General features: G+C 61.7%; 199 protein-coding genes, 4 tRNA genes, 3 rRNA genes and 7 pseudogenes (2 of these 213 only partly in view). 95 read left to right on the top strand and 118 right to left on the bottom strand.

Annotated elements, in window-relative coordinates; genetic code table 11:
- The 5 genes from ettA to E5720_RS18225 form a co-directional block, all read right to left on the bottom strand.
- Positions 1–229: the 5' end (the start) of an energy-dependent translational throttle protein EttA gene (gene ettA, locus E5720_RS18245; protein ID WP_084344622.1), read on the bottom strand. It extends 1,451 nt beyond the left edge of the window; 229 of the gene's 1,680 nt are visible here — the first part of the coding sequence; its start codon is at positions 227–229; the stop codon falls past the left edge of the window.
- A 58-nt stretch (positions 230–287) separates the two neighbouring features.
- Positions 288–1,472, bottom strand: a complete 1,185-nt coding sequence (locus tag E5720_RS18240) for a lipase family protein (RefSeq protein WP_136171810.1) — start codon at positions 1,470–1,472, stop codon at positions 288–290.
- 77 nt (positions 1,473–1,549) lie between these two features.
- On the bottom strand, positions 1,550–2,035 hold the full coding sequence (locus tag E5720_RS18235; protein ID WP_136172798.1) for a single-stranded DNA-binding protein: 486 nt from the start codon (positions 2,033–2,035) through the stop codon (positions 1,550–1,552).
- A gap of 208 nt (positions 2,036–2,243) precedes the next feature.
- A complete protein-coding gene (locus E5720_RS18230) occupies positions 2,244–2,858 on the bottom strand; it encodes a YigZ family protein (RefSeq protein WP_247596042.1) in 615 nt (204 codons plus the stop codon).
- Between the two features lie 50 nt (positions 2,859–2,908).
- Complete coding sequence (locus E5720_RS18225) at positions 2,909–4,651, bottom strand: ABC transporter ATP-binding protein (RefSeq protein ID WP_281727924.1); 1,743 nt, start codon at positions 4,649–4,651, stop codon at positions 2,909–2,911.
- A 160-nt stretch (positions 4,652–4,811) separates the two neighbouring features.
- Here E5720_RS18225 and E5720_RS18220 point away from each other — a divergent pair, with 160 nt between their 5' ends.
- Positions 4,812–5,237 (top strand): MarR family transcriptional regulator, encoded by a 426-nt coding sequence (locus tag E5720_RS18220; protein ID WP_136171807.1) that lies wholly within the window; start codon positions 4,812–4,814, stop codon positions 5,235–5,237.
- Between the two features lie 12 nt (positions 5,238–5,249).
- Here the strand turns inward: E5720_RS18220 and E5720_RS18215 are convergent, their stop codons facing one another.
- Entirely contained in the window at positions 5,250–7,319 is a 2,070-nt protein-coding gene (locus E5720_RS18215) for a cytochrome c oxidase assembly protein (protein ID WP_136171806.1), read from the bottom strand.
- A 179-nt stretch (positions 7,320–7,498) separates the two neighbouring features.
- Here E5720_RS18215 and E5720_RS18210 point away from each other — a divergent pair.
- From E5720_RS18210 to E5720_RS18200, 3 genes are all read left to right on the top strand, one after another.
- A tRNA-Arg gene (locus tag E5720_RS18210) sits at positions 7,499–7,571 on the top strand.
- A gap of 62 nt (positions 7,572–7,633) precedes the next feature.
- Positions 7,634–8,776, top strand: a complete 1,143-nt coding sequence (locus tag E5720_RS18205) for a N(5)-(carboxyethyl)ornithine synthase (protein WP_136171805.1) — start codon at positions 7,634–7,636, stop codon at positions 8,774–8,776.
- Between the two features lie 78 nt (positions 8,777–8,854).
- Entirely contained in the window at positions 8,855–10,495 is a 1,641-nt protein-coding gene (locus E5720_RS18200; RefSeq protein ID WP_136171804.1) for an MFS transporter, read from the top strand.
- Here E5720_RS18200 and E5720_RS18195 read toward each other — a convergent pair.
- Genes E5720_RS18195 through E5720_RS18185 form a run of 3 tightly spaced genes read right to left on the bottom strand, consistent with a single transcriptional unit; the run spans position 10,451 to position 13,066 of the window.
- Positions 10,451–10,678, bottom strand: coding sequence for a hypothetical protein (locus tag E5720_RS18195; RefSeq protein ID WP_084344822.1), 228 nt, complete (start codon positions 10,676–10,678; stop codon positions 10,451–10,453). The genes E5720_RS18200 and E5720_RS18195 overlap by 45 nt on opposite strands.
- A 41-nt stretch (positions 10,679–10,719) precedes the next feature.
- Complete coding sequence (locus tag E5720_RS18190) at positions 10,720–11,904, bottom strand: acyl-CoA desaturase (RefSeq protein ID WP_136171803.1); 1,185 nt, start codon at positions 11,902–11,904, stop codon at positions 10,720–10,722.
- A gap of 49 nt (positions 11,905–11,953) precedes the next feature.
- Positions 11,954–13,066 (bottom strand): ferredoxin reductase, encoded by a 1,113-nt coding sequence (locus tag E5720_RS18185; RefSeq protein WP_210729904.1) that lies wholly within the window; start codon positions 13,064–13,066, stop codon positions 11,954–11,956.
- 211 nt (positions 13,067–13,277) lie between these two features.
- Between E5720_RS18185 and E5720_RS18180 the strand changes: the two genes are divergently transcribed.
- Positions 13,278–13,919: a TetR family transcriptional regulator gene (locus tag E5720_RS18180; protein ID WP_136171802.1), complete on the top strand. Its 642-nt coding sequence runs from the start codon at positions 13,278–13,280 to the stop codon at positions 13,917–13,919.
- Positions 13,916–14,740 (top strand): alpha/beta hydrolase, encoded by an 825-nt coding sequence (locus tag E5720_RS18175; RefSeq protein WP_136171801.1) that lies wholly within the window; start codon positions 13,916–13,918, stop codon positions 14,738–14,740. The genes E5720_RS18180 and E5720_RS18175 overlap by 4 nt, the downstream gene beginning before the upstream one ends.
- On the opposite strand, the gene E5720_RS18170 is transcribed toward E5720_RS18175, so the two are convergent.
- Positions 14,737–16,059 carry an MFS transporter gene (locus E5720_RS18170; protein ID WP_136171800.1) on the bottom strand — a complete coding sequence of 441 codons (1,323 nt, stop codon included), beginning with the start codon at positions 16,057–16,059 and terminating at the stop codon, positions 14,737–14,739. The two genes, E5720_RS18175 and E5720_RS18170, sit on opposite strands and share 4 nt — an antisense overlap.
- Positions 16,060–16,191: 132 nt before the next feature.
- Here E5720_RS18170 and E5720_RS18165 point away from each other — a divergent pair, with 132 nt between their 5' ends.
- The 3 genes from E5720_RS18165 to cmrA are packed head-to-tail and all read left to right on the top strand — an operon-like array spanning position 16,192 to position 19,592.
- Positions 16,192–16,719, top strand: coding sequence for a PadR family transcriptional regulator (locus tag E5720_RS18165; protein ID WP_136171799.1), 528 nt, complete (start codon positions 16,192–16,194; stop codon positions 16,717–16,719).
- A complete protein-coding gene (locus tag E5720_RS18160; RefSeq protein ID WP_136171798.1) occupies positions 16,716–18,752 on the top strand; it encodes an NADPH-dependent 2,4-dienoyl-CoA reductase in 2,037 nt (678 codons plus the stop codon). Before E5720_RS18165 ends, E5720_RS18160 begins: the two co-directional genes overlap by 4 nt.
- Before the next feature lie 36 nt (positions 18,753–18,788).
- Complete coding sequence (gene cmrA / locus E5720_RS18155; RefSeq protein WP_136171797.1) at positions 18,789–19,592, top strand: mycolate reductase; 804 nt, start codon at positions 18,789–18,791, stop codon at positions 19,590–19,592.
- Between the two features lie 29 nt (positions 19,593–19,621).
- Here cmrA and E5720_RS18150 read toward each other — a convergent pair whose 3' ends face one another.
- Complete coding sequence (locus E5720_RS18150) at positions 19,622–21,370, bottom strand: helicase HerA-like domain-containing protein (protein WP_136171796.1); 1,749 nt, start codon at positions 21,368–21,370, stop codon at positions 19,622–19,624.
- Between the two features lie 87 nt (positions 21,371–21,457).
- Here E5720_RS18150 and orn point away from each other — a divergent pair, with 87 nt between their 5' ends.
- From orn to E5720_RS18135, 3 genes are all read left to right on the top strand, one after another.
- Positions 21,458–22,060 (top strand): oligoribonuclease, encoded by a 603-nt coding sequence (gene orn / locus E5720_RS18145; protein ID WP_084344818.1) that lies wholly within the window; start codon positions 21,458–21,460, stop codon positions 22,058–22,060.
- Positions 22,061–22,146: 86 nt separating this feature from the next.
- Positions 22,147–22,222: transfer RNA gene (locus tag E5720_RS18140), tRNA-His, on the top strand.
- Positions 22,223–22,537: 315 nt separating this feature from the next.
- The gene (locus E5720_RS18135; protein WP_136171795.1) at positions 22,538–23,281 is read left to right on the top strand and encodes a M23 family metallopeptidase; all 744 of its coding nucleotides are present in this window, start codon (positions 22,538–22,540) and stop codon (positions 23,279–23,281) included.
- Between the two features lie 44 nt (positions 23,282–23,325).
- Here E5720_RS18135 and E5720_RS18130 read toward each other — a convergent pair whose 3' ends face one another.
- The 7 genes from E5720_RS18130 to E5720_RS18100 form a co-directional block, all read right to left on the bottom strand.
- On the bottom strand, positions 23,326–24,522 hold the full coding sequence (locus tag E5720_RS18130) for an Ig-like domain-containing protein (protein WP_136171794.1): 1,197 nt from the start codon (positions 24,520–24,522) through the stop codon (positions 23,326–23,328).
- A gap of 193 nt (positions 24,523–24,715) precedes the next feature.
- Positions 24,716–26,161, bottom strand: a complete 1,446-nt coding sequence (locus tag E5720_RS18125) for an NAD(P)/FAD-dependent oxidoreductase (protein ID WP_136171793.1) — start codon at positions 26,159–26,161, stop codon at positions 24,716–24,718.
- A 96-nt stretch (positions 26,162–26,257) separates the two neighbouring features.
- On the bottom strand, positions 26,258–26,905 hold the full coding sequence (locus tag E5720_RS18120) for a TetR/AcrR family transcriptional regulator (protein WP_136171792.1): 648 nt from the start codon (positions 26,903–26,905) through the stop codon (positions 26,258–26,260).
- 148 nt (positions 26,906–27,053) lie between these two features.
- A complete protein-coding gene (modA, locus tag E5720_RS18115; protein WP_136172796.1) occupies positions 27,054–27,821 on the bottom strand; it encodes a molybdate ABC transporter substrate-binding protein in 768 nt (255 codons plus the stop codon).
- Between the two features lie 182 nt (positions 27,822–28,003).
- The gene (locus E5720_RS18110) at positions 28,004–31,162 is read right to left on the bottom strand and encodes an HAD-IA family hydrolase (protein WP_136171791.1); all 3,159 of its coding nucleotides are present in this window, start codon (positions 31,160–31,162) and stop codon (positions 28,004–28,006) included.
- A gap of 96 nt (positions 31,163–31,258) precedes the next feature.
- Entirely contained in the window at positions 31,259–32,143 is an 885-nt protein-coding gene (locus tag E5720_RS18105; protein WP_136171790.1) for a universal stress protein, read from the bottom strand.
- Between the two features lie 136 nt (positions 32,144–32,279).
- Positions 32,280–32,969: a LuxR C-terminal-related transcriptional regulator gene (locus E5720_RS18100; protein ID WP_247596041.1), complete on the bottom strand. Its 690-nt coding sequence runs from the start codon at positions 32,967–32,969 to the stop codon at positions 32,280–32,282.
- 130 nt (positions 32,970–33,099) lie between these two features.
- Here E5720_RS18100 and E5720_RS18095 point away from each other — a divergent pair, with 130 nt between their 5' ends.
- Together E5720_RS18095 and E5720_RS18090 are read left to right on the top strand one after the other, a co-directional pair.
- Positions 33,100–34,725, top strand: coding sequence for an acyl--CoA ligase family protein (locus E5720_RS18095; RefSeq protein ID WP_136171789.1), 1,626 nt, complete (start codon positions 33,100–33,102; stop codon positions 34,723–34,725).
- A gap of 62 nt (positions 34,726–34,787) precedes the next feature.
- Complete coding sequence (locus E5720_RS18090; RefSeq protein ID WP_136171788.1) at positions 34,788–35,453, top strand: phosphoribosyltransferase family protein; 666 nt, start codon at positions 34,788–34,790, stop codon at positions 35,451–35,453.
- A gap of 16 nt (positions 35,454–35,469) precedes the next feature.
- Here the strand turns inward: E5720_RS18090 and E5720_RS18085 are convergent, their stop codons facing one another.
- Positions 35,470–36,498 carry an LLM class flavin-dependent oxidoreductase gene (locus E5720_RS18085; protein WP_136171787.1) on the bottom strand — a complete coding sequence of 343 codons (1,029 nt, stop codon included), beginning with the start codon at positions 36,496–36,498 and terminating at the stop codon, positions 35,470–35,472.
- 135 nt (positions 36,499–36,633) lie between these two features.
- The gene (locus E5720_RS18080; protein ID WP_136171786.1) at positions 36,634–37,194 is read right to left on the bottom strand and encodes a dihydrofolate reductase family protein; all 561 of its coding nucleotides are present in this window, start codon (positions 37,192–37,194) and stop codon (positions 36,634–36,636) included.
- 130 nt (positions 37,195–37,324) lie between these two features.
- Here E5720_RS18080 and E5720_RS21860 point away from each other — a divergent pair, with 130 nt between their 5' ends.
- From E5720_RS21860 to E5720_RS18065, 4 genes are all read left to right on the top strand, one after another.
- A complete protein-coding gene (locus E5720_RS21860) occupies positions 37,325–37,522 on the top strand; it encodes a hypothetical protein (protein ID WP_210729903.1) in 198 nt (65 codons plus the stop codon).
- A 74-nt stretch (positions 37,523–37,596) separates the two neighbouring features.
- On the top strand, positions 37,597–37,740 hold the full coding sequence (locus E5720_RS21855; RefSeq protein WP_210729902.1) for a hypothetical protein: 144 nt from the start codon (positions 37,597–37,599) through the stop codon (positions 37,738–37,740).
- Positions 37,741–38,004: 264 nt separating this feature from the next.
- Positions 38,005–38,235: a hypothetical protein gene (locus E5720_RS18070; RefSeq protein ID WP_136171785.1), complete on the top strand. Its 231-nt coding sequence runs from the start codon at positions 38,005–38,007 to the stop codon at positions 38,233–38,235.
- 344 nt (positions 38,236–38,579) lie between these two features.
- Positions 38,580–38,789 carry a hypothetical protein gene (locus E5720_RS18065; RefSeq protein WP_136171784.1) on the top strand — a complete coding sequence of 70 codons (210 nt, stop codon included), beginning with the start codon at positions 38,580–38,582 and terminating at the stop codon, positions 38,787–38,789.
- A gap of 222 nt (positions 38,790–39,011) precedes the next feature.
- On the opposite strand, the gene E5720_RS18060 is transcribed toward E5720_RS18065, so the two are convergent.
- Together E5720_RS18060 and E5720_RS18055 are read right to left on the bottom strand one after the other, a co-directional pair.
- Positions 39,012–40,367, bottom strand: coding sequence for an MCE family protein (locus tag E5720_RS18060; RefSeq protein WP_136171783.1), 1,356 nt, complete (start codon positions 40,365–40,367; stop codon positions 39,012–39,014).
- 322 nt (positions 40,368–40,689) lie between these two features.
- Positions 40,690–41,597: pseudogene (locus E5720_RS18055) on the bottom strand (IS256 family transposase); the annotation flags it as partial.
- Here E5720_RS18055 and E5720_RS21760 point away from each other — a divergent pair.
- Positions 41,500–41,829, top strand: a complete 330-nt coding sequence (locus tag E5720_RS21760) for a hypothetical protein (protein ID WP_168708254.1) — start codon at positions 41,500–41,502, stop codon at positions 41,827–41,829. The pseudogene E5720_RS18055 and the gene E5720_RS21760 overlap by 98 nt on opposite strands.
- Positions 41,830–42,520: 691 nt before the next feature.
- On the opposite strand, the gene E5720_RS18045 is transcribed toward E5720_RS21760, so the two are convergent.
- From E5720_RS18045 to E5720_RS18020, 4 genes and pseudogenes are all read right to left on the bottom strand, one after another.
- A complete protein-coding gene (locus E5720_RS18045) occupies positions 42,521–43,138 on the bottom strand; it encodes a hypothetical protein (RefSeq protein WP_210729901.1) in 618 nt (205 codons plus the stop codon).
- Positions 43,139–43,855: 717 nt separating this feature from the next.
- A pseudogene (locus tag E5720_RS21850) lies at positions 43,856–44,685 on the bottom strand (SDR family NAD(P)-dependent oxidoreductase); the annotation flags it as partial.
- Between the two features lie 25 nt (positions 44,686–44,710).
- Positions 44,711–45,217 (bottom strand): nuclear transport factor 2 family protein, encoded by a 507-nt coding sequence (locus tag E5720_RS18025; RefSeq protein ID WP_136172794.1) that lies wholly within the window; start codon positions 45,215–45,217, stop codon positions 44,711–44,713.
- Positions 45,218–45,375: 158 nt separating this feature from the next.
- Positions 45,376–46,851, bottom strand: coding sequence for an ABC transporter substrate-binding protein (locus E5720_RS18020; RefSeq protein ID WP_247596040.1), 1,476 nt, complete (start codon positions 46,849–46,851; stop codon positions 45,376–45,378).
- Positions 46,852–47,442: 591 nt separating this feature from the next.
- On the opposite strand from E5720_RS18020, the gene E5720_RS18015 reads away from it, so the two are divergent.
- Positions 47,443–48,333 carry a LysR family transcriptional regulator gene (locus E5720_RS18015; protein ID WP_136171780.1) on the top strand — a complete coding sequence of 297 codons (891 nt, stop codon included), beginning with the start codon at positions 47,443–47,445 and terminating at the stop codon, positions 48,331–48,333.
- Between the two features lie 198 nt (positions 48,334–48,531).
- Here the strand turns inward: E5720_RS18015 and E5720_RS18010 are convergent, their stop codons facing one another.
- Positions 48,532–48,984 (bottom strand): hypothetical protein, encoded by a 453-nt coding sequence (locus E5720_RS18010; protein WP_136176625.1) that lies wholly within the window; start codon positions 48,982–48,984, stop codon positions 48,532–48,534.
- Positions 48,985–49,135: 151 nt separating this feature from the next.
- Between E5720_RS18010 and E5720_RS22180 the strand changes: the two are divergent.
- Both E5720_RS22180 and E5720_RS22175 read left to right on the top strand, forming a co-directional pair.
- Positions 49,136–49,276, top strand: a pseudogene (locus tag E5720_RS22180) (IS1380 family transposase); the annotation flags it as partial.
- 1 nt (position 49,277) lies between these two features.
- Positions 49,278–49,568, top strand: a complete 291-nt coding sequence (locus tag E5720_RS22175) for a hypothetical protein (protein WP_247596374.1) — start codon at positions 49,278–49,280, stop codon at positions 49,566–49,568.
- A 226-nt stretch (positions 49,569–49,794) separates the two neighbouring features.
- On the opposite strand, the gene E5720_RS18000 is transcribed toward E5720_RS22175, so the two are convergent.
- Complete coding sequence (locus E5720_RS18000) at positions 49,795–50,133, bottom strand: excalibur calcium-binding domain-containing protein (protein WP_247596350.1); 339 nt, start codon at positions 50,131–50,133, stop codon at positions 49,795–49,797.
- Between E5720_RS18000 and E5720_RS21750 the strand changes: the two genes are divergently transcribed.
- A complete protein-coding gene (locus E5720_RS21750) occupies positions 50,117–50,395 on the top strand; it encodes a hypothetical protein (RefSeq protein WP_168708253.1) in 279 nt (92 codons plus the stop codon). The two genes, E5720_RS18000 and E5720_RS21750, sit on opposite strands and share 17 nt — an antisense overlap.
- 387 nt (positions 50,396–50,782) lie before the next feature.
- Here the strand turns inward: E5720_RS21750 and E5720_RS17995 are convergent.
- Both E5720_RS17995 and E5720_RS17990 read right to left on the bottom strand, forming a co-directional pair.
- A pseudogene (locus tag E5720_RS17995) lies at positions 50,783–51,368 on the bottom strand (Fic family protein); the annotation flags it as partial.
- 53 nt (positions 51,369–51,421) lie between these two features.
- Complete coding sequence (locus E5720_RS17990; RefSeq protein WP_247596039.1) at positions 51,422–51,577, bottom strand: hypothetical protein; 156 nt, start codon at positions 51,575–51,577, stop codon at positions 51,422–51,424.
- Positions 51,578–51,926: 349 nt separating this feature from the next.
- Between E5720_RS17990 and E5720_RS21845 the strand changes: the two genes are divergently transcribed.
- The 6 genes from E5720_RS21845 to E5720_RS22165 all read left to right on the top strand — a co-directional run bounded on the left by E5720_RS21845 (position 51,927) and on the right by E5720_RS22165 (position 56,770).
- Positions 51,927–52,571 carry a DUF4190 domain-containing protein gene (locus E5720_RS21845; protein ID WP_210729900.1) on the top strand — a complete coding sequence of 215 codons (645 nt, stop codon included), beginning with the start codon at positions 51,927–51,929 and terminating at the stop codon, positions 52,569–52,571.
- A gap of 160 nt (positions 52,572–52,731) precedes the next feature.
- Complete coding sequence (locus E5720_RS22170) at positions 52,732–53,061, top strand: hypothetical protein (protein ID WP_247596038.1); 330 nt, start codon at positions 52,732–52,734, stop codon at positions 53,059–53,061.
- A gap of 13 nt (positions 53,062–53,074) precedes the next feature.
- Positions 53,075–53,959, top strand: a complete 885-nt coding sequence (locus E5720_RS17975; protein WP_136171776.1) for a PD40 domain-containing protein — start codon at positions 53,075–53,077, stop codon at positions 53,957–53,959.
- Positions 53,960–54,578: 619 nt separating this feature from the next.
- On the top strand, positions 54,579–55,850 hold the full coding sequence (locus E5720_RS17970) for a DUF6745 domain-containing protein (protein WP_136171775.1): 1,272 nt from the start codon (positions 54,579–54,581) through the stop codon (positions 55,848–55,850).
- Positions 55,851–55,876: 26 nt separating this feature from the next.
- A complete protein-coding gene (locus E5720_RS17965; RefSeq protein WP_136171774.1) occupies positions 55,877–56,332 on the top strand; it encodes a hypothetical protein in 456 nt (151 codons plus the stop codon).
- 252 nt (positions 56,333–56,584) lie between these two features.
- Positions 56,585–56,770, top strand: coding sequence for an Lsr2 family protein (locus E5720_RS22165; RefSeq protein ID WP_247596037.1), 186 nt, complete (start codon positions 56,585–56,587; stop codon positions 56,768–56,770).
- Between the two features lie 960 nt (positions 56,771–57,730).
- On the opposite strand, the pseudogene E5720_RS21740 reads toward E5720_RS22165, so the two are convergent.
- A pseudogene (locus tag E5720_RS21740) lies at positions 57,731–57,903 on the bottom strand (hypothetical protein); the annotation flags it as partial.
- Positions 57,904–58,082: 179 nt separating this feature from the next.
- Here E5720_RS21740 and E5720_RS17955 point away from each other — a divergent pair.
- Together E5720_RS17955 and E5720_RS17950 are read left to right on the top strand one after the other, a co-directional pair.
- Complete coding sequence (locus E5720_RS17955; protein WP_136171773.1) at positions 58,083–58,589, top strand: hypothetical protein; 507 nt, start codon at positions 58,083–58,085, stop codon at positions 58,587–58,589.
- Positions 58,586–59,227, top strand: coding sequence for an RES family NAD+ phosphorylase (locus E5720_RS17950; RefSeq protein ID WP_247596036.1), 642 nt, complete (start codon positions 58,586–58,588; stop codon positions 59,225–59,227). The genes E5720_RS17955 and E5720_RS17950 overlap by 4 nt, the downstream gene beginning before the upstream one ends.
- Before the next feature lie 352 nt (positions 59,228–59,579).
- Here E5720_RS17950 and E5720_RS17945 read toward each other — a convergent pair whose 3' ends face one another.
- The 9 genes from E5720_RS17945 to E5720_RS17905 all read right to left on the bottom strand — a co-directional run bounded on the left by E5720_RS17945 (position 59,580) and on the right by E5720_RS17905 (position 69,078).
- Entirely contained in the window at positions 59,580–61,733 is a 2,154-nt protein-coding gene (locus tag E5720_RS17945) for a hypothetical protein (protein WP_136176626.1), read from the bottom strand.
- A gap of 618 nt (positions 61,734–62,351) precedes the next feature.
- Positions 62,352–63,110: a hypothetical protein gene (locus tag E5720_RS17940; RefSeq protein WP_136171771.1), complete on the bottom strand. Its 759-nt coding sequence runs from the start codon at positions 63,108–63,110 to the stop codon at positions 62,352–62,354.
- Positions 63,111–63,544: 434 nt separating this feature from the next.
- Positions 63,545–64,123, bottom strand: a complete 579-nt coding sequence (locus E5720_RS17935; RefSeq protein ID WP_136171770.1) for a hypothetical protein — start codon at positions 64,121–64,123, stop codon at positions 63,545–63,547.
- Positions 64,124–64,270: 147 nt separating this feature from the next.
- Positions 64,271–64,789 (bottom strand): SMI1/KNR4 family protein, encoded by a 519-nt coding sequence (locus E5720_RS17930; RefSeq protein ID WP_136171769.1) that lies wholly within the window; start codon positions 64,787–64,789, stop codon positions 64,271–64,273.
- A gap of 1,131 nt (positions 64,790–65,920) precedes the next feature.
- Positions 65,921–66,577 (bottom strand): Fic family protein, encoded by a 657-nt coding sequence (locus E5720_RS17925; protein WP_168708378.1) that lies wholly within the window; start codon positions 66,575–66,577, stop codon positions 65,921–65,923.
- Positions 66,578–66,593: 16 nt separating this feature from the next.
- The gene (locus E5720_RS17920) at positions 66,594–66,776 is read right to left on the bottom strand and encodes an antitoxin VbhA family protein (protein ID WP_136171768.1); all 183 of its coding nucleotides are present in this window, start codon (positions 66,774–66,776) and stop codon (positions 66,594–66,596) included.
- A gap of 280 nt (positions 66,777–67,056) precedes the next feature.
- Complete coding sequence (locus E5720_RS17915) at positions 67,057–67,353, bottom strand: transcriptional regulator (protein ID WP_210729899.1); 297 nt, start codon at positions 67,351–67,353, stop codon at positions 67,057–67,059.
- A gap of 29 nt (positions 67,354–67,382) precedes the next feature.
- A complete protein-coding gene (locus tag E5720_RS17910) occupies positions 67,383–68,069 on the bottom strand; it encodes a hypothetical protein (protein WP_136171766.1) in 687 nt (228 codons plus the stop codon).
- 190 nt (positions 68,070–68,259) lie between these two features.
- Positions 68,260–69,078, bottom strand: a complete 819-nt coding sequence (locus E5720_RS17905; protein WP_136171765.1) for a hypothetical protein — start codon at positions 69,076–69,078, stop codon at positions 68,260–68,262.
- A gap of 282 nt (positions 69,079–69,360) precedes the next feature.
- Between E5720_RS17905 and E5720_RS21840 the strand changes: the two genes are divergently transcribed.
- A complete protein-coding gene (locus E5720_RS21840; RefSeq protein ID WP_210729898.1) occupies positions 69,361–70,641 on the top strand; it encodes a hypothetical protein in 1,281 nt (426 codons plus the stop codon).
- 113 nt (positions 70,642–70,754) lie between these two features.
- A complete protein-coding gene (locus E5720_RS17895) occupies positions 70,755–71,102 on the top strand; it encodes a hypothetical protein (RefSeq protein WP_136171764.1) in 348 nt (115 codons plus the stop codon).
- A gap of 29 nt (positions 71,103–71,131) precedes the next feature.
- Here E5720_RS17895 and E5720_RS17890 read toward each other — a convergent pair whose 3' ends face one another.
- Complete coding sequence (locus E5720_RS17890) at positions 71,132–71,491, bottom strand: hypothetical protein (RefSeq protein ID WP_136171763.1); 360 nt, start codon at positions 71,489–71,491, stop codon at positions 71,132–71,134.
- A 755-nt stretch (positions 71,492–72,246) separates the two neighbouring features.
- Between E5720_RS17890 and E5720_RS17885 the strand changes: the two genes are divergently transcribed.
- Complete coding sequence (locus E5720_RS17885) at positions 72,247–72,837, top strand: DUF6461 domain-containing protein (RefSeq protein ID WP_136171762.1); 591 nt, start codon at positions 72,247–72,249, stop codon at positions 72,835–72,837.
- Positions 72,838–72,996: 159 nt separating this feature from the next.
- Here the strand turns inward: E5720_RS17885 and E5720_RS17880 are convergent, their stop codons facing one another.
- Positions 72,997–73,248, bottom strand: coding sequence for a hypothetical protein (locus tag E5720_RS17880; RefSeq protein ID WP_136171761.1), 252 nt, complete (start codon positions 73,246–73,248; stop codon positions 72,997–72,999).
- Between the two features lie 508 nt (positions 73,249–73,756).
- On the opposite strand from E5720_RS17880, the gene E5720_RS17875 reads away from it, so the two are divergent.
- Positions 73,757–74,098 carry a hypothetical protein gene (locus E5720_RS17875; protein WP_136171760.1) on the top strand — a complete coding sequence of 114 codons (342 nt, stop codon included), beginning with the start codon at positions 73,757–73,759 and terminating at the stop codon, positions 74,096–74,098.
- Between the two features lie 469 nt (positions 74,099–74,567).
- Here the strand turns inward: E5720_RS17875 and E5720_RS17870 are convergent, their stop codons facing one another.
- The 4 genes from E5720_RS17870 to E5720_RS17855 form a co-directional block, all read right to left on the bottom strand.
- On the bottom strand, positions 74,568–75,866 hold the full coding sequence (locus E5720_RS17870) for an aromatic acid/H+ symport family MFS transporter (protein ID WP_247596035.1): 1,299 nt from the start codon (positions 75,864–75,866) through the stop codon (positions 74,568–74,570).
- A gap of 580 nt (positions 75,867–76,446) precedes the next feature.
- Entirely contained in the window at positions 76,447–77,160 is a 714-nt protein-coding gene (locus tag E5720_RS17865; RefSeq protein WP_136171759.1) for a hypothetical protein, read from the bottom strand.
- A 50-nt stretch (positions 77,161–77,210) separates the two neighbouring features.
- Positions 77,211–78,950, bottom strand: a complete 1,740-nt coding sequence (locus E5720_RS17860) for a CocE/NonD family hydrolase (protein ID WP_136171758.1) — start codon at positions 78,948–78,950, stop codon at positions 77,211–77,213.
- 318 nt (positions 78,951–79,268) lie between these two features.
- Positions 79,269–79,793 (bottom strand): nuclear transport factor 2 family protein, encoded by a 525-nt coding sequence (locus E5720_RS17855; protein ID WP_136171757.1) that lies wholly within the window; start codon positions 79,791–79,793, stop codon positions 79,269–79,271.
- 283 nt (positions 79,794–80,076) lie between these two features.
- On the opposite strand from E5720_RS17855, the gene E5720_RS17850 reads away from it, so the two are divergent.
- Positions 80,077–80,685, top strand: a complete 609-nt coding sequence (locus tag E5720_RS17850; RefSeq protein WP_136171756.1) for a TetR family transcriptional regulator — start codon at positions 80,077–80,079, stop codon at positions 80,683–80,685.
- A gap of 24 nt (positions 80,686–80,709) precedes the next feature.
- On the opposite strand, the gene E5720_RS17845 is transcribed toward E5720_RS17850, so the two are convergent.
- The 4 genes from E5720_RS17845 to E5720_RS17830 all read right to left on the bottom strand — a co-directional run bounded on the left by E5720_RS17845 (position 80,710) and on the right by E5720_RS17830 (position 85,899).
- Complete coding sequence (locus E5720_RS17845; RefSeq protein WP_210729897.1) at positions 80,710–82,323, bottom strand: MFS transporter; 1,614 nt, start codon at positions 82,321–82,323, stop codon at positions 80,710–80,712.
- Between the two features lie 252 nt (positions 82,324–82,575).
- Positions 82,576–83,385 (bottom strand): ATP-binding cassette domain-containing protein, encoded by an 810-nt coding sequence (locus E5720_RS17840; protein WP_247596349.1) that lies wholly within the window; start codon positions 83,383–83,385, stop codon positions 82,576–82,578.
- Positions 83,386–83,502: 117 nt separating this feature from the next.
- Complete coding sequence (locus E5720_RS17835; RefSeq protein WP_168708377.1) at positions 83,503–84,768, bottom strand: acyl-CoA dehydrogenase family protein; 1,266 nt, start codon at positions 84,766–84,768, stop codon at positions 83,503–83,505.
- 189 nt (positions 84,769–84,957) lie between these two features.
- Positions 84,958–85,899: a LysR family transcriptional regulator gene (locus E5720_RS17830; protein WP_136171752.1), complete on the bottom strand. Its 942-nt coding sequence runs from the start codon at positions 85,897–85,899 to the stop codon at positions 84,958–84,960.
- Positions 85,900–86,216: 317 nt separating this feature from the next.
- Here E5720_RS17830 and E5720_RS17825 point away from each other — a divergent pair, with 317 nt between their 5' ends.
- Together E5720_RS17825 and E5720_RS17820 are read left to right on the top strand one after the other, a co-directional pair.
- Entirely contained in the window at positions 86,217–87,440 is a 1,224-nt protein-coding gene (locus E5720_RS17825) for an MFS transporter (RefSeq protein WP_136171751.1), read from the top strand.
- Between the two features lie 90 nt (positions 87,441–87,530).
- Positions 87,531–88,541, top strand: a complete 1,011-nt coding sequence (locus E5720_RS17820; protein ID WP_247596034.1) for a magnesium and cobalt transport protein CorA — start codon at positions 87,531–87,533, stop codon at positions 88,539–88,541.
- A gap of 18 nt (positions 88,542–88,559) precedes the next feature.
- Here the strand turns inward: E5720_RS17820 and E5720_RS17815 are convergent, their stop codons facing one another.
- Complete coding sequence (locus tag E5720_RS17815) at positions 88,560–89,282, bottom strand: FCD domain-containing protein (protein WP_210729896.1); 723 nt, start codon at positions 89,280–89,282, stop codon at positions 88,560–88,562.
- A 157-nt stretch (positions 89,283–89,439) separates the two neighbouring features.
- Between E5720_RS17815 and E5720_RS17810 the strand changes: the two genes are divergently transcribed.
- The 3 genes from E5720_RS17810 (at position 89,440) to E5720_RS17800 (ending at position 91,991) form a co-directional block, all read left to right on the top strand.
- Positions 89,440–89,781 (top strand): cupin domain-containing protein, encoded by a 342-nt coding sequence (locus E5720_RS17810; protein ID WP_210729895.1) that lies wholly within the window; start codon positions 89,440–89,442, stop codon positions 89,779–89,781.
- Positions 89,782–89,862: 81 nt separating this feature from the next.
- Positions 89,863–90,747, top strand: coding sequence for a fumarylacetoacetate hydrolase family protein (locus E5720_RS17805; RefSeq protein ID WP_136171750.1), 885 nt, complete (start codon positions 89,863–89,865; stop codon positions 90,745–90,747).
- Positions 90,744–91,991 carry a CoA transferase gene (locus tag E5720_RS17800; RefSeq protein ID WP_168708252.1) on the top strand — a complete coding sequence of 416 codons (1,248 nt, stop codon included), beginning with the start codon at positions 90,744–90,746 and terminating at the stop codon, positions 91,989–91,991. The genes E5720_RS17805 and E5720_RS17800 overlap by 4 nt, the downstream gene beginning before the upstream one ends.
- Positions 91,992–92,003: 12 nt before the next feature.
- Here the strand turns inward: E5720_RS17800 and E5720_RS17795 are convergent, their stop codons facing one another.
- Positions 92,004–92,702: an FCD domain-containing protein gene (locus E5720_RS17795; RefSeq protein ID WP_136171748.1), complete on the bottom strand. Its 699-nt coding sequence runs from the start codon at positions 92,700–92,702 to the stop codon at positions 92,004–92,006.
- Positions 92,703–92,738: 36 nt separating this feature from the next.
- Positions 92,739–93,896 (bottom strand): DUF3500 domain-containing protein, encoded by a 1,158-nt coding sequence (locus E5720_RS17790; RefSeq protein ID WP_136171747.1) that lies wholly within the window; start codon positions 93,894–93,896, stop codon positions 92,739–92,741.
- 274 nt (positions 93,897–94,170) lie between these two features.
- Between E5720_RS17790 and E5720_RS17785 the strand changes: the two genes are divergently transcribed.
- The 10 genes from E5720_RS17785 (at position 94,171) to E5720_RS17740 (ending at position 106,631) form a co-directional block, all read left to right on the top strand.
- Positions 94,171–95,361, top strand: coding sequence for a flavin reductase family protein (locus tag E5720_RS17785; protein ID WP_136171746.1), 1,191 nt, complete (start codon positions 94,171–94,173; stop codon positions 95,359–95,361).
- 67 nt (positions 95,362–95,428) lie between these two features.
- A complete protein-coding gene (locus E5720_RS17780) occupies positions 95,429–96,478 on the top strand; it encodes a zinc-binding alcohol dehydrogenase family protein (RefSeq protein ID WP_136171745.1) in 1,050 nt (349 codons plus the stop codon).
- Complete coding sequence (locus E5720_RS17775; protein WP_136171744.1) at positions 96,475–98,079, top strand: bifunctional 3-(3-hydroxy-phenyl)propionate/3-hydroxycinnamic acid hydroxylase; 1,605 nt, start codon at positions 96,475–96,477, stop codon at positions 98,077–98,079. The genes E5720_RS17780 and E5720_RS17775 overlap by 4 nt, the downstream gene beginning before the upstream one ends.
- Before the next feature lie 79 nt (positions 98,080–98,158).
- Entirely contained in the window at positions 98,159–98,578 is a 420-nt protein-coding gene (locus E5720_RS17770) for a MarR family transcriptional regulator (RefSeq protein WP_136171743.1), read from the top strand.
- Positions 98,575–99,078 (top strand): WhiB family transcriptional regulator, encoded by a 504-nt coding sequence (locus tag E5720_RS22360; protein ID WP_348769836.1) that lies wholly within the window; start codon positions 98,575–98,577, stop codon positions 99,076–99,078. Before E5720_RS17770 ends, E5720_RS22360 begins: the two co-directional genes overlap by 4 nt.
- 82 nt (positions 99,079–99,160) lie before the next feature.
- Positions 99,161–101,113: an acetate--CoA ligase gene (acs, locus tag E5720_RS17760; protein WP_136171741.1), complete on the top strand. Its 1,953-nt coding sequence runs from the start codon at positions 99,161–99,163 to the stop codon at positions 101,111–101,113.
- Positions 101,114–101,221: 108 nt separating this feature from the next.
- A complete protein-coding gene (locus E5720_RS17755; protein ID WP_136171740.1) occupies positions 101,222–102,151 on the top strand; it encodes a sensor domain-containing diguanylate cyclase in 930 nt (309 codons plus the stop codon).
- Positions 102,152–102,865: 714 nt separating this feature from the next.
- The gene (locus tag E5720_RS17750) at positions 102,866–103,180 is read left to right on the top strand and encodes a hypothetical protein (protein ID WP_136171739.1); all 315 of its coding nucleotides are present in this window, start codon (positions 102,866–102,868) and stop codon (positions 103,178–103,180) included.
- 616 nt (positions 103,181–103,796) lie between these two features.
- Entirely contained in the window at positions 103,797–105,068 is a 1,272-nt protein-coding gene (locus E5720_RS17745; RefSeq protein ID WP_247596033.1) for an MFS transporter, read from the top strand.
- A gap of 318 nt (positions 105,069–105,386) precedes the next feature.
- Entirely contained in the window at positions 105,387–106,631 is a 1,245-nt protein-coding gene (locus E5720_RS17740) for a hypothetical protein (protein WP_168708376.1), read from the top strand.
- Between the two features lie 275 nt (positions 106,632–106,906).
- On the opposite strand, the gene E5720_RS17735 is transcribed toward E5720_RS17740, so the two are convergent.
- Positions 106,907–107,869: an aldo/keto reductase gene (locus E5720_RS17735; RefSeq protein WP_136171737.1), complete on the bottom strand. Its 963-nt coding sequence runs from the start codon at positions 107,867–107,869 to the stop codon at positions 106,907–106,909.
- Positions 107,866–108,180 (bottom strand): DUF2316 family protein, encoded by a 315-nt coding sequence (locus E5720_RS17730; protein ID WP_136171736.1) that lies wholly within the window; start codon positions 108,178–108,180, stop codon positions 107,866–107,868. The genes E5720_RS17735 and E5720_RS17730 overlap by 4 nt, the downstream gene beginning before the upstream one ends.
- 65 nt (positions 108,181–108,245) lie before the next feature.
- Here E5720_RS17730 and E5720_RS17725 point away from each other — a divergent pair, with 65 nt between their 5' ends.
- The gene (locus tag E5720_RS17725; RefSeq protein ID WP_136171735.1) at positions 108,246–108,710 is read left to right on the top strand and encodes a MarR family winged helix-turn-helix transcriptional regulator; all 465 of its coding nucleotides are present in this window, start codon (positions 108,246–108,248) and stop codon (positions 108,708–108,710) included.
- Positions 108,711–108,869: 159 nt separating this feature from the next.
- On the opposite strand, the gene E5720_RS17720 is transcribed toward E5720_RS17725, so the two are convergent.
- The 6 genes from E5720_RS17720 to E5720_RS22150 form a co-directional block, all read right to left on the bottom strand.
- Entirely contained in the window at positions 108,870–110,966 is a 2,097-nt protein-coding gene (locus E5720_RS17720; RefSeq protein WP_136171734.1) for an NB-ARC domain-containing protein, read from the bottom strand.
- Between the two features lie 805 nt (positions 110,967–111,771).
- Positions 111,772–113,490 carry a hypothetical protein gene (locus tag E5720_RS17715; protein WP_136171733.1) on the bottom strand — a complete coding sequence of 573 codons (1,719 nt, stop codon included), beginning with the start codon at positions 113,488–113,490 and terminating at the stop codon, positions 111,772–111,774.
- Between the two features lie 141 nt (positions 113,491–113,631).
- Positions 113,632–114,807, bottom strand: a complete 1,176-nt coding sequence (locus E5720_RS17710) for a site-specific integrase (protein WP_136171732.1) — start codon at positions 114,805–114,807, stop codon at positions 113,632–113,634.
- Positions 114,808–116,118: 1,311 nt separating this feature from the next.
- Positions 116,119–117,048: a hypothetical protein gene (locus E5720_RS22160; protein WP_247596032.1), complete on the bottom strand. Its 930-nt coding sequence runs from the start codon at positions 117,046–117,048 to the stop codon at positions 116,119–116,121.
- 93 nt (positions 117,049–117,141) lie between these two features.
- The gene (locus E5720_RS22155; RefSeq protein WP_247596031.1) at positions 117,142–117,462 is read right to left on the bottom strand and encodes a TerD family protein; all 321 of its coding nucleotides are present in this window, start codon (positions 117,460–117,462) and stop codon (positions 117,142–117,144) included.
- Between the two features lie 296 nt (positions 117,463–117,758).
- Positions 117,759–118,085, bottom strand: coding sequence for an excalibur calcium-binding domain-containing protein (locus tag E5720_RS22150; RefSeq protein WP_247596347.1), 327 nt, complete (start codon positions 118,083–118,085; stop codon positions 117,759–117,761).
- Here E5720_RS22150 and E5720_RS22145 point away from each other — a divergent pair.
- Positions 118,063–118,338, top strand: coding sequence for a hypothetical protein (locus E5720_RS22145; protein WP_247596373.1), 276 nt, complete (start codon positions 118,063–118,065; stop codon positions 118,336–118,338). The two genes, E5720_RS22150 and E5720_RS22145, sit on opposite strands and share 23 nt — an antisense overlap.
- 217 nt (positions 118,339–118,555) lie before the next feature.
- On the opposite strand, the gene E5720_RS17695 is transcribed toward E5720_RS22145, so the two are convergent.
- Positions 118,556–119,776 (bottom strand): IS110 family transposase, encoded by a 1,221-nt coding sequence (locus tag E5720_RS17695; RefSeq protein ID WP_136171730.1) that lies wholly within the window; start codon positions 119,774–119,776, stop codon positions 118,556–118,558.
- Between the two features lie 272 nt (positions 119,777–120,048).
- Between E5720_RS17695 and E5720_RS17690 the strand changes: the two are divergent.
- Positions 120,049–121,250: pseudogene (locus E5720_RS17690) on the top strand (IS3 family transposase); the annotation flags it as partial.
- 779 nt (positions 121,251–122,029) lie between these two features.
- Entirely contained in the window at positions 122,030–124,489 is a 2,460-nt protein-coding gene (locus tag E5720_RS17680; RefSeq protein ID WP_247596346.1) for a DEAD/DEAH box helicase, read from the top strand.
- A gap of 319 nt (positions 124,490–124,808) precedes the next feature.
- Here the strand turns inward: E5720_RS17680 and E5720_RS17675 are convergent, their stop codons facing one another.
- From E5720_RS17675 to E5720_RS17645, 8 genes are all read right to left on the bottom strand, one after another.
- On the bottom strand, positions 124,809–125,747 hold the full coding sequence (locus E5720_RS17675) for a hypothetical protein (protein WP_136171728.1): 939 nt from the start codon (positions 125,745–125,747) through the stop codon (positions 124,809–124,811).
- Between the two features lie 110 nt (positions 125,748–125,857).
- On the bottom strand, positions 125,858–126,127 hold the full coding sequence (locus E5720_RS17670) for a hypothetical protein (RefSeq protein WP_136171727.1): 270 nt from the start codon (positions 126,125–126,127) through the stop codon (positions 125,858–125,860).
- Positions 126,128–126,507: 380 nt separating this feature from the next.
- Positions 126,508–126,792, bottom strand: coding sequence for a hypothetical protein (locus E5720_RS17665; protein ID WP_136171726.1), 285 nt, complete (start codon positions 126,790–126,792; stop codon positions 126,508–126,510).
- Between the two features lie 179 nt (positions 126,793–126,971).
- Positions 126,972–127,235, bottom strand: coding sequence for a hypothetical protein (locus tag E5720_RS22135; RefSeq protein WP_247596030.1), 264 nt, complete (start codon positions 127,233–127,235; stop codon positions 126,972–126,974).
- Positions 127,236–127,269: 34 nt separating this feature from the next.
- A complete protein-coding gene (locus E5720_RS22130) occupies positions 127,270–127,605 on the bottom strand; it encodes a maleylpyruvate isomerase N-terminal domain-containing protein (RefSeq protein WP_247596029.1) in 336 nt (111 codons plus the stop codon).
- Positions 127,606–127,776: 171 nt separating this feature from the next.
- The gene (locus tag E5720_RS17655; RefSeq protein ID WP_136171725.1) at positions 127,777–128,937 is read right to left on the bottom strand and encodes a DUF1524 domain-containing protein; all 1,161 of its coding nucleotides are present in this window, start codon (positions 128,935–128,937) and stop codon (positions 127,777–127,779) included.
- Between the two features lie 102 nt (positions 128,938–129,039).
- Positions 129,040–129,261, bottom strand: coding sequence for a hypothetical protein (locus tag E5720_RS17650; protein ID WP_136171724.1), 222 nt, complete (start codon positions 129,259–129,261; stop codon positions 129,040–129,042).
- 58 nt (positions 129,262–129,319) lie between these two features.
- A complete protein-coding gene (locus E5720_RS17645; protein WP_136171723.1) occupies positions 129,320–129,841 on the bottom strand; it encodes a helicase associated domain-containing protein in 522 nt (173 codons plus the stop codon).
- Between the two features lie 10 nt (positions 129,842–129,851).
- On the opposite strand from E5720_RS17645, the pseudogene E5720_RS22125 reads away from it, so the two are divergent.
- Positions 129,852–129,981: pseudogene (locus E5720_RS22125) on the top strand (integrase core domain-containing protein); the annotation flags it as partial.
- A gap of 344 nt (positions 129,982–130,325) precedes the next feature.
- Here E5720_RS22125 and E5720_RS17635 read toward each other — a convergent pair.
- From E5720_RS17635 to E5720_RS17615, 5 genes are all read right to left on the bottom strand, one after another.
- A complete protein-coding gene (locus E5720_RS17635) occupies positions 130,326–131,729 on the bottom strand; it encodes a cytochrome P450 (protein WP_136171722.1) in 1,404 nt (467 codons plus the stop codon).
- Between the two features lie 52 nt (positions 131,730–131,781).
- Positions 131,782–132,894, bottom strand: a complete 1,113-nt coding sequence (locus tag E5720_RS17630) for a DUF6545 domain-containing protein (protein ID WP_136171721.1) — start codon at positions 132,892–132,894, stop codon at positions 131,782–131,784.
- Positions 132,891–133,109 (bottom strand): hypothetical protein, encoded by a 219-nt coding sequence (locus E5720_RS22120; RefSeq protein ID WP_247596028.1) that lies wholly within the window; start codon positions 133,107–133,109, stop codon positions 132,891–132,893. The genes E5720_RS17630 and E5720_RS22120 overlap by 4 nt, the downstream gene beginning before the upstream one ends.
- A gap of 304 nt (positions 133,110–133,413) precedes the next feature.
- On the bottom strand, positions 133,414–133,773 hold the full coding sequence (locus E5720_RS17620; protein WP_136171720.1) for a hypothetical protein: 360 nt from the start codon (positions 133,771–133,773) through the stop codon (positions 133,414–133,416).
- Between the two features lie 56 nt (positions 133,774–133,829).
- A complete protein-coding gene (locus tag E5720_RS17615; protein ID WP_136171719.1) occupies positions 133,830–134,372 on the bottom strand; it encodes a hypothetical protein in 543 nt (180 codons plus the stop codon).
- A 733-nt stretch (positions 134,373–135,105) separates the two neighbouring features.
- Between E5720_RS17615 and E5720_RS17610 the strand changes: the two genes are divergently transcribed.
- The 15 genes from E5720_RS17610 to E5720_RS17540 all read left to right on the top strand — a co-directional run bounded on the left by E5720_RS17610 (position 135,106) and on the right by E5720_RS17540 (position 152,875).
- Positions 135,106–136,395 (top strand): hypothetical protein, encoded by a 1,290-nt coding sequence (locus tag E5720_RS17610; protein ID WP_247596027.1) that lies wholly within the window; start codon positions 135,106–135,108, stop codon positions 136,393–136,395.
- A 47-nt stretch (positions 136,396–136,442) separates the two neighbouring features.
- Positions 136,443–137,057, top strand: coding sequence for a hypothetical protein (locus E5720_RS17605; protein ID WP_247596026.1), 615 nt, complete (start codon positions 136,443–136,445; stop codon positions 137,055–137,057).
- Between the two features lie 78 nt (positions 137,058–137,135).
- A complete protein-coding gene (locus E5720_RS17600) occupies positions 137,136–137,792 on the top strand; it encodes a hypothetical protein (RefSeq protein ID WP_136171718.1) in 657 nt (218 codons plus the stop codon).
- Complete coding sequence (locus E5720_RS17595; protein WP_136171717.1) at positions 137,792–139,099, top strand: ParA family protein; 1,308 nt, start codon at positions 137,792–137,794, stop codon at positions 139,097–139,099. Before E5720_RS17600 ends, E5720_RS17595 begins: the two co-directional genes overlap by 1 nt.
- A gap of 38 nt (positions 139,100–139,137) precedes the next feature.
- Entirely contained in the window at positions 139,138–141,198 is a 2,061-nt protein-coding gene (locus E5720_RS17590) for a cutinase family protein (protein ID WP_136171716.1), read from the top strand.
- Between the two features lie 143 nt (positions 141,199–141,341).
- Positions 141,342–143,021 carry a peptidoglycan DD-metalloendopeptidase family protein gene (locus E5720_RS17585; RefSeq protein ID WP_136171715.1) on the top strand — a complete coding sequence of 560 codons (1,680 nt, stop codon included), beginning with the start codon at positions 141,342–141,344 and terminating at the stop codon, positions 143,019–143,021.
- The gene (locus tag E5720_RS17580; RefSeq protein WP_136171714.1) at positions 143,018–143,614 is read left to right on the top strand and encodes a hypothetical protein; all 597 of its coding nucleotides are present in this window, start codon (positions 143,018–143,020) and stop codon (positions 143,612–143,614) included. Before E5720_RS17585 ends, E5720_RS17580 begins: the two co-directional genes overlap by 4 nt.
- Positions 143,615–143,658: 44 nt before the next feature.
- Positions 143,659–144,054 carry a hypothetical protein gene (locus tag E5720_RS17575; protein WP_136171713.1) on the top strand — a complete coding sequence of 132 codons (396 nt, stop codon included), beginning with the start codon at positions 143,659–143,661 and terminating at the stop codon, positions 144,052–144,054.
- A 76-nt stretch (positions 144,055–144,130) separates the two neighbouring features.
- Entirely contained in the window at positions 144,131–144,877 is a 747-nt protein-coding gene (locus E5720_RS17570; protein WP_136171712.1) for a hypothetical protein, read from the top strand.
- Between the two features lie 8 nt (positions 144,878–144,885).
- Positions 144,886–147,072: a hypothetical protein gene (locus E5720_RS17565; protein ID WP_136171711.1), complete on the top strand. Its 2,187-nt coding sequence runs from the start codon at positions 144,886–144,888 to the stop codon at positions 147,070–147,072.
- Between the two features lie 3 nt (positions 147,073–147,075).
- Positions 147,076–148,656, top strand: a complete 1,581-nt coding sequence (locus E5720_RS17560) for an SCO6880 family protein (RefSeq protein ID WP_136171710.1) — start codon at positions 147,076–147,078, stop codon at positions 148,654–148,656.
- A 16-nt stretch (positions 148,657–148,672) separates the two neighbouring features.
- On the top strand, positions 148,673–150,181 hold the full coding sequence (locus tag E5720_RS17555; RefSeq protein ID WP_136171709.1) for an ATP/GTP-binding protein: 1,509 nt from the start codon (positions 148,673–148,675) through the stop codon (positions 150,179–150,181).
- 38 nt (positions 150,182–150,219) lie between these two features.
- Positions 150,220–150,399 carry a hypothetical protein gene (locus E5720_RS17550; RefSeq protein WP_136171708.1) on the top strand — a complete coding sequence of 60 codons (180 nt, stop codon included), beginning with the start codon at positions 150,220–150,222 and terminating at the stop codon, positions 150,397–150,399.
- On the top strand, positions 150,396–152,243 hold the full coding sequence (locus tag E5720_RS17545; protein WP_136171707.1) for a TraM recognition domain-containing protein: 1,848 nt from the start codon (positions 150,396–150,398) through the stop codon (positions 152,241–152,243). Before E5720_RS17550 ends, E5720_RS17545 begins: the two co-directional genes overlap by 4 nt.
- Positions 152,240–152,875, top strand: coding sequence for a hypothetical protein (locus E5720_RS17540; RefSeq protein WP_136171706.1), 636 nt, complete (start codon positions 152,240–152,242; stop codon positions 152,873–152,875). The genes E5720_RS17545 and E5720_RS17540 overlap by 4 nt, the downstream gene beginning before the upstream one ends.
- A gap of 273 nt (positions 152,876–153,148) precedes the next feature.
- Here E5720_RS17540 and E5720_RS17535 read toward each other — a convergent pair whose 3' ends face one another.
- Both E5720_RS17535 and mobF read right to left on the bottom strand, forming a co-directional pair.
- Positions 153,149–154,198: a hypothetical protein gene (locus E5720_RS17535; protein ID WP_136171705.1), complete on the bottom strand. Its 1,050-nt coding sequence runs from the start codon at positions 154,196–154,198 to the stop codon at positions 153,149–153,151.
- A gap of 132 nt (positions 154,199–154,330) precedes the next feature.
- A complete protein-coding gene (gene mobF / locus E5720_RS17530; protein ID WP_136171704.1) occupies positions 154,331–158,374 on the bottom strand; it encodes a MobF family relaxase in 4,044 nt (1,347 codons plus the stop codon).
- 239 nt (positions 158,375–158,613) lie between these two features.
- Between mobF and E5720_RS17525 the strand changes: the two genes are divergently transcribed.
- Complete coding sequence (locus E5720_RS17525; RefSeq protein ID WP_136171703.1) at positions 158,614–159,102, top strand: hypothetical protein; 489 nt, start codon at positions 158,614–158,616, stop codon at positions 159,100–159,102.
- Positions 159,103–159,363: 261 nt separating this feature from the next.
- Positions 159,364–159,567, top strand: a complete 204-nt coding sequence (locus E5720_RS17520; protein ID WP_136171702.1) for a hypothetical protein — start codon at positions 159,364–159,366, stop codon at positions 159,565–159,567.
- A gap of 194 nt (positions 159,568–159,761) precedes the next feature.
- Here E5720_RS17520 and E5720_RS17515 read toward each other — a convergent pair whose 3' ends face one another.
- Genes E5720_RS17515 through E5720_RS17505 form a run of 3 tightly spaced genes read right to left on the bottom strand, consistent with a single transcriptional unit; the run spans position 159,762 to position 160,928 of the window.
- Positions 159,762–160,097, bottom strand: a complete 336-nt coding sequence (locus tag E5720_RS17515; protein WP_136171701.1) for a hypothetical protein — start codon at positions 160,095–160,097, stop codon at positions 159,762–159,764.
- A 25-nt stretch (positions 160,098–160,122) separates the two neighbouring features.
- Positions 160,123–160,380, bottom strand: coding sequence for a hypothetical protein (locus E5720_RS17510; RefSeq protein ID WP_136171700.1), 258 nt, complete (start codon positions 160,378–160,380; stop codon positions 160,123–160,125).
- Positions 160,377–160,928: a DnaB-like helicase N-terminal domain-containing protein gene (locus E5720_RS17505; protein WP_136171699.1), complete on the bottom strand. Its 552-nt coding sequence runs from the start codon at positions 160,926–160,928 to the stop codon at positions 160,377–160,379. Before E5720_RS17505 ends, E5720_RS17510 begins: the two co-directional genes overlap by 4 nt.
- Before the next feature lie 307 nt (positions 160,929–161,235).
- Between E5720_RS17505 and E5720_RS21735 the strand changes: the two genes are divergently transcribed.
- Positions 161,236–161,391, top strand: a complete 156-nt coding sequence (locus E5720_RS21735; RefSeq protein WP_168708374.1) for a hypothetical protein — start codon at positions 161,236–161,238, stop codon at positions 161,389–161,391.
- Between the two features lie 91 nt (positions 161,392–161,482).
- Here E5720_RS21735 and E5720_RS17500 read toward each other — a convergent pair whose 3' ends face one another.
- Complete coding sequence (locus tag E5720_RS17500; RefSeq protein ID WP_136171698.1) at positions 161,483–162,487, bottom strand: DUF4192 domain-containing protein; 1,005 nt, start codon at positions 162,485–162,487, stop codon at positions 161,483–161,485.
- A gap of 44 nt (positions 162,488–162,531) precedes the next feature.
- On the bottom strand, positions 162,532–162,732 hold the full coding sequence (locus E5720_RS17495) for a hypothetical protein (RefSeq protein ID WP_136171697.1): 201 nt from the start codon (positions 162,730–162,732) through the stop codon (positions 162,532–162,534).
- Between the two features lie 741 nt (positions 162,733–163,473).
- On the opposite strand from E5720_RS17495, the gene E5720_RS17490 reads away from it, so the two are divergent.
- On the top strand, positions 163,474–164,199 hold the full coding sequence (locus E5720_RS17490; protein WP_247596025.1) for a hypothetical protein: 726 nt from the start codon (positions 163,474–163,476) through the stop codon (positions 164,197–164,199).
- Positions 164,200–164,226: 27 nt separating this feature from the next.
- Here E5720_RS17490 and E5720_RS17485 read toward each other — a convergent pair whose 3' ends face one another.
- The 8 genes from E5720_RS17485 to E5720_RS17450 all read right to left on the bottom strand — a co-directional run bounded on the left by E5720_RS17485 (position 164,227) and on the right by E5720_RS17450 (position 171,416).
- Positions 164,227–164,598, bottom strand: coding sequence for a hypothetical protein (locus E5720_RS17485; RefSeq protein WP_136171696.1), 372 nt, complete (start codon positions 164,596–164,598; stop codon positions 164,227–164,229).
- Positions 164,599–164,733: 135 nt separating this feature from the next.
- A complete protein-coding gene (locus tag E5720_RS17480) occupies positions 164,734–166,248 on the bottom strand; it encodes a hypothetical protein (protein WP_136171695.1) in 1,515 nt (504 codons plus the stop codon).
- A 290-nt stretch (positions 166,249–166,538) separates the two neighbouring features.
- Positions 166,539–166,844 carry a hypothetical protein gene (locus E5720_RS17475; protein WP_136171694.1) on the bottom strand — a complete coding sequence of 102 codons (306 nt, stop codon included), beginning with the start codon at positions 166,842–166,844 and terminating at the stop codon, positions 166,539–166,541.
- 175 nt (positions 166,845–167,019) lie between these two features.
- Entirely contained in the window at positions 167,020–167,586 is a 567-nt protein-coding gene (locus E5720_RS17470) for a hypothetical protein (RefSeq protein WP_136171693.1), read from the bottom strand.
- A gap of 441 nt (positions 167,587–168,027) precedes the next feature.
- Positions 168,028–168,900: a DUF2637 domain-containing protein gene (locus tag E5720_RS17465; RefSeq protein WP_136171692.1), complete on the bottom strand. Its 873-nt coding sequence runs from the start codon at positions 168,898–168,900 to the stop codon at positions 168,028–168,030.
- A complete protein-coding gene (locus tag E5720_RS17460; RefSeq protein ID WP_136171691.1) occupies positions 168,897–169,244 on the bottom strand; it encodes a hypothetical protein in 348 nt (115 codons plus the stop codon). The genes E5720_RS17465 and E5720_RS17460 overlap by 4 nt, the downstream gene beginning before the upstream one ends.
- Positions 169,244–170,032, bottom strand: a complete 789-nt coding sequence (locus tag E5720_RS17455; RefSeq protein WP_136171690.1) for a ParA family protein — start codon at positions 170,030–170,032, stop codon at positions 169,244–169,246. The genes E5720_RS17460 and E5720_RS17455 overlap by 1 nt, the downstream gene beginning before the upstream one ends.
- Before the next feature lie 1,186 nt (positions 170,033–171,218).
- Positions 171,219–171,416, bottom strand: coding sequence for an excisionase family DNA-binding protein (locus tag E5720_RS17450; protein WP_136171689.1), 198 nt, complete (start codon positions 171,414–171,416; stop codon positions 171,219–171,221).
- Positions 171,417–171,554: 138 nt separating this feature from the next.
- Here E5720_RS17450 and E5720_RS17445 point away from each other — a divergent pair, with 138 nt between their 5' ends.
- Both E5720_RS17445 and E5720_RS17440 read left to right on the top strand, forming a co-directional pair.
- Complete coding sequence (locus E5720_RS17445; RefSeq protein ID WP_136171688.1) at positions 171,555–172,190, top strand: helix-turn-helix domain-containing protein; 636 nt, start codon at positions 171,555–171,557, stop codon at positions 172,188–172,190.
- Entirely contained in the window at positions 172,183–173,328 is a 1,146-nt protein-coding gene (locus E5720_RS17440; protein WP_136171687.1) for a site-specific integrase, read from the top strand. Before E5720_RS17445 ends, E5720_RS17440 begins: the two co-directional genes overlap by 8 nt.
- A 135-nt stretch (positions 173,329–173,463) precedes the next feature.
- Here E5720_RS17440 and E5720_RS17435 read toward each other — a convergent pair.
- Positions 173,464–173,537 (bottom strand) — tRNA-Lys (locus tag E5720_RS17435).
- 91 nt (positions 173,538–173,628) lie between these two features.
- A complete protein-coding gene (locus E5720_RS17430; protein WP_136171686.1) occupies positions 173,629–173,850 on the bottom strand; it encodes a DUF3618 domain-containing protein in 222 nt (73 codons plus the stop codon).
- Positions 173,851–173,930: 80 nt separating this feature from the next.
- Between E5720_RS17430 and bcp the strand changes: the two genes are divergently transcribed.
- Complete coding sequence (bcp, locus tag E5720_RS17425; RefSeq protein ID WP_136171685.1) at positions 173,931–174,404, top strand: thioredoxin-dependent thiol peroxidase; 474 nt, start codon at positions 173,931–173,933, stop codon at positions 174,402–174,404.
- Here the strand turns inward: bcp and E5720_RS17420 are convergent.
- Together E5720_RS17420 and E5720_RS17415 are read right to left on the bottom strand one after the other, a co-directional pair.
- Entirely contained in the window at positions 174,393–175,739 is a 1,347-nt protein-coding gene (locus E5720_RS17420; protein ID WP_136171684.1) for a dipeptidase, read from the bottom strand. The two genes, bcp and E5720_RS17420, sit on opposite strands and share 12 nt — an antisense overlap.
- A gap of 79 nt (positions 175,740–175,818) precedes the next feature.
- Complete coding sequence (locus tag E5720_RS17415; RefSeq protein WP_247596024.1) at positions 175,819–177,177, bottom strand: hypothetical protein; 1,359 nt, start codon at positions 177,175–177,177, stop codon at positions 175,819–175,821.
- 275 nt (positions 177,178–177,452) lie between these two features.
- Between E5720_RS17415 and E5720_RS17410 the strand changes: the two genes are divergently transcribed.
- Positions 177,453–178,157 (top strand): TetR/AcrR family transcriptional regulator, encoded by a 705-nt coding sequence (locus tag E5720_RS17410; protein WP_168708373.1) that lies wholly within the window; start codon positions 177,453–177,455, stop codon positions 178,155–178,157.
- A gap of 89 nt (positions 178,158–178,246) precedes the next feature.
- Here the strand turns inward: E5720_RS17410 and E5720_RS17405 are convergent, their stop codons facing one another.
- Both E5720_RS17405 and E5720_RS17400 read right to left on the bottom strand, forming a co-directional pair.
- Positions 178,247–178,639, bottom strand: coding sequence for a holo-ACP synthase (locus E5720_RS17405; RefSeq protein ID WP_084345069.1), 393 nt, complete (start codon positions 178,637–178,639; stop codon positions 178,247–178,249).
- Positions 178,639–187,923: a type I polyketide synthase gene (locus E5720_RS17400; protein WP_136171683.1), complete on the bottom strand. Its 9,285-nt coding sequence runs from the start codon at positions 187,921–187,923 to the stop codon at positions 178,639–178,641. Before E5720_RS17400 ends, E5720_RS17405 begins: the two co-directional genes overlap by 1 nt.
- A 439-nt stretch (positions 187,924–188,362) precedes the next feature.
- Between E5720_RS17400 and E5720_RS17395 the strand changes: the two genes are divergently transcribed.
- Positions 188,363–189,061 (top strand): hypothetical protein, encoded by a 699-nt coding sequence (locus tag E5720_RS17395; RefSeq protein WP_210729894.1) that lies wholly within the window; start codon positions 188,363–188,365, stop codon positions 189,059–189,061.
- Here the strand turns inward: E5720_RS17395 and E5720_RS17390 are convergent.
- Positions 189,058–189,843 (bottom strand): TetR/AcrR family transcriptional regulator, encoded by a 786-nt coding sequence (locus E5720_RS17390; protein ID WP_136171682.1) that lies wholly within the window; start codon positions 189,841–189,843, stop codon positions 189,058–189,060. The genes E5720_RS17395 and E5720_RS17390 overlap by 4 nt on opposite strands.
- Positions 189,844–189,927: 84 nt before the next feature.
- On the opposite strand from E5720_RS17390, the gene E5720_RS17385 reads away from it, so the two are divergent.
- The 3 genes from E5720_RS17385 (at position 189,928) to E5720_RS17375 (ending at position 190,828) form a co-directional block, all read left to right on the top strand.
- Positions 189,928–190,012: transfer RNA gene (locus E5720_RS17385), tRNA-Leu, on the top strand.
- 61 nt (positions 190,013–190,073) lie between these two features.
- The gene (locus E5720_RS17380) at positions 190,074–190,484 is read left to right on the top strand and encodes a transcriptional regulator (RefSeq protein ID WP_136171681.1); all 411 of its coding nucleotides are present in this window, start codon (positions 190,074–190,076) and stop codon (positions 190,482–190,484) included.
- Positions 190,481–190,828, top strand: a complete 348-nt coding sequence (locus tag E5720_RS17375) for a DUF3817 domain-containing protein (RefSeq protein ID WP_136171680.1) — start codon at positions 190,481–190,483, stop codon at positions 190,826–190,828. The genes E5720_RS17380 and E5720_RS17375 overlap by 4 nt, the downstream gene beginning before the upstream one ends.
- A 6-nt stretch (positions 190,829–190,834) precedes the next feature.
- Here E5720_RS17375 and E5720_RS17370 read toward each other — a convergent pair whose 3' ends face one another.
- The 8 genes from E5720_RS17370 to clpS form a co-directional block, all read right to left on the bottom strand.
- Positions 190,835–191,626: an alpha/beta fold hydrolase gene (locus E5720_RS17370; RefSeq protein WP_247596023.1), complete on the bottom strand. Its 792-nt coding sequence runs from the start codon at positions 191,624–191,626 to the stop codon at positions 190,835–190,837.
- A gap of 11 nt (positions 191,627–191,637) precedes the next feature.
- Positions 191,638–192,249 carry an RdgB/HAM1 family non-canonical purine NTP pyrophosphatase gene (gene rdgB, locus E5720_RS17365; RefSeq protein ID WP_136171679.1) on the bottom strand — a complete coding sequence of 204 codons (612 nt, stop codon included), beginning with the start codon at positions 192,247–192,249 and terminating at the stop codon, positions 191,638–191,640.
- Positions 192,242–193,027: a ribonuclease PH gene (rph, locus tag E5720_RS17360; protein ID WP_136171678.1), complete on the bottom strand. Its 786-nt coding sequence runs from the start codon at positions 193,025–193,027 to the stop codon at positions 192,242–192,244. The genes rdgB and rph overlap by 8 nt, the downstream gene beginning before the upstream one ends.
- 21 nt (positions 193,028–193,048) lie before the next feature.
- A complete protein-coding gene (locus E5720_RS17355) occupies positions 193,049–193,807 on the bottom strand; it encodes a cyclic nucleotide-degrading phosphodiesterase (protein ID WP_186630074.1) in 759 nt (252 codons plus the stop codon).
- 102 nt (positions 193,808–193,909) lie between these two features.
- Positions 193,910–194,464, bottom strand: a complete 555-nt coding sequence (locus E5720_RS17350; protein WP_247596345.1) for a rhomboid family intramembrane serine protease — start codon at positions 194,462–194,464, stop codon at positions 193,910–193,912.
- Positions 194,465–194,602: 138 nt separating this feature from the next.
- Positions 194,603–195,667 (bottom strand): P1 family peptidase, encoded by a 1,065-nt coding sequence (locus tag E5720_RS17345; RefSeq protein ID WP_136171676.1) that lies wholly within the window; start codon positions 195,665–195,667, stop codon positions 194,603–194,605.
- Between the two features lie 6 nt (positions 195,668–195,673).
- Complete coding sequence (locus tag E5720_RS17340) at positions 195,674–196,234, bottom strand: DUF2017 domain-containing protein (RefSeq protein ID WP_136171675.1); 561 nt, start codon at positions 196,232–196,234, stop codon at positions 195,674–195,676.
- A gap of 67 nt (positions 196,235–196,301) precedes the next feature.
- Entirely contained in the window at positions 196,302–196,667 is a 366-nt protein-coding gene (gene clpS / locus E5720_RS17335) for an ATP-dependent Clp protease adapter ClpS (RefSeq protein ID WP_136171674.1), read from the bottom strand.
- An 83-nt stretch (positions 196,668–196,750) separates the two neighbouring features.
- Here clpS and E5720_RS17330 point away from each other — a divergent pair, with 83 nt between their 5' ends.
- Together E5720_RS17330 and E5720_RS17325 are read left to right on the top strand one after the other, a co-directional pair.
- Positions 196,751–198,082, top strand: coding sequence for a nicotinate phosphoribosyltransferase (locus E5720_RS17330; protein ID WP_136172779.1), 1,332 nt, complete (start codon positions 196,751–196,753; stop codon positions 198,080–198,082).
- Positions 198,083–198,154: 72 nt separating this feature from the next.
- Positions 198,155–200,203 (top strand): ATP-dependent DNA helicase, encoded by a 2,049-nt coding sequence (locus E5720_RS17325; RefSeq protein ID WP_136171673.1) that lies wholly within the window; start codon positions 198,155–198,157, stop codon positions 200,201–200,203.
- Positions 200,204–200,221: 18 nt separating this feature from the next.
- On the opposite strand, the gene glgP is transcribed toward E5720_RS17325, so the two are convergent.
- Positions 200,222–202,801, bottom strand: coding sequence for an alpha-glucan family phosphorylase (glgP, locus tag E5720_RS17320; protein WP_136171672.1), 2,580 nt, complete (start codon positions 202,799–202,801; stop codon positions 200,222–200,224).
- Positions 202,802–203,021: 220 nt separating this feature from the next.
- On the opposite strand from glgP, the gene E5720_RS17315 reads away from it, so the two are divergent.
- From E5720_RS17315 to E5720_RS17305, 3 genes are read left to right on the top strand one after another with little or no spacing between them, the layout of a single operon-like run.
- On the top strand, positions 203,022–205,031 hold the full coding sequence (locus E5720_RS17315; protein WP_136171671.1) for a maltotransferase domain-containing protein: 2,010 nt from the start codon (positions 203,022–203,024) through the stop codon (positions 205,029–205,031).
- An 11-nt stretch (positions 205,032–205,042) separates the two neighbouring features.
- On the top strand, positions 205,043–207,247 hold the full coding sequence (glgB, locus tag E5720_RS17310; protein WP_136171670.1) for a 1,4-alpha-glucan branching protein GlgB: 2,205 nt from the start codon (positions 205,043–205,045) through the stop codon (positions 207,245–207,247).
- Entirely contained in the window at positions 207,248–208,702 is a 1,455-nt protein-coding gene (locus tag E5720_RS17305) for a metallopeptidase (protein WP_136171669.1), read from the top strand.
- Positions 208,703–208,720: 18 nt separating this feature from the next.
- Here the strand turns inward: E5720_RS17305 and E5720_RS17300 are convergent, their stop codons facing one another.
- The 3 genes from E5720_RS17300 to E5720_RS17290 all read right to left on the bottom strand — a co-directional run bounded on the left by E5720_RS17300 (position 208,721) and on the right by E5720_RS17290 (position 211,389).
- A complete protein-coding gene (locus E5720_RS17300; RefSeq protein WP_136172778.1) occupies positions 208,721–209,614 on the bottom strand; it encodes a tetratricopeptide repeat protein in 894 nt (297 codons plus the stop codon).
- 112 nt (positions 209,615–209,726) lie between these two features.
- On the bottom strand, positions 209,727–210,095 hold the full coding sequence (locus E5720_RS17295) for a DUF3817 domain-containing protein (RefSeq protein ID WP_136171668.1): 369 nt from the start codon (positions 210,093–210,095) through the stop codon (positions 209,727–209,729).
- Between the two features lie 103 nt (positions 210,096–210,198).
- A complete protein-coding gene (locus E5720_RS17290; RefSeq protein WP_136171667.1) occupies positions 210,199–211,389 on the bottom strand; it encodes an acetyl-CoA C-acetyltransferase in 1,191 nt (396 codons plus the stop codon).
- A gap of 95 nt (positions 211,390–211,484) precedes the next feature.
- Here E5720_RS17290 and mce point away from each other — a divergent pair, with 95 nt between their 5' ends.
- The gene (mce, locus tag E5720_RS17285) at positions 211,485–211,964 is read left to right on the top strand and encodes a methylmalonyl-CoA epimerase (RefSeq protein WP_136171666.1); all 480 of its coding nucleotides are present in this window, start codon (positions 211,485–211,487) and stop codon (positions 211,962–211,964) included.
- A 45-nt stretch (positions 211,965–212,009) separates the two neighbouring features.
- On the top strand, positions 212,010–212,945 hold the full coding sequence (locus E5720_RS17280) for a hypothetical protein (protein ID WP_247596022.1): 936 nt from the start codon (positions 212,010–212,012) through the stop codon (positions 212,943–212,945).
- 15 nt (positions 212,946–212,960) lie between these two features.
- Here the strand turns inward: E5720_RS17280 and E5720_RS22115 are convergent, their stop codons facing one another.
- Together E5720_RS22115 and nucS are read right to left on the bottom strand one after the other, a co-directional pair.
- The gene (locus tag E5720_RS22115) at positions 212,961–213,278 is read right to left on the bottom strand and encodes an ATP/GTP-binding protein (protein ID WP_084345097.1); all 318 of its coding nucleotides are present in this window, start codon (positions 213,276–213,278) and stop codon (positions 212,961–212,963) included.
- Positions 213,279–213,325: 47 nt separating this feature from the next.
- Positions 213,326–213,997, bottom strand: a complete 672-nt coding sequence (gene nucS, locus E5720_RS17270; RefSeq protein ID WP_136171665.1) for an endonuclease NucS — start codon at positions 213,995–213,997, stop codon at positions 213,326–213,328.
- A 42-nt stretch (positions 213,998–214,039) separates the two neighbouring features.
- Between nucS and E5720_RS17265 the strand changes: the two genes are divergently transcribed.
- Complete coding sequence (locus E5720_RS17265) at positions 214,040–215,590, top strand: adenylate/guanylate cyclase domain-containing protein (protein WP_136171664.1); 1,551 nt, start codon at positions 214,040–214,042, stop codon at positions 215,588–215,590.
- A 199-nt stretch (positions 215,591–215,789) separates the two neighbouring features.
- Here E5720_RS17265 and rrf read toward each other — a convergent pair.
- From rrf to E5720_RS17250, 3 genes are all read right to left on the bottom strand, one after another.
- Positions 215,790–215,906, bottom strand: a 5S ribosomal RNA gene (gene rrf, locus E5720_RS17260).
- 131 nt (positions 215,907–216,037) lie between these two features.
- Positions 216,038–219,196: ribosomal RNA gene (locus E5720_RS17255) — 23S ribosomal RNA — on the bottom strand.
- A gap of 361 nt (positions 219,197–219,557) precedes the next feature.
- A 16S ribosomal RNA gene (locus E5720_RS17250) occupies positions 219,558–221,075 on the bottom strand.
- The 16S, 23S and 5S rRNA genes sit together here, the layout of an rRNA operon.
- Before the next feature lie 474 nt (positions 221,076–221,549).
- Here E5720_RS17250 and E5720_RS17245 point away from each other — a divergent pair.
- From E5720_RS17245 to E5720_RS17235, 3 genes are all read left to right on the top strand, one after another.
- The gene (locus E5720_RS17245) at positions 221,550–222,701 is read left to right on the top strand and encodes a nucleotide pyrophosphatase/phosphodiesterase family protein (protein WP_210729893.1); all 1,152 of its coding nucleotides are present in this window, start codon (positions 221,550–221,552) and stop codon (positions 222,699–222,701) included.
- 77 nt (positions 222,702–222,778) lie between these two features.
- Positions 222,779–223,969, top strand: coding sequence for a hypothetical protein (locus E5720_RS17240; protein WP_136171663.1), 1,191 nt, complete (start codon positions 222,779–222,781; stop codon positions 223,967–223,969).
- A gap of 328 nt (positions 223,970–224,297) precedes the next feature.
- On the top strand, positions 224,298–225,596 hold the full coding sequence (locus tag E5720_RS17235; protein WP_136171662.1) for an amino acid deaminase: 1,299 nt from the start codon (positions 224,298–224,300) through the stop codon (positions 225,594–225,596).
- Positions 225,597–225,670: 74 nt separating this feature from the next.
- Here E5720_RS17235 and E5720_RS17230 read toward each other — a convergent pair whose 3' ends face one another.
- Both E5720_RS17230 and E5720_RS17225 read right to left on the bottom strand, forming a co-directional pair.
- Positions 225,671–226,765, bottom strand: coding sequence for a hypothetical protein (locus E5720_RS17230; RefSeq protein WP_136171661.1), 1,095 nt, complete (start codon positions 226,763–226,765; stop codon positions 225,671–225,673).
- A gap of 101 nt (positions 226,766–226,866) precedes the next feature.
- Entirely contained in the window at positions 226,867–228,024 is a 1,158-nt protein-coding gene (locus E5720_RS17225; RefSeq protein WP_136171660.1) for an FAD-dependent oxidoreductase, read from the bottom strand.
- 417 nt (positions 228,025–228,441) lie between these two features.
- Here E5720_RS17225 and E5720_RS17220 point away from each other — a divergent pair, with 417 nt between their 5' ends.
- Entirely contained in the window at positions 228,442–228,708 is a 267-nt protein-coding gene (locus E5720_RS17220) for a hypothetical protein (RefSeq protein ID WP_136171659.1), read from the top strand.
- 124 nt (positions 228,709–228,832) lie between these two features.
- Here the strand turns inward: E5720_RS17220 and E5720_RS17215 are convergent, their stop codons facing one another.
- Complete coding sequence (locus E5720_RS17215; protein WP_136171658.1) at positions 228,833–229,570, bottom strand: SDR family oxidoreductase; 738 nt, start codon at positions 229,568–229,570, stop codon at positions 228,833–228,835.
- 155 nt (positions 229,571–229,725) lie between these two features.
- Positions 229,726–230,686: the 3' portion of a sigma-70 family RNA polymerase sigma factor gene (locus E5720_RS17210; protein ID WP_136171657.1), read on the bottom strand. Its footprint extends 14 nt past the window's final position; only the last 961 of its 975 coding nucleotides appear in the window; the start codon falls outside the window, past its right edge — the gene reads right to left on this strand; it ends in the stop codon at positions 229,726–229,728.

The raw sequence follows: 230,686 nt of genomic DNA, 5'->3' as shown, positions 1-230,686 counted from the left end.
GCTCCTGCATGAGGATGCCGACCGAAGCTCCGGGAGCTAGGAACGCCTCACCGTTGCCGGGCTGGTCGATCCCGGCCATGATCTTGAGAATGCTGGACTTGCCGGCACCGTTGGGGCCGACGACGCCGATCTTCGCTCCTGGGTAGAAGCTCATCGTTACGTCGTCGAGGATGACCTTGTCGCCGTGCGCCTTGCGCACCTTCTTCATGGTGTAAATGAATTCCGCCATGTGCGCAAGCCTATCGGTGCGAAGGGGTCGAGGCACCACCGCCCGATCCGAGAGGAAGCTAACCCATTTGCACAGGGTCGAGCAGACGGTGCACGAAAGGTGTCGAGTCGCCCATGGAGGCGATCATCGACCCCTCGTGGCCGACGAATTCACCCCCCGAATACAGGTATGGAACGTACGTGACGTCCTGACCGTGCGCGATGAGACCGGCGACCAGTGGAACCGACAGCGGCGAAGGCACCATCGTGTCGATAAGTCCCTGACCGAGGAAGATCGGCCTGTCGTAGCCGTCGACCGGTACCGAGAGATACTCCTTCAAAGCGTCGAACATCTCGGTTCCCGCCACCGGCCGCGAGAGCATCGCGCCCACTGATCCGTGCTGCAATCGCAGGTCCCCCGGGCAGTTCGCCTCGACGTTGTCCACTTCGGAACGCCCGAAGTCCGTCAAGTAACTGTCGACATCGAGATCGGGCCTCGATTCACGTAGCCCCGCGAGCACGTACGTCGCGAAGACGTTCAGACCGTCCAAACCGAGGTCCGGAATCCACGGCCCACCGACCTGAAACGCGTATTCGAGGTTCGACGGCGCTCCCGTGGCCACGACTCCGCGGTAGTCGAGCTCGGGCGCATAGGTGGTCGCGATATGAGCGGCTTGCAATGCTGCGTGGCCACCCTGGGACTGCCCGATCGCCAACCACCGATCCGCCAGAACCGATTCCACGGACCGTGCCGCACGAACCATGTCGATTACGCTGCGTGCGGCCGAGTCCTTCTCGAGGTAGGCGTGTGGCCCGGGTGTGCCCAGGCCCGCGTAATCGGTCGCAACGACGGCATATCCCTCGGAGATCCAGTGACTCAGATATTCGAGGTGGCGTCCCTGATACGGATTACGCGACGGCGCACACTGATCTCCGACACCGACTGTTCCGTGTGCCCACGAGATGATCGGCCATCCACCAGCGGGGGCTCGACCGTTCGGTACGAAGACGGTTCCGGAACTGAGCGCGGGCCTACCCGTCGGACCCACAGTCCAGTAGGTGAGGAGGTGGGCTCTGGCTGTGCCGGGCAGCCCGGCTTCCGTCGCGAGGGGCTCCACGGACTGCACCGTTCCGGGCGCAGAGTCGACGGGATTCTGTGTTCTCCCTGGGTGTGCTGTCGAGACTCCCCCGGCACCGATGCCCAGCACGATCGAGAGCAGCACAGGTAGTAAGAGTCGCGTCCACGCGCGTGTGTCGTCCCGCATGCGGTAACGATAGCGATCGACGACGAACTGCCGGGCCCGAATGGGTTCCGCTCGGGCCCGGCGCGGGCGATGTTCGGCTACACCGCCGCGGCGTGTTCGATCGTCTCGGGAATCGAGTCATCGTCGACATCCTCGCGTTCATCGAAGGTGTCGACTCCTTCGTCGTGCGTCTCGTCCGGTTCCTCCTGCGGTACCGCCACGGGCCGTGCACGCTCGACCTTGACGATGCATCGGGCGAGATCGGGGCCGACGGCGCTGGCCGTCATCTCGAGATCGGACCGTTCGGCACCGTCTCGGGTGGTGTATTCGTTCGTCCTGAGCTGTCCGTAGGCCACCACCGGGTCGCCCTTCATCAGCGATCCGCCGACGCCCTTGACCAGCCGTCGCCAGCAGGTGACACCGAGATACAGCGTGCCGCCGTCGCTCCATTCACCGGTAGCCCGGTCCTGCCTTCGCACATTGCTGGCCATCCGGAAGTTCAGTACTTCGTCACCCGACGCGGTCTGTCTCTTGATCGGATTGGTGATGACTGTCCCCACAACCGCACATTGCGCCTCGTACATCGTCCGTCCCCTTGTCGCTCGGTCATCTATCTGCTCGGTGATCCGTCTGTTCGACGATCCGGTTCGGCGGCGCCGATCCGAGGACACCGACTTTGCCGTGAGCTGCGCGCGAAATGTCGCGGAAATCGACATCTGTGAATAGATGCCCCGGTTGTGGACAAAGCCGTTTCCGGCGGGGTTTCGGGCGTCAGTGTGTCGGTCGAGCGTGTTAAAGGAGCGCGGACTCCACATAGGTGTGCCCCACGACGCCGGGACGGGCCGTTCCCCCGGTCAGGCCGGCCAGCAGGCCGATCACGGCGTCGACGTCCTCGACCTGAACCGTCATCACCGCACGAGAGCGATAGTCGATGGACACGATGCCGATGCCCCGCGCCCGAAGTTCCGATTCGACTCGGCCGACCTCTGTGTAGTCCAGTTGGACCTGCAACAGTTCACGACGCTCGCGCCGCAGGAGTCGGGCGTTCTCGAGTGCGTGCGTGACCGCATCTCCGTAGGCCCGTGCCAGCCCGCCGGTGCCGAGCTTGACTCCACCGAACCAACGAGTCACGACGGCAACGACATTGGTCATCTCCCGCCCTACCAGCACATCGAGCATCGGACCACCTGCGGTACCGCTCGGTTCCCCGTCGTCGTTGGTCCGAAGGATCAGATTGCCCGGCACGTCCCCGATGACGAATGCCGAACAATGATGTCGAGCAACAGGGTTGGCCGAACGGGCTGTAGCGATCACTGCTCGCGCTGCTTCTTCCGACGCTGCGCGTTCGACCACCGCGAGGAACTTCGATCGTTTGACCTCGATCAGCGCCTCTACGCGACGTTCCACAGTGAAAAACAATGCATTCCTCGCCTTCGAAATCGGGGGTCGCGGACAAGTTACGCCGCAACCTGCTCCGAGTCCGCAGCTTCCGATGCGTGGACGAGCTCGGCATAGTGACTCTCCGATGCAATCAACTCGTCGTGGGTACCGGATTCGAGGATTCGACCGCTGCCGAGAACTGCGATGCGGTCCGCGGATCGTACGGTCGAGAGCCTGTGCGCGATGAGGATCGTGGTGCGTCCCGCCATGAGTTCGTCGAGGGCGTCCTGTAGCGCACGCTCGGTCCGAGTGTCGAGCGCGCTGGTCGCCTCGTCGAGTACGAGAATCGGCGGGTTGCGCAGGACGGTCCTGGCGATGGCGAGTCGCTGCTTCTCCCCACCGGAGAATCGGTATCCACGCTCCCCCACCAGCGTGTCGTATCCCTCGTCCAGTGCGTTGATGAAGTCGTGGATCTGGGCTATCCGGGCCGCGTTTTCGATCTCGGCATCGGTTGCCTCAGGTTTGGCGAACCGGAGATTCTCGCGGATCGACGCATGGAACAGGTACGTCTCCTGCGATACGACACCGACGAGTTCGGCCACGGTCGTGGTCTGCAGATCCCGAAGATCGACGCCGTCGATGGTGATCCGTCCGGACGTCGGGTCGTGAAGCCTCGCCGCGAGGTACCCGAGCGTGGTTTTACCCGAGCCTGTCGATCCGACCAGGGCCAACGTGCTCCCTGCCGGGACCTCGAGGTCGATGTCGGTCAGTGTCGGTTGTGAGGCGCCGGTGTACGAGAAGCTCACCTGGTCGAATGCGACGTCGCCGCGTACGTCTTGCCTCGACAGCACCTTCGGGTTCTTCGGTTCGGCGATGTCGATCGGGAGGTCGAGATACTCGAATACCCGGCCGAACAATGCCAGCGAGCTCTGCACTTCGACGCCTGTGCCGAGCAGCTGCATGGTCGGTCGGAAGAGTTGGGTCTGCAACGTGGTGAACGCGACGAGCGTGCCCACGGTCAGTGCGCTTCCGTTTCCGATGGTCACGCCGGCGAACCAGTACACGAGGGCAGGCATGATCGCGAAGCTGATCTGCATGCTGGCCATTCGCCATTTGCCGGCCATCATCGCTTTGAGTTCGACATCGGCGACTTCGTCGGACCGACTGGCGAACCGATCGGTCAGAACGTGCGCGGATCCGGTGGTCTTGCCGAGCAGGATGCCACTGACGGACAGGGATTCCTCGATCTGGACGGAGAGTTCGCCGAGCAGTCTCTGTCTGGTGACGGAGATCTTTCGGCGCTCGTGGCCGATGCGACGCGCTATCCGGACGAAGACCGGCAGGATCGCCAGGGAAAACAGGGCAAGACGCCAGTCGAGCAGAAACAGAGCGACGACTGTTGCTGCCACGGTGGTGGCGTTCTGGGCTATCGATGTCGCGGTGTTGGTGACGACGGATTGCATTCCACCGATGTCATTGGCGATCCGAGACTGCACTTCGCCGGTGCGGGTGCGGGCGAAGAAGCCGAGTGACTGCTTCTGTAGATGTGCGTAGACGGAGACTCGCAGATCGTGCATGAGCTTCTGGCCGACGCCGTTGGACATCCAGGTCTGCACGACGCCGAGTGTGTTGGTGATGATGGCGACTGCGATCATGCCGACGGCGATCAGCGTGACGAGTGTGACGTCGCGATCAGGGATGGCATGGTCGAGCAGTTCGCGGAGAAGTAACGGGGAAGCGAGGGCGATGATTGCGCTGAAGACGATGATCGCGGTGACGACAGCGATACGAGCTCGATAGGGGCGGAAGAGGGCGAGCACGCGGCCTACGGGAGCAGGATCGGTGACCGGCCCGGCGTCAGGAGCGGCGACTGCAGATTTCGTGAGTGGGCGTACCAAGAAGACCTCCAGGTTCGATGAACGACATAATGCAGAGGTTACCTCATTATGAGGTTATCGGCAATGAGGTTATGCTTCGGTCATGCCTACGGGAGACAGCCCGACCATCGCCGATTCGTTCATGGCCGTCGCACGGCGGATACGCCACACCCACATGAATGCGCTCGAGCCGTTCGGTCTGAATCCGTCGCAATCTCGCGCCCTTCACGTCCTTGCCCGCGAGGGGCAACCGATGCGGTTGAGCGCTCTCGCCGACCGATTGCGCATCGTTGCTCGCTCGGCCACGGACATCGTCGACTCGCTCGAATCCGCGGCGCTGGTGATCCGCGAACCGGACCCGCAGGACCGACGCGCTGTACTGGTCTCGTTGACGGACTCCGGGCGCACCGGACTCGACGCGATCGACTCCGCACGTCGGGCTGTCGCCACCGAACTTTTCGACCCGCTCGATGCCGGAGAACGCGAGCAGTTGGCTCGGATCCTCGACAAGATCACCGCGGCCTGGTGAGCTCGAGAAAAGTCAGAGTCCGCTTTCGCGATCACGCTTCGCGAGCTCGGCGAACATGGCGTTGTGGGCGGCCAGATCTGCGTCGTGATCGCGTTCGGCGGCACGATCGGATCGCGTGGCGTTTCGGGTGTCACTGCGGGACCACTGGATGAGCAGCGAAAGCATGACGAGGACGAGCGGTATTTCGCCCGTCGCCCAGGCGATGCCGCCACCCAATTGCTGGTCGCCGAGCAGATCTGCGTTCCAGTCGAGTCCGAGGGAGCGATAGAACCAGCCGCCCATCACCGTGGCCTCGCTCATCAGTGCCACGCCGAAGAACGCGTGGAACGGCAGCGACCCGAACACCATCGCGAGCTTGGTGATGGGCTGAATCGGCCTCGGCGACGGGTCGACTCCGATGACCACCCAGTAGAAAAGGTAGCCGCTGAGGATGAAGTGTGCGTTCATCAACAAGTGAGCTGTGTGGTTGTCGAGGACGGCGCCGAAGATCCCGCCGAGATACAGCACGTAGAAGCCGCCGACGAACAGCACTGCGGCGACTATCGGTTGTGTGAGAAATCGGGAGACTTTACTGTGCAGACCGATCAGCAGCCATTCCCGTAACCCAGGAATTCCGTTCTTTCCTGCTACCGGCAGGGCGCGTAACGCCAACGTCAGCGCGCCACCGAGCGCCAGCAGAACCGGGGCAAGCATCGACAGCGCCATGTGCCCACCCATGTGCACGCTGAACACTGCAGACGAGTACTTGCCGACCCCCGACGATGTGGCGATCAAGAGGGTCAGACAGCCGAGCATGAATGCAACAGTGCGGCCCATCGGCCACGCGTCTCCTCGTTTCCGCAGTCGACGGACACCGAGCAGATACATCACGGCGAGCAGTATCGACGCGGTACCGAAGATCAGATCGAATCGCCAGTCGAATGCCAGACGCGCGAGGGTCGGTGGTCCGTCCAGGTTGTACCCCAGCGCGGCCTCGGTAAGCGAAAGATTCGGATCGATATTGGACGGCGGAGGTGTGCGGCCGAGTCCGACGGCAAGTCCGATCGTGGCAGCGAAGACGAGTACCTCACCGCCCGCGAATCGGATGAGTGCTCCACGAGACTCGGGATCAGCAGCCAGGGCGGGGAGCGACCTACGCCGCTGGATCCACCCGAAAAATCCGAGCACAGTCAACGCCGTGATCTTCCCGAGGATCAGCAGACCGTACGTGGAGTCGAACAGGTTCGAGACCGAGACTCGGACGAGCGCGTTGATGACACCGCTGACGGCCATCACCACGAAACACACGGTGGCGATCGTGGAGAACCTTCGAGTCGCGACATCGGTGTGCGCGCCCTTGCGCCGTGCGTGAGTCAACACTGCAAAGAGTCCGCCCGCCCACAGCGTCGCCGCGACGAGATGAAGGATCAGGCTGTTGGTTGCGTAGTCGTGCGATCCACCCGAAGACGAATGGCCGGTGGCAGCGATCGGCATCAACGTACCGAGCGCAAACACGAGAAGTAGAGGTGTCCACGACCACTTCAGCACGGCCCGTGACGCGATCGCCAGAAGCACCGCCAGGATCGCCGTCCAGCGCCACGCACTGGCGATCTCGACTTGTTCTAGTGCGACCCACAAGTTGCTCGGTTGGATCGCCGTGGTGAACGGTTGACCCGAGGTATCGGACAGGGTCAGCGGGACCAGTACCAGGGCGCACGCGGCCCAGACGATCGCTGCCACAGATCCCGTACGAACCGCCCGATAGCCACCGACGTCGAGGACCCCACTCTTCTGCGGCGGAACCAAGAACGCCGCGAGCAAAAACGACCCGATGGCAATGGATACAGCGACCTCACCGATCGCTCGCACCGCAGGAAGTCCGTAGACCGTGGCCGGTCCTGGATCCGGAATGCCGAGCAGAACCAACGCGTCCGATGCAGACAGGGTCACTACCAGCGCCGCGACAATGCCGGCTATCGCGCCCGCGGCAACGAAGACGGACGTCGTCGCCGACCCCGGGATATCTTTGGACCTAGCCCCACTATCGGCCTCGGCTCCAGCCGTGCTCGAGGTTTCGGTCCGATCCACTTCCGGTGCTGCCATGCCCTTCAGAGTAGGAGGTCCGAGCCGCGGCAGGAAAGCCAGCGCCCGCAACTGCTACGAGCCGTCGTAGATCTTGTGGCCTGCACCACGCATGCGCCTCCATGCGGATCACCTTGCTACCCGGAATGTAGACTCATGCACCGTGCTCGGACGGATGCCTTTTCGGCTGTCCGCGCCACGCCTCCGTAGCTCAGGGGATAGAGCAATGGCCTTCTAATCCATTGGTCGCAGGTTCGAATCCTGCCGGGGGCACTTTCAGACGCGGAATGGGCATGTCGCATTGTGGTTGACTGAGTCCAACCGAAGGGGCCACAGTGCACCAGCTCACCCTCGGCGTCACGTCACGGTCGAGTAAGCCGAACGAACGCCGACTTCCGATTCACCCACTCCACCTCGATCGCATCGCCGCCGACCTCAGAGCTCGAATGTATTTCGAAGCTGGGTACGGCGAGCCGTTCGGAATCTCCGACGACCATATCGGCACTCTCGTCGCAGGTATTCGGACTCGCGAAGAACTCGTCGCCGAGTGTGACGTGATTCTGCTCCCCAAGCCGCTTGCCGAGGACCTCGAGACGCTGCGACACGGTCAAGTTCTGTGGGGGTGGCCGCACTGCGTGCAGGACGAGAAGTTGACGCAGATCGCTATCGATCGGAAGCTCACTCTCATCGCGTTCGAGGCGATGAATCATTGGACCTCGGAGGGTTGGTTCAATCTTCACGTCTTCCACAAGAACAATGAGCTCGCCGGATACTGCAGCGTCCTTCATGCGATGCAGCTCGTCGGGGTGACCGGGGACTACGGCCGCCGGCTTCGCGCCGCAGTCATAGGTTTCGGAGCAACCGCTCGAGGCGCTGTCACGGCACTCAACGCGCATGGCATTCACGATGTGGACGTCCTCACCCAGCGCGGAGTCACCGCTGTCAGCTCACCCATTCATTCCGCACGCATCGTCAATTTCGACTTGGACGGCGACAATCCGCGCCGCAGCCGCGCCTTGACCGAAACCGGCAGGGTGCCGCTCTCCGGGTTCCTCGGCGATCACGACATCATCGTCAATTGCGTACTGCAGGACACCAACGCGCCGTTGACATTCCTGACTAACGACGACTTACCGTCGATCAATCCGGGAACGCTCGTTGTCGACGTGTCGTGCGACGAGGGAATGGGGTTCGAATGGGCCCGGCCGACCTCGTTCACCGATCCCATGTTCACCGTCGGCGACAACGTTCGGTACTACGCAGTCGACCACAGTCCGTCCTATCTTTGGGACTCCGCTACATGGGAAGTCAGCGAATCGCTTCTCCCCTATCTTCGTATCGTTTTGGACGGGCCTGCGTCGTGGGACAGTGACGAAACCATAAGGAAGGCAATCGAGATTCGTGAGGGCGTAATTGCAAACCCCAACATCCTTGCGTTCCAACATCGCAGTCCCGAGTACCCACACCTCGCCGTGTAGCCCGTTTCCACGAACGCGCGTCAGGGTTACAACTTTCGATTGATGCGCGTCCATCGACGCGAAATCTAGAGTGACACCGTGACGAAAAGCGATAAGGCCATTGCACTGCCCGCGGCTCCACGCGTATCGAAATGGTGGAGCCTCGTCGTCCTTGCGTTGGGTCTGGCGATGATCGTCATGGACGGCACTATCGTCGCAGTCGCCCTCCCGACGATCATCGACGACTTGGGCCTGAATATCACCGATGCACAGTGGGTGAACTCGCTCTACTCGATTGTGTTCGCCGCACTGCTGCTGACCACCGGCAATCTCGGAGACCGCCTGGGCAGGCGCAACATATTCATCGTCGGCATCGCCCTGTTTCTGGCCGGCAGTTTCTGGGCCGCGAAGTCCGGCAGCGCGGAGATGCTCATTTCCGCGCGTGCACTCCAGGGCGTCGGTGGAGCGTGCATACTGCCATCGACTCTCTCGACGGTCAACGCGACCTTTCGCGGTAAGGACCGGGCCGCCGCGTTCGGCGTCTGGGGCGCGGTCATGGCCGGCGCCGCCGCAATCGGCCCGCTGCTCGGCGGCTGGCTTACCAGCACGTTCAGCTGGCAATGGATCTTCTACGTCAACGTTCCCATCGGCCTTGTCCTGATAGTCGCGGCGGTGGTCGTCATCCCCGAGACCCGCTCCAGTGACAACCGCCCCGGCTTCGACATGGATGGGCTTTTGCTCAGCGCGATCGGTTTCGGTGCGCTGGTCTTCGCGATAATCGAGGGCAGTTCCCTCGGTTGGTGGCAGCCCCTCGGAGACCTGAGTCTTTTCGGTATGACGTGGTCGGCGGACATGCCCATCTCGATCGTGCCGGTCTTGTTGATTGTGGCCGCAGTCGCGCTGACGCTGTTCGTCTTCTGGGAACGACACCGTGCCAGGGTCGGTCGGTCCGCGCTGCTGGATCTGCACATTTTCTTCACCCCCACCTTCAGTTGGGGGAACGTAGCCGCGATGATGATCGCAGTCGGGGAGTTCGGCCTGATCTTCGCGCTGCCGCTGTTCCTGATCAACGCCATCGGCCTCGGCACCCTCGGCGCGGGGTTCGTGCTCGCGACAATGGCAGCCGGCGCATTCCTCTCCGGCACCATGGCAAGGCACCTCGCTGCCCTGATCGGCGCCGCCGGCACCGTCGTTGTCGGCGTCGCGCTGGAGATCATCGGCGTGCTGATCCTCGCTTCGCTCCTCAGCGCAGACACCTCCCCCGTCACGATCGGCGCTGTGCTGGTGATCTACGGCGTCGGTCTGGGCCTGGCATCTGCGCAACTCACCAGCACGGTCCTGGCTGACATCCCGGTGGACTTGTCGGGGCAGGGCTCTGCCACGCAGAGCACCGTCCGGCAAGTTGGCTCGGCGCTCGGTTCTGCGGTAGTCGGCGCCGTACTGTCGGTCGGGCTGGCACACTACCTCGGCGGTATCGAGGGCCCGGCGGACAAGTTCGCCGATGCCACTCGAGAATCCGCAGGTGGCGCGATCACCGGCTTGCGCGAGAGCCACGCTCCCGAAGAGATCGTCCGGCAGTTGTCCGAGGCCTTCGCTTCCGCGACCCAGTGGGCGATGTTCGCCGCCCTCGTATTCCTCGTCTTCGGCCTGGTCGCCTCCCTACGTGTACTGCAGGTCTCACGTAGGGAGCGACCCTCAGCGGCTCTCGAACTCTCCGTTGATGACCGTGCCGCCCGGTGAATCATCTCGGGCCTTGCGTGCAGCCTCACGCATTTCGACCCCGTCGGAGACCCAGTCGCCGATCTCGCGAGTCACATCGCGCACTGCCCCGGCGATGATGACAGCGATCTTGCCGACGTGCGTGGCTGCGGACTCCGTCAATTCTTGAACTGTGTCCTTGTTTCGCTCGAACTTCCCTACCACCTCTGGCCACCCCTGATTCGGTCGAGATTCGACTCCGGTCACTATGCAGCGACCTTCTTGCGCTCGACGATAACACCGACTGTCGGCTTCGAACCGGTGAGTGAATTAGGCAGAGCGAGCTTGAAAATCTTGCCCCAGACGGACCCGATCTGATTGAAGAACCCACCGGAGTTGTACGGAAGTCCGTACTTTTCGCAGAGCGCTTCGACTTCCGGAGCCAACTCCGGGTATCGGTGCGCAGGTAGATCGGGGAAAAGGTGGTGCTCGATCTGGTGCGACAGATTGCCGGACATGATGTGGAACAGCGGGCTGCCCTCGATGTTCGCGGACCCGAGCATCTGGCGGACATACCACTCACCCTGCGACTCATCGGAGGTCTCGTCCTCGGTAAAGGTCTGTACTCCGGTGGGAAAGTGTCCACAGAAGATGATCGAGTAGGTCCACAGATTCCGAATGAGGTTTGCGCCGACATTGCCCACGACCGTGGAGGCAAAGAATGGCCCGGTCAGCGCTGGGAAGATGAGGTAGTCCTTGAGAACCTGCTTGCCCGCTTTACGCCACATGCCCCCAAGTAACGGCTTGACGTCGTGCCACTTGCGCTTGCCCTTGACGACGTTCTCGATCTCCAGGTCGTGCAGCATCACTCCCCATTCGAAGAGCAGCATCAGGAAGAACGCATACACCGGGTTACCGAGGTAGTACGGATTCCACTTCTGCCCCTCGTCCATGCGAAGCAGGCTGTATCCGATATCGCGGTCCTTGCCGACGATATTGGTGAAGGTGTGGTGCATGTAGTTGTGCGAGTGCTTCCACTGATCGGCCGGGCATACCGTGTCCCATTCGAAGACCTGGGAGTTGAACTCCGGCTCACGCATCCAGTCGTACTGACCGTGCATGACGTTGTGCCCGATCTCCATATTGTCGAGAATCTTCGACAGCACCAATGCACCGACTCCGGCCAGCCATGCGGGCGGCAGGAAGGGCAGATACATGAGGGCGCGGCCGGTGATCTCGAGCCCGCGTTGCGCCTTGATGATCTTGTAGATGTACTCCCGGTCCTCGCTGCCGAGCTTCGCGACGGTGCGAGCTCGCATCTCGTCCAGCTCGCGGCCGAGCTCTTGGACTTGTTCGTAGGAGAGCGTTGTGGGCACTGGCTGCTCTCGAGGTGAGTCCGAAGTACTCATGAATGGCAACAGGGACAACGAGGGCGATGGAATTGCGAACATTGAACACTCTCCGTTTCGGATCGATGTGTAGCGGCGTGCGGTGAACTGCTCAGATCTCGATGGCGACATCACCGACCGGCACCGAGACACACAGCTGGATCTTCTTGTCCGGCTCACTGTCCGTCTCACCGGTTTTGATGTTCTTGGTGCATCCGGACGTCTTGACCGAGGTGCAGGTGAAGCAAATCCCCATCCGACATCCGTATGCGGGGGTCAGACCCGCCTCTTCGGCCTGCTCGAGCAGTGTCAGACCGGAGTTGTCACCGACCTTGCCGCTCTCGGTGAAGGACACCTCACCTCCGACGTCTCCGGTGACCACTGCCAGGGGCGGCGCAAATTCTTCGAGGTGAAGACGGTCTTCGAGACCCAGGTCGGCATACACGTTTTCGACGCCACGCATCAGTCCGGGCGGGCCGCACAGATATGTCTCTGCGTCCGCGTACCAGGGTGCGGCGGATCGGAGGTGCTCGGCGCCGAAGAAGCCGTGCAGATCGCCGCCTTGCTCCTGATCGGTGTAAGCGAACACGATGCGAATGTTGTCGTGTGCTGCTGCAATGGCGTCGAGCTGAGTCCGATGAGAGACGTCGCTTTCGGTGTACGCGTAGTGCAAGAAGGTGAGGTCGCCGCTGTACCCCTCGTCCAGCAGCGTCCTCAGCATCGACAGCACGGGAGTGATTCCGCTACCGCCGCTGATGAGAAGCACGCCGGCCGGCCGAGGCCGTGGGATGTGGAATGTCCCGTCGGCCTGGGAAAGACTGACAACCAGACCCTCCCGCGCGTTCCGGTGCAGATGCTGAGAGACCAGCCCTTCCGGATGCGCCTTCACAGTCAGTTCGATTCGACCGTCATCGCGATACTGGGAGCAGCTCGGCGAGTAACAACGAGTGTGGCGGACACCGTCGATGACGACTCCGACCTGCACGAATTGACCTGCCTCGAAACCACGCCACTGCTGCGTCGGGCGCATCGTCAAGGTCACCGTGTCACGGGTGGAGCGATGTACCGCGGTGATTTCGGCTCGAAGATCGCGGACCGTGGTCATCGGGTCGACCAGTTCGAGATAGCGATCGAGCGCGTGCGGGGTCGCCATCGCCTCGAACAGGGACAACAGAGAGAAGGTGCTCGGCAGTCGCGGTCTTCGCGACTTCTGGTGAAGTGTCATCTCGCCTCCCGGTAGCGGTCGAAACGGCAAAACCATTTCGGTGTACGGCTGTGCACTAGAATCAGTGTGGCAGATCGACACCCCGAGCTGTCAACGTCAATGTGACGGCACGAACATCACTAACCAAAATATGATGTGCGTCACAGACATCTGGATAGTCGAGGTCAGGACCGGGAGTACTCGCTCAGTGGACAGCCATAAACTCGAACCCGTGACAGAACCGGGCACCCGAGCCGAACGCAAGGAACGCACCAGGCGGGCGCTCATGGACGGCACTCTCGAACTGCTGAGAGATCGCTCCTTCGCCAGCGTGAGTCTGCGCGAGGTTGCTCGATCGGCGGGGATCGTTCCTACTGCGTTCTATCGCCACTTCGCATCGATGGACGATTTGGGTGTCGCCCTGGTAGAGGATTCGATGCGAATGCTGCGACAGATGTTGCGCGACGCGCGGAAGGATCCGAGCGTCAAGAATGCGGCCGAGTCGTTTGCGATCCTGGTTCGGCAGATGCGCAGCCACGAGGAGCAGTTCCGATTTCTCTCGCGCGAACGATACGGCGGCGTCACCGCAGTACGACAAGCATTCGCGACCGAACTGCGGATGTTCGTCGGCGAGCTGACCGTCGATCTCGCCCGCATGCCAGGTCTTTCGACCTGGGATGTTGCAGACTTGGAGATGGCCGCGGACCTTATCGTCTCCACGATGTTGACCGCGACCGTAGGCCTGTTGGAGATCGACCGCCCCGGCAGCCCGAAGGAACAAGATCTGGTGCGCCGCACCGAGCAGCAAGTCCGGCTGATCGTGCTCGGCATGGGATCGTGGAATCCGCGACACCGAGTGGAAGGAAACCGATGACCATGGACACCATTACGATCGAAGACCTCGTGTTCGACGTGAGGGCCGAAGGTCCCGACGATGGAACACCGGTCGTCCTGCTGCATGGGTTTCCGCAGACCTCGCTCTCTTGGAGAGCGGTAGCGCCTCGCCTGCACACCGCCGGTATGCGCACACTCGCCCCCGACCAGCGCGGGTACTCCCCCGGCGCGAGGCCGTCGGGGGTCGCGGAATATACCTCGGACAAGCTTGTGACCGATGTTCTCGGGTTGCTCGACGCGTTCGATCTCGAGTCGGCTCACATCGTCGGCCACGACTGGGGTGCGGCCGTGGCTTGGCAGCTGGCCGCCCGACATCCCGAGCGCGTACGTTCTCTCACTGCTGTCTCGGTACCGCACACAGCCGCGTTCGGTTGGGCTCTGCGCGAGGACCAGGATCAGAAGGCTCGCTCGAGTTATATGCAATTGCTTCGCATCGAGGGAAAAGCGGAACAAGTACTCCTGGAGCACGACGCCGCTCGATTGCGTGCCATGTTCGGCAGCAGCTGTGCTGTCGACAGCTATGTCGAGCATCTCAGCGGACCCGGCGCTCTGACTGCAGCCCTCAATTGGTATCGCGCGATGACGAGCGACTTCGGTCGTCTCGAATCCGTCCAGGTCCCCACCACATATGTGTGGAGCAATCACGATTCTGCGATCGGCCGCGCCGCAGCGGAACGTTGCGCAGAGTTCGTCGACGCCGATTACACCTTCGTCGAACTGGACGGCATCTCGCACTGGATACCAGAGGAAGCTCCCGAGCGGCTCGCAGACGAGATCCGTACACGCATCGCCGCGAGTTAGATCCTGTCCGGCGCCTTCACTGCCAGTAGCGCACCGAGGCCGAGCGCGAGAACAACGAGCAGACCACCGATCCCCGCACGGTCCGAGTCGAATAGCCATACGAAGAGTCCGAACAAGGTCGGCGCGAGGAACGACACTGCTCGGCCCGTCGTCGCGTAAAGGCCGAAGAATTGTCCTTCACGCCCTGGCGGGGCCAGTCGCGCCAAGTATGTGCGGGAGGAGGACTGCGCGGGTCCGACGAACAGGCACAGGACGAGACCGAAAACCCAGAACATCAGTGGGCCGGATACGAAGAGCAGCACGACGCCCGCGAAGATCATCGACGCGAGCGAGACGACGATGACCGTTTTCGGGCCCACCCTGTCGTCGAACCGTCCGGCACTGATCGCCCCGAGTCCGGCGACCACGTTGGCCGCGACGCCGAACAACAACACGTCTGCCGTTCCGATGCCGTATACGCTCACTGCGAGAACTGCACCGAAGGTGAAGACCCCGGCCAGACCGTCACGGAACAACGCACTTGCGGCAAGAAAATAGACACTGCGCCGATCCACGGACCACAGTTCACGGAGATCCCGAAACAGCACCTTGTAAGACTCGGCAATTCCTGCTTTGGCGGCGTCCGGATCGGCACCGGTGGGCGGTAGTTCCGGCACCGCCAGGAAAACCGGAATGGCCGATACGGCGAACCATGCGGCTGCAAGAAGGGCAACGAAACGGATGTTCAGCCCGCCATCGGTCGTCAGACCGAGGAGGCCGCGAGTGTCTCCATCGCCGGTGATGAAACCGAAGTAGCAGATCAGCAGCAGCACGATGCCGCCGAAATAACCCATGGACCAACCGAATCCGGAGACCCGGCCGATGTTCTGCGGCGTCGAGACCTGGCGAAGCATCGAATTGTAAGGAACGCTGGCCAGTTCGAAGAGAATCGAACCGAAAGCCAGCAGTACCAAACCGAGCCACAGATAGTGGTAGTCGTCCTTCACGAAGAACAGGCCCACCATACTGAGGACGGTCAGACCGGTCAGAATTCCGAGGGACCGCTTTCTTCGTCCTCGGGCGTCGAACCGCTGCCCGGAGATCGGGGCCAGGACCGCAATGAAGACCCCAGCCAGGCCGATCGACCAACTGAACCACGAGGTCGCCGAAATGGAACCCGGCAAGTCATCGCCGACCGCGTCGGTGAGATAGACCGAGAACACGAAGGTCAGAATCACGGCATTGAACGCGGCCGATCCCCAATCCCATATCCCCCAGGCGAATACCTGCTTTCGGGTCGTCGCGACGCCGACGACGGCCGCATTCGCCTGTGCACTCATAGCGGAAGCCTAGGCGAGGGTGCCGCGTCGGGCGTCCCACTCGGGTATCGAGTCCGCGTACGACTTCCGAACGATAACGCTCGGCTATGCACCTAGTTGCATAAGCACTTCGTTGCATACATACTTTGCTGCGTGGCACTCGAACACGCACTCCTGGTATCGCTCACCGAACTGTCGGGGTCGGGGTACGAACTCGCGCGCCGATTCGACAAATCGATCGGCTTCTTCTGGAGTGCCACCCATCAGCAGATCTACCGAGTACTGACGCGAATGGACGGCGCGGGTTGGGTGGTCGGCACCGCGGTGGCCCAGGACGGACGACCGGACAAGAAGGTCTATTCCGTCAGTGCCGAAGGTAAGGCGGAACTCGACAGGTGGATCGCCGAGCCGACCGATCCCGCAGTTCTCCGAGACGAGCTGGCAGTGAAGATCCGCGGCGCCGCCCTCGGTGACATCGGCGCACTGAAGGTGGAAGTTCGACGCCATCGCGACGTGCACGTCGAGCGCCTGCAGTTGTATCGATTGATCGAAAAACGTGATTTCCCGGCTCCTGCAAGTCTTGTCGGAGCGGCCCTGCACCAATATCTGGTGCTCCGCGGTGGAATTCGAGTCGAGGAGGGCTTTGCCGAATGGTGCGAAGAAATATTGGAGAAGCTATGAACACAACCGGACGATACCCAATCCTGTTGTCTCCATTGAAGGTCGGCACGACGACGCTGAGGAATCGCGTCATCATGGGATCGATGCATACCGGACTCGAGGACCGCGGCCGCGACACCGCCCGGCTCGCCGAGTATTTCGCCGAGCGCGCCAGAGGTGGCGTCGCACTGATCATCACCGGTGGATATGCACCGAACCGAACCGGCTGGTTGTTGCCGTTCGGGGCGAAACTCACCAACCGGATCGAGGCCCGACGGCACCGACGCATCACCGACGCAGTGCATGGTGAGGGTGGGAAGATCGCCCTGCAGATCCTGCACGCCGGCCGCTATTCTTACCAGCCCTTCTCCGTATCGGCGTCGTCGATCAAGGCTCCCATCAACCCATTTCGACCGAGAAGACTGACCTCTCGTGGGGTTCGATGGCAGATCCGCAACTACGTACGCTGCGCGAGACTGGCACAGTCTGCGGGGTACGACGGTGTCGAAATCATGGGCGGCGAAGGCTATTTCATCAATCAGTTCCTCTCCGAGCGAACCAATCGTCGCCGCGACGAATGGGGTGGCAGCCCGGAGAATCGCCGACGGATAGCGGTGGAGATAGCAAAGAAGATACGCGCCGCAGTGGGTGCTGACTTCATGGTCGTGTTCCGCCTGTCGATGGCCGATCTGGTCGAGCGCGGGCAGAGCTGGGACGAGATCGTCGCACTCGCGCAGGAGCTGGAGCGGGTCGGAGTCGACATGATCAATACCGATATCGGATGGCACGAATCGCGGGTGCCGACCATTGTCACCTCGGTACCGCGCGCCGCGTTCGTGGACATCACAGGAAAACTCGACAAACACCTCGGGATCCCGGTGGCCGCATCCAATCGCATCAACATGCCGGAGACAGCCGAAGCGATTCTTGCGCGCGGGGACGCCGAGCTGATCTCGATGGCCAGGCCGATGCTCGCCGACCCGTTCTGGGTGCGCAAGGCCGAAGCCGACGCTCCCGACAGCATCAACACGTGCATCGCGTGCAACCAAGCGTGCCTCGACCACGCGTTCGCCCGCAAGACCGTCTCGTGCCTGGTCAATCCCCGAGCCGGGCGCGAGATCGAATTGCAGTTGCTCCCCGCACGAAAGACGAAGAAAATCGCCGTCGTCGGCGCCGGGCCCGCAGGGTTGTCCGCGGCTCTCGAATCTGCGCGACGTGGCCACGAAGTCAGTCTCTTCGAGTCACGCCCGCAACTCGGCGGGCAGTTCGGCATCGCCGCGCTCATCCCCGGCAAAGAAGAGTTCGCCGAGACCATTCGGTATTTCACCAACTCGCTCCGCGAGCAGAACGTTGCGATACACCTCGGCCGTAAGGTCACTGCAGCCGAGCTCCTCGCCGGCGAATACGACGAGGTCGTCGTAGCCACCGGCGTAGTCCCGCGAATCCCGTCCATCCCGGGTATCGACCATCCGTCGGTCCTGTCCTACGCCGAGGTTGTCGAAGAGGGCATGCACGTCGGTAAGAGGGTGGCCGTGATCGGTGCAGGCGGTATCGGCGTCGACATATCGGAGTTCCTCACCACCGACGTTTCGCCGACGCTCGATGTGAAGGAGTGGAAGCAGGAGTGGGGCGTGACCGAACCCGAGGCCGCGCCCGGTGCGCTGACAACCCCGATTCCGGCCGCGTCCCCTCGCGAGGTGTATCTGCTGCAACGTAAGAGCGGAAAGATCGGGGCCGGACTGGGCAAGACAACCGGCTGGGTTCACCGCGCAGCGTTGAAGGCCAAGGGCGTGCACGAATTGTCGGGCGTGAACTACGAACGTATCGACGACGACGGTCTACATATTTCCTTCGGCGAGAAGCACGAACGGCCTCGAACTCTCGCGGTGGACACCATCGTCGTCTGCGCAGGCCAGGAGTCCGTCCGCGACCTCGTCGACGAATTGGCCGCATCGGCTACGACGACCCACGTCATCGGGGGCGCGGACCTCGCCACCGAACTCGACGCCAAACGCGCGATCGAGCAGGCCACCCGGCTTGCGATGAGTATCTGACGGGGCGAGGACGTCGCTGCGCTAGCCTGTCTCACCGTGAGCCTGCCCAGTCCTTCCCCTGATGCCCGTGCCGTCGTCACCGGCGCCTCCTCCGGAATCGGAGAGGCCCTTGCCACCGAGTTGGCGAGGCGAGGGCACTCGCTTGTCGTCGTCGCTCGTCGGGGTGAGTTGCTCGAAGCGCTCGCGACGAAGCTTCGCGCCGATCACGGCGTCACGGTCGAGGTTCGCGTCGTCGATCTCGCGGATCGTGTTGCTCGTGCTGCACTGTCGACCGAGCTGTCCGAACGGCCGATCAGCATCCTGTGCAACAACGCAGGAATAGCGACATTCGGTCCCCTCGCGCAGCTGGACCCCCAGTACGAGCGCGATCAGGTCGAACTCAACACCGTTGCGGTGCATGATCTTACGCTCGCCGTCCTGCCCGGGATGATCGCGCGCGGCAGCGGCGGGATTCTCATGACCGGTTCGGCCGCGGGCAACATGGCAATACCGAACAACGCCACCTATGCGGCCTCGAAGGCCTTCGTCAACACATTCTCCGAATCCCTGCGCCTCGAACTCAAAGACAGCGGAGTGCACGTCACGCTCCTGGCCCCCGGGCCCGTCCGCACCGAAACACCCGATCCCGCCGAGGCCTCCATCGTCGACAAGCTCGTTCCGGATTTCCTGTGGATCGACAGCACCTACACCGCGAAGTTGTCGCTCGATTCGCTCGCCACGAACAAAATGCGCGTTGTGCCGGGAGTCCTCAGCAAGGCCATGTCCGTTGCAGGCCAATACAGCCCACGTGCAATTTCCGCTCCGATCATCGGAGGCTTCTACAAGAAGCTCGGCGGGTAGAAGGCCGCCTCCGACAACGATGCCGGACGTCAGCGCTTTCGCCGCCGCCCGGTACCGAAGATGCTCCGCGATATCTCGCGACCTGCCGCGGACGCCGCCGATCGCAGGAAGCTCTTCACTGCCGGATTGTCCATGATGCGCTCAGCGGCCGACGGCCCTTGCGATTCCGCTCGCGGCAAGTCCGGTAGGTCCACCGGGAGCGGCGGTATGTCCAGGACCGGGTCCGTGTTCGGGGCATCGGACACCCGCGCTTGCAGTCGCTCGTAGGCGGAGTCGCGGTCGATCGTCGCACCGTATTTCGAGGACAGCGTGCTGGCGGAGGCCGAGGCCGAGATCGCGTCGTCGCCGATGGTGTCCATCAGTGAGCGCGGTGGACGAATCTTTGTCCACGCCACCGGCGTCGGGGCACCTTTCTCGGAAAGCACAGTCACAATCGCTTCGCCGGTACCGAGTGAAGTGAGGGCCTTCTCGAGATCGTAGACATCGGTGGTGGGATAGGTCCGGACAGTCTTGTTCAAAGCCTTCTGATCGTCTGGTGTGAACGCGCGCAACGCATGCTGAATTCGTGCGCCGAGCTGAGAGAGGACCTCGTTGGGAATGTCCGTCGGTAGTTGGGTGCAGAAGATCACGCCGACACCCTTGGATCTGATGAGCTTGACGGTTTGTTCGACCTGTTCGCGAAATGCCTTGGACGCATCGGCGAACAGTAGGTGCGCCTCGTCGAAGATGAAGACCAGTTTGGGCTTGTCGATGTCCCCCACTTCGGGCAACGTCTGGAACAGGTCGGCGAGAACCCACATCAAAAATGTGGAGAACATGACCGGTCGCGACGCCTGAGCACCCAATTCGAACAGTGTCACAATGCCTTTGCCGTCGCCGTCGCCGTCGACCCGCAGCAGGTCCTCGGTCTCGAGTTCGGGTTCGCCGAAGAAGGTGTCGCCGCCGTCGGCCTCGAGATTGACGAGCTCGCGAAGGATGACTCCGGCAGTCGGCGCCGATACTCCACCGATGCCCTTGAGGTCGGCCTTGCCTTCGTCCGAGGTCAGGTGTGTGATGACCGATCGCAGATCCTTGAGATCGAGCAGCGCCAAACCTTGCTTGTCGGCCCAGTGAAAAATGAGGCCCAGGGTGGACTCCTGAGTCTTGTTCAGCTCCAGCACTTTACTGAGCAAGATCGGCCCGAAAGCGGTGATCGTTGCACGGACCGGGACACCGATACCGCCGGTTCCGAGAGAGAGGAACTCCACGGGGTATCCCGTGGGCACCCAGCCTGATTCTCCGCAGTCGACGGAGCGGCTGCGTATCTTCTCGTTGTCTGCACCCGGTACCGACAACCCGGAGAGATCACCTTTCACGTCCGCCATCACCACTGGAACTCCCGCGGCGGAGAGCTGTTCGGCGATGCCCTGAAGGGTCTTCGTCTTCCCGGTGCCCGTAGCGCCGGCCACCAAACCATGACGATTGAGTGTCGCCAGAGGGATTGCGATGCGAGCCGACGGGTCGCTGACGCCGTCGAGCATCACCGATCCCAACTCGAGCACTGCGCCGTTCGATGCGTACCCCGCTGCGATCGAGGAGGTCACGCTCACCGTCGGGGATGTCCCGGTCGCGCCTGCGGCTGCCTCCGCGTCGATCGCTTCCTTCTCGGCGGCGTCCGCTGCTGCGGCAGCCTCTCGAGCAATTCGGGCTGCTTCGAGTGCGACGGCTTTGGCTGCCTTCGCCTTCTCCGCGGGCGTCGAGGGCACCCCACCGCCCGCCGAATTCGGATCGACCGTCATCTTCCGTCCTCCTTGACACAGCTCATCTCGCGGTTGATCACCACCGCAAACCTTAGCGGTGACGACCTCCGCACTAGGGTGTGTCTGGTGCAGGACAAACTTGTGTGGATCGATTGTGAAATGACCGGGCTGGACTTGTCGAAGGACAAGCTCATCGAAATTGCGGCGCTCGTCACCGACAGCGAGTTGAACGTATTGGGCGACGGTGTCGACATCGTCATTCATGCCGACGACGACGCGCTGGCCGGGATGCCGGACGTGGTGAAGAAGATGCACGCCAAATCCGGATTGACCGAGGAGGTGCGTGCATCTTCGGTCACGCTGGAGGAGGCGCAGCGTCAGGTGCTCGCATATATCCGCGAGCACGTCCCCGTTGCCGGGACAGTTCCCCTGGCCGGAAATTCGATCGGCACCGATCGCGGCTTCATCGCACGCGATATGGGTGACCTCGATACCTACCTCCATTACCGAATGATCGATGTCAGTTCCATAAAGGAACTCGCCCGTCGGTGGTACCCACGCATCTATTTCGGTCAGCCGACGAAAGGTCTGGCCCACCGTGCGTTGGCAGACATCGAAGAGTCCATAAAGGAACTGAAGTACTACCGCCAGACCGTGTTCGTGGCGCCTCCTGGGCCCTCTACCAGCGACATTGCTGCAGTTGTAGAGGGACTCGACACGCAGTCCTGATACCGATTGGCAACCAACGATTCGAACCGCTAGTATTGTCATCGCTGCTGAAACAGAACCCGTGAGGGTTCGGTCCGGTAGCTATGGTGGGTGTAGTTCAGCTGGTAGAGCACCAGGTTGTGATCCTGGGTGTCGCGGGTTCGAGTCCCGTCACTCACCCCATAGAAGCAAGAAAGCCGGTCTCCACACGGAGGCCGGCTTTTTTGTGCGTTCTGCACCCGTTTGCTCGACGGACATCACGAAGTCGCGACGGAAGTGCATCGAACGGGTAGCGAATTACGTTGTTGTAATTCAACTTTCGAGTGTCGCATGGGGTTCATGTGACGTACGGTGGCAAATGGCACTTTTGGGGAAGAAAAGTACCGACGTGAAAGCTGTGACTTGCACCGTTGATTCGACGCGCCCCCGAAACGCGCCACCCGTCGCTCGAAGCCCATCAGGGAATTCCAGCCGGGCAGAGACTAGGAGGCAGTTGCAGTGGGTCGAAAAGTTCACAGAGCGATAGCGGGTTCGGTGTTGTCGGCGGCGTTGTGCATCGGTTCCGCGGGTCTGATCGATCCGGCCGTAGCGGCGGCGCAGCCGACCATCGACTTGCCTCTACTCCCCATCCCCCAACCCGACGCTCAGCAGCGAGCAGCAATTCTCTCAGCCGTACTCGACGCCACCGGCGTGCTGATCAACGAGGTCGCTGCAGTAATTCTCGATTCCGACTTCGGGCCTGCACCCGACCCGAGCACGCCGTCCGCTCCCGAAGTGGAGGTCGCTCCCCCGTCGGTCGGCTTGGGCGGAGCGATGCTGCCATTGCCCGCGCGCAGCTACGAACTCTCTTCGAACTACGGCAGTAGGAACAACCCGACCGGAAACGGTGGCCAATTCCACCAGGGTGTGGACTTCGCCGCCCCGTCTGGCACCCCGATCTACGCTGTGAACGGCGGAACCGTCGAACAAGCAGGTGACGCGGGAGATGGTTACGGCAATCTCGTCCGGGTCAAGAGTGGAAACACGGTGACCTATTACGGGCATCAATCCGTGATGAACGTCGACGTCGGTGACACTGTTGCGCCCGGCGATCAGATCGGTGAGGTCGGCAGCACCGGCAACTCGACCGGACCCCATCTTCATTACGAGGTCAGAAACAACGGCTCGAGTGTCGAACCGGTTGCCTATCTGAAGACGCTGGGAGTAGATCCAGCGCGGTACCAAAGCCAGGATGCACGCTGAGTCCATGAGGTGGGTGACGCCTTGTTCAAGGCGTCCCTGACCCCTCACATGGAGTTGGCGTTGCCGGCCTTCCAGTCACCCCAGGGGATGTTCCAGTCGCCGAGGCCGTCGGTACCGGACAGTGTGCCGCCGACGGTGTTCTGCACGACGACGATGTCGCCACGCTTGGTGTTGTCGTAGACCCACTTCGCGTTCGCGGGACTCAGGTTGAGACAACCGTGACTGGTGTTGGAGCTCCCCTGTTGGCCCACCGACCAGGGCGCAGAGTGGAAGAAGATACCGCTGTAGGACATACGAGTCGCCCAGTCGACGGGTGTGCGGTAGCCGGTGGACGAATTCACCGGTACGCCGTAGGTCGATGAGTCCATGACCAGGTGATCGAATCGGTCGCCGATGATGTAAACGCCGTTTTCGGTGGGGGTGCTGTCCTTCCCCATCGAGGTGGGCATCGTCATGACGTTCTGTCCGTTGACCGAGAAAGTAACCTGCTTGGTGTTGTCGTCTGCGGTCGCGACGACGGCGTCACCGATCGTGAACGACGTCGACGAGTTCTCCTGGCCGTAGATGCCGTCACCGAGATCACGGCCGTAGACGTTGACGGCGACATCGATGCGAGTGCCGGACGCCCAGTAGTTCTGCGGACGCCACCGCACCTCTTTGCTGTTGACCCAGTAGAACGCGCCTTCGACGGGAGGCGTCGTCGTGACCTGAATGGCGTTCTGTGCTGCGAGTTTGTCGGCAATCGGCTCATCGAACTGCACCGCGACGGGCTGACCGATACCGACGACCGCACCCTCGTTCGGCAATACATAGGCCTTGGTGAAGTTGCCGGGCTGATTGGTCGTGAAGTTGTTGACCGTACGGGTCGCACCACCGATTCCGTACGCATCTGCTTGCACGCGATACCGGCTGCTGTACTCGAGCTGCTCGATATTGGACCATGTCAGGCCATCGGGAGAGAGGATGCCTTCGATCGGCACGCCTTCCGAATTTGTCACCGTGACGTCCGCGAGCTTGCCGTCGGCGACAGAGACGGTCACCGGATCTGCGGGAGAGAATCCGACTGCCCCATCGGCCACGCTCGAACTCACCTTGGGCTTCATGAGTTCGGCGATGGGGTTGGAGTCGATCGGAGCGATTGCGGCCGTCGAACCCGTGGTCGAGGTCGTGCATCCCGACAGGACGATAGTTGCAGTCAACATCGCGACCGCGGCGGTCCCAATTCCTCGAGAGAACCTCATCAACGCTCCACTTCCACACACCGATTCAAGGCACGTACTCGGCCCGAAAGACACGATTGAATGCTGCCAGGTCACAGCCCGGCTATCCACTCGAAATGCCGCACCTCGAGTAACGTTCGAATAACCAATCGCGTTGTGTCGGCTTCGTGTTACCTCACCGATCGCATCGGTGAGATCGGTGAGGAATCACCAGTCAGCGCATTCGCATGTTGTCGTCGACGAGTTTGCCGTAGCGCAGCGAGGGAAGGTCTCTGAAATAGTTCATCCGCAGGCGCCACGGTGCAACCGAACCTTGCTTGGGAAAGGTGTCGACCGAACGCAGAACGTAGCCGGCAGCGAAATCCAGAAACGGTTCCTCCCCGACGGTCACATCGCGTTCGAGGCGGACTTCCCGGTAGCCCTTGCTGTCCATGTATGCGAGAAGCCGCGCGATGTAGTCGCACACCAGATCGGCCTTGAGAGTCCACGAGGCGTTGGTGTACCCGATGACGAAGGCGAAGTTGGGCACATCAGTGAGCATCATGCCCTTGTAGGCCATCGACTCGGTGATGTCGATCTTCTTGCCGTCGACCCGCAGAGCGACATTGCCGAGGGCGACGAGATTGAGACCCGTCGCAGTGATGACGATGTCGGCGTCGAGATTCTCCCCCGACGTCAGCGCGATCCCTTTCTCGGTGAAGTGCTCGATGTGGTCGGTGACGACGTCTACCTTTCCCTCTCCGATAGCCGTGAACAGATCGCTGTCGGGAACGAGGCAGAGCCGTTGATCCCAAGGATCGTATTTCGGTGTGAAGTGGGTGGCGAGATCGTAGCCGTCGGGTAACCAGCCCTCCTGAAGTTTGCGAATCCGTCCCTTCATGAAGTTCGGGTAGCGCTGACACAGCACGTACATCCCGATCGAGGTGACGGCATTCTTCATTCGAGTGACCCCGTAGGCCACCCGTGACGGCAAGTACTTGCGCAACGCCAGTGCAATCGGATCCTTGGACGGCAACGACATGATGTAGCTGGGTGAGCGCTGGAGGAGCGTCACGTGTTCGGCGTCACGGGCGAGGGTCGGCGCCAACGTGATCGCGGTGGCACCGCTGCCGATCACGACGATCTTCTTGCCGGCGTAGTCCAAATCCTCTGGCCACAACTGCGGATGTACTACGGTTCCGCCGAAGTCGTCGAGGCCGTCGAAATCCGGCGTGAACCCCTGTGCATAGTCGTAGTAACCGCTGCAACACATCAAGAACGAGGCATTGAACACTGCAACCTCGCCTGATTCACCCACCTTTGCCTCGACCGTCCATGTGGAGGTCGCAGTGGACCATTCGGCCGACACCACTGTGTGATGAAACCGAATATGTCGGTCGATCCCGGCTTCACGCGCAGTGTCCTCGATGTACTCGCGGATGGACGCGCCGTCGGCGATGGATTTGTCGCCCACCCAGGGGCGAAAATTGTAGCCAAGGGTGTACATGTCGGAGTCGGATCGAATACCCGGATACCTGAACAGATCCCACGTTCCGCCGATCGCGCCACGGCTCTCGAGGATGGCGTAGCTCTTTCGCGGCAGGGTGGACCGAAGATGATGCGCGGCACCGATTCCGGAAAGGCCCGCCCCGATGATGAGGACGTCGACTGTCGTGGTCATCAGGAAATGTTCGCGAGATCAGTCATGGCAAGAACTCCATCGTGTGGTTCGGGCTCCCCCGGATCCGGGAATTTCGACGTGTCGCTTTTCATTCTGTCAGCGTCGCGGCGATACCGGGGCCTGCCAGATGCCTACCGTGGCGTCGATAAGATCGGTTCCGCAGTCGGCCCAGTTCGGTGGACGCTCGGGATGCTGTGCAAATTCGAGTTCTTTCTCGGCGCAGATGTGCATCATCATATTTCGGGCCATGTCGCTACGTGCTCGACGTACCTCTGCCGGTAGATCCGGTAGGCATCCATGGAGGCCGAGGAGGGTCTTACTCAGCGAAGACGACACCCCTGCCTTTTCGTACATCACCGGCCGCAGCGTTGGATCGGTAATGATCTGGACTGCACATCGCGCATACCAGCTGGGTTGTCCCAACGTCGCCAAGTGATCGGTGTACGGCGCGATGAGGCACGAGACCCAGTCGCGAAGCCTCTCCGAATCCCCGTTTCGAAGCACGAGCGTGGCCCGATTCTCCTCGATCACGACCGAATGACGTTCGACGATCGCGCGTACGAGGTCCGCCTTCGTACCGAAGTGGTACCCGACCGCCGCGTTGTTGCCTTGCCCTGCAGCCTCGCTCACCTGCCGGTTGGACACCGAATGAAGTCCATGCTCGGCATACAGTCGTTCCGCCATCAGCAAGATCGACTCGCGCGTCCCCGCAGTACGCGCTGAACGCACGCCGCTACTCGTCATCTCGGGGTCGCCCCTCCGCTACCTTCGCTTTTCGAACCGGACATACAGTCGAGTGAACTATCCCATCACTCAATATTCAAGCACGTGCCTTAACCGGGGAAGGCCACTCGCGCGACTGTAGTCTCGATTGCTTGCGATCTCACTTTCGTCAGGGCGCGGCGAATCCAGCGTCCCCTAAAATCTTCTGCCCCTCGTCGCTCACGACCAGTGCTTCGAACGCCTTTGCCGCCGCGCTGTTCTGCGAATCCGACAGCACCGCAATCGGGTACGTATTGACTGCACCGGCTGACTCCTCGAAGGCGACCGCGGTGACCTTCTCGCCCGCGCCCGACGCGTCCGTCACGTAGACCAGACCTGCGTCGGCCTGACCGGAGGTGACCTTGCCGAGGACGTCGGTGACGGACGACTCTTCGCTCACCGGGGCGACATCGACTCCGGTCGCCGTCTCCACCTTCGCGGTAGCGGCGCCGCACGGCACCTGCGGTGCACAGACGACGACCTTGTTGTCCGTATCGGCGAGGTCGGCGAAGGAAGCGATGCCCTTCGGATTCCCTGGAGGGGTGACGATGATCAGCGTGTTCGTAGCGAAGTTTTCGGGCTCGCCGGAGATCAAGTTCGCGTCGAGTGCCTTGGTCATGTTTGCGGTGTCTGCGGAAGCGAAAACATCTCCCGGGGCACCCTGCGTCAACTGAGTGACCAGATCCGAAGAACCGGCAAAGTTGAACGCGACGTCGGTCCCGGGATGGGCTGCTTCGAACATGGTGCCGAGCTGAGTGAAGGTCGCCTTCAGCGACGCTGCTGCGAATACGGTGATGTTCCCGCTGACCTCACTTGGAGCAGCGGAAACGGACTCCGGCGCCGAGGAATCACTTCCGTCCTCACCACTCGAACAGCCTGTAACCAGTAATGCAGACATGGCGAGGACTGCCCCGAGCCGCCCGTAGATGTTCTTCACTTTCGCTCCCTCGATAGACCGATTCGGTGGCCCCTCACATCCGCAGAAGCGGACCGAGGCCAACCATAGAGCAGTATCCACGGATAGAAGATTGAGGTTGTCCCGCGGGCATAGAATCTTCACACTTCACGTCATAGCTTTTTTCATGAGGCGAGGTAGGCAGCAGCAGAAACCGATTCACCGCCGTTCATCACAAATTCCTGTCCGTCGATATCGATCCGGATCGCCGGGGCACTGGACGGGCTCGTCGTAACAGTGGTCGCTGCACCGTTGCATCTGATATGAACCCAGTGGTCGCGGTATCGGAGGTCTAGTTCGAGTGATCGAAGCTCGGTCGGCAACTGCGGATGAAGTCTCAATGTGTCGCCTCTCACTTCGATTCCGGTATAGCAGCGCTGCAAGATGTCCACACTTCCCGCCATTGCTCCCAGGTGAATTCCCTCCCGCGTGGTTCCCTGTTGACTGTCGGCAAGATCGGCCGTGCACGATTCACGCAGCATGTCCCAGGAGTCTCGACGGTTACCTCGCGCGAGCACCCAGGAGTGCGCGACTCTGCTCAGAGTCGAGCCGTGCGTCGTTCGAGCGAGGTAATAATCGACGGTTGCCGGAATCGTGCTCGGCTCGAAGTCGTACCCCATCCCCGCCAGCAATTCGGTGAGTTCCTCCGCGGTGAACAAGTACAGCAGCATCAGAACATCGGCCTGTTTGGACACCTTGTAGTGTGCGCAGGAGTCATTTTCGGCTTCGAGAATCAGATCGAGTCGGCCGATATTTCCGTACCTCTGGCGGTAGTCATCGAGGTCGAGTTCGCGCAGTTCTCCGTACCCATGAAATTGTGCGAGTAATCCGTTGTCGAGAAACTCCACGCGCAGCTTGCATGCCAGGTTGTGCCATGCGCCCAGTTCCGACGAGCTGACATCGAGCCCAGCCCACAGGCCCACACCGTCGTCACGGCCGACGATCGTATAAGCGTCCAACGCTCGCCGGATGCTCCACGACGCCATCACGTTCACGTAGGTCGAGTTGTCGATTCCCGCACCGGGATGACTGGGGTATCCGTCGTGGAATTCATCGGGTCCCATGACGCCGCGAATATCGAACCGATCGTCGGCGGCATCCCACACCGCGAGACTGACCCAAAATCGTGCATTTTCGACCAGCATCTCGGCCCCGTAAGAGGCTAGAAAGCCGAAGTCTGCTGTCACTTCCCAGTAGTGCCACACGTTGTAGGCAACCGACAACCCGACATGGAATTGCCGACTGGAGTGATCGGGCATCCACCGTCCTGATCGTGGATTGAACAGCACCTGCGGCGTTTCCTCGCGGCCGTCACTGCCGCTCTGCCACGGGAACAAGGCACCGCTACAACCGATTTCTCGAGCCCGCCGTTTCGCCGCGGACAGGCGTCGATAGCGATAGATCAACAGAGATCTCGACAACTCTGGAATGCGCAGATTCAGTAACGGAAGCACGAACAATTCGTCCCAGAAAATGTGCCCTCGATAAGCCTCCCCATGAAGGCCACGTGCGGGGATTCCGACGTCGAGATCCACGGTGTGCGGAGACAAGCACTGGACGACATGAAAGAGCTGAAGTCGGACCGCTCGGACGATCTCGTTGTCGGAGCATTCGACCTCGAGATCGTATCGATGCCACAACCGTTTCCATTGCCGTCGGTGCTCGTCGAGGAGTACGAGGAAAGATCTTGCTTCGGTGAGGCGAGAGAGGGCAGCACTCAACGGATCGGCGATAGCCCGATCGCGAGAGCAATACAATGCGACGATCGTCGATACTTGCACGCCGACGTCCTGCGTGACCTCGGCCGAGGTTTCACGGAAGATGCCCGTCGGCGTGCTGGTGGTGTTCCGTACTGGGGTGGCCGAATCCATTCGGGCAGCGAGTGCGAGTGCGATCCGCGATTGCCGAGTATGCGCCCGGAGCCACACCTGATTCTTCGCCGCAGAACCTGTTTCACATTCGGTCAGATGAGAGTTGTTCAAAGCACGAAACTCGGCCACGTTGCCATTGGTGACATCGCCGTCCAGAGTCGCGCGCACAGTGATCGTTCCCGTGTAATTCTCGGGCTCGAGTCTGGTATCGAGCGCTGCCACGTGCGGCGATGCCATGGATACGAACCGTATCTGCCGAAGCCAGGTGCGCCGCCCCTGCGAATCTTCGAGAAGGCTTTCGCGGCGAAGAACCGCTTCGCCCATATCCAGGGCGACGTGATGGTGTCGCAGAAGGTGATTGTCGGTAGTGAGCCATTCACCGCAGTCGATATTGAACGTGGTGCCCAGCCAATTCGGCCAGTTTGCGATGGACTCGTCCTCGTAGTCGATACCGCTGATGGTCGAAGTAAGCCTGTTGTAGCACCCGGCGAGATACGTCCCCGGGTAGTGAACGCCGTCGGCGCTCGCCTCGGGCAGGGCACCCCGGGTTGCGAAATACCCATTTCCAAGGGTGCAGAGACTCTCGCGAATTCCCTCATCCGCGGCTACCGCGCCTCGGTAATGCAGTACCCACGTCGATTCCGCGTCGGTCGAGCACAACTCACAAGCACCGTTGTATTCAGCGGGGCTGTCCGGACCGATGTCGATATCGAGTTCAGTGAGATCGCCGACTACCACATCGGCATCCAACTCGGCTTCCGCAGATGCTCGTTGAAGCCCGATGACCAATCCGAACTTTCCGGCCCGCGCACCTTGGATACCAGCCACCGCATCCTCCACGACAGCAGAAAACTTGGGTGCGATTCCGAGCCTGCGGGCGGCCTCGAGGAACATATCCGGGGCTGGCTTACCTGCCAGGCTTCGACGCAGTGCATCGGTGCCGTCGACTCGCACATCGAACAGTCCCCCGACGCCGGCAAGGGCCATCACCTCCCCCGCGTTCCTGCTGGCTGACACCACTGCTGTCGGAATCCCCGCGAGTCGCAGTTGGTGAAGCACATCCAACGTTCCTGGAATCGTGCGAACACCTTCAGAAGTCAGCGTGCGGAGATAGTCCTCATTTTTGCGATCGGCCCATTGCCGCACGCTCCCCAATGCCGTGTCGCCGTGCGAAGTCTCGGGAAGAGTCAGTCCACGTGCATGCGCGAATCCGCGCACCGCATCGAGTCGCTCCCGCCCATCGATGTAGACCCGGTAGTCCTCGTGTGTGAACGGCCGATCCCCTTGTCCGGCAGCTTCGAGTAACGCATCGAACGCGGTTTTCCAGGCCTGCTCGTGAATCACAGCCGTGTCGGTGACGACGCCGTCCAGATCGAACAGGACAGCATCGATCCGGCGTCCCTGGATTCTCACGGCGACTCGATGCCCGAATCGACGACCGCCACGCGGAACCCTATGGGGCGCCTGCTCTTTCCGCACGATTTACCGACGGAGATCCACCACGAGGTCTCACGAGCGCACGCGACAGATCATGACTGGGCAGCGCGCGTGGTGTGTGAGGTTACTGCTGGTAGACCCCAGTAGGGCGCTTCTCACCGGACCTCGTCCTCTGCTTCCCACCACGACGAGTTGGGCGTGTTCGGACAGGTCGACGAGAGTGTGCGCGGGGTTGCTCTGTCGGAGAACACGTTCGACTACTACGTCTGGGTACTTCCCGACCCATCCCGCCAGGCTTTCGGCGAGGAGGACCGACTCCTCCTTTTCGATGGCCGCCCAGTCGATGAGGAGCGGCAATGTGACGCCTCCCGCCTGCGATGCGGCACTCCACACATGCGCAGCAATGAGTGGTACCTCCAGCCGCGAGGCTATTTCGAAGGCCATCGCTATCGCAGCGGCGCTAGTAGCGCTGCCGTCGATTCCGACCACTATCGGGGAATTCGGGTCCTGTGCGCCTTCGCGCCACACGACGACAGGGCACGCTGCGGTGTCGGCCACAACCTTTGCGGTGCTACCGAGCAAAGTCGACAGCACAAGGCCTGTCCCGGAGCTACCGACCACCATCAGCCGTGCCGAAGCCGACAGATCGACCAGCATTTCAGCGGATGGCACAGCGTCGACATGGGTGGCCACACTGAGGTACGGATGCCGTTCGAGGATGGCTTTCGCTGCCTCGTCGACGATCCCCTCGGCAGTACGACGCTGCTGCTCCCACACTTCCTCGGGGATCACCATGACGGACTCGGCCATGTAGAACGTCGGTTCCTGCACCGCGCACGCGATGTGCAGTGGAGAATCCAGACGGTCCGCCATGGCTGCAGCCCATAAAGCCGCAGCCGTACTGGTGGGTGAACCATCTACTCCGACAACGATTTCCTGATGATTCGCCAAGACCATGTCAGCCTCCCGACAGAGATAAGGGTGCGGCGACTCACCGCCGATGATCACCACGATTGCACGGCTGAGTTACGCACACGAGAGCACAAAGTCCTCTGATGTAGATGTTGGGCGCGACAACGTGATTCATTGCGCTCTAGCCGAGCAGACCGTGCCGGCGCGCCTCGACCACGGCCTCCGCTCTGGTGGCTACGTCCAACTTGCCCATCAGGTTTCGCATGTACGTTTTGACGGTGTCGACGCTCAACGACAGTCGCGCGGCTATCTCGGCGTTGCGGCAACCGAGCGACGCGTACTCGAGAACCTCGATTTCGCGTTTCGACAATTTCACCGTCGAGGTCCGTCGGTCCGTCGGCAAGATGCGACGCAGGATGTGCTCGACGGCCGTGACCTCTGCCTCGAGGTCGGTGTCTTCGATGCGGTCGGCGATGGATCGCAACGCAAGATAGCTCTCGATGATGGCATCCATCCGGCGGTCGTCCCGCGCTATCGGGGCCTCTATCCTTCCCGAGGACGCCAACATGGCAAGCCTGCGATCGACCTCGTCACGAATGTCGATTTCCCGTGCCAGGCCCTGCGCACGCTCGACGACGAAGTCCGTCAGACGGTCACTGAGGGGTTGATTCACTCGCAACCCGCCGTACAGCGCTCCGCGTATTCGTCCGCGCACGACCACCGACACTGCCAGCAGGGTCTCGATCCCCTCCGCTCCGACCTGATAGTCGTATTCGTGAGTGATCGACAGGGAGTTGGCATAGCCTTGGACACCGATCGGCCGTTGCTCGGCCATCGCGCGGCAACCGACGCCGCACCGAACGTCGATCACGAGGTTGTGGAGAATGGTGCTCCGCGTACCCACTCTTGGGGGTAGCGGTGTTCTCCCTGCTGTCGATAGCGTCAACGGTAACGTGTAGTGCGCGTCAGCAAGACTATCGCTTTTCGAAAGGTCTCATCCGATGCTCGATTCGACACTGTCGTCCGCCGAACTGTCTTCCGCCAACAACACACCGCTCAGCCCGTTGCGTTTCTTGGCGCGTTCGGCGAGAGTATTCCCGAATCGGGTGGCTGTGATTCACGGCGACCGCCGCTATACCTACAAGCAATTCGGTGACGAGGTCGACCGTCTCGCCCGCGTCCTGTCGAGCCGCATCGAGCCCGACGACCGCATCGCATACCTCAGTCCCAACACCCCGGAAATGCTGTTTGCGCACTTCGCCGTTCCCTTGGCAGGGGGCGTCCTCGTCGCTCTCAACTCGCGCCTGACCGGCAGCGAACTCGACTACATCCTCGACCACTCCGGCACCAAGATCTTGTTCGTCGATTCTGAGCTCGTCGAATCCGCCTCCGGTGCCCGCGCGGCAGTGCCGTCGCTACAGGAAATAATCGAGATCCCCGACTCTACGATCGATCCCCCCACCGTTCCAGAAGGCGTTGTCACCGGCCAGTATTCAGACCTTCTCGCCGAGGCCGGCAACCTCGTCGATGCACCCCCGTTGGTCTGGGGCGTAGAGGACGAACAGCAGGTCATAGCAATCAATTACACCTCCGGAACCACCGGCAAGCCCAAGGGCGTGATGTACACCCATCGTGGCGCCTACCTCAATTCGCTCGGCGAAACGTTCCACAACGGTTTCACCGGCTCGACCAAGTATCTGTGGACCCTCCCGATGTTCCACTGCAACGGCTGGTGCACACCCTGGGCCGTCACTCAGGCCGCCGCGACCCACGTCTGTCTGCGCGCGGTTCGCGCCGATGCAGTATGGGATGCAATCGACAATATCGGCGTCACGCACCTGTGCGGCGCGCCGGTTGTCTGTTCGACCATCGCCGAAGCACCCCAAGCACATCACGTGGACGCCCTGCACATCACCACCGCCGGAGCGCCACCCGCACCGAGCATCATCGCCAAGCTCGAAGGACTCGGAATCACCGTCGTCCACGTGTACGGGCTGACCGAGGTATACGGGCCGTACACGATCTGCGAAGTTCAAGACGACTGGCGCGAGCTGAACTCCGACGAGCGCGCCGAGCTGATGTCCAGACAGGGCGTCGGGATGATTCAAGCCGAGGACGCACGCGTCGTCGACCCCGAAATGAACGACGTCGCAGCCGACGGACAGACGATGGGTGAAATCGTCCTTCGCGGCAACAACGTCATGCTCGGCTATTACCGGGATCCGAAAGCCACAGCGGAAGCCTTCTCCGGCGGCTGGTTCCACAGCGGCGACCTCGGGGTAATGCACCCGGACGGCTACATACAGGTCAAAGATCGTGCCAAGGACATCGTCATATCGGGCGGCGAGAACATTTCGACCGTGGAAATCGAACAAGCCCTCATGTCCCACCCAGCGGTTCTGGAAGCCGCCGTAATCGGCGTCCCGCACCCGAAGTGGGGAGAACGCCCCAAAGCATTCGTGATCAAGAAGAAGGACGCCGACGTCAGCGCCGAAGAATTGATCGAGTACACCCGCGGCCGACTCGCAAAGTTCAAGGTCCCCGACGAGATCGTCTTTCCACTGGACCTCCCCCGCACGCCGACGGGCAAGATACTGAAATTCGAGCTGAGGAAGTCGACCGCCTGAGCGCCGGGAAGAACCGCCGGTTCGAGGCGTTTGTGCCTCGATACCGCGGGTAACCGTCCCGCATGGGGACGAGAACGTTCCGCGACCGAGCCGACGCCGGGCAGGCGTTGTCGGTCCTCCTCGACCCCGAAGAGTTCTCCGAGGACGTGCTGGTGCTCGCCTTGCCGCGTGGCGGAGTTCCGGTCGCCGCCGAAGTCGCTACGCCATTGCACGCGCAGCTGGACGTTCTCGTCGTCCGCAAGCTCGGCGTACCCAGGCACCCCGAGCTGGCGATGGGAGCCATCGCCGGCGGTGGAGCGATGGTAATCAACGAAGACGTGATCCGCGCCGAGAAGGTGAATTCGCTTGAGCTGCAACAGGTGATCGCCGACGAAACTCGCGAGCTGAAGCGTCGCGAACAGCTCTACCGCGGAAACGCACCGCCTGCTCGGATCGACGGGAGGTCGGTGATCGTCGTCGACGATGGTGTCGCTACCGGAGCAACTCTGCGAGTGGCGCTCGAGGTTGTGCATCGCTACGGCCCCACCCGCGTCATTGCGGCCGTACCCGTAGCTCCGGCTTCGACTCGCGGTGCGCTCCAACACCTCGTCGACCGGTTCGTGTGCGTCTCCACACCTCGCCGGTTCTTCGGGGTGGGAGCGTCGTACACACAATTCGAGCAGACCACCGACGAGGAAGTGCGCGCCACACTCGCCGACGCGTCCGCCCGACATCAGCGCGATCAGTGATGTGTGGCCCGGAAAGTCAGGCTTTCGCCACCAGAGGGGCGACCTCGGTGCCGAGTAACTCGATCCCGCGGAGCAAGTCACCATGGGCGAGCCGCGGGTTCGTCATCTGCAGCGACAACCGGTCGACGCCGCCCAACTGTTCCCCTACCCGCAGGATCTTCTCGGCCACCGTCTGCGGGTCTCCCATGAAGAAGGCACCGTCGGGCCCGGATGTGGCGTCGAACTGCTGGCGGGTCGGCCGGGCGAAACCGCGCTCTCGGGAGATTTTGGTGAACATTTCATTCCAGCCGGGGTAGATGGTGTCTGCTGCCACTTTCGTGGTCTCGGCGACGAAGCCGAATACGTGCAGCCCTACCTGCAGCTTCTCTGGGGCGTGACCGGCCTGGGCTCCTGCGCGCCGGTACAGGTCTACGAGTGGGGCGAACTGGCGCGGCTCACCACCGATGATCGCAATCATCAGTGGCAGCCCCAGCATGCCCGCGCGGGCGAAAGACTCCGGGGTTCCACCGACGCCGACCCAGATCGGCAAAGGATCCTGCACCGGCCGCGGGTAAATGCTCTGCTGGACCAGTGGTGGGCGATGCCGACCGGACCACGTGACCTCGACGTTGTCGCGGATCTGCAGCAACAGTTCCAGCTTCTCGGTGAAGAGAGAGTCGTAGTCGGCGAAATCGAGGCCGAACAGCGGAAACGACTCGGTGAACGACCCGCGTCCTACGACCAGGTCGATCCGGCCCTTCGAGATCAGATCCAGGGTGGCGAACTCCTGGAACACGCGCACCGGATCGTCTGCGCTGAGCACCTTGACCGCACTGCCGAGGCGAATCCGTTCCGTTCGAGCGGCCGCGGCGGCCAGAATGATCGACGGTGCCGAGTCGTAGTATTCGCTGCGGTGATGCTCGCCGATCCCGAACGAGTACAGCCCTACCTGGTCAGCAAGGGCGATTTCCTCGAGCAGGTGCCCCATCCGCTCGGCCGGCCCGATCACCCGGCCGTCCGTCGGGTCTGTCACGGAGGAGACGAAGCTGTCTACGCCAACATGCATGATGCGACCTCTCGATTCAGGGCGGACGGATCCACCCGCATTGGAGTCGATTCAACCACTCCGGATGAAAGGGTTCCGGGTCGCAGGCCAGATCGGTTGTCGCACGGTTCACCCCGATGACGGCGGAGTCTTCGGCTACTTCGCCTCGTAGCGCAGCAAGACCGCGCCGCCGGAGAAGGTGCGGTTCTCGACCAGTCGCAGCGAGATCCATGACGGCAGGGACGGAAAGAACGGTATGCCGCCGCCGACTGCGATCGGCGAAATCACGATCCGGTATTCGTCCACCAGTCCCGCCTGCACGATAGGTGCGGCCAAAGTCGCCCCTGCCACCGCCAACCTGCCTTCGGTTTCGGCTTTCAGCTTCCTCACCACCTCGACCGGGTCACCGCGTTCGAGGCGGGAGTTCCAGTCGACGGATTCCAGGGTGCGGGAGAACACGACCTTGGGCATGTTGCACCAGATGTGCGCGAAGTCCACGATCGTCGGGTTGGCGTCCGGGGACTTGTCGGCGGTCGGCCAGAACGCGGACATCAGTTCGTAGAGCCGCCGCCCATAGAACGACAAGGCAGTCTCCCGCTCGAGGTCGTTCCAGTACTGGTGCAGTTCTTCGCTCGGTTCGGACCAGTCGATGCTGCCTTGGGCGTCGGCGATGTACCCGTCCACCGATACGGTGAATCCATAACTGAGTTTTCCCATGCAGGTGAAGACTGCGCCGGCGGGCAAAACTCATCGCTATTCATACTCGGCCATTTCTCAACCGACTCTTGATCACAGCCTGAAAATCGTTGCCCCTGTGCTCGGCAACGACCCGTGGAATAGTGCGCACATGCCTCCGTCCTGGCCCGCTCGTCTCGATGTCGGCGCAGTTCGATTTGCGCGTCCCACCGCAAACTACGAAGAGGTACTCGTTTTCTACCGCGACAGTGTCGGACTACGGGTTCTGGCGCAGTGGCGAAATCACAGCGGATACGACGGGGTCGCATTCGGTTTGCCGGGCGCCCCCGTTCACATGGAGTTACTGTAGTTCGGCGAATCGCCACGCATTCCTGACCGGGACCCGAGAATCAGCTGGTCCTCTACCTCAAAGGTCCGGAAGCCTTGGCGGCCCCATCCAAGCGATTCAACGATCACGGTCGGACCCCGGTTGAGGCAGCCAACCCGTACTGGACGGACCACGGTGCCGTGTTGTTCGAGGACCCGGACGGGTGGCTGGTGGTGTTGGCGCCCCGGACATTCGAGTAGAGCGGCACCAGCATCCTTGCCTGCTGCACGTTCTCGATCAGACGCCCTCTTTGGCAACCATTGACCTAGGCCCAGCCAAGTTCGTTCCGCTGCCGGCAGAGAGCGAAATCGATTGGCTCATTGGGAACTTCGGCAGACTCGGTGTGATCATCACGGGCATAGCCTGCGTGTAGCGGGCTTCTCGTGCGTCATCCAGCAACTGCGAGAAAGGTGAGATAGCCTGCACATCGGATCGCGTGATCCGCCAATCGATCGGTTATTCACATGAAAAGATTCGCCGCAGTTTTCCTCATCGCCGGAGCGATTGCGCTCGGCTCTCCCGCCGCAGCCATCGCAGCACCGATAGGCACCGGCAGTGCCGAGATGGGCGGGCCATTCTATGGGGCGCTTCCGTCCTGGTCAACCATCTTGGCTGCATTCGCTCAGTGCGGATCCGCCGCCATCGGAAACACGGCGTGCGGCACTGGGGCTTCGCCGCTTCCCGTCATCTCCTAACTGGCGACGGAGAGGCTCGAGCTACTTGCGGGCTTCGAGCTTTCCATCCGCTCGGTGATCAGCAGACCGACCTTCCCGCTGTGATGCAGCGCGTTGTCCACCCTGTCATCCCAGCTGTGATCTAGGATTGATCGAACAGGGCATAATTGGCGCAGCGATCAGAGCTGCAATCGCTGGCAGAAAGTCCGAAATTTTCTGAAACCAGATCATCGAAGGTACCGGCACACACGGCGAACAAGCCAATCAGTCCGTGAACCGGACTCACGGCAAGACACCGGCGTGCAATCCATCGAGTTCCGAAGCTTGCCCTGCCCGGCGTTGCGGGCCGAACAAGCAACTCGCTGGTGGGGCTGCTCTCCGTGTACTCGATCTCGATCGCACGGCCCCGTCATCTACCTGCTGGAGCGGTACGTCGTCTGCAGCCCGACGTCCGCGCCAGCAACTGGGACCTGTCACTGACCGAGCGAGTATTTGCACCCAACGAGCGGATCGAGGCGTTGCGTGGCCAGTGCGAGGAGCAGGTGATGGACGATCACACTGCGTCACCGCAGTGACGGTCAGGGGGCTTGCGAGGAGACGCGCCCAACCGATCCACCGTGCCCAGGACGGTTCCGGTGGCTCCACCGATATCGGCTCTCCTAGTCTGAGCAATGACGGCGACGGCAGCCGCGATCACATCGCCGATCCTGTCGCGAAATAGGGCGCCTGAGATACCGAAGTAAAGTTTGTTTCGTCTGTCTGCTTCCCGCCTTCTCCTCTGGCGATGGGCATTCCGCTCACCTCACAGACACTTGATTCCCCCTCAATGCCGGTGCTCCCAAAGTCGTCGTCCACGAGGGAATCTCGTTCGGGGCCACTCCCCCTGCCTGGCCGTAGATCACGGCCAGGGTGTCGCGCTCGAAATCGGAACCCTCGTAGCTTGCCGGTGCGGCATCACCGGTCGCAGCCCTGGGCACTGCCGAGTACTGCGGGGACGGTAGCTCTGGAACATCCTGCGGTCCTGGGTTTCTCGATGGAACCTGGTAGGAACCGTCGTTCGCGGAACCACCCGGGTACTGGGGGAAGAACTCTCCCGCGGCAGTGTCCGCCGGGGTGTAGCAGTGCGGTCCACGATCGTCGAACAACCGGGGCTCGTCCTGATTGGGCAGATATTTCCCCCTAGGGTTGACCAACGGCATCGAGACGTTGATGCCCCGATATTCGTCACCGACGCCGATGACCTCCTGTGCGCGCGCCACAATGGGGGCGAACTGCGCAAATGTGCATCCGAACGACGGTGAATACTCTGCCAGCAACCCCAGCGCCTCCCTCGAATCGGCAGCGATAGCGATCAGATTCGACGAGTTGGCCTGGAGGAAATCGGCTGTACTCGAACTGGTCGACGTCAACGACGAAATCAACGTATCCACCGCAGGACGCTGTTCTACCAACGTGTTTCCGGTGACGCTGAGATTGTCGAGAGCATCGATCAGCTGCGGAGCCGCATCGGAATAGGTCTCGGAGAAGTCAGCGAGACCGCGCAGACCCTGCTTGATGTTCGGGAGTTCAGTGTTCAAGCCTTTGAAGATATTGTCCAACCGGTCGATCGTGAAGCCGAGTTGTTCACCGCGCCCGCTCAACCCCTGTGCCAGCGCACCGAGCGTACTCGCCAGGTCCTGCGGCGGAATCGCTTCGAGCAACGGCAGCAGGTTGTCGAGCAATTGACCGACCTCGATCGCATTGCCGCTGGTGTCCTGCTTCAAGACAGTGCCGTTGGTGATCGGCGACGCCGTATCACCTGGCGGGACTATCAGCGATACGTACCGCTCACCGAACAACGTCTTCGGAAGCAGCCGAGCTGTGGTGTTCGACGGGATCAACTCCGCCTTGTCCGGATCGATCGCCAGATGAGCGGTGACGACTCCGGCTTCGGTGGACGCCGAGCGCACCTCACCGACGATGAGGCCACGAACCTTGACATCTGCGTTGGCAGGCAAGGCGTTGCCGACCGAATCGGTCACGAGATCGATACTGACGACCTTCTTGAACGTCTTGTTGTACGAGGTGACCGACCATCCCACGAACAAGATGATCGTCAGCACCAACGCGAGCCCAAGCAGGCGCCGTTTGAGCAGCGACGGAGAGTCGATCATTCGAGAGCGCCTACCGCGAAATCATTCATGACCGAAATCTTAATGTAACCCAACGTAACACCGACTGTGGTGTCCCCTCCATCACGCAGAGCACAATGCGGGCCAGCGAAGAAACCGAGTCGCAACAGGGCTCACCCCCCTTGCGCGTCGCGATATCGCTCACCGACACGCTTTCCGACCGCCTATCGACCGGTCTATGCTTTTCAGGATGTTTGATTGTGCCTGAGATCAAAGGGCCATGGGATCTAGACCGCCATGCATCCCTCGAGGACATCGTTTGAAGGGAGCGCCAGATCAACGGTGGATCCGACCTTGGCGCCGGTTAGTTACCGTTCGGGGTGATGCGTCCGTCGAAGGTGATCGCGAACGCATTGAGCGCGCTGGCTTCCAACTCATTGCACGTCGCGCCTTACCTTTCCCGGCGGGATCCAGCGCCCGCGTCGCGAGGTACAGATATTGAGTGCCGCTTGTTCGGTCGGGAAGTGCCCACGCGCACGCACAGCACGTCTGTAGCGGGCGTGGACGGACTCGATCGCGTTCGTCGAGCAGATCTGCCCTCCGGACCTCCACGTCGTAGTCCGGCAACGGCACGAATTCGCTCCACGCGTTGTTCCGCATCTTGATGATCACCGGGTACTGCTCTCCCCATTTCTTGGTGAACTCGGTGAACCGTTCCTTCGCCGCGGACTCCGACAGTGCGGTGTAGACCGGCCGTAGATCAGGCGATAATTCATCCCAGCACTTTCGGGATGCGAACCGAGATATGTTGAGCATCAGATGAATATGCATGTCTGTACAACCATCGGTTTCCATAGTTGATCGCATCGGGCAGACCCTTGGGGCCGTCGCACACCACGATGCAGACATCGGCGATACCTCGGTTTTTGATTTTTTGTGAGCACCGAGAGCCAGCACTCCGCGCCTTCACCGCCGTTCCCGGCCCACATACCCAAGATGTCGCGTTCACCGTTGACGGTGACACCGATCGCGACGAACATCGGCCTGTTGGTGACCTGCCCGTCCCGCACTTTGACGTGGTCGGCGTCGATGAACATCACCGGGTAGACCCGCTCGCGTAGCCTGTTCTGCCAGGAAGTCGTTCCCGACAACCTTGTCGGTTATGCGTGAGACGATGTCCTTCGACACCGCCGCACCGTCGATGCCCTGGAAGCGTGCGGGCGCTTCACCGGTCGTCAAACCTTTTGCCTTGAGCGACTATACGATCTCGTCGCCGAAATGTTTTTCGAGCACCGACGCCGTTCCCGGGGTGGGCGAGTGCGTGTTCGGCGACGACCTCATTCATGGACGGGTCGACGATGACGAGTCTGCCGTTGCCCTGCACGAGCCGGACAGTGATGCCGATCAGCCGAGTGGGCACCGAATATCGAGCGAAGGCGAACCGCACGCACAAGAGGCTGTCGACCTTGCGGGTGACCGGTGGTTGACCGATCTGCAACCGTAGTGATGGCAACGGCGACAGCACTCACGCTCTTCTGCGAGCTTGTCGTCGGGGACCGCACAGATCTCCGAATGCACCCTCGCGTTGACTTCTAGGCACCATGTCTTCGCTGCAGCATTGGCGGCATGGACATCGACGGTACTGCCGGCGACTGCAACTTCGGTGATCATCGGGACAGCGGTATCGCGTTGGGCGTAACCGATGAGGTTCTCCACCACCCCTTCCGATTGCGGGTCGTTGGGGTTGCCGAAGGTTGGGGGCGCAGCCGTATTGGGTGGCGAAGCGGACGTAGTCCGGCGTCGGGATGACGAAGTTTGCGATGACACCACCTTTGAGCCTTGCCATGCGGTCGGCGAGAACCTTCGTTGGGATTCCCCCGGCCGCGGCCAGTGGTTCTGCAATCAATCCCATTGTTGTGGTTGCTTTCTCATCACTTGCGGACGCGGCGAACGGCCACCGTGAACACGCCATCACCGCGCAGAACAGGTGCAGTACTCCGACAGTGCCCCAATCGAGGATCAGGCAGTCACCCGGTGCCCAGACCGCTGGGCGGCGGCCGCGGTGATGGTCCGTGCGCCAGCGTTTCGTGAAGTGGCAGCGGATACGGACTCATCCGGGGCCGTGGTGTAGCCCGACTGAAGCACAGGTACGTTCCATCAGCCGACCGAGTTGCTCGCACACCTAGCCCTGTGCGTTACCAAAGAGTCGAGGATGCGGTTCGCTCCTTGGATCGCCATGCCAGCAGCACACCGTCGCCCTCGGGCCGCGACCAAGGCAAGAAGAAGCCGACGGCAAGTGCACACGCCAACGAGGCGCCTACTGTGATGTACGAGGCGAGCTGAAAGCCTTCCAGCGAAGCATCTTTCATGGCGTAGATCAGCTCCGCTTTCTGACTCGCGAAGATCGAGTTGGTCGGAGCCTTAGCAATCTCGATGACACTGATGACGGTCTCCCGAGCAAAACTCTTCTGATAAGGGTTCATGACTGTGTCGGGAAGTGCGTCGATCCGCGGCCCGACCTTGGTCGTGTAGATGGATGCGACGATCGAACCCAGCACAGCAACCCCCAACGTGCCACCCACTTCCCTGGTGGTGTCGTTGACGGCCGATCCAGCCCCAGCCTCGTCCAGCGATACCGAGGACATGATCGATTCGGTGGCCGGCCCCTGAACTATCGCCAGCCCAAGTCCCATGAGGACCATCGAAATCAATACCGGACCGACATAGGGTGTTTCGACTTTCACTTGCCCGGCAACGAACATCCCGATACTCATCACGACCAAACCGAACACGATCACCGAGGTGGTTCCCACCCGCTGCGCGATAACGGTGGCGAGTGGCGCACCGACGGCAATTGCGACGGCGAAGGGAAGCGAGTGGAGGCCGATTCAACTTGCCGTCTACACATCGCGGGCCGACCGTGCTCTCGTGAGCTCTCTGAGAATGCGCTCCTCGCTGGACCGAATCGGGGCGTGTGGGGACAACAGCATGACCGAAAGTCTCTTCGTTGCTTTCAAGAAAGAATGCGTCTACCAAACGCTATACGTCACCAAAGGAAAAGCGCGACAAGACATCATCAAATACATTGGCGTTTTCTACAATCCGCGACGCAGGGATTCATCGGTCGGGTACCGAACCCCCAACGATGTCCACAGAAGTTACGAGCAATCCGCCATCGCGGCCTGACAATAGTCATCTCCATTGTCCGAAATCCTCGCGGCAGATCAGTCCGTGATGTCGAGATCTCAATTCAAGTATTGAATGTTGCTGAGGATCAATTGAAAATGACGAAAGGCAGTTGGAGTTGGATTCAGAAGTTACCGGTGCGGTTATCTGTAATTTTGCCGAGGTGATGATCTGTGACAGGGCACTGGGACTGGATGAAGGGTCTTCGTCTGCAAAAAGTCGGGGCGCTTGCGATGTGAGAGCCTCCGTTCGGTGGCGGTGGCGGTGGCGGTGGCGGTGGCGGTGGCGGTGGCGGTGGCGGTGGCGCATCAAGCAATGTCCACCGCCACCAGAGTGGCTATCCTTCAGTTGCGTGCGATGGGCGCGAACAGCGGTCCTCCGCCGAACACGTCGCGCAAGGACCGCGGACGTCGCCCATCGCTCTCGAGGACGCCGTACCGCTCGCCTGCCTCAGCAGAGGCAAGCGCCTGGCCAGTGGATTCGTGAACGGCTGAATCGTTTGCAAGCGCAGCGATCACTCGGCCTTGAAATTCTAGTGTCTCCCCATCTATCACGGGCACACCAGCGATACCGTCGATGTCTGTCGCGAGAAGCGCCTCCGTCAGCACTGAACCTGGCCACAAAAGACAATACGGAGAGCCCATGTGGAAGCAGTTCTCGCGCCATATCGTTGGTTATCTTGTACAGACCAGTTTTTTCAGAGCCCATATAAAACCGAGTGCAAGTACTGGGGCCCCGAAGGACGAGATGTTCACGATCAGCCCGGACTTTCGCGGCACCGTTACTCAGCATGCTGCAACGCTGGCTACGAAATGGGCCCGGAGTCCGACACTGATCAGTGAGTCCCGAACGCTCAGTGGTCGCTCCCAAACACGTTGCTCGTTGTTCATATCGATGGCTGGAGCGACCCAGACGTTGTTCACCAGCAGGTCCAACTGCCCTTGCGCACGGACACAGCGGTCTATGAGCGCGCAGTGACTTGGGTATCGTCTCGGTGATCGCATACGACCGCGTGCCCGACTCCGCCGCCGGCCCCGATCAGTTCGACTGCGTCGTTCAACGGGCTCCCGGGACCTGCAGGTCCACGTCCGGTGACGTAGACAGTCCATCCGGCTGCACCTAGTGCGGTGGCGACACCGCGCCCGACGCCTCGGCTGGCTCCGGTGACACAACTCGGCGCTGTTCAGGGCCCTGGCCTGTCATGAGAGGTTGTCCACAACGGTCGCCTCGGGATCAAGCCGGCGTGTGACGGCCCAGAGGATAGTGGCGTGGCACTTGCTCATCTTCCACTGTCCGTCCTCAACCACGTAGGCATCGTCGTACTCGATGGCACTGACTTTCTCTGTGCGGTCTCGCATGTTCAGCTGCCGGAACCGTAGCGTCCAGGCACCTTCTGCGGTGGTGTCGCTGGTCAGTTGGATATCGGGGTGGAGTCCGTGATGCATATCCAGAATCAGATGCTTGCCGCCGTCTTTTTCCAATGCCACTGCTCTATAGACGCCGGCGATGCCGTCTGCGTCGTCGAAAGCGCCCACCTCGCCGAAGTCGATCGATGCGCCAACAGCGACAAAGCTAGCCCGGAATCCCTCGGGGTCTTTTCCATCGCACGCGCGCCAGTATCGGTACTTCAGCGCTTTGATCGCTTCAATGGCCTCGAGTCGAGAGATTCGCTGCTCCAAGGTCTCCGTGCTGGATACGGTGTTCATTGTGACCTCCTGATCAATGGGTTTGGTGCGTGAAGTCGCTAGCTCTACCGTCCTGCTGAGAGCGGACCACATTGAGATTGCCCAATCTCCATATATGCGGGCTTGATAGAATGGCGTCCCATTCCCCAGGCAGTGGGGTGACGTTGGGGGTCAGTCAGCTACTTCGCTTCTATCCATGCTTGGTCGAACAGCATGATGCCAGCGGCGGTCGGAACAATGTTGTGGACATTTTTCTGCCAGGCCCAGAACGAGGGCAGCCCGCTGATCGGCGCGGACGGCACAGTCTCATTCCATAGGGTCTGGATCTCCGACAGAACCTCTTCTGATGCCTTGCCATCCTTCGCGTGTTGCAGGTCGAGGAGCAGCTTGTCCATATCAGGGTTCACGTAGCCGGCTGTGTTTGAGCGGGATTGACTGTTCACGGTCGAATACAGGCCAAGATCGGGGATCGCCTCGTATAGTCCCATTCCCGAGTGTGACAAGTCGAAATCATGCTTGACGTAGACCTTCATGCCTAGGTCTACGACATTATTGACGGGGATGATGTTCACCTCGAACCCGACGGCCTGCAGGAGAGACTGGACCGCAAGTCCGCCAGCTTGGTCCTTCGGCTCACTGAGCACAACATAGTCAAGCGTCCCACTGAACCCGTCAGCCTTGGCCTGCGTCACCAGCTCAGTGGCTTTAGCCGGGTCATATGCGACTCCGGGCGTGTCTGTGTGCCAAAGTGACGTAGGGCCGAACAATTCAGAGCCGGGCAGTCCTTCACCGTTCTCAGCGCGTTGGTCGATGAGCTCGGGATCCAGAGCATAGGCGATTGCTTGGCGCACCCGCACATCTGATCCGGGGCGGCCCTCCCTGTTGTTGATGATCTCGGCGCCACCGGTGTTGAGGACGCTGATGTAGCCGGGGTAGCCCTTCTCCTTGGCGGTGTTGATCGCCGAGCTGTTACCCCGGATATACGCAATGTCGAGCTGGCCGGCCTCCAGAGACTCAAGGTTGGCCTGTGGTCCGTTGAGTGGCACCATCCGGAGCTGGTCAAGGTTGACTTGGCCGCCGTAGTACGTCGTATTCGCCTTGAACACGCGCTCTTCATTGGGAGAGAACTTCTCATCGATGAACGGGCCAGCACCGATCGCTGTGAAGGTGTCGCCTCCGCCCGCAGCCGGCGCGACGATCATGCCGTGCCCGAGCGCGAGCATCGACGGGAACCGCTGCCACGGCGCGTTGAGGAGGAAGACAACAGTGGACGCGTCGGCCGACTCGATCGACGCCACGGAGTCGAGCCAGAGTTCAGCACCGTTGCCCTTGCCCTCGTTGTAACGGTTGATACTCGCGATCACGGCGTCGGCATCGAGTGGGGTGCCGTCGCTGAACTTCACGTCACTGCGCAGCTTCAGCGTCCACGTGGTGCCCCCGTCGTTGGTATCGAGGGACTGCGCCAACTTCGGCTCGAACCCGCCAGTGCCGGTGTCGTAACTCATCAACACGTCGTAAACGGCTGCGAGCGCGCCCCCTGCGTCATCACGTGCGCCGGTCTTTGCCGGGTCCAGTGAGGTGGGCAACAACTGAACGCCATAAGTCAGCGTCCCGCCCATGACCGCCTCGCCTGCCTGCGACTGCACGTTGACCATGCCTGTTTGAAAGGAGCTGTCAGCGCTGGATCCACCGCTACCATTGGCGTCACTGGCGTCGTTGCTCGCGCAGCCGGCGAGTAGGGCACCGGCACCGAGCAGTGCGAATGCTGTCCGTGTGTACTTCGCGAACCAGTATCTCGTCACATTGATCTCCGCATTCTGTATGGGGTCTGGACATAGTGGTTCTTGCAGATAAGGGCAACGCATATTGCGCCGAACGCCAGGAAAATCGCGTCTCCACGCAACGAAATAACGCTGGTGACACGTTGAAATCAGCGTTTATAGGCAAAGGTTCGCCCTTGTTACCGCTAACGATGGGTTGCGCTTGCGGCTGCTTGGGCGCTTGCCGTGCAAATCAGGTCATGTGGTCCGAGGTCCTGGCACTTGGCCGGACGCTTAGAGAACCGAACTCGTAAACCGCGTGCTCGATGACATCACGCATCCATGCTCTATCGGCAGTCAGGTTCGACAGGGTGTGTGGATCGACGGCATGGATCGGCATCGGACCTCCTCGTTCGGTCCCTTCATCTTGGATGTTGTGTGGGATGAAACACCAATACCAACTCGATGAGGATCTAACATGTTGAAGTGATTGATATTTCTATGCGTGAGCTGCGGTACGTGGCGGTTCTCGATCGTGAGCTCAACTTCACCCGCGCTGCGGCGGCGATTCCGATGGCTCAGCCTGCGCTGAGTCAGGCGATCGCGCGCATGGAACGGCGTTTGGGTGTGCAGTTGTTCCGGCGCACCAGTCGTCTTGTCCAACCGACCGCTGCGGGGTCGTTGCTCGCGGAGCGGGCGCGCGCGATCCTGCAGGATACTGCGCTCGCTGTCCTCGACGCCCAGATTCTTGGGGGTACCGCGAAGTTGCGGATGTATGTGGCCGAGCCGTCGCTGCAGTTGCCACGCCTGGTATTGGGTGCCATCCGTGCTGAGGTTCCGATACCCGTGCACCAGACATCGGTGCCATGGAACGAGGTCTCTGACCAATTGCGTACTGGGGAGTTGGCGATGGCGCTGGGTCCAGAAGTGAACGGCCAGGGACTGGTTTCTGAGTTGCTGCGCGAAGAGACGGTTGTGGTGGTGATGGATCAGTCCCATCCGCTGGCGAACCGCCAGATACTCACTATCGCGATGCTCGCGCAGCATCCTACTGTGTCGATTGACCGCACGATGAGTTCCTGGGACATGACGGTGGAGCGGATGTTCGAGCGAGCCGACTACACACCATGGTGGACCGAGTCGACGGCGTTCGGGGCCGTGGCCGCGGCCGATCTGGTCGCTGACGGAGTGTCGACGCTGCTGGCTCTCGAATCCATCACCGCTGATCAACCGCAGGGAAGAGTGTGTCGGCCTTTGTCCATACCATGGACAGAGGGCTGGTTTTTGAGCTATCGGGCTGCTTCCCAAGAGCTGCCTGCAGTGGCCGCAGCGGCCGCAGCGGCACGCTCCGTCCTCGGCGCTGATGTTTACAGCTGAGTGGAAAATTCGAGGCGAACTACTGCGAGACGACTAGATGAGACGCCGTGTCTTGCAAACTTGCAGGCCCTCGACATCGACAGACACCTAGAAGGCGTTGTCTCAGGCTTCGGCTACCACCACACGATTCCAGCCAACGTCTTATCTGCCCTGACTCGCGTCGGATGACTCTGAATCGCCGAATACGACTGCCGCCCTTCACTCCGGTGTCTGACTGGCCGCGACTTCAACAATCTGGTGTGCGACTGGCGCGAGAACATACGAATATAGGTAGCTGACCATCGCTATCACCACTAGAACGATCAGAGACATCGGGAACCCCGCCTTCTCCAACGACGGATCACTCCCCGCCACCACCGCCCACACGAATACCCCACCCACCAAGATCGTCACCGCAGCCGACGTACATGCCGCGAAGCGGTGCCGCCATCCAACACGGCTAGCGGGAGGCCAGAACCGTGCTGTCCGAAGGGCAAAGCGGCCTCCTCCGACCGCCGCCCACCCCACCAGCAGTCCGACAAACGCACCGATGAATGCGGGCAGGGACAGACGCCACCACTCGCCGTCGACGACGATCGGACTCATCACCAGAACGGCGGTACAAGTGCCGGTGATGGCCGCCAACGACAGTTCTTTACCGACCCAATCCATACAGCCAACTCAAACACATCACCGCGCTTACCCTCGATCCACCGATCAAAGTCGGCCGTGACCGAGTGTCGAACTGAAGAAAGTGCCCCCTGAGCTGAAAAGATTTGAGTTCTCACACAACAAATCGACCGACTCGAGTAGGACACTTTCAGTGCGACTTTCTCACACCTTCCGCCGCGATTCGGCAGCCTTCGACGACCCCAATTTCGTATCGTGCGCCCGCCTGGCCCCAGTGATGACCCTCGCCGAACAGACCCAGTTGATGGACCTGCTCGCGGAGAAGGTGAGGTTATGTGGACGGCCCGTCCGGAGACGGTACCGAAATGTGTGTCCAGTGCTTCGGCGCTGGCGGTGATCAGAATGCGATCCACCGATGCTTGGATCGCGGTCAGATCGGCTTCGATGGTGTCTTCGCTGAGCAACGTACAGCCCTGGAAATGCGGATTTTTGAAGAAGACGAAGTCGTTGTCCGTGCGGACTTTGCCATCTGGTCCCAACAAAGTTGCCGCCACATCGACGACTCATTGTGGGCCTGTAGTGCTGACTCGAACTGTGTAACGATGCGTCGCCAGATCGGTCTTTGAACCTTGGCGTAACTGCTCGCCGTCGTCGCATATTTGGTTCAGGAAGCGGCCCTTTCGGTGGGTTCGGGGTCGGATGGTGTACCAAAGCTGGGATCGCTGCTAACCGTCGAAACCGAGGTGGACTTGTGCGGCCATCATTACAGTCCGCGTCGACTCGCACTGGCAATTGAGGCGGCGATCTGGACATCAGGTGCGTGCTGGCCGGATGTCGCTTCGGGCGTTTTTGTTATGTGTCGCAGGCAATACCATCGCGATCGCGGTCAAGATTGGTGCTGTATCCCGGTTCACCCTTGTAGATGGGAGCTGCTCCGGCGGCCTTAACGGCCGAACAGTTCGGGTACGAGACTCTCGGGGCCGGGGCCGGGGCCGGGGCCGGGGCCGGGGCGGGTGCCGGGGCGGGTGCCGGGGCTAGAGCAGGGGCGGGTGCCGGGGCGGGTGCCGGGGCTAGAGCAGGGGCGGGTGCCGGGGCGGGTGCCGGGGCTAGAGCAGGGGCCGGGGCCGGGGTTAGAGCCGGGGCCTGGAATGGCTCGTTGTAGACGGATTCCGAAGTGACCGTTGATGGCAACGGCACTGCCGAGGGGCTCGGAGAGACGGTCGTCGTTGTGGGGCGCACGATTGTGGTGGTGGCCGCAACTGAGGTGGTAGCGGGCGACTTCGCCGGGGCGTCGACCGAATTGTCTGAAGAGCATCCGGCGGTGAGTGCAACGACAGCCAAAATCGCTGCGGCAGAGCCGTTGATGAAGCGGGACGGTTTCATTGTTCTAGCAGCCTCTCCAGGTAAAGACCAGTTGGTCTTGTGCGGTGAGGCTAGTGCACGATTCGATTAAGCAAGCGGCTGACCCACTGCTTGTCATTCACGCGAATGACAAGCATCAAGGAACGAACCGCATCGCTCGAAATGAGTAGAAGATGACCAGCCGAATCACCCCGGAAAGTCCGGAGACTAAGGTGCGCAATGCAGTTGGACTTGCTCGCTCTACCTACCCCGAACCCCGATCGAGCGGTCGGCTGCGGATACTGACGCCGACCTTAGGGTGAGATTGCGGGCTACGCACGCGGGCATCCACTGCACGGGTTTTGTCGAACCGGAGCGCTTTTGCGACACGCGCAGGGCATATCGGTGAACAAGAGAGTTCGATCGCCTGTGGAAGGAGGTGGGCCTGCGGGTCAGTGTGACGTTCACGAATCGTTTCAGTCGAAGATGTACGCGCACGGTCATTATCGACGATCCGTGCAAACATCGGTCGCAGCGACTCGATGTTCTGTTCGGCGCGCGCAATGTGGCATGCGCGGTGCAGTTTGATCAGCTCTATCGCACCCCACGCCGATCCTCGCCCGGTCTCGGACAACAGTTGATCGAAGAATTCCCTTTGCGTGCGGCCGTTTCCTTCCCCAAAAGGGTGCTCGAAGTTTATGAAGTCGTACATCTGCGCGAGTCGAAAGGGCAAATCTGCATCCGTGATCGACCGAAGCTGTTTCGTGTCGGCGATCTGCGCCGCGATGTAATCGACCGGCTGCCCCGATATCGTCCGGTGTCATGAACGATTCGCCTTCCTTCTCGATCCCGACCGTCCGCAGTTCACCGGCCCACAGATACACATCCTGAAACAGAAACCGGTGCAACGCTTTCAAGTGAGCCAAGTTATAAGTTCGCTTCACTGCACCGGAGCCTTGCCGCAGTTCGGCTACCCGCACCTCGACCAGATCGTTCTCGGCGGCGGCCAGAGTTTCCTTGCTTCTCGCTCCCACTCGGTTACGCAGCACAGTTGACCCGGGGATTAAATACCCGGCCCAGTTCAAGTCATCGTCTCCGGTGTCCTACAGAAATGCGTCACCCACCGAGGCGAGACAAATCAGGCGAGGTTGTAACGGCTACGCACCCGATACCCGAGCTCGGCGATATCGATCTCGCCGCGGACGTACGCGTCCTGAATCCGCGCGTGTGGCATCAGTACTGCGGGCACCTTCGAGTGCACTGTTGGTTCGAGCAGCGTCAATAGCACGCGCACGACCGCCTGCCGGTCGTCGTATCGGCATTCGATACGTCCTCAACTCTGTCCCTATAGTAATGCTTTGCCTATGGTTCCGAAGTTCTGCCCGACGAGCTCGTCGGGCCTCGCGGCGCAGCGCACCCGATACCTATTTACGGGAGGTCGTCCGACTCACGTCGACGACGTTGACGGCTCGGCATGCGAGCAACGAGCAGCAACCGGGCGATCCGGCACCGTCAGCAAATCTCAACGCGTCCCCGTAAGGTGATCATTCGTTCGAACGGTTACCTAGCGGTAGTTTCCTCGGACCGGGGCCGACGGCCTAGCGTCGCAGTCACATGGACCTGATGAACGGAGTGGCGCGACGATGACCGTCGATCTGAACAAGAGCCAGGGCAAAACATTCGATCCGATCAACACGTATGCCGTGATCGCGCTCGTTGCAGCGCTGCTGGGACTCTTTCCCGTCGCGATCGTGTTCGGGATTCTGGCATTTCGGCGGCCCACCGGCCGCGGGCTGGCGATCGCAGGTCTTGCGCTAGGCGCGATCGAAGCTATCTTTGTCGCGACCGTCGTCTACGCCTTTGGAACCGGACTGACCGCCGACGATTCGACGAACGCGACCGTCTACCAGGACTATTCGCTTCCTGCGACACCGCTGGAAGCGCCACCTGCAACCGTGCTCGTTCCGTCCCTGACAACTCCCCCGCCAGTGGAAACGACGATCGAGGTCCCGGAGGAACCTCCCATCGCTCTCCCCGCCGTCGACGATCCCTGCGATCCAGCGGTGGACAACCACGCCACCTCCTCGGACGGCACATTCCTCAAGTGCGCCTACGCAGGCCGAAGCACTGCACGCTGGGTGCGCTCGGCATCGATAATCGCCTACCCCGATCAGGGTGCGTCGTGCGATCCTTTGGCGCGAGGAATCGCGGCCTCGCCGGAAGGCGTGGACATGGTGTGCGTGTCGAATGGCGGCGGCGAAGCCGGGTACTGGGTCCCCGGACCGTAATCCCTGCCCAACTCGTGAGCGGGCAGCAAGCCCGAGCAGAATGCCCACGAATCGGTCACCAATCCTGCGTCCGGACTATTCTTCATCCTTCGCTAGACGAACAACTTTTCGGGCCAATAGGTTGAAATGCCAGTGACTCGTTGTTTACCTGCGAAAAACCATGTCTGTGCTGAATTCTGCGCGCCCGTCCGCATCACCTCGCCCACAGACCTACACCGTCGAATCGACAGTCCCCGTCGGAAAGAACCCCGTCCTGGCAACAACGCTCGACGGCACCGTCTACGTAACCAACGCAGGATCCGGCGACATCTCCGCCCACGACACTGTCATCGCGACGGTTCCCACCGGAGGCGTTCCAGTGGGAATTGCCTCGGCGGCCGGCCGGTGTACGCCGTCGAAGGAACAAGCCAGTCCGTCGCCGTCATCGACGCCTCCACCAACACCGTCGTCGACACAATCGCGGTCGGCGGCGGCACATTGGCAGTTCTGAAGATGATTGCCCGATGCATCGGATCCGGCTGATCTCCGCGCTCGTCGCGCTGACAATGCTCACAGGAGGATGCGCCGACGACCCTCCGCCCGAGCCGACACCGGTGGTCGTGGCTTTCGACGACGGATGGGGCCAGCTGTTTGTCATGAACATCGACGGCTCCGGCTTACGTCAGGTCACCCCGACCGTGGGCGAAGACAGTCGGGACCCGAACTACGGGTACGGCGCCGCCCTCTCCCCCGATGGCGAGCAACTCGCGTACGCCCGAGGCCGGTTCATCGAGATCATCGACCTCGAGTCGGGTGAATCGACGTCGGTGTACGAGGGTGGCTACCAACCGGCTTTCTCACCCGACGGATCCAAGATCGCGTTTACCGCAAACGGCAGCATCAACATCATGAACGTCGACGGATCCGACGCACATGTCATCGCGCAAGAAGAGTCGGCCTTCGGAGCGACATTCTCCCCGGATAGCTCACGGGTGGTCTACGTCACCGGCGGGTATCTGAACGAAGTGCCTGTCAACGGCGGGGAATCGACAGTGCTTCTGCGCGACCAGTTCTGGAACTCCGACCCTGCCTTTTCGCCCGATGGGTCGACGCTCGTCTTCTCCAGTAACCGAGGCGGCAACAACGGCTCCGAGATCTACGCAATGCCTTCCGGCGGCGGGCAGATCACACCTCTCACCGATACCTACGCCGTACATCCGAAGTTCACACCCGACGGCTCGCGCATACTGTACGACCGGGCGGTTACGCAGATGGGTGAACTGGTGACCGACATCGCCACCGGCTCCCAGCCTGAGATTGCATCGATGAACCCCGACGGATCCGACCAGAAACGGCTGACTCCACGCTCCCTGAGCGGTCAGATGCCGACCGTGGGTGGCGGACGTTGACCCGCGAGCTACGTTGCACTTTTGGGTTCGCTCGCCTTCGCGATGCGTCCAATCTGCAAGGTCGATTACGCCGAGTGGTCTGAGAACCGGGCCGGTTTATGCGCCGAGTTTTTTGCTACTGGCTATGTCGACCGCCGCGGGCGGCAATCGCCCGCGAGAATAGTCCGGCGAAAGACGTGATCGATATAGGCCTGGGGTCCGCGGTAGCGGTGACTGGAACGTACTCGGTGAAGATGGCTAGCACGCAGTGACGACGGCGAGAATGCTGTTTGTGCAGCTGCCGGACTCGGGTGCCACAGGACCGGACCTCGAACTTGCGCTCGATCGCGACCCTGGCCTCGCTTGACCACCGAATCCGCAGCCGCCGTCGCCAAGAACGCGCCTCAACAGCCGATGATCAGGTCTTTACGTCAGTACGTCGCCGTCAGGGCATCCTGACCCCGGCTACGTCCCCTGCGCCGGCATCGGAGCACTGAGGACTGAGGAACTATGACCACTTTTGATTTGCAGGGTTTGCAACAGCCCGCCAGGAATACTCGAGCGCACCACTGGCGGCGACGCATCATGTGTGTCAGGCTGTTCCCATGACTACCGGAAAGGCTGACACAGCCTCCATCGCGTGAGCGCCGTGCAGATTCCCTCGACTTCTTCGTCGCACGGGACACTCATCGAAGACCCCCATTCAGAACTTATCCGCCGTGTCGTATCCATGCGCGACACCTATCTCGGTCACGGAATGCGCGCCAGTCCATCGGATCGACACTCTGCCGAATCTGCTGTAGCTCAGCTGTATCGACATGCCGACCTACCCGTTCCTCGCTTCGTATGGGAACCGTCTCCGGCAGCTGCAGCGGCCCACATCGCCGGGGACGACTTGGCTTCAGCTGTAACCTTTGCCGTCGAAGGCCCCACCTGTGCATCGGCTCGCATCGCAACGTTGCTCTCCATTTCACGCTCCCGAATGGACGCATGCATCCGGCTGCCGGTGAGCGAACGGCCACCACCCCGATGGCCGATGACGATCCGGTCTCGGGCGCTCAGAGCAGCCCAAGGTCGCACAACGGCTGCAGTACGAAATCAGCCACCCGAAATGTCGGTCCGCGCGGGCATCGGACTGAACCCGATCATTCGATCGACGGTGTGGGACTCGTTGCACACCAGCCTGTTCGACGGCGTCGCACCCGCCATCAGGACACTGATGCCGCCCCTCGTCGGCGGAATCCCGTGGTACGGCCAGCAGGAAGCACACCGCATGGCGTACTACGACATCTACCGTCGCCTCGGCCTGGCAACTTTCCAACCACAGGACAACGAACTGCTCGACGCACTTGTTGCCCTAACCGAATCGACGGGATGGTGGTGGGCGTTCGACGATGTCTGCGTCATGTCCGAACGACCGACCGTGCTGCACTCCGAACCCATTCCCGATCGAGTACACGGTGAAAGACGGCTGCACCACCACGACGAACCGGCGATCCAATTCGCTGACGGCAGTGCGATATACGTCCTGAACGGCACAATTGTGCCGGATTGGGTGGTGCTCGATCCGAGCGTCGAACGCATCACCGTCGAACGCAACGTCGAGATCCGCCGCGCCGCAATCGATCGCATCGGGTGGGACAACTACATCGACGCTGCAGGACTCACCCTGGTCGACAACGCCGACGATCCAGGCAACGACGGCTGCACTCTGCAGCTGTTCGCGACCCCTGCCGGCTGGGGCGGCGAAGGTCGAGTGCTTCTCGCTGTCAATGGGTCTCGCGAACGCGACGGCCAGCGCAGACGCTACGGCCTGCACGTTCCAGGTGAATTCTTCTCGGCCCTCGACGCCGCAGGCTGGACCTACGGCCTCAGCGGAGAAAACTACGCCCAATTGCTCCGCCGAACCTGAACCTACTCTCACACAAGGTGACTCAGATGAATCAGAACATGACCCTGTCCACATTGACAACGATGACCGGCCTCGATGTCTTCGACTATCTCGACAAGGAAATTTCGGTGCCGATCATCGACGGTATGCAAGCCCAAGGCGACCTCATCGTCGTTCCGTATGCGCTGCTCGAAGGCGTCGTCTCCACCGGGGTGTGGACGCGGATCGACGACGTGACCCTGTCCGGAATCGAGTTGCTGCGCAGCGCAGCGGGCGGAAATCCGCACAGCCTCGTAGCCGATGGCGGCCGATGCACGTGGTCGACACCGGTGAGCGATACGCGGCGTCTGGCGCTCGGAATTCTCGACAACACGGTGACCGCCTACCTGATCCACCCCGAACACGGAGCCACCGGAATTGCCCCGGGCCGTTACGTCATCGGCAGGCAACGTGAGCGTGGTCGAGGTGGGTACTTCGAGTCGACGCAGTTGGTCGCCGACTGAGTGCGGCTCCGCCACGAGGTGTAACATTTCGGCTCCGCCGCAGTGGTGTCACCGAGTGGTGCCATGGGCTGTTGCCGAACGAGAGACAACCCAAATGGTGGACGGAATCGACGGTCGGTCATCGACGACGAATCCGACGAAACGATCGAATACGCGATCTACGGCGTCGAGTACTCGGTCGACCTGAACGCGCAGAACGCGAACGATTTTGCAAGAAGCTCCGCTACTACCTAGGGCACGCGACACGAGGCTGTGGCCGCACAGCGTATCCCCTACCCCGCTGCCGCATCGACAGCGACAGCGGCCGGCGGATCGGGCAACCGTGATCCGGAGCAGACACGGGTGATCCGGCAGTCAGCGTTCGACCAGAGTTACGAAATCAGCGAACGTGGCCGAACTCCCATCATTATCGAAGAGACATACACCGCCGCTCACTGACCGACGGGATCCGCCTTCTTTTCTTGGACGTGAGCGAGTGCCGGTGGTGACGCGTCGCGCGGGCGAGCTCGGGCCAGGTCGTGGATCTGGTCACCCACAAGCTTCTCACAACAACAAAAAGTGCCCCTGACCAGCGAAAACGCTGCTCAGGGGCACTCGTTGTGCGCCATCAGGGATTCGAACCCCGGACCCGCTGTAAAAGAGGTAACAATTCCAGTAGACCCACCAGAGTCCACCACACGTCAGCTGACCAGGTTGTTCGGCGAATCGAGAGACCGTCAGAGTGCGGGTGAATCCACCCGAGTTCGACTCAAAGTGATGAGTAAAAGATGACCACTTTCGACTGTCTCCGGTCCATCAACGTCCCCCTCGTCCCCCCACCGTCCAAACGGACCGGCATGGTCATTCGACTCCACCTCGTTTCAAAGTGATGACCTGAAACCTGGCTTGAGCGCTCACAATTGACGGTACAGGCAGACGCGCCCACCGCGTGCTTCGTCGCCGCTTCGGTGGATCCGACGTCGGAATACAACAGCTCGCCCCGGAAGCGCCAACCACGGGCCGATCATGCATGCCGAACTCGCCGAGCGAAACGAAAACTATACGAGTGACGGCCACTGCTGCAGACGACGCGACGACAGTAACGCGACACCAATGCCAATCTCACGTTCACGACCTCCCGCGCAGCGATGAAATCGAAAGGCCGAACGGTGTTGCCAGGCATCATTAGCGACTCATCGCCCTCTCGATCCCAGCCGACCGCAGCTCACCGGCCCACAAGTACAGTTCTAGGAACAGATACCGGTGCAACGCCTTCACATGAGACAGATCGTTCTCGGCGGCGGCCGGGTTTCTCGATCGTAGCTCCCACGCAGTTACGCAGCACGGACGATCCGGGAAAGAAGTACCCGACCCAGTCCAGGTCATCGCCTCTGGTGTCTCAGAGAAGTGCGTTGTCCAGTTGTACCGCCTACGCACCCGATGCCCCAGCTCGGCAATATCGATCTCGCCGCGGACGTACGCATCCTGGCCCGCACGCGTGGCATCGGTACTGCGGCACCTTCGAGAGCACTATTGGTTCGAGCAGCGTCGATGGCCCGCACACGACTACCTGATGGTCTTCGTACCGACATTCGACACCTCCTCAACGCCGCCCTATCGTAGGGCCCACCCGCTCGGGGAATCGTCTCGACAAGCGTATGGCTCCGCACCGCATCACGGGGAGGCCCGGTGCCGTAGAAGGTTTCAGACCCCGACCCCAGCCGAGTTGACATGATTGACTTGACCTGATTGACCCCGGTAGCGTGGCGGTATGAGCACCCCGCTGCAGGACCTCGTCGCCGCCGAACTCGCCGCCAGCGGACTTGGCCACACCGAGCTGAACCCCAGTGATGTCGCGTTCGTCGAGAACGGAATCCGCAACGTACTGTCCGGGCTGAAGGCGCGCCGCGCGTGGGAGAACCATATCGGCGCAATCCTCACCCACAAGCAGGTACTGGATGTGACCGGGTGGACGAAACAAGCACTGAGCCAAGCAGTCCGAGAATACCGCGTACTGCGACTGGTCGCCGCCGACGGCTCTGCGGGGTACTCCGTTGCCGGGTTCGACCACGGCACACCAGCGCGGCCGATTCTCGGAATCAAGGACGTCCTACGGGCATGGGCCAGCGCCGACGCCAGTGGGTGGATGGCCGCGTCGTGGCTGATGACCGAACAACCCGAACTCGGCGGCCGAACAGCCCGGCAGGCGTTGCTCGACGGAGACGGGCCATCGGTCGCTGATCTTGCTCGTGCGGCGACCGAGCAGCTCGCTGCGTGAGCGCCCCGCGCACCGCACTGCACCTACTCGCTCCTCCCCCACCGGATCACCTCCGTGATCGATTTCCGGTGTTCCGCACCCCGGCCGGCGCGGAGGTGTTTCGCTGCCACAGCGCTACTCGCGGGCCGTTGTGGTTTGCGAACGGCGGACACGGACGTTTCGACCTCGCCAACATGCACGGCACCTGCTATACCGCCGAGTCCGAACAGATCACCTTGCTCGAGACCTGGGGTGGGATGCGGGTGGTCCCGAGCACCGAACTGAGCGCACGCGCTCTGACGCGTATGCGGATCACCGAGCCGCGTGAGCTTGCTGATCTGACATCCAACGCTGCTGCTCAATTCGGTGTCACCGCAGAAGTATTCACAACCGGCAACTATCAGCTGACGCAGCTGTGGGCGTCGGCGCTCCGTAGTGCAGGATTCACGGGGATCCGCTACTGGGCGCGGCACGATCTCGCGCACACTCACGCTTGCCTAGCCTTGTTCGACACCGCCGGCACCCATACATCCGCGAACAAGGACCCGCACAGCTACGCGATATCTACGACCGCCACATTGTCCGAACGACCGGACCTGATCGACGCACTTCAACACGACACCGGCATCACCGTCCTACCCATACCCCAGTCGCTCTGACGCTTTCGGCCACAGCGCAGTGAGGTGCGGTCCGCAATCGCAGCTCCCGCTTCTGGGCTCTGCTGATCGCTGCAGCCCGTTGTCGCGACCGGACAGATAGCTCCGCTTCGAGCTGTGTCTCCGCGGTCGGAAGCCACGTCTGGCCTCGGTGCAGCTCCTCGTATTGTTGTCACCATAAGGTCGACGTGGAGGGTGAGTAGTGCGCTGGCGGTTCTGAGTGTTGTAGCGACTCCGGTGGCTCGATCGATGTCGGCGAACGGATAGATATCGATGCGTTCGGCAAATACGACCACGTGCTCAGGATCGACGGCGCATACGGCGACAGAAGGCGACAAAGCCTTACACTGAGTGATCACGGTTCCCCGGGGCCGACGATGCGCATTCCTGTGGCCGGCACTTCCTTGACGATAAATTCGTCGTGGACGTCGGTGACGATGGCAACGTAGAACACGTGCTCACCATCGATTCGCAGGTGAGCACCGATGCTGAATCCGGGGAGACGCGGAATGCGCGGCATGATGGGTTCGCCGCCGGTGATGGCGGCGTCGCTGTGCAGGCGCGCGGCCTCGGTCAGAATGGCGTCCTTGACGATGCTCCGATCGACCAGGTCGTCGTCGTCCGTCAGTAGCGCCGCCGATACGGGCTCGGTGTTCACGAATGGGACCTCGAACCGGAGCGTTTGCGGCACACCATCTTCGGCGGGCGGGGGAGTGTACGGCTGGTATCTGATGCGGTATGCCGCCAGAGGGCGGTGGGAACTGGGATCCAGAACGAACCACCAGTACGCATTGTGGGCGGGCACGCTACCGCGCAGCGCCGGGCCACCGGATGACGTCGCCTCCAGGAACTCGTCGTAACCGAGTATGTCTGCGGAACTGTTGTGAGCGTCGCGGGTCTGCGTGTGCACCTCGAGCATGTCGACCTCGAAGAGTTGCACCGGGTACGGATACTTCCGCCCGTCGAGGACGGCGTGCAACTCGCGCAGTGTGTCGGTATGGAGATCACCAGCGATCCACTGCGCGATCTCGCGCGTCGTCACCTCTTCGACGGGCCGCACCGGTTCGGGAAACCCACGGAACACGCCGTCTTCGTCGGTGCTGTCCGCGAAACTCTCGAAGTCCATCTTCGCGATCGACAGGTTGTTCTCCACACCCCACATTTCCGACGGGATGACGCGAAAAGTCCGACCGCGTGGGCGGTCCGATTCGTCAGGGCCGGTGTAGACGACGACGATGGGCATTTCGGGGTTCTGCATGGATTCGGCATCGACGAGAAACGCATAGTACGGGGGCGGGTCGCCGAGTGCATCGAGCAATCCCTCCACGGTCATACCGTCGTTCTCCCGGTTGTCGATACAGGTGAGGTACGCGGCGAATTCGGTGCCGTCACCTTCCTCGATCGGTGCCATCGCGGCGACGGCGACAGCGCGCCAGGCGTCGTCGTCACTGAAATCGGTTCGGATGAGCAGTGACTCGCTTGTCAGGTGGTCGGCTAGGACCCTGCCGGTCCCGAGGGTGGCGAGCACTTCTGCTTCACGGCGGTCGTGCTCCTCCACGGCGATTTCGGCGGTAATCTCCGCTGCGTCGCGGTCGGGCGGGTCGACGGGGACGATCGACTCGACGATGCGTACACAGTCGCCCTTGTCGATGTCCTGGTAACTACGTATCTCGTAGGTCCAGTCGCCGATGGACTGCCGGTGGCGTTCGGGTGTCGTATCGTTCGGCCATTCGAGCTTCGGCTCACCGATGGTTGTCACCCAGCGGCGCAGTGTGAATTGAGGTGCGTGCCCGCTCACCGACAAGCTGAGTTCACCGGTCCGACGATCACCCGACAGTGACTGGACATGCGTCCTCAGCGGCAACCACGTCGGTATCGCCTGAGGAATACCGGCCAAGGCGCGCTGGCGTTCCTCATGCTCCCGTTGGTGCTTCGCCATGTCGTCCTCGGCCGAACGCGAAGGACCCGACCATTCGAACAGGGCCGGATCGAACAGCTCGTCCAGAGTAGGACTTTCGAGTTCGATCCACGCCTCGCCCTGCTGCCAACGGACCGCCACACCGAGTTCCGCGTCGAACACATACGTGACCGATTCGTTAGCGTGCTGATCGCGCGCGGTCACTTCCCACCCCACGCGACCGCGAACCGAGGTCTGCCGGGGCGCACTGGGATCAACGAACCGCGGCTCGTCGAACCCGCGGGTGGTCTTGGGTGGGAATGTGTCGTAGGCGCGCAGAAGCTGGGACGGAAGGCTGGTCCCCATGACCGCATACATGGTGTTTGGCGACTTGACGGAGTGGACCATCGTCCCGTCGGTCCCACGCGACCACATGTCGGTGGGATTTTCGATGAATGTTGGTTCACCGGAGACGTTCTCGTACCGCCACGTCGCGTCCGGAACGTGCATCACCAGCTGCGACGAACCGTCGGGGCGATGAACGGTCCCCCCTACGGGGCGTCCCATCGTGCCGTAGTTCGCGCCTCGAACTTGTTCCCACGTCGGAGCCATGATCAAGAAACTACCCGAGTGCAATGCCGGAAGCATGCACCTGGCGCCGGACTCCAACTGCTCGTGATCGGGGGAGAGCAAGACCGGTTTACAGTCCGGACCGGCCAGGGCAACAACGTTGGCCACTCGGGTTCAAGCGATTCACGTAGAGAACACAGTTACGGCACCCTCTCCGGAGCCGCTATGTCACCGCATCCTTCGGCACTCACAATGCTATCGGATTGTCAACGGTTGACTACTGCAATAACTTTGAGGCGGTGCCGTGCGCTCGGGCCGTGAAACCATCGCTCGGTGACGTTAGTGTTCACCAACGCGCCGACGGTCCCTCTGGATCCCCCGCTGCTCCTCTGCGCGGGCTCGTACCCCGGGAAAGGCGACGCACTACCTCGACGACCCGAATCCGGACCGCCCCATAATCCGATACCGATAGGCCGCCCGACAGCAAGCAACACGACCCACAGCACCATCACCAACAGCCTTACGCACGGCACGAACCCTCCCTCACCGGCATCCCAACCGCGATTGGGAACCGTACGGTGCAGAAAAGCTCGCCGACAGGACGAAACAGACCGGGACGTCTACTCGTGTCCGTGACCACGACGACCCTGCCGCGCGACGTCAGTGGTAGTGCGAATACGGTTCCGGCGGTCGAGGATTGATGGTGTCGCATGTCCAGGTGATGTTCGCTCCTCGCCACGATCCGACGCACTCCAGTCCCGGGTGCTCCGCCGCAAGAGCATTCGCGACATCGGTCGATCCGCCGACATACGTCGACGTCAGATCGACATCCGTTGCGACGAACCATGCGCGATCCGCCGGCCACCACACGTGCGGCAAGAAGCCCTGCAGGCCCCGTGACACGTCGGCCACAGCGCCGCGGACCAGTAGGTGCTTGCGACCGGGCAGTACAAGACCCGCCTGATCACGTCGAACACCCTGCAGGCCGACACCTTCCCAAAATCCGAAGAAGCAGTCATCAGGTGTGGTCGTGAGGCCGGCGAGAACCGAACCCAACACTTCTGCCTCGTTCACGCTCAACTCCCCCGGATGCGGACTGTCCGTCCAGAGCGAACCCTGACCCGTCCCGCGGCCCTGGCGGACACCCGCCTCGATCATCGACCCCCACGCGACGCTCTGGTGCATGACCGCGCCGAGCGCATCCGCAACGATCGACCATCGCACGGGCACAGTGATGCCGGACGCCGACTTCATCCGGGCAGGATGGAGAACCCGGGAGTACGTCTCGAACCCGCCTGGCACGAGAGCTGTGACGGTTCCGTCGAATGCCGAGGTGCTCTCGCTCACCCAGTCCCCCACCGACACATCCGAGAGGAGGTCGGTGAAGTACCACGGTTCATCGTCTGCGCGGTCGGTCATACCGGACAGACTGCCACCGAAAGTCGACCTTTCCTACGGAGTAGGGGCGCGGCGCGCCCACGGCAACAACAACGACAACGATCGACGTCGCATCGTGCCCTCAGCTTCGGCCTTCAACATCGGAGGGAGGGGAGCCGAGCATCCTGGTCACCACAGATCACTCACGACTTGTAAACGAGTAAGCCGGTAACACACAGAGCAGGGTGGATCGCGAAAGCGATGTTGTGGCCCTTGTTCGCGTCCAACGTCACGTTTGTCGCCGTGCGCGCGGTGTAGTTCGCCCGCGATGGGCTTCGGTATTCCCCGCCTCTGGCCGACACCATTTTCGCGTTGGTCTTCTACCTCGTGATCGTCGACGCGCCGACTAGAAACCGTTGCGCTGCAGGGACTGCGCCTCGGCCCGCGCGTCGAACGCGTTCTTTGAGCCGTGGCCTTCAGAATCCGTAGAACGGTGGGTACTTGGTGGGATCGTCCGGCGTCGTATCGATTCGTGCAGTGCGAAGAAGATCAGCGATAGCGGACTCGCCGGCACCGATCGTGGCGAAGTGGGGGTCGACGTCGTTGGCGATGCACCACGCACGATCGGCAGGCCACACAAACGCAGGTATCGGAAGCTCACCCGAGTCGTCTCGGGCGTCCTTCCACGTCGACACGTCCTCCGCAGTACCTTGGAAGAGGTAGCAGGGCCGCTCCGGGATCGAGACTGTCGCAGCCTTGAAGTGGTCGAGGTTTTCGTAGCCCTCCCAGATCAGGAAATAGCACTCGCGCGGAGTGGTGGTGAACCGAACGAGCGTCGAGACAGCGATTCCGAGCTGGGCGATCTCGGACGGTCCGTCGTTGGCGAAGTCTGTGTCCATTTCGCGCTGACCGTCGTAGGTCGGGTCCGGGATGAACCTCAACCGTGCATAGCGCTTGTACCCCGACGGGCCGCGGGTGACCAAATCCCACCAATCGCGTCTCTGATCGATCAACCATTGAGCGGGTGAGCCGTCACGGCACGGAGTAATCGTCACCTGGACGCCTCCGTCTCCCAATAACGCGCCTGTCGGACGAAATCGGCAAGCGTGAACCGCAACAGCAGAATGTCTCGTAAGGTGGCGTCCCAAGGCGGGCCGCCGCTGCCCTTACCGCCACCTCGGTGCTGCTGAACTGCCGCAACGTCATTCGACGGTGTCCCAGTCCAGCACCCCGTTGTCGACCGCTGTGGTGTACCAGCCGATCGATATGCGATCAGTGACGGCCAACCTGACGTCGCGGACGAACGCTTCCAAAGACGGCCAGGTTGGCACACCCAGGTGCCCGCCGTCGTCTGATCGGTACGACACGCTCCCCCGCATCTCTCCCGAACGGGTGTCGCAATACATCAGATTCGAATCCCATGCCGCGATAGGGACGTACCCCGGTAGGAACAGGTGATCTTCTGCCTCGACGCCCGCCTCGATCAAGTTGTCGACGATCTCGGCGTAGGTCCCGTCGTACATATCTGGTTCTGTTGCAACGATATCCGCCATGACTTCGACCATGTCGGAATGCCGTTGAGGTATCTCCACGACCTGCAGCAGACGTCCAGCCGGAACGACGAGTCCCGCGCCGCCGACTTCGTTCTGACCGTCGTGAAGGCCGAAGAACTCGCGAAGCTCGTCCGGCCACGGAACCGTCGCTGTCTCGGCCCGCTTCACCGCGCTCTTCGACGCACATGGCCTGAGCGTTCACGCCGTCACCGGCGCCACGTCACGCAGCGCAGTCACGAGGAGGTTCCACTCATGAGTCAACGACATTGCCCGACCCTACTGCGCAGAGGGATCATCGAATTTACGAGCCTAACCTCTGATCAAGCGAGTATCGGGTTTCCACGCGCCCAGCACCTCTTTGATCCGCCGGGCAAGCCGCCGAACTTCCTGGATCGATGCAAGCCGAATACGCTCCGCGCTCGCGGGATCAGATAGCTATTCCATTTTCGCATCCGATCGAGCCCAGCTCCGAACCTCGCGAAATCTCCGCCGGCGCCGCGAACAGTTTCTAAGCGGACTCGCGCCGTCGAACCATCCACCGAATCCGACCCCTTGCTCGACTGGCAAAAGTGCCAACGCCAGGCATTGCGCAGGGCAAAGTGATGAGTAAGTGATGACCTTACGGTCCACAGCCGTATCCACGCGGTACTTCTACGGCCGACGACAACACCGAAGAGCAGGTCAGAAGCGGATATGCACGCCATCGATCGCAATCGAATCCCGGACAAACGGTTCCGCGAGTCGAATCATCGTCGATGACGCGTACGCGGATCGCGACCTGGCGAAACATCGCCAAATTCACTCATCACTTTGCCCTCAAAGTGATGAGTAGACCTGACTCCCCAAGGCAAAAAGATGACCTCCTGACCTGCATTTCTGCTGGTCAGGAGGTCTTTCTTGTGCGCCATCAGGGATTCGAACCCCGGACCCGCTGTACAAGAGATAACAATTCACGTGGATACACTCGCGTCCATCACGGTGCCGCTGAGCTGGGTGTTCGGCGAATCGAGTGACCATCGGCGTCCGCGTGAATCCACCCGGGTACGCCCCAAAGTGATGAGTAAACGATGACCTCCGCCGACCTGCTCCCGGTCCATATGAGTCCTGTTCGGTCCGGCATGGTCCAAACGGACCGCCGTGGCCATTCGACTTCACCAAGATTGAAAGTGATGAGCTCCCTCGAACTTCTTGGAGCTCCAGCATCGGGACGATGACACGCCGCACCGCAGAGAACTTGCCTGTGCAGTGTCCTTGCCCTGGACTGCGAACCGTCGCTACACCAGTGCCGATGACAGCCGTTCACGAAGTATCACGGCCGAAACGGTACGCCGGATCGTCGTCGACGATCTTCGCGAACATCGTTCGGAGCGGTTCCATGTTCTGCTCCGCCCGCGCAAGATGGCATGCGCGGTGCAGTTCAGCCAGCTCGATCGCATCCCACGCCAGACCACGCCCCGACTCGGACAACAACTGATCGAAGAACTCCCTCTGTGTGCGGCCGTTGCCCTCCCGAAAGGGATGGGCAAAATTGACGAAGTCGTACATCTCCGCGAGACAGCCGGGTAGGTCTGCGTTCGAGATCGAACGGAGATGCTTCGTCTCGGCGATCTGCCCAGCGATGTAGGCGACCGGCCGCCCAATGTCGCCCGGCGGCATGAAGGACTCATTTTCTTTCTCGATACCTACCGTCCGCAGCTCACCAGCCCACAGGTAGACATCCTGAAACAGATACTGATGCAACGCCTTCAAGTGATCAAGGTCGTACGTCCGCGTCACGGCACTGGGATTGTTGCGCAGTTCGGCGACCCGCACTTCGACGAGGTCATTCTCGGCGCCGGCCAGTGTTTCCCTAGTTGTCGCTCCCACGCGGTTACGGAGCACCGAAGAGCCCGGAATAAAATACCCGGGCCAATTAAGGTCGTAGTCGCCGGTATCCCATGGGGGTACGTCGTCCATGGGAAGGCGATCCGGTTCAGGAGAGGTTGTACCGGCTGCGCACCCGATGCCCGAGCTCGGCGATGTCGATCTCGCCGCGAACATACGCATCCTGGTCCGCACGGGTCGCATCGGTGCTGCGGGCACCCTCCAAAGCACTGTTGACGCGAGCAGCGTCGATAGCCCGCGCACGATCTCCCGCTGGTCGTCGTATCGACATCCGACACCTCCTCTACTTCAACCCATACTACTGCCAACCTGGCCCACGCAGCGAGTTACCTCCTCCTCGGGTTCACCACTCTCTCACGCTGGCTGCCAGTACATTCGGCTCGTCGGCGGTGCCGTAACGGGAAATGAATTCGGTGCGCGTTACTGCTGAATCTCTACGAGCGCCGTCACTCCGGATTGCATCGTCGGCCATTGCGATCTTTCCTGAGCGCTGCAGAGCAGCTCTTCCAACCCTGGACTGATCGAACATGCGGCGTTGACCGTCAGGTCTCCTAAGATCGACCACCGGGAGGTGGTGGTGTCTTCTCGACCGGGTTCGCCTCGACAATCTTGCGGAGGGCGTCGATTTCAGCTCGGAAAGCGCGGCGACCAGCCTTGGTGACGGACACCCACGTCTTCTTCTCGCCTGCTTCCTTTCGAATGTGCACCAGTTCAGCCCCGGCAAGGACCGAAAGATGCCTCGAAAGATTTCCGGCCGTAAGCGCCAGCACATCCTTGACGAACACGAATTCGACCTCATCGGCCTCGACGAGGACAGCCAGTATTCCCAATCGATTACGTTGATGCACAATGTCATTCAGATTACTGCTCGGGTGGGTCACCGGTGAGCTCGTTCGACGACAACGGCCACCAACGCCCCCACGAGAAACACCGAAGCGGTGACGGCGATATTCAGCAGCAGACTGTATCGATCGTCGATCGCGTACTGCTGTGGCACGAGGTTCTCGACGTTGTACAAATTCGACACCAGACTCGTCGCGACCGCAACAGCACCGATTGCGCTCAGCAACACCGAGCGCAGAACAAGACCCCAAACGAGAACCGCCACCGACACTGTCAGCAAGGGGATCAAACCACGAATCATCAGATTCCCAGCGAAACCGAACAACCCGTTCCGCGTAGCGAACACCGCGAGAACGAACAACACGATCCCGCTCCACAGCCACGGCTGCACACGAAACCGCACACCAGAGCGACCTCCGGCCCGATTGCAGTAATAACTGACCGCCACAACACACAGTGGCACAGCAATAAGCCAGTAGATCGTCGCGGCAGTCGGCGAAACCAAGTCGAGAAGACCACTGATGCCGAGAGGGTTGCTTGTCGAACTCTCACCCGAAAACACCGGCCGCTGCACATACAAAGGCATAGCACCCGAGATCAGCACGGCAACCATGAACAGTGGCACGGACAACCGAGGTCGAGCAGCACGGGTCTTCACGCGCAGTTCGTTCACGTCGTCGAGGACCTGATCCGGGGTTCGATCCTCCGGTTGTCGACTCATCCGTACCTCCACTGTGGTTTGCGATACAAACCTTAGTTGCGTCCAGTTTGCATTGCAAACCTCGCGCTGACCTCGATGCCCCCGACCACCCGCCGTGACCGACATCAACCGTTCGATTACAGGCTCCGCCGCGCGTCGGACCCTCGACCGAACCACCGAATGCACCGGAGTCGCTCGAACGAGGTTCTCTCTAGCGATCGAGCGAGTTCTCCATCGATGGGGCCCAGCGACGGTGTTCGGGCAGCACTATCCATGCCGTGCTGACGGTCGACCAGTCACCGACGCCCGGCCACGCACCACTCTTGCTGTGCCCGTAGTTGTCACGCGAATCGGCAGCGGGCACCTCCGACAGTCGCGGATGGGCCGTCAGCAAACCCAGCAGTGACAGATGCACGGCGTCCACACTCGATGCGATCGAAACCCAGTCCGGATACACAGTCCCCGACGCCGAGTCGACCCGTGCATGAGAATGCAGCAGGGTGACCCAGTCGGCAGCGCTGTCGACTCGAGCGACCCGAACCTGCGCGGGGTCGAAATGAAGCTCGTACAGGTTTTCCGGATCGTCCGTTTCACGGCTGTGAGTCCACGTGTCCACGCCGCCGGCCAGAGGGGTCGCGGTCCACAATGCCCCGGCCGGCAGGACCTCCGACGATGCTCGCCGATTGGTCACACGAGGCTGCCGAAGCACGTCGACACATCCGTGGTGACGTTGCGGACTCGTGAACGTCTCATGAGATGGTGCGTCTAGCTCGGCAACCGTCGCTTCCGCCATCGCAACGATGCCGGGGTCGTGGGGATCGACGGACAGTGCATCGTCAAGTCCGCCGCCATAGAGATAGCCACTGATGTCCCCCTGCACAGCACACACCAGCCCTGCCATCGACCGTGATCGCAGAAACGCCTCCGCGGAAAGTCCCGCGCCCGCGCGTTGGAAGTCGTCGACCATTCCCGAGACGAATGTCCGCCCTGGAACGGTGTCGAGCAAGCGCATTGCATCCAGATTCCCCATTCGTGCAGCCTCACACCCCAACCGCACCAGCAGCAAGACGTCTCATCTAGTTGAGTCGACGATCCCGCCGTTGATCCCCGCTACAGGAGGGCATCTCACAAGTGCGCACGCCGGGGCGGCAGCCGTCCTCGCCGCCGGCCTAGAACGACACGGCGCATGTCGTTGTCGGCCGATCGCGTGGTCGCGAACGTGTCGGCAACGAAGGAGTCGAGGCTGACCGAAGCCGTAGTAGTTCCGCGAAATCCTCGCCCCGCTACCCTGTCGCCTGGCACTGTGTTCGACATGACCGAGCACTCCGAAACGGCCGTCAGTTCCGACCACGTAGAGCTGACGATGGACCACGGCCAGTTCTATCTCCGTGGCGGTCTCGACGACGGCGAGAACGAATATCCGCTACTCAAACAAGCTTTGGCCAGTCAGCCCGCCGCCGGCGACGGCAAAACACTGGTGATACTGAGCCCTCACCAGAACAACTTCGAGATGTCGATCGACGTCGAGTTGTTCACCGCTCGGCCGTCGAGTGATGACGACCAGTGGCAACAAGTCAGCGAAGACCGGCTCGAGATCGGTCCTGAGGGTGTCCTCCAGATCGATTCGACGACCATGGACCCAGTCGATTGCGCCATCCCGCCCGGCGACTATCTGGTTCAGGTCAGCGGGCGCGGTTTCGTGAACTACGGGTGGCCCGGTGGCACCACTCCCGGTGACGTGTGGCGAATCCGCCTGTGGCCATCGGACGGGGCCGAGGCTCGCGCCGCGATCCGCTGGGACATGCCGGGTTACGGAGTCCCGGACGACGACAAGCCCGTCGTCGATGATCCAGGTCCAGCGTCCGAACCGTCCTCTTCTGCATTCGACTCCGATGTCGACAGTTTCCGGTCGGAGCCCGAATCACCTGCCTTCATCACCCTCTTTCACGAGGACGGAACAACACAGTTGCTCAGCCGCGCCGAGTTGAAACAGCAGAGACTCGACCGTGAACGCGCGATGTGGGGTGGTGAGCCGATCCCGCAAGTGTTGTCCTACAACGGTGGACAGGACCTCACACGGTACGACCGAGAATTGGTGATGTCGATACTCGCCGCCGACGACACCACCGCGCGCAACATCGCTACCTGGTGCGCCACCGCAGCCTTCGACTTTGCCGGCCTCTCGGAGCGGCCCTGGGTGCGGCCGGCACTCGATGCCCTCACCTCCGGGCGAGCGTTGCCGTCGCCGTTCACCGGCTACCACGAGATCGGCAGAGCATTTGCGCAACTGGGCGCGGACAGGGAAGCCGAACTGGCGGCGGCAGAGGACATCTACGATGAGACCGAGACGACGTCGGTTTCGTACTCGGGATCCTACGAACCATTGAACGAAACACTCGACAACCCGTACGACATGATGGTCGACGCCGCCTCCATGGCAATACCGAGCCTGCTCAGCGCCGCCGACGAATATCCACACAAGGCGGCCGTGGAGACGCTCGGACACGCGTCCCACACATATGCAGCAAATGTGGCTGAACTTCACACCGAACTCCGGTCTGCGTTTCCAGGCTTACAGAAATCCGCCGATTGACGCCGAGCAAGTGCAGCGACTCTTTCCGTCTTGGCCGACCGAACACGGATCAGTCGGCACTGAGAATAAGGCTGACGCCGACAAAACGTTCCAAACCCCGAGGATGGCAGCGCATGTCCAACGATGACGACCTGGTCGACAAGATTCTTCACGGGATCACCGAGGTTGGCGACTGTCTCTCGATCGCGGATGTACTGAAGCTCATGGAGACGAACTCATGGGATGCAGTTCGCTCGGATGTCAGGTCAATACTCGATTGCGTCGACAACAGCGATCTGTTGAAGCTGGGAAGGGTCAGCGACAGGTATGCCGAAATTCCGAAACCAGTTCCGGTAGAGGCTCTGCTCGATCACATTTTCCGACCGGTGGACTCCTCCGATAGATCTGGGCTGATGATGGCCCTCTTCCTCGCCGATGTTGCAGCGCCAGGCCGACCACCTGATCATCGGGCGGCCAGGTAGTTCAGCGATTTGCCCACCGACTCGCCAAATTACGGATCTACTCGTTGATCGCTGACACGTGGCCATCTTGGCCCAGACGCGATCAAAGCGATCGCAACCCCGCAGAGGATGAGTACCGCAAAGTTGTCTATCGGAATCACCGGATCACTCGATGTGTACCGCACCTGCTCGTAGAAATAGCTTTGACCGAACTGGAACGCCGCCAACGCAGCTACAACCACCGCGGCCCGCCTGTTGCGCCATCGGGATGTGAACAGCAACAACGCAATGACGACCTCAGCCACGGCCATCCCCGCGATCGCGATCCACAAAGATGTCTCGAAAATTGACAATCCCGTCCACGACAAGACCAAGATGACGCCGAGCACAGCAATGAAATATTTCTTCATCTATACCTTCCGTCTACAGCGCCCACGGGAATCCACTCTGTCCCGCTGCGCTTCATCTGGCCGTTTCTGCTCAGCAGCGCGGCGCCTCGCGCACGCGTTACATCGATCGCGCACGCGTTACATCGATCGCGAACCATCACGGCCGGAGTAAGGCGAAACGGCGAGCTACTGGCCCCAACGCTCGCATACCGACGAAGCGGGCAACAGAGTAGTAACCCCTACCTGACGTGCCCCCAATACTTGCAGATTTCGCGGCCATACCCGTCGAGTGTTCTCCGGTCGAGATTGCTGCCAACGAATCAGCATCACTTCGGACTTCAGCTCATCTGTGGATCGAACCCCCGAGACGCAGCGCGCCCAACTCGCATCAGCGATGCGGTGTCACGAGGCCGCGCTGCTGCGGGCGACTCTGCATGACACCAACCCCGTATCAAGCACGACGAACACCAGCGCCGAACCCGCGGCTGTAGCACCAGCCAACCCGAGACCGTAGGTACGTCGGACCGGACGGATGTGTCGTCAGTAGCGACCACGGTTCGTCCGTGTCGACGAGGTACCGTCCGTGTCGACGAGGTACCATCCGGTCCACTGCCGTTGTCCCGCTTGTACAGTCGACGCACCAGTAGCGACAGTAGCGACGCCCCCCACTTCCCCGACGTCTCATCCGCGCAAGCATTACCGGTGTACCCGCGTGCTGGATGCGTTATTGCCGACAACGCCACCTGAGATGTGCTGAACCGTGCGACGATCGGACTATGGTCTCCACATTTTCGGACTTCGATTGGCTCACCGCACAGTACGAGTGGGTCGAGAACGGATTGTTCGTTGCTTACGTCACCGATACCGATCCCCCGACCGTGATCGACTCGCTGTGCACCCGACTCGACGGCGAAGCAATCGGCCTGGACGGTCTCAACGAACGCTACTGGGACGAATTCTCCGTCATCGGTGCCACACAGATCGGTGAGGTGACTCTCGCGATCGCCCCGGGGACCAACGTCACCAACGACGAATTGCGCATCCTCTCGGCCGGACGCCGCGTGGTGATGCACTCCAAGAGCGTCAATGCGGACTGCCACTTCTCGGTGTGGGACGACGGCACCGAAGTGGTGTCCTTCGACCCCCTTCTGCGGACTAGTTTCACCGGAGACGGTGCGATACCCGAACAGTGGCGAATTCGCCTCCGCGACGTAGGGATAGACCCCGACGGGACCGGCCCGATGCAGGACGGTCGATTCCACGTCCTGGAAGCATCGTTCGCGTTGGCCGCGAACTACCTGTCGCACACGATCACCGACGATCAGATCTCCCACGCGACATTCTTGTGTGGCATCGGGCGCAACTGAGCAGTTGTCGGCCATCGCATGTCGGCACTCGGTTCCCGTCACGACACCGCGTTCTCGGACTGATCAGACGGACTGCCCCGACGTTCTCGAGCACTGTGCCGATCGAAGGCGCGCGCATGACCCCTCCCCTCCGCCGAGCCAGCAGACAGTCGTCATCGGTCAGCGACTGGCCACACTGAACACGCCACCAGCCAGCAGCACCAATACAGCACTGGCCCAGGCAGGCCCGCTCGAGCCCACAGCCGCGAGGGCTACACCACCGGCCACCGGCCCGATGACGGCACCGGTATTGAGAGCGACGGTGGCGAATGCACCGGACATCGTCGGAGCGCCCTGGGCGGTGGCGACAATGGTTCCGCGAGTCGAATTATCGTCGATGACGCGTACGCGGACCGCGACCTGGGGAAACATCGCCCAATTCACTCATCACTTTGCCCTCGAAGTGATGAGTAGACCTGACTCCCCAAGGCAAAAAGATGACCCCCTGACCTGCATTTCTGCTGGTCAGGGGGTCATTCTTGTGCGCCATCAGGGATTCGAACCCCGGACCCGCTGTCAGAGTGATGACAATTCGCCTGGATGCATCCGAGTCCACCACAAGCCGGTTCACCTGGCAGTTCAGGGAGTCGAGCGACCACCGACGTACAACCGGATTCACACGCGTTCAACTCAAAAAGATGACTAAAAGATGGCACTCTCGAATCCGCCCAACACCAAGAACATCCTGCACCGACCATCCTCGTTCACATGGTCACTCGACTCCACCAACAGCAAAGGAGTGACCTCCTGTCCCTCTCCAATTATCCGACTGACGAGCCTGCAGGGCTCCCCGCCGAAACTCAGATCGGCGTCCGTGTCGGAGCCTTCACCTAGTCTCCTGTCCATTCAGCTCGACCCTTGGCAGAAAAGAGTCTCGACGATGCCAGCGCAGGCGTGGGTCACTCTGATCATCGGACTGATCGCCACCATCGGTGTCATCATCACCTGGCAACAGAAGAACTCCGCAGACCGCCGCTCCGAGTGGTTTCGACGGACCACTTGGGCGTTCGATCGCACCTTCAGCACCTCCGACACCGAAGCCCAACTCGGATGGAAAGTGCTCGAAACTCTGGTCGCATCTAGACTGGCTACACGCAGCGACTCCGACATCGTCCAAGTCATCGCCGAGCAAATAGCGCTCGGAGACTCGGACGGAGATTACGACGAGGAGGCAGGAAATGACCACAGCAACACCGAAGAATCCGGCCCCGGCCATTCGTAGCCTCGCCGTCCGCCGGGCAGCGGCACAGGCCGCGGTCGCAGCTAGCGCCAAAACCGGTCGGCCGGTCCCCGACGCCGTACAAAAACTCGCCAACTCACGCTAAAAGTTCGGGTGCGCTCGCCCCCATCCTTCGGCGCGATAGAGACGCGCACGAGAAACGCAGGCCGTCGCGTGACTTCGATGGTTGTGAACTGACATCTTGGTGCGCAAAACGCAGGCAGCGGCGGCGTGCACAGGTGCCAAGCTTGCGACGGACACCTCGCGTGACTGCTTAATTGAAGAATTTTGAATTGCTGTGGGGGTGTAACACCATATTTGCTCGATGGGCAGCTGCGAATCGTCCGGTGTGGGTGAAACCCCAGAGCAGTGCGATGTCGCGCAGTCGACGCGCTAGCCCGAGCGAACCCACTGTTGGGACAGGGGCCCACTCGGCAATGACGATGGTCTCCGAACTGCGCCGATCCTCAGGTCAGACAGTAGCTGCGGTGGACGACACTGGTCCGGAGCTCGTGTCGTCGTTGCCGAGGCCCGCCGCAACCTGCTTCCGGTCGGCCCACACCAGCGCCACCACCGCAAGGAGGCAGACAGCGGCCGACGCTGCGAAGACCGAGAACAGGTCATGGGCTCCGCCTGCTGCGATGGCCGCACCGCCGACCACCGGTCCGAGGAAGGCACCGACGAACGAGGTTCCGTTGGACCACCCCAACGCGGTTGCCCGTACCGGGAGCGGGAAGATGTCGGCTGTGGTGGAGTGAATCAGGTTCATCGTCGAGTGGCCTCCCAGCCCGGTCAGAGCGACGCACGCAATGGTGCCGGTTAGTGAGAGCGGCAGAACCAAAATCCCGACCAGTCCGGTGACGGTGCATATGCTCGTCGCAACCGCGACGATGGCGGGGCCGCGACGATCGGCGGCCCACGCAGCTACGAACGACCCCGCAACTGCTGCCCCGGTGAGCGTGAAGGTGAGCAGCAGCGCCACGCGCAGCGAGTACCCCAGATCGACCATGGCTTGCGTGGCCCATACGTTCAATCCCTGCCACGCCACCATGTTCGCGATGGCGCAGGCAGCAATCACGAACGTTGCCGCAAATCCCTTTCCGACGAACATCACCCGTAATTTACGACCGGTGGACCATAGACGGCCGGCGATCTCCTGGGGTGTGTCGGTCGGGATGGTCATCAGTGCAACGGCGACCAGAATTGCCGATGCGGTTCCCGCGCCAACGAAGAACATCGGCCGCCAACCGAAAGCAGGGAGGACGGGGATTGCCAGCAACGCGGCCACGACGCCGCCCAACGGAATTCCTGCCATAGTGACGGTAACGACGAGGGATGCACGACGAGCGGATGAGCTGTTTCGGGCCGCGGTCATCGCGGTGGTCAGCGATCCACCGACACCGACACCGGTGACGAATCGGGCGACGGCCAACATTTGCACTCCCAGGGCTGCACCGGTCAGCACAGCTCCCACTGCAAACAACGCTATGGCACACAACAAGACTCGTTTGCGTCCAATCCTGTCGGCGCACCACGGTGCGGCAACCGAACCGACGATCGCGCCGATGTAGACGAGCCCACCGACCAATCCGGTCGTTTGATCAGTGAGGCCGAGTGCACTGTCCTCCAGCAGCAACGGCACCACGGATCCGTACACGATCAGATTGAAGCCTTCGATGACCGTGATGAACATGCACAGCACGATCACCCCAGGGTGCGAACGAAATTCGATGTCAGTCCCAGCAGACGGCGGAGATGTATTGGACAGCATTTCTGACTCCTGGTTGGGTCGATGTTTGCGCGGCGGCCGGACGGGCCCCGGTGACCAGAACAATCTTCGAAACTCACTGTGAACTCGGTGAACTCGGTAACTGGCCGATCCTGGAAACCGAGGCACCCAATGTCACACTGCAGACTCAGTGAGTCCGACTCGCAGCTTCTCATCCTGTCTTCTGGGACGAATGGGGTGACCGCTCCCGCAATGCGCTGCATATTGGAGTAAACGTCACCGATCGAAGAACCGAAGAAAAAATGAACTCCAACTCTGAGGTGTAGATCGTCGGCTTCCGCCCGGTGACTCGTTCGGCGATGCTGGCGTCGGATTCGAGCGGATGTGGTGAAGGCACACCGAACGATCTCCAGGAAGGTCGAGCGCCAGATATATGCCGATGACGTTCCGTCGGGACTGCTGGAGTGGATGGTATTTTGGTCGCCAAAGCCCGTTCGAGCGACTGCCTGAGCGTCTGAGGCTTTCGCAACACATGTGGCCGACTATTATTGAATCGAAATTTCGCCTACAAGAGCGGCTGTCGCCGAAGTTCCACAACGAACTCGACCCGAAATCGCGACCATCAGACGCCGACTGCACCCACCGAAGCCTGCTCAGCCGCGGCGGCCAGGATCCAGTTGCGGAACTCGACTGCAAAATGCTCGAGGTGATGCTCCACCACCACTGGGCCACACGTCACCGGTAGGGTCACCGACAGCCGTGCCTCGAATCCGCCTGGCACATCGGCAAACGAATTCGAGATGGATCCGATCACGGTGCCGTCGGCCAGCGCCATCCGTGACCGGCGTCCCTGCGGCGCATCGCCATCGTCAGGAAGTTCGACTTCGGCGGTAGCAGCATCATCCCAGGGATGCATGTAGAACGAGCACACGTAATCACCGAGAGTCTCCACGATGTTGACGCCTCCTGCGCCGGCGTGGATCGAATAATGCTCCGGATGCCCCGCGATGAGAACGTCCTCACGACCAAACGCCCGAGACAACCATGCGCTGAACTCGGTCGCAGTGATGCCGCGAGCGTGCAAGGTCGTCGTACCCGAGGACTCCTCCCCCGCCGAGCGTTCGACCTCAGCCCGAAGATAGGCCGTTGCAGAATCGATCTCGTCCTTGAGCAGCTCGAGCAGAGAATCGCGACCCAGCCTGCCTTTGAGCAATGCCAGCGCGCGTTTCGCGGCCGTCAATTCGAAACCGTCGATACTGCTATCGCGGTCTTCGCCTGCCAGACGCACCCAACGATCGGAATCGGTCGCCACACACTGGTGCTGGTCGGTAGTCATTATGGGCCTCACTTCGATCGTTGGGTGGTGTTGGCTGTGTGTCGATCCGGTCAGTGCGACAGGACCGGAAGTTGGATATAGGAAGCGTGGTCACCACCGGTGTGGATGACATGCTGGCCAATGTTGGCACCGACGTATTCCCGGATACCCGGCATCAGAGTGCCGAGTAGATTGCGAGAGCTGACGACGAATCGCAGCTGTTCGCCCGGGTGGAATGTGAGACCGATCGGCAACAGGTCGATCTCGATATCGACAACGTCACCTTCCGAGAGCTTTTCGACCCGATCGAAGGTGTGCGCCGGCACCTCGTCAGTGGACAGGTTCTCGTCGAGGTGGCGCGCCGATGCCCGCAGGCGTCCGTCGGAGCCCTTGTACTTGAGAATCGTTGCGCCGTGGTCGGTGAGGTCGTGCGCTCGCGCGCTCTGATTCGGGACAGTGAATGCCTGCAGGGGTGTGCCGTACGCATCGAGTTTCTGTACGAGAACGAAAATATCCATGTCGTCGGAGCCGCGCGCTTCGACCCAGAGGTGCGCCTTGGGGTATCCGACCATCACGGTCTCCTGTTCGAACCGCGTGATGAACGAAACCGCATTCGGGTTGGAATCGACTTCGTATGCTGCGATCGCTGCATCGCCGGGTGCTGCGGATTGCAAGGTACGAGACTGAGCATCCAAGAAGAACTTTGTCGACGAAGCATGTTCCGGTGGAAACGTTTCCGCGGAGACTCCGACAGTGTCACCGCCATTGAGATCGAGCACGGAGTACCGAACCCTCGGTGTCTGCTCCCAGCCGTTGTCCTCACCCTTGAGGTAGTGATCGAAGAAGCGACGAAGGTCCTCGACATTCGCCTCGTCGTAGTAGTCGGGCCATTCCTGACCGTTGTGGATACGCAACCACTTCTCGTCCGACGCGATTCGACGCCACGCGCGGAACGTCCCCGCGGTGTGCAGGGTGTTCGAATAGCTGGCGACGACGTACGCCGGGACGGTGATGCGGTCGAACTGCGGAATCTTGTTCTCCCACAGCTCGGTCATGAGTGGGTAGCGTTCCACTTCGGAGAGAATATCCTCCTTCTGATTCTTGCCGAAGAAACTGCCGTCTTGAAGCTGCTGCGCGAAGCCGGTGTCAGGCATTCCGCCGCGCAGGACCAGATCGCGATAGACATCGCTCACGCCCTCCCACGGGTTGATCGCAGCGAGGTGGGGTGGCTGCTCTGCAGCTGTGAACCACTGCGACACCGCTAGATACGACGTCCCGCTCATCCCAACCTTGCCGCTGCACCACTGCTGCTCGGCGAGCCACTCGATGAGGTCGTAGCAGTCACGACCTTCCTGCCTGTCCCACAGCACGCTGTCGCCATCCGAATCGACCACACCGCGAATGTCAGGATTGCAGATCGCATAGCCACGGGCGCACCAGTACGCCGGGTCCGGAGCTTCGAACTTCTCCAGACCGGAAACGATGGAATTCTCGAGCCCGACGAGTCCGAAGACGCCCATCACGCTGGGCGAGCTGCCCTGTCCTTTTCCGTAGGGGCTCCAGGCGACGACAACCGGCACCTTTTCTTCCCCGACCGGCCTGAACACGTCAACATAGATGGTCACACCATCACGAAGCTGGACAGCGACATCTTTTTCGAAAACCACATCGACGGGGAGAGAACGAAACTGAGGTGCTATTCGGTATCCGGCCTCCAAGGTCCGAGAACCCGGATCGAATCCCGTCAACACTCCACTTCGGCCTGCAGGCAACGGAGTGGACGGTACGAACATCTTCTGGTCTTCGCTCATGTCGAGCTCCTCATCTCGTGGTCCTCGCTTGCCTTCGGATCCCACAACGAGCGTACGTCCGATCGACGATTAACTCAACACCTGTTTATATAATTCTTGGAAAACTGATCGACAACCCGTGATCCAGATGGACGCATGTCGACATTCCTCCGCCATGCGCTGCGCGAAGACGGGTAGTGCGTGGCACTTCAAGGCTTCGCTCAGCGATCTGCAGTTCACCGCCGGAGCTCCGTAGCCATCCATGCAACCACCGCGACTGCGCATCCACGGCCTCCCGTGCGATTCGCGCCTGCGACGGCAGACCGGGACGTCAGTGCGTCATCTGCCCTTGATGGCGTTGAAGTACCGAACGTCTCCTGCCTCCACCGCTTCGCGTAGAACATGCCCGGTGTGGTCTGGTCGCTGATCGCCGACCGGTTGCGGCACATCAGGATTCCCGGTGTACGAGATCAATTTGGAGATGCGGTGTCGAATGCGCCATCCCTTGTCGGTCCGCACCAGTTCGTCGTCGTACCAACCCGAACCCAGCCAGGTCGGTCCACCGAAGGCTGCTTTACGAACAAGCAACCAGTTGCCGTACGTGAAGGTGTATGCCTTGTCGCCTTCGACATGCACGAGGTGGCCCGTCATCGTGTGCTGGTGGGTGTCGAGAGTCTTGTGGAAATCTTCGAATGCACTTGTGAGGCTGGCAACATCCGGCCACGCAGCGCTGGCTGGACCGAACTCTGCCTTCACGTCCTCGGTGAAGATGTCGTTGAACAGGTCCCACTGATGGGAGTCCAGCGCGAACGCGTAGAGGTTGAGAACTTCGATGATTGCCGCTTTGTCTTCGTACTCACTCATTGCGGGTCTGCTCCATTCCACGTTTGAAAAATCGGATCGACTACCGGGCGATGCGCGACCGCTCCACGGTTACAGCGAGTGCGACGTTGCGCCACATCGCTGCATAACACCCGAAACATTCGGGTCTTTAGATCATTCATCGTGACTGCAGTCACTGTCAACCCCGAGAAATCTCGGCAACATCAATTGAAGGCACCGACGAACACGTCACGCAGACGATATGACCGTCAGGAATGGAACTCAACGGTTGTTCATATCACGGCTCGGCGGTAAGATTTGCGCGATGACGGTCGAGAGAAGCCAGGCAAGCAAGCCGCGACGTGGACGACGCCCCGGAACGGAAAGCACCCGTCAAGCTGTGCTCGACGCCGCTCGCGCCAAGTTCGCACGCGACGGATTCGCGGGCACGACCATCCGGTCCGTCGCTGCTGACGCAGGCGTCGATGCCTCTCAGGTAATGCAGTTCTTCAGATCGAAAGACGATCTCTTCGCATCGGTGATGGCCATCCCGCCCTCTGCACTCGAACGATTCGATATCGCGTTCGAGGGTCCAGACGAACACCTCGGCGAACGGGTAGTTCGCGCTTATCTGGCGGCATGGGAAGGAACGCCCGAGCAGTCCGAGCCGCTGATGGCCATGCTACGCAGCGCGATCGGGAATGAACACGCCAACGAGCAACTCCGCGACTTCATTCAATCCCGTCTCCAGCACGGAATGAACCCCGACGGCGACGCCGACGCCGCGCTGCGAGCAGGACTGGCATCATCGATGCTCGTCGGCATCGTCACGAGCCGCCGCATCATCGGAGTACCACTACTGACCGAAGCGAGCACCGACGATCTCGTCCGCATCGTGGCACCAGCGATCCAACGAGTCCTCGCCGCGGAGTAACGCACTTCGATCGAGGCGGTGACTTCAGGGAACCTCGGTGCTTCGGAGATCCGAGCGATCCGCCGGCTCGGGTGCGATGTAGACCCGATCGGGGCCGAAGGATGGGATTTCGGCGAACTCGTCGCCCACCCCGGGCGTCTGCGCGACGTCGATCGTTCTGCGTAATGGCCTGTTCGGGATGAGTACGGTCGCAACCAGAGTCACGACAGCGATGAAACCGGCGATCAGAAAGATTCGCCCCGTAGCATCACCGTAGGCGGTCCGAACGACAGCGGCGACCGGTGGCGGCAGCGCCCCGAGGTCGAGTGAGGAACCAGCACCGGCCGAGGCGTCGATGCCCAACTGAGCGAAGCCTGCAGCCGACTTCTGGGCCACTTGGCCTGCCAACAACGACCCGAGAACGGACACACCGATCGCTCCACCGAACGTGCGAAAGAACGCGACGTTGGACGATGCCGCACCGATATCGTGCACGCTGACCGTGTTCTGAACGGCCAGTACGAGATTTTGCATCAACATGCCGATTCCGAGCCCGACGACCGCGATGAAGACGCCGATGGACCACAGACTCGTAGCGTGATCGACGATGCCGAGTAGCAGGAATCCGACCACCATGAGACCCGCGCCCGCCACAATGAAGGGCTTCCATTGTCCGAGCTTGGTGATGAGTTGGCCAGATCCGACGGAGCTGACGAGCATGCCGAACACCAAGGGGATCGTGAGTAGCCCAGCTCCGGTGGGAGAGAATTCGCGTGCCGTCTGGAAGTATTGCCCGAGGAACGTGGTGCCGCCGAAAAGCCCGACACCGACGGCAACGGACGCGATGATGGCAAGGCCGGTCGTGCGCTCGGTGACGATCTTCAAAGGAATGATCGGCGATGAGTGACGAGCCTCCACGATGACGGTCACGACCAAGAGCAACACCCCGGTGCCGACAAGAATGGCCGAGTCCCGGGAGAGCCACTCGTAATAGTCTGCCTTGCCTGCGAACGAGACCCAAACCAGGAGAACGGAGACTCCTGCTGTCAGCAGCAGGGCACCGAGCCAGTCGATGGACACGTCGTCCTTGCGCACGGTCTCGATATGGAGCGTCTTCTGCACGAGCCCGAAGGCAACGACAGCAACTGGCACGCAGATGAAGAAGCACCAGCGCCACCCGAGCGGACTGTCGACGACCACGCCGCCGAGAATGGGTCCGCCCGACATCGATACGGCGGTGACTGCACCGATGTAACCCGAGTAGCGTCCGCGTTCACGCGGGGACACGATCGACCCGATGATGGCGATGACGAGGGCCGTCAGACCCCCCATACCGACACCCTGAACGACGCGAGCCGTCAACAGAATCGGTATGTTCGGCGCGAACCCGGCAAGCATCGAGCCTACAACGAAGACGACGATGGCGACCTGAACGAGAACCTTCTTGTTGAAGAGGTCTGCGAGCTTGCCCCAGATCGGCGTCGACGCGGCGTTGGCAAGCAGGGCCGTTGTGATCACCCAGGCATAGACGGTCTGCGAACCGTCGAGGTCACCGACGATGGTTGGAAGCGCCGTAGTGACGATCGTTGTGCTGAGAAGAGCCGTGAACAGCGCAGCGAGTAGGCCAGTCAAGGCTTCGAGGATTTGCCGGTGCGACATTGCGTCGGGATCTGCGGCACGACCACTAGACGGCGGAGTAGATGGCATTGGTTGTCTCACATTCGATTTCAGATTTCCGCGGTCCACGAAAACAGGAGACTTCGGTTGCGTTCGAAGGCTCCACATTCAGCCGCCGGGGGGTGCCATAGGAGCAATCAGCGAGAGCTGATACTTGCTATCTACAACCATATGGTGGCAACTGCAGCTGGGCAACGCGGATGCCTGTCCCGTGAGTCACATTTCACTTCGCCGTCACGAAGGATGCCATGCTCGAACTTGTCGCTCGGAGTGAGCAATCCAGCGGCCGGACGCGCGAGTCACTGCCATCGGGTAGCCGAAGCAGTCGGTGACGTTCTTCGAATTCAAGACTTCGCTCACAGCACCGGACGCCAACTCGACACCGGCACCGAGCATCAGCACATGCGTTGTGTGCGATGGGATTTCCTCGAGATGATGAGTGACCATTACGGTGGTCAATTCGGGGTCGGCTGTGGCCAGATGGCCGAGCGCGTCCATCAACTGCTCACGCGCCGCGAGATCGAGACCTGTCGAGGGTTCGTCGAGTAACAGCAGCCGGGGACGAGAGATCAGAGCCCGTGCGATCAACACTCTGCCACACTCCCCCTGCGACATCGTCGTCCACACCGTATGCAAACGCTCACCCATGCCCAAGGCAGTCAACAGCGCACGCGCATGGACAGTGTGCGCCGCAGACGGTTCGTCCCTGGTCACTCGCACGGCGGTATTGGTAAGACCGGTCAGTACCACCTCCAGCGCGGACATAGGCTGGTCCAGCTTGTGACGCGGATCGACGTGGCCGATCAGGGTCCGCAGTTCGCGCATGTCCACGCGTCCGAGTCGACGTCCCAACACCTCGACCGACCCGCGAGTGGGGTGTACTCGGGCACCCAACAGGCTCAGAAGTGTGCTCTTCCCTGCGCCGTTCGGACCGAGGAGAACCCAGTGTTCGCCCGGCTGAGCAGTAAAAGTTATGTCGAACAGCAGATGTCGTCCACCACGGACGACATCGACCCCAGAGACCTTGACGGCAGAGACCCCGATCGGCGCGAGAGATGCTTCCGCGCACTGTTGTAATGACACTGTTGGGCCCTTCGGTTCCAAGCAAACAAAACCGGGCTTTGACATGGCGCTCACCAGGGCCCGGCTCTGTCGCTGTGGCTATCTCTTCGCTGTGACAGGGGCAAAGCGATCGAGCGTCGTAATGCCTTCGAATTCATGCGGTTTCGTTCCGGCCATGATGCGTCCGAAGTTCTCCGACAGGGCCTCCAGATTGAGAGCACCATGGAGGGTGATGACCCGAGCATCCCGCCAGGCGCGCTGAATAGGCTCGAAGTCCATGATCGCGGTCGATCCGGAGTTCCGCTGCAGTAATTCGATTGCCTCCGCGCACCATTTTGCTGCGTATGCGGTCTCTGCGAGTACCCGAGTGCTGAAGAGCTGGAGGTAGTCGGGATCGGCCGGTGTGCCTGCGGCCGCCAGTTCACCGAGCCGATCGGTCTCCGCGGCGTTGGCCTGCGCCATCAAAGCGGCAGACTGAATCTTGGTATGCACCTCGGTCAGCATCAGATGTGTCAGCGGTGCTTCGAGCTGATTCTTGTACGTCGTACCGCGAATCGGTCGGCCGCTGGACCGCTCGAGAAAGCGATCGAGTGCACCGCGGGCAATACCGACCGACATTCCGGCCATCAGGCTGAACGCCCATCCGAGAGTCGGCGCTTTCCACAGCGATCCTGTCAGGCCACTGTCGAGAATTCCTCCGGTGACGTCCCGAAAGTCGACGACACGATAGTCGGGCACAACGAGTTTTCCTTGCGACAGCGAACTCGACACGCTGCCCGTGGCGCGCATGCCGGCGACTTTCCAGTCGTCGTGGAAGTCGAGCTCCTCGCGCGGGACCTGGACTCCTACGAGGTATGGCCCGTCGCCGTCATCGGCGATACATCCGAGGTTGGTGAACGGTGCCCACAACGAATCGCTGCCGAACGTCCACGGTCCGCCGCTGATCTCCCAGCCGCCCTCGACCCTGCGCGCGCGTCCTCGCGAAGCCGGGAAGTGACTCGAAGCGGCGACTCGCGGTCCAACCCACTCGGATCCGAAAACTTCTTCGACGTTCCGAGCTCCGGAGCCGGCGGGGATCCAGTTCGTCGACGCCCCCACCCACACCGTCCAACCGCATGAACCGTCCCATTTTGCGACCTCGGTGATGACGTCCAACTGCTGCCGCACAGAAAACTCATACCCGCCGAACTCCGCGGGACTGCCGATATCGAAAGCGCCTGTCCCGTCGAGGTCGGCAATGGTCTGGGACGAGTGGCGACCGGCTCGCTCGGCGTCGAGCGCGCGTTCGCGCAGCGTGGGCCCCAGGGCTCGAACCTTGTCCAGAACCGCCGTGAGTCGTTTGGAATTGTTGATGGTCTCGATCATGACGTCGTCTCCTGGGTTGATTGGCCAGTGCTCGAACAAAGCTGGCATGAAGTTCGGGGCCCCGCGGGTATCACCGCGCGTGGCATCCCGTAAAACACCCATATGGTTCGGGTAGTTCTTTGAGTGTGACCGTGATTGCCGTCACTGTCAACCCTGCGACGGAGAAACTCGAAGTCTACGAATATGTAATCAGGTCGAATTGGGCTCGTACGCAACCGAATCGACGATACGTCGCCTGAACCACCGGTGCCCCGGATCGTCGGCACGGATCGGATGCCACCACAGCGCGTGATTGAGCGGCGCCAATTCGAACGGAAACTTTACTGTTCGAATGCCCATCCGCTCGCCCATAACGTTGGCAAGGCGCTCAGGAAGAAAAGCGATCCGATCGGTACCGGCAACCAAGTACGGCAACGCCAAAAAATTTTCGCCGACGACTTGAACGAAGGGCTCCACACCATGCGCCCTCAGCTGACCCAACGGAGTCGCCGACGCACGGGGATACGTCTGAAAGTCCGCCCATGGAAATCGGGCCAATTGACCCGGTTCTATCGAGCTGCCGATGTGTGAATTATCCTCGGCAACAACGCAAGCCCACCGATCAGAGAACAGATCAGTCGACGGCAACCCATCCACAGGTCCCCGCGAGACCATCATCGCGTCGGCGGAGAGAAGCTGGACCGATGCATTGTCGACGACCTCGGACCTCAACTGGAGGAACTGAACCCTAACTTCAGGAGCCTCGGCCAACAGCGCCCGAACAATTATGTCGCCGACGGTTGCCACCATGTAGTCGGAAATCAAAAGTGTGAACTCGCGGGTCGAGCTGTAGATGTCGACATCGGGCTCCGCGTCGAGCACACGACCGACGGCGGACACAGCGATCTCGGTCCTTCCGACAAGGCTGTGCCCTAACGGCGTCAGCTCGTACGCATTCCCGACTCGTTCGAGCAATCGGTCCCCGTAGAACCGCCGCAGCCGCGCAAGCGCTGCACTCATCGCCGGCTGGCTAAGCCCGACAGCGACGGCGGCCCGGCCGACACTTCGCTCGCGCAACAAAGCATCAAGCGACAGCACGAGGTTCAAGTCGAGTGTGCCGCGTTGGCCGGCTGGACGGTTGTTCGGACTCATGATGACCCCACTATGCCTGGTGAATCCGTCGAGGTTGCGACTTCGAGAAACGAGCACATACAGCCGCATGCGCCGCTAACGGTGCCTTCCTGGGCTTATTCACGGGGCGAATCGGGGTCATATCGATTCGTTGCTTCCCAGATCCGCTGCGACACGGAAAAGTGACGGTCCTCACACGATTGTCGCCTCCAAGCGCACTTTCCCGTCAGCAAAAGTAGAGGCGTTCGTGGGTCGTCCCACCGAGAACGCCCATCGGCAAGGAGCACGTTTTGATCGGATCACGCACGGAAGAATTCCGACGAGGATGGCCCACACTCATGGCGGCTGCAATCGGCGTCGGCGTGGGAGGTACCGGTCTGGCGATTTACTCGGCTGGCCTGTTCGCCGCCGACCTTGCAACCGAGATCGGACTCGGTCCGGCGCAATACGGCGCGTCGATCACGCTGGTTGCGTTCGGCTTGGCGCTCGCCGCACCAATAGTCGGGCACATCGTCGACAAGGTCGGAGTCAAGGCACCCGCAATTTTCGGGGCTCTTTGTGCAGCACTCGGTTTCGTCGCGCTGGCAACCGTCGTCCACTCCGTCGCTGCGTACATGACAACGATGGCGTTCATCGGCTTCTTCGGCGCCAGGACCGGTCCCATCGCGTTCAGCCGCGCGGTGAGTAGTTGGTTCGACCGTTCGCGGGGTCTGGCGTTGGGAATCACCATGATGGGTAGCGGAGTGGCCACGGCTATCATTCCCATCACGATCGGTCGAGTCGTCGAATTGGAGGGCTGGAAGTACGGCTATCTGACATTGGCGTGCGTCGCAGTTGCCGGTGTCATTCCCTCACTGTTCTTCCTGAGCGTGGCTCCCCGACAGGAACCGGCTACGAACTTAGACACCGCCCCTCAGGAAGCCGAACTCGAATTTTCCGCCATTCGACGAGATCCCCTGTACTGGCGTCTGATCCTCACCTTCGCACTGATGGCAATCACCGTTACCGGGCTCGTCCCGTACCTGATCCCGATGCTTCGCCAAGATGGAATGAGCATCGGCGGCGCGGCAGTAATCGCCTCCACTCTCGGTGTCGCAGTGATCGTCAGTCGCGTTGTGGTCGGGTGGCTCATCGACATTCTGCGTCCGACCGTCGTAACAGCCGTATTGTGCCTGCTGTGCGCTGGCGGTGTGCTGCTGTTCGCCGTAGGCGGCATTGCATTCGCGCCGGCTCTGGCCCTCGCACTCGGTTGTCTACTCGGAGCTGAGCTGGACCTTGTCGGCTTCTTCACGTCGCGATACTTCGGTCTGGTGGCATTTGGAAAGGCGTTCGCCGGGCCGTACATGGCGTTCGTCATCGGAGGCGGAATCGCACCCTTGTGCGTCGGCGCGATCGTGGAGCGGACCGGGAGCTACACGGTCGTTCTCCACACCGTCAGCGCACTCGCGGCGTTGTGCGCCGTTGCCTTCCTGGCCCTTCCTCCGGTACGTACGCCCAAGAAAGGCCCGGCAATCGTCGACGACACCAGGAAGGTTCCAGTGTCCGTCAGCACGGACGAGTAACCGCGGTGGGCGAAGGTGTGGGCAGGACCGCCCCACACCATTTCGCGGGTCGTCGCGATGTGCACAGTCGATTGGAGTACAAAGATTTCCATGAGCACTACAGATCTGAATCTTATGGTCAACGACGTCTACGTCGACGGTGTGCTGAACTCGTCTCTCGACACCCTGGAACAGACGTTTGCCGTACTCGACGCCACCGGAGGCACCGCGTGGATCGCGCTCTCCGAACCTGATATCGACGCCGCAACGAATGATCTCATCTCTCTCGCGAGAAGATTTGATTCGCACGAGTTGGCGATCGAGGACGCCAAGAAAGGTCATCAGCGAGCAAAGTCGGAACGATATGGGTCCACTTTGTTCCTTGTCGTCCGTCCAGCAATCTATCTCGACACTGAGGAAGAAGTCGCATTCGGCGAGATTCATTGTTTCGTCGGTGTCAACTTCTTCATCGCAATCAATCACGTCGCCGACATCGACGACCGCCACATCGCTCGCAGCGTGCATCGACTGAGGGGCAAGCCTGCGCTGCTGAGCACCGGGCCGCAGGCCATCCTCTGGGCAGTGCTCGACACCGTCGTCGACGCATACGGCCCGGTCATCGATGGCCTCGACAACGACATCGACGAAATCGAGCATCAGCTCTTCGCCGGAGAAGTCGCCGTCGGACGCCGAATCTACGAACTGTTCAGCGAGGTCACCGACTTCCAGAAGGCCACGAGACCTCTCATCGGAATCCTCGACGGCTTGCTGAGGGGAAGTGAGAAGTACAGAGTCGGAATTGAGTTGGACCGCCGCTTGCGCGACGTTCAGGATCACATCATTCGTGTCGCCGAGCGGGCTGACACGTTCCATTCGCTGCTCCAAAATGCGCTTGCGCTCAATGCGACGGTCGTCGCGCAAAAGCAGAACGACGTGACCAAAAGTATTTCTGCATGGGCGGCAATCTTGTTCACTCCGACTCTGATCGGTGCAATCTACGGCATGAACTTCGAGATCATGCCAGAACTGAAATGGACGTTCGGATACCCGTTCGCGCTCGCGCTGATGGCACTGACGGGCATCGGACTGTGGGGAGTGTTCAAGATCAAACAGTGGCTCTAGCCGAGCCATCGGCTTTGACTACAGGACGGGTACCGGCTGACCGACCGAGCCGTCCATTTTGATCGAGATGCCTCGGTGAGCCTCGACGGCAAGGCGAGTTCGGTCTTCGTCACCGTCGACGATTGCGCGCACCAATTCGGCGTGCACAGCGGCTCGTGACGCGAGGTAGTCCTCGGCGTCGATCTGCGGCTCGGACTCCGCGTGCACCGTCAGTTCGGCGACGCACCGAATGGTTCCCACGTAGACGGCGCGCGCAAGCTCGTTCGGTGCAATGGCCGCAATACGTTCATGCAGTACCCAGTTGGACGCCATGAACGCGGTCCAATCCGAGCAGCATGACTCCATGTGCGCAAGTGCCTCTTCGAGGTCCGCGATGTCGGCATCGGTGCGGTGACGTGCAGCCTCGAGGGCAATCAACTCCTCGAGCGATTCTCGAACGGCTATCGCATCGGCAACCGAGGTGCCGCCATTCGCGACGGTGAGCAACGTGCGGCGAAGTCGAACGACGGCGTTGACCGCGGCCACGAACAATCCTCCTCCGCGCCCCGGGCGGATCTCGACGGTTCCTCGTTCGGACAGCAGGCGAGCAGTCTCCCCGATGGTCGAACGTCCGTATCCGGTCTGCTCACGTAGTTCGTCCATCGTGGCTATGCGGTCTCCCGCGACGAGCTTGCGCTCGACGATCGACTGCTCGATGGCCGTAGCCAGTTGCTGTGCGCGTGCCTGAGGTTTTGGAAACACCCGAATAGTTTAGCGCACATGCTTGACATACACCCAGACAACGGTAACTATTGAAACCTATCAACCGTACGGGTGTTTTAGTCGGACGCTAACGGCCGCTACCGACGCGCGCTCGTGAGTGCCGAACACCTCCGGTCATCGAACGAAGGTCTTCCCCATGAGTATGCGAGTGACAAGGATCGGCGATGCCGAACCGTTCAGCCCCGCCGGACACGACAACGTCGGCCCTGTACGGCTGCAGGGCGGAACGCACTCACCGACAACCGATTTCACAGTGGCATTGTCCCATTACCTGCCCGGAGGCGCAGCGAGCCTGTCCGCGCAGCCCTCGGAGACCGTGTACGTGATCGTGTCCGGTGCACTTGTTATGGCCAGTGAGGGCGTAGAAGAAACACTCGGTCCCTTCGACTCGGTGCATTTCGCGCCGGGGACCATGCGGACCGTCGAGAACCGAACCAACATGCCCGCGTCCATGTTGGTGATCCGCACATCGTCCTGACGCGAGCGTGAGCGTCTTACGCACAACGAACATCACGGACGCCGAACCCTAGAGGTAGGCACAGACAACAATGGAGCACACATGCGAATCGTGGGAATAGGCCGAAGCGTCGGCCCTGTCCTCGTCGGACTACTCAACGATGCAGGCAACGAAGTCACAGTCCTCGCCGACGTCGACACGTTCTGGTCCTCCCCGACGGACTATTTGACAGATGCGACTCAGGCAGGACAGATCATCCCGGTCGACCGGAACCTGGTGCCGCCCGTAATTTCTGGTGCCCGGGTGCTGTGCGTGGGCCTGAACTACCAGGATCATGTCGATGAGGGCTCATTCCGAAACGAGAAGCCTGCGGAGTTTCCCACGTTGTTCGCGCGGTGGTCCGCGTCGTTGACCGTCGACGGCGCCGATGTCCCGGTTCCTACGGGCGAGGACGGCCTCGACTGGGAGGGCGAAGTCGTGGCGTGGATCGGATCGACGCTGGTCGACGCAACGCCGGAGGAAGCCTTGGCCGCCGTGGTCGGTTACTCGACGTTCAATGACATTACCTCGCGCCGCGCACAAAAACGCACATCGCAGTGGATCATGGGCAAGAACGGCGATCGGTCGGGCCCACTCGGACCGATGATCCCGGCGAGCGAGGTAGGCGACCTCCGCGACGGTCTCCGCGTCGTGACACGGGTGAACGGCGAGGTCGTACAACACGGGAACACCTCGTCGATGATCTACGGCGTCGGCGAGACGTTGTCGCTCATCTCCCGCAGTTTCACGCTCAATCCAGGTGACCTGCTCGCGACCGGCACCCCGTCCGGGGTCGGGTACTCGCGCACTCCCCCATGGCTTTTGCAGCCGGGCGATACCGTCAAGGTCGAGGTCGATCGACTCGGCATCCTGACCAACCGCATCGTCGACAATGTAGATCGACACGCCCGCGTGCGCGCCAACTCGAATGCAGGTGCACTTCAGTGACGTCATCCAGCTTCACGGCAACCGAATCGGACCGGCGCAGTGGCCCCCTCACGGGCACCGTCGTGATCGACCTGTCTCGTGCGCTGGCCGGACCGCACGCGACGATGATGCTCGGCGACCTCGGTGCTCGCGTCGTGAAAGTCGAGTCACCCGGCTCTGGCGACGACACGAGAGGGTGGGGTCCACCGTTCGTGGCGCCGAAGGATGGTTCCTACGATTCCGGGTCGGCTGCGGACGACGGAGCCGAGTCGACGTACTACCTGGCTGCGAACCGTAACAAGGAATCCATCTGTCTGAATCTGAAGGACATTTCTCCCGGGGGCGATCTCGAAGTCCTCGTCTCGTTGATTGCGCGGGCAGATGTACTCGTGGAGAACTTCCGGACGGGGGTGATGGACCGATTGGGACTCGGGATGGACGAGTTGAGTCGCATCAACCCGCGTCTGGTCGTTCTGTCCATCACCGGTTTCGGCCACGACGGCCCAGAAGGCGGCCGGGCAGGCTACGACCAAATCGCCCAGGGCGAGGGCGGTTTGATGTCGCTCACGGGCGCAGGACCCGGTGATCCGCAGAAGTTCGGTATGCCGATCTGCGACCTGCTCGCAGGTATGAACGGCGCCTACGGAGTGATGGCGGCGTTGCACGAACGGCATGAGACCGGCCGGGGACAGGTCGTACGAACGTCGCTGTTGGCTGCCGCCGTGAGCGTGCACGCCTTCCAAGGGACCCGGTGGACGGTGGCTCACCAGGTCGGACGCGCCGCGGGAAATCACCACGCGTCGATCGCACCGTATGGGTTGTTCCGCTGCGCGGACGGGTCGGTGCAGATCGCAGTGGGCAACGACTCCATGTGGCGCACGTTCTGCGCCGGCTTCGGACTCGACCCGGCTGCCCCGGGGAGCCGCGACAACTCCGAGCGGGTGGCTCACCGCGACGAATTGATCGAGAGAATCGAGAGCATCTTCTCGACCTGGACGGCGGCGGACTTACTGCATCGCCTCGACGCCTTGGGTATACCGTCGGGCCGGGTGCGCTCGATCGACGAGGTGTACGAGTGGGACCAGACCCGCAGCCAGGGACTGCTCGTCGAGGTAAAGCACAGCACCCTGGGGGTACTCGAGCTTCCGGGACCACCGTTGCGGTTCTTCGACTCCGGCGGCCACGAGACGACCAGGACCGAGCACCGCGCTCCTCCTACGCTCGACGAAGATTCTGACGGAGTTCGTTCCTGGACGAGGCATTGAAGCGATGGACAGTCAGTCCTCGGCCGCTGATTCAGCGTGCTTGTCGGTGGCCGCTTTCACGCGGGGTAGATCCCCAGCGATGATGGCGGCCACCAATTCCTCGTGTACGGCCAACCTGGAATGCAGCCATTCCGCCGCGGACTCCGAGTTCTCGTCGTGCACCGCCGTCAAGGCGTGATCTCGGACGAACCGAGTCATCGACAGATACAGCGCCGAGGCGGTCCGGTTGGGTGAAATCCGGGCAATACGCTCGTGCAGGTTCCAGTTGGCCACAAGGAATTCGGACGTGCCTTTCGCCGCTGCATTTGCCAGCCATACCAACAGTGTCGCCATGTCGGCACTGTCTGCCGCAGTTCGATGCTTGGCGGCGTCGACATCGATGAGGGGCTCGAGGGCCTCCCGTACGGCGACGGCCTCGGCGACCGATGCAGGCTCATCCGTCACCGCCAGCAAGGTGTGCCGAATCCGAACCATCGGCCCGGCCGCGGTGGCGAACAAACCACCACCACGGCCCGGTCGGATTTCTGCGAGTCCGCGATCCGTCAACAGACGAATCGCTTCTGCCACCGTTGATCTGGCAAATCCGGACTGCTCTTTCAATGACTCGATCGTGCCTATCAGCTCACCGGGTGCGAATTCTCGGCCGAGGATCTGCTTCTCGAGTTCATCAGCGAGTACATGCGCGCGGGTCAGCGCGGGAACGGGCTTCACTGGAGGAACCTATCAACAGTCACGACGTTTACTTCCTCACCACTGCCAATCGTTGTCCTGCAGATCGGTTCCCTCACTCGAGATGGTTCTCGTCGACAGATGTGTCCCATGCTCGGCGATTCGGGCTTCGTGGTCTCGAACGAATGGATAGGCGAAATCGTGGTCGAAATCGCGTACCACGGAATGGATGTGGTTTCCGCTGTCGACAGCATTGACCATCTCGATGAGCAGTGAGTCGGTCTGAACACGGAAGTAGTGCGGAAGCCCACGCGAGAGACTGCCCGCCCAGGCGAAATGGACCGCCGTATCGCCGTCCGCATCGATCTTTGCACGGTGTTCGGCAGCGAGTAGTGCGGGAAAGCGTGAAAGGTAAGTGTCGATCAGGGTGTGCAGAATTTTTCGTTGGCCGCCGTCGAGCTTGTCTCCGCGGATGCCAGACGGTTCAGCCCGCACCAATGCCAATGCTTTTCGATCGGTGTTGCTGATCTGGTATTGAGGCATGCCCAGGTCGTAGTGATCGGGGTACTCGAGGCTGCCGATATGCGGAACCTGACGGGAAACAAAATCGGCCGGTGCGACATCGTGCACAACGGCGACCGCACGCTGGTCGTCGTCCAAAGACCCGACAAGGTCGAACCCGAGACCCTCGTCTGCCGACAACGGATTGAGCACTCCGGCATCGATGACCGGTTGCTGACCGAGCGCACTGGGCGAGGTCACGATCCAACGCTGGTTCACGACGGTGATGTTCAGGCATACATGGTGGCCGAGAAAGCGCAGGGACCACGTGTCCTCGAATCCAGGCCGTCCGAAGATCGAGAGAAAATAGGAGTCCGACGTCCGCCACAGTGATGCTGCAACGCCGAGGAAATCCGCCTCGCGAGCGCGCAACACATGCTCGAGCTGCATGATCGCCAGAATCTTCGTGAACACTTCCTCCGACACCGTCAGCCGGACGAGGTCGAGCACGACCACCTTCTGATGCCGGTCGAGCTGATGAAGAGAAACCCCGACGCGGTCAGGCTTGGGAATGATGTCCCAGTCGAGGCGTCTTGGATCGCCGAAGTCGTAGAGCGCTGCGGCTCGCTGCTCGGCCGAGAAGGTGTCCAGCAAACCGATTACACCGACGAGGAGTTTCTGGATCGTGCGCTCGTCTTCGTAGGTCGGCTCGACGGGTGGATGAGAGTGTGTCATCGGGTCCCCTCCATGAGATCTGAATAACATAATGGTTCGGATGGTTTTCGCACAAGAGTTGCGAACAAATGGCTGACGCCGTCCTCACGACTGTAACTTAAAACACCCGAACCGTTGACAGCTTTGAGTGACTCGAGTCATGATTGAACGATCCGAAGACGCCGCACACGGGCAATGCTCGTCGCAGACGCCGGGATTGCCGGGTACAAACAATCGCACCTCGGCGCCAGGCGGTCCGCACCCTCTTGCCCCGGCGCACCCGACTATTCGGCACATGTCGACCGCCACCGGCCGCGCAAGCCCTAATCAACGCGATGAGGTTTCCATGCTCACAACGATCGACCCTGCCCAGTTCCGCGAAACACTCGGTCACTATCCGACCGGTGTCGCAGTCGTCACCGCAGTGGGCGCGGACGGCAATCCCGCCGGAATGGTCGTCGGAACGTTCTCTTCCGTCTCCCTCGATCCGCCTTTGGTTGCGTTCTTCCCCGCCACCACGTCACGAAGTTTCGCGCAGATCAGAAGCGCCGAAGCCTTCTGCGTCAATGTGCTGGCGTCGGAACAAGAGCCGCTGTGCCGGAGGATGGCAACACCTGGGGACGACAAGTTCGAGGGCGTCGGTTGGCGCGCAGGCGCACTCGGATCCCCCATCCTCGACGACGCCGTCGCGTGGGTCGAGTGCACGTTCGAGGATGTCCGGGAGGCCGGCGACCACCAGATCGTCCTGGGACACGTACGAAGTCACGCCATCGAACGCCAGGCCCTTCCGTTACTCTTCTTCCAGGGCGGGTATGGGCGCTTCACCGGAAAATCGTTCATCGCCGCACCGGACCCCGACCTCATCCACGCCGCCCATGTCGCCCAGATCATCCGCAGTCGGGTCGAGGACATCGCCGCGCGATTCTCGGTGAACTGCAGCGTCTTGGCGCGAATCGGAGACGACTCGGTGCAGGTCCTCAGTGCAAGCCGAGCGCCCCAAGGCGACAATGTGGCCCTCGGTCATCGCCAACCAATCATTCCGCCCTTCGGGGCGGCATATCTCGTACACGCATCACCCGAGTCGGTCGATGGATGGCTCGAACGCGGACACGACGACGCGAACGCGGTGTACCGAGAACTGTTGGACAATGTTCGCGCACGCGGCTATTCCATTCTGCTCGCGAAACCGGAACTCCACCGACGCCAGAAGGAGGCTCTGGCGCAATTCGAGTCCACCGACCGTCTTCCTCAGCAGGAACGTGCAGTGCAGCAGGCATTCTCCGAACTCGCCGGCCACTTCTGCACGGACCTGGAACCCGATGAGCACTACGACCTCGCGTCGGTTGTCGTACCCGTCGCAGCAAACGGACAATGTCCTTCCATGGCACTTCGGCTGAGCGGTCTGCCCTCCTCGGCACCGACTGCGCTCGTCGAGACATGGATTCGAGAGCTACAGACCCTGGCGAGTAGTGCCGTCAAGCCTTGACGCGGCTGTCGAATCTCTTCATAATCGCTTAAACCATACAAACCATACGGGTGTTTAAGGAGTATTTGTGCGCCTCACTGGTTCGCAGCGCCGGAGCTCGACTGTGGATCCGGTCGATGCCTCCACGCTCACGGCAGCGATCATCGACTCCGCGGGGACCGAGCCGCGCGTGGGCTCGATCGACATGCCGCGCCGTCGCCCCGGTACCACCGTGCTCAGCGTGTTCGCCGCGGCACTGAATCCGCTCGATCTCGCCATTGCATCGGGCAGTTTTCACTCTGTGCGGCACGAAGCTCCCTATGTACCGGGAAGCGAATGCGTCGGCATCGTAATCGATTCCGACCGCTACGATATCGGGACGTGGATGTACGCCGAGACTCACGCGTCGCCGTCGGTACCCGGCAGCTTCGCGACGCACGTGATGGTTCCGGATAACTCACTCCTACCACTGCCGGACGGCCTGGACCCGATACTCGCAGCCGCCGTGGGCAACTCCGGCACCGCCGCCTACATGCCGTTGGTGCAGCAAGCCCAACTCAGAGCCGGTGACACCGTACTTATATTGGGAGCAACGGGAGCCGTGGGGCAACTCGCTGTACAGATAGCGCGTGAGCAAGGAGCAGGAAAGATTGTCGCCGTGGCACGCAACCGAGTAGCTCTCGAACGCTCGAAGATGCTGGGTGCACATGCCGTCGTCGCACTCCAGGACAACGAATCGAGCGAGGCACTCACCGGCCGGTTGTCGGAGACGGCGGGCCAGCCCGTCGACGTCGTACTCGACGGCCTCTACGGGATCCCGCTGGAAGCTGCCCTGCACGTCTGCGCGCCGCGAGCGAAGGTGGTCAACATCGGCAACTCCGCCGGCGCAGTCGCCCGAGTCCCTGCGGGCCTGCTCAGGGGAAAACAAATCACACTGTCAGGATTCGCTGGTCTCCACACCCCTTTGCAGGAAAAAGCCGAGGCGCTGACATGGCTGTGGGATGCACTCTTGCGCAAAGCAATCGAATTCGACGTCCGTACCTATCCATTGACCGAAATTCGGACGGCGTGGCATGCGCAGGCCAACTCACCTCACGGCAAATGCGTCATCCTTCCGACTGATGGAATCCTTTCATGAGCACTCGAACCGACAGTGCACACACCGCAGCCCTGCCGCCGGCGGTCGACTGCGTCGTCATCGGAGGCGGTCCGGTCGGCTTGCTGACCGCAATCATGCTGGGCCAGTCCGGAATGCAGGTATCGGTGATCGAGCGTCAACTCAGTAGGTACCCGCTGCCGCGTGCATGCACGATCGATCACGAAGCACTACGCATTCTGCAGTCCATCGGATTCATGGCCGAACACGAGGACCTTTTCGAGGCGTTTCGGACCGGCGGGCGCGGTGGGTACGAGTTTCGTAACGGCACAGGTGAACTGCTGCACACCATCGATTGGAACAGGCCATCCGAGTCGGGGTGGCCGAACACCAACGGCTTCTACCAACCCGACCTCGAGGGTGCACTCGAAGAACTCGCTGTCGCAACTCCAGGGGTACGGCTCCATCGCGGGTGGGCATTTCGGTCGCTGACCCAGGGCAACGAGCAGGTAGTCGCCTCACTCGCGTCCATCGAGCGACCGGACGAACTCGTCGATGTGCAATCGCGGTGGCTCGTCGGTGCCGACGGAGCAAACAGCGCAGTCCGCACTCACCTGGGGATCGGTGTCGGGGACTCGGGTTTCGAGGCCGACTGGCTCGTGGTCGACTACAAGCCCCTCGTAGAGGAGAGCTGGACAGCCTTCGTCACCCAATACTGCGACCCGAAGCAGCCGGCCACAGCCGTCAACAGCGGCCCCGGGCGCCGCCGATTCGAGTTCATGCGCACCGACGGCACGACCGTCGAGCAGCTGGGGAAGCCCGAGACTGCATGGGAACTGATGAAGCCGTGGGGTGTCACCCCGGACACCGCCGAGCTCGAGCGCCACGCGGTCTACACCTTCCGCGGACGGTGGGCCGAGTCCTGGCGCCACGACAACGCTTTCTTGGCCGGAGACGCCGCTCACCTGATGCCACCGTTTCTCGGTCAAGGCCTGTGCGCGGGGCTCCGCGATGCTCAAGCTTTGAGTTGGCGACTGAGCATGATCCACTCAGGCCAGGCCACCTCGGTGATCTTGGACAGCTACGGTCCGGAGCGAACCGGTCACGTACGAGAGATCATCGACGCGGCCGTCGCAGCCGGACGCATGATCTGCGAGCTGGATGTTGATCGGGCCGCGACGCGCGATGCCGCACTGAGAGAACAATCGTCGAACGGCACTGCAGAGGAGCCACCTCATCCACGCCTGGGCGAACCGTCGCTGTCGGCAATGGGGCACCCCGCCGAGGGCCGGCTCGCACCACAGGGACGGGTCCAAATCGGCAATAGGGTAGGCCTTTTCGACGATCTAGTGGGTGGGAGTTGGCAACTGATCAGCCGAATCGGCAATCCCGCCGACAGCCTGACCGATGAAGACAACCGATGGTTTCATCGCATCGGAGGAGTGCTCAGCGACATCTCCCAGAACGGTTCGGTGAAGGACAGCGACGGCGTCTACGCCCAGTGGTTTGCGGCCCACGACTGCGAGGCCCTGCTCGCCCGCCCAGATTACTACGTGTTTGCAGCGGGTACACATGCCGACGTCTCGGTCTTCATCGCTCACCTGCGTTCGGCACTCGAACCTGTATATGCGGAGCAAGGGTGAACGGATGCACGATGGGAAAGCAGGATCGATACATGTGATGCACACATCGGGGTCAACCCCTCGGCATTTACACGACGGTATGTCCGAATCAGATGTTACTGCCCTTCTTCTCAACTTGGCGTCGGCGACCCGGTCGCAGATGTCGGCCCAGCTCAATCGCTATGGTTTAACGTGGGCGAAATACGAGGCGCTCAAGTTTCTGAATCGGAGCGGACCGTCCACAAGTATCGAACTTGCCCGCGCCCTCGGCCGGCACCGCACGACAGTCGGTGCAACCGTGATCAAGCTCGAACGACTCAGACTGGTGGCACGCACCACCACGCCGATGAACACACAACGACTCATTATCGACCTCACCGACAGTGGGGCACGAGCATTGGCACAGGCTGACCGAACACTGGCCACTTTTCGGCACTCGTTCAACAGCCTCGACGTCGACGATGCTCTTCGAAACGCACTTCTCAGTCTCCACACCCGTACGCAATCCGGTGGGTCGTGACGTGGTGCCACGGCGCGTGTTGGAGCGGTCGAACTGTGCACGTGGAATCGGACGATGGCAGGTTCGAGCATGTCGCGCAATGCGGACTCGGATGTTGTGCGAACAAGGCAGCTACGAGAAAGGGTAGATCCGTGCGGAACAGTTTCGGCACCTTGAAGTTACCTCCTCCACATTCGGTGTTTTGGGATTGGCAACTCGAGGCGCGGTGTCGTGTCTTACCGACCGCCACCTTCTTCCCCGCGGCCAATTTGCGAGGACACACGCGCCAGAGCGTCGAAGAAGCTGCGAAAGCTATCTGCGCAGGTTGCACGGTTCAAAGTCAATGTCTTGGTTATGCATTGACCAGCGATGAGCCATACGGCATCTGGGGTGGACTGACCGCTCAGGAGCGTTCGCAGCTCAGAGATCGCCAGCATCTCCCAATGTCTACACCGAAGCTCGTAATCGGACAACCTAGCTCTAAATATGCAAAGCGGGACTCGTGCGATTCAACTGGTTGATCAGCAAGACAGTCGTCCGATTTGGCAGCTGTCATGCATTCGACACGCTCGTCTCAATCGCAACCATCGAAATGGAACCTGCATGATCGATCACCCTGTGACACTGAATCCTCAGCCTTACCCGCCCTCGGCCGAGTTCGCTGAGCAGGCGAACGCGAAAGCCGGCCTCTACGCCGAAGCCGAGAAGGATCGTCTGGCGTTCTGGGCCGAGCAGGCACGCCGGCTGCACTGGCACACCCCGTTCACCGAGGTACTCGACTGGTCCGAGGCGCCCGTCGCGAAATGGTTCGCGGACGGGGAACTCAACGTCGCCTACAACTGCGTCGACCGCCACGTTATCGACGGTCACGGCGACCAGGTCGCCCTCGCGTGGGAAGGCGAACCCGGCGACAGCCGTGACGTCACATACGCCGACCTACTCGCTGAGGTCAGCCAAGCCGCCAACACCATGACCGAACTCGGGCTGGTCTCCGGGGACCGCGTCGCGATCTATATGCCGATGATCCCCGAAGCCATCGTCTCCATCCTTGCCTGCGCACGCTTGGGCCTGACACATTCGGTCGTGTTCGCCGGCTTCTCCGCCACGGCACTACGATCGCGCATCGACGACGCCGAAGCCAAGCTCGTCATCACCACCGATGGCCAGTGGCGACGCGGCAAGCCCGCGCCGATAAAGGACACCGTCGACACCGCAGTGGACGGGGCGGCATCGATCCAACATGTGCTGGTCGTCAAGCGCACCGACTCCGAGGTCGCGTGGACTACGGGCCGCGACCTGTGGTGGCACGAGACCGTCTCTGCCGCATCGACCGAGCACGAAGCACAACCATTCCCGGCCGAGCACCCACTCTTCATCCTCTACACCTCCGGCACGACGGGTAAGCCCAAGGGCATCATCCATACCTCCGGCGGCTACCTGACCCAGACGTCGTACACGCACCACAACGTGTTCGACCACAAGGCCGGTAAAGACGTTTACTGGTGCACCGCCGACATCGGTTGGGTCACCGGCCATTCCTACATCGTGTACGGCCCGCTCTCGAACCGCGCGACGCAGGTCGTGTACGAGGGAACGCCCAATTCGCCCGACGAGCATCGGCACTGGAACATCATCGAGAAATACAAGGTCTCGATCTACTACACCTCCCCCACACTCGTACGCACATTCATGAAGTGGGACAAGGAAATTCCCGAGGCCCACGACCTGACGTCGATTCGGCTGCTCGGCTCCGTCGGTGAACCGATCAACCCGGAGGCGTGGCGTTGGTTCCGCGACGTCGTCGGCGCCGGCACCGCACCCATCGTCGACACCTGGTGGCAGACCGAGACCGGCGCGATCATGATCTCCCCGCTACCCGGAGTGACATCCACCAAGCCCGGTTCCGCGATGGCCCCGCTACCGGGGATCTCCGCCAAGATCGTCGACGACGACGCAAAGCCTCTGGGCAATGGGGGCAACGGCTACCTGGTCCTCGACGAGCCGTGGCCGGCGATGCTCCGCGGCATCTGGGGAGACATGGAGCGCTACAAGGATACGTACTGGTCCCGCTACGCCCAAGAAGGTTGGTACTTCGCCGGGGACGGCGCCAAATACGACGACGACGGCGCATTGTGGGTCCTCGGTCGCGTCGACGACGTCATGAACGTTTCCGGCCACCGAATCTCGACCTCCGAGGTGGAATCCGCACTCGTCGGCCACCACGGCGTAGCCGAAGCCGCCGTCGTCGGCGCCGCCGACGACACCACCGGCCAAGGCATCGTCGCATTCGTGATTCTCCGTGCAGGAGTGGAGAACACCGGCGATCAGCTGATCAAAGAACTCAAAGCTCAAGTATCGAACGAGATTTCCCCGATCGCCCGCCCGCGAGAGATCTCGATCGTCCCGGAGTTGCCGAAGACCCGCTCCGGCAAGATCATGCGACGCCTCCTTCGCGACGTCGCCGAAGACCGCGAACTGGGCGATACCTCCACCCTCCTCGATCCCCGCGTGATCGCACAGGTGATCCGAGAGCGTCGTCCATCCCTAGGTTGTTAGATGCGCTTGCCAAGACGTAGCGTCTGGGTGTTGATATTTCCGGCCCCCTACGGTTCCTGATGTTGTGAAAATTAATAGCTGCGGTCGGGGTGACAAGGTTGATTTCGTATGTTCGGAGTATTGGCGGTCCGCCAGCTGATGAGTTGGTACGAACCGATAGCCGACACACCGCCGATATACACCGATGCCGAAGCAATGAGGGCACTCGACCAGGTGCCAGCGGGTTTGGTGATCCTGGACGGCGACATGATCGTCCAATACCTGAACGTGCAGTCCGAACGCTATCTTGGCATTCGTCGCAATCAGATACTCGGTCGGAGTATTCACGCGGCGGTTCCCGAAGTAGGTCTCTCCTACATTAACGAGCTGCATTCCCATGTCTTGCAGAGTCGAAGACACGCATCGCTGAAATGCCGTTCGCTGTGGCTGGAGGACCGGTTCATGGAGGTCACCGCCTCTTACACCGACGGCGACGTGGCAATCATGCTGCGTGACACAGCTGCTCGCGAAAATCAGTACCACAACTTGGCTCGTGCGTACGGAGTTCTGCTGGACAGATCACGCCGGGATGGTTTGACTGGGATTCTGAACCGATCCGCTCTCTACGATCAGATTTCGGTCTTCAGCCGTGATTCGGGCTCACCGACATCATTGTTGTTCATCGATATCGATGACTTCAAGAAAATTAACGATGAGCACGGCCACGTATGCGGCGATCTGGTTTTGCGGACAATTGCTCGTCGACTGGCCGCTGAATGCGATGAGTCGGTGGTTGTCGGCAGGGTCGGCGGCGACGAGTTCGTAGCGGCCGTCTTTCATACAGAACGCCCGACGTCAACTGCCCACGTGAACGTTCTGGTCGAACGCATGCGTACCTCGGCACGTCGACCGATTCAATTCGGTGATACCCACGTCTCCGTCGACCTGAGTGTCGGTATCGCCCATAACGAGCGAGACGGTACCAGTTTGAACGATCTACTCAGCCAGGCTGATCTATCTCTATATCGAGACAAGGCGACACGTCGTCGCCGACCGTGAAGCCGGCGCACGATCCAGTAGAGGTAGGTATCCGATGCTCTGACGTTCATTATTGTCGAGTGAACATCGAACCTCCGCGGTTTCGGCGGACGCCACCGGTGATCGCAGCGGAGCGAATAGCAGTAGTGGCAGGTCTCCAGTAGTCGGACCACCGCGTTCTAGAGCCGCGGTGTGATTGATGTCAGTCGATCTCGCAGCCCACGGGTTGGTGCGTGTGGGTTGTTTACCGACCGCAGTCCTGCGGCCGAGGAAGAGACCGCGCCCCTCGATGCAGCCAACAGTCGGCTGCTGCCGTGCTCGGCTGAGCTGCCCTTCGGTACGACCCGACTTCGCGGTAAGCGGAAATCATGTCCATACGTTCCTTCGCAGACTTCAAATGGGCTATGCATCGATCAGATGGCAGTCCTTCGATCATCGAACAGGGGCTCCGACGGCGGCGAGCTGCCGCATCCGCATCAAACCGTTAGAGACGTTCGACTATTCAAACATCACAGGGCGTTTCGCGTCCAACACTCGCGTTGTCCGGTCACATTATCGGCGCATCTGGGCTTGAGCGTCTTACAGATCACAAATCCGCAAGCGACTGCGAGAGTACTGACAATCGAGCCGGCGGCCCGCCGCTATTGCGCTAAAACATACGTACGTTTAGGGTGTTTAAGAGTGACGTGGTTCACTTCAGGCAATCGCCGAGACGAACTGAGAGGAAGTACTTTCGTGGAGAATTCTCCTGTCGAGCCGGGTGCGACAGCAGGCGCACAGTTGGACCAATACGAGGTCACTCTGCCGAAAGCGGCTCACTCCGTGGTCATCTCGTTGGACGCCGTGTCCAGCGGGAAGCGCCGCAACGACGTACGGGTGCGTATGGAAGAGCCCTGGGCGCGTCCGGAGTGGGAATTGGCCAGCGATGAACCGTCTGCAATCGGTGGTGAGGAAACAGCACCGATGCCGCTCAGCATCTTCGCGACCGGTGTAGCAACGTGCTTCATGACCCAAGTCAGAAATTTCGCCCGGCAACGGGGGTTCATGTGAACAGTCTGAGCGTTGCGGGTTCTTTCGAATGGGAGTTCATCCCGGGCCCGAGTCCGCGCGAGCCGTGTTCTGCCAAGTCAGGATCGGTTTGTTTGGACATCGAAATCGACTCGCCCTCACCGATGACAGACCAGCAGGCACTCATCGTAGCGGCGTCCCGTGGTTGCTTTGCAGAAGCCATGCTCAACGTTCCCGTGAACCACCGGCTGAAGTCAGGCGACGACTGGATCTCGTGCGACGTCGACTGAAGTGCGACGTCGGCTGAAATGCGACGCGCCTGGTTCGGGCACGTGGTCAGCGACACTGCAAAATCAGACGTACGAGCGTATTGCCTCAGCATCGAGCCAGTTCACTCGTTCACCGGTTCGAAAGCTCGGCGCGTAGGCGCGTCCGGGATCGGCGCAACCGAGTTTCATTGCTGGGTGGAAATGTTCAACATTCGAGCCGAAGCAGACTCGGCGAACCCGTAAACGTCACGCAACACGGAGACCTCTCGAAACTCGAGAGGGAGGTTACCGACCGCTTCCCACCAGCCCGCGATACGTCGGTCCTGCCCGGCAGGGTCGCCCGGACCGTAATCGGATCGGTCCCCGATCACAATCGAAGGAGAAACCCATTGACGACTTCACGCATGGCCGAGTTTCGAGACGGATGGTCGACTTTGACCGCGGCTGCCATTGGGGTGGGAACAGGCGTGACAGGCCTTGCCGTCTACTCGACTGGACTGTTTGCCGGTGATCTTGGGCGTGAAATCGGACTCACCCCTGGTGATTACGGGCTATCCATCACTCTTCTGTCGCTGGGGATGGTGCTCGCGGCGCCGGTGGTGGGCTTCGTCGTCGACCGCGTCGGAGTCAAGGTGCCCACGATCGCGGGAGCGTTGTTCCTCGCGTTGACCTTTGTGTCGTTGGGGACCATTGTCCATTCTGTTCCTACCTACATGGCGGCCATGGCGTCGATGGGTTTCTTCGGGGCTGGATCCGGACCGATCGCATTCAGTCGCGCCGTCAGCAGTTGGTTCGACCGATCCCGCGGGTTAGCGCTCGGTATCACCATGATGGGTGGCGGTCTCGCAGGCACCATCATTCCAATAACTATCGGCAAAGTAATCGAGCTTTACGGTTGGCAACGCGGATATCTCACGTTGGCGTGTATAGCACTGGTGGGAGTCGCTACGTCCCTGCTGTTCCTCAGAACTAGATCGCGCTCGACCGAGGGCTTAGCATCTGGTGCCGTCGACCAACCGGCCCTTACCGGTAGAGATTTTTCGAGCATTCGACGTGACCCCCTGTATTGGCGATTGATACTCACCTTCGCGCTTCTGGCCATGACTGTTACCGGACTCGTCGCCTACCTGATCCCCATGCTCAGACACTACGGAATGGGTGCCGGTCAAGCCGCGACCATGGCGTCACTGATGGGACTCGCCGGTGTGATCGGTCGACTGGGCGTGGGCTGGTTGATCGACATTCTCCGGCCAACGGCCGTCGCGGCAGGATTGCTGCTGATATTCACCGCAAGCGTCGTGCTCTTCGCCGTCGGCGGGGTTGGTTACGCGCCGGTCTTGGCTATAGCACTCGGTTGCCTGCTCGGCGGTGAACTGGACATGGTCGCATATTTCACATCTCGATATTTCGGGCTCGCGGCGTACGGCAAAGCGTTCGCCGGGCCCTATATGGCCTTTGTTCTCGGTGGCGCGATCGCACCGTTCGGCGTCGGCCTCGTGGTGGATCGAACTGGCACATACACCGTCGCTCTTTACGGAATCGCTGCACTGGCCGTCGTCTCCGCGATCACGTTCATGTTCATGCCGTCGCCAAGAGGACCGCGTGCGTTCGACTCGCCTGAGAATGCGATCTTGCGTCCGGTCCTTCCGGCGCACAACTAGTTTCGTGTTGCCCAGGCGGTCTTGCGCGCAGGACGAGTCGAGTGCGGAGAAAGCGCCGTACATCGACGGCACGAGCTGTGCAAGTAGACACATCGCGTGCGCCCTGACGCGCGAGCCGGGCGAACGGCATACATATCCATCCCTCGTTGTTCGTCCGGGCACCGGGAGGGTCCTACCCCGTTCGGTCAGCTCGATTCCGAGTGTGTCGCTGGCCCCGGAACCGGTACGAGCCTCTGGGTACGCCCGACCCATCCTGCGAATGAAGGGCCTCGGCCCCGAGTTCGCAGCACCATCGATCACGACCGAAAGAGTATGAGCATGACGACTGATATCGACACTGCCGAAGTCGCAACTGACAGTCAGCGCATTCGTGCCCGTGAAATCCTGTCCTTCGTTACAGAACTGCAGCCCTGGTTGCGTGAGAACCAGTCGCTCGCGGAGTCGCAACGCAGAATTCCTCAGGAGCACATCTGTCGCCTCGACGAGGGCGGAGTGTTCAGTGTTACTACGCCCAACCGGTTCGGCGGAGCCGACTTCACCACCCGTGAGGTGCACGACATCTACCGAACGCTCGGTGCCGGTTGTGGGGCGAGCGCGTGGGTCGTGTGGGCAACCGCAGGTGGCAACCTCTGGAGCTTCGCCTTTGATGACAGTGTGGTGGCACCGGTGTACAACTCGCCCTGGGTTGGAAACAGGACGTTCGCGGTCGGCGGTACGAGCCGGCGGATGTCCGGTACTGCTCGACAGGTCGATGGAGGCTGGATGATCACAGGTGTGTGGCCCTTCGCGACGGGAAGCATTCACGCATCGCACGGCTACCTCGCCGTATTCTACGATGAAACGGACGACTCGAAAGTCGCTATGACCCTCGTCCCGAAGAACTCTCTGGTCTGCAGAGATGATTGGCACGCAATGGGATTGGCTGCAACCGGCAGTCAGACCGTTGCCACCGACGGAGAGTTGTTCGTGCCGGACGAGCGATTCAGCACCCCGGCGGTCCTTGCGTCGCGAATCGACGAACTCACCGAGAATGGCAAAGGACCACGCCGCGGAGGCCTTCCACGCTCGCTCGTGACGAGCACCGGCATTGCCCTCGGGATGGCCGACCACGCATTGGATGTATTTCTCACCGGAGTCGACAAGCGCAGCATCCCCTATTCCCCCTACGCGCGCCAAATCGACGCTCCAATGACCTACCACACTGTTGGTCGTGCACACACCGCAATTCGAGCAGCAGGACGAGTGGCCGACGCAGCAGTAGCGCAGTTGGACCGGTATCAAGCCGACGATGTGGAACCTGCAGAGCACGAAATCACCCAGCTTCACACAGATGTCGCGTATATCTGGCACACGTGCTCGTCCGCGATAGAGACCTTGCTGCACGCATCCGGCGCCTCGGCAATCAGCAAGCGACTTCCACTTCAGCTGATCGCACGTAACTGTCGCGCCGGGAGTCTGCATGCAGCGAACAATCTCGACACCTGGATGGAAAACATCGGCCGCGAACTATGTGGAGTCGCGTCCGGTCCTACCTCCACCAGCGTCCTGGAGCGTCGTTCCTGATCGTCCCTCCCGTAAGGCCGACCGGCACAAGCATGTGCTGATTCAGTCGCAGCTGGGCATGGGGCCGTTACTTGAATCGCTGAATGCGAGACCGCCTGCCCGTCATGTCGGTGGTCTCGCATTGAGGTCGGTCGAAGGCCCGCGACCGCGAGATGGCCACGGCTTACGAAAAATCAGTAGAACCGACCGGAGACGCCGTCAATAATGTTCGTCGGGTTCAATTCGACGGGAATCGATACCTCGAATTTACGTCAACCTGTCTGACGTTTCTGTAGCTAGCTGTTCTCAGCGGGTCCGCTGTCCGAAATCCCTGGGCCGATCAGTTGGCCTGTCGCATCGAGTGTCGTGAGCGCTTCGACATCGAGATGCACATCGGCGGCCCGCGTGTTTTCTGACAAGTGGTCGGCACTGCTGGTCCCGGAGATGAGCATGGTGTTGGGCGAGTGCGCGAGTTGCCATGCGAGTCCGATTTGCGAAGGCGTAGCTCCAAGTTGTCGGGCAACCTCGTGCACGGCAGGTTCGTCGACGACTTTCGGGAGAGTTCCGTACCCGCCCCCGAGCGGGAAGTAGGGCACCCAGGCCACACCGTTTTCTTCGCACACGGTCAGCATTGCTTCGTCGGCGCGATAGAGGAGGTTGTAGATGTTTTGCACACACGCGATACCAACGGGCAACGCTGTTCGCAACTGCTCGGTGGTGATGTGGCTGAGGCCGATAGCGACGATCTTGCCTTCGTCGCGCAACGCGGACAATTCCGCAAGCTGATCCTCGAAAGGCACGATCTGGTCGCCTTCGGCTAGAAGACCAGGTGTGAAGTCCATGCGCCGCAGGTTCACGACGTCGAGACGATCGGTTCCCAGGGACCGGAGGTTCTCTTCCACCGCAGCACGCAACTCGACAGGCTTCTGCGCCGCTGTCAGCGGAATCTTGCCTCCAGGAACAGGTTTCGCGCCTGCCTTGGTTGCGATGACGATCTCCTCGCGCCGCGGACCCAGGCTCTCGCGCAGTAGCTCGTTGGCGCGTCCGTTGCCGTAGAACTGCGCCGTGTCGAAGTGCGTGATTCCGAGATCGAAGGCAACACGGAGCAGATCGACCGCGCGGGCTCGCCCCTCGGAATCTTCGGCTATACGGGTGATCTGTCCCATGCCGTAGCCGATGCGAGGCGTCGCCCGTCCCGCTAGAGGAAAGGTGCCGCCCGGGATGGGGCGGTCTGTGGCATCTTCAGTGAAGTGATTCATGTCGACTTTCCGTCGATGATGGTCCGCACGTCGACGAGGGGAAACCATGTTTGCGCTGCCGCTCTCATGTCTTCGCTCAGTGACGAGTAGGGCTGTGGTGTCGCGCCCGCCGCTCGAATCGAGTAGTCGATGTAGTCGCGCACGAGCCAGATGTCTTCTGGACGTGCGCCTGCCACGTCGAGCGCTGCGGCAACGCGTTCTTCCGTAAAGCCCAATTCGCCGGCAACCTCGGCGGGCGAGAGTTGGGTCAGTGCGAGATTGGTGAGCAATTCGTCACGGGTAGCTGCGCGTTCACGCGTGTTCAGTGACATTGCTGCGCTCCATTCGAAGACTGCCTGTTGTTGTCATATCAACACATTGAACTTATATTGTTGATATGTCAACAGATGATGCCGCGCACCCTGGTTTCAAATCGGACCTCGACGAGGACGAACGCAGTCTGTGGTTCGCCTGGAAGCGAGCGCACGAGGTGATTCGAGCACGTGTATCGGCGGAGGTTCACACCGCCACCGGGCTCTCCGAGCCCGACGTCGCGATCCTCATTCACGTAGCCGCCGACGCCGGTCCGGTGCGGCAAAGTCATCTCGCAATGCGTCTGGGCTGGGATCGGACCCGCTTATCTCACCATGTCTCTCGCATGGAGACCCGAGGATTGGTGACGCGAGAGAAGGTCGGCGGGGGCGTCGAGGTATCCCTCACCGACGCTGGAGTGAACATCGTCGACGTTGTAAAACCTATCCACGCTCCGGTTGTGAGGGAGCATTTGATCACCCCGTTCACTCCGCACCAAGTCGATGGCCTTCGGTGGGTACTCGAGCGAATCTCGGAGCCGCGGACTTGACGCGATGCCCACGATTGCCACCGGCGCAGGTACAGGTACAGGAAGACTCCAATGAACTGGTGTTTTACGCTAGAAGGTGTGGAAAACGCAGTTACCGCACCGTCAAGGAATCCTGACTCGCCGATGCTCTCGGCAGTGGCTGTGCACAAGATCGACCGCTCAGGGCTGGGCGGAGCCGATGAGCTGCACCAATCTCGTTTCGATGGCGGCCCGCATCAGGAGCAGTCGTCGTCTGTCGGCAGGATTGTTCTGTGCACATTGCTCTACCTCGCGCCCTACTTTTGTCAGAGCCTCGACGAGAGAGTTGCTGAGATAGCCAGCGTGCGGGTCGATGGCGACGAGCTCTTCGAGACCACTCTGCACTTCGTCAAGAGTTCCGAGATGCAACCGTACGACGATATGCAGTGCATCCAGCCCCACCGAATCATCTGGCGATGCGTTCTGCCGTAGTGGGGGGAGCAAACGTTCGAGCGCTTCGTAGTCCCCTGCTGAGTAGAGCTCGTTGATTCTGTTATTGACCGTTGATGGACGCGCATCCGGGTGTGGATCGCTTTCGACCAGGGCATCGATGCGAGATCGAACGTCTTCGAGTTCCGGGGCCACCTGATACTCGGGCGTGCGGTTCAGCATCGTTCTTAGTTCTCCGGCGGCGGTATATGAAGCTTCTCGGATGGACTCTTTCTCATCCGCAACGCCTACGGTGATCGCAGGCAATGTAGCAGCGGTGATTGCTGCAAGGACTGCTGCGGGCGCTTTGGCGAAAGAAAGATCGGTGATCATATTGACCGCGACTATGGCTGTCAGTGCGCGGGCAGTGGGTTCTTCGGACAGGGCCGTCATCGTCGAACCAGCAGCTTGCCCTAACCTCAGTGAGAGGTCGAATCGTCGACGGCTGGCGTGACAGGTGCTCAACTCTCCTTCGAGCAGCGCCTTTGTGTACAGGTAGCAGCGGCGACTCTGATCGGAGTAGGACGCGAGCGGTTCGTGCTGTTTGACTACAGCTAATAGAGTTTCTGAGTGCATTCGAAGCAGTTCGGTCGCGAAATAGTCGCCGTTCGATCTCGATGCGCCGAGCCAGCCGCGTAGAAAGTGCATCAGTAGGAATGCGTCGCTCTCGAGCTGGCCCGGTGGCAATGCGGCCAGCCGGGACATCCGCAGGATCTGATGGACAAGCGGATGGAGGTTGATGGTTTCGCTGGTCGGGCCGGCAGTTTCAGAGACGATACGGCGAGCAATCGATTGACTTTTGAGGGCGGCAATGACACCCCGCCGCAGCTTGGGCTCGACCACCTCGGGGTGTGGAACCTCAGCGACGTCTAGCGAGTGTTCAGGTTCAGCTGCGAGTGGCACCATGAGATTGAGCGGAATTTGTTCGGGGGCTATTAACGAACCCAACTCCAGTACTGCCCGGGCCGTAAGGCCGTGCCCGCTTGCGTCGTGCTTCCCGAGGGACGCGACTGCATGCTGGATTGCCTTGAACGCAGTTTTGTTGAACCCCGCTGGGATCGAAAGGATGTCGTCGAGCGCCTCTAGGTCTTCGAAGTAATGGGTGGCTAGCTCGCTTGGAGTCCCGTCCGCGTTGCGAAAGTATACGCCTGCCATGCTCACAGCCAGTGGCACATGCCCGAGCATGTAAACGATTTCCGTCAGTACTGTGTGGTGTTCTTCTTCCTGCTCGCGGTCTAGACCGGCGTACGAGGCAAAGCAGCCGACCGCCTCCTCGGTGGTGAACTCGCCAACTTCAATGACTGCAGTGTCTGGCCACCAGTTCAGGCGGTTGGTGCTCGTGACGAGCACTACCCCGTGGCCTCGTGTCGGAATGACTCGATCTATGTCGGATCGTTGCACAACGCCGTCGAGTATCAAGAGCCATGGGCCGCTGTGGCGACCGAGAATCCCGGTCAAAACGGCAACGGCGTCTTGTTCGGGGCTGAGGGCGCCTTTTGTCAGCTGTTCGACATGGTTGACAACCTGCGCGTCGATAAAGTCTGCGTCTCGGCAATCGATCCAACACATGAATTGGTAGTTGATTGCATCGAGATGGCAGTAGTCCGAGGCGATTACAGACTTTCCTGAGCCCGTATGACCTACCAGAGCGACTCTAGGTGGGGCAACGGCTGCCTCGGCAGGGAACGAGTCCTTGATTTTGCTGAGGTAGTCCAACCGTGGAAATGTCGAGACGTAGTTCGGTATGCCTGCGACGGGGAGGCCCCAGTCGAACCCTCCCGCAACCTGCGCGATGCGAGAGTCGGGCATCGCAACGAGCTCCAAAAAGTCCAATGCCTCCAGACGGCTCGCGTCGGTTCCCGCCGCAGCACTGAATACCCGGTCAAGAAGAATCGGAACCAAGAGACTGCAAGTTGTTGCGGTGTGGTTCCGCCCGCGTTCCTTGCGAAATCCGCCAACTAGATCCGCGATTGAATCTCGAACTAGGTGATGAGACCGCCCGTCAACCGTGATTCGAGGCCGATCCCGCTGTGTACTGTGTTGTCCACCTGGGCCGTTCGGCCAAACGTACGAGACGGTGCCAAACCGGGCTATGGCCCGTGCGTCGACTTCAACGTCACTAAGAAGGGTGGGCGAGAGCGGTTTGTTGGTGTAAAGGGCAGAGGTGGTCGCATCGTGAGTGATGAGACGTTCGAGTACCGCTCGGGCGGACCCTGGTTGAAGCGGATGGTTGGACGGGTCGATCGAAGACTTCACCTGGATGTGATGTGTCGGCATGCCGTCTGTGAGGAAGCCGAAGTCGACGATGTCGTCGTCTTGCCCATGAGAGTCCACCACAACAGGTTCGACAACCAACGTGGTTTGTGGAATTAGCGCTATGTTGTCCCGCAGGTGTTGCAGAAAGTGCTCCACGGTAGCCATGTACTGGTACTTGAGGCCAAATGCTGCGATCGTGCCGCCGCCAGGAGTCATTGTTCACCGATCTCTTATGTAAATCAGGAGTTGAGACTTCGTCTCGCGGACTCTCAGGATGTCTGCACAGCGATGTTCTGAAGCGAGTAGGCGCGTTCATGTTGCCTACTGGCTCGTGGAGGACCCCAGTCGAGACAATGAGTCACGACTGTTTCGTAGGTTGTTCGATCCCGGAAATTCGCCAAGGTGTTGGTGGGTCAGCGAAGTGGCGAGGTTCTGCGGATTCAACAAGTACCGACCGAAAGTAAGTTGTTGTACCAGGTAGAAACTTGACTTGGTAACCCTCTGCGGTCCCGTTATCGAGGCGGTGTAGCGCAACATCCGCGTGTTCGACATACGACTCTGGGTCGCCAATGTACGCCGGCCCGACTGTCATCGTCTTCTTTCCAATCTTAACGACGTAGTCGGGGCCCTCGAAACGTAGGCTACCGCCGTCGATCATGATTGCTCGAAGTTCAGGTGAGTCCTCTCCCGAAAGAGTGGCAGTGATCGATGAGGCATCTGGCGTTTCTACTGCGTGACCTTCGATCAGCAGTCGAGCGATGCGCAGATCGATCCTCTCCCTCTGGGTCACGGTGAGCGGCAGTTGGAACGACTGTTTGCAGTGAGCCTGGACAACACTTAGGTCTTCCGCGATTGATCTGATGATCGCAACGTCGGGATCCAGTGGAGGTATGTTCTCAGCGTTCCCTTGATGGACTGTCATCAGGTGCTGATCTTCGAGGTGCACCTTCAGCAGAAGGGCGTGGGAGCGTAGAAGCGTGCTGATCTCAAGAACCTCGATCGCGTCACGCACTGCAATCTTCTGCAGGTTGTAACCGATCCGCACGTCGATGGGTTCTTCTGAAAATTCTTGCAGCGGAAAGAGAACACGCATCTCCAGGTGTTTGTTGTAGAAGGCGAGCTCTAGCGCACCACCTTCGGGTCCTTGGCCGATGTGCGTGACCTCGCCTTCAAACTGTCCGAGGTGATCGCCGTCGGGTGTTTCGAATGAGATTTGCGCGGTCGCGCCCACATGAGGGTTGCGGCTGATGGGGTTGAACTGCATGTCGATGTTTTGATGCGCTCCGGCAATGAACGCCGGTCCGCTGATTGTAAGACGTTGGACGACTTCGGCAGGCAACAGAACTGGGTCGGAGGCACCGAAACCAAATGTCCCTCTCATGGCCTTCGCGAGCTCGGAATGTTGGGGACCTAATACCCCGTCGACTGTAAGTTTGACCGGGCTTTTGATGTGAGCATCAGAGGTCTTCGGGCGCAGTGAATACGTCACGCTGTCGCCGGACCTCACGAAATCAAGAGCCCAGTGCGGGTCTATCGTGTCCGCGAGCTGACCCAATGACCGCACCCGATCCACGACATCTTTCACGCCGCCAAACAGATTTGCGGCTTCTTGGCCGAACAAGACTGCATTCGCACGCATTTGATCGCGTTCGAGGTAGTTGTAAACGTCGGGGAGGTTGATCATCAAGATGTCGAGCTCGACCTGATCTACGATTGAGATTTTCGGTCCTCGTAGTTCAGCCAGGCCTTCAACGAACATACGCTCACCAGGAGTCAGTTTGGTTGGCACGACGAGTAGCCACTCGTCTGGTTGGTACTTGGCCGCTGTGATGTACGACTTGCGGATCTGTTTCTGGCGGGTGGTCTTGCGGTCGCCAGAGAACCCATCCGGGTAGTACTTGAGTTGATAAATACGCTTGTGGGCGTTCGATTTCTCGACGTCGATGTCGATGCCGTCGTCGCCACCGCGCCCATCAGGAACGATTACGTTGGCGTGTCCGTCCCACTGGCGGCGAATCAACAGTTCGACTGTGGACTCGAACTTGTTGCGGCCAAGCGTGGCCCAGTCGACCTGCACGATTAACGCCTCTCCTGCGGAAGTTCGATCTGCGGTACGGGCGTTTGACACTTCGTAATGGCTAAAGCCGAGCGACCAAATGCGGAGCCGCAGCTCGCGTCCTGGACGTCGGAACACTGTCGGTAACGATGGCGGGGTTGCTCAGAGACCAATGTCGGTGACCGCATTTCCAACGAGGGGCGCATGCTCGCGGCGGTACACCTCGACCGAGTCGAGGCTCGCGTGGCCCGTCTGCCGGGCGATAGCGGACCCGTCGGCACCGTTGCGAGTTCCTTGGGTGACGAAACCAGCACGCAGGGAATGCCCACCCAGTTTGGTCAGCGCGGTGGGATCGAAGCCTGCGTGGCCAGCACGGCGGCGGATGGTCTGGTGAATCGCAGCTCCGGACAACGGAGTGACTCCAAGGTTTCCGTTCTTCGCGATAGCGCGAAACATCGGTGCTAGGGCGGCGGTGCGCGGGACTCCCCCGCGGCACACATGTGCCTCGAACGGTTCACCCTTGCTCAGCAGCCGGATAACAGAGGGGCGGCCGCGAGCGTCGAATGCTGCGATGACCTGGGCCCAGCGGACATACGCGCAGGGTGGGCAGGTCTGGTGGGATTCGGTGTACGGCAGTGCTTTCACCGCTCCCCTACCCTCCTGATCAGTCTTCGACTTCCGTAGCCGGATATGCAACCCGTCATGCCGGTGCACGCTGACGTCCCCGCAGACTAGGTCGGAGAGTTCACTGCGGCGGAAGGCACCGGCAAACCCGAGCAACAGAATCGCCGAATCGCGTCGCTCCAGCACCTCGTCAGCCCACCCTCGGCACTGCTCGCGCGCAGTCCGTACGAGAAGTTTGATGTCATCCACCAGCAACGGGTCTCGCGGGTTGCGGGGACGGTCCCCCGCGGCGGCATACTCCCGCCGGATCCCGGACAACGTGGCGGTCACGAGTTCGTGTGCAGACGGTGACAGATGCCCGGTGATCCGGTGCTGATAATTAATCGCCGCAATCCAGGTGCCGAAGGTGGCCACGGCGTAAGCCCGCTCCCCTTGCTCGGTGCAAGTGTCAGCGGCGTCGACGAGGTACGCGGCGACGGTGACCGGATGTGCCGGCAACGTCACGTGACCGTTCGTCTCGCACCAGGTGGAGAAGCGTCTCCATGCGGTGGAGTAGGTCTTGCGCGTTCCTTCGGAACGGGAAGACTGCACGGCGCTCGCGATCCGCTTCGCGACGGCCGGCGGGATCTCCGGCTCGACCGCCGCCGACAGACCGTTTCCGAGGATGCCCGGGGCAGTGCCCACCGCAGGTGTCCGGGCTGGTCGAAAGTCCATACACGCAGCCTAGCGCAGGCCACTGACACATCGGCAGCGTGAAACTGTGCTGAACAGGCGTTTCATCGTAGATGGTGCGGAAAATTCAATTTACGAGCCCAACTTCCAATCAAGCGAATATCGGGTTCCCGCGCGCCCAGCACCTCTTTGATCCGCCGGCCAGCCGCCGAACTTCCTGGATCAATGCAAGCCGAATACGCTCCGCCCCCGCGGGACTAAATAGCTACTTTATTTTCGCATCCGATCGAGCCCAGATCCGAACCTCGCGAAATCCCCGCCGGCGCCGCGAACACTTTCGAAGCGGACTCGAGCCGCCGAACCATCCACCGAATTCGACCCCGTGCTCGACTGAAAATAGCGGCCACCGCCTGGCATCGCGTAGGGCAAAGTGATGAGTAAGTGATGACCTACGGTCCAGTGCCGTATCCACGCCGTGCTTCCACAGCTGGCCGCACTACCAAAGAGCAGGTCAGAGGCAGATACGCATGCCATCGATCGCACTCGAATCCCGGACAAACGGTTCCGCGAGTCGAATCATCGTCGATGACGCGGACGCGGACCGCGACCTGGGGAAACATCGCCCAATTCACTCATCACTTTGCCTTCAAAGTGATGAGTAGACCTGACTCCCCTTGGCAAAAAGATGACCCCCAAACCTGCGTTTCCGCTGGTAAGGGGGTCATTCTTGTGCGCCATCAGGGATTCGAACCCCGGACCCGCTGTTAAAAGAGGTAACAATTCCAGTGGACCCACCAGAGTCCACCACACGCCAGCTGACCAGGTTGTTCGGCGAATCGAGAGACCACCAGTGTGCCGGTGAATCCACCCGAGTTCGACTCAAAGTGATGAGTAAAAGATGACCACTTTCGACTGTCTCCGGGTCCATCAACGTCCCCCTCGTCACCCCACCGTCCAAACGGACCGACATGGTCATTCGACTCCACCTCGTTTCAAAGTGACGACCTGAAACCTGGCTTGAGCGCTCACAATTGACGGTACAGGCAGACGCGCCCACCGCGTGCGTTCGTCGCCACTTCGGTAACATTCCGTCGAACACACAGCTGACCCCGGTGGTGCCCCACGTGCGGAAGGGGAACACTCCCGTGGGCGATGATGTGTGCCTACCTGGTAATCGAGCGGCCGTCAGGTTCGATACTGGTGTTGCGGATAAGCCGACGACGGCGCGGGAGCTGACCGGGACTTTCGCAGTTCGCGCATCGCCGGCTCAGGATCCCAACGTCACTGTTGTTCCCAAAGGCACCACACCGCTTTAGTCGCTGTGGTCTCTAGTGGGCACTTGCCTTCTGTCCTTCACGGTTGGCACTTCCCTTTGTATTTGTTCAGCCCCAAGCCGCCGTTGCGTTTCTTGCTTCGCCCGGTGGGTCCATCGGCGGGTGCGCGCACCCAGGTGCTGTTGACGTCGAGTCCCGGCATCTTTTCGCTTCCGATGCGGCTGTAGCGGGTCTCCCCGTCGACGGTGAGCACCCCGTTCTGCACGTCGATGTGGGCAACGGTGGCCCAGAACGAGTTCTTGCTGTTGCCGACGAACACGAGTATTTCGTCGGCGTCGGGGCCTGGAAGTCCGTCTTTTCCGGCTCGGCCGTACCGTATTGCGACGCGGGGTTTGCCGAACTTATCGAGGGCTCCTGCTCCGTTGTCGACGCTCTGGTAGATGTTGACCAGCAAGTCTCCGTTTTCGTGCGGGAGGACTCTGACCTGTTCAGCAGCGGGCCTATTGCCTCTGCCTGGTCCTCTGCTGTCGCCGTAGTGGTGGAGGTGAGGCCACTTCTTCAGGTTGCCCTGGTGTCCCCTGTCACCGCTGATGACGACGTAGTCGTTGGTGTCTTCGTTGCGGCAGAAGAAGTAGACATCCAAGTCGCCGGTTCCGAACTTCGTGACGTTTCCGTTGCGGTCGTAAGTTGTGCCTCGTCCGTCCCACTCGAGCCCGACGGTCAGTACCCAGCTGGGGTCGCCTTGGCTTTTTCGCAGATCGATCCTTGCGGTGCGGTTCAGGGAGTCTTTGGTCAGCGCAATCGTGACCTTGTCGAACGAGACAGGGGGTCCGGCCGCAGTATGCGGTTGTGTGACGGGAGCGCCCGGTGACGCTGAGGCTGCCATCGTTTTTCGTGCGGCTGTAAGTGCATTTTTGGCGGACGATAACACCGACTTGGCCGCGGCAGAGACCTGCTGCGATCCGATGGCACCGCCAGGCTGCGCCGGCAAGCCGGGAGGCGGCGCCACGCGGGGCACCTCTGAGGGTTGATCGATCGTGATGCCGTATTCGGTCGCGAGTTTCGCGAGACCTTGCGTATAGCCCTGTCCTATGGCGTCGAGTCACCAGCTTGATCCGCGTCGATACAACGCAATCGCTTGCAGGACCGTTTCCATTGTCAATCCAGCCGGGGTGAACGACAGTGTGCCGGCGGCTGAGGTTATGTGGACGGCCAGTCCGGAAACGGTACCGAAATGCGTGTTCTGCGCTTCGGTGCTGGCGGTGATCAGAATGCGATCCACCGATGAGGGAATCGCGGTCAGATCGGCTTCGATGGTGTCCCCGCTGATCAACGTACATCCTTGGACGTGCGGGTTATTGAAAAAGACGAAGTCGTTGTCCGACCGCACCTTGCCATCTGTCCCCAACAAAACGGCCGCCACATCGACGATTCCTTGCGGGCCTGTCGTGCTGACTCGAACTGTATAGCGACGCCGCCAGATCGGTCTTTGAACCTTTGCGTAGCTGCTCGCCGTCGTCGCCTGTGTGGTTCACGAAGCGGCCCCTTTCGATGGGTTCGGGGTTGGATGCTGTACTTAACGCTGAGAATGCTGCTAACCGCCGAAACCGAGGTAGACGTGCCAGCTGGCAGATCGGTCCGCGTCGACTCTCATTGAGAATTGAGCCGGCGATCTGAACATCGATGTGTGTTGGCCGGCTGCCGCATGGGTTGCCATTCTTATGTGTCGCAGGCAATACCATCGCGATCGCGGTCGAGATTGGTGCTGTATCCCGGTTCGCCCTTGTAGATGGGTGCCGCTCCGGCGGCCTTAACGGCCGTACAGTTCGCGTACGAGACTCTCGGCGCTGGCGCTGGCGCTGGCGCTGGCGCTGGCGCTGGCGCTGGCGCTGGCGCTGGCGCTGGCGCTGGCGCTGGCGCAGGCGCAGGCGCAGGCGCAGGCGCAGGCGCAGGCGCTGGGACCGGTGCTCGGGCGGGTGCTGGAGCGGGTGCCGGGACGGGCTCGACGTAGACGGATTCCGAAGTGACTGTTGATGGCAACGGCATTGCCGAAGGGCTCGAAGGCACGGTAGCCGTTGTGGGGCGCACGATTGTGGTGGTGGCAGTAACCGAGGTGGTAGAAGGCGTCGTCGGGGCGTCGACCGTATCGCCGGAGGAGCATCCGGCGGTGAGTGCAACGACAGCCAAAATCGCTGCGGCAGAGCCGGTGATGAAGCGGGATGGATTCATTGTTTTAGCAGCCTCTCCAAGTAGAGACCAGAAGGTCTTGTGCGGTGAGGCTAGTTCACGATTCGACTAAGCGAGCAGGTGACCCGCGGCTTGTCATTCGCTCGAATGACAAGCCGCATGGAAGAAGCCGCACCGCTCGTGATGAGTAGAAGATGACCAATTGCGCCCTGCTCGCAGTCCACCAACGTTTGGACAATCCTGGCGTGTCCCAGGTGAACGGGGCCACATTGTTTTAGAGTCTTGTTGCCCATGAGCTGGGCGGATAGACACCCCAGGGCTCTAACTTGTCAAGCGACACTGAGTTGTTGGGCGTCTCGGTGTCCCCAGGCGGTGTGCTCGTCATAGTTGCTGTGATGTCGTAGGCAACCGTGGAGGATGCCGACGAGCCTGTTGCCGAGTGCCCGTAGCGCTTGGTGGTGGAGGTTGCCCGCAGCACGATATCTATCGTAGTAAGCGCGAGCGCCTGGGCTCTGGCTGAGTGCACAGAATGCCCATTGGTCAATCGCGTCGTAGAGGCGTCGATTCCGAACGTGACGAGCGAGAACGGCGCGTTTCTTGCCGGATGCGACGGTCAGGGGTGACGTGCCGGCGTAGTTTTTGCGAGACTTGGCCGTGGTGTATCGGTTGGGATCGTCTCCGAATTCACCGAGCACCCGGGCGCCGAGGATGACACCGAGTCCTGGCAGGGAGAGGTAGATGTCGGCGTCCGGGTGTGTTCTAAAATGTGTTGAGAGAACTGCTTCGAGGTCAGTTATTTGTCGGTTCAATTCCGCTATCAACGCGACCGCCGATCGGGTAGTTGCGGCGAACGCTGCTGCGACGGGCGGTGGCGCAGCCAGTTGGTCTTTACGTAGCGATACGCGAATTTGCTGGGCTCTTGAATCTACATTGCGCTGTCGCCCAGCTTTTTTCAGTATCGAGCGTATAGACGAGGTGCTGAGATGTTCGGCTTCGGCGGGTGAAGCGGCGCGCGCGAGCACTGCGACTGCGTCGCGGTCATGGAGGCATTCGAATACATCCAGAGCACTCGGGTAATACTCGAGCAACGCCGAGCGCAATGCGTTGGTCTGGCGATTGCGGGACCAGATCAGATTTTGGTGACCACGGGCCAGCACTTTGACCGCCTCGGCATCCGCGGTATCGCCGGCGACGGTGCGATGATTGTGGCGGTCGGTGCGAACTAGGTCTGCTAGCAGTTTCGCGTCTCCGGCATCGGATTTCGCTCCGGATACATGGTGCCGGTCACGATAGCGTGCGGCGGCGAGCGGGTTGATGGCGTAGATCGTGTATCCGCCTGCGAGCAGCGCAGCTACCCACAACCCTCGGTCGGTTTCTATCCCGATGACGACATCGGCTGGCGTGGGGGCGTGCGCGGCCACGACGTCGTGGAATGCCGCGATACCTGCCAACCCTTCAGGTAGTCGGCGCGTGGCCAGGCGCTTACCGTCGGTGTTCATTACGTGGATATCGTGGTGCTCTTCGGCCCAGTCGTCTCCTACGAAAATCATGTTGCATTCCTCTCCTCGCACGCGTTCGGTCATTGCTCGGTGAGCCTTCGAGGGATCCGGACTGCGACCTAATGGATCAGTGCTCAGTGCGGCACGACACCCCATCAGCGTTCTGTGGAACCCTCACCGACTGGTGGGTGCACGATCTATCCTCAGGAGTCGACGTTCACTCCCGGACGATGAAGTGCTCACCCACCAGCGGCTCAGTGATCAGCATTCTCCGACAGGACTGCGCGGTGACGAAGACTCGCCGATCGAGTCCCATTAGGACGATGGAGAACATGGCTGGACGGAAACGGAACTCCGCCGAGGACATCGTGCGCAAGCTGCGGCGCGCCGACGAGCTCACTGCTGCGGGCAAGACGCAGGAGGAGATCGCGGCAGAACTCGAAGTGTCGGCGGCGACGTTGTACAACTGGCGTCGCCAGTACGGCGGGATGGACACCGACGCGACGAAGGAGCTCAAGGAGCTTCGCGAGCAGAACAGCCGGCTCAAGCGCCTGCTGGCAGACGCCGAGCTGGAGAAGGACTCGCTGCGGTCGACGGGTCCCGCGAAAGGCACCGTGTGGGCCAGGAAAATTCAGGGTCAGACCGCCTCGCCATTAGGTTGTTGATATTATTACTGGAAAATTTTGAGCCCAGCTGCCAAGCGTCGCGCTGTCGACATGCTCGTGACCACGATGAACATGTCGAAACGATTGGCGTGCAAAGCAGTTGGGCTCGCCCGATCCACCTACGCCCGGACTCCGATCGCGCAGACACCCGCCGACCCTGACATCACACTCAGAGCCGAACTCCGCAAATATGCAGGCACGCATCCAGTGCACGGGTTTCGACGCGACTGGGCGCATCTGAGGCACGACAAGGGCATGACGGTGAACAAGAAGAAGGTCCACCAACTGTGGAAGGAAGAGGGTCTGCAGGTTCGGATCTACCATCCCCGCAAACGCGCCGGCGTCAGTTCGTGCCCGCAGATCGAATCCGATGCACCGAAAGTGGTGTGGGCTATGGATTTCCAGTTCGACTCGACCGTCGATGGAAAGGCCATCAAGATTGCGTCGATGATCGACGAACACACCAGACTGTCGGTGCTCAACATCGTGGAGCGCTCGATCACCGCGCAGCGGCTGACCGAGGAGTTGGGTAAGGCGTTCGCGCTGCGGGGAGGGCCGCCTCAAGTGCTGCGAATGGACAACGGACCGGAGTTTATTTCCTCTGTGCTGCAACAGTTCTTCCGGGACAGGATCGGTATCGCCTACATCCCGCCGGGGACACCATGGAACAACGGCCACATCGAATCCTTCAACAACCGACTACGAAAGGAATGCCTCAACCGCAATCACTGGACCAGCCTGCTCGAAGCGAGGGTCGTGATCGAAGACTTCAAAGACGACCACAATAATCGGCACCGGCACTCGTCCCTGGGTACCCGACACCCGCCGAGTACGCTGCCCAATGCGCCCACACGCACCAACCCGTGGGCTGCGAGATCGACTGTCATCAATCACACCGTGGCTCTAGAACGCGGTGGTCCGACTATCGGGGACCTGCCAGTCATGCACATGCCGACGGCGCGGCGCTTGGCGGCCGGGCTCAGAGGTTCTCCTTGCGACCTCCCCGCAGCGCGTCCTTCTCCAGGTCGACCTTGGCGAGCAGTCGCCCCTGCGGCACACGCCTATCGAACGATTCGCACGTCCGCAGGAATCGGATCACCGAGGGCCGACCGCCGACGTCAAAGGCGGCGACCTGCACCCCCCGCACGTGCGCGCAGGGCGGACAGCTCTCGTGCGACTCGGTGTAGGACAGAGCTTTCACTGGTCCCCTCCTTCACGGGCGGCGACAACTCCGAAGGCGTCACTGCTTTCGGCACGTACACGATCGCTGTAACCGACGAATTGACGGGAACTGTCGGACAGAAATCGTTTACAGTGATGGCAGGCTTACCGGGATCCAACACAACTGCGGCGTCGTCGGAATGGCTCGTGGTAGACCTATCCGTTCCAGCATCGGCCTGCCGGCTTCGCGGAGGCGTCGACGATTGCAGGTCGAACCTAGTGATCCCGGAACCTTTAAACATCCCGGCCATTCGTAAGTACAATCGAAAGCTGTTGGCCTCGACGAAAGTGCGTGACGTTGACGATCGATAGCACTGTGCCGGACTTCGCAGACCGCCTTGCTGCGTAGGGATCTGCGCGTTTCACCGAGCTACGCCCCGGCCAGAGTCAAGTTCTCAGCGCATACGCCGCAGAACACCTGGCCACGTCGGATCTGGCAATTGAAATGGCCACCGGCGAGGGCAAGACACTAGTTGCTCTGCTGATCGCCGACTACGCGCTTGATCAAGGCCGGACTGCCGCCTATCTGGCCGGAACGCGTCAACTCGCGGAACGGGTCAAAGCGGAGGCGGAGGAGCTTGGGTTGGAGGTGGCTCTTTTCGCGAGCAAGTCCTACGGCGCGACCGCGCTCGACGACTACCACCAGGGCCAGGTCGTCGGCGTGATGAACTACTGGGTCTATTTCAACTCCAGCCCGGTGCCCAAGCCCGCCGACCTTGTCATATTTGACGACGCTCACCTCGCCGAACAACCGTTGAGCTCCATGCAGACGTTTCGCATCCCAGACGAGAGTGGCGAGGCCAGGACGCTCTATCGGACGATCTGCGGCTTCTTGATCGCCCATACGTCGTCCTACCCGGGCCTCCACGCTATGCAGGACGGAACAGCGCGACCCGGCACTCCTCCGGAACTACTGTCCTTCAAGGACTGGAAAGTCCTTGAGGAACGTATCCGCAACGCCATCGAAGCATCGCCTTATGTCAAGGCCAACGAGACCAAATATGTATGGCCCACCATCCGGGACCACCTCGGACATTGCGGGGTACTGATCGGGCCGTCCGGGATCGAGATTCGCCCCTATCATCCACCGACAACCCTCAATAGATGGTATGTAAGCGCCAAGCAGCGGATTTATATGTCTGCAACCCTTGGCACCATGGACGACCTGCAGCGACGAGTGGGTGCCCATCGAATTGTGGCCCTGTCGACCGCCTCCCCATTGCATGCGGGATCCACTGGTGAGCGTCTGTTCGTACTCAACCCCGGCCCAGAAGAAGCTTTCGGTCCGAACACACTTGCCTGGGCGCTCGAACAGTCGACGCATGCTGGCGGCAGAACAGCGTGGCTGTGCTCGAGCCACGCCGAAGCCGACGCCCTGCAAACCAAGTTGACGGCGGAAGGGCTCAGCGTATTCAGGCTCAAGCCCGGTGACGACTCGATGTTCGACATTTGGACTCATGCCCCTTTGGGCCATCTCATCGCCGCCGGCCGCTACGACGGTCTCGATCTCGCGGGCGAACTTTGCAAGCTCGTCATCATCACATCCGTACCCCAAGCCAGCAGCGAATTCGAGCGATTCGTAGTCGCATATCTGGGCGACGCCAGCTTCATGCGCCACCGCGTCGGCCAGCGTGTGACACAGGCCCTCGGTCGCGCGAACCGCGAGCCTTCGGACCGCTCGATGTACTTAGGCCTGGACCCACTGTTTGCTCGAGTGCTGGCCGATCCGGTTGTTCGACAATCTATCCCCGCGGGCACTCAAGATACCGTCAAGGGCGCACTGGCGATCTACGACACTGACTGGGCTGGTACGCGGGCTACCTGCGACACGTTCTGGGCCGCAGGTTCAACGACCCCGTCACCATCAGGGCCAGCGACTGCGCCACCTCGTCGGCGACGACCCGGAAAGAAGACTGGCGGCAGCAGCACGGTTTCGAGTGCTGATCTCGAAGTGACCGCTGTCGCCGACATGTGGATCAGCAACCACACAGCGGCGGCACAACACGCACGGGAAGCATCGGACAAGCTCGCGGCCGCAGGCGAAACCGAGCATGCCGCGTTCTGGCGGTACGTCGAAGCCCACGCCCACTTCACTGGCGGGACACCCAAAGACTTCGCAGCGGCCCGCGACGCGCTGCAGGATGTCACCCGCAATGGACCGCGGACCACATGGTTCCAAAGGCTTCGTCGCACGATTTCGGACCTCGATGGTTACACGGATCCCGCCGATGACACGGACCGATTGTTCCTCCTGTGGGATGAGTGGCGCAGGGAGGCCGGCCCCCGGCTGGGGAAGGAGCTATCTGCCGGACGTGTGCTGTTGGCAGGAACACATGACGAGCAGTGTGGGGGGCTGCTTGTGCTCGCCCGTCTCGCCGGTGCCAGCAGTGAACGACCACCAGATAAGGAACAGAGCGCCACAGACTGTCGATGGACTTGGTCGACCACCAAGCGGTCTGAACGCCGCGCCTGGGAGGTCAAAACAGTGCTGGCCGGTGACCCACCCCCCTTGATTCGTGGGGACGTCAATCAGCTGCTTGGGCAGATACAGGTCGAGAAGACTCGCGCACCCAAAACCCGTGTCTACGGCTGTCTGTTGACTCCCGCTACGGAGGTGAAGAAGGACGCGCAAGAAGCTGCACGGGACAGCGTCGCGCTGATCAACCACAAGGCAGCGCTGCACCTGTACGACCTTCTTGCCGAACGAATACAGCAGTACGACGCGCTCTGTGGAGACAACAGCGCAGCGTCTCGTGGAGAAGCCCGTACGCGGGTGGAGGCTCGGCTACCAGACGGACGTTGGCTCGGTGAGCTTCTGAGCCCGACGCACGGGAAGCTGCACACGAAGGCCGATCTAGACCATCTTTTCCCGCACTAAACGACATTGACGATTTTGCGATTGCGAGAACTTGTCTACGCCGTAGACACAGCGGCCGCCGAGTGTCCACATTCGCCAACATCTAGACAGACCGTCCGCCAGCCGTGTTGGCCAGATCGTGTCATCGGCGTTCCCGGGGGTAGCGGCAATTATGGTGCGCAACTGCTCTACCGAGATGTCCAGAGAGTTCTCACCGCACGTGGTGACCGCGTGATCGATCAATCGGGCACGCACTCCATATCCGAAGTTCGGATCGTGATGCCGTCACTCGCTTCGAAAGGTCGGCCGATCTCACGACCGATGCACCGGGTGACGCGCGTCAGAACGGGAAGATCAGATCAACGAAGTCGTAGGGCTGGCTCCACAGCTTTTCGTAGTGCCCGAGCAGTTCGTCGAGCTGCGGGTCGATCTTCGGCGACCGGTAAACCGCCCGGCCGGACTTCCAGCTCCAAGACTTCTCATTGTCAGCATCGTGGGTGTAGATATCCCACACGACCACGACAGCATGCACACGCGAGGTATTGCGAAAGAAGGACTCGAACAGCCCGGCCGCCTCTGCCTTATAAGCAGGTTCGTTGACCCACGTCTGCGGCACTTTGAAGAAGATGGAGCCCAGTCCATTGGCCGGCAACTGCTTACGTGCATGCCGAATCGTGTTGAGTAAGCCATTTTGCGTGTATGGGCCGTCATCGTGTTTGGTTTTGACTTCGATCGACCATTTGACATTGGGTATATGGAGCCAGACGTCGATGTCGTAGTCGTCTCCCTTGACGTTGCGTTCTTCGCGTAAATCAATCAGTACCGGAAGGGCAAGTAGTAGCTGGACTACGTCGGCCTCGAAGGCTGCGCCTTCAAGGTCTCGCCGCGAGACGTTTGCGCATAGGCGGTCGTAGAACTCCTCGTCTGCGAAGGCGAAGAGCCGCCGAGCGAGCTCGCGTAGTCGTAGGTAGTGCTGCGCCAACGTCAGTATTTCAGGATCGCTGTCCCGGCGGAGATACTTGGCTCCCATGCCGGGCTTCTCCTCGGCATGAAACTCTGCGTTGGCCGCGACCCAGGTATCGCCGAGATGCTCCACGATCACGAGCATGAACAAGTGAATATCTTGGGTGAACCGAGATGTGTTCGGAAGCGCCTCTCCGACATCGCGCCGAAGCTGATCTATTACCAGACACCGCTCGTTCCACCGCTGCATATTGGCCGCCTGCTCGTCCGACGTGCTGTTGCGCGGTAACGGGCGGTCAGTGCTCTCGTCGTTCATCGGAGTCCCTCCTTCGGTACGACTGCGTATAAAGACATCGAACCTTAAATACGTTCTGGCCGTGCATAATCGATCCGCCTTACGGACACTCAAGCGTTCGAGGGCCGGATCTACAAGCTCGCCCAGTCTCCGTCCGCCGTTCTCTTCCAGGACTGTTCGTGCTTCGGCGGTTCCGTCGGGGCGGTTGTTCTGTACAAGTCATACATCACGACCTCGGGAAACGCTGCGGCAAGCTGGCGCGCGTTCGTCTCGCTCGTCGAGCGGACGGCTACGGGCGGCGTACCTGCAGCCTCTGGCCCTGCGGTGAAGAGCCGTGCCACTGCCAAGGAAGGCAACCATCGGCCGCCCATCGCCGCAACCGGATCATGCGGGAAGTCCATAGCTCTCGCGTAGCCTGCTCGCCATCGCTCAACGACGTGCGCCAGCGATGGCTGTGCGACAACGCAGCTAGAGGTCAGATTTGCTCAAAACCAGATTGCTCGAGCTTGAGGGTAGATGCATTTTCCTGCACCGTTCGTCGCTTAGTCTCATCCGTCGATGAGATTGCTGATGATCTGGTAGTTGTTCATGAGCATGGCAGGAACACCTTCCTGAGGATGCCATGGTGGTTCTCCTGTTCAGGGTTGTGTGTTAGCGAGGAATTGCCGTGCTTCGGATTCGAACCGCTCTCCTGCGAAGTCTTCGGTTCTCGCTCAAGCGTGTACGGGTACCTGGATCGAGGTGAGGTGCTTCAGATTCGCGAGTATTCCTGTGGCCCTGGTCAGCGACCAGGGCCGTCGCCGAGCATCCAGGTAGTCTCGTCGAGGTCTGCGCTGTTCAAGGTGATGGTGGTGTTGTGCTGCTCCGGATCCGCGAACTCGATGCCCGTGACGATGAACTGGTCGGGGGTGATCTCTTCGAGAAAAGACACGGCCAGGAGCGCTTCTGCGATCTCGTCAGTGGTTTCTCCGAGATCGATGGGATAGGCCTGCAGCAGGTCTGCGGGTCGTTCAGCCGGCATTACCAGCAAGGTCAGCCCGGCGCGATCGAAGGTGGTCACAGTCATGATGTTTCTCCTGCTCAGAGGGTGGGCTGCTCGGACTTCCTGTTGCTTCGAAGTTGTTCCGATGTTGGCTCCGCCAACTGGCGCAGGGCTCTGGTGAGAGAAAAAACGAACCCGCACCTGCCGGGGAGGCAGAGTGCGGGTTCTGTGGTGGTCAGCGTCGCAGGCGGCTACCCGAGCCCTCAGTGAGTGGTCACTCGCTTGGTGAGAATGGGGAGACCGGGGCCTGCAAGATCGACGAGTCCCGGCTCTCGTCCGACGAGGACCATCAGGAGCGCTTCTGCGGGGCCGGTCACCTCGGATCCAGCTCCGTGGCTCCAGTCGACGTCGGTCGCGACAAGTCGAAGGCACCGCATGTTGGAGGGCGCATGCAGAGAGTGCGCGCGCGGCGCAAAGTTCAGGGTCGCGACCAGCCGCTGCGCGGGGACTGTGCGTGGATGGTCCAAGGCCCGGCGGATGTCTTGCTGGTGGACGAGCGCATTAGTTAGAGCGACGGCGCGGCCGAACATCGTGGTGAGTCCCCGCGGAACCGTATGAGTGCGCAGCCGCGCGATCAGTTGCGCGGTACTGAGCGGGCGGGCGGGCGTCGTCGACGCCAGCCTGATTACAGCGCGTCAGTGAGAATCTCGAGCGCGCGAACACCGCGAACAGTGCCGGCCAACTGAGCACGTCGAAGCTCGAAACGTGTGCGACCACGTCTCGAACCGTCCATCCGGAACATAGTGACTGCTGCTCCCATTCGTCCTCGGTCAACGTGTCAAGGTAGTCAGCCAGATCACGGCGTTCGGCCGCCGCCAGATCGATGAGGTCGGTCACGATCGCTGAGGCTACTTGAGCGCGCCTCGAAGTTGCGGACCGCTACCCGGTCGTGAACCGCGCATCGATCCCGGCCGGGCCAGAAACGGAAGAACCCGCACTCTGCCGGGGAGGGCGGAGTGCGGGTTCTGTGGTGGTCAGCGGTCGTGTGATTGGCAGGCATCCACGGCGTTACTCGCAGGCGATGCCGTCACCGTCGCGGTCGAGCTTGGAGCTGTATCCGGGTTGTCCGGCCCGGATAGGGGCGGCACCGGCTGCACGAACGGCGCTGCAATTCTGGTAGTACACGCTCGAAGGTGCAGGTGCCTCGACCAGCGGTGCTGGTGCCACCGGAGCGGGTGCTGGGGCTGGCGCTATGGGAGCAGGAGCAGGTGCTACCGGAGCAGGTGCTACCGGAGCAGGTGCGGGTGCCGGTGCGATGGGTTCCGCAACGGGCGCGGGCGCCGCGACTGGAACCGCGCCGCCGCAGTCTCCGAGGACGCGGGTGATCGCATCATGCTCGGGCTGAGTGACCCACAGTCCGTAAGCGGCCTTCACCTCAACCTGCCGAGCAACATAGGTGCACCGGTATGCGGTGTTGCTGGGGAGCCAGGTCGCGGCGTCGCCGTCGCTCTTCTGCTGGTTCGCCGGGCCGTCGACGGCCTGCAGGTTGCGCGGGTCGTTCGCCAGGTTCGCCCGCGTGGCCGGGTCGAGTTGCTGCGCACCGGTCTGCCACGCATTGCTCAGTGCGACCATGTGGTCGATTTGCACAGCGCTGGAGGTGTCGGTGCCGCGGACGAAGCTGATGGTGGTTGCGGTGTACGTATCGGCCAGGGTGCCGGTTTGTACCGCGCATCCGTTGGACCCCGGCTTCACGGTGATCGCGGTGAGATCTCGCCGCAAAATATCGTTTCTCGTATCGCAGCCATTGCGCCCACCTTCGACCGTGACATCGTCGGTCCACGCCTGCCCGAACATCTCTCGGTCGTACCCGGTCTTCGGGGCTCGCCCCTTGATCGGCAACGTTGCCAGCAGTGTGAGTGCAGCATTGGCACCATCTGCGTTCTCGACCGCCAACGCAGCCGGTACGGGTGCGAGCATCGACTCGGGTGTAGTCGCGGCGGAGCTCGGAGCCACGGGCGATGTTGTAGCGATGGCAGCTTTCGAGGTGCTGGTCGTCGTGGCGGATGCTGCCGCTACGGCCGCCTCCTGCGCGGCGGTGTCCCTCGACCCCGTCGGATCCACCACACCGATGATCAGCAAGCCGGACACGACCGCGCCGGTGATCCACGGCCACTTCCGCCGCCCCTTCGATGCGGGTGGCGTCGGCGGTGGGTAATCGAAATCAGACACAGGTTCTCCCCCAATAGGTAAAAACGTTGACAAGCGAGGTCGGTCGATACCGTATCGGGCGCTGATGACGACCGTTACGTCCCGGCTTATCCCGTTCAGCGTCTATCGCCAGTTCAACGAGACTGACGGCGTCGGCGTTGGCTCGATCGGGTTCAGTACCTGCTGGTACAGGGTGTTGCCGTGGTGGTCGAGAACCACCAGTTCGGCGGATTGCTGTGCGTCGAGCACGGCTTCGGCGAGGGTGACTTGCACTGCAGCGGCGCAGCGGGTGACTGCATCCTCGACGGTCCCGCTCAGATCTCCGGCGCAGTTTAATCTGGCCAATGCAGTCCGGTGGGCGGGTATTTTTGCGACCGCCCCCTCTTGTCAGTCCAAGGTCGAACTAGGTCGATTCGCGTCCCCAGTTCCAGCCGGGCAACGACTCCAGTTTCGCTGATCGCTCGACGGGCATCTTTTCTTTCCCTCGCCACTGTTCTCGAACCCAGCCGCCGAGTTTGACTCCCTGCTCGATGTGACCGTCTGGGGGTTTTATGTGACCTTCGCGGTCGTCGTACCGTGCGAGTAATTCGAACTTCTGGCTCCAGACTTGGTCGGCTTTGGTGCCCCAGAACCATCCGGGGATGACCACCAGCTGCGCTTGTCTTTCGGCGCTGAGCCTCGTGTGTTCGCGGCGACGGAGTCTGGCCCATTGCCCTAGCTTCAAACCGTCCACAATTAAGTCGACGGGAACACTGGTGTGCCCCTCCCTTTGCGCGTACGAGCGCAGCAGCTCGAGGTGTTGCGTCGACCGGTTGAACCTGGTCAGTACACGGCGATTGCGTTCGGGCAGCGTTTGGCGCAGGAGGGCATCGCGGCATCGATCGGAACGGTCGGCGATTGCCTGTTGACCGGCTAATCCACCCAATTGTTACCGCGAATCGACACGCCGACTACAAGAACGAGCTCGTCGACAACGGTCCTCGTTACCCCGGCGCCGCAGAATTGTCGTTGGCCACCGCACAGTGGGTCGCGTTCTACAACCGCGAACGCCCCCACAGCTACTGCCATGACCTCACACCCGACCACGCCGAGCAACTCCACTACGATCGGACGCGCATCCTCAGTCCGGAGGAGGCACTCACACAGTGAGCCCTCCGGAAATGCCGGGACGGATCAACGCGTCGACGACCCACTTCATAACCACCACGGTTCCTGCGCCAACGCATTCGATGAGGGGGCCGTTGCTCGGCGCCGTGATCAACGGCAATCCGTTGCCGCGAATGTGGTTAGCTATGGGCGTCAGCGACACCGATCGGTGTCGCTGACAGCGACTTCGAGTGCCCGTCCAACGATGAGACACGGCCATATTTCTTGTTGCCTCGGCTGTACCCGGACAGCCAATCTTCCTATCATCCGCTTTGGATGACCGACATTGTTAGACCGGTTGGCTTGAGAGAAATGGTTTCGTTGACCCGCAGCTCGTACTCAGGCTTGGGCTCGAACTTGCATTTGCTCACAATCAACGCCAGCGCAACAAGTATCTCGTGATAGGCGAACTGCCTCCCGATGCAGGCTCGGATCCCAGTTCCAAAGGGCTTGTATAGATTCTGGAGATCGGCCGGTCTGCGGTCACGCGACCATCTGTCGGGGTTGAACTCATCCGCGTCCTCACCCCACGCCTTGTCTCGATGCAGCTGCAGCAAGACCACAAACACCCACTCCCCTCCTTCGAAGGGATGCTGCCCAACCGTCGTATCGTTGCGGGCCTTGCGGTAATAGCCAGGTGCAACGGGCCACAGACGCAGAGTCTCGTCGACCACTCGTCGGAGATACCGCAGCTTTCCGACGTGCTCGAACGTTAATTCACCTTCGGAGCAGACATTTTCGACCTCACCCCGAACTTTGTCGGCGACATCCGGATTGATCGAGAGGTAGTGAAGCGCGAACGCCAACACCCCCGCTGAAGTTTCTTGGCCGGCCACCAGGAACGTGAGGATCTGGTTACGGATATTTCTATCCGACAACGGTTCCCCAGACTCCGGATCGACCTTGTTCAACATCAAGTCGAGCAAGTCCCCCTCGGATCCGCGGCTACGACCGGCCCGTCGAGCCGCAACGATGTCGTCGACGAGTCGGTGGATTGTTCTCACATCGTCCCGGTGCTGGTCGCGCTCGGACCGGAAAACAGTTGCCTCCACCAGTGGGTGTGAGTACGCCGCGCGGTTGATATACCGCATCGAACGAAGTATTCGTACTACCAGGTCGTGCGGCTCTGTTTGAGCAAACGAATCGAACTCGTAACCGAAAGCGACTCGACCGATGATCTCCAGCGCAAGCTTGTTCATGTCAGCTGGGATGTCGAACCAGGTGCCGGGGCGCTGGTCATCCCAGTAACGCAACAAGTTTCGGGTCGATTGAGTCATCGCATCGTGATATGTGCGCATCGCCGACTGTGTGAATGCCGGTGCCAGTATCGCGTGTGCTTTTGCCCAGTTCTCTTCCGAGTTGTGCGCGGTGAACAACCCATCTCCAGCGATGGACCGCAGATCTCGAATGGGCACGCCCAAAAACTTGGCCCAAGTCGCCTCGTCGTTGACTTCGGCAACAAGATCGGGTCCCGACACGTAGGTCACGCGGGCGCCGAGGATCTTGCGCTCGTATATAGGGCCATACTTCTGCGCACCACGCATACCCCACTGGCTCGAATCGGTGACATGCAAGTCCCACAGGTCGCCGAGGATGGGGATCCGGTGGGGCGGATGCGGCAAAATCCGATCGCGCGCCCGGAGGGCTCTCGAATCGGTAACAGTCATTGGTTCTCCCCCATTGATATATCTACTCCTCTGCGTTCAACCGTGCGTGAGCTTAGGGCTTGGCAGGCTCAAGCGGCCAGTGTGTCGCCAGCGATTCCAGGACGCTGATCTCGTCTGCAAGATGCGTCGCCGAACGTATTGGAAATGAACGGAACTGGCCAGGAAGAGCGCCTGACCGCCTCATTTCAGCAGACTCTGCGATAGCGGACGCCAATCGGGATTCGATATCGGAGCCTGCTGATTGATAACAGTTGAATCGTCCAAGGACGCTGAGAGCGTCTCGGATCTCGACGCTCCTGCGATGGGTCCGTTGGCGTGGATTGGAATTCAGTCCTGATTGTCTCAGCAGCACCTCCGGACAAGCGCTGGTGAGGTCAGCCCACATCGGAAGTAATCCGTTGTACGCCCGAGACCATTTGTCGAGACCAGCCAATTCCATCAACCGATGCACAAGAGGAACCGCTGTGTATCCCGCGCCAAGCAGCAAGATGAAAATCAAGTTGTTCTCGTTGGCCGCAACCCGCCATTGCACGAAAGTCTGAGCGAGCCCCAATCCCGCAGCCATCCCACTGATCGCTATGGACACCGACTCCTCGACACCCCATAGCGACAGGAGCGCAAGCGCCACGATCATGACAACATACCGGCGCGGCAAACCACCGTGCCGAAGTTCTCTTATGGCGACACTCAAATATAGCGATGCCATCGCAGCAGTCCACGCCGAAAAAAGTCCGAAATAGACAATCGTTTCCCACCCCGGCGTGACGTCGATGTATTGCCCGGTTGCTCTCGAACGAGTGCCGACCACGAGGAGCGCTACCGCAGACAGGGCTGCCAGAAAAAGGATTCGACGATTCCAGGATTCACTCCGGTTACCGACCACCCAACGCGCGCCCATCACCACCAGGGGAACCATTGCAAGCATCAGCATGACGGTACTTATCTGACGGACCAGGGGAACATCGATGGTTCCCGACATTCGGAGTGCGATCTGCTCTTGAACTGCGCGCTCACGCAACAAACCTGACAATAGTAGAAAGGTTACTGCTGTCGTCACACGTCGAGAGGAGCGAGCGTTCCCAGCGAGGACTGCACGTCCAGCAATGACCAACGCCGCGAAGACGAGGATGGGGTACGCGATCAACGCCGATACTGACGACGTCACTGCCGGCCCCAGAAGTCCGTCATGACGCTGGATCGACGAAACGGCGACACCGCGGACGCCATGACAAGATCAGCAAAAAGCTCCGCTTCGCTCTCCTGTGCATCATCGAAGTTACTGCGTGCCATGACGAACTTCAGGGCAGTCAGATCGATGTCCGGTAGCAATTCCGCAAGCGCTCCGAATGCCACTCCTTGCGCGTGATGGTCGAGAACCATGTGCCCAACCTCGTGCATGATGGCTTGGTCGATTTGATACTCGGATGATGCTGCGTCGTAAACGATTTCGTCCCGGTCTTCGAAGGCGACCCACAACCCGCATGGAAGGCTGCGAAGAGCAGTCGATTCGACCGGGGCCAAACTGATCGATCGGCAGCGAAATACGCCGACGGCAGTGACAAATTTGTGGCGGTCCCAAGGCGTGGGTACCAGCTCACGAATCGCGCGCGACGTGAGTATGACGCGCTGCGTTGATTCTTCCACTCGGTAATCCCCTCCCCGCAGAGGTGTTTTGTGTCAATCATTATGCCTGACTTGCCGGTCCATGTTCTCGCAGTTGTTTCAACAGCTCAGTCAACTCCTGTCTGTCGATGATTTCGTGTTCGCTTCGCAACCTGACATCTTTCACTCGGCCCTCTACCAGTTCCACAACAAGTGCCAGCTGTGCGTGTATGGCCACCGCTCGCTGATCGGATGTGAGGTAATCGAAATTGGTGTCGCCAGGGAAGACGTCGGCAACCGCCTTGAGCGCCGAGCCTTGAGGTCGCGACTCACCGGTCCGCCACTGTTCGACGTCGACGGCGCTCGCCAAGACTCCCAACCGTTGCAGATTACGAGCAACTTCTGCGTAGTGACGCTCGCAACCATCCGGAGCCAGCCACACACGAAATAGCATGTCTAAGCGAGCATCCAGCGGCGGTAGCGTCGAACCGTCTGACGTCACTGTGCATCCCCCTCGAAACGCTGTTCAAAGCGAGACCGAGTGTCGTCCGACAGCTCTTGGTCACGGCCCGCAAGCCATCTTCTATACGCGCGCTCTTCCCGCTCCATCGAATCGTCAGAGTCGTTGGGTTCATCGAGCAGATGCCCGAAGACTGCAAAAATCGGTGACAGGGAACCGTGTTCGCGTTTGTTCGCTTCGAACAATCCGGTTACATATTCGCCGTAAACAGGATGCAGAGCGGCAGCCAGTCTGTCGGAGAGCTGTTCGAGCTCAGGGATATCCCGACGATCGGTGGACACCGCTTCGAGGCTCTGGGAGACACTCAGAAGCTCGATAAGAACGGGAATGCCGACCGAGACAACATCCGGGCCGCTCGCTGCTCTCCCTATGGCTTCCACGCGCAGAGCGCGCGGTTTGCCACCGTCCAAGACCTCGGCTGCGCTTCCAGGCTCCCAGTTCAGCCCAATATCGAGTTTGCTCAAAGTCGTAGCTGACACCGTGCGCTCGGTTTTGGCTTCGAGGTCTCTCAGGGTAGGCACCGACGGCCCTCCTCGCTTATGCACCTCCGGCCGACTAAGGCCTAACTCGGTGCGGCGCTTCCACACACTCTGAGCTAACCGTCCAGGACCGTCCACGGCATCACCATAGGCGCATTCGTCCAACACAGCAATAAAAAGAAGATTCAACTAATTGCCAACGGAAATACAGCCCGATATCGATTGAAACTTGCCTTAATCTTCTTTTTTCTTCTTTTCTTTGCTAGCTTTGCTCGAAGCGATGAGAAACCACGACCCGTTGGGGGTATCGGAGTGACCACGAAGCGGCAATCGAACCTGATGGCGCGATGAGCAGACCCTCGAACTCAGGTACGCGCGACCACAGCGTCTCAGCGGTGCGCACTCCGAGTTTCTGCCAGGACCGAATCACAAACAAAAGACTTGGAACGACCCGCTCGTGCGACCGCGAACCACACCACGCCGGTCCACATCAACACCTCGGCGATGGCGGCACCGTGCTGGCCGAGTGGGTCGCTCCGAACGTTCATGCAGTCGCGCAGACGTGAGGGTCCGGGCGACAGTCCCGGTCTGCTTTGACAGGGCGGGCCTATCAGGCCACCCCCTCCACTCCCTCCACTGCCTCTTATCCGAGCAGTACCAAGACTCTTCGGTTATTGAGCTATCCCAGAACAACCGGTTGCCAGAAAGACTGCTTCGCAATCGAATTCACCAGAACGGCCCCTCAAACGGGTCGCACCAGGAAGGGATCGACACGATGACAACGAATCCAGAACCCGCACGGCACCGCTCACACAAAACCCGGGACCGGATTATCAAGGCTCTTCCGGCGGTAGCAGCGGTGACGATCGCCAGCCTGACGGTTGCCGGGCCCGCCAACGCTGCACCGTCGCAACCCGGAGTGACAAGCCCGCAGGGTTCGCAACCTGGAGTGACCACCACGCCCGCACCCGTGACGCCGGCACCGGTGGTCACCGAAGGGCCGAAGTACTTGCCCGGCTACACACCGCTCTACGACTACTCCGAGTCACGGACTGTCCACGACTACAACGCGGGCCGCCAGCAACCCTCCTACGACACCGCCCCGGCAATCTACGAGAACGCCCCAGCCCCGGTCCAGGGCCTAGGCCAGGACGGCGGCAGCGAAACCCCTGGTCCTGCATCGGAACCGGAGCCTGCGCCTGCCCCGACGATCAAGCGGACGAAGATCGTGCCGATCGAAACGCCGGAGAACACCGTTCTGGTCGGAGCGAATCCCGTCCCGTACGACCCGGCCGTCGTCGATCCGACACTCGCCCGTCAGGTCAGCGACACCCTGCAAGCCGTTCAGGCAGACGGCGGAAACTTCCTCGTCGATCAAGGTCTGGCCGATGCGCCGCGTGCGGATCGCATCGCCGCCGGCACGGCCGCCGGTGCCATCGGGGGCGCTACCGCAGGGTTGCTGGCCGGCCTCGCACCTGCCGCAGTGATCACCGGAACCGGCACAGCAATCGGATTGGCTATCGGCGCTACCGCCGCAGTACCGGTCATCCCCGTTGCACCGCAGGTTTACGTGTTCATCCCCGGTGCGGGAGCTGTCGCCGGAGCAGGAGTCGGTGCAGCGTTGTCCGCACCGATCGTGCTGGCCACCACCGCAATCGGCGCAGTCACCGGCGGTGTACTCGGCGCCGCCGCTGCAGGCGGCGAAGCAACGGTGATCGAAGAACCCGCACCGCAGGCGCCACCGACTCTCGAAGCACCACCATCCGGACCTGATGCCGATCAACTCCCGGCGATCCCGGCACCGCTCACCCTCGACGCCCCGACTCTCCTCGCTCAGGCGAACACGGCGGCCGAAAGCGCCGCACCGATCATCGAGCGCGCTGACGCCGATTCGTCGGTCTGGACCGAACCGGCCTACGAAGCGGTTCAGGGATTCACCTCCACCGTCCTCGAACAGCCCACCGTCGCGGACACGGTCACTGCGGTGAACACCGCCGCCGCACCTGTACTCGACCAGGCCAACGCCGCCCTCGCAGACCTGCAGGCGAACCTTCTGCCCGCGTAAAAGTCACGTCCCGCCAGAACACATGTGCCAGGAAAGGACCCAGCCAGATGTCGCGACGCTCCATGGCATCCCCGATCGCCCCCGCTACCGGCCCCAGCCGGTCGGGGATGCCATCGGGCACACCCCGATCAACGACCGGCCGCTCCCGTCGCCGACGACCCAAGCTTCTCTTCGCCTACCTCGCCGTCGGCGCCCTACTGACCGGCGCCCTCGTCGCCGCGTTCTCCGGCGACGACTCCCCGACAGCGGGTTCAACTACGGCGACAGCATCGACAACCGGATCGGCACCGACAACGACCGCGGCCCCTGCCGGACCTGATTGCTCAATGCCGATTGGTAATCAGGACAGCGGAACCGGAGCCATCGCAGCGTTCGAGCACGCCTACTACGTGCAGCGCTCCGGCGCAGCCGCTCACGCCCTGATCTCCCCCGAAGCGCCGCCGACAGCACCGTTCACCGTCGTCGCGAATCTCGATGCCGGTATCGCCACCGTCGCCGCCGGTACGACGTACTGCCTCGATATCGACCCACTCCGGCCGGGTGTCTTCACCCTCACCCTCACCGAAAGCGGCCCGAACGGCCCGGGGGTGCAGTACCGCCAACGCATCACCACCACCACCGTCGACGGCCGTTACGTCATCGCCTCCATCGACCCTGCCTGAACCCCGCCAGTAGCCCCGAACTGCGAGAACACCGCCACCCGGCGCGGTGAGCAGCCCGAAGAAAGGAACACCAGAGACATGACCAGCGCATCGCTCGAATGGGATCAGGCAGCCGCCGCAGTCCAAGAAGCACAGGAGCAGTTGCGCGCCGCCGACACCACTGCATTGCGCTCATGGGCGGAAGCGGCGGGGCTGTTCACACGGTCGATGTGGCCGAAGATCAAACGAGAGCTCTACAAACAGCTCGACCGCGACTACGACGCGCTGCGCACCCAAGAATCCGAACAGGTCACCGACGAAGTCGCCGAAGCCGCAGCCTCCGCGCCGCTCATCAAGCTCTACGCCGCAGGCGACGAACGCGGGAGCTTCGCAGTCGTCGGGGACGGCGAAGAAACAGCCTGGTACGGAACATTCCACGCCAAGGACGCCATCTTCCGCCGCGGTGACCAAGTCTCCGCCGACGACTCCGCCGCAGGCAAGGCCGCGTTCCTCGCCGGCAAACTACGCGAGGAACTGGGCGTCCCCGCGATCCGCCTGATCCTTCATATCTCCAACCCCGACGTCGACGGCGCCCGCATCGCAGCCGTCGCCGCCAAGCACGGCGTCCACCTCGCAGAACTCGACATCACCGACGAGAACCCCGCCTCAGTGTGGTGCGAGGTCCCAGGACATCGCGCCTGGCAGGAGATCCGGCTCACCGATCTACTCGTCGACGAGGGCACGGAGGTGCAGTGATGACCTCCCGCGAACCGCACCGCGACGACGACCACATCGATACCGCGAACGAAGTGGTCGACCCAGTCGCGAGCTACGACGCCGAATCGGCGGTGAACCTGCGCAATCAGCGTCTACGCCGCCCCGGAGCTGCCAACCCGGCCGACAACGAGAGCGCCCATTCCGACCTCACACCCGACCCCTACGGCGTCGGGCAGGACGCACTGGCGGCGATCGAGGCTCCCGATGTAGATCCCGAAACGCTCTACCGCGCAAAGATGTTCGAGCGCCGGGAAGAGGATCTGACCGCAGAACCCGCAGCGTGGGGACTGCGCGGGCGGCTCAACGCAGCTCTCGGGGCGAAGATGCGCCCCAAGCACCTCTCCGCCGAAGTCCGATTTCGTCAGTCGGTCAGCGTTGTGCAACAGCCACTTTCAGGATGCTCGGTGGTGTCGGTGATCAACCCGAAAGGTGGATCCGGCAACACCATCACCTCAGTCATGCTCGGTGCCACCTTCGGGAAACATCGTGGTCAGGGTGTCACGGTATGGGATGCGTGCGAATCCACCGGAAGCCTCGGTGACCGCGCCGCGCGGACCACCGACCCGGAATTGACGGTGTGGGATCTCCTCGCCCACGCCGGTGAGCTGGCGTCATCCTCGGCGGTGTCCGGTTCACTGAACTCCTTCCTGCGCCGCCAGCCGACGATGGAAGACATTCTGGCCTCGGACAATTCGACAACCCAGTCCCGCAGCATCGGTTGGGATGAATGCGCCGCAGTGATGGCCGTGCTCCGTCGGCACCGGGATCTGATCATCGTCGACACCGGTAACAATCCCCTCGCTGATAACTGGCAGTGGGCGGTCCAACATTCCGACGCACTGGTGGTGCCGTTGCCGCTGCGAATGGACATGGCCAAGCAGGTCTATCAGATGCTCGACGGCATCGCGGCCCGCGGCTACGGCCACTTGCTGGCCTCCACGGTCGTGGTGACCTGCATGACACCGGATTCCTCACCGGAACTGTCGGCGATGATCTACGACGATCTCCGCGATCTCGGCGTGCTGGAGGGGAACTTCGTCGAAGCGCCGTACGAGCCTGCACTCGCTCGCGGGGACCGGATCAACTACAAGGAATTGCCCGCCTCGACGATCGAGGCGTACACCAACGTCACCGCCCTGGTCGCGGACACGCTCGGTGCCGCGCGGCGTCAGGCAGCCTTCGAATACAGCGATTCCTTCGCCCCCGAGCCGGTGTATCGGCATCCCGAAAACGACCTCCCGCAGCTCTCGCAGTGGGAACGTCGCCGCGGCCGCCGCGGCGCCTGACCGACTTCACCCCACCCCGATTTGTCCGAGGAGACGCCATGACCCGCAGGACCCCTCTCGCCGGTAGCCCGCGGCGCCGCCGCGCCGCACGCTCGGCTGCCACCGCTGGGGCGGTCTTGGCGGTACTCCTCTCGGCCGCCGCGCCGGTGCAGGCGGCCCCGTCGCAGACCGCGGCGACGGGCTGCGCGAAGTATGTCGCCGTCATGACACCCGGGACGTGGGAGACGAACGCAGCCGCGAACCCGAGCACTCCGGTGGGCATGCTCGCGATGGTCGGTGATTCCTTGAAGCAGAAGTACGGCAACGCCATCGAGGTGTACTACCCGGCGTACTCGGCATCGGCGTTCGATCAGGGCCGCACCTACTTTGGCAGCAAACAAACCGGCAAGAATTCGATCAACAACATCTTCACCTCCGCCTGCCCGGCCTCGAAGTTCCTGCTCGCCGGCTACTCCCAGGGCGCCGACGCGGCCGGCGATGTTGCAGCCGACATCGGAAACGGGACAGGGGTCATCCCAGCGGCCCGGATCCTCGGTGTCGGATTGGTCGCCGACCCGCACCAGGGCACGGCCGGGGGCACGCTGGTCGGTCCGAAGGTCGACGGTCAGGGCATCGGCGGCGTCCGGCCCGAAGGGTTCGGATCGCTGGCACCGCTGGTCAAGCAGTTCTGCGCCCCGACCGATCTGTACTGCTCCACGAACGCCGGCAGCGACGGCCTACTCGCCGGACTGGGCAAGGTCCTCGCCAACAAGCCCGCCGAGTCTTCCGCCGCCGCGTCGGTATCGCTGACCAGCGGCGGCGCTGCGCAGGGCGGTGTGACCGGCTCCGAAGCTGCGACACCCGGTGCAGCTCAGGCCGGCACCACTACGGGGGGAACTGCGGATCTCGCGTCCTCGCTCGTCTCGGACTTCTCCCGCGTCGACCTCACCGGTGCGGCGAGCACCGCCACCACACTCGGACAGCGCATCGGCACGCTCCCGGCGTCCGTCGGCGCCAACCGAAGCCAGTCGCAGGTCGCCGGTGTCGAAGCCTCCGCAACGTCGCTGCTGAACACCTTGACGCCGGTCGCGGACGCGCAGTCGATGATCGCCGCGAACCCCGGCATCCGATCGGCTCTCGATACCGCACCGGCCGGCTCCCCGGAAGCACACACCTCCACAGTCCTCGATGCCCTCGATCAGATCGACCTTCCTGGGGCCGTGCAGTCGGCTACCGCGATCGCGGACAGCGCATCCTCGGTGCTCGGCGGCACCGCCACCACCGCTGGACTGGCAGACACCGCGCAGACACTCACCGGTCAGATCGCACCGTTGCAATCCGTCTCCCCGGACGCGTTGACCTCAGCGACACAGGTCCTCTCGCTCCTCAAACCGAAAACCGTGGTCAACCAGATCGTCAACGTCGCTAACGGTTTCACCTCCATGGACTACCAGGGCATCGTCGACAATCTCATCGCTCTACCGCAGAAAGTCGCGGCCCTCGACGTCCAGGGCGCACACCAGATCGCCGGGGAGCTCAACAACCAGTTCGCCCCGATCGTGAAGATGGCGGCCGGAGTCGACCTGCGCACCCTCTCGGGGCTGGTGGCGATGATTCCCGACCCGTCCGGATCGGCACAGATCGCCTCACTGGTCCTCGGTCTGCTCGGCAACGTCGATGTCATTCGCCTCGCCAACGACGTCGGCGCCATCCAGGAAGTCGCCTGGAAGATCATCGAAACCGGCAACCTCGCCGCTGCTGCCGAACTCCTGCCGATCGGACTCGATCTCGCATCCGTCGCCGTGGGCGTCCTCTCCGGGTCGGCATCGAAGACCAGTCCCGACCAGCTCGGCGCGCAGACCCAGGCGACCGGGCAGTCCGTGGCTATCGGCCAACAAGCCTCCACCGGCGACTTCGCCGGGCTGACAGGCAGTCTCGTCTCCCTCTCATCCTCACCGGGCGCCGGCGACGCGGCCGAACTGGTCGGCGCCGGCGTCGACGCAGCAACCTTTCTGGCGTCCGGCGCGCACCAGTCCTACGCCGATTTCACCGTCGACTCCACCGGCCGTAGCGCCCTGCAATGGCTCGTTGATTTTTTCACCCAAAAGATCGGCGGCTGAGCACTCTTCGACGACAACCACCCTCATATCGGCGGCCGGGCGGGCAGCCGAGACGAGAACCAGCACGAAACCGAAACACATTGCAGCACAGAAGAAGGTGTCCGGGCGGGCACTGATCGCACTCGATCGTGAGGACATGCACCATGGCAGCATCGCAGCACGGCAGCGGGAAAGGCATCGGCACGCTCGGCGCCGTACTGGTCGCCGTCCTCGTCGCGACCGCCCTGTTCGCTGCCCTCTCCGGAGATCGCACACCGCCAGCAGACGAAGGCACCTGCCTACCGGCCGGCAGTAACACCGCGGCGCATTCGGGGACGGTCCTCATGCCCCTGCGCGAGGGCACCTATCAAGCCACCAGCGGGTTCGGGCCGCGAACCAACCCGGTCACCGGCGCACAGGAAGGCCACCAAGGCCAGGACTACTCCGCACCCATCGGCACCCCGATCCACGCCGCCACCGACGGCACCGTCGCCGAAGCCGGCCACGCCACCGGCTTCGGCAACTGGATCATCATCGACACCGTCGTCAACGGACAATCACTCTCCACTGTTTACGGCCACATGAACGATGACGGCGTCGGCGTCGCTCAGGGCCAGATCGTTGCCGCCGGTGACCCGATCGGCAAGGTCGGCAACGCAGGACAATCCACCGGCCCACATCTGCACTTCGAGGTCTGGCCCGGAACCCGCCTCGCGCCGGGTTCGAGCCCGGTCGACCCCGTCGGATGGCTCGCCGGATCCACCGCGCAGTCGCCGCCGGACGCCGGCACCGACGTACTCGCCGCCCCTGCCGCCAGCCCGTCCACGACACCGAAATCATCGGTGTCGAGCCGGGACGTGAAACTCGCCGCCTCGGTCAAGCCCGGCTGCGGACAACCCGTCGGCACCACCGGACTACGCCCCGGATCGGTACCGGCCGAGTTCGAACCGTGGGTGGTCAAAGCCGGCACCGTGTGCGCCGAAGTCACCGCCCCCCTCGTGGCCGCGCAGCTCAAACAAGAAGGAAACTTCAACACCGGCGCCCACAATGCACAATCCGGCGCGGACGGGCCCGCGCAGTTCATGCCCGCCACTTGGGCAACGAAGGCCGTCGACGGAGACGGTGACGGCCGCAAAGACACCCGCAGCATCGCCGACGCGGTGATGAGCCAGGCCGCCTACGACTGCGAACTCGCCGGCATCGCTAAAGACGGCCTCGCCGCCGGGACACTGCGCGGTGATCTGACCGAGCTGTATCTCTCGATGTACAACTGCGGGCCCGGCGACACCCTCGCCGGCGGCCAGGTCTGCCAGAACACCGAAACCCTCGACTACGTCGCGAAGATCCCGCGCAGCGCCGCCGAAGAATTCTCCGTAGCCATCGCCGACAGCGGTCCGGGACTGGTCCCCGGTGGCCCGTTCGGGCAGAACGTCGTCGCCGCCGCGACAGCATGGCTCGGCACCACCTACGCCTGGGGCGGCGGAGACGCGGGCGGACCCACCAAAGGAGTCAGTGACGGCAGCGGCACGGCGGACATGATCGGCGACTTCAACAAGATCGGCTTCGACTGCTCCGGGCTCGTTCTCTACGCGGTCGCGCAGGCCTCCGGCGGCTCGATCGTTCTCCCCCATCAGGACTCGGCGCAGATCGCCGATAACCGCGGCCGCATCGTCGCCACTCCCGCCGAGCTGGCACCCGGCGACATCATCCAACCCCACTCCGGCCACATCTTCATCTGGCTCGGAAACAACACCGTCGTCGAGGCCCCGCAGTCCGGCGACGTGGTCAAAGTATCGAACTGGACCCCGCCCACCAGCGGCCTGAGCGCACGGAGATTCGGATGAACACCACACGCACCGCACTGACAGCACTGACGCTGAGCGCCGCTGTACTGACCGGCTGCGCGAGCACCGACAGTCCGCCGGCCACGAACAACGGCCCGGCAATGCCCGCGCAACAGTGGACACCCGGCGCTACCGACCCCGACGCCGGTGACCCCACCCGGACACCGCCGCGCGCTGCGAGCGCACTCCCCAATTCTGCAGCAGCGGTGGACCGCGGCGATCCCGGCGCCGTCGCCACCGCAGCATTGACGATTTGGTTCACCTGGGACACCGCCGTCGACACCGGCCCCAACGACGCCGCAGCCCGCACCGCACCGCTGCTCACCGCCGACTACGCCCGCGAGATCACCTCCACCACCGCCCAGGCCAGCCCCGGCGCACAGTGGCAAGCCTGGGCAGCGGCCGGCGCGGTTCTCATTCCAGAGATCACTAGCGACGACGAACCCGTTCCCGCACAGACCGATTCGGTCGCCTACCGCTCCTACCGCGTCGCTCATCTGCTCGACGGCTCCCCGGTCGAGGAGTCGATCGTCGCCGTCATCCTGCGCCCCGGTACCAGCGGCTGGGAGGTGAGCCGCATTCAAGACAAATAGGTCAGCCCCGACCCCGCACTCTTCTTACTGGAAAGGCAAACCCGATGGAAACAAAACCCTCATCCACCACTGCTCACCGGACACGACGCGTGATCGGCATCATCGCCCTCACTGTCTTGTTCACGATCGCGGCGGGCGGCGTAGCGGCCGCACAAGCGGCCAATCCATTCGACGGTGTCAACCCCGACATCGGACTGCTCGGCCCTGCCTTGAACTCCACCTGGAAACGGCTGCTCGCCGCAGCCTGGGGCGTCGCCCTTGCGGTCACCGGATTCAACGTCATGACCTCGTTCCTGAGCTTCAAGAAAGCCAAGTCACGCGGCATGCCAGGCGATTTGAGCGACGCGAGCGCCGACCTGAAACTTGCCGGAGCAGGGCTCGCCGGAACCGCCGCTGCGGGGGTCATCGTCGGCGCAATCTTGTTCCTCGTCCAGGGCTGACCCCACGCCACCTCCTTCGGCCTATGTCGAACAACCCCACCCGATGCGGCACCGCCGCGGAAAAGAGATCACGCTCATGGGAACCGACTACCGCAACGTCAGCGCACACCATTCAGGACCTGAACCATCCGGCGGCACGCTCACAGCCCCCGCCGCTGCCGATAGTCGCCGAGGACCGAGGCGCAACGTCCTCTTTGCCGGCGTCGCGGCCCTCATCGTGGTGGCCATCGCTCTGGTCCTTGTCGTTGTGCTCACCAACAGATCCGGCGAAGGCGGCCGCAACAGCGCCGACGCCATCCGAGCCGTGCACGGGCCGACAACAGTCAACAACGGTGTTCCCAGCGGCTACACCCGCGACGAACAAGGCGCCTCGACGGCCGCGGTCAACACCATCCAGGCGATCGCGCAGGCAGGTCAGGGCCGCATCGACATGGCGGCCGTGCGTGAGTCGATGATCGTCGCCGACCCCGGTCAGACGCTCGGCGCAGCACTCGACAGCGAAAGCAATCGCGACGAGGACGACGACGTTCTCTCCCTGCTCCCCGGCGCGGTCACGGTCACCTCGTTCACCCAGGACGCGGCCGAGGTGACGATCTGGACGATCGGAGTCGGTCAGTCCGAGATCAACGACACCGGAAAAGTATCTGTCTCGACGACCTACTCGACGACGGCTCTCTCTCTGGTCTGGCAGGACGGGGATTGGAAGGCCCGCGACTGGTCGTTCCGTCAAGGCCCGCGCCCGGAGGATGCCTCCTATCCGGCAGCTGATTCCGCTCTCGGCGGTCAATTGACCACCGGGTACTACACCTTCTACATCGACTAGGAGCGAACATGATCCGACGTCTCGTTCTCGTTTTCGTCGTCGCCGCGTTGGCCGCATTGTTCGGACCCACCGCGCTGGCAGTCGCTGCCCCGGTGCCCGCCCCTGAGCCAGGAGCTGTCACCGGCCAGCAGGCCGCGACGAAACTGCCCGCCCACTTCCCGGACGATCTCAAGAAATTCATCGGCGGCACCGAAGAATTCAAGAACGGCCCGTGGTTCACCGGGAACTGCCGAGAACAAGGCGGCGACCTGGGACTGTATATCTCCCAAGCACTCTCCAACGAAAACCGTCTGATGTACTGGACCGCATCCGATGAGGACAAGGTCGACATGGTCGGCGGGGCCACCATGAAAGCCGGCAGCGAAAGCGCCGCGCTCGGCACCGTCGATACAGCCAAGAAAACCGTCGCCGATGGCACCGAGCCGCCGGAGGGCGCACTACCGACTGTGTTCCCGGCCGGAGACACCAGCTTTCACCCACCGACCGGAACCTGCGCCGGCGATCTGACTCGCTGGGGCATCAAAGAGTGGAGCACCTGGGGATTCGCGTGGGCGCAGGCACCGGACGCAGACTCGTTGACCGCAATCAAAGAGCTGCCCGGCACCGACGCCGTACCCGGCGCCGCGTGGTCCGATCCCTGCTCGGCAGGCTCGGGCGACCAGTACTGCATGCACGCCTTTTTCGTCGACTGCGCCAAAGCCAACGCCGAACGCGACGTACGCCAATGCCAGGACTGGAACCTCTCGATCGGACGGATGTTCGCCGGAACTGCCAACTGGATCGACCAGAACACCGGTGTCATCGACCGAGCGAAAGACACCCTCGGCAAAGTCATTGAGTCCACCCCGCAGTATCAGCTCGGCAAGGCCTACATACAGGCGTGGTCCTGGGCCGGCGATAAGGCCGGTGATGTCGTCGACTTCGTCTCCGACCCCTCCACCGTGATCGACGACTGGGTCAACGCCACCAAGTCCAGTGCGCTCTCGACCACCGACGCAGTCCTACGCGGGTTGAACAGCACCGGGGACTTCGACCCGACCGCATCGTGGTTTCTCACCTGGTACGCACTCTCGACCGGCTTGGGGATCCTGGTGATGTCGTTCGCGGTCCTGCTCGCAATCGCACGCTCTCGGCACAAAGGCTCCCCCTCCGAACTGGTCAGCAACGTGTTCGGCTATCTGCCCGCCGGGATCGTCATGATGCTCTTCTCCACCACCGGAGCCCAGTTGTTGCTCGAGCTTGCCAAAGCGCTCACCGATGGCATCACCGCGGCCAGTGGGTCCACGGTCACCGAGATGGTCGACAACATCTACAACACGGTGGGGGAGATCAACTCCGAAACCCTCGTCGGCGGCAATGTCGTCGGACTGATCTTCTTCGGCCTCCTGCTCCTCGGCGCGATGTCGGTCTACCTCGGTCTGCTGATGCACCAGATCGGACTTCCGCTCGCAGCGTGCATCGCCGGAATCGGCTACGGCATGTGGGTACACCCGACCTGGCGGGTCAAGGCCCTGCGACCGGTGATGACCTTCGCCGGCATCGTGCTCAGCAAACCGCTGCTGTTCCTGCTGATTTCGGTGGTGCTGGCCGGTGCGAACAATGCGCTGCTCTCCGGCGGCGGCGGATCCGGCGACCTCACCTCGCTCGGCGCCCTCGCACTGGTCGGAGCGTCGATGGTCGTCGTCGGATTGGCGCCGTGGGGGTTGCTCAAGTGGGCACCACTTCTGCCCACCAAGGCCGATTCCGAAGGATTCGGTAGCGGCGGTGGTTCGGTCGCGGGCGGAGTGATCGGCGGTGCCGGAAGCTCCGCGATCTTCCGCGGCCGCAGCGGCGGAGGCGGCAAGCGTGGGGTCGGCGGCTCGAACGCGACACCACGTTCGACACCGTCGGGTAGCGGTATCTCGGCCGCCGGACGAGCGCCCCATGCGAACACCGGATCCACCCCTGCCTCCTCGGCCACGCACTCCGGATCCGGTGGACACGGCGGCGGCGCAGCGAAAGCCTCCGGCGGCGGCGCTGGATCCAAGCTGGGAATGGCGACCCGTCTCGGGGGCAAACTCGCGAAAGGTTCGGCCTCGATCGCAGCCACATCAGGGGCGGCCGCGATACCGATCGCAGCGCAGGCCGCATCGGCGGCAATGAACAAAGCCAAATCCAGTGCCGAATCGGCCGCATCCGAATCCGAAGGCAGGTAAGCGATGTCCACCGATACCGCGCACGAAAACGTACAGCGCACCTCGATCCTCGGCGGCGAGATCGCCCGCCGCGGAATGACAGGGTTATCGGCACCCGTTCTGATGACCTGGTCGATCACCCTTGGGGTGGGGGTGCTGATCTACTTCGTCGTCGGCGGCACTCTCGCAATCGTGTTCGTGGCCTTGCTCTATGGCGGCATGTTGGCCGCCACGTTGGAGTTCGGGGACCGCTCCTACGCAGCGCAGAAGCTGCACTGGCTGCGCACGTGGTCACGCACCCGCCGCGGTGAGCATATTTACCGCAATACCGCCGATCCGGCGTACGGGGTGGACGGTCTCGATCCAGGTTGGGAATACCCGGTGCCGTTGGGGCGGACCGCTCCCCTCGACGTCGCTGGTACCGGCCTCGATGACATGTTCATCATCCGCACCGCCAACCCCGGCGAGCGGGCCTACTACACAGTGGTTCTCGCGGTGCAAGGTCTCGCCGGCGGTCTGCGCACCGACGCAGCGTGGGCGAGCACCTCGGAAAAGTTCGGAATGTTCGGTGCGTCTGTGGCCCGTAAGTCCTCACTGATCCGCGGTGTCCAGTTCCTGCACCGCTCCATCCCCGCCGACCTGACCAAACATGAGGACTGGGTTGGACACCAGGTGGAAGCTCTCGGCGACATGCGCCTGGCAGCACCGGTCGCCTCCTACGGCAACCTGCTCGACACCATCCGCCCGCACACCGAAGAACACCGCGCGTACGTGGTGCTCAAGTTCCCGCAGAGCGAGCAGTTCGAAGCCGCCGCCGCCCGCGCGGCAGGGGGCAAGGATGCCCGCTTCGAAGGCGGCATCGCGCAGGTAGTGCGCGATGAGACGATGCGCGCAGTCAGCAAACTCATCTCCTCGGGCCTGGGCCGGGTCGAGGTCTTCGGTGAGCAGCGCACCTGCGCGGTCATCCGGGCATTCATCGATCCCACTTTCAAGCTCGATCGACACCAGGGCGCCCGCTGGGCGAACTGCTGGCCCTCCTACATCGGGGGCCGCGACGCCGCCGTCGTCTCCGGGCACTGGCATACCCGTGTCGGGATGATGCCGCCGGCGAGCATCGAACCTGTCGAACTGGGACCGCTGTGGCTCGCGCCGCTGCTCACCGGAGTTGCACCCGACCCCGGCGACGACGAGACACCGCCCTCGCCGACCATCCGAACCGTCAGCGTCCGAATGGATTTCGTCCCCGACACCGTCGCCCGTGAGGCCGCGAAGCAGGACTTCACCCAAGATCAGGCCTCGCAGGAAACCGAGCGACGCAAAGGCCGAATCGGGGACGGTTCGGCGGAAGTGATGGCGACCGCCTCGGGGCGCCGCCGGGGCGATCTGATGCCTGGCTCCGGGCATCACGGCGTCATCTATTCGATGGCCATCGCAGTCACCGGCCGCGGCGAAGACGACCTGGACCGAGCCTGCATGCGGGTCGGTGAGGCCTGCGACGAATCGGCCATCAAGACCATCACCTGGCAGGAAGACGATCACGATGTCGCCCTGTTCACCACCCTCCCTTTCGCCCGCGGTCTCGCGGCCACCCGCTACACCAAGTAGCCCAGGAGAATCCGACATGAGTCAGCGCACCACCACCCGCCCCGGCGCAGCCCACCCACGCGGACCAGAATCCAACCGCCGGGCCGGTAGCCGCCTCTTCGGCGGTCCCGGCCGCGAGCAACTCGGAGACGGACCAAAGGTTCTCGACGCGGGCGCGCAGATCCCAAGGAAAGTCGCCCGCCGCACGCCGCCGAAACGGTTCAAGATCCTCGACCGGTACGGCTGGTACGAGCCGCGCACCGAAGGCGCCTGGACCACCACTCGGCAGAGCGAAGCACTGAATCTGGCGATCAGCCGCCGCAATGTCCGCCATCAAGGCCCCGCCACCGGACTCAACCGGATCTCGCAGGATCTGGTGATCACCGACCCCTTCGAGCTCTACGGCACCGACATCTCCAACATCAACGTCTGCGTCGTCGGCGACATCGGCAAAGGCAAGTCCTCACTGATCAAGACCGCATTCTGCTGGCGACAGATGATCTTCGGCCGCCAGGTCGTGGTCATCGACAAGAAACGCCAAGGCACCGAAGGGGAATACTCAGTCTTCGCTCGGGCGCTCGGCGTCGAATCGGTGCGGTTCAAAACCGGCGGCGGCGGGGCGCGGCTGAACCTGCTCGATCCCGCGATCACCACCGGCGGTGAGCATGCCGGCGGTCTCGACGGCGTCACCCCCGCAGGTCAGGAAGCCCTCGTTCTCGCTGTTCTCGCCGACACGATGGAACGACCGCTCACCACCTCGGAGAAGAGCGCCGTCGGTCGACAGCTCGAGCGGGTCAACCACGACGCCGCGCTCTCCGCCCGCGCACCGGTCCTCGAGGATCTCGCGCGCAGACTCATCGAACCCCATCCCGGGGACGGCGACTATTTCGGTGGGCGCTGGGCCGAGCGGTCCCTCGAATGGGGCTACGAGCCTGGGTTGGCGCTGCTGCGGCTCGTCGACCGCGATCTCAAAGGACTCGTCGACGCCGAAACCTCACCGGAGGTCCGCAAAGCGCTCGAGCACCCGTTCGCGCACTTCGATGTCTCCGCCCTCCCGACCGAAGGCCCGGCGCTGCGGGTGGTGATGACGGTCATCAACACCTGGCTGGCGAACCTGCTCGCCGCGCGCTCCTCGGTGTCCAAACAGACCATCCTGATCGTCGAGGAAGGCTGGCATGTCGCGGAAGGTTCCACCGGCGGCGTCTTCCGCTCGAACATGAAACTCTCACGCGGGCTTGGCTTGTCGACGGTCTCGGCGTTCCATCACCCCTCCGACATGTCCAAGGACTCCCCCGCCCGTGCACTGATGCAGGAGGCCGGGATCGTGTTCCTCTTCGCGCAGGAGCGGTTCGACGACGCCCGCGAGACCGCGGAGATGTATCACCTCCCGCCTGGATCGGTGGACATCATCATGGGCCTCGGCCAGGGCGAATGCCTGGTCAAGATCGGCTCCGCCGACCCGATCTTGATGGAACACGTCCGCTCCCCCGAAGAGATCGCGTTGACCAACACCGACGAAGCCGTCAAGGGAGCACGAGCAGCATGAACCGGATTTTCATGGCCCACCGAGGAAAGGACATACCGATGACTACCCACCACCTATCGCAACGAGTGAGGATGGACGCAACGTCGTCGGTGTCGACGAGTAATGATCGCGTCGACGCTCTGTTGACGTGGACGGTGTTGATTGCGAAAGCCGCTGCTCTCGGCGGCCTCGATCCCCACGCCGCACCGGTGTCCCCGAAGTCGGGGTTCCGGCGATGAGCGCCGTCCGCACCCCGCCGCCGCGGCCCAGCGAGCCGATGATCGGACCCGAGGTGTGGGTGCTCGGTTCACTGGCCACCGGCCTCGTGTTCGCAGTCGCGGGCGGCGGGCTGGTCTCCTCACTCGTCTCGGGCCAGGTGCTGGCCATGCCCGGCAACGGGCGGGAGCTGTTCGCGATCTTCGCCGGGCTCGCCGCGCATCCGGCTGATCCGGCGGCGGCCTGGCCGGCCGGTGCGCAGCCCGGACCAGCCTGGGTGACCTGGGCGTGCATTCTCGTGCTCGGAGCGGTATTCGCCGCGGTAGCACTGTGGATCAGCTCCGAGATCGAGGACCGGGCGTTCCACCGGCGGCAGGGCGAACGCGGGTTCGCCACCAGAAAAGACTTGGCTCGCGCCGGGATCGACGAGAGCAGTGTCCGCAAGGCCGCGGTCGCGACCCGCGCATCGCTCAAGGGCACGCGGCCATCGAGGCTCGATGCAGCCGAGGTAGCGATCGCATTGGGCGCCAACATCATCGACCCTGACCGCACCGTCTACCTCAAGCAGAACGACTGCCTGCTCACCGAAGGCGTCACCGGTTCCGGTAAGACCTGGCGTATGGCGTATCAGCGCTGCATGGACGCACCCGGGCCGATGCTGGTGACCTCCACGAAAGTAGATCTGATCTCGGCGACCTACGAGCACCGCTCCAGCCTGGGCACGGTGTCGATCTTCGATCCGGAGAACATCACCGGATGGCCCTCCCCGATTCGCTGGTCGATCCTCTCCGGCTGCCAAGATCCAGATGTGGCGATCCGCCGAGCACGGGGCCTGGTTGCCGCAATGCCGATGGGAGACACCACCAACGGCGGCTACTGGGAAGACAAAGCCGTCGTCCTGCTGCGCTGCTACCTCCACGCTGCAGCAGTGAGCGGCGTAGGACTGGACAAGGTGCGCACGTGGGTCAACTCCCGCAAAGGCCGCGAGCCACGCGAGATCCTGGCCCGCTCGATGCCCGGCTGGGAAACCGAACTCGTCCAGATCCTCGATTCCGGCTCCGACTCCTCCGACGACATGATCGGGGCAGCCAGTAGGCTTCTCGCACCGCTCGCCTCCCCGGCGCTGCTGCGCGCCATCGACGTTCCGATGGCGGAATCGTTCGACGTCGAGAAGTTCATTCGCTCCGGAGCCGACACCCTGTATCTCGTCTCGAAGGGCAAGGACAACTCCGCAGCACCGTTCATCGCCGCCCTGGCCACCGAAGTGCACTATCTCGCCGACCGGTATTCGCAGACCTTGCCCGGGGGCCGGTTCGATCCACCGATCCGTTTCGAGCTCGACGAGGTCAACAACGTCGCACCGATACCGCGACTGCCCGATCTGATGTCGGACTCGGGTGGCCGCGGGATCACCATTCACGCCTACGCCCACAACGAAGAACAGAACAAGCTCCGGTGGGGTCCGGTCGCCGGCAAGATGTTCGCCGACAACTCTCCCGCCCGGTTGATCCTCCCCGGACTCAAAGGTGACGAATTGCAGTCGATTTCGAGAATGCTCGGCGACCGGTTCGAATGGCAACCCTCCGGCAACAGGCAAAGTGGGCCGACGCTGCGCGAAGTACCGATCATGACGCCCGCGCAGATCCGTCAAATGGACCCCGATCATGCTCTGCTGATCTACCGCCAAGCACCGCCGATTCTGGTGCATCTACCATCTGTCTGGGACGACAAAGACACCCGCGCAGCGGTACTCCGCTCCCAGGCGGCGTTCGACGACATCGCCGGTTCCCGGACCGTGCCACGCCGCGACGACGGCCTTCGCGGTGTGGTTCTCGACAAAGTCAGTGACGGGACCCAGATCTCGTGACCACCACCCAACAGTCCGAGACCACCGAGCTCGAACCATCCCGGTTCACCTGGCGCTATCTCGACTCCGCGCAATCCCGCGCGCTGTGGACCGAGCTGATCGACTGGACAACCTGGATACGCGACCGGTACCAGCTCGACACGAAGATCCCGCCGTGCTGGTATCGGCACGGCCCCGTCGTCGAAGAGCTCTCGGCGTTGATGGCGGCGTGGACCGACGCCTACTACCGCGGCGACGAATACCGCGACGATCTCACCGCCTGGCACACCCAGTGGTTCTGGCCGGTAATCAACCGACTCTCGGCGATCACCGACTTCGAGACCTGTACGCACAGCTATTGCGATCACCGCATCGTCGAGCCGGTCACGCTCGACGGGATCGAGGAGTTCGTCGCTGCCGACATCGCCGCCAGGCCCGCACCGGCTCCAACACCGGACACGCAACCAACGCCGGTGACCGACATCAGTGCTGCGCAGGAGGTCCGCAGCATCCCAGCCGAAGACATGGAGATGGCGATCGCTTCCGGTCTCGCCGAACCGGTCGACCCCGCCGATCCGGAGAGTCTCGTAACGTTCGAGGACATCGACTGGGCCTACAACACCCGGCTCAATGCATGGATCCCCGCGACTTGACCGGTAACCGATAGAGCTGCGGCCTGGCGCGCTCGGCGGCCGAACCTCCTGCACTGGTGTACATCCCGCCCGGATACACCTGTTCGAGGGGCGAGGCTGCTGCCGAAAAGTGCGCCGGGCCGCTGGCCCCCGGTCACCGGTCGTAGGTCCACCCGCCCGGACCACGCCCCGGTGCCCGGGGGCCGAAAAAAGACGAATGCACCGGCCACCCGTTCAATGGGTGCCGGTGCATTCGTGTGGCTGCGCTACATCCGGTGCATTCGTGTGGCCGGGCTACATCGATGGGCGACGGTGCACTGGCAGTGCTGGTGGCGCGATCTCGATGCGGTGCTGTTGTCTCTGCACGGCGCCGACAGTGGGCGGGGTTGTCGGTGCGGGCTTGGGTTCGCGGCGGATACCGCGATCGACCGTGTGTGTTCGGGCCACGATCTCGGGCGGTCGCGATGTCGTGCTCGGTGGTGTGGGCGGACGCGACGGGTTCCTCCAATCGTCAATTCTCGCCCGAGACATGTTCTTCGAGAAGTTCTGTTCGAGATCGTAGAGCTTGTCATGGTTGTCCCACGAGTTGGCGGTGGACCCGTTCTCGAAGGCGGCTCTTGCACCGAGAAGCTCGTCGACCACCCGGTGGGTGTGCTCTCCGCCGGGCCAGGTCCGAAGTTCCTGAACCCGAGCCTCTTGGGTCCAGTCTGCTGTTTGCCCACCGATCAGCTCGTGCGGTGAGCACCCTCGTTGACTGGTGCGCACACGCCCTGCGGCCAGGTCGTCGATCAGAACGCGGCTGTAGTCCTCGAGCGCTGCGAGGTGGCTCCCCGCTGTCATCGCTCGCTCGGTGGGCTCGCGGAGTTGCAACGCCGCTGTGTCTCGCCGCAACGCCTCCATGTGAAGTACGGCCCCGAGGTGCTCGACGTGGAGATCGCCGTAGTGAGCGAGGGTCGCGTCTGCGTACAGGTCGTGACGCATCGACGCCGGCATAGTCACCCCGTGCTCACGGCGGAGATCGGCAGCAAGTTGCTCTGGCCCCGGCGCGAACTGCCACACGGTCTCGGGTTCCAGATTCGGCCAGGCGACGTATCCGTGAAAGGCCGGCTCGCTGAGCGCAACAGGTCTGGGGAAGTGGAGACTGTCCCTGTTCAGCTCCAGTCTTTCCTCTACGTACTCATAGAGTTCCGGGGTCAGCTGCGCCCGGCTCGTCCATGCAGTCAGTACACGGCCATCGGGTAGAGCCGACTCCCGGTACGGTGCATCGATCTGCAGGATGCCGGTGTCGCGGTACTGCAGTAGCGAGAGTTCGTACGGGTCGTCTGCGTTGATATTTCGGGCCATCTGCCCAGCTCCTCACTCAGAAAGGGAACGCGAACCAGTGCTGGCACGCGCACGGCGTGGTTCTTCTGGCTGGGTGCTGCTTCTGGCTGGGTGCTGCTTCTGGCAGTGCGGGCTCGCGGGTGGCCGGTAGGTCTAGATCCGCGGACCGCGGCTGGGTCCCGGCCGGCGCGCTTGTTGCTGGCGGAGTTGTTCGCGTCGTTCGGCTTTGCGCTGCTCTCCGGCGCGGCGTTGCTGGGCGGCATGTTGCTCGGCGGCTTCTCGCCGAGCGCGATCGGTGGCCACGATCGGATCCGGATGCACCGGCGTGGGCTCGGGTGTCGCTGTTGCGCCTTCTCCGGCGCGGGCGGGTACCGGCTCGCGGACGGGCAGTGTCTTGATACGGGCGTTGACCTGGTCCCACGCGCGAGCCACTTCGCCGTGGTCGGGGCGGTCACCGATGAGCGTGCGGTCGGTGTCGATGCCGAATTGCTCGCGGTAGGCACCGACCTGCCCGGCGGTGATCTGCCACCGCAGGCGATCGCCGCCGGAGTCGGGTAGCTCACCCAGGTGTCGAGTCCATGTGGGTTGTTCGTCGACAGCACACTGTCCGAGTTCACGGGTGCGCTCGGCGATCTCGCCGTAGCGGCGACGGCTCCACTCTACGAGTTCGGGATCGACGCCGTCGCGGCCGGACATCGGCGGCAGGACCCAGCTCGGTGCGCTGTGGTCCCGCGCGTCGCGGCCGAGCGGCCACCGCCGTTCGGCGTCGTCGAGGAGCTGCGCGGCGGTGGGTTCGCTGCCGGTGACTCCGCGGCGGAGTTCGGTGATCGCCGCGTGCGGGTCTTTGCCGCCGCGTTCGGCGCCCCGCAGGTGCGCAGCGAGGTCGGGCCACGCGCCGTCGTCGGAGAGGATCGTCTCGGCGTGCTCGCCGAACTGGCGGCGCATCACCGGTTCGATCGCCTCCGACCACGCCGCCATTTCCTCGGCTCCGTCTTCGATACGACTTTCCAGCCGCCAGTGCATCACCGCCGATACCGACTCGGCGGTGGCGAGTTCGCGTTGGCCACCGGTAGCGGCCAGGGTCGATGCTGCATCGAGTCCGAGTTGCTCGGTGCGCCGGTACTGACTGACGAATGAATCCCATTCCGCTTCGCCGATCATCTTCTGCGCCAGGTCCGGTCCCATCTGTTCGCGGACGATCGCTTCGATGCGGCGAGCGTCGATGAGTTCCCCGGCGTATTCGTATCCGCCGACGTTGTAGTCGAGCTTGCGGTGCGCGGCCGCTGCGTCGCGTTGCTGCTCGGTGGCAGAGACATCTGCGCCGTCGCGGCCGATGATGGCGCGTACGACTTCGTCGGCGATCTTCTTGTCCGGGTGGACGTGGATCAGGTGCGGGTCGACGATGCGGTCGATCGGGACGTAGAGCTTGTTGTCGGTGCGCCCGCGGGTCAAACCGACGTAGAGGGCTTGCCGGTTCATGGTGTCGTCGATGAGGACGTGGGCGGTGTCGACGGTCATGCCTTGGGAGCGGTGGATGGTGGCGGCGTAGCCGAGTTCGCAGCTCGCGCGCACGTAGTCGGCGGGCAAACGGATACGCCCGTCGTGGTCGAGGTGGCGTACCGACAGTGACCCATCGCGGTGTGCGGTCTCCACCGTCCACAGGTCACCGTTGCGCACCCGTTCACCTCGGGTGCCGGTCACCCGCAGGTTGCTCTCGTTGAGACGGGTGACGATGCGGTCTCCCTTGCTCGCGTGCAGTCCGTCGGAGAGTTCGTTGCCGCCCTTGGCGACGAGACCGCGCACCATGCGGTCTGTGCGGGCACGGTCGTTGAGATCACGGACTGTGGCGTTGCTGCTGGCGATCATCAGCGTCGTCGTGCCGTTGTCCACGTCGGCGGACCACGCGGTGAAGACCTTCTCGGCGAGCTCGTCGGCCATCCCGTGTTGCACACGGTCCTTGGCGGCATACCAGGCAGCGACGGAGGTGTCACCATCTCGAAGCCGCAGTGAGATCTCGGCTTCTTCTTTGCTTTGGAACCGGTGCACGTCCACGAGTTCGGGGGCGGAGCTCGAGCGGGCGATCAAGCGCAGTGCACCGCCAGTGTCGACGGCCGCGAGCTGTTGCGGGTCGCCGAGGAGCCGAACGATCGCGCCGTGTTCTGCGGCGACCCGGGTGAGGCGGTCGAGGTTGTGAGTGGACGCCATTCCAGCTTCGTCGACGAGGATCATCGCACCGCGGGTGATGCCCGTGGGCAACCCATACTCGTGGCGGGTGAGGACATCAGCAATAGTGCGCCCCTTGACGCCGAGTTCGCCTCCGAGGACGCCGGCTGCTTTTGCGGACGGTCCGAGCGCGATGACGTCGTAACCGGTTCCGCGCCAGGCGTCGACGACGACGCGCATGGCCGTGGTCTTTCCGGTGCCGGCCGGACCGACACCGGCCGCGATGATGTTCCCAGAGAACAGGAAGTGCTCGACGAGCGCTTTCTTGTCCGCACCGAGTTCCCAGCCTTTGCGTTGGGTGTGCGCAGCTAATCCGGCGTTGTAGGCCTGCGTGCTCGCGATGACTGCGGTGGGCGTGTTCGCGGCGGTCACGAGCCGATGTTCGGCGTCGAGGATCGCAGTGCTGGTGTAGGTCTCGTTGCCGTGCACGGTCAGGATTGAAGCACCATCGCCGCGCTGCAGTACTTTCGGAGCTGCGTCGACCGGACGGGTAAGCCGCATTGAATGCGTGCCCAGAGCGGCCTCCGAGACGCGCTCGGCAACAACTTCGCGTTCGGCCGATGTCGCGAACACTGAACCCCGCATCGCTCGTTGCACCTCGGCTTCCACATGCCACCGGTTCCAGGTCGATCGCTGCTGCGCAACTCGATCCACAACCCTCTGGGCGACGTTGCTCACGTCAATGACCGATGCATTCACACGCTGCACGTCATGTCCGACGCTTGTGCGCAACGACCCCTCGAGACGCCGCTTGCCTACTTCTGCGACTGCACGTTGGCGCCACTCTGCTCGTTGCGCACCGAGTGATTTCGCAGGAGCTTTGCCCTCCCGTGTTTCCAGGGTGGCCCTGTCTGCGAGACGCATTTGCATTGCGGTAGTTGGGTCTTTGCCATGCGCTTTCCGGTACTCTGATACGAGGCTTTCCAGTCTTCGTTCGATGGCGTCGCGGCGGGAGAATTCTTTGAGGAGCTCGGGTGGTATGCCGTGTATCTCCCGCACGGGCCGCTTATTCGGACCGGTGCCCGGTCGGTCGCGGAACTCGGTGCCCAGTGCGCGGGTGACGTACTCCTCGATGAGGGTGTTGTAGCGCTCGGATGCAGAGACAGCAAGCTTGTGCAGAACGCGCCCGTCGAGGCTGCGCCACTTGCCATCTACGCCTTGCACCTTGGTGGAAATCGCCACGTGGGTGTGCAGGTTCGGATCTCCGTTGCGGTTGTCCCGGTGATCGAACCGGGTGTACATCAGCCCTGTCGATTCGATTTGTCCGACGCCCGCTTTGCCGACACGGGTGTAGGACGCGTTGTCCTCTACCCAGCGGATCGCGTCGGTGACCGCTGCGGAGTGGGCGCGTTCGATGGCGCGGCGCGCGTCGTCGTCGCCCAGCCCCCACAACACCGATACCGACTTCTGCGGGGTGAACACGCAGTCGTACCCGGCCACCGGTTGCCGCTCGCGGCGCTGCTGCGATGCGATGTAGCGCACCAGTTCGCCTTCGGTGGCCGGCGATCGGCCGACCTCACGGTGAAATTCATCCGCGCCCACTTGGTAACGGATCTGTAGGCACTCGCTCGCGCTGACTGTCTTCCCTGTCGCCTTGCGTTGCCGCTCGATCTCACCGCGTGTGCGCTTCATCAAAGGAACCTCGTTACGAAAGCTCGCGAACTTACGGCCGAGCCGGACGTCGTCGACCGCACCCTGCGCGGTGGCTCCGTTCGCAACCGACTCTTTGATGAGCGCGTCGGCTTCGGGGTGTAAGCCCTCTCCGAACAGAGCTTTCATCTGATCCTCTCGCACCTCCCCTGACACCCCGAGTTCGTCGGCCGCCCGGCCACCCCACTGGCCCGGCGGTGTGCCTTCAGCCGTGTAGTAGTCGGTCAGATTTTGACTGCGTTGCAGCGCAGCGTCACCAGTTGCCACCTCACGTGTGAGATAGGTGTAGCCGTCTCCCGCGTGCAGAGCGTGGACGGTCATCATGCTGCCACCTTAAAGGCTATGCGCCCCATAGTCACTAGTAGTGCAAGAGGTGTGTGGAGTTTGGTTCGTGAAATTGAGCGTCGGCGAAATGTTGTCGGATCGTGACTGTCGCAGCGAATGGGACTGCGAGAACTGCCATGGACTGAGGGGGACGAAAGCTGTTCGCAAATAATGGTTTTACGGTGTTGCGGTGGGTGAAAACTCCTTGCCGTTTCTGCTTTCGGACGTACCCTGGCGCCATGGACCACCACACGAGATCGCCATCGAGCGCGCGGGACCGAGCACGGAAAGCGAATGCTCAGCGATTAGCGGATGCGCGGGCGCGCCTGAAGAAACAGGAAGACGACTTGGTGGCGTATTTCGATGCCACCCGAGACGAGGACAAGATCGAGGACGACCTCGCCGAGAAGATCGCGAAGCTTCACCGCGCCGCGCAGACGAAGCTGCAAGACGCGAGGAGCCGCCGGGCGGTGGCGTTAGCGTCGCTCAAGGACAGGGGCGAAACCTACAGCGCCATAGCATCGTTGGTGGATCTCCCCGTTGCCGAGGCGACCAAGCTAATTCGATCGATCAGATCGGCTCAATCTCCCACCGCCGGGAACGATCTCGCCGCGTCGGAGTCCAAGGCAGATACCGGAGCGCGCGGTTCAGTCACCAGCCCAGATCCGGGACGCCCAGCCGATTCGACGGCCGGCGATGCGCGCAGATCCGACAGGGACGTTGCGTAGCGTGGGCAAAGCACGACCCGTCCGCGAGTGACGTAGGAATCGAATGCAACACACACTGGCAGTGCAAGATCCAGTCATGCGGGACTTCCATCCGCCGTGTGGTCTCATCCCGTCGGTTGGGATGTTTGGCGACGGACATGCCGACCGCCTGTGACAATCGTGCAGCAACATTCGCGCGCAATCTCCGAAAGTGTTCGAGCGACCTTGTCGGACCCCCAGAGTTCACTGCACAGTGAAGCTAATTCAACGGAGGTAGATCACATGATCGGACTGATCGTCGTCGCCGTCGTGTTCACCGCAGCGTTGGCTCATGCAGGGGCATCGGAATCGGGATGGCATTTCGCACCGTTGCGTGCAACCAGACTTGTCGTCATGTGGTCGTTCAAACTCGTCGTGGCACTCGTCGCTCTCACACTGGCTCTCGTGCTCGGCGTTGCGTCGAGTGCGTTGCGCAGCTCGTTCTGAGGCCCGACGGTCTCCGGGGCGATCTTCGACGGGTGAGCCGCTGTGCACCGGTTGTTCGATCGCGCGTCCCGTGGTGATGTGGCGCCAACATCACACGACAACTGTGTGCGACTGCTGCACGCAGTACACGGGTGCGCTCATAGGCCGCAGGCAACTCGGCACCACGCCGGTGCTGCGTTGCCTGCGGGTTGTACTCACATCAGCAGTAGCTGCGCCCACTCGTAGACCCAGCGCGGAAGTTGCGGGCACCACGTTGTACCGGAAGCGAATCGCCCGTCGAGGCATCGCGCTGCGTCCGGGGGCACAGCGGACACTACGCGGCTAGCGGCCACGCGGGCCGCGACCACCATTCCGCCGTTGTGACGTACGCGTATAGCGGTCGTCTCGATCACCCGACTGCTGGAATACCCGGCGGTGAGTCGGTGGCAGTCCCACCAGACGTCATTGGTTTCGCCGAAGAAGTAGTCGAGTGTCTCGGAGAAGTTCGGGCCGAACAGTGCGCCGCGATCGGTGTCGATCCGGATGTGCATGACAGTGTCCTTCTGTGAAATGGGTTCAGAACAGCGGCAGCTGATCGCGATGCGCCTGTTCGTCGAGGAATGTGCGGTAGCGGTCGACGAGGATTCGAGCGGCAGGATCTGCGTAGCCGGCTGCAACAGCGGCGTCATGCAATGACCGGCCGGCCTGCATGTCGGAATCGAGTGTTTGGCCGGCAGCCAGGTCGTCGATGACATCCGGTTCGAGCCCCTCGGCTACCTCCTCGGTGAGCCGCAGAGTCGCTGCGGAGGTGTGGGGCGGTCGGTCGGCCCTCATAGCGTCGTACCGGTTCGAAAGGCGTCGATGCGGTTCATTGCGTCGCGCTGCGCCCGCCCGATCTCGACGAGGCGCTCGAACAGTTGCTCCTCCGGCGCTTCCTCAGCCATCTGAGTGATCGCGAGACCGGCATCGTGGAAGCTGCGGCGATAAGCCTCCGACAGGACCATCCCGGCGTAGTCACTTGCCGACGCACCGCACGCATTGGCGGTCGTGACGTTTGTCAGTGCCCGCCGCAGTAACGCGCCCTTGTGACCGCTCGATCCCGAACGAACGAGCACGCTCAGCACGCTCGCCGGGTCGTGAGGCGCTGACGCGAGGATCAAGTCCTGCACAACGCCGTAGAGCTGGCGGTAGGCGGGTTCAAGGAAGTCGTTCGCCTGCAATGCCGCTGCGATGCGGCGATTCTCGACCGTGTCATTCGACCACATCAACGCGCACACAGCCAGGGCCTCGGGTGCAGTCTCAGGATTGTCGGTCAAATCTTCGACAAGTTCCTCGGTGGAATTTTCGGACGGCTCGAAGGACACTGCATGCAGAGCGGTCATGTCGGCCCACTCCTTTCGATATTGATGGGGACGATGACTCGGTTTCGTTGACGTGCAACTGTTTTGAATTTCTCGTTGGCGCCGTAATTCTTACCGTATCGCCGGGTTCAGTATTTGGATATACCTACATTCACGGGATACCGCGGTGGACCTTAATGGACTGTGGATCAACACTTTTAGTTGATTTTTGCTATCGAGCTGAATTGATTTTCCTTCAGTGCGACACACGCCTTACATGTTTGAGATGAAATGCAGCCTTTACGGATGGCTCTGTGCCGTCTCGATTCAGCCCGCTACGATTGCGGCCGTGACGCGATCGATCATCGAACAGCAACTGTCCGATTCTCTGGAGATTTCGGAGGATCGTCTGCCCGGCGGAACGGGAGGCTGGTTCGGACGTGCCCCGGCGGGGGCGTCCAGCCTGGTCGATCTGATTTTTGTGCGTTTGGCACTGCCGGACTGATTCCGGTGCGGATCGCTCCTCAGCAGGCGTTGAGTCGCTGCGCACCAGCGGGCGCGCACTTGTCTGCACCCGCCCGCTGGTAGCCACTCATTCATCCGGGCAGTCGAGCGCCTGTCGATTCCTCGACGACGTCAGCGTCCGGGATGAGTTCGCGCAGTCCGTCGGGTTCGAACCCTGCTCGTAGCGCTCGATCCAGCAAGACAGTGAAGGACGGGGCCGTTTCCCCCGCTTTCTCGGCTGCATCCTGGGCAGCATCGAATGCTATTCCGGCCGAGGCACCGTCACCTCCGAGGTATGCGAAGTATCCGGCGATCGTCAGCGCTTGCCCGCGTGCAGTTCCTCGCAAGCCTCGCGCGACGTGCGTCATGACATCGAGTGCCGACTCCTCGCCGTAGACCGCCAGCCGCAAGTACGCGGCCCGAACGTCGAGCGGGGATCCGCTGAGGGTGATTCCGACGCGGGCGGACACGTCGTCGCTGGGGATCTCCCGCGCGTAGACCGTCGCTGCTAGTTCTTCGAAGGTCGCTGCGAGGAAGTCGTCTCCGAGCCGGGCCGCTGCCTGCAGCCCGACCGATTCGGGAATCTCCGTTCCTTCGGCAAATCGGTGTACCAGTGCGTCTCGCGTGGACTCGATGACGCGTCCCGACAGTACCTGCGCTGCAGCGACTTCGCTGGTGGTCGGGTCCGGGATCGTACCTACGTGGCCGGTCCCCAGGTCGCTGAAGAGTGCACCGGCTATCACTTCGAATGTATGCAGCGCGGCGTGGACATCGATTCCGACCTGTGTGAGGTGTTGGCTGATTGCGTCGACTCCGTCGAGCGCCTGAACCGTCGCGCTGGGTTCGGCAACTGCGATCACGATCGCGGAGTCCGCGTGCTGGCGTGATGCCGCGGCGGCGATATCGGCGGCGGATGTCTGACCGCCGGCCGAGTCTGACCGAATTACTGCTCGCACTAGTGCCTTTCGTGCGGTGTCGGTGGCCAGCAGGATGACAACGATCGAATTGTGCGGGGTGAAGCCGATCATTGCGGGTAGTGCGGCGACGATGCTTGCTGCGGAGCTGATGTGTACGCGGGATGTGGTGGGGTCGCTCATGGTCCGTGCCTTTCGTCGATGAATTGGTGGGATCGCCCGCGGAATCAGGAAATGCCGGCGAGTTGTGCGTCGTCGATCTGCTGTTCGGTGGCTCCGAGCTCTCGCGCTTCGGTGTCCCAGGCTGCGAGCGTCTGGCAAAGGTCGGTGACGTCGATGGTGAGTCCGCTGCACATTGCCGCGTCGAGGCGACTGGTGGCCTGCGTAATCTGTGCGAGTGCTCGGTCCAAACGATCGATGTTGCTCATAGCGACCTTCCTGCTCAAACGGTGACCGGACCTTCGCCCTGCCAATTTCTTTCGCCTCATCTGGCGTAAGAAGAGAAGGCCGCCGACGTGCCCGACGGTGCAACTGCTGGACCGGAAAGTCTCAGCCGAAGGCGCTTTGAGAGTTTTCGGGGCCTTGTGCCGGCGTCAGCCGCCAGTGGTTGCGGCGGCGGGCACGGCGGAGGCAATATCGCCTGTAGCCAGATGCGCCGAAAGAAATTGCTCTTCACTAGCGCGGAGCGAAGCGCAGCTCAATGCATGGGGACGCCCCCCTGGGCGGCCTGCGTTACGGCCAACCCTGGACTTGTGCACACCCGAAGGCACCTTCCACTTGCCTCTTACACAAGCTCCACAGCGCACCAATCGCTGAACACACCTCACCCCGCACGAAAGGACGCCCTACAATGTCGTCGGGGTTATTCTTTCGCCATGCGCCGTGCTTGGTCACCCCCGATTCTGGCGGGAGTCATCGTGGTGGCGTCCGCGGCATGCTCAGTCATCAACCCATTCGTTGATAGCGTTTCGTACCGACCGCCGACCGCGACAGTGGTCTCGGCTCCTGACTGTTTGGCCGAGAACATCTACACCGGACTGACGGGGCTGGGCCTTGGGATCCAGCGCTGACTGCTGATGCGCCAGAGCCCGGATACCCGCCGGTGAGCTTTCGGCCGGTTCGCGATGCAGCGATGCGAGCGAGGTGTAGACGGGGCGGAGGCTTTGACGGTGGATACGGCGAGACTCGAAGGCGACGTCAGTGCGGTGGACGCTGCGTTCTCGGCGGACTCGGAACGTTTCCCTGACGGTGTCATGGCGTCGTGTGCGTACGCGATGGACCCTCCTGCAGGTTTGTGGTTCTTGAACGAGGCCGGCGAGGCATTTCGTCTGGCATGGCCCGCAAGCCCGTGCGAGCTGCAGAACGCACCTCTCGACGCACTCGCCGACCTCACCGAAGTCTCCCGGTCCTCCCACCCGACGGGTTACAACGATCGGTACAACACCGTATGCGCGGGCAGTTCTCTCGACACCGGATTCGAGACCACCACACCCGATGACGTGGCCGCGGCCGAGGAGCGACAACGAACGCCGGATGTACTGGCGGTTCCATCCCTGGTGATGCCGGTAGACGATGTGAATGCCCTGCAGCTGTGCACCTATTCGGCATCTAGCGTCGAACAACCACCGGACACCGGTATCTCCATGGTGGGCTCACGGACAACGCTGAACCGACTGGAGAGCGCAGCAACCGTCAGAGCCGTAGCGAACGCGCCTTTCGCACCGGCGTGCGACCGGACTAGTACCCGCATCACGTCAACCGAACTACGTCGGCCGGATGGTTCGGGCCAATCCCTCGTGTCGTTCGAACTGGACGGTTGTCAACGGGCGTCGGGCTTCGGCTACTACCGCACGATTCCAGCCGACGTCTTGTCTGTCCTGACGCGCGTTGGATGACTCAATCGCCGAATCAACTGCAACCCTTCACTCCTGTGTCTGAATGGCCGCGTCTTCAACAATCGGGTGTGCGACTGAAGCGAGAACATACGAATACAGGTAGCTGACCGTCGCTATCACGACCAGAACTATCAGAGACATCGGGAACCCCGCCTTCTCCAACGACGGATCGCTCCCCGCCGCCACAGCCCACACGAATACCCCACCCACCAAGATCGTCACCGCAGCCGACGTACATGCCGCGGAGCGGTGCCGCCATCGAACACGGTTAGCGGGAGGCCAGAACCGAGCTGTCCGATGGGCAAAGCGGCCTCCGCCGACCGCCGCCCACCCCACCAGCAATACGGCCGTCAACTGAGTCGGAGAATGCTGATCACTGAGACGCTGGTTGGTGAGCACTTTTGCAGCCTGGAGTGAAGGTTCCACTCCGAGGGTTAGATCGTGCCCCACCGGCCGGTGAGGGTTCGAAAGAATGCTGATGGGGTGAGGTGTCACCTGAGCACTGAGCCAATAGGTCGCCGTCGTCGATCCCTCTCACTGCGTCGCCGGCCTTCGAGTGTATCGGCGGAGCAACCGGCGTCTCAGGTCTTCTGGATCGGACATGATGTACATCAAGTACAGCAGCGGCAGGTACATCAGCGTCTCGGGCCGTCGGCCGTCGTGCTGCGCGAAGAGTCGGTCACGGACGGCATCAGGTTTATCGAACCCGTGCGTAGTGTTCCTGCGCGCACGCATAAGCTGACTGACAGCGACGTCGAGCGACAGGGATTTCTCCGCTCCGCCAGGGAGCCTTAAAATCACCTTCTCCGATTTACGGTAGTTCTTGATGAAGAATCCGTCCCCCACTTCGGTCAACGCCTCCGCACCGTAAGCGGCATACGGAAGCAGGACGGACTGAACATCTGCAGGCATATGATCTCGAACTTGCTGCAGCGCTTTCACGGCAATCGAGGGTTTGCAAAGTGCTGTGAGATCCCATGGGAGCCAGGATGACTCGATCAGGTCCATCGCTGACCACATCAAGACTCCGGCTGCGTAATCGTCGTGCAGCGACAGCAGCGTCGAAGTGACTCGTTGCAGAAGGTCAGCGAACTCCATCAACCGATTCTGCTGCTCATACGGGAGATAGCCACCCTCCGCATCTGCGAAGAGGCATGGGTTCAGGAGGTGCCCAAGCGTCGTGTTCATCTGAGCAACCCACCAGGCGACTGCAACACCCCACGCCTCCGGCGGCGGCGGCTCCTGCCGCTGAGGAAGGCCGGCTACTGGTGATCGGGGAAGCACCTGATGTGCTTCGAACGGAATGCTTGACCGCCCGGAAATATCTTTCCCGAGGGTAAAAATTACCGCACCGGACACCCTGTTCGCCTGAAACGCCCACACCCATGGAGACCGTGCAGCCAACAATGGACCGAGGTGGCTCGCGGGAATCAAAACACTGCTCAGTATCGACGATCCCGACGCGAAAACGATCTCGTCGACGTCGATCGGCCCACGGCGTATGTCGTCGAGAAGTTCAGGGTCCTGATTCAGACGCAACACGAAACTAGGGAACCTCAGTCGACGATGCGTGGCTTCGCCGTAGCGAACAACGTGAACGGCATGCTGGTCGAACGGGTGCTCGTCATCGTCGTCCACAATTCCGGCCAAATCGCTACGCGCGTCCTGTACTGCCGCGGACAAAGACCCATCGCGGGCAGTGATGATTGGCAATTGCAGTGCATACAGGAGCGATCCCATGCCTCCCGCGCGCGCCTGTGTGATCGCGCGTAAACGTTCATGGTCGATACGATCGTGGTCCAAACGGGAGGCATAGAGGTCCTGCGGAAGGTCAACGAGCACGTCGTCGGCTGCATCGTCCGATCCGAACAAGGTGCGGACCGTCATATAATCAATACAGTCCGTGCCGCTGGCCGGCTCCGTCAACGCCCACACGTCCGGCGCGGACGTGTGGGCGACGTCGAAACCCAACTCTTCCAGATAGGCCCGCACTTGTCCCCCGGCCAATTCTGGTGGAATCGTGACGTCGACAGTCAAGCGTTCAGACATTCCTTCAGCCTACAAACCGTAAAAAACTGATGTCCCCAAACTTCGCACAGGAGGCGCAGTCCTGTGACTGCTTACGAATATGAAGGGCGTCTAGGCGAGAGTTCTCCGCAGAGACATCATTCGGACAGGCGTCCAACAGGCAAGTGAGGCCACGCTTGGGTTCGGTTTTCGCTGCTGGTGCGTTGTCGGAGGGTGGCGGTTACGCCGATGGTGGCGAGGAGGCCGACGATGAGGGTGACCCATGCTTGTGCGGGCACGCGGAGCTTTTCTTTCCTGCATTCGAGGTCAGATCACATGTAGAGCAGGTGCGGCGGTGCGGTGCCGTCGAAGCGTTCGAGGCTGTCGAGAACGCCGTTGTAGTTTGCTGGTCGGCATCGACTGAGGCCGACGATGAGGGCGCAGGTGCCGTCGAGGGTGACCAGGTAGGACGGCGCGGAACCGTTGTCGGGTGAGACGTGGTCAGAGGCGTCGAGGAGGGCGTAGCGGACGGCGTCGGCGGCGGCTCGTTTGGCGTCGTCGAGGTTGGGTTCAGCTCCGGTGGCGGTGAGTATTTCAGGGTTGTTCTCGGGGTGTGTGGTGACGGTCCAGGTGATCATCGGCGGTGGTTCCTCTCTTGCGGTGGTGAGTGCCTGCTTAATTTCAAGCGTCGCACGGGGAGCGCAGCGAGTCGTGCGACGCGAAAGCAACTTTCGGAACGTGTGGAGCATCTAGCGAGCTGTGGATAAACACGTTCGGCCCCGGTATGCAGGGCCGAACGTGTGCTATCGGATGTCAGGCTTCGTCGAACGCGTCGAGGATTTTACTTGGGTCACGGCGGAATCTACCGCCGTCGAGGAACACACCTACAGCGGTGCGATGAACACGGCGGAACTCTTCCATCAAGGTGTCATATCCGACGCGGTCGGTGACCCGCCAGGTAATCGGCCCCATGTGCAGATCGACCCAGTGCACGGTCCGGCGCTGTTCGACGCTGTAGTGGCTGTTCGGCACGACCGAGTGCTCGGGGCCGCCGAGCCAGAGAACAGAAATCGCGGCGGCGCCGAACTCTCCACCTGGCTGCGACGGGTACGGGGATTGTCCGTCGGCACCGATGAGAGCGGCACGGACCGTGGCGAATCCAGCGATGACGTCGCAGACGGCTTCGGCACTGAGGAAGGTCATCATGACGTGGCCGAGTGCGACGATCATCTGCGCTTCGTCGGTGGCGGCGGCGGTGACGGTGATTGTGGCGTTCTGGGGTCCGGTGATAATTGCGGTGGTGTGGGTGATGATTCCGGCTGCTCGGGCGTTGTGCGCTGCGGTGGTCTTGCGGTCCTGGCGGATGGTGTTCTTGGGCATGTCGGGTTCTCCTCGTCTCGCGGAACCGGCTCCCCGGCCCCTACGCTCTGCCAATTTCTTTCGCCGTCATCTGGCTTGAGGAGAGAAGGCGGCGCACGGGACCGGTGCCCTGGCACTGGGACGGAAAGTTTTCAGCCGGAGGCGCTATGAAAAGTTTTTGGAGCCCGTGGGCCGGAGCGCAGCGAAGTCAGGGGTAGGTAAGGCGGGCCCGGGTGATGCATGCTCGGACAAGCCAGATGTGTGAAAGAAATCGATCTCTTGTACGCGTAGCGCAGCGGAGCTCAATCCGGATGGACGGCCGGAGGGTGGCCAGAACGCCGGCAGGCGAATGCAGTTCATCCAGAAGTCGGATCCCGCCCGCACCTCCCCCATCAGCCCAACGAGTGGTGACCTTGCGGGAGCGACGAAGACCGGCCACGCTCTACGTCGCGGTAGCCCTCGTCATCCCGTTTTGACCTGCTCTCCTCCACCATCCAGGTCACCGTCATAGTTCGCTTTCGAATCCCGCGGAACCGATTCTTCCCACTTGCGGTATCGACGCATCGCAGTCGACGCCACGGATCCGTCAGTCTCCATTCCTATTCGCGCCCAGGACCATTCCCTGTGTGCGTGCCGAAGCCGCGCCGTCTCCGTTACCTCGGCCGGCAAGTCATCCTCGTTCTCGCGCACTTCGACGAGGGGGAGGACGTCCTGCCGAACTATTCGGTCGTCGAGCGTGAGCTCAGTCTGCAGCCGGTCCCTATCGCTACCTGTCAGGCCGCAGCTCACGTGGGAGGGCTCAGATGAATCCGGTTCTGTTGCAATCAGCTCTGACTGCGGAGGCTGGCCTCGCGGCGCCCTCAAAACGACGGCCAAAACCTCCGTCATCGCAAGAAGCGCAATAGGAGCAATAGTGGCTATACCCGCGGAGACCACCGCCGGGAGCGCCGTTGCACTGAGCACCGCGTGATACGAGTTGCCTGCGATAGATGCGGTGGCAGCAACCCGAAGAATCGCAACGACGAAACGTCGGCCCCGGACAGTGCGCCCATCGGTGTGATTCGACAGCGCAATGGCGGTGACAGTCGTCGACACTATCGCGCCGTCGAGGACCACCGGAATGACCCAGGCCTGCCCGTCGCCGATGCCTGCCATCGCTGCAAGCTCGCGCAACACCGCGAAGCTCAGCCAGAACGACGCCCCCGCTATGCCCACAGTGAGCGCGACGGCAGTGGCCAGTGCCCATTGCAGGATTCGCGGATGAATCGGTACTGCGCCGTTGCCGGCCTCCGTATTGCGATCTTCTCGGTCGATCTCATTTGCCTGTGTAGTCATCGGATCCTGGGTCCCCTCGCCAGCGGTCCAGTGCGTTGCGGAAACGGTGCGCCCTCATTGAACCTGTTGCGCAACGCGTCCAGGTACTCCTCGACTGCAGCGTTGACGAGATCTGACGGTCCACGAGGCGCACCAGGTGTTGCCGACAACGCTTCAGCAGCATTGAGGAGATCATCAACGGTCGACTTGTACATGTAGTAAGACCGCTTTTGTTTCGTGTCCGCATCAGGTTGAATCTCGGGCTGCGCCTGCGCAACTACTTCGTGCGCACGTTGCGCATCGAGCGGAGGGTCGACGGGACTCGATCCGGCCAGTGCGCTCTTCATCCGTTCAGGTCTGGCCATCAGCTCACTCCGTCGGAGAGGATCGCAATGGTGTCGCGGTAGATCGTTGCCAGACTCCTCGACTTGGTGGTGCCCCAATCCAGCAAGCTGGTCTGCGCTTCCATCGAGTCCTTGATGACCACCCGCTTGGGTATGGTGTCGCCGAGAATATTGATGCTGGAGGCAATCTCGACGAGCTGCTCACGTCCCCCGATGGTGCTGATCTCGTGCATGTTGATGATCGCGCCCATCAGTTCGAGTTCAGGGTTGTAGCTGCGTTTGACCGCGTCGATCGTGCGCCGGAGTCGTGCGAGCCCGTTGGCGGAAAACAACGCGGATTGGCTGACGACGACGGCTTTGCGCGCCGCCACCAGTGCATTGATGGTCAACAGATCGAGGCTGGGCGGGCAGTCGATCAGAATGACGTCGTAGACGTTGCTCAGCAAGTCCACGGCATCGCGAAGTCGCCGTTCACGGCCGGCGCCCGCAACCACCAGTTGGTCTCGAACGTAGGCAAGGGATTCGTTGACGGGGACGGTCGGGACCAGTTCGACACCGGGCCAGATCGTGGGAACGACGGCGTTGACGATCGTGACGCTCGAGGCTTCGGACAGGACGTCGGCCACTCCCACATCGTCGCGTTCGAGCGGTTGCTTGGTCAACACCGTGCTGACGTTGCCCTGCGGGTCCATGTCGATCACGAGTGCGCGCCGACCTGCCTGTGCCACAGCGAAGGCGAGATGGAAGACCGTGGTGGTCTTGCCTACTCCCCCCTTTTGATTGCAGAAAGCAATCACGTCAGCGGGCATAGTGGGTCTCACTTCCATGGGATGAATCGGGAGCAACGAATGTCATGCGCGTATCGGGCGCAAGAATTGCATTGGATGAATTGGCCGTATTGCCTTCAATGGACGAGTTGGGCGAATGGGGTGTACCGGATGCATGGGGTGACTGACGCCTCAAGGATGCGACACGTCCATGGAATCCATTAGAAGCGTTGTGCACCCACACTTCCCAGAAACGCCACGGATGCAACGCTTCTATTGCTGGTACGGTGCGCGACGAAAGCAAAGCATGTACGACGTCCATGACGGGCGAGTCATCCCTGGCGCTCCTTACGGGTAATTCGAGCAAACAGGTTGGCGTGCAACGATTACTGGATGATCGAGAGTCACGACGTCTGAGCTGAACCGCACCATCGGGGCCCGGCGGGTCCCATACGCCACCTGACCTCAGAGGTGAAGTAAATGTGGGCGACTGACCGCCATGATCAGTACGGCAACGCGGGTGGAGGAACTCCTGGTCGATCTCCACACGGATATCGATTGTCGGATCAAGGGGACGGATCATCACTTTGATTGGTAGTTGGATTCTCTGCATGGTTACCTCCGTTGGTGGTCATGGATGTAAGACAAGGGACTTCGTCTGTTGCTCTTGGACCCCCCATGGGCTGAACCCAATTTCCGCACCCACGGTGTCCGCTCCACGCCCGATGGCCCCGCGTCGCAGTGGACGCGTGGCTAATCGGTATCGCCACCTGCTCAATGATCAGTCGAGCTGGTGGTGCCTCGGGGCCGGTCGTCGAGGATTTACAAAGGGTGCACATGCCGGCGGCAGGCTGGTTTTTTTCGTCGGGCTCTGCCAGATAACGACGCAGCGTCGAGGCTTGGCCGGTAGCGACCGCAACCTCGGACCAAGAGCTGAGGTGCGGGTCGTTCAGATTGTGGCGTAAGCGTCTCGTACGCAGGTGAATTCACAACTGGGACGCGTGAACTCGCGCGCAACCGACCCATGACGTCATCGATGATTTCTCGAAGATGCGATGGGGTGGGTTGCGAATAGCCTTGAAAGGCTGGTCAACACCGATTAGTATCCAAAGGTGAAACTCCTTCCTGCAAGGTAGAGGTTTCGAAATCGCCCTCGGCCTCGGTGCTTGTAACACCGGGAATCGCCGGGGGCGTTTCTAGTTCGTAGAGGTCGGGTGTCAGCGGCATCTCAGGCGACGCCCGAGGTTACTTCCGACTGTGCTTCCAGGCCCTCGATGTATTCGTCGATTGCCGTGTCCGGGATGAGACGCCGCTTTCCGATCTTCACGCTGCGAATCTCGCCTGTAGCGATCTTGTTGAAGAAGTTCGAGCGCCCAAGCCCCGTGCACGCCATGGCCTCCGGGACTGATAGCAGTCGTCTGGGCATTTCCTCACCTTCCGTTAGGTTATGTTGCGATCCCATAATCGAGTCTGGAATCGCAGCGGTCCATGTGACTCCAACGCAGATTATCAACTATGTGATCCTGCCGCAAGAACTATCGAGAATCGGCTAAGCTCTGTGCTCATGACACAGTTCTGGTCAGAATCCGTGGCCGCTCGCATCATGGGCGAGGTGCGGCGCCTAAGAGGGAAAGAGCACTCCGCGCTCTCCGCAGCCAAACTGGCCGAGCGCACCACCGACATCGGCTTCGGCATCTCGCGCAACGTTCTTGCCGAACTCGAAAACGGCCGAAAAAAGAGCGTCGACGTGGCAGAGCTGCTGGTTCTGGCAGCCGCGTTGGGTGTCTCGCCCGCCCAACTCATGTTTCCCGACTTGCCGAAAGGCGAAGTCGAAGTACTACCCGGGCTCCCCCAGGAATCCCACGATGCCCTGCGATGGTTCAGCGGCGAAGCCGGCCTGCTGAGACCGTCTCCTGGCTGGTCCGGCACGGAGAACGAGGAACCAGTCGAGATGTGGGTGCGAGAACAGTTCGACCCTAAGAACGATCGCGTCAGCATCACGCGAGAGTGGCTACAGGCCCTTCAGACCATGCGTCGAGCACGTGCACAACTGCGGATTGGACTAACGAAGAAGGAGTCGGCGGAGCATGTCGAGACGATGCAGATGGCGTACGAAGATGCCCGTCGACGCTCCGAAGTGCTGTTCCACCAGATGACAGACCTTGACATGGACACTGGAGACGACGAAGCAGATGCCTAGAGAGCGACTTCGACTCGGTGAGTGGGGAAAAATTACCACCCTCAAGTCAGGTGGGCGCACGGTCGCACGGACACGCATACGCGATACCGACGGCAAGAAACGAACAGTCGAGGCGAGCGGCAGATCTGCTACCGAGGCGAGAAGTCGGTTGCAGGAAAAGCTCTCCGAACGCACAGTTCCGTCCGGCAGAATAATTCAGGAGCTCACGAAGTCGTCGACGATGTCACATCTATATGCGTACTGGATTGACCAGAAGGCTAAAGTAGTTGCACCTCAGACGATTACAGGCTACAAGCAGGCCTGGTCCTCGTATTGCGCGAGCCCTGTCGGTGAACTTCTGATCCGCGAGATTACGACGGGCAAGATCGATTCGCTTATCTCCTCGATCTCGGAGCGCACTCCCAGCGGCGCACGAATCTCGCGGGTCATTCTCTCTGGGATGCTCGGGACCGCAGTTCGCTTCGATTTTCTCGAGCACAATCCCGTTCGTGAGGTCCCCCGCCCGACAATCAAACGGCAAGCCATTCGAGCACTGACTCGAGACGAGCTCGACGAGCTTCGCGGGCGGATCCAAAACTACTGTCGCCACCAGACTGTCGACCAGCTCGGAGTGATCTCACCAAAACTCGGCCAGAAGCCAGGAGCGCACCTCGAGGACATTTTGATGTTGCTTCTCGCCACCGGTGGCCGAATCAGCGAAGTTCTTGCCTTGACGTGGCCTCAAATCGATCTGATCTCTCAAATTCCGCGCGTCACGATTAACGCGACGCTTGTCGTCCCGCGTGCAGCGGGTGAACGTCTGTTCCGACAGGAGCACCGAAAAGGCGACTCGCCACCGCTCACGCTGGTACTACCAGCGTTCGCGGCCGATGGCTTACGACGACGCCAGGAGCTTCCCACGTACTACAACCCATGGAACGCCGTCTTCGTGACCGCCACTGGCAACTGGGTTTCGCCGGCAAACGTCCGCCGATCATGGCGAGCAGCCAGAGGCGACGAATTCGAGTGGGTGAAACCTCACACACTTCGGAAGACAGTGGCGACTCTTGTGAAGGAAACCTACGGCATCGAGGCCGCACAGATGCAACTCGGGCACGCCAACACACGTGTGACCGAAGCGCCTATATCCAGCGCGTAACCGTCGCACCCGACATGACCAGCGCACTCGACTCTTTCGCACCAAAAAGATGAGTAAAAGGTGGATTCGTGATTTTCGCGCAGAAAGCAAAACACCCCCTCACCGGCTTTGCGCTGGTGAGGGGGTGTTTCTGTGTGCGCCATCAGGGATTCGAACCCCGGACCCGCTGATTAAGAGTCAGCTGCTCTAACCAACTGAGCTAATGGCGCCGATCAGCACCACCGTCGTTCTCTGTGGTGCCGGGGAAAACTTTAACAGGATCGCTGACCGGATGTGAAATCGGCTGGTCAGGGGCGCTTTTTAGCTGAAAATCTTGCGGATGACGAGTACTGCGACTACTGCGCCGACTCCGATGAGGGTGTATTTCACCGGCGGTTCGTTGAGCTTGGCGATCACGGTCTGCTTTGCGCTTTCGACGATGCGCTTGGGGCTGGCGCGGACGCTCAGCTCGTCGAGTGTGCTGGCGAGCTGATTGCGAGCGGCCTCGATCTCGCGTTCGATCCGGTCGGTGTCCTTGGCCACGTGTCCTCCAACTTGTCGCAAATTCTTTCGTCTGTCGTTGTCGAGCGTAGAGCACTGTTGAATTTGGATACTCTTCTCCTGTGACCGACAACAAGAAGCTCGAGCCCGGCGATACTGCACCGGCCTTCACTTTGCCCGATGCAGACGGAAACGACGTCTCATTGTCCGATTACGCGGGCAAGAAGGTCGTCGTCTATTTCTACCCCGCTGCCAGTACGCCTGGCTGCACCAAGCAGGCGTGCGATTTCCGCGACAGTCTGGCCGAACTCAATGGTGCAGGCCTCGAGGTCATCGGCATCTCCCCCGACAAGCCGGAGAAGCTCGCGAAGTTCCGCGAGGCGGAGGGCTTGAACTTCCCGTTGCTCTCAGACCCGGAGAAGTCGACACTTCTGGCGTGGGGCGCTTTCGGCGAGAAGAAGATGTACGGCAAGACGGTGCAGGGCGTCATTCGTTCGACATTCCTCGTCGACGAGGCAGGCAAGATCGAGGTAGCGCAGTACAACGTCCGCGCTACCGGACATGTTGCGAAGCTCCGCCGAGACCTATCGGTCTGACCGTCCCAGCTTCTGCAGAAACAGGGCTTCGGCGACGGCGATGTTCTCGATTTCCCTTGGGTCGACACTTTCGTTGGGCGCATGGATGCGGCACAGCGGTTCTTCGACGCCCATGAGCACGATCTCGGCCTTCGGGAACGTCTGTGCGAGAACGTTGCACAGCGGGATCGAGCCGCCTTGCCCTGCTGAGGACACCTCCGTGCCGAATGCTTCCTTCATCGCGTCGCTGAGAGCTGCGTAGCCGGGGCCGTCGGTTCGCGCTCGGAACGGCGACCCGATGGCCTCGCGCTCGATACTCACGCGCGCACTCCACGGCACGTGCGCCCGTAGATGCGCCTCGAGTGCATCCTGAGCGGTCTGTGGATCGATACCGGGCGGCACCCTCAGATTGAGGCGTGCGGACGCCGTCGGCGAAATTGCGGCCGCCGAACCGACGACGGGCGGGCAGTCGATTCCCAGGACCGTGAGCGCTGGGCGGGCCCACACGGCGTCGGCAACCGAGGCCGAGCCGGCAAGGTCCACCCCGTCCAGGACCCCTGCGTCAGCGCGAAACCGATCCGCTGGATAGTCGATGCCGTCCCACACCTGGCTCGTGTCCAACCCGTCCACGACGGTATTGCCGTGCTCGTCTCGCAGTGTGGACAGCAACTGGATCAGTGCAGCGAGGGCGTCGGGGGCTGGGCCGCCGTACATTCCGGAGTGGACTTCGCCGCTCAATGTGTCCACTCGGACAACAACATTGGCGATTCCGCGCAATGTCGTCGTCACGGTCGGTCGACCCACGGCAGCATTGCCGGTGTCGGCGATGATGATGACGTCGGATTCGAACAGTTCGGGCCTCGCCTGCACGAGTGCTTCGAGTCCGCCGGTGCCCATCTCTTCCGAACCTTCCGAAACCACGGTGACTCCGACGGCGAGGTCGTCGCCGAGTGCGCGCAGCGCCAGCAGATGCATGACGACGTTGCCCTTGCAGTCTGCTGCGCCGCGGCCGAACCAGCGGCCTCGAGACTCGGTGAGTTCGAACGGCTCGCTGTCCCACAATGATCGGTTCCCCGGCGGTTGGACGTCGTAGTGCGAATACAGCAGCACTGTCGGCGCACCTGCAGGCGCAGGCCGGTGGCCCACGACAGCCAGCGAATCGTCTTTGGTCTCGATCAGCTCCACCGAGTCCATTCCGGCGTCCAGGAATGCGCTGCGAACCCAGTTGGCCGCCGCCACACACTCTTCACGCGGATACTGACGTTCGTCGTGAACCGATCGGAACGCCACCAACTCTCGTAGTTCCCGCTGAGCCCGCGGCATGTCTGCGGAAATCGCCGATCGAACATTCGACATCGTCACTCCTGACACTCTTACCGGCCGTCTCTACCCTTGCCGATCATTGTGTCATCGTGCAGGGAGGTCGGGCAGAGCGTCAGTTTTCGTGGATCTCCTGTTCGACCCACTGCGCAGTGTGCTGCCAGTGCCGGTCCCACGCCTCCTGTTCGAGCTGTTCCTGGGATTTCCCTGGCTCGGGAATGATGACCGGGACGGCGAACTCCGGAGGCGCCACCACACTTCCCGGCACTACAGCGGCTGCCGGGGGGATCGACTGGGCCGGTATCGGGGTGAAGGTTTCCGGCGGCCTCGCGACACCGGTCGTTGGATCGACGGTCCAATTCTCGACTACGGGCGCAGGCAAGAACACCGGTTCCGGCGCCCACTGAGCGGGAGGTGCGGGCGGCGGTGGCGCTGGTTCCAGCGTCAGCGCCGGCGGCTGGGCCGCGACACTTTCGCTCGTACCCAAGTCGGTATCGATTGCCGTCGACCTCGGTTTCGCCATCTCCGTGGGAGTTTGACTCTTCGGCGAATCCGCAGGCAACGTGGATGCCAGCGCAACTCCACCGGACAGGATTCCCACCAGCAAAGCTCCGGCGAGCACAAGCTTTTTGCGGGGCATGGAACGGCGCACCCGCGGCTGGTGCACCTCCGCTGCCACGACGGGAGGCTGTGACGTTACCAACGCAGGAGCGGCAGGTGCTACCGCCGGTACCGTCTCGGACTCGTCTTCGGCGTCCGGCACCGGGCCGACAGCATCATCGGCGGCACTGTCGTCGTCCAAGTCCATCGCCACCTCTGGAACCACGTCCCTCACCGCGAGCAGTCCCGCACCACTGGCGGCGATCAGGTTGGCGTCGCCGACTCGAAGCACCGGCACACCGAGCCCGAGGGTAAGGATGTCGACCACATCTCTGTTGCCAGAGAGGTCTCCGAACAGCGCGACAGAGTCGGCTTGAGTACCGGCCTCGTCGAGAACCTCCCACGCCAGTGCCACCGTGCCGCCGATCCGCTCGGGGGTCGGCGAATCGATTGCCATCGTCTTGGCGGGCGACAGGGTTTCTTTCGCCGCGTCGGCAAGCGAGATCGATACTCCCGACGGGCCCATGTAATAGAGAAGGACTCGCTCGGCGGAGGTGAACTCGGGCGATCTCGCCAGCCACCCCAGCAACGCAGACGATGCGGAGATCATCGACACCGAACCGACGCCTGCCTCCGCGATCGCCGACTCGAACAGGGCACGCTCTTCATCCGAGCGATACACCACTCCGATGCCGTCCACCGCTATTTCGGCGGCCGCAGCAAGCTTACGCATGCTCCCGATGGCAGCGGTCAGCGATGCTGCAACTCCGTCGTCCAGCGCGGTGACCTGGCTTGCCGCTACCGAATCTTCGACCCCATCGAAAAGGACGGCGTGCAGGGCACCCGACTCGATGGAAAGACCAATAGTGGCCACGTAAATACTCCTGTGCCTAAGGGTGAGGCTCCCGACATGAGCGTCTCCGAGACGAAATCGGCGACGTCACCCTTCACGACGATGAAACTGATACTCGAACCATACCTAAAGATGGTTTTATTGGCTAGAAAGCAACTTACATTCTGCGGTAGTGGTTGGCTATGCAAAGCGTCACAGTGAGGCGGAGCGAGGTTTCACCGGTCGAGAGTCGCCACTCGGTGTCTGTAACTCCGCGTAGTGGAGTAGAAGGCCCCAGGGCCGCTAGCCTGGGGGGCGTGGAGTCCTCTGCTAGCGCCCAGGCTGCGAGACGAATAGACGCAGCGCTCGAATCGACGGTAGAGACACAGGAGCTGATGCCGCGGCGGCGTCCTACCCAAGAACGCAGCCAACGCAAGTTCGACGCATTGCTTGCCGCATCACGAGACGTGCTGAGCGACGCCGGATTCGAATCGTTCACCTGCGAGGAAGTTGCCGCTCGCGCCGAGCTACCGATCGGCACCCTCTACCAGTTCTTCGCCAACAAATACGTGATCGTGTGCGAGCTCAACCGTCAGGACGTCGTCGGCGTTCAGCAAGAACTGGCCGACTTCAACGGCGAGGTGCCGTCCTTGGATTGGCTTCGATTCCTCAACAAATTCGTCGACCACATGGCCAATATGTGGATGTCCGATCCCTCACGTCGGGAGGTGTGGCTCGCCATGCAGTCCACTCCGTCCACGCGCGCCACCGGAGTCATCCACGAACGCGAATTCGCAGACCAGGTCGCCCGCATGCTCGGCCCCCTCACTCCGCGAACACCGAGAGTGCGACGCAACCTGATGGCCCAGGTCCTCGTCCACATCGTGTACTCGATGCTGAACTTTTCCGTTCAGGACGGGCAGAGCCATGAGGACGCCGTCGCCGAGCTCAAACGCATCATGACCGCGTACCTTCTCGGCGCCGAAAGGGACAGCAGGCGTTCGGGCGCCTCCGCCGAGTAGATCTGCGCTCGGCCCCTCCGGGGCGACCGCAGAAACCACGAACGCCGGCCCACTCGTAGCGAGCGGACCGGCGTCGTGTGTCTACAAAACTATTCTTCCAAGATCGCCACGGCTGCAGCGATATCGCCGTCGTGAGTCAGGGACAGATGAATCTTGACAGTCGGCAGAAACTCGAGAGCCATCCCGTGCAGCTTGATCGACGGTCGGCCCCAGGCGTCGTTGACGACCTCGATGAGCGGGTACGGGTTGTCACCGATCTGCGGTGGCCTGGCGAAACGTGAAGTTGCCCATGCCTTGAGAACGGCCTCCTTCGCGGCCCACCGTGCTGCGTAATGGCGAGCCGGGTCGGAACTCTTCGTTGCCGAGTGCCGACGCTCCCCCGCGGTGAAGCTGTCGCGGATCATGGTCGTGCCGGCCTTGTCCATCTGCTCGGCGAAGTCGGACACGGTCACCAGGTCGAAACCTACTCCGAGAATAGCCATTACTTGCACCCCGGCAGACCCGAGCGGTAGACATCGTCGTCGCCGAGGCGTGCTGCCTCGGTGAGCAGCATGTCGGCTTCGAGTTCGCGCGACGCCTTTGCCGGCGTCCCGTCATGTCCGAGTCTTCGGTCTTCGGGCCGTTCGTACAGGGCGTCACCTCCGACCATCGCGGAGATCAGCCTGCGCTGACCGGCGATGCGTCGTTCGTTGGCACGAGCAATGTAGTCGGCGCGACGCTCTGCAGGCACGGCCTCGAGGAAGGCCTGCGGGTGAACCACGGCGATGAGACCGGACACGTGACCGAAGCCGAGGCTGGTCAGTAGTCCTGCCTTCAGTGGTACGGAGTCACCGAAGCGCAGCGGCTCACGGGCCCACACGAGGTGTTCGAACTCGGTCATCTTGTCGTCGACGCAATCGAGGCTGCGGTTCGGCGGGATCACTCCATTGCTGAGCACCTGGCAGAGGCCGATCAGCTGGAATGCTGCGGCTCCACCCTTCGAGTGGCCGGTCAGGCTCTTCTGCGAGACGACGAACAGTGGTGCTCCGTCGGTGCGTCCGATCGCCTTGGCCAGGCGGGTGTGCAGTTCGGCCTCGTTCGGGTCGTTCGCGGCAGTCGAGGTGTCGTGCTTGGAGATCACGGCCACATCGTCGGCGCTGACGCCGAGTGCGTTGAGTGACAAGGCGAAGGACGAATCCTTGCCCCCACGACCGGCACTGAGCGCACCGAGTCCCGGAGCCGGGATGGAGGTGTGCACGCCGTCGCCGAACGACTGTGCGTACGCAACGACACCGAGGACCGGAAGTCCCATTTCCAGCGCCAGGTCACCGCGAGCGAGCAGAACCGTTCCGCCGCCTTGCGACTCGACGAATCCACCGCGCCTACGGTCGTTGGCCCGGGAGAATCGACGATCGCTGATTCCCTTGGCAGACATGGCAGCCGAATCGGCGGTCGCGGACATGTCACCGAAGCCGATGATGCCTTCGGTGCTCAGGTCGTCGAAACCACCGGCGACGACGAGTTGCGCCTTGCCCAGCTTGATCTTGTCGACGCCTTCCTCGACGGAGACGGCGGCGGTTGCACACGCTGCAACGGGGTGAACCATCGCGCCGTAGCTACCGATGTACGACTGAACCACGTGCGCTGCAACGACGTTCGGCAGTGCCTCCTGCAGGATGTCGTTCGCACGAGCGTCGCCGAGCAAGGTGTCGATGTAGAGCGAGCGCATGGATTCCATGCCGCCCATGCCGGTGCCTTGCGTGTTGGCGACCAGTGTGGGATGCACCCAGCGCATCAGTTCCGACGGGTTGAAGCCCGAGGAGATGAACGCGTCGACGGTGGTCACGATGTTCCACAGTGCGACGCGGTCGATGGAGCTCGCCATGTCCGGCGAGATGCCCCACTTGGTCGGATCGAAGCCGGTCGGAATCTGCCCACCGACGGTGCGGGTGAGCTTCATCTTGCGCGGCACGCGAATCTCGGTTCCGGCCTTGCGAGTGACCTGCCAGTCACCGGACTCCGGTACCGGTGCGATGACGGTGTGCTCGGGATCGGCCGCCGCGAACGAACGTGCGTCGACCTCGGTGCCGACCACGAAGGTCAGGTCGTTGTCGAGGAAGATCGAGGTCATGAGCGGCGCAGTGTTGCCGACCATGGCGCCGTCGTCGACGTAGGTGCGGATACCGCACTTCTCGACGACGATGTCGTGGTACTTGTCGGCGATCTCGGCCTCGGGCACGAGGTCACCGGATTCGATGTCGTACCAGCCCGGCTTGGGATCGTTCTCCCACGTGATCAGGCCGGTGTTCCAAGCGAGTTCGAGAACGCCTGCGGCGGAGAGCTCCTCGTCGACCTCCATCTCGAAACGCGTACGCGCACTTCCGTAAGGTCCGAGCTCGCCGGCGCCGACGATGACGATCAGGTCCTTCGGATCGACATCGAGCACAGGCCATGCCGGAGCAGTTGTCGAGGTGGACAAACGCGGCGGTGCAGGCAGAGCCGCAATCACCGAGCTGTCGAGCACTTCCTCTACCTTCTCGCCGGCCGCGTCGGCTGCGGCACGGGAAAGCTCGACGAGATCGAGCTTCGTGTTCGCCAGTCCACCGGTCAGGTCGGCAAGCAGAGGCGCTTGCGTGGCCTGGCGGCGAGCAGCAGGCTCGCACAGCTTCAGCAGTTCGGTTGCCATCTCACTCGTCGACCACGTCCGCACGCCTTCGGCCTCGACGGCCTCGACGATCGGATCGTTGCCGCCCATGAGTCCGGTTCCGCGAACCCACCCGATGTGCGCGTGGGCAATGGAAACACGCTCGGCCCAGTTCTTCTCCGAGCCCCACTTGGTGGCGATGGCGTCGAGGGCTGCCTTCGATTCACCGTAGGCACCGTCACCGCCGAACATGCCGCGGTTCGGTGAACCTGGCAGTACGACGTGCAGGTGGGTGTCGATGTCGTTGTCGTAGCCGATCTTCGACAGTCCACCGATGAGACGCTCGACCGACCAGAGCAGAACCCGCATCTCCATCTCGGCGCGGGCGCCGGCGTCGGACAGTTCGCCGACGACGCGAGGAGCCGCGAACGGGAACAGCATGGTGGGTGTGACGCCTGCCTTGACGAGAGTCTTTGCCCCGCCCGCATTGTCGACCTGATCGGAGCCGATCCACTCGATGAGCGCATCGACGTCGGTGTAGGAGGCGATGTTGGCCGGAACGACCCACAGTGCTGCACCGGCGCGAGCATTCGCCCGGTAGAGCTCGCGGTAGAACTTCAGTCGCTCGTCGTTGAGCTTGGAAGTGGTGATGAAGACCGTTGCACCGCCCCCGAGCAGCTTGGCGGCGATCGACGCGGCGATCGACCCCTTGCTACCACCGGTGACGACGGCAACCTCGTCGGACCATTCGCCCTTGTCCTCGGAAGACTGTGCGATGTCCGCGATCCGGCCGTAGAACTCGGCCAGCGTGGTCTTGCGTTCGGCCTGCGCCTTCGACTTCCACCACTGAGCCTGAGCTGCAACGGCTTTGCCCGATCCGGCGAAGCTTTCGACGGCAATGTCGCCTGCGGTACCGAGCCACAACCGGGCCAGGTCCTCACGCGCCGTTGCCCAACGATCGTCGACCAGAACGGCCTTGCGCTCATCGAATGCCGGGGCAACGAGTCGTGGCCAGTCCGAACCCAGTTCCGCGGCTACCAGATCCACCAACGCGGCGTCCGGATTGTCGACAGCCAGGGAGTTCGGAGCATCGGCGAAGCCGAGCTGCTCGAGAACGAGACGCGCAGCCGAAGCCAGAACCCCGTCGCGTCCGGTGATGTGCTCGGTGAACTCACCGAGCGCAGCCGCATCGACGGTTCCGCCGCTTCCGCCGCCGGTCTGCGGCAGCGAGACCGCAACACCGCGGCGAGCGGCGACAGCGGCCACGGCCGAGTCGATGACGTTGTCGACGGCAGTGCCGTCGGCGAGTGCACCGTCGGCCAGACCGCCGAGTGCGCCGCCGCGGACCGAGGAGCCGTCGCGGGTTCCGAGAGCGACCTCGGCAGTGACGTGATGCGCCCAGCCGTCGCCCAGTTCCCACACCTTCTTGACGCGATCGGCGATGGATGCCGGACGCCGCCCCGAGGGTCCGAAGACCTTGCGGAGGTGGTCGTTGATGGAATCGCTCAGTACCGGGCCGAAGGGCTTGTAGGTACGGGCAAGCTTGTTGACCGTGCCGGAGAGCGCGCCCATGTCGGCATCGGCTGCGCCGTCGATCGCACCGAGTGAAAGCTCGGAACCGAGGTCGACGAGCAACTGGTTACGACGCGAGGAGACGCCGTCGCACAGTGCCTCGATGGTGTCGGCAGGTCCGATCTGATCGAGTTGCAGTTTGGTCCACAGTCCGATGAGGATCTTGGTTGCGTCCGAAGCACTGAAAGAGATGTCGTCCGGCCGCGGACCACCGGATGGCGCCGACGGTGCGGCTGCGGGAGCAGGCGCAGCGGAAGCGGCAGGTGCAGAAGCAGTCTCGACCGGAGCGGACTCCTCTTCCTCCACCGGCGCTGGATCGGTGTCGGTGCCGTAGACGATCGCGGCCTCACGTTCGAGGTTGAGCACCTCGACCGGGAATCCGAAGCGGCCCGGCAATTTCAATGTCTGCGAAGCCAGGTTGGCGACCGTCGGCGTTGCGCCGAGACCGATTTCCACGAAACGCTCCACACCGAGTCCGCCGTCTACCTCTTCGGCGAACAGCAGGTCCTGTGTCTCGATCCAACGGACCGGGCTGGCGAACTGCCATGCCAGCAGTTCCGTCAGCACGACGCGGCACAGATCATGCGGGCGTGCGGCCCAGGCATCGAAGTCGGCGAGGACGTTGTTCAGAGGCTCGGAAGGAACGAGGTCCGCGATTTCCTGAATGAACGAACGCTCGAGCGAGAACGGCCTGGGCACCAGGTTTGGCACGTAGCGTCCGAGCAGGATCTCCGGGTCGAGATCAGCAGGCAGCAACGTTTCGAGCCGGGTGCGGAAGTCGTCGACTCCCCCACGCAGCACGGTGGAGTGGAACGGCACATCGATGCCGGGCACGACGATGAAGGCGCGCTTGCCGCCGAATTCGGCGACGCGGACGTCGATCTCCTTCTCCAGTGCGGCCAGGCCGGCAACCGTGCCGGCAATGGCGTACTGCGATCCACGCAGGTTCAGGTTCACGATCTCGAGGAACTCACCGGAAGCCTCGGCGACACCGGCGACGAAGGCGTGCACTTCGGTGTCGGCGACACCCATCTGCGACGGCCGGATGGCTGCCATGCGGTAGTCGCTTCGACCGGATGCGTCACGCGGAACGAGCGCATGCATGGCCGATCCACGCTGGAAGACGACCTCGAGGACTGCTTCGAGTGGGAGCACACCGGCGACAGCAGCGAGAGCGTTGTACTCACCGACCGAGTGGCCCGCGAGAATCGAGTTCTCGACGAAGACCCCGGATTCACGCATTTCGGCGACCTGTGCGACACCGAGAACAGCCATCGCGACCTGGGTGAACTGGGTCAGGTGGATGACGCCGTCAGGATGGCGGTGAACGGTGCCACGCGCTTTGAGCGTGGTCGGGTTGTCGCGGACGACCGCGAGGATCGAGAATCCGAGAGCCTTACGAGTGTGCTTGTCGGCACGCTCCCAGACCTCACGGGCGGCCTTCGAGCGCGACCGTGCGTCCAGACCCATCCCCTGACGCTGAATGCCCTGTCCGGGGAAGGCATAGACGGTCTTCGGCGGCGCAGTGCGAGCCGAGGCGACCATGACGAGTTCGCCTGCGACACGGCAGGACACCTCGATGAGTTCGGCACCCTGATCGAATCCGGTGCGGTCGACGCGAATGTCGATTTCGGCTCCGGGGCGGACCATCCCGAGGAAGCGGGCGGTCCACGCGGTCAGGCGACGTGGCGGAGTCTTGGTGTCCGCGTAGTCGATTGCGGTGACGGCCTGCTGCGCTGCGGCGGAGAGCCACATGCCGTGCACGATCGGAGAACCGAGACCGGCGAGGAGCGCAGCCGCATCGGAGGTGTGGATCGGGTTGTGATCGCCCGAAACCTGAGCGAAGGCTGCCATGTTGCGTGGCGCGAGGATGGTGGCCTGACGACGACGACGACGTGGTGTGTCCTTGGCGTCGGCACTGACCGAGCCTCCAGCGGGGGCCGGATCGGACAGTTCACCCTTGCCGGTGCGTCCGCGGATGGCGAAGCGTTCGACGAGAGTTGCCACAGCGGGCGCGTCGAGACCTTCCCCGAGCATCGCACCGATGGTGGTAGTGACCTCGACCACGCGACCGAGATCGGTGTCGAGCACCTCCCCTGCCTCAGCTTTGACAACGAGAATCGATGCATCAGTGGGCAGTTCACCTACCAGGTTGACGCTGTGGTCGAGGTGGACCAGATCCAACATGCCCTCGATGACGTCGATTCCCGCAGCTGTGCGGGTGGCGCCGAGGACGGCGAAGACGGCGGGCCAGCAAGCTCCGACGAGCACATCGGGAACAGCCTTGCCGCTCACGGTCAGCGAGTCGGGAAGACCCGATCCGGTGACGCCACCGTGGTCTGCCACGAGATCAGGGATCCACGCCAGATTGATGCGTGCAACACCGTTCTTCACCGTGGGAAGGTCTTGTCCCGCAGCGATTCCGAGTAGCGAGGACATCGAAGCCTGCGCATCCTCGGCAGTAACGACGGGAGCGCCGCCGTCGATCGTGGACACGGGGACGGTCAAGCGGATGCGCACCTCCTTGCCGGGGGCGAGCGGAACGGTCAGTTCGACGTGAGTCGAGTCCTGCACGGTGAGAGAGGACCCGGTCTGTGGGTGTGATGCGACGGTGTCGGATTCGACGATCCAGTCCGCGGTGTCACCGAGACGTGCAACCGGGTTCTGCGTCATCCGTGATGCCCAGTCGACGTCAGGGGCAGCAAGAACGATGCCGAGCAGACCGGGCGCGATGCCTGCGTAACGACGGCTCACTGCGGGGGCCGGTGCACTGCCCTCGGCTACCAACTCGTCGGCGGTGGCCTTCTCGAAACGATCGAGCAGGTCCCCGACCGGCTCGTCGACGCGGGTGATTCCGGCGACGGCAACGGTGCCGGGAATGACACAGACCTGATCGGCGGAGTACCGCGAATCGTGCGCCTGCCACAGCGAGTCACTGCGCCACCAGCGCCGAACGTCACCGTCGACGACGGGAACGAAGTTGATCGGCTTGCCCGGAAGCTTGCAGAGCGAGGTGAAGAAGGTGATGTCCGCCGGGTGCAGAACGACGTCGCCGGCATCGGGGAACTGAGCGAGTAGTGAGCGAAGTGCAGCACGCGGACGTTCGAGAGTGTCGACGTCGGCGAAGAGCGTCGGGATCGGGCCGCGGTCGACGGGGTGCAGACGGGCTTCGGTGCGCTGAAGCATCTCGAGGAAACGGGTGCGCCAGGTGACGTCGAGCCATACCGAATCGTTGGCCTCGGTGACCGCGTCGGTGAACTCCCCGCCGCAATCGAAATCCTTGCGCTTGTCCGTGCCGATGGCCAGGTCGAGATAGCGAATGAGCCACTGCTGGTACGTCATCGACTCCACGTCGCCGAAGTACGGCTTGGCGGTTCCGTCGAGTGCAGCGATGATCTCCTCGCGACGCTCGGCCACCGCATCGGCGTTACCGGCGACCTCGTCGAGCAGGCGCCCGCAGCGTGAGGCCGCATTGTCGATCTCGTGGATGTCCGCGCCGAGCTGGCTACGGCCGGAGGCCATTCCGCCGGATGCGGTGCCTGCGCCGACCCAGTCCGGAGTACCCGGGGTGTCGACGAGGAGCTGCTTGACCTCGGGCGAGGTCGTGGCTTCGAGCGTTGCCATGGCGGCGGTACCGACGAGGATTCCATCGAGCGGCATCTTCGGGTAGCCGGCGCCGAGGGACCAACGGCCCGTGAGGTATTCGGCTGCACGCTCAGGTGTGCCGATTCCACCACCGACGCAGATCACCAGGTTGGGGCGTGCGCGCAGCTCTGCGTAGGTCGCGAGCAGTAGGTCGTCGAGGTCCTCCCACGAGTGGTGGCCACCTGCGCGGCCGCCCTCGATGTGGACGATGACGGGGTAGGAAGGAACCTCGTTCGCGATCCGGATGACGGCGCGAATCTGCGCGACGGTGCCGGGCTTGAAGCACACGTGCGAAATGCCTGCGTCGGAAAGCTCCTCGATGAGGGCGACGGCTTCTTCGAGTTCAGGGATACCTGCGGTGACGACGACGCCGTCGATGGCGGCACCTGCCGCTCGGGCACGCTGCACGATCCGGCGGCCGCCGAGCTGCAGCTTCCACAGGTAGGGGTCGAGGAAGAGCGAGTTGAACTGGATCGCGCGACCGGGCTCGAGGAGCTGCGACAGTTCGGCGACGCGGTCGGTGAAGATGTCCTCGGTGACCTGGCCTCCGCCGGCGAGCTCGGCCCAGTGCCCTGCGTTGGCCGCTGCGGCAACGATTTTCGCGTCGACCGTAGTCGGGGTCATGCCGGCGAGCAGGATAGGTGATCGGCCGGTGAGCTTGGTGAAGGTGGTCTCGACGACGACGCGACCGTTGGGCAAGGTGATCGGCTTCGGTGCGAATTCCGACCACGCCGGCGCAACCTCGGGGGCGGCGCCCGGCGTCAGCAGGTTGCGGTGTCCACCGCGCGTGGAGGCAGCAACGATGCCCACGCCCTGTCCGCGCAGCGCCGGAGTCGTCATGCGAGTGAGAAGGTCGCCTGGACCGAGGTCGAGGATCCAGTCGGCACCTGCATCGACGACGCCGTCGATGGCGTCGACCCAGTCCACGGGTGCGACGAGGATGCTGTGGGCGAGAGTGCGCGCAATCTCGACATCGAGGCCACAGCGCTGTGCCCATGCAGAGACGAGTTCCACCGCATCGCCCAGTGCGGGGTGGTGGAAGCCGACCTCGACGGGGAGCTGCTCGAAGACCGGCGCGAATACCGAACCGCCACGCTTCTTGGAATCGCGCTCACGCTCTTCCTCGGCAGCGATCTGCTCGCTACGCTCCTGCACGCGAGCGAGCTGAGCAGGCGGGCCTGCGAGCACGACGCGACGGCGTCCATTGCGAATCGCGAGGACCGCGGAACGTTCCGGTGCACCCGGGATTGCGAGTTCTTCGATGATCGACGCGAGCCGTTCCGGTTCCACGTTCGAGACCGAAACCATGGGCGCCCGATCGGCAGCTCCGATGATTCCCCTACGACGTGCGACCAGTCCTGCGGCAGCACCGATCAGCTGTGCGACGGCAAGGAGATGTGCATCCTGGGCACCATCACTCTTGACCGACTCGGCGGCGATGAGGCCCTGTGAATGCCCGATGACGGCGACCGGTGGTGTCTGGGCGGGGTCGAGTCCTTGCAACTTCAGCGCACGCAGTGCAGCGACCTGGGTCAGGAATACGCCGGGAAGCGATACGGCCGCGGAAGTAAGTGCGGCTTCGGAGGGACCGTAGGTGGAGGCGGCGTCGTCTTCGTCTGCCAGGTCTTGTTCGAGCATCCAGCCGATGGGATCGAATCCGACCGAGCGCACGACGAGAAGTTCGTCTGCAACGGGCGCGAGGATGGCAACGGACTCGTTGACCAGGTCCGTGAGCTCGGGCTCGAGTGCCGAGTCGCGGGCGAGCTCTTCGAGCGAGCTGAGCCATGGGGCACCCTGTCCGCCGAAAGCCAGCGCGTAGGGCTCACCGGCCGCGAACCGATCTGCGAGCGTACGAGAACCACCACCGCTCTTTGGCGACCTGCTCGCGCCTTGTCCCTGTGATGGTGTGCTCTCGTTGATCGTCAAGTTGCAAGATTCCTCTCGTGAGCACCTCGGATATCGAGGTATTCGTGGATGGCCCTTCGCCGGCGCGGTTCAGCGGCCCCGTGGAGGAGGACCGTCGGGGACCGGATCACTCTGTCCGCGCTTCACCAGGCTAAGACACAATCATGAGGAAAGCCTCACGTTTGACTGGACGTCCAACTGCTACCAGCGAGTACGGCCGCTGAAGACCCTTTACCTACCGTTGAGGCAACTCGCCGGTAACAAACATCAGTGCTGGCACAGCCCAAATTGAAGACGCCCGAACGTGAGGGGATCCTCAGATTTATCGTTATCTTTTCGTTATATGAGACTCGTCACACACTGAACCCGACTGACACAGTCTCCAAGTTGTCGGTAACCCTGGGTAGCTTCTCGAAGTACATCGACCCATTCCCGAAGTACATAGACCCAGGGGGGATTCATGTATTCATCGGTTACACATACATTTTCGCAGCGCGACCACGAGGCACTCACCGCCCACGTCGAAGCATGTGCGACACCAGCGAAGTCGCCCTACTGGAATTTGGGCTGGCCACAGGAGATCGAAGCCGCCCTACTCGACGCAGTCTTCTCAGCGCGGGCAACCTACGGCGGACCCGACACCGGTGTAAGGCGCGTCGTCTCCCGTTGGCGCAATAATCGGCAGTGCGAGTCTCTGGACGATCCGGCCGCGCTCGCCGCGTTCGTGGACAAGCCCGAGGAACTCGCCGAGATTCTGGGGAACAGACAGCGAGTGGCCGGCAACTCCACCACCAAGGCCGAGTGCGCCGCACGCATCGCGACGGCACTGACCGGACTCGGCGTGGCGCGAGCTGAAGACCTCGTCGATTCGGATGAACTTCGCGCAGCATTCACCGCCATCCCCGGGGCCGGAACGAAAACGTGGGAGTGCGCCCTGTTCCTGGTGGGCGAGCGCACACCGAACTCGCTGCTTCAGGTGATCGCGTTCACCTCGGACGCGGTCGGCAGAACGCTCGACGGCGAGAGTGCCGAGATGCTTCTCGCCGTGACCGCAGAGAGCATGAACATCGAGCGTGCAGCGCTCGAACATGCAGTGTGGCGCTACCAACGCCGTTTTCCGCAACCCAAGCAAGGGGCAGAATTGAAAGCTGCCGGCTAACTATCGGTGCGGACGTGGTCGCGCCCACCCTCGATCAGCGCGGCCACGCCGTCGAGGATGCAGTCGACTCCGAAGACGTACTCGTGCACCGGATCACTCACTGCGCCATACGCAGTCGATGCAGCGGTTCCCACCCGTCCTGACACCGGGTAGTCGGCGTGATTCATGACCCGAGCCAGGACGGGCGCCGTTGCGGCCCACCACTGTGCATCGGTCTTCCCAGATTCCTCGCGAACCTTGCCGAATCGAGTGAGCGCACGTGCGGTGCCCGCGACATGCGTCAGGACAAGGGTGAGGACCGAATCCATCTCGATGTCCGTCAGCCCGACGCCGTCGATGACCCTCAACTCTGCCTCGTACTTGTCGTTGGTGTGCGGACCCAACACGGCGCGCGCACCCTGGACATCGAGAAGCCACGGGTGACGTTGGTAGAGAAGCCAATTGCGCTCCGCGACGAATCGAAGTCCGTCACGCCAATTTTCGGCCGCAGTGGCGGGTTCGGCGGCACTCGAATACAACGACGCTACAGCGCGGTCGATCATCAGATCGGCAAGTTCCTCGCGCCCCGGAACGTGGGTGTAAAGCGACATTGCACCAACGCCGAGTCGATCGGCGACACGTCGCATGGACACAGCGTCGATCCCGTCGGCGTCCGCGATATCGATTGCGGCGTCGACGATCGCATCGATACTCAAACCGCTGCGACTCGGCTTCCCGTCCACTCGCCACAGCAGGCCGAGGGTGCGCGCTGGATCGAAAACGGTCGCCTTCTTGCCTGCCACACCTAGCACAGTACGCTGTACTTCGAGGCAAGGATGCACCTGCGTTTGCGTCGGGATTCGGCGTTGTAGACTTGCACAGCACTCGCGCGAGTGGCGGAATTGGCAGACGCGCTGGATTTAGGTTCCAGTGTCTCAGGACGTGGGGGTTCAAGTCCCCCCTCGCGCACCACTATCAGTGACGACCCCCACCGAACTACCTGAGGTAGTAGATCCTCGGGTACCGTCGGGGGGTGTCGAAAACCCACACTCAACGCCGCCCGGCGCTCATCGCTCTGGTGATCGTCTCGGCGCTCGGTTGCCTGGCCCTGGGCTGGTGGCAGTGGGAGCGTTTCGAATCCGTCGGTGGTAACGGCCAAAACCTTGGTTATGCGTTTCAGTGGCCGCTGTTCGCTGTGTTCGTCATCTACGCCTACCGCAAATTCGTACAGCTCGAAGACGAGGCCGACGCTCCGCAGGACACCGAGAACGACAGCGTCGCCGAACAGGTCGTGCGTGAAGTTCCCGCGGATCTGCTCCCCCAACGACCGGTAGCGCCCGTGGAAGATGATCTCGACGATCCCGAGGCCCGCCAACTTCTCGAGTACAACAGCTACCTTGCGGAGCTCGATCGCTCCCGCGAGTCCGACAGGAGCACCAAGTGAGCACGGCACCGCAGCAATCTGTATCCACCGAAAAAACGAAGAAGATTGCTTCTGCGCTGCTGAGATACCGAATTCTCGCGTACACGACGGGTGTGTGGCTGCTGGTCCTTGTCGTCGAGATCGTTGCCAAGTACGGCTTCGGCAACGACAGCTTCGGCTGGGTCGGCATCGTCCACGGATGGGTCTACGCGGTCTACCTCGTCTTCACTCTCGATTTGGCTATCAAGGTTCGTTGGCCGGCCGCCCGAACCATTGGAACCCTGCTCGCCGGCACAGTGCCGTTCCTGTCGTTCTTCGTGGAGCATTGGCGAACGACTCAGGTCAAGCGCGATTTCGGCGTCTGAACCCGTTCAGCACCTGACCGCGGTGAGATCGGAACCGCCAAGCGCGTTCGACACCACCTGCTGTGCAACAGGGTCATAGGAGATTCCAGTGTGCTCGGTGACGTTGCCTGGGCATAGGTCTTGAAGCACGACGTTCGTGTTGCCTTCACCCGTCAGCAATGACGCCTCGTAGGGCACCACCTGGTCGTATCGAGTCACGATGGTCGTGTAGTCCACTCCCTGGACAGTGTCACTACCCTCGTTGAGGCGTTGCAGGGCCTCATCTGAAGGCGGGCCTGGCACCGGATAGTTCGGCGGTGACAACGCGACGATCCGCGAGACAGACTCCGCTCCCCCGAGAAACCGGACGTAATAGCGAGGTACGGTCCCACCCTTGGAGTGACCAACCACGGAAACTTTGTGGGCTCCCGTCGAGGTCCGGACGGTGTCGACGAAGCGCCCCAGTTCGGCTGCACTGTCCGCGAGTGAACCCAGGCCACCGAACGGAATACTTTCGGGCGCTCCGTAATCGAGCGCAAAGACGCAGTAGCCTTCGGCTTTCAGCACCGGCGCCATCGATGCCCAGTTGTCGTAGGAGTTCTCGAGGAACCCGTGCACGAGCACGACCGGTTCCGGGTGTTCGGCACTCGGGACGCACGCGTAGTCGTTGGCACCCGAAGGGCTCGCACCCGGGTGTGCGATGGAGTACAGAGTTGCCTCCGCGAACGAGTTCTGGACCGGGGACGCTGCTGCCGAACCCGGTGCAGCAAGCATTCCAGCGGCTACCAGGACGGCCGCAGCCACGACTGTTCGTTTCACCAGACCAGTCTCTACCCGGTAAGCGTTTCGAGTGCGGGAATCAGCAATGTCAATGCACGCCCTCGATGGGAAGAGGCATCTTTCTCTTGCGGGCTCAGTTCCGCCGCCGATCTACCGTCCCCTTCGGGAACGAACACCGGATCATAACCGAAACCGTTCTCACCCAATGGCTCTCGTGCAATGTCGCCACGCCATTCACCTCGGACGACGGCCTCGACGCCGCCGGGAACGACCAGCGCGCAGGCAGAGACGAAACCTGCACCCCGACGCTCGTCGGGTACGTCGCCCAGCTGCGCCAGAAGCAACGACGTGTTGGCGCCGTCGTCTCCGTGTACTCCGGACCATCTTGCCGACAGCACACCCGGCATGCCATTCAATGCGTCGACTTCGAGACCGGAATCATCTGCAACACAAGCGAACCCGGTCGCAGCTGCGCCGTCGCGCGCCTTGGCGAGCGCATTTTCCTCGAACGTCGAACCGGTCTCGGGTGCCTCTGGGAACTCGGGCACCTCGTCCAATCCGACCAATTCGATTCCGAGGACTCCCGCTCCATCGAGCACTCGACGCAACTCCTGTAGCTTCTTGGCGTTGCGGCTCGCGACGAGAAGCTTGGTGTCAGCCACCGAACTTCTTCTTCGGTGCGTCGACGGCAGGTTCAGGAAGCACGCCGGGGTACGGCTCGGCAAGTGCAGCTTGCTGCACCTCGAAAATCTTCTCGATGCCTGCGAGAGCCGAATCGAGCAGCTTGTCGAGAGTGGACCTCGGGAACGTAGCGCCCTCTCCGGTGCCCTGGATCTCGACGAGAGTACCGGTGTCGGTGGCTACGACGTTCATGTCGACCTCGGCACGCGAATCTTCCTCGTAGGGCAGATCCAGCCGAACACGGCCGTCGACGACGCCGACGCTCACCGCTGCGATGGCACAGGAAATCGGCTGCGGGTCCGCGAGTCGACCGGCCGCACGCAGGTAGGTGACGGCGTCGGACAGTGCAACGAATGCGCCGGTGATGGCCGCGGTACGGGTTCCGCCGTCTGCCTGCAGTACGTCGCAGTCGATCGCGATGGTGTTCTCACCGATAGCGGCAAGGTCGATGCATGCGCGCAGCGACCGGCCGACGAGGCGGGATATCTCCTGGGTCCGCCCACCGACCTTGCCCTTGACGGACTCACGTCCGCTGCGGGTATGGGTTGCGGCGGGGAGCATCGCGTATTCGGCGGTGAGCCAACCGAGGCCCGAGCCTTTACGCCAGCGAGGAACACCCTCCTCGACGCTCGCGGTGCACATGACCCGCGTGTTTCCGAACTCCACCAGCACCGATCCTGCCGGGTTGTCGGTGAATCCGCGGGTGATCTTGATGTTGCGGAGCTCGTCGTCCGCTCGGCCGTCTTCTCGTCTGGACACGGCAGCAAGCTTAACCCTGACCTAGACGGTGAAGACATCGCCCGGCTGGACGGCGTGCACCGGACCACTGAACTCGGCCTTCGCTTCCGCGATGACATCTTCCCTGGAAGTCCACGGCGGGATGTGAGTCAGCAACAGCTCACCCACGCCGGACTCACGTGCCAGCTGCCCAGCCTCGGTCCCGGACAGATGGATACCTTGCGGGCGGTCGGAACGGTGCGTCCACGATGCTTCCGACAACAGCACGTCGGCACCGTGAGCGAGATCGCGGACTGCCTGACACATACCCGTGTCCCCCGTGTAAGCGAACAGCTTCCCCTTGCCTGTCGTGATCCGCATGCCGTACGACTCCGGCGGGTGATAGACCTGGCGGGTGTGCACGGTGAGCTGTCCGTGTTCGATGGTTCGCCCGTCCTGCCAGCGACGCAGATCGATCGTGTCGGACATGTCGTCGATCTGGCCACCGCATTCCGCAGAAGCGACGCCGAGCCGGAAAGCGGTGTCTTTCGGCCCGTATACGAGTGCGCGCCCCGCAGGCGGATTCGGGTGGTACCTACGCCAGACCAGGAGCCCTGGCACGTCGAGGCAGTGATCTGCGTGTAGATGCGACAGGAACACACTGACGTCACCGGGATCTGCATATTTCTGCAGCGCACCGAGCACGCCTGGACCGAAGTCGAGTACGACAGGCGATGTTCCCGGTTCGTCGAGCAGGTAACCCGACGCGGGGGAATCAGGCCCTGACACACTCCCCGAACATCCCAGGACGGTAATTCGCATGTACGTCATGCTGCCACGTCGATGCCCGGCACCGAAACGTTCGACACGTTTTCACGAAGTCGACCATCACTTTGCGCGTTGTGGTGAAGTCGGTGGAGAGGCTCAGCCGAGAGATTTCTGCTTACGCTCCTCGCGGGCATCGGAGGACAAGAACCACGCCGCAAGGACTCCTCCGACGGCGCCGAAGAGGTGGCCTTGCCACGACACCCCAGGTGTACTCGGCAATACGCCCCACAGTGCTCCGCCATAGATGACGAACACCACGACGCCGACGGCAAGTTGGCCCAGGTTTCTGGTGAAAATTCCCCGCGTCAGCAGATATGCGATCCAACCGAAGATGAGAACCGATGCGCCGATGTGGTTGGAGTTGGCGCCGCCGATCAACCACGTACCGACACCGCCGACGACCCAGATGATGCCCGTGGCTGTCAGACCACGCGCCAGACCGGACAGGAGAACGAGGAATCCGAGGATCAGAACCGGAAGGGTATTCGCGATCAGGTGGGCCCAGTCGTCGTGCAGCACCGGCGCGAACAGAATTCCCCACAAACCGTCCACACTGCGCGGGTTGATCCCCGCCTGCTCGACGCGACTACCCGAAGCGACGTCGATGATCTCGATGACCCACAGCAGCACGACGAACGAGCCCATCAACATCGCGGCCTGCTGCCACAGTGGGCGTTTGGGTGCGGCAACGGGAAGGTAAGGGTTCGTCTTCACGGAACTAGGCCTTTCGTCCAGCCCCGACATCCACGCACCGGGGAGGGGTCTGCCCTTCGAAGTCTACCGCTGTGGTCAGGGCGCAAAGGCCGACGGGAAAATCTGACGGTACGTCGCAATGCCGGCAATCGAGGTCGCGTCGAGCAATGCACGGACGATGGCCCGCTCGACGACTTCGGCCGCAACCGCGCACACTGCGGCGAGAACCGGCAGGTCGGAGGAGAACGCCTTGGGCATGGCAGTTTCCGTGACGACCTTCCTCGTGCCGGTCGACAGCGCGAAAATCGTGTCGCCGTCGAGTGGAGAGTGGGCAGGTCTGATCGCCCGCGCCAGGCCGTCGTGAGAGGCGACGGCCACGCGTTTGCACGACGCCGCGCTCAGCTCCACATCGGTGCCTACGACGCCGATCGTCGTATTGAGGGCGGTGCCCTTGGGTGCGAGTGCGTTGGCGTTCCACACCTCGTGCACGTCTGGTGTGCGCATCCGGTACGCACCGGGCCCTTCCGACCCGACTCCCCACGGAAGTCCGGTCCGGGGATCGAACACCGAACCGACCGGATTGGTGACGATCAGTGCGCCGACGGTGACGCCGTCGGCAGGCCCTCCCTCGATGACGGTGCTCGCAGTGCCGACGCCGCCCTTGAGCACCCCCGCACGAGCACCGACACCTGCGCCCACCGAACCTGTCGCGAAATCGGCTCGAGCGGCCGCCGTTGCGCGATATCCGAAGTCGGCGGTCGGCCGGATGGACCAATCCCCTACCGGCAGATCGAAGATGACGGCCGCCGGAACGATCGGTACCACCTGGTCCGGGCCACCCATGGCAATTCCGTGTCCGTGCTCTTCGAGCCAGCGCATGACACCGTCGGCGGCAGCGAGTCCGTATGCACTTCCACCGGTGAGGAGAACGGCGTTTACTTGCTGCACCGAATGGCTCGGGTCCAGCAGATCGGTCTCACGGGTACCGGGACCACCTCCCCGGACGTCGACGGCGGCGACAGCACCGCCCAGAGCGCGGATCACGGTGCATCCGGTGGCGGCGCCGGACCCGAGTTCGGCAGCCGGATCGATCTCGTGGTGATGCCCCACCAGTAAGCCTGACACGTCGGTCAGTGCGTCCTTCGGACCCGTCCCCAACAGGTACTCCTACGGAATGAGGACCTGAACGAGGGAATCCTGCATCCAGGTCAGCCAGTGGTACACGTCCAGATGGGGGGCCCGTGGATCCCCCTCGTCGAGAACTTCAGGAGTGTCTGCGTCGATACCCAATGTGGTTCCGAGCGCCAACCTTACGTCGTTGAGGCCCATCAGCCAGGAGTCTGCCTGTGCGGGGGTCAGGACGACTTTTCCGCCGTTCGTCGGAATCGTGTCGAGGATGACTCGGCTTGCAGCGAGCTTGTCGTCGATGATCTCCGGCTCGTGCAATCCGCGGAGCGCACCGTTGAGGTTTGACGTATCGGAACCGGAATCCGGGCGGTGGAAGTCGGGCAGGAGCCGCGCGAGCGCTGCATCCTCGGGTGGACTGCTGTGGCCGGTTCGTAGACCCGTCATGGCCGCCAGCTCGTCCGTCGGGGCATCGGCTTCTCGATCGCGGAGAAGACCGACTACCGACTCCACGAGCGACCTGAGCACAGTTGCTTCTCTGGCGTCCATATCCGAGCGGATCTTGACCCCGCTGAGTGAGTTCTTTCTGCTCCACATGCGCACTGCGCTCTTCTGCCCCGTCCTTGGATGCCTGGCCTGCTGTCTCGAAGCCCGTACGTGTCTTGCTGCCCTATTTGTCTTGTTGCATCGTGGCCCACAAACCGGCCGCGTGCAGTTTGCGAACGTCGTTCTCCATCGCATCGCGCTCACCGCTGGAGACGACTGCCTTGCCCTCCGAATGAACCTGCATCATCAGGTCGGTGGCTTTCGCTTTGCTGTATCCGAACAGCTTCTGAAAAATGAAGGTGACGTAGTGCATGAGGTTGACCGGGTCGTCCCAGACGATGGTCACCCAGGGCACATCGTGTGCTTCGGCCCGTGCCACCACTTCTGTTTCCGCTGGTGCCGCCTGGGGGGATGCCGCCGACGGTGAAATCGACGAGTTCGGTACCGCGACCGCTCTGCCCACGGTCGGTCGTGCCGTCGATGAAGCCATACCTCTCAGGGTACGACGAGGGAGCGGTAGTGCACACCTTCGCCCCTACGCCTCGTACTGTTGTATCTGTGACCGACGCCTCGATGTCCAAGCCGGACTTTTGCGACCATGAACGCAGTTCCGCGCTGATGACGGACCAGTACGAATTCACCATGCTCTCGGCCGCGCTTGCCGACGGTTCTGCGCACATACCGTGCAGTTTCGAGGTATTCGCCCGGCGGCTGCCGAACGGCCGGCGTTACGGCGTCGTCGCCGGTACCGCCAGGTTCCTCGAAGCACTGACACGATTCCGCTTCGGGCCGGCAGAGATCGAGACGCTCGCCGCCTTCCTCCCGACCAAGACCCTCGAGTGGCTCGAAAATTATTCTTTCGGCGGGGACGTGGACGGCTACCGAGAGGGCGAACTGTATTTCCCCGGCTCGCCGGTGCTGTCGGTACACGGAACCTTCGCCGAATGCGTCGTTCTGGAAACTCTTGCCCTGTCGATTCTCAACCACGACAGCGCAATAGCGTCTGCAGCCGCACGCATGGCGAACTCTGCGGGTACGCGCCCGCTGATCGAGATGGGTTCGCGTCGCACCCACGAAGAAGCCGCAGTCGCGGCCTCGCGCGCCGCCTACATCGCCGGATTCACCGCGACGTCGAACCTCGAAGCAGTACGACGCCACGGCGTCCCCGGAGCCGGAACTTCGGCGCACGCCTTCACCCTGCTCTACACCGACGCCGATGGTCCGAACGAGAAGGCCGCCTTCGCCGCGCAGGTTCGTAATCTGGGGGTCGGCACGACGCTGCTCGTCGACACCTACGACATCACTGCCGGCGTCGCCAATGCCGTCGAGGTCGCCGGTACCGGTCTGGGCGGAGTACGCATCGATTCCGGAGACCTCGGAGTGATCGCCCGACAGGTCCGCCGTCAACTCGACGACCTCGGTGCAACGAAAACGAAGATCGTCGTATCGGGTGACCTCGACGAGTATGCGATCGCCGCACTGCGCGCCGAACCAGTGGACAGCTACGGCGTCGGCACCTCTCTGGTGACCGGATCGGGGGCGCCCACAGCGGGCATGGTCTACAAGCTGGTGACGGTCGACGGGCGTCCCGTCGCCAAACGCAGCAGCCACAAGGAGTCCCGCGGGGGCACCAAAGCTGCTATCCGAACCACTCGATCCACTGGAACAGCAATCGAAGAAATCGTGTATCCCGTAGGCAGCAGGCCGGAAATCGACGACGGACTCACCGCCATCGAACTGTGTAGGCCCCTGGTGCGCGGCGGCAAGCAAGAACCGTCGTTACCCGGCTTGAACGATGCACGCGAACTACTCGCACAGCGGCTCGTCAGTCTTCCGTGGGAAGGGCTCAAGCTCTCGCAGGGCGAACCTGCACTGTCGACGCGGTTCATCGCAGCCCCCGCGTGAACCGTCGCCCGCGGCAGTGGCCGGACGGTGTCGATGGCGCATCCGGTCGGTGAGTGGCAGTAGTCTTCTGCGGTGCCGTCGAAGACCGAGCTCCCCACAGTTCCCGCCCTACTGAAGGTCGCGGTGCACTCGCTAGGAGGTAAGGAACGCAGCAATCAGCTCACGATGGCATCGGCCGTCGCGCACTCGATCGACACCGGGGAGCACCTGGCCGTGCAGGCTGGGACCGGAACCGGTAAATCGCTGGCGTACCTCGTGCCGAGCATCAGACATGCTGTCGAGTCCGGGCGCACCGTCGTCGTCTCGACGGCAACCATCGCGTTGCAACGTCAGCTCGTGGACCGTGACCTTCCTCGGCTGGCGGATGCACTCGAGGATGCCATCGGTAGGCGGCCGAAGTTCGCAATACTCAAGGGCCGCAACAACTATCTGTGCATGAACAAGATTCACACCGGAGCATCCGAGGAGAAGCCCGACGCCGAACTCTTCGACGCGTTCGCCATCTCCCGCCTCGGCCGCGAGGTCGTCCGGCTCACGCAGTGGTCTTCCGACACCGACACCGGCGACCGTGACGACGTCGTCCCCGGGGTCAGCGATCAGGCATGGCGGCAGGTCAGCGTCACCGCACGTGAATGCCTCGGTAAGTCTCGATGCCCCGTCGGCGAGGACTGCTTCGCCGAGCGCGCACGCACCGAAGCGTCACAGGTGGACGTCGTGGTCACCAACCACGCACTGCTGGCCATCGATGCCATCACCGGAATCCAGATTCTTCCCGAGCACGACGTGGTGGTCATCGACGAAGCGCACGAACTCGTCGATCGAGTCACCGGCGTTGCCACTTCGGAACTGTCTGCCGCAACGGTCACCGCTGCTGCTCGTCGGTGCTCCAAGCTGATCGAAGAGGAGATCGTCGACGCACTCGACGGCGCGGCGGACAACTGGGCTGCGATTCTCGACAGCCTCCCGCCCGGCCGATGGTCGGCTCTCCCGGACGGGGTGGGACCTGCGCTGGCCTCCGTTCGAGACTCCGCCTGGGCCGTTCGTACCGCGATCGGTCCGCAGAAGCAGAGCATGGCAGCCTCGGACCCGGAAGCCGCTGCCGCGCGCAATGCGGCCCTCGTGGCCATCGACGAAGTCCACGACAGCGCGGTACGAGTACTCACCGCCTTCGACGAACCGGACCCCGCCAAACGTAAGGACGTCGTCTGGCATGCAGTCGACGACTTCCGCGGGAACGTCAAACGCACCGTCCGAATAGCGCCACTGTCGGTCGGTGGTCTACTGCGCAGCCGACTCTTCGCCGAGTCGACCGTGGTGTTGACTTCGGCGACGCTGACGGTCGGTGGCTCGTTCGACGGTCTCGCCGTCAATTGGGGTCTTCCGGCCGAGAATTCTGCACGCAGCGACACGGCCATGGCGTCGGGCGCGCAGCCACCGTCCGACACCGCGTCGATTCATTGGAATTCGCTCGACGTCGGGTCCCCGTTCGATCACGCGAAGGCCGGCATTCTGTATGTGGCCAAACATCTTTCGCCTCCCGGCCGTGACGGCCTGTCCGCCGAGTACTTGGACGAGATCGAGGCACTGGTCAGTGCTGCCGGTGGCCGGACACTGGGCTTGTTCTCCTCGATGCGCGCGGCGAAGGCTGCCGCCGAAGAGATGCGCGAGCGGCTGGACACACCGATCCTGTGCCAGGGCGACGACTCCACGGGTGCATTGGTCACCAAGTTCGCCGAGGACGAAGCAACCTCGCTCTTCGGCACCCTGTCGCTATGGCAAGGAGTTGACGTTCCCGGTCCGTCCCTCAGCCTGGTGATCCTGGATCGGATCCCGTTCCCCAGACCGGACGACCCGCTCCTGGTGGCCCGGCAACAGGCAGTGGAGTCCCGTGGCGGCAACGGCTTCCTCTCGGTTGCCGCCAATCATGCCGCGCTTCTACTCGCGCAGGGCGTCGGCCGGTTGCTGCGCAGCGTCGACGACAGAGGCGTCGTCGCCATGCTCGACCCACGACTTGCGACCGCTCGCTACGGCGGCTACCTCAGGGCCTCGCTTCCCCCTTTCTGGGAGACGTCCGACCCTGAGGTAGTGCGCAAAGCTCTCACCCGGCTTTCCGGAAGGTAACCAACTTCGCAGAACCGGTTACGGATTCGGCGATTTCACCAGCCCCAATTCGGCATCACCGGCCAACAGTGGATGGTGCGGCAGCACTCGTACGGTGTAACCGACTGCCCCGCTGACCGGCAGAGCGGTGTCGGTCTCGAAGACCTCCCCGAGCGAGTCCGTTCCGGAATGCGTCATAGCCACAGTTCGGGTATCGATCAGATTTTCGTCGTCGGTGACCCGGCCGAGCACAGCCTGAACGACGACGTCCGACGGCGAAAGACCTCCGAGCCGGACGTACGCCCGCAAGGTGAGCTTCGCGCCGATGACCGGGGTGTCGGGCAGGCCTTCACTGTCGACCTGGACGACCTCGACGGAATGCCAGGCGTCCTCGACCCGTCGGCGGTACGCTGCGACGTCCTTCGCGCCGGCGTACGCGTCGCGGTCGACGGTGCGCGCCGCCGTCGCAGCCGGTGCGTAGTAACCGAGCGTGTAGTCACGAACCATTCTCGACGCCAGCACCTTCGGCCCCAGATGCTCGAGGGTGTGGCGAACCATCTCGATCCAGCGAGTCGGCACACCGTCGGTACGGTCGTAGAATTTGGGCAACACCGACTGCTCCAGCAACTCGTACAACGCCGAGGCTTCGAGGTCGTCGCGGCGGCTCTCGTCCGTCACCCCGTCGGCAGTCGGTATGGCCCAACCATTCTCGCCGTCGTACATCTCGTCCCACCATCCGTCGCGGATGGACAGGTTGAGGCCGCCGTTCAACGCGGACTTCATGCCCGAGGTTCCGCAGGCTTCGAGTGGGCGAAGTGGGTTGTTGAGCCAGACATCGCAGCCCCAGTAAAGGTATCGAGCCATCGACATGTCGTAGTCCGGTAGGAACACGATGCGATGGCGAACATCTGCGGCATCGGCGAACCGAACTATCTGCTGGATGAGTGCCTTGCCACCGTCGTCCGCGGGATGGGACTTTCCGGCAACGACCAATTGCACTGGACGGTCCGGATCGAGCAGAAGCCTCTTCAGCCGTTCCGGTTCGCGCAACATCAACGTCAGACGCTTGTACGTCGGCACTCGTCTCGCGAACCCGACCGTCAATACGTTCGGGTCGAAAACCCCTGAGGTCCAACCAAGTTCAGCCTCGGTCGAGCCTCGCTCCAAACACGATCGATGCACCCGACGGCGAACTTCGTCGACGAGTTGACCCCGAAGATCGTTTCGCGTCGACCACAGTTTTTCGGACGGGACGTTCTGCAACTGTTCCCAGCCGCGTGCTTCCTCCAGAGCATCGGCACCGACGGTTTCGTTCGCCAGCTCCATCCACTCGCGCGCGGCCCAGGTGGGCGCGTGAACACCATTGGTGACCGAGCCGATCGGTACCTCCGATACATCGAATCCACGCCACAGATCGTTGAACATGCCCCGGCTGACGATCCCGTGCAGCTTCGAGACACCGTTGGCGCGTTGGCCCAGGCGAAGGCCCATATGTGCCATGTTGAACACCGACCGATCGGGCTCACCGCCCAGCGCCAGAATGCGGTCCATCGGCAGACCTGGCAGCAAGGCCGAGTCGGCGGAAGCGTCGCTCCCGAAGTAGTGCCGGACCAGATCGGCCGGAAACCGGTCGATACCGGCAGGCACCGGCGTGTGGGTGGTGAACACGGTTCCTGCTCGCACCGATGCGAGGGCGGAGTCGAAGTCCAATCCTTTGCCGGTGACGAGTTCGCGGATGCGTTCGGCACCGAGGAACCCTGCGTGCCCCTCGTTCATGTGGAACACCTCGGGGTCCGGCAGGCCGTGCGCGTGCGTATACGCACGAATGGCACGTACCCCGCCGATTCCGGCCAGAATCTCCTGCTTGATGCGGTGATCCTGGTCTCCGCCGTACAGGCGATCGGTCACGCCTCGAAGTTCCGGATCGTTGTCCGCGATATCGGAGTCCAGCAACAGCAATGGGACACGTCCGACCTGCGCGATCCATACCCGAGCTCGCAGGACCCGCTCTCCCGGCATCGACACGTGAATGAGGACCGGGGCATCGGACGAGTCGGTGAGCAGACGCAGGGGCAAGCCCTGCGGATCGAGCGATGGGTAGCGCTCGGACTGCCATCCGTCGGCGGTCAGTGACTGCCGGAAGTATCCGGATCTGTAGAGAAGGCCGACTCCGATCAACGGCAGACCCAAGTCGGACGCAGCTTTGAGATGGTCGCCCGCAAGGATGCCGAGTCCGCCCGAGTAGTTGGGCAGAACCTCGCTGACACCGAACTCCATCGAGAAGTAACCGATGCCGGTGGGCAGCGAAGAATCGGTGCGCTGCTTCTTTTGGAACCAGAGTGGACGAGTCAGGTAGTCCGACAGATCGCGAGAGACTACCGCAAGGCGGTCGACGAAAGTCGGATCGTCTGCAAGTTCTTCCAGGCGCTTCGGCGCGACCGCTCCGAGCAGAGCGATGGGATCGCGGTCGAGTTCGACCCAGAGCGCAGGGTCGATCTCTTCGAAGAGTTGTTGAGTAGGTGGGTGCCACGACCAGCGGAGGTTTGTCGAAAGCTCCGCTAGGGCATTCAGACGTTCGGGCAGGTGGGCTCGGACAGTGAACCGACGCAAGGCTTTCACGAAACGAACACTACCCACGTTGGTCGTCCATGGCCGGACTCACCGGTGCTACCGGCGGGGAAAGACCGACGGACGACCGGAAATCGCCGACGGAGGCCGCTGACACAGGCACAGCGTCGCCGTCTGCACTACGGTTGTTCACGAGAGCACGCCGACCATCAGTTACTCGGCTGTCGCACCCTATGCGACCGGCCGAACGGAGCGAAGAACGGAGTGTGAAGTGACAGGTCGACTCGGTATCGACAATGTCCTTCCAGACACGAGCACCGGAAAATACCCCGCGAAAGCGGTGGTAGGCGAAGCATTTCCGGTTTCGGCGGATGTGTGGCGAGAAGGTCACGACGCGGTGGCCGCAACACTCGCCGTTCGTGGCCCCGGAGTCCGGACCCCACTACGCATCACCATGACCCCGGGCAGTGAACCCGACACGTTCGACGCACTCTTCACTCCGAGCGCCCCCGGTTACTGGATCTGCCGAATCGAGGCGTGGAGCGATCCCGTCGCGACATGGAAGCATGCACTCGAAGCCAAACTGGGTGTGGGTCAGAGCGCCACCGAGTTGGCCAACGACTTGGAAATCGGTGCACGGGTTTTCGAGCGCGCTGCCAAAGGTGTGCCCACCGAGGAACGAGCGCTTCTCGCCGACGTCGTCACTGCGCTGCGCGACACCGACCGTCAGCTTCCGGCTCGCGTCGCGTCGGCATTCACACCGGCAGTGGCAGACCTACTGCACGAGTACCCCCTGCGCGAACTGGTGACGCGTTCCCCCGCCATCAACGTCTGGGTGGAGCGCAATCGCGCGCTCAACGGCGCCTGGTACGAGTTCTTTCCCCGGTCGACAGGTGGATGGAACGAAGATGGCACACCGCGTCACGGCACATTCGCCACATCCATCGAGCAACTCCCCCGCATTGCCGGCATGGGGTTCGATGTCGTCTACCTTCCGCCGATCCATCCGATCGGCGAGATCAATCGGAAGGGCCCGAACAACACGCTGACCCCGGCGCCGCACGACGTCGGTTCGCCGTGGGCCATCGGTTCCAAAGACGGCGGGCACGACGCGATCCATCCCGAACTCGGTACCGAAGACGACTTTCGGGCGTTCGTCGAAGCCGCCAATGCACTCGATCTCGAGGTCGCACTCGATTTGGCGCTTCAGGCAGCTCCGGACCACCCGTGGGCAGCGACCCATCCGGAGTGGTTCACGGTGCTTCCCGACGGCACGATCGCTTACGCCGAAAATCCCCCCAAGAAGTACCAGGACATCTATCCGGTCAACTTCGACAACGATCGCCGCGGCATCTACAACGAGGTTCTGCGCGTCACTCGACATTGGATTGCACTGGGAGTCAAAATCTTCCGAGTGGACAATCCACATACCAAGCCACCAGATTTCTGGGAATGGCTCATCGCCGAAATCAAGAAGTCTCATCCGGAGGTGCTGTTCCTCGCCGAGGCTTTCACCAGGCCTGCACGGATGTACGGGTTGGCCAAGCGCGGCTTCACTCAGTCCTACACGTACTTCACGTGGCGGGTTGCCAAGTGGGAGCTCACCGAGTTCGCCGAGGAGCATGCCCGACGCGCAGACGATGCGCGGCCGAATCTGTTCGTCAACACCCCGGACATCCTTCACGAAAGCCTGCAGACCGGCGGGCCCGGAATGTTCGCGCTTCGTGCTGCGCTGGCGGCAACCCTGTCGCCCACGTGGGGTGTGTACTCGGGTTACGAATTGTTCGAGCACCAAGCCGTGCGTCCGGGCAGTGAGGAGTATCTCGATTCGGAGAAGTACCAACTCCGTCCCCGAGACTTCGAGGGCGCGCTGGCCCGAGGAGAATCGCTGGAGCCGTGGTTGGCGACGCTGAATTCGATCAGGCGGGCGCACCCGGCTCTACAACAGTTGCGCAACATCCATTTTCATCATGTCGACAACGACGCGCTGATCGCCTATTCGAAGTTCGATCCGGTCACCGGCGACTCGGTACTCGTGGTGATCAACCTCGATCCGTTCGGACCGGAAGAAGGCACCATCTGGTTGGACATGCCTGCGCTCGGACACGACTGGCATGACAGCCTCACCGTCACCGACGAAGTCAGTGGCCAGCAATTCAATTGGGGACAGACCAACTTCGTCAGATTGGAACCGTGGAAGTCAGTGGCGCACATATTGGCGCTACCGCCGATTCCGTATCCGGCACGGCTGGAACTGGCATACCGCGGCAACCGGAAGTGAGTGGGAAAATCGTGACCGACAACCCGACGACAACCGATATTGCCTCACCGAGCAGCAATGATCTCGATTTGCTCGCCCAAGGCACACATTACGATCCACACTCGGTGCTCGGCGCACACCCAGTGCCCGGCGGAACGGCCATTCGCGCGCTCAAGCCGAACGCGGAGTCGGTGGTCGCGCGCATCGGCGGCGTCGACCATCCGTTGACTCATGTTGCGCACGGCGTGTTCAGCGTCGTCGTACCATTCACCGATTTGGTGGACTACCGACTCGTCGTCACCTGGCCGGGCGGATACACCGCCGAGTCCGCCGACGGTTACCGATTCCTCCCCACGCTGGGAGAACTGGACCTCCACCTGTTCGGTGAGGGTAGGCACGAGCGACTGTGGGACATCCTCGGTGCCCACGAGCAGAACTACACGACCCCGGACGGCGACGTCAGCGGCACCTCGTTCGCAGTGTGGGCGCCGGCTGCCGCGGGCGTGACCGTAGTCGGAAGTTTCGACGGATGGTCGGGCCAGAGTTGGCCTATGCGTGCGCTCGGATCCACCGGGGTCTGGGAGCTGTTCGTTCCCGACGTCGGACCTGGAACCATCTACAAGTATCGCGTCCACGGGTCCGATGGTGTTGTGCGTGACAAGGCCGATCCGATGGCATTCGCCACCGAGATTCCACCGGCCACCGGATCGATCGTCGCCAGCTCCGAATTCGAGTGGTCCGACGACGACTGGCTCGCAGCGCGCGCGGAGATCGAGCCGACTCGGGCACCGATGAGCGTCTACGAAGTTCACTTGGCATCTTGGCGTCCTGGCTTGGACTATCGCCAATTGGCCGTGCAACTGGCCGAGTACATGCTCGAAACCGGATTCACCCACGTCGAGTTGTTGCCGGTCGCCGAGCACCCGTTCGGTGGATCGTGGGGCTACCAGGTGACGTCCTACTACGCCCCGACCTCACGGTTCGGCAGCCCCGACGATTTCCGCTTCTTCGTCGATCACCTGCACGAGGCAGGCATCGGCGTCCTCGTCGACTGGGTGCCCGCTCACTTCCCGAAGGACGAGTGGGCACTGTCCAATTTCGACGGCGGCCCGCTCTACGAGCACGGGGATCCTCAACGCGGCGAACAACTCGACTGGGGCACGCTGGTCTTCGACTTCGGTCGTCGCGAGGTACGAAACTTCCTTGTCGCCAACGCGCTGTACTGGCTCGACGAGTTCCACATCGACGGATTGCGCGTCGACGCCGTCGCATCCATGATCTACCTCGACTACTCCCGTCCCGAGGGTGGATGGACGCCGAACATCTACGGCGGCCGCGAGAACCTCGAAGCGGTGTCGTTTCTGCAGGAAATGAACGCGACAGTGCACAAGAAGCACCGGGGCGTCGTCACCATCGCCGAAGAGTCCACTGCGTGGCCCGGCGTCACCCGTCCGACCAGTGTCGGTGGTCTCGGCTTCAACATGAAGTGGAACATGGGCTGGATGCACGACACGCTCGACTTCCTCGGGCGCGATCCGATTCACCGCAGCTTTCACCATCACGAAATCACGTTCTCGTTGGTGTATGCGTGGAGTGAGAATTACCTCTTGCCGATCAGTCACGACGAAGTCGTCCACGGCAAAGGCACGTTGTGGTCACGCATGCCCGGGGACAACTTCACGAAGGCTGCCGGCATGCGCGGGCTACTGGCGTACATGTGGGCGCACCCCGGCAAGCAGTTGCTCTTCATGGGTCAGGAATTCGGTCAGACCCGTGAGTGGTCCGAGGAGCGCGGGCTCGACTGGTACCAACTCGACGACCATAACGACGACGGTCTGCACCGCGGGGTACTGAACTTGGTCAGTGACCTCAACTCCGTCTACCGGGCGAACTCTGCTCTCTGGACTCTGGACACGTCCCCCAGCGGGTATTCGTGGATCGATGCCAACGACACCGAGAACAACGTGCTCAGCTTCTTGCGCTACGGCGCAGACGGATCTGTTGTCGCGTGTATCTTCAACTTCTCGGGAGTCGTACATGGCGACTACCGTGTCGGACTACCGGAGCCTGGTCGCTGGATCGAAATCCTCAATACGGACGCAGAGTCCTACGGGGGTTCGGGGATCGGCAATCTCGGAGAAGTAACCGCAACATCGCACTCGTGGCATGGTCGACCGTCGTCTGCACAGGTGGCGCTTCCCGCCCATGGCGCGATTTGGATAAAACTGGAGCGTTGAATGAGTGGCGGTCGTACCCGACACACACTGTGGATGACCGCCGTGATCACCATGATGGTTGTAAGTGGATGTGGCTCCTCGGTCGACGGGCGGGCAGTGTCGATCTACGACAACCCTTTCACCGTGGCTGGGTTACCGGTCACGGATGGGCCGAGCGGGCCGCGTCCAGGAACACCACATTCGACGCTCGAGGTGCGCAATGCCGAGGGCACGGATTCCGACATTCTCGCCACTGACGCCATAGACGACATCCAGCGGTACTGGGCACAGACCTACCCGGAACTGTTCAAGGGCACCTTCGCCCCTGTGTCGGCACTCATTTCTTGGGACGCAGGAGAAGACGAGGACGCGGGCATCAGGTTCTGTGGGGACAGAACCGGCGGAATTCCCAACGCTGCGTACTGCGCACGCGACGACACCATCGGCTGGGATCGAACGATTTTGCTGCCCGCATTGATCGACGCCTTCGGTCCGATGTCGGTCGTCATGGTCATCGCACACGAATACGGCCATGCCGTGCAGTATCAGTCCGGTCTGATCGGCGAGGATACCCCGACGATTGTTGCCGAGCAGCAGGCCGACTGTTTCGCCGGTGCCTTCGTTCGGCATGTCGCCGAAGGGGATTCGGTACATTTCACCATCAACACCTCCGATGGCCTCAACGGCGTACTCGCCGCAACCGTCGCAGTCCGCGACGTCGATCCCAACGATCCGGATTCGGTCCACGGCACCGCCTTCGAACGTGTCACCGCAGTACAGATCGGATTCACCGACGGGGCTGCGGCCTGTACCGAGATCGACGAAGCCGAGATCGAATCGCGCCGAGCGGATCTCCCCCAGCAGTTCAGCAACGCCGCCGACGACGGCGAGCTTCCGGTCACCGTGGAGACGCTGGAAGCATTCGTCCGGTCGTTCGAAAGCCTGCTGACACTGCAGAACCCACCCACCGTCACCTATGCAGGGTCGGACACCGATTGCCCGGACGACACCTCGACCGAGCCGGTGTCCTACTGCGCCTCGACCAACACCATCGGCGTGGACGTCGATGCCCTCGCCGAACTCGGTACAGCCGAGCGTCCACGGCGCGGAGACGTCATTCCCCTCAACGTAGCCGGTGACTACAGCGCATACGTACTGTTCGCTTCGCGCTACACGCTTGCTGTCCAGAACGAGGCAGGCCAACCGCTCGACAACCCGCAGACTGCATTGCGATCAGCCTGCTTGGCCGGCGTCATCACCGCAGGTCTGAGCGCCGAGAACAGAACCAGCACTTCCGAACTGGAAGTGTGGCTCTCCCCTGGCGACCTCGACGAGGCCGTCTCCGGCCTACTCAGCGACGGATTGACCGCCAGCGATATCGATGGAGTGACGCTTCCCAGCGGCTTCTCTCGCGTCGACGCATTCCGGTCGGGTGTGCTCGGCGGACGCGAGCAGTGCAACACCCGCTATCGCTGACCAGCACGGGGCCGAATATCAGTACAGCGCAGAAGCCAGCTTTCGACGGGCGGCCACCACCATCGGGTCCGCAGCATCGAACAACTCGAAGAGTTCGAGTAACCGCGTCCGCAGTTGGGTGCGCTCGTCACCTGCCGTCTTCTTGATGCCGGCGATGAGCCGTGCGAACGCAGCTTCGGGTTTCTGCTGAGACAGCTCTACGTCAGCAGCTTCGATCTGAGCCGTCACGTCGGACGGCGCCGCGTCTGCGCGTTCCACGGCGTCGACGTCGACGTGTTGGACTCGTGCGAGAAAGCGCACCTGGCGAAGCGCAGCAAGCGCCTCCGTGTTCGCCGGCTCGGCGTCGATGATCGCTTGATACGCAGCTTCGGCAGCAACGAAGTCGCCCTCGTCGATTGCCTCCTCGGCTGCGACGAAACGCGGGTCCTCCGGCTCGGGTTCATCCTCGCCGCCGTCGTTACCCGAGTTGGGCGGGCCGGTGAGCTTGCCCGCCGTTGCTTGCTCGACAGCCTCGAGCCATTTTCGCAGCTGTTCATCGGGTTGCGAGCCCTCGAAATCAGCGAGTGGCTGCCCTGCTGCTACCGCGATGACCGTCGGAATGGCCTTGACGCCGAACGCTTGCGCAATTTGCGGGTTGCTGTCGACGTCCACACGGGCGTGCACCCAAGCCCCGCCCGCCTCGAGCGCCAACTGACCCAGTTGCCGAGTCAGCGCAGCAGACTGTGGAGATCGAGCCGACCCGAGATCTACGATCACCGGGACCTGCGAGGACCGTTGTAGGACCTCCGCCTCGAAGTTGGCGGTCGTCACATCGACGATGGAAGCCAATCCTGCTGAAGAGTCGTCGCTCCCCGTAGCAGGCGGCGGCGCCGGACGATCCTTCAGAGCGGAGAGGTCGACGGCCCCTGCGATGGATGCCGGGACGGCAGTTGGCGGACGGGCTGAAGAGCGAGAACCGGGACGAGTCACGCCCTACAGTTTGTCACTAACGGTGAAGACTCACTACTGCTGGGACGCGCAGGGACTACGAGGGTGTGACTGCGCCCTCGGCACGAGCAGGTTCGGACGTGCTCAGCTCGGCGAGACGACCTGTTCGCGTGGCCCAAATCTCGAAGACGACAGTACCGAATGGCGGAATGCTGGCAAGAAGCGCGAGCACACTGGTCTTGATATCCCAGCGAAGTTTGACTGCTGTCAGGATCGAGATCAGGACGTAGATCACGAACACTGCGCCGTGAATCGGACCGAAGACTTTGACACCGATCTCGTTGCCGTCTGCAGGCAGCCACTTGAAGGCCATTCCGAGCAGGAGACCCAGCCACGTGAAGGCCTCGAGGACTGCGAAAAATCGGAATCGCTTGGCCGTGGTACGCAGGTCGAAGAAGGTCAGCATGCGCCCCATTGTGCCCGATCGACTACGACAGAGCGTAGTGGGTCTGGTCTCACTTCGGCACCCGAGCAGAAGCCGCGAGCGCGAAGTGAGACCACAGCGAACGTCAGGACTTCGGTACTCGAACGATCAGAGCATCGCCCTGTCCGCCGCCACCGCACAATGCTGCCGCGCCGATTCCTCCGCCGCGACGTCCGAGCTCGAGTGCAAGATGAAGCGCTATACGTGCGCCGGACATTCCCAGTGGGTGCCCGATAGCAATTGCCCCACCGTTCACGTTGACCTTGGCATCGTCGATGCCGAGTTCACGGGTGGATGCGATACCTACCGCAGCGAAAGCCTCGTTGATCTCGATCAGATCGAGATCCTTCGGATCGATCCCTTCTTTGGCGCACGCCTTGGCGATCGCCCGAGCAGGCTGGCTCTGCAGCGAGGAATCCGGGCCTGCCACGACACCGTGCGCACCGATCTCGGCAATCCACGTCAGCCCGAGACTCTCTGCCTTGTCACGGCTCATGACGATCACAGCTGCAGCACCGTCGTTGATGGTCGAGGCATTGCCGGCCGTGATCGTGCCGGTCTTACTGAACGCCGGCCGAAGCTTGGCGAGAGTATCGACAGTCGTATCGGCGCGGATGCCTTCGTCCTGGGACACCACAATCGGGTCGCCCTTGCGCTGCGGGATGCTGACCGGAACGACCTCGTCGTCGAAGATCCCGTTCTTCCATGCCGCAGCCGCGCGCTGATGAGATGCGGCCGCGAATGCGTCCTGTTCCTCACGAGTACTGGCACTGGCGCCTTCGTTGCGTGATTCGGTGAGTCCACCCATCGCCTGATCGGTGAAGATGTCGTACAGGCCGTCGTAGGCCAGATGATCACGCATCGTCACATCGCCGTATTTGAAGCCCGCGCGAGACTTTTCGAGCATGTGCGGCGCCTGGGTCATCGACTCCTGACCGCCGGCAACTACGACCTCGAACTCGCCTGCCCGGATCAGCTGATCAGCGAGGGCGATCGCGTCGACCCCGGAAAGGCAAACCTTGTTGATGGTAAGCGCAGGCACATCCATCGGAATACCGGCGGCAACAGCGGCCTGACGAGCAGGGATCTGACCTGCACCTGCGGTAAGAACCTGGCCCATGATGACGTACTCGACGAGTTCCGGCGCGACACCAGCTTTCTCGAGCGCACCCTTTATTGCGATACCGCCGAGGTCCGAACCGGACAGGTCCTTCAACGCCCCGGACAGCTTGCCTACCGGTGTGCGAGCCCCGGCGATGATGACAGAAGTGGTCACAATGTTCCTCCAACCAATTGCACGAAAAGTAAGTCGCTGATCTCTACAACAGCCCCAGTGAGCGATTCGATCCGGCTGACGCTAACGTCGACTGCATGACCTCCACCACGCAGTCTCCCACGGGTGCCCCACTCCGATCCGACCTGGTGACGGCTATCGACCACGTCGGCGTCGCTGTGCCGGACCTCGATGTCGCCATTGCCTGGTACACCGAACACCTCGGAATGGTGGCAACACACGAAGAAGTCAACGAGGAGCAGGGCGTCCGCGAAGCCATGTTGTCCTTTCCCGGCGCCACGTCGGCGTCGGCCGCACTTCAGTTGCTCGCACCGCTGAACGAAGAGTCGACCATCGCCAAGTTCATCGGACGTAGCGGACCCGGCCTGCAGCAACTGGCATACCGGGTCAGCAGCATCGAGGAAATCTCCGACCAACTACGCAGTCGTGGGGTTCGGCTGCTTTACGACGCACCTCGTCGCGGCACCGCAGATTCACGCATCAATTTCATTCACCCGAAAGATGCCGGTGGCGTACTCATCGAATTGGTGGAACCATCCGAGAAATCAGTTCATTGACCCACCGTATGGCCCTGAAAACCTGGCAAAGGTAAGTTGGCCGCCATGGCAAACGAGCAAGATCGCACCGGGGTGCAACTTCCTTTCTCTCTCGTACGAAAAGGATTCGATCGCGACGAAGTCACCAACTACTTCGAACGGTTCGACGCCGAGCTTCGGCTGACTACCGCGGATCGCGATGCCGCTGCAGCCCAAGCCCGCGACCTGGCCAAACAACTCGATGATGCTCGGGACGAGATCGACGAACTGCGCAAGGACATCGACCGACTGTCCGTGCCTCCTACGACCGCAGAGGGAATGAGTGACCGGATCTCGCGGATGCTCAGACTCGCATCCGACGAGGCCTCGGAAGTTCGAGCCAAGGCGCACGCCGAGTCCGAGGAGATGGTCTCGGTCGCCGAGCAAGAGAGCGCGCGGCTACGTGGGCGTCACGAATCACTCGTCGTGGAGTTGGAGGAGCGTCGTTCCGCGCTGGAAACCGAGCACGAGCAGACAATGGCTCAGGCGCGTACCGAGGCAGCACGCGTGGTGGAGGCATCGCAGTCCGAGCGCGATCAGCTCGCCGCCGAGTCCGAGGCCAAGCGCGCCAAGGTTCAAGAGGATTTCGAAATCACGATGGCCGATCGCCGCACCAAGATCCTCGCGGCACTCGAAGACCTGGAAGCATCGAGCAAAGCCGACGCTGCACACCGCATCGAAGAAGCCACGAAAGAATCGACCCGCCGACTGCAGGCCGCGACAGAACAGGCCGAACGACGGATCGCGCACTCGAAGGAACTGGCCGAGGAACTCCGAGTACTGCGCAGCCGAGTGCTCGCCCAGCTGCTCGGCATTCGTGGCCAACTCGACTCCGTGCCCGCAATGCTGGCGTCGGTCAACCGGGAGAGCGAATTGCTCGACGCAGCCGAACCCGCCGCTTCCACGAAGGCCAAGGACGACGCTGTCGATCTCGGGAAGGAAAAGGCTTCCACGTCGTCTTGATTCACCGGGCGCTGGCTACGACCAGCGCCTGGTCAGGCCCCTCGTTCCTCTCCCAGACCAACACCCTGTGTGCCAATGCCGTCGGTCCTCTGGGCCTCCCAGGTCGTCCGACGGCCACGCCACCACGTGCGCGACCCCAGGCCGCACCTCGTGATCACAGCCTGGACAGCGATACGTCTTCGTAGCTCTGTTCCCAGGCACCGTCCGAAAAGTGAATTCCTCATCGGACCATCCGGCCGGTCCGCCCTCTACCCGGGCGCCACCGAGAAGCGAATCCGGAGATCCTGCTGCTTTCTTGCGGACCGCTTTGCGGTCGTGGTTCCGTCGAGGCACAGTACGAGTGTAAGAGAAACGCTCGAGCAACTGCGACGGCATACGAATCAGAACAGACGGAATTCGGTGCTTTCGGTCCCTCGCAGCACGTCGTAGTCGAGCGTCACGCATCGGATTCCACGGTCGACGGCCAGCGTTTTGGCTTGCGGCTTGATCACCTGCGCCGCGAACACTCCACTCACCGGTGACAGCACCGGATCCCGATTCAACAGTTCCAGATAGCGAGTCAACTGCTCGACCCCATCGATCTCACCACGACGCTTGATCTCCACCGCCACGGTTCCGCCGTCAGCATTGCGGCAAAGCAGATCAACTGGGCCGATGGCCGTCATGAATTCGCGACGCACAAGCGTATAGCCGGTACCGAGTGTCTCGACATGCTCGGCGAGCAACTCCTGAAGATGAGACTCGACTCCGTCTTTCACCAAACCCGGATCGATACCCAGCTCATGACTCGAGTCGAGCTCGACCTCGTCGATCGTGATTCGAAGTTCCTCGCCGGCCTTGTTCGTCACGACCCACTTGATCGTCTCGCCCTCGGTCGTCTCGGTCATCCAGCACGGCGGGCTCATCCAGTTCAACGGTTTGTACGCCCGATCGTCCGCATGCACACTCACCGAGCCGTCGGACTTCACCAGAAGAAGACGACGAGCAGGGGGGAGATGGGCGGTGAGGCGGCCGACATAGTCCACTTGGCAACGAGCAATTACGAGACGCACTCGCCCACCCTAAGCCAGAGCGCCCGCTACTCTATGACCACCATGCCGCAACCGAGACGATCCGTCGCACCTCTCGGATCCCGCCTACTCGGCGACATATCCGAATCACCCCGTCGCCGTCGTATACGCATTCAAATGCTCCTCACTACGTTCCTGCTCGGAGCCAATCTGATCGGCGCCGTCATCGTCGTTACTTTGGTCAGTGTCGTCGTTCCCGGGCCGGATGTTCTCGTCGTCGAGAAATATTGGTGGGTCAACTTCATAGTCGTTCCGGTCTACGTCTTCTTGGCATTTGTCGTCGGGGTGCTCTGGGGCACGACGAGAGCACTTCGAGACCTCCGCTGGTCCGTCGAGGACCGTCCACCGACACGCCGAGAACAGGTCAACACGTTGTCGATGCCGTGGCAGTTGACCCGACTGCAGATCATCCTGTGGACCGTCGGACTGATTCTGATCACCACTATCAACGGCATCATCGACCCTCAATCAATTCCCAAGGTGGCATTCACTATTGGCGCAGGTGGAACCGTGGTCTGCGCTTTCAGCTACCTGTTGAGCGAATTCGCGTTGCGGCCCGCTGCCGCCCGCGCACTCGAAGCAGGCGATCCACGTCGGATCCGGATCGCCGGAGTGATGGGCCGATCGATACTGTCCTGGATCCTCGGAACCGGTGTGCCGGTAGCAGGGCTGATGATCATCGCGATCTTCAGTTTCATCCGCCCGTACTACACCGAATCGCGTCAATTGGCTGTCGCGATCCTGGCGCTGGGTGGAATCACCCTGATATTCGGGTTCTTCCTGACACTTCTCGGAGTATTTGCCACAACCGCACCCATCAGCAACGTTCGATCCGGGATGGCAGAAGTCGAACACGGCAACCTCGACGTCCATCTGGCTGTATACGACGGCACCGAGCTAGGCGAGTTACAAAGCGGATTCAACAGAATGGCAGACGGAATCCGCGAGCGTGAGAAGATTCGCGACCTCTTCGGACGCCACGTCGGACAGGAAGTCGCCGAAGCTGCTCTCAGCCAAACCTCGGAGCTCGGCGGTGAAGAGCGCGACATCGCGGTGTTCTTCATAGACCTGGTCGGCTCGACGGAGCTTGCCGCATCCAGTCCCCCGAAAGAGGTCGTCGACCTTCTCAACCGCTTCTTCGCAGTCGTCGTCGACGAGGTCGACGACCACGGCGGCTTCATCAACAAATTCGAGGGCGACGCCGCTCTCGCGATTTTCGGTGCACCCGGCGAATTGCCCGACCACTGCGGCTCGGCACTAGCGGCGGCCCGAAAAATCAGTACTCGCTTGCTCGACGAAGTCCCCGAATGCAGTGCAGCAGTGGGCGTTGCATCCGGCCGTGCCGTAGCCGGCAACGTCGGAGCGAAATCGCGCTTCGAATACACAGTCATCGGTGACCCAGTCAACGAAGCTGCCAGGTTATCCGAACTCGCCAAGAGCGCTCCCGGTGCGATCCTTGCATCGCAGGTAACAGTCGACAACGCCACGGAGGCAGAAGCGTCGCTATGGGAGCTCGGCGACAGCGTGACACTGCGTGGACGATCCGTTCACACCGTCCTCGCCAGCCCGAGGTAAGCGGCCGAGTCGGATCAAGGCTCGTAGGCAGGTGTGAGTGTGAGTGTTGCTGCGCCGCTCCACCTATCGCTTGAATGGTCCACTCATACGATCAGATAGCATCGGTGCGACATCGAAGCAGTGCCGTCACCCACACAAAAAAGACATGAAACGCAGCAAAGCCCCCAACCAACAGGTTGGGGGCTTCACTGGAAAAGGTGTTCGGCGGTGACCTACTCTCCCACACCCTGTCGAGTGCAGTACCATCGGCGCTGGAGGGCTTAGCTTCCGGGTTCGGAATGGGACCGGGCGTTTCCCCTCCGCTATGGCCGCCGTAACTCTATGAAACAGTTACACACGGAACACAACGGGCTATTCACACAGTGGTGGATAGTGTTGGTTCATTCAATTTTGTAACACTGAAACGTGTGCTGTTTCAGATATTGCACAGTGGACGCGTAGCTTCTTTGTGGTAAGTCCTCGGCCTATTAGTACCAGTCACCTACATCGGTTACCCGACTTCCAGTTCTGGCCTATCAACCCGGTGGTCTGCCGGGGGCCTTACCCCCTCGAGGGGGTGAGAAACCTCATCTTGGAACAGGCTTCCCGCTTAGATGCTTTCAGCGGTTATCCCTTCCGAACGTAGCTAACCAGCGGTGCTCCTGGTGGAACAACTGGCACACCAGAGGTTCGTCCGTCCCGGTCCTCTCGTACTAGGGACAGCCTTCCTCAAGTTTCTTACGCGCGCGGCGGATAGAGACCGAACTGTCTCACGACGTTCTAAACCCAGCTCGCGTGCCGCTTTAATGGGCGAACAGCCCAACCCTTGGGACCTACTCCAGCCCCAGGATGCGACGAGCCGACATCGAGGTGCCAAACCATCCCGTCGATATGGACTCTTGGGGAAGATCAGCCTGTTATCCCCGGGGTACCTTTTATCCGTTGAGCGACACCGCTTCCACATGCCGGTGCCGGATCACTAGTCCCGACTTTCGTCCCTGCTCGACGTGTCAGTCTCACAGTCAAGCTCCCTTGTGCACTTGCACTCGACACCTGATTGCCAACCAGGCTGAGGGAACCTTTGGGCGCCTCCGTTACATTTTAGGAGGCAACCGCCCCAGTTAAACTACCCACCAGGCACTGTCCCTGAACCAGATCATGGTCCGAGGTTAAGGTATCCAATACGATCAGAGTGGTATTTCAACAACGACTCCACAGTAACTGGCGTCACCGCTTCACAGTCTCCCACCTATCCTACACAAACCGAACCGAACACCAATACCAAGCTATAGTGAAGGTCCCGGGGTCTTTTCGTCCTGCCGCGCGTAACGAGCATCTTTACTCGTAATGCAATTTCGCCGAGTCTATGGTTGAGACAGCTGAGAAGTCGTTACGCCATTCGTGCAGGTCGGAACTTACCCGACAAGGAATTTCGCTACCTTAGGATGGTTATAGTTACCACCGCCGTTTACTGGGGCTTAAATTCTCAGCTTCGCCACCGAAGTGACTAACCGGTCCTCTTAACCTTCCAGCACCGGGCAGGCGTCAGTCCGTATACATCGTCTTACGACTTCGCACGGACCTGTGTTTTTAGTAAACAGTCGCTTCTCACTGGTCTCTGCGACCCCACCCAGCTCAGAACGAAAAGTTCATCACCAGACAGGGTCCCCCTTCTCCCGAAGTTACGGGGGCATTTTGCCGAGTTCCTTAACCATAGTTATCTCGATCGCCTTAGTATTCTCTACCTGACCACCTGTGTCGGTTTGGGGTACGGGCCGTGTGAAAGCTCGCTAGAGGCTTTTCTCGGCAGCATAGGATCACTGAATTCGCCTCAATCGGCTACGCATCACCTCTCAGGCATCATGAACGGCGGATTTGCCTACCGTTCGCCCTACAGGCTTACACCAGTATTACCACTGACTGGCCCAGCTACCTTCCTGCGTCACCCCATCGCTTGGCTACTACCAGATCAGGTCCTGCGCATCCACCACACCCCTCACTCTCGAAAGAGATCAGTAACGTGGATTCAGGGCAGTTAGTATCACTGATTCACCATGGGCGCGTTCACACGGGTACGGGAATATCAACCCGTTGTCCATCGGCTACGCCTGTCGGCCTCGTCTTAGGTCCCGACTCACCCTGGGCGGATTAACCTGGCCCAGGAACCCTTGGTCATTCGGCGGACGAGTTTCTCACTCGTCTTTCGCTACTCATGCCTGCATTCTCACTCGCACAGCCTCCACACCTGGATCACTCCGATGCTTCCATGGCTGCACGACGCTCCCCTACCCACCCACACACCTGGCACACTCCTCGTAAGGAACATGCGGGCTATTGTATGAGTGCCGCAGCTTCGGTGGTGTACTTGAGCCCCGCTACATTGTCGGCGCAGGATCACTTGACCAGTGAGCTATTACGCACTCTTTCAAGGGTGGCTGCTTCTAAGCCAACCTCCTGGTTGTCTTCGCGACCCCACATCCTTTTCCACTTAGTACACGCTTAGGGACCTTAGCTGGCGATCTGGGCTGTTTCCCTCTCGACTACGAACCTTATCGCCCGCAGTCTCACTGCCACGCTCTCACTCATCGGCATTCGGAGTTTGGCTGATTTCGGTAAGCCGGTAAGCCCCCTAGACCATCCAGTAGCTCTACCTCCGATGAGAAACACGTGACGCTGCACCTAAATGCATTTCGGGGAGAACCAGCTATCACGGAGTTTGATTGGCCTTTCACCCCTACCCACAACTCATCCCCTCAGTTTTCAACCTAAGTGGGTTCGGTCCTCCACGACGTCTTACCGTCGCTTCAACCTGGCCATGGGTAGATCACTCCGCTTCGGGTCTAGAGCATGCCACTACACACCACGAAGGTGATACGCCCTATTCGGACTCGCTTTCGCTACGGCTACCCCACACGGGTTAACCTCGCGACATGCCACTAACTCGCAGGCTCATTCTTCAAAAGGCACGCCATCACCAGCAACAGAACAAACTGTTCACCAGCTCTGACGGATTGTAAGCGCACGGTTTCAGGTACTATTTCACTCCCCTCCCGGGGTACTTTTCACCTTTCCCTCACGGTACTAGTCCGCTATCGGTCACCAGGGAGTATTCAGGCTTATCGGGTGGTCCCGACAGATTCACAGCAGATTTCACGGGCCCGCTGCTACTTGGGTATTCACTACGACAGTCACAGTATTTTCGTCTACGGGATTCTCACCCTCTACGACAGGCCGTTCCAGACCACTTCGACTAACACCATGATTTCTTACTGTCGGCCGATCCGGCAGAATCGACAAAGTAAACCCCACAACCCTCCATACGCAACCCCTGCCGGGTATCACACGCACAAAGTTTGGCCTCATCCGCTTTCGCTCGCCACTACTCACGGAATCACAATTGTTTTCTCTTCCTGTGGGTACTGAGATGTTTCACTTCCCCACGTTCCCTCCACACACCCTATATATTCAGGTGCAGGTAACACGACATCACTCGTGCTGGGTTTCCCCATTCGGACACCCTCGGATCACAGCTCGGTTGACAGCTCCCCGAGGCTTATCGCAGCCTCCTACGTCCTTCATCGGCTCCTGGTGCCAAGGCATCCACCGTACGCTCTTCATTACTTACAACAAAGATGCTCGCGTCCACTGTGCAATTCTCAAACAACACACACACTCCCACGTCAACGCCGCCATCAAACAATCACTCCCACAAGAAAACTCGCAGAAACAACCCGGTATGGACAACCGTGAAAGCCTGTATCCGTCTTGCCTAGAAAGAAACACACTCACGCGTGTTCTCTCAGGACCCAACAGTATGCCGATATAGACCGTGCCGGCCGACCACCAAGGATCAACCGATACGCACGATCTCATTGTCAGTGTTCCACCCGTGAGCTCCCGCAGATTCACATATGGAACCTAAACGGGCTCTGCCAGACCATCATCTACTGACTGTTCAGCAGTACATGTCCTGGAGAATGCTCCTTAGAAAGGAGGTGATCCAGCCGCACCTTCCGGTACGGCTACCTTGTTACGACTTCGTCCCAATCGCCGATCCCACCTTCGACGGCTCCCTCCCACAAGGGGTTAGGCCACCGGCTTCGGGTGTTACCGACTTTCATGACGTGACGGGCGGTGTGTACAAGGCCCGGGAACGTATTCACCGCAGCGTTGCTGATCTGCGATTACTAGCGACTCCGACTTCACGGGGTCGAGTTGCAGACCCCGATCCGAACTGAGACCAGCTTTAAGGGATTCGCTCCACCTCACGGTCTCGCAGCCCTCTGTACTGGCCATTGTAGCATGTGTGAAGCCCTGGACATAAGGGGCATGATGACTTGACGTCGTCCCCACCTTCCTCCGAGTTGACCCCGGCAGTCTCTTACGAGTCCCCGCCATAACGCGCTGGCAACATAAGATAGGGGTTGCGCTCGTTGCGGGACTTAACCCAACATCTCACGACACGAGCTGACGACAGCCATGCACCACCTGTACACCGACCACAAGGGGGGCCGTATCTCTACGGCTTTCCGGTGTATGTCAAACCCAGGTAAGGTTCTTCGCGTTGCATCGAATTAATCCACATGCTCCGCCGCTTGTGCGGGCCCCCGTCAATTCCTTTGAGTTTTAGCCTTGCGGCCGTACTCCCCAGGCGGGGCGCTTAATGCGTTAGCTACGGCACAGATTCCGTGGAAGGAACCCACACCTAGCGCCCACCGTTTACGGCGTGGACTACCAGGGTATCTAATCCTGTTTGCTACCCACGCTTTCGTTCCTCAGCGTCAGTTGTTTCCCAGAGACCCGCCTTCGCCACCGGTGTTCCTCCTGATATCTGCGCATTTCACCGCTACACCAGGAATTCCAGTCTCCCCTGAAACACTCAAGTCTGCCCGTATCGCCTGCAAGCCCGAAGTTGAGCCCCGGGTTTTCACAAACGACGCGACAAACCGCCTACGAACTCTTTACGCCCAGTAATTCCGGACAACGCTCGCACCCTACGTATTACCGCGGCTGCTGGCACGTAGTTAGCCGGTGCTTCTTCTGCAGGTACCGTCACTTGCGCTTCGTCCCTGCTGAAAGAGGTTTACAACCCGAAGGCCTTCATCCCTCACGCGGCGTCGCTGCATCAGGCTTTCGCCCATTGTGCAATATTCCCCACTGCTGCCTCCCGTAGGAGTCTGGGCCGTGTCTCAGTCCCAGTGTGGCCGGTCACCCTCTCAGGTCGGCTACCCGTCGTCGCCTTGGTAGGCCATTACCCCACCAACAAGCTGATAGGCCGCGGGCCCATCCTGCACCGATAAATCTTTCCACCCACCCCCATGCGAGAGCAGGTCATATCCGGTATTAGACCCAGTTTCCCAGGCTTATCCCAGAGTGCAGGGCAGATCACCCACGTGTTACTCACCCGTTCGCCGCTCGTGTACCCCGAAGGGCCTTACCGCTCGACTTGCATGTGTTAAGCACGCCGCCAGCGTTCGTCCTGAGCCAGGATCAAACTCTCCGTAAAAGACTCTAGATATCACAGCCGAAGCTGCTAATCAGTCAAAGACATAAGAGCCAAATCACTAGCAAAAAAACTCAACTAGCTATAAAACAACACCCAACCATAACCACCACAAGCGGATGATCATCGACATCGGATGCTTTCACCAAATATAAAATTCGGCACTGACATTCATCGACACACTGTTGAGTTCTCAAAGAACACGCACACACCATCTCGTCCGCATTCGCGTTCGATCCGGGGCTTACACGCTCATACCCCGAACACGGCTGATTTCTCTTGCCTTATTCGGGACTGTCAGCTCGAACTTCGTCCAACCTCGTGTCCCGCACCTCTCGGTCCGGGTCGGTGTCCGTGTCGCTCTGACTCGACAAAAGTTACGGCAACAAGAACAGTTGTGCAAATCGCCTGGTCAGCGACTCGCATTGGTTAATTGCAGACTTCACACCGTCCAATCGGACCGCATACGGTGGACGCATGCTCTTGAATCCGCGCTATGGGTCTGCATCGTTGGCCGATGTGGTGCCCTCGATACTTGCTCATCTCGGTGCCGTCGGTGAGGTGGATCGAATCGGTCTGGACTTGGGAGGCGTTCGCCGAGTGTGTGTGCTCCTTGTCGACGGCCTGGGTTCGGAGCAACTCTCGGCCCACCCCGAAGACGCACCGTTCCTCAACTCTCATTCGTCGTCAGCGATCACCGCAGGCTTCCCCACTACGACAGCAACCAGCCTGAGTTCATTCGGTACCGGGCTACCGCCGGGCTCGCACGGAATCATGGGGTACCTCGTCGCCGCTCCCGGCCACAAGCGATTGATGAACAGCCTGCAATGGAAGCTCGTCGGTGCTGGAAAATCCGAAGGGCTTCCGGTCGACCTCGTTCCCGAGAACTTTCAGCCCACCCCGACGGCCTTCGAGCGTGGCCTCGAATCCGGTGTGAGGGTGGCGCATATCGGACCGTCGATGCAGAACGGTTCGGGACTTACCCGCGCTGCGCTGCGTGGGCCGTCGTTTCACGCGTCGGTGTCCATCGGAGATCTAGGAGCCCAGGTCGGTGACATCTTCGATTCACCCGGTCCGACTTTGGTCTACGCCTACTACGGAGATCTCGACCTGGTCGGTCATGTTCGTGGTCCGCAGTCGCTCGCGTGGCGGCTGGAGCTCGGTCACGTCGACGATCTCGCGCAGGCGATCGCCGAGCGCCTTCCAGATGACGGTGCATTGGTAGTGGTCGCAGATCACGGGATGGTCGAAGTCGAGAACAGAATCGACTACGACACCTCCGTCGAACTACAGCAAGCAATTCAGCTCTTAGGTGGAGAGCCGCGGATGCGCTATCTGTATACCCGCGAAGGAGCCAGAGACGACGTAGCGGCGACGTGGCAGGAGCACCTCGGCGCCGGCTTTCGCGTCATAGCAAGGGACGAGGCCATCGATCTCGGATGGTTCGGCCCCACTGTCTCTACGGACGCCTACGGACGAATTGGCGACCTTCTGGTGCTGGCGAACGATCGGTCCGTCGTGATTCGGAGTCGGACGGAAGTCTCGGCATCGGCGCTCCGCGGACACCATGGGTCGTTGACGTCAGCTGAACTCATGATTCCGGCCCTGGTCATCCGTAGGAAGCGCTGATGCGAGCGATCAGTGTCGGTATCTCCCGCTAGGTTGCTCCTGTTCGAGAAGTTCGCGGTTGATGACGGGGAGAAACAATGTCGACGTTCGAGGTTCGAGAACTGGATAGCTCGATGGAGAAGGACTGGCGACGGTTCGCTGCACAACTGGGCGATCGGCTGGCATCGGGTGAATACACCGCAGATTGGTCGCTGTCGCCGGCATTCCGGCCCGAGGGTGCTGACAAGCTCGAGATGAGCCTGCGGACGACTATGCGCAGAACCCTGGTGTGCGTGTCGTCGGGACTGTCGAATCCACCTTCGCCTTGGCGCGAATCCGGTGTTTCCGACATTCACGTGTTGGAGGACCCAGTCTTGTGTGCAGATCGGTTCGCATCGACGGTTGTCACACAGCTTCGTCGCACGTGGAACATTCCCCACCCAAGCTTCCTGGTGGGTACGCAGGACGGGAGCACGGTCGAGGGTGTCTTCGGAGTAGAACTGCTCGGCGACGCCGGACAGGTCTACGAGCCGATGACCTCCTCGGTCCATGCTGACGAGGAAGCTCTCTCGAAAGCAGCGCGAAGGGCATTGCAGGCGCTCCACGGGCCTGAAATACACATGGCCGCGGACGGAAGCTTCACCGTACCGTTGGGAAAGGTAACGGCTCACGTCTATGTCGCTGCTCTCGACGAGGTACGCGTCGATGCTCCGATCGTCGAAAGAATCGGCGGTCGAACACGCGCTGCCGAGGTGGTGGGAGATCTCAATCGTCGCCATCCGCGGCTGACGTTTCTCCTCATCGACGACCGCATTCACCTCACCTCGAGCATCGCCGCACGGCCCTTCGTACCTCAGCACTTGATGGATGCGGTCACTCGTCTCGCAGATTTCGTCACCCGAGTCGATGATGATTTCGCAACCGATCTCGGTGGTCGGCTCTCGACATCGCCATTTGCTACTGGTCCCGGGGATGTCCCGGACGACCCCACCGAGGACGAGGTACCCGCGCAGTTGATGACGTTGCTCGAACTCGACGCGGAGTTGGGCGGGACTATCGATGCCGAAGATGTCGTGTCGGTGTGCGGGCGGGACCAGATGAAAATCTCTCGTTACGAGAGGTTCTGCGTCGAGCAGTCACAGTCCTGGAAGGAATGTGCGCGTGATGCCCGTCTTCGCAACGAGTCCGCCGCTGCATCGGAATACGCGGAAGAGGCAGTTCCTTGGGACCGTGTGATCGAGGCGCTGCGGTCGGCGCTCCGCACTGTCGGGTTCTACGACAACGCCTGAGTCCGCCGGCCCGATCGACGACCGAACGGGTCCAGCAGACGATCTCGACGAGCAACTCTTCGCGCGGAAGGCCGGTGAACGAGCAGTTCCATCCGAACGCCCTGCGAGAACGGGTGCGCGCACACCTGCGCCCCAGAACTTGAAAATGGTTGAGGGGCTTGTCGGGGACTGCCATCCCTACTGCCCCGACCGGGTACCGTCGCGGGTGATCCCTCCGATGTAGTTCACGAAAGACGCGTGTTGGTCTCGGCCCTCCGTGTAACACTGTTCGACAACCAACATCGAACTCGGCAAGGTACTGATCGTCGCAATCGAGCGCCACGTACGCATGAGCCAGCGCCCTGGAGGTTTCGTCTTGATCGACTCGAAAGCTGTGAACGCCCTCGGAACGAAGACACTCGGCCCCGAACACAAGTCCTTCCCCCCGAGTGCGTGGGGACAGTCCGTCGAGCAGTTCATCGGCACCGATCCAAGACTGGCGGACTTCCAAACGCCGTTGCTCACCTTGGATCGCGGGCGCATGCAGCACAACATTGCAGTCATGGCCCAGTGGGCGAAGCAAGCCGGAGTGCGGATCGCACCACACGGCAAGACGACGATGGCCCCGGCACTGTGGCGACTCCAGCTCGAATCAGGCGCCTGGGCAATAACTTTGGCCACGATCTGGCAGGTGCAGCTCGCACGCGCGTTCGGCGTCGAGCGAATACTCCTCGCCAATGCCCTAGTCGATCCGATAGGACTGGCCTGGCTCGCATCCGAACTGGAATCTCATCCGGAATTCGAATTCTATTGCTGGGCAGATAGTCTCGAGACAGTGGCAGCAATGAATACTGTCCTCGATTCTTCGGTTGGCGCTCGTCGGGTCAACGTGATCGTCGAACTCGGTGGAGAACATGGGCGAACCGGCGCACGAACGACGGAAACTGCACGCGCAGTCGCTGACGCTGTCGTCGCATCACCATCACTGGCACTCGCCGGGGTCGGTGGGTACGAAGGTGCAATGAGCCATGACCGCTCAGCGTCCGGTCTGGCTGCTGTCCGCGCGCACTTGGACACCGTCGGCGCCCTGCACCGTGAATTACTCGATGCCGATCTCTACGACACTCATGCCATCGTGACGGCCGGCGGCAGCGCCTATCAGGACCTGGCGATCGAGCGATTGGCTGCCGTGGCGGACGAGAAGGGTGCGCGTGGAGTCACCACGTCGGTGGTACTGCGCTCGGGCGCTTACATCATCCACGACGACGGATTCTATTCACAGATTTCGCCGATGAATCCGGCTCGCTCCGACAACCCGTTGAGATCGGCGATGCACGGCTGGGCACGCGTTGTGTCAACGCCAGAGCCCGGGTTGGCATTGTTGGACGCCGGGAAACGCGATCTGCCGTTCGACGAAGGACTCCCGATACCCCAGAACGTCGAGCACGCCGAGATCACCGCACTCAATGATCAGCACGCGTTCCTGCGTATGCCCGACAACTCTGTCCCTCTGCAGGTCGGAACCGTCGTACGCCTGGGTCTTTCACATCCGTGCACTGCATTCGACAAATGGCGACTCATCCCGGTGATCGACGATGCCGACTCCGACGATCCCCTCGTGGTGGACCTCGTCCACACCTTCTTCTGAAACATAGCCATGACCTATGTTCTCGGCGAGCGTGCGGCCCCATGTAAGGAGAGCTTTCCCTGGAAACTCTGCCACTATGTGATCTGGTCGCCGACGAAATGTGTGTTGTCGGCGGACAGTTCGCGATTTCCAGCGCGGGATACGAGAGCGTCGATTCTGTTGTCGAGGCTGCGTGCTTTCTGCACGACGTCCATCGCAGAATGGTCGCCCGCTGCTCGCGTAACCAGGTCCGCGACCCTGACCAACGCAGCAACCCTGTCGATGAGTTGCGACCATACCGACTCGAGCGCAGCACGGCGGGTGGCGACTTGTACTCGCGTGGCGTCGTCGAGCATCACCCTGGCGATGTCGTCGAGTTCGGTGCTGATCTCTTGTAGGGAATTGGTGTCGACGGCGACCTGAGTGAGTTCCTCGGCAAGGTCGAGTTGCGTGCGCTGGATGAGAAATTGCTCGGATTTCCAAGCCCGGGAGGAATTCACGCGATCGTACGACGTGCCGGCGATGAACAGCAGAGTCTCGTATCGGTCGGCGAACACATCGTCCTTTTGATCTGCGACCTGAGCCATCATTGCCGATGCGCGGTCCCCCACAGTTTCGAACCGAGTGTTCTTCGAGACCTCGGCCACGCGATCAGCGGCGACATCGAGAACCGACAACCCTGTTCGAGCGGCCAGCCCACCGATGTGCTGCCTCGGGACGGGGGTATGCAGCAGCCCATCGAAGAGCGCGTCACGCTGGTCGAGATCCAAGTGAATACCGTCGCGGCGCTCACGTCGAACGGCGCGGACACCGTGTGCGTAGCAATCGGTCGACATCACCACGATCGTTCGAAGGTGATCGAGGCGCTTGGTCAACTCGGTGGCTCGCACCCGATAGACCAGCGCGGATCCAGGCTTGTTCTTCGTATCCTTGGCCAACCATCGTGATCGCTCCTCGGCGAGGGTTCTCGCAGTTGCAAAACCTCCGATCGAGGGCACCGATTTTCCTGCTCTACGACGTGCGGCAAGTACCTCCCGGGTGGGGGCGTCCAACCGGCCTGCAGCGATCGCCACCGAGGACGCGTCGGACAGCATCGGCCATCTGCCGTCCACTCGCGCACGCTCACACCAATTGCGAACCTGCTCTTCGACGCGTTCTCGGCTGGTACCGATTTCTGTGTGCTCGAACATGTCAGCTCCTCGTGGCGTACGACCAGAACCCACTGTTCCAGAATTCTCACCACGTTGGCGCGCGGTCGGTCCAGAACCGACCTCGCGGGCATCGGGACGAGTCAGTGGCGGACGACCTTCTCCTTACCGAGGAGTGCCTTGGCCTCGTCGAGGCCTTCCCATACGTTCCACATGAGTACACCTCGCACCTTGTCGCCTTCGAGGTAGTAGACGACGCCTTCTTTGGGCTCGACCTTCCATTCCTCTACGGCACGCAGAGATGTGTCGATGGTTCCCACTGCCTGATAGCCGTCGTCGAAGACGTCCGAATAGAAGTACGGCGTGTAGGTGTACGGCTCGGTACCGCCTGCCATGATGCGGCCGACTGCCTTACCCATCTCGATTGCATTGTCTACGTGTTCGATGCGTCGACGGCCCAGTATCGCGTCCGGATAGTTGGCGACGTCGCCTGCCGCGTAGATATGCCGATCGTCGGTACGAAGGAATTCGTCGACGACGATGCCGTTGTCGACGGCCAATCCACTGGCGTCGGCAAGCTCGACGTTGGGGCGAACACCGAGGCCGAAGACGACTCCATCTGCTTCGACGCTCGAGCCGTCGTCGAGTTGCAGTTGCACTCGAGCCGAGGCCTCGGCAGCAGTCGTCACCTTGACTGCCCGCCGGATCGTGACGCCATGCTCACTGAACCCTGCCTCGAATGCCGCCGCGAGGGAGGCCGGGAACATGTGGCCACCGACCACGTCGTCGCTGGTGATCAGCGTGACATCGACGCCGTTGAGTGCGAGAGCCGACGCAATTTCGGTACCGATGTATCCACCTCCGACGACTGCAATGTGCGAAGCCGTCTTGGTCAGGTCCCGCAACGCACGATAGTCGGCGAACGTACGAAAGTAGATGACTCTCGGACTGGGAGCAATGCCGAGCTGGACCGGCGATGCTCCGGTCGCCAACAGCAAGTCTCCGTACTCGAATGCGTCTTCGGATTCGGTCGTCACGGTTTTCTTGCCACGATCGACCGACCGGACTCGCGTATTGGTGAGCACCTCGGCACCGGTGTCGGATGCAGTATTCAGCGGAACCTGATCGCGACCGAAGTCCTTGTCCGTCCACAACTTTTTGGACAATGCCGGTCGGGTGTACGGCTCGTCGCTGTCGGCCCCCAGAATGCCGATTGTTCCTGAGGTGTCCTTCTCGCGGATGCCGCGGGCTGCGGCGTCGGCGACCATGCCGCCACCGACGATGAGGTAGTCATAGCGCACGATGAACTCCTTGCGGTTGTCGTTCTCGAACGACTACCCCGAAATCCGAACCGACAATCCCGAAATCGGAACGGACGATTACTGTGCCGATCGTCGGTGTCACCCGAATCGAAAATTCTTCTTGCACGAGCAGTACCAGCGACGTCCCGCTACGAATAGTTGATATGACGTCGAACGATCTCCGCCACAGTTGGCTACTGACGCCGCGTTGGAGGGTCGCTACTGCACCCAGGTGTCGAATCAGACGGTGTCGACCTCGATTGTTGCCAGCATCACAGCTCGAAAGCCTTGGCCCCCGCCTGATTACTAGGCATGTTGGTGCAGGGTACGAAACATCGTTGACACATAGAACTAACGTGTAACAGTTCCGAGGATCCGAACGACTCACTCCTCAGGACGCGAACAAAAGGAGACGATGTGACATTGCAGATCGATTCGCTCGCCATCAGCGCCAACGGAGCACAGACAGACGAAGTCAAGATCGACCAGCTCGATGAGCAGCTAGTCATGCTCGACGCCGATATTCTCGGCGCGATCGAACGCCGCACCGAATTGGCGCGCACGCTCGCCGCTGCCAAGGGCGAAGCGGCAGTTCCAGCTGAATCGACTACTTTCGATGCCCTCGGGTCGGACGGCTCGGTGTTCTCTCGGATGCTTGCACGCATTGCATCGAGCACACGCTAAGTAGTTACGTCCCCGGTCCCTCGCTTTCAGTGGCCCCGCACAAAGCCGACAGGCTTGGTGCGGGGTCACCTGCGTTCGGTCGGCCAAAGTTGGTCAGAGCGACCAGTGCTCACAGGGCCTGTACTCACAGGGCTCGCAGCGCCCCACCGTCGACGGTGACGGTCGAACCCGTGATGTACGACGCGGCGGGTGAGGACAGAAACGCGACAACTCTTCCGAATTCGTCGGGGTCACCGATACGCCCGAGAGGTATGCGAGCCAAGTCCTCGTCGCCGACGGCTCCACCCCGCGTTGTGTCGAATCGCCCTGGCAAGACGCTGACGATGCGGATTCCTCGTGCACCCAGCTCGTCTGCCATATCCTTGGCTACCATTGCCAGCCCTGGTCGAAGACCGTTCGAGATTCCGAGACCCGTCAAAGGCGACTTCACCGAACTCGACAGCACCAGGACAACTGCGCCGCCTTCGGTCATCGATGCCGCTGCTGCTCTGACCAGCCGAACCGTTCCGAGAAAGATCGAGCGAAACGCTTCTTCCCACTGCTCGTCCGTGGCTTCCAATGCCGTGCCGCGCGGTGGTCCGCCAACGCTGACAACGAGACCGTCGATTTTGCCCCAGTGTGCGAGGGCAGCCTCGACGATAAGTTCTGCGCTGCTCGGGTGGCCATTGTCGGCGACCATTCCGGTGACAGCGTTCGGGCGATGAGCACCGAGCTCTGTCACCGCGTCGTCGACTTTCTCCTGAGAGCGAGACGACACAGTCACCTTCGCGCCCTCGCGTAGCAACTCGCGAGCACTGGCCAGACCGAGTCCTTCGGTTCCACCAGTGACGATGAACGACTTACCGGACAGTCCCAAATCCATGAATTCTCCTCTTCGACGAAACAGCGGGAACGCGCTATCAGCTCGTTCCCGCGGACCCATCTTGCTACAGAGCTGCGCACCGGAGACAAGCCGGTCGCTTCATGGCCTTACGGATCAGCGCCGCGCGAATGCTGTTCGCCGACGCTCGCAACCGGTCACAGGTGTGCGGGCAGACCGAATCTCTCGAAAAGTGTCAGATCGAAGAAGGACGCCACATGTACGACGCGATTGGCTCGGAAATCGAGAACGTGTAACTGAAAAGCGACATGTCGGCCCAACTCGTCTCGCATGTACAGCCCGTACGCCGGCCGGCCGTTGGCAGCGGTCGGCAGCATGCGCATGTCCCCGGGCCCACTGGCAGGGCAATTGCCTCGAATGAGCGCTCCGATATTTTCCCCGCCCTGGTACCACCCGACGAACGGCGGCATTTCCCACACCGCGTCCGTGGTGAACAGCTCGACGAGCTGACCGATGTCGTAACGCTCGAAACTGTCGACATACTTTTCCAACAGTTCCTGGATCTCCGCCGACGAGGGCTCGACGACTCCGTCCGTGGAGGGGGTGATCGAGTCCAGTTGCGCTCGTGCGCGCTGTACGAGGCTGTTGACTGCGGTCGTGGTCGTTGCCAGCGCTTCGGCTACCTCCGAGGCTTTCCATTGCAGGACCTCACGCATCAGCAGTGCCGCACGCTGTCGCGGCGAAAGGTATTGCAGGGCAGCGATGAATGCCAGGCGGATCGATTCTCGCCCGACGACAATGCTCGCTGGATCGACCGAATCGCTCAACTCCGAATCTGCGATCGGCTCCAGCCAGGAAATTTCGTGACGCTCGATCAGATCGTCCGTCGGATCCGAGCTGGGTGCCCCGAGACCGGTGGGCAGGGGACGCCTCGAGCGTCCTTCCAATGCCGTCAAACAGGTATTGGTGGCGATGCGATACAGCCAAGTCCGCATGGACGATCTGCCCTCGAACTTTCCGTAACCTTTCCAGGCCCGGATGTACGTCTCCTGAACGAGATCCTCGGCGTCGTGAATGGACCCGGTCATGCGGTAGCAATGAGCCAGTAGCTCACGCCGGTACGGGTCGAACTGCGTAACGAATTCGTCGCCCTCTGCG

Source organism: Rhodococcus sp. PAMC28707 (assembly GCF_004795915.1).
In the GTDB taxonomy this organism is placed as follows: domain Bacteria; phylum Actinomycetota; class Actinomycetes; order Mycobacteriales; family Mycobacteriaceae; genus Rhodococcoides.
This window is presented reverse-complemented; position numbering and strand designations above follow the sequence as displayed.

Bases quoted from the DNA above. Each gene is read 5' to 3' on its own strand.
- E5720_RS17825 (WP_136171751.1), top strand. From the start codon at position 86,217: ATGGCGGCTGCAATCGGCGTCGGCGTGGGAGGTACCGGTCTGGCGATT.
- E5720_RS17610 (WP_247596027.1), top strand. From the start codon at position 135,106: ATGACAACGAATCCAGAACCCGCACGGCACCGCTCACACAAAACCCGG.
- E5720_RS17515 (WP_136171701.1), bottom strand. From the start codon at position 160,097: ATGCACATCCGGATCGACACCGATCGCGGCGCACTGTTCGGCCCGAAC.
- E5720_RS18020 (WP_247596040.1), bottom strand. From the start codon at position 46,851: ATGGTCAACGTGCAGTCGCAGGCAGGCGAGGCGGTCATGGGCGGGACG.
- E5720_RS17865 (WP_136171759.1), bottom strand. From the start codon at position 77,160: ATGACTACCGACCAGCACCAGTGTGTGGCGACCGATTCCGATCGTTGG.
- E5720_RS18190 (WP_136171803.1), bottom strand. From the start codon at position 11,904: ATGTTCGCAATTCCATCGCCCTCGTTGTCCCTGTTGCCATTCATGAGT.
- E5720_RS17565 (WP_136171711.1), top strand. From the start codon at position 144,886: ATGATCCGACGTCTCGTTCTCGTTTTCGTCGTCGCCGCGTTGGCCGCA.
- E5720_RS17895 (WP_136171764.1), top strand. From the start codon at position 70,755: ATGTCCAACGATGACGACCTGGTCGACAAGATTCTTCACGGGATCACC.
- E5720_RS17945 (WP_136176626.1), bottom strand. From the start codon at position 61,733: ATGGCTCCGACGTGGGAACAAGTTCGAGGCGCGAACTACGGCACGATG.
- E5720_RS17495 (WP_136171697.1), bottom strand. From the start codon at position 162,732: ATGAGCAACATCGATCGTTTGGACCGAGCACTCGCACAGATTACGCAG.
- E5720_RS18010 (WP_136176625.1), bottom strand. From the start codon at position 48,984: ATGGATTGGGTCGGTAAAGAACTGTCGTTGGCGGCCATCACCGGCACT.
- E5720_RS17810 (WP_210729895.1), top strand. From the start codon at position 89,440: ATGAGTATGCGAGTGACAAGGATCGGCGATGCCGAACCGTTCAGCCCC.
- E5720_RS17475 (WP_136171694.1), bottom strand. From the start codon at position 166,844: ATGATCACCTGGACCGTCACCACACACCCCGAGAACAACCCTGAAATA.
- E5720_RS18175 (WP_136171801.1), top strand. From the start codon at position 13,916: ATGACCATGGACACCATTACGATCGAAGACCTCGTGTTCGACGTGAGG.
- E5720_RS18215 (WP_136171806.1), bottom strand. From the start codon at position 7,319: ATGGCAGCACCGGAAGTGGATCGGACCGAAACCTCGAGCACGGCTGGA.
- E5720_RS18130 (WP_136171794.1), bottom strand. From the start codon at position 24,522: ATGAGGTTCTCTCGAGGAATTGGGACCGCCGCGGTCGCGATGTTGACT.
- E5720_RS17570 (WP_136171712.1), top strand. From the start codon at position 144,131: ATGGGAACCGACTACCGCAACGTCAGCGCACACCATTCAGGACCTGAA.
- E5720_RS17670 (WP_136171727.1), bottom strand. From the start codon at position 126,127: ATGGACTTCCCGCATGATCCGGTTGCGGCGATGGGCGGCCGATGGTTG.
- E5720_RS18220 (WP_136171807.1), top strand. From the start codon at position 4,812: ATGCCTACGGGAGACAGCCCGACCATCGCCGATTCGTTCATGGCCGTC.
- E5720_RS17635 (WP_136171722.1), bottom strand. From the start codon at position 131,729: ATGACTGTTACCGATTCGAGAGCCCTCCGGGCGCGCGATCGGATTTTG.
- E5720_RS17590 (WP_136171716.1), top strand. From the start codon at position 139,138: ATGACCCGCAGGACCCCTCTCGCCGGTAGCCCGCGGCGCCGCCGCGCC.
- E5720_RS21860 (WP_210729903.1), top strand. From the start codon at position 37,325: ATGCCTCCGTCCTGGCCCGCTCGTCTCGATGTCGGCGCAGTTCGATTT.
- E5720_RS18160 (WP_136171798.1), top strand. From the start codon at position 16,716: ATGAACACAACCGGACGATACCCAATCCTGTTGTCTCCATTGAAGGTC.
- E5720_RS17855 (WP_136171757.1), bottom strand. From the start codon at position 79,793: ATGAGTGAGTACGAAGACAAAGCGGCAATCATCGAAGTTCTCAACCTC.
- E5720_RS17330 (WP_136172779.1), top strand. From the start codon at position 196,751: ATGTCCAAGCCGGACTTTTGCGACCATGAACGCAGTTCCGCGCTGATG.
- E5720_RS22120 (WP_247596028.1), bottom strand. From the start codon at position 133,109: ATGGTTCTCGACCATCACGCGCAAGGAGTGGCATTCGGAGCGCTTGCG.
- E5720_RS18080 (WP_136171786.1), bottom strand. From the start codon at position 37,194: ATGGGAAAACTCAGTTATGGATTCACCGTATCGGTGGACGGGTACATC.
- E5720_RS17440 (WP_136171687.1), top strand. From the start codon at position 172,183: ATGCCTAGAGAGCGACTTCGACTCGGTGAGTGGGGAAAAATTACCACC.
- E5720_RS17910 (WP_136171766.1), bottom strand. From the start codon at position 68,069: ATGAGTCGACAACCGGAGGATCGAACCCCGGATCAGGTCCTCGACGAC.
- E5720_RS17450 (WP_136171689.1), bottom strand. From the start codon at position 171,416: ATGCCCAGACGACTGCTATCAGTCCCGGAGGCCATGGCGTGCACGGGG.
- E5720_RS17850 (WP_136171756.1), top strand. From the start codon at position 80,077: ATGACGGTCGAGAGAAGCCAGGCAAGCAAGCCGCGACGTGGACGACGC.
- E5720_RS17280 (WP_247596022.1), top strand. From the start codon at position 212,010: ATGGCAAACGAGCAAGATCGCACCGGGGTGCAACTTCCTTTCTCTCTC.
- E5720_RS17265 (WP_136171664.1), top strand. From the start codon at position 214,040: ATGCCGCAACCGAGACGATCCGTCGCACCTCTCGGATCCCGCCTACTC.
- E5720_RS17235 (WP_136171662.1), top strand. From the start codon at position 224,298: ATGAGCCAGCGCCCTGGAGGTTTCGTCTTGATCGACTCGAAAGCTGTG.
- mce (WP_136171666.1), top strand. From the start codon at position 211,485: ATGACCTCCACCACGCAGTCTCCCACGGGTGCCCCACTCCGATCCGAC.
- E5720_RS17805 (WP_136171750.1), top strand. From the start codon at position 89,863: ATGCGAATCGTGGGAATAGGCCGAAGCGTCGGCCCTGTCCTCGTCGGA.
- E5720_RS17755 (WP_136171740.1), top strand. From the start codon at position 101,222: ATGTTCGGAGTATTGGCGGTCCGCCAGCTGATGAGTTGGTACGAACCG.
- E5720_RS17460 (WP_136171691.1), bottom strand. From the start codon at position 169,244: ATGGCCAGACCTGAACGGATGAAGAGCGCACTGGCCGGATCGAGTCCC.
- E5720_RS22150 (WP_247596347.1), bottom strand. From the start codon at position 118,085: ATGCCGTTGCCATCAACAGTCACTTCGGAATCCGTCTACGTCGAGCCC.
- E5720_RS17860 (WP_136171758.1), bottom strand. From the start codon at position 78,950: ATGAGCGAAGACCAGAAGATGTTCGTACCGTCCACTCCGTTGCCTGCA.
- E5720_RS17740 (WP_168708376.1), top strand. From the start codon at position 105,387: ATGACGACTGATATCGACACTGCCGAAGTCGCAACTGACAGTCAGCGC.
- E5720_RS17600 (WP_136171718.1), top strand. From the start codon at position 137,136: ATGACCAGCGCATCGCTCGAATGGGATCAGGCAGCCGCCGCAGTCCAA.
- E5720_RS17730 (WP_136171736.1), bottom strand. From the start codon at position 108,180: ATGTCACTGAACACGCGTGAACGCGCAGCTACCCGTGACGAATTGCTC.
- E5720_RS17445 (WP_136171688.1), top strand. From the start codon at position 171,555: ATGACACAGTTCTGGTCAGAATCCGTGGCCGCTCGCATCATGGGCGAG.
- E5720_RS17215 (WP_136171658.1), bottom strand. From the start codon at position 229,570: ATGGATTTGGGACTGTCCGGTAAGTCGTTCATCGTCACTGGTGGAACC.
- E5720_RS17845 (WP_210729897.1), bottom strand. From the start codon at position 82,323: ATGTCGCACCGGCAAATCCTCGAAGCCTTGACTGGCCTACTCGCTGCG.
- E5720_RS18085 (WP_136171787.1), bottom strand. From the start codon at position 36,498: ATGCATGTTGGCGTAGACAGCTTCGTCTCCTCCGTGACAGACCCGACG.
- E5720_RS17955 (WP_136171773.1), top strand. From the start codon at position 58,083: ATGAGCACCCCGCTGCAGGACCTCGTCGCCGCCGAACTCGCCGCCAGC.
- E5720_RS17925 (WP_168708378.1), bottom strand. From the start codon at position 66,577: ATGGACGACGTACCCCCATGGGATACCGGCGACTACGACCTTAATTGG.
- E5720_RS17355 (WP_186630074.1), bottom strand. From the start codon at position 193,807: ATGCGAATTACCGTCCTGGGATGTTCGGGGAGTGTGTCAGGGCCTGAT.
- E5720_RS17965 (WP_136171774.1), top strand. From the start codon at position 55,877: ATGAATCAGAACATGACCCTGTCCACATTGACAACGATGACCGGCCTC.
- E5720_RS17350 (WP_247596345.1), bottom strand. From the start codon at position 194,464: ATGTTGATGGGCTCGTTCGTCGTGCTGCTGTGGGTCATCGAGATCATC.
- E5720_RS17975 (WP_136171776.1), top strand. From the start codon at position 53,075: ATGCATCGGATCCGGCTGATCTCCGCGCTCGTCGCGCTGACAATGCTC.
- E5720_RS17295 (WP_136171668.1), bottom strand. From the start codon at position 210,095: ATGCTGACCTTCTTCGACCTGCGTACCACGGCCAAGCGATTCCGATTT.
- E5720_RS17505 (WP_136171699.1), bottom strand. From the start codon at position 160,928: ATGACCGCTCTGCATGCAGTGTCCTTCGAGCCGTCCGAAAATTCCACC.
- E5720_RS17820 (WP_247596034.1), top strand. From the start codon at position 87,531: ATGAGCACTACAGATCTGAATCTTATGGTCAACGACGTCTACGTCGAC.
- E5720_RS17940 (WP_136171771.1), bottom strand. From the start codon at position 63,110: ATGACCGACCGCGCAGACGATGAACCGTGGTACTTCACCGACCTCCTC.
- E5720_RS17585 (WP_136171715.1), top strand. From the start codon at position 141,342: ATGGCAGCATCGCAGCACGGCAGCGGGAAAGGCATCGGCACGCTCGGC.
- E5720_RS17835 (WP_168708377.1), bottom strand. From the start codon at position 84,768: ATGATCGAGACCATCAACAATTCCAAACGACTCACGGCGGTTCTGGAC.
- E5720_RS17240 (WP_136171663.1), top strand. From the start codon at position 222,779: ATGTCGACGTTCGAGGTTCGAGAACTGGATAGCTCGATGGAGAAGGAC.
- E5720_RS17875 (WP_136171760.1), top strand. From the start codon at position 73,757: ATGCCAGCGCAGGCGTGGGTCACTCTGATCATCGGACTGATCGCCACC.
- E5720_RS21760 (WP_168708254.1), top strand. From the start codon at position 41,500: ATGTCCTTCGACACCGCCGCACCGTCGATGCCCTGGAAGCGTGCGGGC.
- E5720_RS18070 (WP_136171785.1), top strand. From the start codon at position 38,005: ATGAAAAGATTCGCCGCAGTTTTCCTCATCGCCGGAGCGATTGCGCTC.
- E5720_RS17580 (WP_136171714.1), top strand. From the start codon at position 143,018: ATGAACACCACACGCACCGCACTGACAGCACTGACGCTGAGCGCCGCT.
- E5720_RS17595 (WP_136171717.1), top strand. From the start codon at position 137,792: ATGACCTCCCGCGAACCGCACCGCGACGACGACCACATCGATACCGCG.
- E5720_RS17725 (WP_136171735.1), top strand. From the start codon at position 108,246: ATGTCAACAGATGATGCCGCGCACCCTGGTTTCAAATCGGACCTCGAC.
- E5720_RS18240 (WP_136171810.1), bottom strand. From the start codon at position 1,472: ATGCGGGACGACACACGCGCGTGGACGCGACTCTTACTACCTGTGCTG.
- E5720_RS17405 (WP_084345069.1), bottom strand. From the start codon at position 178,639: ATGGCTATTCTCGGAGTAGGTTTCGACCTGGTGACCGTGTCCGACTTC.
- E5720_RS17880 (WP_136171761.1), bottom strand. From the start codon at position 73,248: ATGTTTCCCCAGGTCGCGGTCCGCGTACGCGTCATCGACGATAATTCG.
- E5720_RS17395 (WP_210729894.1), top strand. From the start codon at position 188,363: ATGTATTCATCGGTTACACATACATTTTCGCAGCGCGACCACGAGGCA.
- E5720_RS17520 (WP_136171702.1), top strand. From the start codon at position 159,364: ATGATCGGACTGATCGTCGTCGCCGTCGTGTTCACCGCAGCGTTGGCT.
- E5720_RS17785 (WP_136171746.1), top strand. From the start codon at position 94,171: ATGTCGACCGCCACCGGCCGCGCAAGCCCTAATCAACGCGATGAGGTT.
- modA (WP_136172796.1), bottom strand. From the start codon at position 27,821: ATGTCTGCATTACTGGTTACAGGCTGTTCGAGTGGTGAGGACGGAAGT.
- E5720_RS21845 (WP_210729900.1), top strand. From the start codon at position 51,927: ATGACCGTCGATCTGAACAAGAGCCAGGGCAAAACATTCGATCCGATC.
- E5720_RS17665 (WP_136171726.1), bottom strand. From the start codon at position 126,792: ATGACTGTGACCACCTTCGATCGCGCCGGGCTGACCTTGCTGGTAATG.
- E5720_RS17890 (WP_136171763.1), bottom strand. From the start codon at position 71,491: ATGAAGAAATATTTCATTGCTGTGCTCGGCGTCATCTTGGTCTTGTCG.
- E5720_RS17710 (WP_136171732.1), bottom strand. From the start codon at position 114,807: ATGGACTTTCGACCAGCCCGGACACCTGCGGTGGGCACTGCCCCGGGC.
- E5720_RS17735 (WP_136171737.1), bottom strand. From the start codon at position 107,869: ATGAATCACTTCACTGAAGATGCCACAGACCGCCCCATCCCGGGCGGC.
- E5720_RS17560 (WP_136171710.1), top strand. From the start codon at position 147,076: ATGTCCACCGATACCGCGCACGAAAACGTACAGCGCACCTCGATCCTC.
- E5720_RS17305 (WP_136171669.1), top strand. From the start codon at position 207,248: ATGAGTGGCGGTCGTACCCGACACACACTGTGGATGACCGCCGTGATC.
- E5720_RS21840 (WP_210729898.1), top strand. From the start codon at position 69,361: ATGACCGAGCACTCCGAAACGGCCGTCAGTTCCGACCACGTAGAGCTG.
- E5720_RS17510 (WP_136171700.1), bottom strand. From the start codon at position 160,380: ATGAGGGCCGACCGACCGCCCCACACCTCCGCAGCGACTCTGCGGCTC.
- E5720_RS18235 (WP_136172798.1), bottom strand. From the start codon at position 2,035: ATGTACGAGGCGCAATGTGCGGTTGTGGGGACAGTCATCACCAATCCG.
- E5720_RS17695 (WP_136171730.1), bottom strand. From the start codon at position 119,776: ATGATTTTCGTAGGAGACGACTGGGCCGAAGAGCACCACGATATCCAC.
- E5720_RS18150 (WP_136171796.1), bottom strand. From the start codon at position 21,370: ATGACGGTCGATCCGAATTCGGCGGGCGGTGGGGTGCCCTCGACGCCC.
- E5720_RS17455 (WP_136171690.1), bottom strand. From the start codon at position 170,032: ATGCCCGCTGACGTGATTGCTTTCTGCAATCAAAAGGGGGGAGTAGGC.
- E5720_RS17545 (WP_136171707.1), top strand. From the start codon at position 150,396: ATGAGCGCCGTCCGCACCCCGCCGCCGCGGCCCAGCGAGCCGATGATC.
- E5720_RS17830 (WP_136171752.1), bottom strand. From the start codon at position 85,899: ATGAGTCCGAACAACCGTCCAGCCGGCCAACGCGGCACACTCGACTTG.
- E5720_RS17525 (WP_136171703.1), top strand. From the start codon at position 158,614: ATGGACCACCACACGAGATCGCCATCGAGCGCGCGGGACCGAGCACGG.
- E5720_RS17420 (WP_136171684.1), bottom strand. From the start codon at position 175,739: ATGTCGAATGTTCGATCGGCGATTTCCGCAGACATGCCGCGGGCTCAG.
- E5720_RS17675 (WP_136171728.1), bottom strand. From the start codon at position 125,747: ATGAACGACGAGAGCACTGACCGCCCGTTACCGCGCAACAGCACGTCG.
- clpS (WP_136171674.1), bottom strand. From the start codon at position 196,667: ATGGCTTCATCGACGGCACGACCGACCGTGGGCAGAGCGGTCGCGGTA.
- E5720_RS18025 (WP_136172794.1), bottom strand. From the start codon at position 45,217: ATGAACACCGTATCCAGCACGGAGACCTTGGAGCAGCGAATCTCTCGA.
- E5720_RS18185 (WP_210729904.1), bottom strand. From the start codon at position 13,066: ATGACACTTCACCAGAAGTCGCGAAGACCGCGACTGCCGAGCACCTTC.
- mobF (WP_136171704.1), bottom strand. From the start codon at position 158,374: ATGATGACCGTCCACGCTCTGCACGCGGGAGACGGCTACACCTATCTC.
- E5720_RS18090 (WP_136171788.1), top strand. From the start codon at position 34,788: ATGGGGACGAGAACGTTCCGCGACCGAGCCGACGCCGGGCAGGCGTTG.
- E5720_RS17870 (WP_247596035.1), bottom strand. From the start codon at position 75,866: ATGCTGTCCAATACATCTCCGCCGTCTGCTGGGACTGACATCGAATTT.
- E5720_RS17770 (WP_136171743.1), top strand. From the start codon at position 98,159: ATGTCCGAATCAGATGTTACTGCCCTTCTTCTCAACTTGGCGTCGGCG.
- E5720_RS17230 (WP_136171661.1), bottom strand. From the start codon at position 226,765: ATGTTCGAGCACACAGAAATCGGTACCAGCCGAGAACGCGTCGAAGAG.
- E5720_RS18095 (WP_136171789.1), top strand. From the start codon at position 33,100: ATGCTCGATTCGACACTGTCGTCCGCCGAACTGTCTTCCGCCAACAAC.
- E5720_RS17245 (WP_210729893.1), top strand. From the start codon at position 221,550: ATGCTCTTGAATCCGCGCTATGGGTCTGCATCGTTGGCCGATGTGGTG.
- E5720_RS17550 (WP_136171708.1), top strand. From the start codon at position 150,220: ATGACTACCCACCACCTATCGCAACGAGTGAGGATGGACGCAACGTCG.
- E5720_RS17470 (WP_136171693.1), bottom strand. From the start codon at position 167,586: ATGCCCAAGAACACCATCCGCCAGGACCGCAAGACCACCGCAGCGCAC.
- E5720_RS18170 (WP_136171800.1), bottom strand. From the start codon at position 16,059: ATGAGTGCACAGGCGAATGCGGCCGTCGTCGGCGTCGCGACGACCCGA.
- E5720_RS17790 (WP_136171747.1), bottom strand. From the start codon at position 93,896: ATGACACACTCTCATCCACCCGTCGAGCCGACCTACGAAGACGAGCGC.
- acs (WP_136171741.1), top strand. From the start codon at position 99,161: ATGATCGATCACCCTGTGACACTGAATCCTCAGCCTTACCCGCCCTCG.
- E5720_RS17555 (WP_136171709.1), top strand. From the start codon at position 148,673: ATGAGTCAGCGCACCACCACCCGCCCCGGCGCAGCCCACCCACGCGGA.
- E5720_RS17575 (WP_136171713.1), top strand. From the start codon at position 143,659: ATGGAAACAAAACCCTCATCCACCACTGCTCACCGGACACGACGCGTG.
- E5720_RS17720 (WP_136171734.1), bottom strand. From the start codon at position 110,966: ATGCCCGACTCTCGCATCGCGCAGGTTGCGGGAGGGTTCGACTGGGGC.
- E5720_RS17605 (WP_247596026.1), top strand. From the start codon at position 136,443: ATGTCGCGACGCTCCATGGCATCCCCGATCGCCCCCGCTACCGGCCCC.
- E5720_RS18060 (WP_136171783.1), bottom strand. From the start codon at position 40,367: ATGATCGACTCTCCGTCGCTGCTCAAACGGCGCCTGCTTGGGCTCGCG.
- E5720_RS17775 (WP_136171744.1), top strand. From the start codon at position 96,475: ATGAGCACTCGAACCGACAGTGCACACACCGCAGCCCTGCCGCCGGCG.
- E5720_RS17480 (WP_136171695.1), bottom strand. From the start codon at position 166,248: ATGTCTGAACGCTTGACTGTCGACGTCACGATTCCACCAGAATTGGCC.
- E5720_RS17905 (WP_136171765.1), bottom strand. From the start codon at position 69,078: ATGGGGAATCTGGATGCAATGCGCTTGCTCGACACCGTTCCAGGGCGG.
- E5720_RS17885 (WP_136171762.1), top strand. From the start codon at position 72,247: ATGGTCTCCACATTTTCGGACTTCGATTGGCTCACCGCACAGTACGAG.
- E5720_RS17535 (WP_136171705.1), bottom strand. From the start codon at position 154,198: ATGGCCCGAAATATCAACGCAGACGACCCGTACGAACTCTCGCTACTG.
- E5720_RS17500 (WP_136171698.1), bottom strand. From the start codon at position 162,487: ATGAGCGACCCCACCACATCCCGCGTACACATCAGCTCCGCAGCAAGC.
- E5720_RS18105 (WP_136171790.1), bottom strand. From the start codon at position 32,143: ATGGTCTTGGCGAATCATCAGGAAATCGTTGTCGGAGTAGATGGTTCA.
- E5720_RS17920 (WP_136171768.1), bottom strand. From the start codon at position 66,776: ATGTCGATACGACGACCAGCGGGAGATCGTGCGCGGGCTATCGACGCT.
- E5720_RS18120 (WP_136171792.1), bottom strand. From the start codon at position 26,905: ATGACGAGTAGCGGCGTGCGTTCAGCGCGTACTGCGGGGACGCGCGAG.
- E5720_RS17465 (WP_136171692.1), bottom strand. From the start codon at position 168,900: ATGACTACACAGGCAAATGAGATCGACCGAGAAGATCGCAATACGGAG.
- E5720_RS18125 (WP_136171793.1), bottom strand. From the start codon at position 26,161: ATGACCACGACAGTCGACGTCCTCATCATCGGGGCGGGCCTTTCCGGA.
- E5720_RS22170 (WP_247596038.1), top strand. From the start codon at position 52,732: ATGTCTGTGCTGAATTCTGCGCGCCCGTCCGCATCACCTCGCCCACAG.